This window comes from Bacillus sp. FSL E2-8887 (assembly GCF_038007205.1).
In the GTDB taxonomy this organism is placed as follows: Bacteria; Bacillota; Bacilli; order Bacillales; family Bacillaceae_G; genus Bacillus_A; species Bacillus_A mycoides.
The window spans coordinates 57672-288357 of record NZ_JBBOWS010000002.1; the positions used below are offsets into that span (position 1 = coordinate 57672).

Here is a 230686-nt window from a genome sequence, read left to right on the forward strand (position 1 = left end):
CCCTCTTACCAACTCGATAAATATTTTTCCATCTTTAATAAAAAGAATTCTACGAGCATAGCTTGCTGTAAATGCATCATGAGTAACCATAAGTATTGTAGCTTTTAAATCCTTATTTAGACTTTCAAATCTTTCGAGTAATAATCTAGCTGATTTAGAATCTAACGATCCTGTTGGTTCATCTGCAAGTACTAAAGATGGATCTGTTACGATAGCTCTTGCCGAACCAACCCTTTGTTTTTGTCCGCCTGACATTTGATAAGGGTATTTGCTTAATACTTGTTCAATGTCTAAATATTTTGCAACTGCTTGTATTTTTTCATCAATTTTTGAACTTTTCTCACCTTTTATTGTTAACGCTAGGGCAATATTTTCATAAGCAGTAAGGGTATCTAATAAATTAAAGTCCTGAAATATAAACCCTAATTCATTTTGTCTAAACTTATCTAGTGACTTTGATTTTAACCGAGTAATGTCACTATTATTTATCATTATTTTTCCCGTAGTAACATTATCAATAGTTGATATACAGTTAAGTAATGTAGTTTTGCCACTTCCTGAAGGCCCCATTATCCCAACAAATTCTCCCTCATCTACCTTAAAACTAATATTATCTATAGCCTTTGTTACATTATCTTTATTACCATAATATTTTTCAATTTTTTCAACACTTAATATATTTCGCATTAATATTTCTCCTTTTTCATTATAAAAGTTCTTTAACTCCCATTCATTTATGTAATTCATTTTATATAATTTCATTTATAGTATCGATGGAATTACATTTCATTAACATTACATTTTTGTTATATTGAGTGATACCTCTACATATAAGTTATCAGAAATCGCGATGGTATAAGTAAGGATTATTCGATGCTTTACCAAAGAGGCAGATAAATGTAGGGGTATCGGTTCTGGTGCAAAAACGATAAGACTTATGTAATTAGTGGAAATAAACAAACTGGTTACGGCGTAACAACAGCTCTATTTAAAAGACATGGATTCATATTCATTTCAGAAGAAGATTTTGAAAACAGAAAAGGATTTGACCTTTAAGGCCAAACCCTTTTTATTTTTATTATTTCGCAGGAAGCTCGTCCTTCTTCACTTCTTCCCAACCTGATACATCTTTTTCATCTTTTTTATCAGAGTAGTAGACGCGTAGGAATGCTTCTTTACGAAGGTTTTTTGGTTCTGGTGCAAAAAGATGATAAATAAAAAAGAATCAAGGATTCCTAACGGAATCATCTGTTAAGCAGTTAATCCAAACAGCTGGTTGATAAAAATATTCTGATTTTGGACAGACTGGTCCTGCAAATCAATTTGTTCTTTTTTGACCATATGCATGGCTTCAACGCCACTCAATATAGAGGCTGATGTTTTGTATGATTTAAATCCCAACATAGAGCGTATACGCTTTTTAATAAAACGATGATCTTGTTCTACTATGTTATTTAAATATTTTATCCTTCGGATTTTGGTGCCTATTGGTATCCTTTTTCTTTCTTCAACTGTTCGATAGCAATTGGATAAGCAGGGTTCTTATCAACCGTGATGATACGAGGTTTTGAGACATGAAAAGACCGCAAGGCTTTCTTAAAGAATCGCTTTGCAGCCTTATGATTTCTAGATTTACTCAAATAAAAGTCAATCGTGTTTCCTTCAGAATCAACAGCACGATATAAATACATCCATTGTCCTTTTACTTTTATATATGTTTCGTCCACTCTCCATGAGTTATTCGTTTGTTTGAGATGACGTTGAATTCGTTTATCAAACTCCGGTCCATATTGATGTACCCATCGCATAATAGTTGTATGAGCCAGGAATAACCCTCGTTCCTCCATCATTTCCACCAAATCACGAAAGCTTAAGTTGTACCGTAGGTACCAACGTACAGTTAACAAGATGATGTCTGGTTGATAATGTTTCCACTTAAATAAATTCTCCTTTTCCATACTGATCACACACCTTTTATAGAGTAGTACTATCAGTATTTCCAAGTTTGATAGACCATTTTCATCTACTTCAAAGTTTTTGCACCAGAACCAAATAATATCAGGCTGATAATGTTTCCATTTGAATATATTTTTCTTTTCCATACCAATCACGCACCTTCTTTAGATTAGTAGTATCAGTATCTCCAAGATTTGTAGATTTATTGCAATTGTCCTGAAGTTTTTGCACCAGAACCAATCAACAGTCCCTTAATCCACCTTTCAATTCAGATCTTCTTTTCACTATCACCCCCCCTTTTAGATAAACAGATCCAACGGGGCAAAACATCGCAACTTTTTTATAAACGTCGCGACTTTATGAGTAGCTCTTTTGGGAGATTAATTTTACGATGATTTCATAGACAGTTCTATTTTTATATTCGCTCTATATAAATTAATCGCTCCTAAGGCTACAGCTAGTCCAACAAGATAAAGTGCTAGCTGATAACTATTTAATATACTTACTACTAAACCGAATAAAGAAGGTGCTATGACAATAAATATTTGATTTAATGTCATTGCTGAACTCACTGTTAAGCCTATATAACGAGAATCCGATTGCTCTGTAACACAGGCAATAAAAATCGAATACCAACCAATTGCTACAATCCCCAGTAAAAAACAGAATAGTAGCATCCATATTTTTATTTCTACATGGATGATTAGTGGCAACATCACTGTAAGAATTACTGTAACAACCATCACAATAAGTAATAATCTTTCTCTATTATGCTCAAAGAATTGGTCACTCATCCACGCAAGGGCAACTCGTCCAATCATCCCCCCTATTAAAACGAGGCTTAAATATTTCCCTGCCCCTGTTAATGAATAGCTACCTTCTTGATGTAAGTAACTCATAAAATGTGTAATGATAATCATCTGTAATGACATCATCACAACACCTACAATGTACATCGGATATAACTCTTTATTATTTTTGATAGCATTCATTTTCTCCTTAAACGACAACGATATCGATTCTGTAGCACGAGTTCTTTCTGGATCATGATAAAGTAATAAGAAAAGTAGACCTCCAATAATTGCTACAATCCCTTGTACAACATGCGCGGCTGACAAACTGAAATGGTAATATGTATAAGATAAACTAACAGAGGCAAGAGCTCCTCCTATCGGTATACCTGTCTGCCTTATTCCTAGAGCTAGCCCCCTATGTTTGTTGGGAAACCATTTTACTATAGCAGTACTACCACCAGTTTGAGCACTACCGTACCATATCCCAACCAATATTAATAAAAGCAGCAATACAATATAATTGTTAACAAAAACTAGCGTTAACACTGAGATTCCTAATAAAATGGCTCCCCATCCAATAATTTGTTTCTCCCCTTTTTTATCCATTAAATAACCAAATACTAGCATTGAAAACATTGGACCAATATTAACAGCTGAAACAATAAACCCTGTTTGCAGTGGTGTTAAGTTCCATTCAATTTGATAGAATGTAGCGATAGGTCCCATACCATATGTCACAAAGGTTGCTGCAGTTTGTGATAGTGTAGCAACCAATACGATTAACCATTTATAATACGTGTTCATTAATGCCCCCCCCAATACTTTGCTAATACACATTTGTATCCGTTCAGTATCAATTGGCTATGGATCTTTTTTATAGAGACAGTATTCACATAATCTTTTATTAGCTTGGGCCATTATCCCGACTCCTTACTTATTAAGCTAACTAGAGTTTACTCTGCCTACTGAAGCGCGTAAAATAGAGAAAAATGATAGGATCTATTAAAATTTTTTATAGGGTGTGTGACAGACAATATGAATATGGAAGAAATTGCACTAAAAATTGAAATATTAAATCGCCAAAATTTAAGTAAATCCGCAGAAATCACAAACTATACTCAATCCGCCCTTACTGCTAAAGTAAAAAAAATGGAGTCCGAAATTGGAAAACCTGTTTTTAAACGTTCACCCCAAGGTTTGAAAATTACTAGCGTAGGTACTCAGTATAGAAACTATCTTCAGCTTATTACTCAAGAGTACGAAGAATTTTTACAATCCATTGGTGCCTATCAGGTTAACTTTAAAGTGAACTTTGGTACATCACATACAACCTTAAAAATCTACGGTGCGCCCATCGCTAATACGCTTAATACGAAGGACATTCAATTGGATGTAGACTTCGCAGTAGATTCAAGTAATGCCTTAAATGAAAAAGTACACAATTCCGAATTGGATTGTGCACTCATTAGTAATCCTATTAAAAAATATCCCGATTTAGCATATGATCTTATTGCCACTGAAACATTTGAGATTATTTCAAGTAATAATCATATAATCAATTTCAATCAAAAAAAGCCTATTACATTACTCGTATTGAGTAAAGGTTGTATGTATACAAGAGCTGTGGTTGATTGGCTTATAAAAAATCAAATACAATATAAATTAAAGGAAATAAAGTCAATTAGTAGTATTCAAGATTTTCTACAAATCAGTAATACCATTGCTGTATTGAATACTAAACTTATTGATTTATATAGCTATACAAACATCCACTATTACAATTTAAACTTTAATAATGTCATTGATACCGTTTTTATTTATAAGAAAAATGAAAGTAAGCAGAACAATATTTTACAATTAAAAAATGTAATCCAGACGATTTGTTAACAATAAATAATAGAAGTTTTTATTGCTGTGAAAAAATAATGAAAATATCCCATACAAGAATTAAAAAATCCATTTTGATCAAAGTGTGGTTCAAACTAGAATTGTTACTTCTTGAGGATTTAATGTCCTCATTTTTAATGGAAATATCAATTTAGTGATGGATTTTAACACAGATTTAAAGCCGTTTCAATCATGTTTCACTCTAATTTTCATCAGTCTCAAATACCTCGTTTTTGAGACTGATAAAATCACTTAAAGTAACAAAACCAACGTTTTTTCATGTCAATATATCTTAGCTTATATTTTCTATTAGATGTGGGCGGGAAACCATGCCCATCAACTTAAGAACGGGAACAAAATGAACTTCCGTTCATATGAACGGAAAAACTCTTAAAATACTTTGTATCCTTAAAAATGAACATGCTAAATAAACCTCAATGGGCCTAATTTCAAAAATTATACAGCTTTCCTTTGCCCGCCCACCTCATTATACTTATAGGCAACCCCCATAATATCAAAGACTGTTTTCTTCTCATATCTGTGAGATTTCCGTCCATTCTTCTGTAGGTGGTGGAACAGACGGACAAAAACCCGTCGATTCAGTTGTCAATGCTTTTTCTTATCTTAATACACTATTTAGATTTTTAATATTTTAATAATGGATATACTCTAGCATTATCACCAAAGTAAGATTCCATAAAAAAGAAAAAACTATTTATTTGGTTATTGTAGCTTTGTGTAGATTGGAAATACAGTCGCAATGTTAAAAAATGCAAGGATTTACCCTTTTAGATACTTTTATCTGAAAGGGTGTTTTTCTAACTAAAAGAAAAAAACCACTGATATGCAGTGAAATCAAGGGTTTAGAATTATTTTTAACCAAATTTTATTCTAAAACAGCACCAAATCCTTAAGTTGATGGATGTGGGGTGGTACCCCATAGCCATCAAGCTAACAAGGACAAGTTACCCCAAAACGATAAAAACGATTAACATGTAAAAAAATTTCGTTCTGGGGATATTATGATATCTTAACTTGATGGGCATGGGGTAGCACCAACAATATCTTTTATTGCTTTATGAACTGCAGCAATATCTCCCAATGTAGATAAATACACTAGTGTATCAAAATATGTTTCAGTCAAATTAATAATTTCTTTTCCGTTTCGAGTTAAATGTTCAACTTGTTTATCGCTAATACGTTCCCATTCTTTAATGGTTTTATTTGCATCCTCCTGCAGTAGTTCCAACGCCTTATGATGTTCCTGTTCAATTTTTACTAAAGTTCTTGTGAGCTTGTAGTGACTTTGTTTCAATTTCTTCTTCCGCTCTTTGCAAAACAGTTAATATATCAACTATGTCCGAATCATCCATTCGCGTTACCATTTCATTTCTAAGACAATCTTTTAATTCCTCAATTTCCTTCATTACTCATTCCCCTTTCAAATAACGATTTTGTCTAAATCCATATACTTGTACATACTAGATGTGCTTACTGGGCGCACTGACGCTATTGATGATGAAAGGCTACATAATACTCTAATTGGTGTTCAAAAAAATTATGGGGTGTTATCTGAAAGCCAAAGAGAGAACTTCTGCAAGCAGCTTGATCATTATGTAAGGTTCTTAGGTGAGAATAATGAAATATTGTGATTTAATTTCATAATAAAAGAAATCTTTTTCAAAGGTTATAGGTAAAATTTTACATAATTTTACCGAATTAACCAATGAGGGCTACGGCTCTCTTTTTTTATTTTCATTCGACACAATATGACAATATACAAATTAATAGTTTGCTATTATTATCTAGAAATCTTACATTTATCCACAAATTATTATTGTATTTTTAATTTTTTAAATGTAAAATATTTCAATGTAAATACATACCATTTAGGGAGATGGAGAAAATTATGAAAAAATTATTAGCTTCAGCAACAGCATTCACACTATTAACAGTTGGGTACAGCTCTGCTGCATTTGCAGCCAAGAGTCCTAATGACACAAAAAACTGCGAACACTTTAAAAGTCAACAAGAGGCTCAAGCATTCTGGGATCAAAATGGATATGGTGTCGGAAATGATCCACATCGCTTAGACAATGATAAAGATGGCATTCCATGTGAAGATTATAAGTATCCAACGAGCACAAATACTACAACAGAAAATAAAGAGACTACTAAGCCTCAAGAACAAACTAAGCAGGAAAATACTCAACAAGAACCTGTTAAACAAGAGAATTCAAAACAAAGCAACGAAGCAACAAATAATAAACAAGAACAAACTAAGCCACAAACAACTGCAAAAGAAACAAAGAAAAATACTAATACAGTTGTGAAAAAAGAAAATAAAAAACAAGGTAAAAAATTACCTAATACAGCATCAAACGGTGTTACAATGATGTTAACAAGCTTAGGTTTAGCATTAGCCGGATCTGTATTAATGTTCCGTCGCAAAAAGACAAACGCATAAAATAGTTCCTTAAAACGGCAGGAGAAATCCTGTCGTTTTCAAATGGAGTGATAAAAATGAATAAAAAGCAATGGATAGGCTTATGTTTAATTGTTATTGGACTTACTATCTTTTCCTATTATTTTCTAGAATGGTATGGTGCTAGACAATCAGCAGAGTCGCTAACGACTAACGAAGCGAAACACTATGAGACCTCCACACCTTCTAAAGAAAATGAAGCAACAAACATCAATCAAACAGAGACGAAGACTGAGACTTCATTACAACCTGAAGAACCTGTACAAATTCCAGCTTCAACGGTAAACCATCAATTAGGAGATAAAGTGGCATATTTAATTATCCCTAAAATACAAAAGAAATACTCTGTATATTGGGGAGCTGACGATAAAGTACTGAAAAAAGGTGTAGGTATGTTTGTTAGTGATTTAACTACTACACCATCTGGAAATGGACATACAGTTTTAAGTGGGCATAGAGATACTGTTTTTACCGAGCTTGATCAACTAAAGGAAAATGACCAACTTATCGTGGAATATGAAAATAAAACATATACATATAGAATTAACAAGCATTGGATAACGGATTCAGAAGATCGAACAGTTATTGTAGACAAAAGTGAGCCAACATTAACATTAACAACTTGCTATCCTTTTGACTATATAGGAGACGCTCCAGACCGATACATAATTGAATCATCTCTACTCTCCACTCGTTGAAGATGGGAGCTTCGGCTCTCTTTTTTTATTTCCATTCGACAAAATATTACAAAATATAAATAACTTGTTTGCTACCATGGGATATGAAAGCTTACATTTTAGCATATATAGCCAATACATACTGGGGGTAACACAATGAAACGCAAATTACTTACAGCATTAACGTGTAGCACATTACTTATAGGATTGGCTGCATGCGGTTCAAATGAAAAGACTGCAACTGAATCAAAACCTACTCAAGAAGCTAAGAAGCCTGAACCGGTTACTACAACTTCACTTATTAGCGAGTTCAAGAAAGCTGGTATAGAAGCTGAAAATGCTACGGATCTACCTCAAAAAGAGTTTGGAAACATACGTAAAGATGGGAAACGTATCCTTACACCGAAATTAGGTGAAGATAAAGGCGGCCGTGTGTTTGAATTTAGTAAGAAAGAAGATTTAGAGAAAGCTAAGAAATACTACGATGAATTAAGTAACTCTGCTCCAATGCTTTTCTCGCATACATACGCTAAAGGAAACTTCCTTGTACAAATGAACGGTGATATGAAAGATGAAGAGTTTAATAAGTATAAAGAGGTTATGGATAAAGTAGTGAAGTAAATAAAACAAAATATAGATTTTCATTAAAAGGACAACGTATATCTCTTAATTTTCTCAATATATACACATAACAAGTATGTTAAAATTATTATATAGTCCCGTCTTATTAAACAAGGAGGGTGAATGTCTTGAATAAAAATCATTTAGGATTAGCATTACTTTTAACCTTCTTAATTGTAATGCCTTGGAATTGGCTTTTTTATGATGCACATGTTTTTATATCCATAATGGATCGCATTTCTAAATTTACCATTTATTTTTTACTAATATTATTAATATTGCAACTTATGAGTTATATAAAACATAAAATAAAATATGAAAAAGAACTTCTCGAATACATCAAAAAAGAAAAAAACAACAAAAAAGAACAAGAGTAAATATTTACTCTTGTTCTTTTTTGTTATAGACTTTTATCTTCCCAATAAGTATCTTGACCAACTCGTAAATATACATATACTGTTCTTGCACTACCGATACCATTACTATCATACCTAGTGTATTTGATTTTATAACCTCCATAAGCTGAATAACTCCCCGGTATCTCTGTCCCTCTAAAAACACCTTGTTCTAACATGTCAAAATCTCCATCTGGTGTTTTTATCATAAATCCAAATACCCTTTGAAGAATATCTGGTGTCGATTTACCTTGATGAATACAGAAATCTGCGTAATAATACATGTCATAATTTCCGCCAATTGAATTTTCAACCTTCGCATTTTTTACACATTTAAATCCTGAACCAGAACTCCAATTCCCTCCAGTTACAGCATCATTAGGACCTTTTATAACTTTCCCCTTAGAATCTAAAATTGTCGCATTACTTAAATCCATTCCAGAAACTATCGTAGAACCATCTGGGAAAGTAGTAATTGTCGTATTTTCACCAATTTTCTTCTCTATTCCTAAATCTTTTTTATCCGGATTAATATTATCTAGCATTTCATCATTATTAATTTTTTTTATTAATCGATCTCTAACCTCAATATCATTAGCATATCTTTCGTTAATATCTTTAATCTGAAACTCTTTTTGAAGCTCATATTTCTTCAAATTCTCCTTTTTCTGGTCCAACTCACTCGCTAAAGATGTAGGTGCAAATAGTCCAACAGATAAAGATAGCACAGCCATACATGCCATAATCCTTTTTCTTAAACTCATAATTCTGTCTCCCCTTCCTATCTCCCAAAATTAGTAAATCTTAATTTAAACATACGGTATTATCAGAAAAATGTATATATTTAGAATTTTATAAATATTTAACGGAATATTCTGTTAAATATCCCTTCTTAATACACAAATTGATGGATTTTTAAACGAAAGAGTGAAACAATTTTAACAACATAGAATATACGCTAAAAAATGTGGTTCAAGTCGGAGGGAGGCACCTTAGGGTGTCTTTTCTTATGAATAAGAGATACGTGGGAAAAATAAGTCATAGGAAAGAAATACAGTCTGAAACTTCTAAACTATCTTTTTATTTCCTTTCGACATAATATGACAATATAAAGATATTTTATTTGTTATTATTAACGTGGCAATCTTACATTTTACATAATTGGAGGAACAAACGTGGGGAAAATATTTAAGTTTGGATGCCTAGGCATTATAGCTTTATTTGTAATCGGAATAATTGCTATGGTTGCTGGTGGCGGAGATTCAACTGAAAAAACTTCAACAGACACTAAAGCGGTATCAAAAGAAGGTGTATCTTCTGATGTAAAAATCGCTGTAGGATCTATGGAAACAGTAGATTCTGTGGGTAATGAATACTCAAAAGAACAAGCACAAGGTGTCTTTAAGATTTTAGAAGTTACACTTACTAATAATCAAAAAGACGCTATCACTGTTGATACTAACAGCTTTAAATTGGTAGATAACAAAGGTCGTGAATTCACATCTTCAGTACAAGGTCAAACATCTTTTGACTTAGCTAACGGTGGAAAAACTGACTTCTTCTTAAAACAATTAAATCCTGGTCTAACACAGACAGGTAAAATTGTATTTGATATACCAAAAGATGCTGAAGGACTTTTCTTAAAAGCTAGTGGCGGTATGACAGGTAAAGAAATTAAATTAAAAGTAGAATAGTTGAAGGCACTCGAAAGAGTGCTTTTATTTTTTTCTCAATGACCAATATTAATTAACGTGGTAAAATAATATATGGATTGGTGTCCAATACATATTATTAAAATTAAAGTGGTTCAAGTCGGAGGAAGGCACCTTAGGGTGTCTTTTTTGTCTTTATGGATTTTTTCAGAAAATATTTGAAATATAATACAATCAATTATATTATTATGTGTGTATGACTTTTGTTTTTGAATAATTCCGAAAATTAATAGGGGGAAACAATAATGAAATTAGGAAAATTAGCATTAATTGGGGCGTTAACATTTAGCGGGTTTACTGCAATAGAAATGAGTAAGCCTACCTCACAAGTTGCTGCAGCTTACTCAGATCCATTTAATGATGATTGGGGATTTAAAACCATTGTGGATCTGGAAAGTTCCGTGGAAAGTACATATCAACCTGATTGGAAGATTGGGAATTTAATAACTGGTGATACATTTTACTTAACACAGCACTTTGGTAGAGAACATTTTGGTGCGCAAATGAAAATTTTTAAAGTCCACACAAATGGTTCCCTAGAACGATTCCAAACAATAGAACCAGAATTTCTTCCTGGAACAGAAATTTGGCAAACTCCTATCACAGATAGCTATACAAGTGGTACTTATGTAGCTGCAATTAAATATCGTGGTGAATTCACGTATTCAAATCAATTTACAATCAATTAAGGATGTAATTAATTAGAAACAGGCACTCAAAAGAGGGCTTTTATTATTTCTCAATAACTGAAATTATTTAACGTGGTAAAATAATAATTGGATTGGCATCCAATACCATATTACAATACAATGGTTCAAATCGCAAAAAGGCACCTTAGGGTGTCTTTTTTTTGTGTTATTGTTTCAATTATAAAGTGCTTAAATTCAAAAAAAGACATCAAATAAAACTTAATATAATAATCCTAATAAATCGATAATCTCAATAACTTTCTTATCTTCTATTCTACAATAAAGCCTTGTACCCTTGCGCTCGCTAATTACAATATTACCTATAGTTAGTTTGCGTAAGTGTTGTAAAATCATAGGTTCCGAAATATGCGTCGCAGCACTCAACTGAGAAACTGTTAAAGTCCCTCTTACAACCAATTCACGTACAATTAATAAACGACTTAAACTACCTAATAACTCTAAGATTTCAGCACCACTTACATAATAATTAGAATCCATGTTGAAATCGCCAGACATACTATTCATCTCCCTAATATCAATACGAATATTGAGTATTTTAACATGAAAATGAGAATTAACCTCCTAATATTTTCTATAAAAATGTAAAAATTTCAATTTTTGTGGTTTAAGTGAGAGGAAGGCACCTTAAAGTGGCATTTTTTAGTGGACAAAACAATATAAATTGTATTATAAAAATAAAAGGATAAAAAGAAAGGTAAGTGAATATAATAATTAATTTTGAACCATTTAACCCAACTATAAATGACATAGCGATCAAACTTGCTATAATAATATTTATACCATTATTCTTAGCGTTGATTGTCAAAGTGGTACTTATGCAATTTATGAAAGAATCGATTGCTGGCAGATTAGCTAGTCTATCTTTATTATTTTTTATGTACTATGTATTTAAATTTATTACAGAGTAAAAAGGCACTTAAAGACGTCCTTTCTTTATTTTCAAAAGGACCTGCTCAATTTATGCGTAAAACCATAAAGTAAATTGAATCCATTAAAATACATGAGTGACCTTGAATTTCCCCTCCTACTCAAAGGAGAGATTAAAATGGGATTTGGTGGTAGTTGCGGTAGTTGTGGCGGCGGCGGTTTCGCTGGAGGCTTTGCTTTATTAGTTGTATTATTTATTTTATTAATCATCGTTGGAGCTTCTTGCTTCTGCTAAAAAACTATTGGAAAAGACACTCTTATATGGGTGCTTTTCTTTATGCGTTAAAAAGCCCACCTATTTCCGTAGGTGGGCTTTATCTTTATTACACAATACCGAAGTATACTCTCTTTTTCTCGTAAACTTAATGCAATTATTCATATTCGATAAAATTACACCAAATAAATATTACATGTAGTAAAATATAACTTGTGGACACGTTCTATAAAGCAGATTTTCCGATTAGAAGGCGTAACACATCTCAACCATATAGATGTGGCGTTGCTTTAATCTAGCCAAACAAACGATCTCGATTCTCTTGTATTTGTACACTAACAATCTGGTAAAAATAAATGATTCTGTTTTATAGGACGTGTTTACTTAATGTCCAATACATATTATTAAAATTAAGATGGGTCAAGTCGGAGGAAGGTACCTTAGGGTGTCTTTTCTTTTGTACATTAAAAAACTCACCATCCTAAAGAAATGGCGAGATCCTTATATATTATTTAATATCTTGTTTTCTCTAATACTTTTCTTCTTGATTAAACATCTATTGCGTCATAAGCAAATATGTACTCTAGATTAACCAATAGCTGCCTTATACGTTATATAGGCTAAAATAACTGAAAGGTTCACTCTGATAAAATCCAAATGAATACAAATATTCCTGTAACTGCCGCACCTCCAAAAAATCCTAACAACATTTTCCCATAAGTACCAGTAACAACTTCTTTTAAATCTGCTTTTGCCTTTTTCTTGTCTTCTCCTGTTGAAAAGAGATAACTAATAAAATGGACGAATAATGAAACTAGTGCCGCGATTATTTCTATCATTACTTATGTACCCCCTACTATATATATGTACTATTAATTTCCTTTTACGTTTTAAGCTAAGATATCTGAAATCATACCGATAATAAATATATCCCCCCGATTAAAAGTGCCGCAGCAACGATTAATATTATTACTCCATCCGGACTATTAACAATTTCTTTTATATGATTTTTTGCTATTTGCTTAGTTTCTCCACTTGAAAAGAGATAAACAATGGAATGGAAAATTAGTAAGAAAAATGCCGTAATTACCTCTAACATGGCTTATGTACCTCCCTAATATATGTGCGCTATTAATTAACCATTAATTGCCTTATACATTATATCAACTAGGGTACATGGAAGTATAACAAATTATTTATATAACTTATTTTATTAATAGATATATTAAAAAAAGACACCGAATAATTCCTTAGCGTACGAAATTCGCGAAATGTTGGTGCTACCCCATCGCTATCAAGCTAAGAAAATACAACTACCCCCAGAACAAGATTTTGTGCTAATTTGTAATAAAAAATTACTTCTCTAAGGCTAGTGATTTATAAGAATTTAGCTCATTATTTCGTTTTATGTAACTACGAATTTCTTACCTTGATGGCAATAGGAGATTTTAGTGAGAAAAAATATAAAAAGATTTCATCTGGTATGATGAAATCTTTTTATATTTTTCTTCTAATTTATTTATTAAAATTAGAATTTTTATTACTATAGAAACCTAATATAATAACAAATGGAGCTAATAGAATACTTAACCAGTGATTTAATTTATACGGTAAATTCATATCAAAAATAATGGTAGCAATCATAACAATTAGAGTTAATATAGCTAAAAGATAAGTAATTATTTTCATTAGTAATCATCCTTGTATATTAAAGTGATTATATAAAATCATTAGTATTTACATTAATATGTTTTTTTATTGAAATTGATTAGTCCCCCTGCGAATAATACAATAAAACTAATCAATACAATTAATATACTTTTTGTAGAAATAAATAATAGCCCTGTTTCACTACCTGAAGGTAACATAGCTAAAAGGGGTTGACTCCATGGATAAATTGGACCAAATCGTTCAGACTGACTAATTATCATACCAGGTATCGTTAGACCAACACATACTACCATTGGAGCAGCAAAGCTTGACCATATTGCGGAAAGCCACATTTGAAGTGCTATTAAAGGTAATGTTGTAAATATTCCACCTATTAAAGATTTGAATATATATGTTGTAGGAAAAGGGCCTGTTATCCCGCAAATAGAACCTACTATAATTATTTCTAAAAGGAATAAAAGTTGAGTAATAATTATAAAAAATAGCACAAAAATAGCTTTAGTACAGTAAAGTTGATAACGTTTTATAGGCTGAACTAGTAATTGCTTCCACCCACCATGTAAATGATCGTGACGGCAGATAAAAGCAGTAAAAATGCCAGTTAATAATGGGAGAAAGATCATAGCGTGTATTATTGAAGCAAATGAATAAATAATTTCCCAATTATTTAAAGATGCTAATGTATCACTCACTTTTAGGTAAGTTAACATCCCTGTTAAAAGGGGACTTATAAATAATAGTAGCCAGATTTTTGTCTTTTTAATCTTATGGAATTCAGCCAAAAATAATCTTAAATTTAGCATTATTTATCCACATCCCTTCTTACAAAATCAAATGTTGCTATCAAAATTAGTAAAACCCCAACTGTAGCCCCTAACAGTGTAGTTGTATTTGATTTACTTGCAAGTAAGGGTAATTTCCATATAATCCAATCTGGCAAGGATTCTGAGAATAGTGCTAATACTGTACCTAAAACCCCCACTATTAATGTGATTCCTTGATTTTTATAAACAATGGATAACCATAATTGTAATGCTAAAACTGGTAAGGCAGAAAAGTAAGGGAAAAAACTAATTTTTATTACTTTTGACCATGGAATAGAATATCCAAAATCTAATCCTATACCTAAAAAAATACTCCCTATAAAGAGAATGGAGCAAGATATAAATAATAAAATAAAACTTAATATAAATTTAGCTATAAATATTTTTCTTTTTTCTATTGGTAGTATTAAAAGGTGTTTCCAAGAAGTAGAGCTGTGTTCTAAATGGGCTATTATAGAAGTAATAATTGTAATCCCTAGTAGTATTGCTGGAAGGGAAAGAGACTGAACATTTGAAAGTAGCCCTCCCCACAAATCATTTTTATATTTTTCTATCAAGTAATCGTATCTTAAACTGAAATTTATTGCTTGAAGTACAATAACACCTATTGGGGCTATCATTATTAAAAACCAAACCCACTTACGCTTTAATTTAAGAAATTCAGATGCTAAGAGGGATTTGTACATCGTTTTGTTCCTCCTTTACGATGTTTAGGAAAATATCTTCAAGTGAATTTTTTTCTTCTTCAATACGGAATACAGATATATCATTTGCTACTAAAGCTTTCACAATCTTAGCTATAGCTGTATTATCAGTATTAGATATAACAATTTTATCCTCCTCCATCACTGACGGTATACCACTAGCAAGAATGATTTTCCATGCTTCCTTAGGTTTGTTAACTAAAATCTTAATTGAATTATGTGAATGTTGTCGTAAAACTTCAATTTTATCCTGGAAAATGAGCCGTCCCTTTGAAATAATCCCAACATATGTAGCCATCTGGTCTATTTCACTTAATAAATGACTTGATACTAGTATAGTAATGCCCCTTTCCTTAGCAAGGCTCTTTATTAATTCACGCATTTCATGTATCCCTTGGGGATCAAGTCCATTTGTCGGTTCATCTAAAATTAATAATCTAGGATCACCAAGTAATGCAATGGCAAGGCCAAGACGTTGTTTCATGCCTAAAGAGTATTCTTTAACTTTTTGGTGTGCTGCATTCTGCAGTCCGACAGTTTTTAAAACAGCATGTAGTTTTTCTTTTGGTATATTTCTTAAAAGTCTATAAACTTCTAAATTTTCAATTGCGTTGAGATGTGCATAATAAGAAGGATTTTCCACTAGTGCTCCAACATCAGATAAAATAGATAAACGATTTTCATTTAAATCTTTACCGAAAATTGTAATATTGCCTTCAGTCGCTTTAATTAAGCCTAATAACATTCTAATGCTAGTTGTCTTTCCAGCACCATTGGGTCCTAAAAATCCATAAATTTCACCTTCAGGAATTTTTAGATTTACACCACTAACCACACTACTTTTTTTATATTTTTTAGTTAGATTATTTGTTTCAACAATATATTTCATATAAACACCACCTTATATTTATTATATTTCACGAAGGTTAAATTAAATTAAATTTCTAAAGAGTTGAAAAAATGAGACATATTGTTTACCTAAATCATTAATTGCTCGAAAAATATTAATATTGAATTGAGAAAAAGACATTTTCAAATCCCTCCTTCTTCTTTCTTCTTTCTTCTTTCTTCTTTCTTCTTTCTCACTATAATAAAAAAAGAAAAAGGAAAACATCGAACTTTCTTACAAACATTCGTGCATTCTTACAGTTTTGTCATTTTTCTCGTCATTTTGTAAATGTGTTCATCGCCTTGCCTTTCGCTATTTTCTTTGGAAAACATGGTGAATTACGAGAAAGAGCGCTACAAGATCAACTTCAAAGAAGTAGTGCACTAAATCTCTTAATTAATACAATTAGTGTGTGGAATACTGTTTATTTAAGTGAAACAATAAAAGCTTTGAAGAAAAAAGAACAATTTGATGAAGAATTATTAAAATATATTTCCCCATTAGAATGGGAACACATTAACTTTCTGGAAGAATACTGATTTAGCAAAAGAGAAATTGCACCATTAGACTCTCTACGACCACTACAGACAACTTAACAGTAAGAAGCCGATTATCTCTTAGCGTACAGGAAATCGGCTTTTTCTTTATGAAATTTTGCTTAGTGTACGAAATTTTCGTTTTGTTGGTGCTACTGCACCGCTATTAAGCTAAGGTTTTACACTACCCATAAAGCAAAAAAGGCGTTATCCTTTCTGTAGAATCATAAGAAAGGATGGCGTTTGTTTATGAATCTTTCGATTCTTGATGAACTTCAACCGATTGCTGAAGAATTACAACGACATATGTCTTCTCATGTTCTAGAACACTTAGCCAAAGAAAAAGGATTCGTTCAGCGAAAGAGTAAATATCAAGCACAGGAGTTAGTTGCTTTATGTGTATGGCTTAGTCAACAGGTCGCAAGTACATCACTCACGCAATTATGTAGCTGTCTTGAAGTATCTACAGGTGTTCTTATAAGTCCTGAAGGACTTAACCAACGATTTAATGCTTCCGCAGTACAATTTCTTGAACAAGTTCTAGCTAACCTTCTAACCCAAAGAATTCATTCAACACAAGAAATAATTCATCAATATACCACGATCTTTAAGCACATTCGAATTCTAGATTCTACAACATTTCAGCTTCCAGATAAGTTTTCTTCACATTATCAAGGTTCAGGTGGAAGTAGCCATACGGCAGGAGTCAAAATTCAATTGGAGTATGACTTATTGAGTGGAAAGTTCCTGTACGTTTATGTAGGAGAAGGAAGAGAGAATGATAAAACCTTTGGTTCAACAAGCCTAAAAACCATTCAACCAAAAGACTTGTATATAAGAGATTTAGGCTATTTTGACTTACATGACTTACAGAAGATTCATGATAAAGGCGCTTACTATGTTTCACGTTTGAAATTAAATTCTCGAATCTATTGTAAGAATGATGAGCCAGAGTATTTTCAAAATGGGACCGTGAAGAAAGGAACACTCTATATTCAATTAGATATGGAAGAACTCATGAATCAATTGCTCCCTGGTCAAACATTGGAAATTTCAGAAGCATACATTGGACAGTATCAAAAATTACCAGCTCGTGTTATTATTCATCGATTAACAAAGGAACAAACAGAGAAAAGGTTGAAGGAACAAGCAAAAAAAGAAAAAAAGAAAGGTATTACCTACAAAGAACGAAGTAAACGGTTGAGTGGAATCAACGTGTATATTACGAATCTTTCTGTAGAAAATGTTCCAACGGAGCATATCCATGATTTGTATTCATTACGCTGGCAAATTGAAATTTTGTTCAAAACATGGAAATCTTTCTTTCAAATTCACAAGTGCAAAGAAATCAAGAAAGAACGCTTAGAATGTCATTTATATGGTCAACTCATTAGCATTTTACTCTGTTCATCGACGATGTTCAAAATGCGTCAGTTACTCTTAGATAAGAAAAAGAAAGAGTTAAGTGAGTACAAATCCATTTATATGATAAAGAATTATTATCTATTGTTTTACCATGGATTAAAAAAGGACATCCAAGAATTATTAAAAGTTTTTCTGCGTTTATTTTATCTTTTAGAGAAAAACGGACGGAAATCTCACCGTTACGAAAAGAAAACAGTCTTTGATATCCTAGGCGTTATGTATGATTGTACGTTGTCACAGAGTTTCAAAGTTGCATAATATTTTTCAAAACACCTATTTGGTAGGCTTATTTGTTATGCACATTTTTAGTGTAATCGTAGAAATCCCCAAAAAAACACTCACATATACCCTTTTGGTACCCTTAGCTTGATAGCGATGGGGTGGTACCCCAAAAAGTATTAATCAATTAATTGAGCATTCTCGCTTAGAAGAAGGAAATATCTCTTAGATATGTTTAAGCAAACAGATAAAGAAAGTATGTAAGTTACTATTGAACATTGGAAAGATGAAGAAGCAATTGCAATTCATAATGATAGCGATCACTTCCAATCATTTGCGGCTACTATTAATGATTTTGCGGTAACACCAATGGATTTTAAAAAGTATCAAGCTTAAGTTAATAATAAAAAAGCCCTTAGACATATCTAAGGGCTTTTTTAATTAATTTTAGGATGTTATTTCTACAACATAAACATTAAATTTAACTATCTGTAATTACTAACTAATAATTCAGGGAATAAATAATGTAATACATGCATAGTTAAACGTCTAGATTTTCCTTTATACGGATATATATGCATGTACATTGATGGATTAAAGTTTGCCTCAATAATTCCATAAGCATTTTTATTTGCTGCAGGAACTTCTGTATTTTCAATAATCAAATCTATACCACTAATTTTAGCTCCAAGTGCAGATACCGCATCTACAGCTATTTTCTTATAATCATCGGGAATTTGATCTGTCACATCAATAGAGTCTCCACCTGTACTGATATTAGAATTTTCTCGCAGGAATACAATTTCGCCACTTGTTGGAATTGAATCTTTTCGATACCCTTGAGCTTTAAGCATTAAGACCTCTAATTCACCTAATTGTATAATTTCTAAAGGTGTCCTATGGTCCATTCCTCTTAATGAATCCAAGTTTTTTTGAAGGACCAATTCTTCAATCGTATGTGTACCGTCCCCTACAACATTAGCAGGAATTCGTAATAAAACAGCATGAACTTTGTCATCTAGCACAAAAAATCGATATTCTGTTCCATAAATAAATTCTTCTATTAATACGGATGAGTCTTCTTTAAATGCTAATGTGAGTGCTTTTTGATAGTCTTCGTAAATTGCTCCGGCTTCTTTAAAGATAGATATTCCTAATCCATAATTTGTTGTTTTTGGTTTTACAACAAAAGGCTTTCTTGCAAATAAATCATAGGAACATAAGGCTTTTTCTATATCATTAAATTCCTCACCTATTGGTACACGAAATCCATGCTGTTGAATAATTTTCTTTGTTACTGTTTTATTTTCCATAATTAAAGGTGAAATATAACTATCTTTACTAGTCATATTCCCATTTTTCACATATTCAACATGATTTCCTAGCTTTAGTATTAAAAATTGATCTTGTCGATCTAAAACGTCTAGTTGTATTCCTTGTTGAATAGCATCAAACATTAAAATTTGTGTAGATAACTCCATGTCAGTAAATCCTGATAATTGATACGGTTTATCCCATAATTTTTTATAATTTTCTTTAGCAATACGGGTAGCTACTTGACTTTGACTACTTTTTATAATCTCTTTATAAAATTTTCCAGCTAAAGTCTTACTTGGATTTGTTAGCATTTCTCTCAAGTTAACAAATAAGGTATTCGAAACCGTTATGTCTAACAGCCCTGTTAAATGTTCCATCTCATCAACAATACGCTCAGCATCTGTTTTAAATTGCGTATGTTCTAAAGGATGTTCAAGAGCCACTAAATTATTTTGAAAATCACCGATTTTTACCCATTCATCATTATTATCGTCTTGGTCAATCCAGAGTAAATAGATGAGGAAAAGGTGTAGAAATTCTGCTTGTTCATGACTAATTCCATATGTTTCAAAAGGGTTTAAATCTAGGTTTCTTAATTCAATATAACGAATCCCTTGCTTATTTAAATCTGAGACTTGAGGGCCGCCCCTTAAACGGACAGATGCATAAAATTCTTTTTCTTCTAATAAAACCCCTTTACTCACCAGCGAAGAAAGATCAGATATATAGTTCTGTAAACTACTATAGGATACTTGAACATCGTTTTCATTGCTATAACCATATTTACTATTTCTAATGCTTCTTACGGCGCCATTTAAAGGATTTATTTCAAAGAAATTCTCTTCACTACTAGGAGAAGCACCGAAGAAATAAGTTATTAGCCATCGATAGTGTAAATAATTCCTTGTGACTTTCAGATAAATTTCTGTTTTAAATTGATGATAATCTTTTATTTCCGATTGTAATTCAAATAATACCTGAATTAAATCATCGCTAAATTCAAAATTGAAATGAATACCACTAATCATTTGTTTTCGTCGGCCATAAGAATTAGATAAATATCGGCGATATAAAACATTTTCATGATTATTAAGTTTCGCAATAATAATATCTTCTTCTTTTTCGGGCAACTGTGGTGGCATACTTAATGGCCAAAGCATTTCGTTATCACCCATAGAACGATAGGCAACATCATGGATAGCTGCTAAGTAATTAAATAAATCTTCTAGTGTCTCAGTAACTGGTGTGATTAATTCCATTTGTGTTTCCGAGAAATCTCGCTGAATATAAGGATGTTCATCTCTTACTGAAATACTATTGGGATGTTCCGTTTTAGCTAAACTTCCTGATAGGTCAACTCGTTGACTTTCTTTTTCAACTCCAAAACGTGCTTTTAATAAATATGGTTTAATACGGTCATTGTTTAACATTTTTTTCATTTCCATATAAACTGTCCCCCCATCAACTCAAATATTTGATATAGAAATAGCCAAAATTATAGCCATTATTTTTTTGAATTCAGCATTTGGATATTAATGGCCAAAGCATTTTATTCTTATCCACGGAAAGAGAAGGGATTTCGCGGATAGCCGCTAAGTAATTAATCATATCTTCTAATGTTTTAGAATTAAGCTGAATAAATTTCATCTGTACTTCTGCAAAATCTTGCTGAATATATGATCTGGTATCTCTTATCGAAACGGATTTAGACGTTTCAGTTGAACTTTCAACTAAGTCAACTTGTCGATTTTCCTTTTCAACCCCATAACGAGATTTTAATAAGGATGGTTTAACACGGTAATTAAATAACATTTTTAAAATCCACATGAACTCTTCCCTCAAATTTAATTATTTTTACAAACGATACAATATTACAAAATATAACAATCAAAAGTACCCACATCTCTACATGCGGATACTTTTGTTACTATATTTTGCTGTAAACTTAAATACTTCATATGACATTGGAAGCGGGTATTGTTTTAACCATAATTTGTTGTAAATAAGAATCATCTTAAATACTTCATATGGAAAGAGAAATGCTCATTTAAGAAAGTGGCAATAAAGAAGTAGCTATGATCATAGCCCTCCATTTTTTTATAAGTTACCATTTGACTATTTTTTGGAGCATTCTCTAAGAAAATATGCTCTTCCAATTGTTTTGGATAAAACTCGTCTTGACTACCTTGCATAATAAGAATAGGTGGAATAGTATCTTCTTTAATTAATTCTGAAGCATCCCATTGTTTCCAAGAATCTTTGTCTTCACCTAAATAAGAGGTGAAAGCATTTATTCCCCATGGAACTTGACTAGGGGTTAAGATCGGAGAAAAAGCAGAAACCGCTTTGAATCTCTTAGCATTTTTCAAACCAATCGCTAAAGCCCCGTGTCCTCCCATTGAATGTCCCATTATGCTTTCTTCACCTGAAAAATTAGGTACTATAGTCGAAGCAATGGATGTTAATTCATCTACTATATATGAATACATTTTATAATTCTGTGCCCAAGGCTCCTGGGTAGCATTTATATAAAAACCTGCCCCTTGTCCAAGATCCCATGCTGCAACATCTGAAACGTATTCTCCACGTGGTGAAGTATCTGGCATGATCACTGCAACTTGATGCTTTTCAGCCAAACGTTGAAATCCACTTTTTTGACTAAAATTATCATCTGTACAAGTTAAACCAGATAACCACCATATAAGTGGGATTTTTTTCTTTTCTTTATTTGATGGTAAGTAGATACTAAATTTCATATCACATTGCAAGACTTTTGAATAATGGCTATACTTACGTTGCTCTCCTTCGAAAGAACGATGTTGTTCAATACATTTAAGACTCATTATCTCACTCTCCATAAGTTAAAATCGTACGAATGGATTCACCTTTGTGTAGTAAGTCAAATGCCTCATTGATGTTTTTAAATTCTAAATGATGAGTAATAAATGAATCTAAATCAATTTCACCCTTCATATAATCTTCGACCATTTCTGGAAGCTCAGATCTTCCTTTAACTCCACCAAAGGCTGATCCACGCCATACTCGACCCGTTACTAATTGGAATGGACGAGTATGAATCTCTTTACCAGCACCGGCTACACCGATAATAATACTTTCGCCCCAACCTTTATGACATGCTTCAAGAGCGGACTTCATTACTTCAACATTACCAATACATTCGAAACTATAATCCACGCCTCCATCTGTCATTTCGACTAAAACTTCTTGAATTGGGCGATCATAATCTGCAGGATTCACAAAATCAGTTGCTCCCATTTTTTGTGCTAATTCCTGTTTTTTGGGATTTAAATCAACGGCAATAATTTGACTTGCTTTCGCTTGTGCTAATCCTTGAATAACAGCCAATCCAATCGCTCCTAAACCAAATACAGCTGTCACAGCTCCTTCTTCAACTTTCGCGGTATTGTGTACAGCACCGATACCTGTAGTCACACCACACCCTAATAAGGCAACTTTATCTAACGGAGCGTTTTCGTCGATTTTCGCTAAGTTAATTTCATTAACAATTGTATATTCACTGAATGTACTAGTTCCCATGTAATGATAAAGTGGCTCTCCATTATAAGAGAAGCGAGTTGTTCCATCAGGCATCAAACCTTTACCTTGTGTTTCTCGTACAGCACTACATAGGTTTGTTTTACCAGAACGACAGAATTTACATTCTCCACATTCAGGTGTATATAGTGGAATAACATGATCACCAGGTTTTACTGAAGTAACTTCATCACCTACCGAAACGACAACACCGGCACCTTCATGACCAAGTACAGCAGGAAATACTCCTTCCGGGTCGTCACCTGATAATGTAAAAGCATCTGTATGACAGACAGAAGTATATAGTATTTTAACTAATACCTCTTTTGCTTTTGGCTCTTCTACATCGATTTCTACGATTTGAAGTGGTTCTCCTGGCTTAAATGCAACAGCAGCTCTACTTTTCAACTGAATCCCTACTTTCTTTTTTTATTGTTTACACCACTAAGATTACACTTTATAATTTCCATTACAATACTGACAAATTTGTCACTATAAACATTTTTTTGCGAGAGGAAGGTCAAAAATTATGGTTATTCATTATAAGGACAAGGAATTTTTCACTGGAAAAGATTTAGCTTTATCTGTGATAGGAGGGCGTTGGAAAATAGCAATTATATGGTGTTTGTTACAGCGTTCACCTTTAAGATTAAGTGAAATACAAAAAAAGCTTCCTGATGTGAATCAACGTATGTTAATCAGACAATTAAGAGAGTTAGAAGAAGATAAAATAATTACTAGATGTGTATATCCTATAGTACCTCCAAAGGTTGAGTATGAACTTAGTGAAATAGGTCGTCGACTAGAAAACGTAGTAACTACTATCTGTGATTGGGGAGATGAGTTTAATGAATTTGTAGAAATGGACGCTAATAAAGTACCGGTTGAATAAAACTTAATGCAATTTTAAGTAGTTCTATAAAAGTTACGGGGACAATGTATAAAAGTATGTGCATGAATAGTTCAAAAAAGCCACGAAACGCTGGTATGAAGGCGTTTCGTGGCTTTTAAATATTACCAAGCTTATTCATAAAATTTATCGCGCATTATCGTATGTCAATAAATTCATTCTCTAAGCTATATTAGGTTGTACTGTCAGCAAATCAAAAAAATACGTTAAGTATATTTCAATATAAAAATGCTGGCGATACCTTCTATTAAAAAAGACGATTCTTAATACCAAAGAATCGTCTTTTCGTTTTCAATTTTGCTTATCGTACGAAATTCGCGTTTTGTTGGTGCTACCCCATCGCTATCAAGCTAAGAGTATATTAGGAAATTTTCAGGGAAGTTTTTTTAATTTTTATAGGGGATTATTGTAGATTATTTAAAAATTCGCATACGAAATAAACACTAATCAACATTATACGTGACTATTTCAAAAACATGTTAGATCTTAATTCTATAAGATTTCTTTCTACACTTTTATTATTCAACAATAAAAAAACAAAGTGCATATTCATGAAAATTCTCAAATCTTATCTATTATGGTGAAACCTTTTCAAATATATTCTCCCTTATTAATCCGTATTTTCTTGTTTCACCTGTTGATAATTTTCCCATGTATCTACATCCCAAAACATTTTCTCACTTTTAGACAACAATGAAATTCCACTTATCGCAGGTTTCGTAAAAATTGCACGCGCCCCTTCATCCCCTTTCAATTCTTGAAAAAACGGAAACACTTTCTTTGTAAATAAAACAGGCGGTTGTCTGATCCCTCTATAACATGCTGCTACAAAGTGAATGCTTTCATTTTGCTCACAGCAATTTATCATCTTATTGATAAATTCCGTTTTCACAAATGGTTGATCAGCCAGAAGGACAACTACCCCGTCTACATTCATTCGTTTCGCCTTCTCAACACCGCATTGAAGAGAGTATGACTGTCCTCTATTAGCATTTGGGCAAGAAAGAATGTGCACATTTCCACGGCACATTCCCCCTGACATCCAAGCAGATTCATTCGTAACAACAATAATATGTGAGAGCCTTGAAGAAACTGCTGCTTGTAACGCTAAGTTTCCAAGTGGTTTCCCTTGTAATGGAAGGTACAGCTTATGTATCCCCGGTCCCATTCTCCGACTGTTTCCAGCAGCTAAATATATTCCAGCAATCTTTATTTTACTTCCCCCTTAACACTTGAATGATTTCAGCTATTATACTAATCGCAATTTCCGTTGGACCTTTCGCTCCAATTGTAAGTCCCACCGGAGAATGAAGATGTTTTGGTATTGTTTTTCCTTCTAATAGACGAGCAGTGCGATGGCGTGGACCTAAAATACCCATATAGCGGACACATTGTTCACATAAAAGCTCAATCAATTGTTGATCGCGCTGAAAATGGTGAGTCATAATCACAACAAAATCTTCTTCTCGTAATAGAAGTCGCGGTACAATCTCTTTTGGAAACCCAATCATACAAATATCTGCACTCGGAAAACGTGAAATATTACATAACGATTCACGCCAATCACAAACTGTTACGAAAAAGTTTACTTCTTTTGCAAATCGAACGAGTGGCTTTACGTCCTCTCCTGCTCCAAAAATAAAAAGACGTGGCTTTGGCGTAAAATGTTGATAATACCATTGATCATGTAAACCCTGTAAAGAAAGATGTAAAAATGGAAAATCCCCATTCCCAAACGTATCACCATGCTCACATATAAATAAAGTTTGTAACAAAGAAAGGTTTTTTATCATCCGGACAGAGCTACCGTTCTTGAGATAAGTATATAGTGTTTGTAAAAAATCTTTGTACTCATCATCTATATGTTCAACTAATATATGAACGATACCGTTGCATCCCATTCCCCAAGATAAATCATCTTCTACTTTCGTATTAAACTGATGAACAGCCCAAGTTTTATTCTCTATTACTTCTGCTGCATAAAAAGAAACCTCTTCTTCTAAACAGCCTGCACTTAACATTCCAATTTTTGTCCCATCTTCACAAAAAAGCATGATTGTTCCTTCTTTACAATATGCGGAGCCTTCCACATGAATAATCGTTGCTAAGGCACATCGTTGTTCACAAGATAGTAATACTTCTAGTACAGTATGAACAGAAGTCATAATTGATTCTCTCGTTGCTTTTGTAAAACAGATTTCACAGCTTCTTCAATCTCTTGGTAACTCGTGCACCGGCAAATATTAGAACTTAACCATTCTTCAATAACTGAATCATCCACATCCATTTTTTGTGTAACGAGCGCATGACAATTTATGATAAATCCTGCCGTACAATACCCACACTGAAAAGCCCATTTATCTTCAAAAGCTTGTTGAATAGGCGTTTCTCGTAAACCTTCAATAGTTATAATCCGCTTTCCAATCGCTTCAACAGCTAACATAATACAAGACTTAATTGGTATCCCATCAACAAGAACTGTACAAGCACCACAATCACCGTTTTCACATCCCGGCTTGGCTCCTGTTAGATTGAGTTGATGTCGCAATGTATATAATAGTGTATCCGCCATTCTGACAATCACTTCTCTGTCTTCCCCATTCACTTGAAGAATAAACTGACCCTTTCCCATTATTCTCTCACCTCTTCAAGCTTTATCAGTACATCGTATAGCACATGTTTCAAAACAAAAATACGATAAGCACGTGAGCCTCGTATATCATCCAATATAAGCGCAGGAATATGTAAAAGAGCGCGTTCAATTCTCTCCTCTACCGGAATATCCCAATCGTTTAATACTGTTTCCATCGTGAATGATCGAAATGGAAATGCGCATAATCCGCTATATGCTATTTGAATGCTATCATCAATTTTCAGCGCGGCAACTGTTACAAGTGGGTAATCAATTTTCTCTAATTGTCTTTTTTTCACACTATAATAAGGTAATCCTACATATTTTTGATCTGTTATAATTTGTATAAGAAACTCACCTTTTTGCAATTGTAATTTCTCAATAAATGCTTGCTGGGCTGGGATATGCTTTACGCCTTCTCTTCCTGCAATAACAAATGTACTATCAGCTAATAGAAAAGGGAGCACCGCTTCCCTATATATAATTTTCCCTGTAATGTTTCCGCCAAGTGTAATTTTATTTCTTGCTGTATGATCTGCTGCTCTTCCAGCAGTCTCTCCAAGAAGAGGAAATACTTTTGCATCTTGAACTTCCGTTAATGTTAATGCAGCTCCAAGGATAAGTTTATGGTCATTCCATGCGCAAACATTACATTCAGGAATATCTTTTAAATCAATCACCGCTTTCGTAATGATTTGCTGTAAGCGACCCATCGTAATAATTTCAGTGCCACCCCCATAATAAAGGGGACTTTTCCCCTCTTCATCCAGTTGATGAAATAACCGAATTGCTTCTTTAATAGAACGCGGACGATAATATTCAAAGTCAAATGGTATCATACAAACCATTCTCCTTCGCTTGTTTTACTTTCCAAATCAATTCAGGAGTGAGTGGTAATTGACGAAGTGAAATAGTAGCTGCAATTGATAAAGCATTTGCTAAAGCAGCTGGCATACCGATAATTCCATGCTCACCAAGTCCTCTTGAACCAAATGCTGATTGGTCATGCGGTACTTCCACAAATTCAACGATGTATTTGGGCTGTTGACCATAATGCATCACCTTATAAGAACGAAACTGACAATTAAGAACCCTTCCATACGAGTCGTAATGAAACGTTTCTCTCGTCGCAAAACTTAATCCCATACTCATAGCTCCTATAATTTGTGTTTCTGCTCCTTTTCTATTTAAAACCTTTCCTGCATCTGCAACTGTTACTGCTTTAATTAATTTATACGTATATGCCTGTGGATCAAATTCAACTTCGATTGCTTGTGCTCCCACTCCCCATTCCGGTCCTGGTTGCCCTTTTCCTGTTTCATAGTCAATCTTTGTAATCCCTTCAAAGACATAAGTACCTCTTCCGATTATCTGTGGCCCAGCTACATTCCCATTCGAATCAACATATCCAAAAACAATCTTTGAAAATGGCACGTAAATATCTGGATTTGTTTTCACATATACAGTTTTGTTCGCGATTGTTAGCTCATGCGCTGGTGTTCCAAGTAAATTAGCAGCCGTATCTAGTAACTGCTTCCTTACATCTTCAGTCGCTTTTACAACTGCATTTCCAACAAGATGCGTCGTTCGACTAGCAGCTGTTTTCCAATGTTTCGGCGTGATTTGTGTATTGACTTCCATCCTGACAGATACATCTTTAACACTCATATTCATTTTTTCCGCAACCATTTGTGTCAAAATTGTTTTCGTTCCTTGCCCAATTTCAATAGCACCACAATTAATATTTATACTCCCATCACTATTAAAGGTTAAAGTCGCACCTGCTCCGGCATTATTTGGTGTGGTCGAATTTTTCCAAAAGCAACTAATTCCTTTTGCTCGTATCTTTCCATTTGGTAAAATAATTCGATTGCCCTCTTCCCAACTAACAAGTGACTTTAACTTTTGTAGGCATGCCTTAATATCCCCTGTATTGCTTTTAGTGACTGCTACTTGAGTTGGTGTTGTATCTCCTAATTCAATTGCATTTTTTACACGAAACTCAAACGGACACATGTCTACTTTATTTGCCAATATATCTATCATTCTTTCAATTACAAATGTATATTCAGCATGACCAAACCCTCGAAACGATGTCGCATATGGATGATTCGTGTACATACAGAGTGAATCACACGATACATGCTTAATTGAGTACGGACCTGTACAATCTAATCCAGCTGCCTTACTAATTGTCACCGCTCGATCAGCATAAGCACCGCCATCAAATAAATACAATATCTCTGCTGCTTGCAATTTTCCATTCTTTGTACATCCAAGCTTTACTTTTGCTTGTAAGCCAATATGAACAGGGGATGTTATAAAATCTTCTTCTCTACTATTTCGAATGATAACGCGCCTTCCACCGACCGCTTTTGAAGCAAGATAAGCTAAATACTCAAGCTGTACTGCTGTCTTTCCACCATACGCTCCTCCAACTAAAAGAACATGCACAATTATTTTTTCCTCATCAATTTGAAACGCTTTACTAAGCAATCTTTTAATCTCAAAAGGAGCTTGCGAAGTAGAATGAACAATAATCTCTCCATCTGGCTTTATTTCTACCTTCGCACATCGCGTTTCCATTGCCGCATGATCAGATTGCCTGAAGGAGAATGTTTCCTCTGCAACAACATCACTATTTACAAATCCTTCTCGAATATCACCCTTACGAATTTTCGTTCTATTTGCAATGTTTGTATGTGCTTCTGGATATACTTCTTCTGCCAATTCATATTGTTCTACATTTTCATGTACGAGTACATCTCTTTTTAAATAGGCTTGCAGCGGGGCATGGACCACAGGGAGTTTCTTATATGTAACACGTATTTGCGTTACTGCTTGTTTAGCAATCTCTTCACTATCCGCTACAACAAGTGCAATAGGTTCACCAAAATACCGTACTTTTTCGTAGGCTAACGGGGGTCGATCCACAATACTGGAACCCACAAGAATAGGGTAGTCTGCTCCTGTTACCACAGCATGAACACCAGGTATTTTCTTAGCTTTCCTTATATCAATATTTTCAATAAAAGCATGAGCGTATACACTCGTTAACAGCTTTGCATATAACGTGCCCACCTCTATCTCATCATTCACATACTTCGCTCTTCCCGTTACCTTATCAGCACTTTCTTTTCGCTTGACGCTTTTTCCAATGATGTGATACCGTTTCATTCCATGCCCCCTTCCTTATACTCTTTTACCAACCTATTCGCAGTACAATCCATTTAGTACGAAACTCTATATAGGGGGCCACATCGCTATCAAGCTAACAGAACAAGTTGCCCCAAAAACGATAAAAATGAACTTTGTAGCTATAAAAAACACAAAATTTTCGTTTAAGAGGAACTTCAAGATCTTAACTTGATAGGCATGTGGCGAGCCCCCTATCATTTTACTATTCCTTAATATAAGATTTTTTTGTTTTTACAAATAATACTCAAACATTTTTGCAACCTTTTCTTTTATTTTTTCTTTTATAGATAATTGATTGACGTCAGAAGATGTTACTCTATTTGAATTTTGTAAGTCTGCATTAATGACTGGCTTTATTTTCGGGTTCTGGTGCAAAAACTTTGAAGTATATGAAAAATGTCTATCAAACTTGGACATACTGATACTAGTACTCTAAAAAAGGATGTGATTGGTATGGAAAAGCAAAATCTATTCAAGTGGAAACATTATCAGCCTGAACTGATCTTATTAACAATAAGATGGTACCTGCGGTACAATTTGAGCTTTCGCAACCTGGTGGAAATGATGGAAGAACGAGGATTATCAATCGCTCACACAACAATTATGCGCTGGGTTCATCAATATGGACCTCAATTAGAAGAGAAAGTACGCTATCATCTTAAATCAACAAATGACTCATGGAGGGTCGATGAAACCTATATCAAAGTAAAGGGTCAATGGATGTATTTATATCGTGCTGTAGATTCCGAAGGGAACACCATTGATTTTTATCTAAGTAAATCAAGAGATAAACAAGCAGCCAAGCGCTTTTTCAAGAAAGCCTTGGCTTTTTCGTACGTGTCTAAACCTCGTGTGATAACAGTAGATAAGAACCCTGCCTACCCTGTAGCGATTCAAGAGTTAAAAGAAGAGAAACATATGCTTGAAGGCATACAACTAAGGCAAGTTAGATATCTCAATAATATAGTAGAACAAGATCATCGTTTTATTAAGAAACGCGTGCGTTCTATGTTGGGATTCAAGTCATTTAAAACGGCAACTTCCATATTGAGAGGTGTTGAAGCCATGCATATGATGAAAAAAGGACAAACCTCTCAAGGGGGGAAGTCTGTCCAAAATCAGGTGAACCTCATTCATCAACTATTCGGTATTCCAGCATAAAAGTGGATTCCGTTAGGAATTTCTTCACTTCTTTATATCTTCAAAAAATGTTTGCACCAGAACCCAAAAGGGTCAACTTTTAGACATATAAACAAGACATTTATTTTCGTTAGTTATGTTCGTTTGTTTTGTTGGACCTTAAATCGAATTGCAACTACATTCTTCGTATTTAATAAGTATTAATTTAGAAAACCCATAAACAAAAAAAGAGTGCTGCGAAGAAGCACACTCATTCAAAGGACTTTACTAATCTCGACGATTATCACGCTCACAGTCATGATGATGGTTACGTCTGCGACGGCATTCATCACAATCGCAGTCACGGTCGCGTCTACAACGACGGTCATCACAATCTCTATGTCTGCGTCTGCAGAACATTAAATCATCCCAAAATCTATTACAATCTCTGCAATGTCTGAAATTACAATTACATCCCATAAATATGATTACCTCCTCTTAACAATAGAATTCCTCATATTCTATGATTAAAAGTTAAAAACAGCTTGTTTATTAGTCTACTTTCTGCATTTTAAAGTAATAATATTATTATCTAATCTTCAAATTGCAAGTCTATTTCACCCCTTATCATCCCTTAACAACAAACAAGACGCCACCAGGATAACGGCAGCGCCTACGATAATTGCTATTGGTTTAATCACTACTTCACCAACAATCCTAATTTACGTAGGATTTCTGAGAACGAATAACCATACGCAAAACCTACAATACGAATTCCTGGAGTGCATCTATGTTCTAAATCTTCATTGTATGTTTTCTTATAATACGCTAGTTTAGAATCAATGTTATGTTTGTCGTTAATAATTACTTCATCGCTAGGAAACCCATCCATTTCAATTTGAACAGCTACATACTCTGCTCCTTCATTTACAGCTTCATTAAAACACTTTTCTAATTCCTCTAATGTTACACCCATCATTAACCTCCTATTTAAATGTCCATTTTGCTTAATAAAAAAGAGCATCCACGTCAGTAGATGCTAAAATATGAGAAGGGGATTTCCCCAATGAGCATTGAATAGGATATAAGCGGTTAGCTTGTCCTACACTATACTATATGATTTCTATATTAAAATGGTTCATCAAAAAGACACCTTATACAGGTGCCCTTTCATGAACATAGAGGTAACACTAAAACGCAGCAATAAATTTGATATCGTGGTGTCAATATCATTCTATGCTCGATATTCCCTAATATGGTTAATGTGTAATTTCTATATAACAAAGAAAAAAGCACCCGTTTTGGATGCTTTTTTTGTATTTAATCCTTCTTCTCTTTTACCACTAAAGAGAATACATTGTCCAAATTAACCATACGATCTCCAAATCTGAAGAATCTAGCTTCTCTTGCTTGTATAGAATTTTCTATAGCAGCAACTGTTACTGTCTTTTTATGCTCAATTTCAAATTCGTGTTGTTTACCATCGACTGCTTCTATGCTTATTATAAATTTTTTCATTTACTTATTCCCCACCTCTCCCAATCTATCTATTCGACAGAAAAGAAGAATATCCTACAAAACAAAAAGCCATCACCGAAGTGACAGCTCCTGAAGGGGAAGAGAGAGAACAAATGGCAATAAGTATCTCTTCAAGCCTCTGGTATTCTAGATACTCTCAGGTTTCTCCAAATCACCGCATCAACTAATATGGCTACACGCCCTGTGTCGGTGACTGGGAGAAGACTAAGACTCTTCTCGTTTATACTCCGTAGAGTCGGCTACTTAATGTCATTTTCACAAATTTTGTTTACACAACGTTTAAAGGATTAATATCAAGACGTATATGTTTCTTCCTACACCTTGTTTGAACCAACACATAAGACTGAGGGGAAGGTTCAGCTGTATTGGCTCAAACAAAGAGCGGAAGCTCTCTGCATAGCGAAAATTCGTGAGTAATCGCTATAAGCGTAATGTTCATTGTTCCGTCCAAATTGATGAAGAAACCCTTTATTCTTGTTTTTCTTTTTAAAAACGCGATGTTCATCCAATCAAGAACAACCACCCCATTTCCATTTTTAAGAAACGACGTTAACAAAGAATAGAAAGGCATTATGTTCACCATCAGCCCAGAGGACGCATTCTGAGCTGAGCACTAAACATAATAGAAACAGTATGACGAATGCGAGTTATCCCACACCCGCCACACTGGAATATGTCATTGTTATACATTCATTGTTCTTTTCGTCTTAATGCGGGTTCTTACCGCCTAGCCCGCCCTTATTGCGGTATACGTTACCGTGACATTCTCGCATGAGAACGTTTCACTTATAGGTGTACTAATCCTCTTCGATATGCGGTTGTCAAAGGGCTTGTACATATAATTTATAATTTTTAGCATTTTATTTAGTCCCCCAAAAAGTTCGCTTTTTGTTCGCTATTTTTAGATGATTCCTAGCGCTGTAGCAATCAATTTAACGGCACTCTGCTTCTTCTCATAGAAGTAAGTTTTCTTGAGTAATAGATTGTGATAAACATCAGAATCTTTTACTCTCTCATTTGTCAGGAACTTCCGCTCTACAATATTACGCTCATCTTTATCTAATAAGTTATTAAGCGCCTTCTCTACCTGCTGCACCTTCCATTTACTCGTATTCCTTGAATCGCGTAACTCTGGAAACAAGCTGATTCCTTCTTGTTCCACTTCATTATTGAATCGCATCTTTAATGCCCGGTATTCCTTTAAGATGCTGACTACTTCCTTTTGTACTTTCTTGTCATCGATTGCTGGTAATAAAGTTAATTGTTCCATGAAGGAATCCCCCTATTTCGAATTTTGGTTTTTACATTCACATCAGGTACGTGAAATTTTACTATTTAACTACTGAATAAGGGAACATCACGCATTAACATAGCCCCCACCCCCCCTCTTTGATACATTTCATTCGCTAGATTGATAAGCATTTCAAATGCCATTCCACGGTTTCCTTGTCCCATTGTTATTCCTCTCTTTCTGTTCAAAGGATTATTTTGTTTAAACTTTGCTTAATTCTCACCAACAATTATATAAAAATTTTGAAATCGTTATATAATGAATTTAATTTAAAATTAGGAGTGGTTAAAATGCCAGATACAATACGACTCGTTCTTTTCATCCTTATAGCAATTAGTGCTGTTTTCTCTTTAATAAAAGAGTTTAAAAAACCTGAGAAAAAAGCACTTTGGATTTCAATAGAATTTTTAGTTCTTTTCTGGACGATATGGGTAATAGCAAATATCATAATCTAATTTATAAATTATAAGTCCCTTTGAATAAAACTCAATATTCCGTCAATAATGTAGATGACATTAGATTTTTCTCCTTGTTCCCCCTTGGAGATGAGCAGTTAGTTTTTGCTAACTGCTCTTTTATTTATGACAAAGATAAGATTCTTTAGAATGATTCTTCTTTATTTCTCAATATAAGGAGCCTTGGATTTTCATTAACACTCCTGTAGTATATAAACAAAGAGTAAGGTAAGAGTTACTCTTTGCCATTTTAGGAAAGGTTCTGTTGGAGACAACAGGACCTTTTTTCGTAAAAGGATTATTTTGTTATGTTTTCTAACAAACTTCATTTCAAAATTTTCAGATCCAGATGAACCTCTAGACGCAGACACCATATAAAAATTTAAATACTTCTTAATAAAGCAGGTGAAAACTATGCCATCTGTTGTTGGAAATCTGGTTGTACAAAATAGTAATGGTTCTTTCAACTTAGGCGATTTTTACAACGTTTCTCCAAAGGAAAATACGAAGGCTTATAATGGTTCAGGATCATCCAATGTTGCTTTTTTTGCCAATACCTTTAGCGGTGTTAGTGCAACAAACACATACGATTCTGATGTTGCAGACCAAAACCAAGTTGGGACAGTCTAGAATTGTTCATTTTCCTCTTCCTCCCCTGAATAAAACTCAATATTCCGTCAATAATATAGATAGGCGATAGCCAGAACTCATTTAATGAAGTCCCTAACCTTTCTCCTTTCCCCCTTGGAGAACCAGCCGAGCAGTTAGCTTTTGCTAGCTGCTTTTTTACAAATACTAATTAATTTATCCAAGCACATTTTGAAAAATCCCGTATGATTTGGTTTATCCTTTCTTTTAAGTGAATGAACTCGTAACGAGAGCACTTTATTAAGTGCTCTTTTCGTGTTTCAAATACATACAAAATGAATTTTTTGTTTAAAACCATCCTTATTTTTAGCTATAGTCTTACTAACACTTTTGTGTTAAAATCCTCTAGAATATTGATCTTTATATTATTTTTTGGAGGATTTATGAATAATCAAAACAACAATGGAACAAACAACATCAGTAGACTATTGGCAATTTTTCTAATAGTATCACCACTATTAATACCTATTGTGCTCCCTACAGCTATAATTGTAGGAATAAAACAATGGATGCCTGATGACGTTGAATATCCAAGTATAATATCACTATTGACATTATGTATTGGATTTTTCATAGTAGGAATCATCTTCTCTTTAGTATTACGAGTATTCAAATTATCTGAGGAAAAGCTAAAAGAATTAGGTTTCTTAGGGTTTACAATTTCAATTGTTAGTACCTTCCTGACGATGTATGTCGGATATTTTTGGCTAGCTAATCTTAATTTTACAACTGTGAAATTAACACCTCATGCTGTATTGATTTTTGCTATTTTATCTACGGTTCTTCTAGAGGCTATCTTTAAATTAATCGATAAATTTGATACCTCCGATGAAAGAGAATCAATAAATTAAAATTCAGCACCCCTTATCCAAGAGCACATACTCAAATGTGCTCTCTTTTATTTGCCTATTAGTTGCGATAGGTAAGACTTTTAAGTTATCTTCATCTTTTCCCCCGCTTAACACTGTACGTGCGACTTTCATCGCATACAGCGTCCCATCTTATTCTTCTATACTAAAGTAACTAGATTACAAGCTTTACGGAGTTTGTTTATTTTCTTCAATTGTTTATCATTCAATTGAAGTATTCTCATATATGTTCTAATCGTCTCTTCATTTGTAGCGTGAATCAGTCTGTGGACAAATTCATGTACAATAATTAGGTTATTAAACTCGTCAGTTCCTCCCATACCTTTCGGTATTTTGTGATGACAGTGTGCTTCATCAGCTAACAAAAAGATTTCTGTAACAGCACATTTTCCATTTTGCATAGAATATCTCGACATTTTGTTATCTGTATACTCCACGCTCTGCCCTTTATTGGATGATAGCAACATCTTCTGCATTTCATTGGCAATGTTACCTTTTAGGCTTTTGATGAATTTTTGTCTTCCTTTTATAGTGTAGTTGCATATGTCTTGACTGAAACTTTGAGGGAATCGTGTTTGTATGTCCGCTAGTGGATATACATGGTTACCTGCTATTTCAAAGGTTCTATAATTATTCCTGTGGGTTCTTTTGTATAATGCGTTTGCATTGGTAGGAATCTTATATTTCCCTATTGATTTTAGACGATTGAACAAGGTTTTCGAGAGACGAAAGGCTATTTCAGCAAAGTCTATAGATACATGTGTTGCAATTTTGTAATAGTTTTTTATGCTAAGCACGTAAGAGTTATAGTTCTGTACTGTTTTCCCTGATGGATTCTTTTGAATTGCTTTAATCCTTGTTTTTGCTTTTTCAAGGATATCCTTTTTCTTTTAATCGTTTCCAACAATCGAAAGCTTCATGAGGCGTATAGCCTTTTTCTTCAACTAATCTCGCTAGCCCAGTGATTATTAACTTTTGACCGAAACTACCCAAATTCAATTCATCTTTATTCATTTTCCATTCCCCTTTGTTCATAATTTCGTAACATCTATATATAAAGTTTGTATGAATTATGTGTTACACTTTGTACATTCCAAGAAGTTCTTATAGAATCGACAACTCGATGATCTTAGTACTGCCCTGCATCCTCTGCAGGGCTTCCCTCATTTATCTAGAGTTATATAATGGTACTTCACGATGACTTTCACGCTTTTATGTAACCCAGAAGATGAGAGAGAAAAAGAAAGCTTGGGAACAGTTAGAGATGTATGTTACTTATATGCAAAATAAAAAGAATGGCTAATCAAAGAAGACTACTTAACGTGACAGTCTTCTTTTTTATGTATTTGATTTTCCTTATAAGATTCATCTAGATATATTTTAAAAATATCTTCTGCTTTAATCGGAACCCCATGTTTCAAACCCCATTTCACCGCTTCCCTAACTCATTGCTCTTTCGTCATCATAAATTCCCCCTGCATCCTCTTTGTAGTTTGTGATTTTTTCCGAATATATCAATTTTTACTTAAATTAAGAAAAAAGAATTTCCCCAGAAAGCACGAAAACGAGCGTACATTTTTGTCATCCGTGCTGTATTATTTAAATATTTTCTTATTCCTACACTATTATTCAGTAGTTTACATTCAAATCCTCATAAATATTGACTTCAACCAAATTACCCTAATATCCTCAAAATTTTAAACAAAAGTATACATTCAAAACAATATAAATAAAGAAATCGAAAGACTCAAATCAAAAAAGATATTTCTACTTTAGGTATGATTACTTTATTTCCAAAAACTAAGGGTTTTGAAATCTTTTTATAAAAAATAAAAAAGGTAAAGGGACCAATATGTCCCTTCACCTTTTCCTATACATGCATTGCTAATTTAAATTCAAGCCATTTGCCTTGAGTCAAGTTTATGTTTGTAAATCTTTGCACCAGAGTCGTTTCCGTACCCCCTATTGATTCACTTCTTTTGCTACAAGAGCAGCATAAGCTTCTGCACCTATTTTCGTTAAATGTACGCCATCTGGTTCAAAGTACGCCTTATTTCCAGCACTTGCTGAATACCAATCAACTAACACCACATTTTTGTAAGATGATGCTGCTTCTTTTAGCTTCTCATTCACCAACGATTCCCACGGACGTGGTACCCTCGTATTGATTAATATAATTTTACGTTCATTCCCGATTACTTCTATCAATGATGCTAATTGCTCCTTGGTAAAGGCTCCATTTGTACCTAATCCAATAATGACATTACTTCCTAAATTCCCCTCATTCTTTAGCTGTTCCACAGCAAGGATTGCTTGTGACATTTGCCGTCCTATTTTCGCATCAATCCTAATATTAGGAAAAATATTTTTTAAATACGGAGTAATATCAATCATGATTGAGTCCCCTACAGCTGTAACTGTTAGAGGATCTTTAGGCTGTGCGGGATTCTCTTCTTTTTGTTCTTCTTTATTCTGAGGTGGTTCATCGGCTGGTTTTTCCCAAACTGCAACTGGATGTTTAGCCTGTTCTTCTTGCACTGCTTCCACCTTATCTTTTTGAGTATTCTCCTTTTCTTTACTAGCTGTTGTTAATCCAAAAGTAGCTATCGAAGAAATGAATACTGCACATATTAAAACTAACTTATAACTTAAAGTTAAGTTTCTTATTTTCAAGTTCTTAATCCGAATATTCTTCAATGCGCCTTTTCGGATTGGATTTTCAATAAACTTCCACGAAATTTGTGCAACAATTATAATAAGAAGAAATTGAAGAATGGCTCTTGTAAACGAAAACTCCCCAGTATTTACCTTCGGAGTCGTCAATGTAATAATCGGATAATGCCAAAGATATATCCCATATGATCGTACCCCCATCCAACGCAGTGGTCTAAATCTCAAAAATTGTGCGATTCTGCTAGCTGGATGAGCGAGGTTAGCGACTAACAAGGCAGTAGCAATTGATAAAAGAACCATTCCCCCACGGTATAGAAACGGCTCATATTGATTCGTCTTCCAAAACATAGTGAGAATGATGATAAGAGCAACTCCCCCAATGATATCAAGAATAAGACGTGCTTGCGGAATAATTTTACTCGCAAGCCTACTGCTTGGCCAAATTAAGGCAAGTGCCGCTCCAATTAGTAAAGAAAAAGCCCGTGTATCAGTACCGTAATAAATTCTACTCGGGTCAGTGCCTGGCTCATATAGGATTGCCATTGCTAAAGCGGAAGCAATCGCTCCTAGACAAATAAATAAGATCATGCGTGATTGTTTTTTTATGTAATAAAACCCCAAACTAATGACAAATGGCCAGACCACATAAAATTGTTCCTCAACAGCTAACGACCAAAAGTGATTTAGCGGGGAAAGCTGACTAAAGCTATCAAAATAAGATAATTTATGATAAATATACCACCAATTACTAAAATATAATAAAGCAGCTAGTGAGTCTCCTCGCATTTTTACAAGTAAAGAACTATGAAAAATTGTAATCCATGCTAAGGTGACGATGAGCATGATAAGCATTCCAGGAAGTAATCTCCTTGCCCTACTGAGCCAGAATTTCTTCAAATCAATTCTCTTATTATTCTTCCATTCTATAGCCAGAATATCTGTAATTAAATAACCGGAAAGTACAAAAAATACAGTGACACCTAAAAATCCACCGGGCATCCAATTAAAATTGATATGATACAAAATAACACCTAGTATGGCTAGGCCTCTTAGACTGTCCAATCCAACCATATAGCGACTATTTTTCTTTAATGGTTCGGGCATTCGCAGTCACCCCCTATATTCATCTAAAAATTCTGCAAATACTTTTACTATAAAAACCTATTAATTTCATTCCCTCTAAAAAGTATGAACTATTTCCAAAATATAAAGATTACAAAAAGATTACAAAACTCATTAACAAATAAACTTACTTTTTATGATTAGATACACAGCAACTAGAATTTTATCACGTTATCTAGTTTCATAAAATAATTTTATACATAAACCTTTAGGTTCTGGTGCAAATATAATCAAATTTGAAAAAAGGGCAATAGATTTTGTTAGGAATCCACTTCCCCTGTCTAGAACCACCCTGGTAAGGTATCACCTTATCTATCATGGGAGAATCTTGATACACATCTTTGTTTATATCTGAAGTAATGTGTTTTCTATCACTTGGTATGTTGGTGCCTGGTTCCCTTTCCGGAAACAAAGATATATTACTAATCTCTAATTCTTTTGAACCGCTTGGCACATCTTTTAAAACAGTAGCGTTATAATAATCAAATTCTCTTCCTGTTTCCCAGCTTCCATCACCATAGAAACTAATTCTCCCCCAATCCTTGTGACTTCGCTTTAAAGGTTGCGGAAATATAATCATTATTTGGAACGTTTAATCACTTAAAAACAGCAATAGAACTTTCTCTTACCGTATAGGGATATAAGACTCGATTCCCTCCTAATCTTGTATCAAATACTTTGTATCCACTAGTACCTGTACCATTTTTCTTCTACATAGGCTTTAGCTGTATTTAAGGATTCTGAAGTACTGTTTACCATCTTATAAGTTAAAGCTTTCACTTCTTCTTCCGTTTCAAATCGGTAAGGGAAAGCACATTCTCCCTCTCCAATTTTTTCGTAAATAATCTCTTTTGTGCCATTTATATAAATATCGGTTACGTCCTTATCCTCTTGCAAAGGCTCTATAATCCCAGATCCCAAAATATCGTCACATACCATGTTTAATAACTGATCCGAAGGTACATCTGTGATAACAACTTGATAACTTAACAAGAAGTTTTTAATGATGGTTTCTACAGGGGCTCTCTTCTCTTTATTCATAAAGGATTCACTTAAAATATCACGATGATTTTTCACTAAAAATACATATGTTTTTTTCTATTTCAAAGTACATTTTCCACAAAATAAAAAGCCTTAAAAACGTTGTCATATCAAGGTTTCCAAGTTGTTACCCACCCCTAAAACATGAAATAAAAGTTCCTTCAAAAGATTTGAAGGAACTTTTGTTTAAATAAATATAGCTATGATTATCAATAGTTATGTCGCTGTAATAGAATTTACTAACCGAATAACGAAAAAATGATTAATCCAGCAGGACTACTTAAATTTCCTGCATTAAACTCTCCAACACGTACTGGAGCTATCGGATTCAAAATATCATAAATTTCTACCGTATTATCGTTAAAATTTGCTACATAAAGAGTGGTTCCTGTAATAGCTAATTCAACAGGTGCATTTAAATTACCACCATTAAACTCCCCTACACGCACTGGAACTGTCGGATTCAATATATTATAAATTTCTACCGTGTTATCTCCATTATTTGTTACATAAAGAGTGGTTCCTGTAATAGCTAATCCAGCAGGATTAGCTAAATTCCCACCATTAAACTCTCCAATACGTACTGGAAATATTGGATTGAAAATATCATAAATTTCTACCGTATTTTCATTGAAATTTGCTACATAAAGAAATTTAAGACTCACAGTTGGACCTGGTCCAGTTGGGCCTGTTATACCTGTTGCTCCCGTTGGACCGGTTGGTACAGAAATTGGTGAAATCGGTGGCAATGTAGGCCCTACCAAGTTAGGATCAAATGAACTTGCAGATAGATTTACATTAGAGTTTAATCCGTACCATTTATTTTTCCTCTCCATATATCCCCCCTAAAAACACACATTCCCCACGTAATGCCAGTATTAGACAAAGTATTATTTTCTCTACAAAGATATGATATATAGAAGATGTACTATTCCCTTCATAGATTTTTCACTCTAATGAATGTATATCTAATAATTAACCTGCCAAGTTAATTATTAGGAAGACTCACTACATATTGAGTTATGAGATGACCTTCAATGAATTCCATGAAAATTTCAGCTAGTCGAGATCCATCAATTAGCTCTACAATTAATTCTTTCGCATACCGTTTGGCGTTTTTCGAAAAACCACCGGTTGAAACGGCATATCCACGTTTTGCAATATTACTGTGTACAAGTGCGATGGCTTTGTAAGACATATCACTTCACTTAGCCAAGGTATAAATCACCATTTAAACGATTTTCAAAATCTACACCATAATCTCCCAATGCTATTGTTACAACAGTTGTACCGCCGTGATATCGTTCAATCACATCTGCAACTAATGCTTCGAATTCTAATAGTGTTTGGCGAATAAAAACAGACGGAAATTTTTCATTTTCTTATGGATTCTGGTGCAAAAACGTACAATGAATTACAACAATTACTAACGATTGCATAAAATCCATCTGCAATCATACCAACTTTTTATCTGTCAAGAAACTTTGCAAAAGAACCTTCGTGCTTACTTTTTAAAATAAGCAGCACCAAAGTTTTCATTAAATCTCTTACACCAAACAGAAACCGAACCATATGTACTTACATCTATCCCTTCAGGAATTTCATAGTTTTGGTTGCCTTTGTTTCCCTTTAATTTTCCTAATTCAATATACTGATGATTTTTAACATCTTCATTATTTTTCAAACGATCTGTAGGAACTAATACTACTCGCACATCTGGCCCGTTAGATGTTGAAAAATTAGAAAGTCGTAAAATGCGTTTTCCATCCGCTAATTGATGGATTGTTGCTGTTCCAGTTGTTTCATGGACACCGTTTTGAAACTGACCTGCACTTATAACTTGAACTTGATCCTGAACTTGTTTTGTTTTCATTGATTGCATTTCCGTCTGTGGCAATGTTTCATTCACTTTCTTATCAATAAATAATTTCTCCGGTCGGAACAAAGACCATAAAATTAACACGAGAATTATGGAACCACCTATAAGCCATACATATTTTCTTTTCATAAAGTAAAAAAACCTCCTGTAACATACTGTTTAGTAGTATGTTAACAAGAAGGTCTTTCATTTTTATAACGTAAATGTTACAAAAGTCTTTCAGCGGTCTTATTTTTTTCTGATGTGATGGGAAGAGTAAACCAAAATTCACTTCCCTGCTTACCATCTGCGCGATCCCTCACACCAATTTCCCCTTTGTGCATTTCAATCAATGATTTTGCAATGGCTAGTCCAAGACCGGACCCTCCAGATTGTGAACTTCTTGATTGATCTGTCCTAAAAAATCGTTCAAATACGCGTAGTTGGTCATTTGGAGAAATTCCTTCTCCTTCATCACGCAGAATGAACTGGACTTGTTGATTTTGCTTATTTTCCTCTACAATCAACTCAATTGTTCCAGAGACAGGGGAATATCGAATAGCATTATCTAATAAATTACCTATAACCCTTGCTATTTTACACGGCATAATTAATAGTCGGGGTAATCTATCAGGAACCTGCAATTGTAAATCAATCTGTTTGTCTTCTAATAAGACAGAATGTGACTCTAATACATCTAATAGAACTTTATCTATATGTGTGAAACTTGGATAAAAATCTACTTGTTCAAACTCTAACTTTGAAAGTTCAAATAGGTCATTGATTAATCCACTTAATCTTTCTATTTCTTTTAAGATCGTCGCTAAGTATTGCTTTCTCATTTCAGGATCTTCAATCAGGTTATCTTGTAACGCTTCTATCATCAATTGTATGCTAGCCATAGGCGTTCGTAAGTCGTGTGAAATATTCGTAATTAGCTCCTTGCGGGCTTTTTCCCCTTCTTCTAACTGAGTAAACCCTTCTTCTAATTTTTTTGCCATCTGTTGAAACGATGTTGCTAATTCTTTAAACTCCCGTGGTTCTTTTCCAATTATATACATTGTTTCGAATTGTCTATCACTAAATTGCTTCGTTAATGTCATTAAATTTTTGATAGACCTCATGATAGGGCGTGTCATTAACCAGTAAATAAACGTTGAAATAATCAGTCCTACAACCGCAATTACTGTTAATAACCGTGTTTGTTCCGGTTCAAGTAACATTTTCGTCTCACTATACCATATAGCAATTACCAGGATACTGGTACTTAATAAATTCATGAGTAACAATTGAATACGTAATCTCATGATTCATTTCTTCCATTTGGCTCAAAGCGATATCCTATACCCCAAACTGTATGAATCCAATGATTCTTTATCGTATGCTTCTCGAGCTTTTCACGCAAACGACTCACTAGCACAGTAACTGTGTTTGATGCCCCTTCATGTCCAAAATCCCAAATTAATTCAAGAAGCTGCGAGCGAGAAAATACTTGTTTTGGATGTTTTGCCATGACATAAAGTACCTCAAACTCTTTCACCGTCAACTCCACTTCATTTTCACAAACAAGTACACATCTTGTCTTTGGATATATTTTTAAATCTGGAAATTCTATCACTTCCGATAGGGATTCTTTTGCTTGTATCGCTACCTGGCTGCCTCTTCTTAGTATAATTTGAACCCTTAATACTAATTCACGAGGGGAAAATGGCTTTGTTAAATAATCATCTGCTCCCATTGTTAAGCCTAAAATTCGATCCCTTTCCTCCCCTTTAGCAGTTAACATAATAATAGGGACATTTGATTGTTGACGAATTTCCCCGCATAGTTCCCATCCATCTTTTTTCGGCATCATCAAATCTAAAATAATTAAATCTGGTTGATGAGTAAGAAATACATCCCAACCTTCTGTACCATTTACAGCGGTATATACTTCATATTCTTCTCTTTCTAAATACCGTTTGCAGACTTCTCGAATATTTTCTTCATCTTCTACGATTAAAATTTTTTTCATATATTAACCTCTCTTCTTTTCACCAAAAATACAAAAATTTCTCTTATATGCTTTCATCTAATAAATATGTCCCCCCCTACTTAAGTAGGGGCATCACGCTTGGCTAAAAGCCGACGAAAATTCGTTACAACAAACAAAAAAATAAACTTATAAGGCTAAAGTTGATACCATCTTAAGATGGTGGTTTTTAACCACTCGTTTTGAAAAAAATTTGGATATGAAGATATAACAACTGATTGTATCACTAAATCAGAATCTCAAACTTCTATCTCTTAATGACCAAAAACCCTAAAAACTATATAATCCAGATGATAATTTTAACATTGAGTTATTTACATGACTAGATAAATAATCTTAATCGTGGTATTTATCTAGTCATACAAACAGAAAATTAAAATCGGATTTTTTACGAAGATTATATATTTATCCTGTCAGAATCTACTTTATGATGTAACTGTTTCCCAAAATCTCTATAATCATAAGATTGTATCTTGAAAAGGTCTATATAAGACGATACTCTGCATCATAAACCGCATATTCATTATATAAAAATACAACATAATATATAAAAGGTTACAATCTGATAAAAAGTCATTCCGATATATAGTTCTACAATAATAAAAAATCCTAGAAAAAAACAAATCAGTGTGCCCCGATTCTATATCGAAACACACTGATAGCTTCGTCTTCTTAGAAATGTCCACTTTACAGAAACAAAACCAATATTTAACTAAATTAGTGTCCAGTAAATATTGACAATTTCAAAATCAACCTACATTCGTATGTCTAACTTTTTAGGTGCAGTTTATTACCGGTGTTTTTTATAACTTTGCAACAAAACCGTTCCCTTTTACTTAGCTTTGTCGAAACTCCATCTATTTAAAGACGAACCAGTATGCACATCATTACCATATGTCACATAACCAGATCCACCCTTATCTAACCCTATATTGTTACCATCAGATTGTAGGTTCCATTCTCTCTGGTAATCAAGGCTGCCTGGGCTATGTATATGATTAAATTTAAAAGTACTTGCATTTTGTTTTTGGTCAAAATGGATATAACCATTTTGAAGTTTTAAATATTCATAGCCTGAATAAGCACTATTTTGAACTTTAATATGTATATCTTCACCTTTTTTGATTGGTTGTCCAGGTTTAGGCTGCCCTTTTCTTTCAATAATTACATTAACTGGTTGAGTGTAATTCCCAGCATACGCAAGATATTGCCATTTATCATTTCCTTTATAACTAAGCACAGGATTTCCACTAGCCTTCATAGTATAAGGAGTTCCTTCTACAATAAGTTCGTCGCTGAATCGATGGGTCAAATAATTTTCATATTCTTTATTATACGTAACAACTGTAGAGATTTTTTGTGTCGGAAGTTTCTTTTGTGCATCATTGATTTCAAATGTAACTTTTTGTGATGGATTGAAATCATTCAAACTTACAGCTTCTTTAGACTCATATACGTTTCCTTTTCTCAATAATGTTACTTGTTGTGTTTGTTTGGATTTTTTATTTTCAAAAGAAACAGAGACTTCATTACTCGCTCCGAATAAGCCAGGTACGACTGCTGCATAAAACTTTTTCGTAAATGGATCATAAGCACTATATGACAATTCCGGTTGCTGAATTTTTGTGAAAACACCGACTTTTGCGCCTTTCGAAACATAAGATTTTTTAGCATTTTCTAGATTCTCTTTCGCAACGATAACTTGATCTCCTCTGCTATTATCTATAAATTCATTTATCTTTGTAGAATCTACTTTAACATGCTTCAGAACCTCGTTAAACGTTAAATTTGTATCACTACCAACACCTTCTGGTGCATACATTCTAAACTTCGGTTTGTTCCCGATATCAGTCTCTAGTATTGTAGTCGAAGCATTTACACGAGATTCAAATTTTCCTGAATCTCCTAAATTCATAAATTCTCCATCTTTCTCAATATACAATTCCATTGTACTCGTAGGTAGTACTTCAACAGAAAGAATTGCACCTTGTTCAACAGCTTTCAATTCATCTAACGACAAGTAAATATTTACATCTGCTTGATTATCTACACTGTCTATCAATACTTCTGTTGTATTTCTTCCACCTTTTTCTGTACTTAACTGATTTGCTTTATAACGATCTTGTGTTGCCTTTACTGTACTGATAATCTTGTCCCCTAAACGAATGTTAAAATGAGGAGAAACATTTTGAGCAGACGCCGTCCCTGTATTTTTATATTCTAACTGTAAGCTCACTTTTGCTGCTTTTGCTGAATCAACAGTTTTTGCGGTAGACCAATCTATATTAGAAGAATATCTTTCGGTATCTGTTGATGTTTTCGAGTATCCATAGCTTACATTTAATGAGGCCTTCCCAGAAGGAACAGGACCGGCTGCGGAACCTTCCACACCACCTTCGACACCTGCTCCTACACCAAACGAATGTTGTGTCGATACACTTTTTTCCCAACCTTTATCAATGGACCCACCGTTTGAATCCGTAATAGCCGCAAGAGGAGTAACCCCAATACGTTTTATACCAACTTGCAAATTCGGTATATTTGCAACCATTGGATTAAACTCAGTATCAGAGTTACTGCCATAATACTGAACTTCATATGCATCTGTAAAAGGATCTCCATCCGAATTCGCGCTCATAGGATTTGTAATAAATTTTAATTTATCTTTGTCTCGCTCTGGATCCCATGCCTGTGCTTCATTTTTCCCGGTTTGTCGATTGAACTCAATTTTATAGCCTCTTATTTCTAAGTCGTTAGAAATACCATCTTGATCCCAATCGTTATTTTGTATTTCAATTTTTTCAGTAGACATCTTTCCCTTTTTTCCATCAGTTCCATAGATAAGATCTTTTCCTTCTTTTGCATTTGCATCCTCTTTGAACATTTCAATTGTGCTTCCTGCATTCGGCTGTTTTATGTCTGCTAAAGCAGGATATGCTAAGGTCAGTGCCATCGATACACTACCTAATACACTAAGTGCGGGCTTCAATTTCTTCATTTTTATTTTTCCTCCTTGATTTTTAGGTAAGTTAGAACACCTACTATTAAGAACAACTTCATCATATCTAATATATCTTTCATTTCTCTCTCATAAGTGTTACAAAAGTCTTTCATAAGTATAAAAAAAATCTTTCATACATCTATTACTGGTTCTGGTGCAAATATTTTTTGAAGATATAAAGAAGTAAAGAGATTCCTAACTGAATCCGCTTTTATGCTGGAATACCGAATAGTTGATGAATGAGGTTCACTTGATTTTGGACAGACTTCTCTTGAGAGGTTTGTCTTTTTTCATCATATGCATGGCTTCAATCCCAGCAAGAATCCATTTGGCAGTCCGAAAGGACTTTAAACTTAACATAGTACGTATGCGTTTCTTGATAAAGCGGTGATCCTGTTCCACAATGTTATTTAAATACCGAATTTGCCTCAACTTCACACCTATCGGCATGCTTTTTTCTTCATGTAATGCTTTGATAGCAACAGGATATGCTAGGTTCTTATCGACTGTAATCACTCGAGGTGTTACGGAATGACAGGAAGCCAAGGCTTTCTTCAAGAAGCGCTTGGCTGATTTAGCATTTCTATTCTTGCTCAGATAAAAATCGATGGTATTTCCTTCAGAATCCACAGCACGATACAAGTACATCCATTTCCCTTTGACTTTTACATATGTCTCATCGCCTCTCCAAGAATCCTTGGTTTTCTTTAAATAGCGTCGAACTCGTTTGTCTAACTCAGGGCTATATTGATGTACCCATCGCATGATGGTAGTGTGAGCAATGGACAAACCTCGCTCCTCCATCATTTCCACTAAATCACGAAAACTTAGATTGCACCGTAGGTACCATCTTACTGTTAGCAAAATAATATCAGGCTGATAGTGCTTCCATTTGAACGAATTTTGCCTATTCACACTGAACACCATCCCTTTTCTAGATTGATAGTATCAGTATGGCCAAGTTTAAGAGATTTTTTGCACCAGAATTCAACTAAGTGATACTCAAGTTTATGAATCTCACTCTCTATTTTTTTGGTTACGAATATCACCGATAAACAACGTTTGCTAAATAATGTATTACTATGACCTAGTTTTACACGTATCTAGGCTGAATCCCATTATAATTCACGTGAAATTTCCAGGAATGTCGGGTTCCCTTATTCACATTCCATAATGTTACAATATTGGTCAAGCACGTTATAATTAAATCGTTCACTTTTCGCCATTTATTAAACTAACGGGCAGGATATGTTAATCAATTCGCGAATACTTCAAATAATCATTAGCAAAGATTCTGCATGAACCATAAAAAATGGTATCCTTAAAAAAGTGAAGGGGCGGCATAGCCTTATGAAACTAGGACATATAATGATTTTCGTCAATGACATGACAAAGGCGAGATGGTTTTATTCTGAATTGCTGGGTTTAAAAACATTGTTAGAGCAAGAAAATAAGCTTGTATTTGCCCTTGACGGCTGTCAGCTTATAGCTTTTAAGTGTGAAAAGACCAAAGAAATTGGAGATTATTCAAACGAGGCTAGAACAGTTTTGGTGTTTGAGGTCGTATCTGTTGAGCAAACTTATAAGGAACTGAAGGAAAAGGGTATTCAATTTTTGCATGATAAACCTACTCAAGGGCGATATGCTGCTTTCGTAGATCCGTTTGGTAACGTGCATGAAATCGCTGAATCGTTCGGATGAGTCCCACGGCAACAATTCTTTCTTTTTCGGGCCATTTATAAAAACCTTTAAGACGATATGATAAAACCGTGATTTAAAAGTATATAGAGTTGAAATATGTAAAGAGAAGCCCTTTAAATATGTTCCTTAACCTTATTTTTATCACCGTTTATATGTGTTCTGTAAACAAATGTTGTTAAAATCACCTCAAAAAGTAAACGGAATTCCAGTTCTGTTAACCTAAAATGACGGGTGGTCCCAAAAAGCAGTAATCTTTGCCGTGCCCCTTATAGAATAAAAGTGTCCTAGCAGTTCAAGATATTGATCCCTATTGTTTGTATTAAATTAGTTTGTTTTGCCTATAAGGGGTACCGCCACATCGCCATCAACTTAAGCATTTAGGCTATTTTTAAAGTTAAAAGCACGTTACTATTCTTTTATATTAACGGGAAAGAGTGACGTACTTTTTATGCATAATTTCAGTGTACACAATGACATTATTTTTTGCTCCAGAACCGGATAAACTACTGGTGTGCTATATTAATCTCCACTTTCCTCGTTATTACAAGCTAATAATGGTTCGTACATCATTATAGCGTGATTCTCCGTTACATATTGATCTTCTACAAACTGTTTCTGTTGGCTATATACTCTACGTTGAATAACATTATGTCGTATATAACCACCCCAGTATGCAGATTGGATTGAGTGTTCTTTTTCATAAACTTCATATTGATAAAGCTGCGGATAGGCTGTTCTCCATTCACCAACTAAATGTTTCTCTGTGATATAAAGGTGAAGTTGATACGATTGGTCCGTTTCATTTTTAATTTGTAAGTCCAAATAGTTATAGGAACAAGTCGCTCCGCTTCCAAACGGCTGGGTCCGCTTGGAATCAGGAAAGACATCAAAGCTATGACGATATCGCTCTGTTACTGTCAGTGGTGTATGTAAGGTCATCCAATATATTAAATTTGAAAGCTGACAAAGCCCTCCTCCAATGCCTGCTTGAAAAGATCCATAGTGTAGTATCATACCTTCTACATACCCTTTTCTCCTAGTAGGCTTACCTATTAAACGCCAGTAAGAGAATGTTTCTCCCGGTCTAATGACGATACCATCTAGCTGTTTAATGGCAATCTTTAAATTAACAACTTTATTCTGTTGATACCACATATCTACATCCTTGAGCTTACGAAGTAGTATCGTTCGGTGCTGAATCGCTGTACAGGGTAACTTTTCTTGTTGTAAAGTTTTTGCGTATGTTTTTCCGTCTGCTAACCACTGGATGTACCTCTTTGTAGAGTAATACCATGTTCCTAGCATAATACGATACTTAGAACGCTGTTTAGGACGTAAGTTCACTATATTCATTTTATTTCCTCTCCTCTCTCTATCGTATTTATAAGTGGTTGGAAGCATATCTCCTTCTGTGTATTAGTAGGAAAACGAGCACCCTTTCGCTATGAATAAGAGTGCTCGTTTTTTCTTTTATGGATAATTCTCGAATCGTTATAGTCTCTCCTAGTAAGCGAAAATTAAATCCACTTCTTTGAAATGCCCATTTTATTCAATAAAAAGCAGCCTTACCCACTTAATATCAAACGATTAACTACACCTCCAACGGTTAGATGCGCCCTAAAAATTAGAGGAGGGTGTAGTTTTTTTATAAAACAGCTTTTAAAAATTTAATCCAAAGAGTTTACCGCAACTTGGAATTGTCCTGTAGATCCATCATCATTTGAAACGTAAATTTTATATGTTCCCACCGGTAATGGAGATAAAGCATTCCGCACATTTGTAACATTAATTTTTTGTTCACCCGGTTTTATATAACCACCAACGATGGGTTCCTTATTTGGACCTTTTACGCTATATCCCATTTTATTTTGACCATTATTTTTTATAAAAAAGCTTAAATCTGTACTCCCCTTATATACAAAAGAAGTTACAGCCTCTCCAGTATAATCCAGTGTTTGAGTTAATAATAGGTCTGTAGGAACATGTTCAATTACATTGATTGCATCATTTGATTTTTGTACCTCTTCAGCATAAGCATTATTACCTAACACGCCAAATGTTAATGCTGAAATTACTCCACAACTAACTATTAATTTATTTAAATTCATTTTAAGTTCCCCCTTGCTGTTTGTATTACATTACCATCATACATTCTTTTTAAGAGGATTTTAATGTAATGATTCATATCTTTAAAACGGTATATATTAACATCCATTCTTTAATCATTATGAAGAAGTATTATTCGCTTAGCACTTTCTCATTCTCCACGATCATTTTACTTTACTTTTCTTCTTTATCATTTTAGCCAAGAAGACTCCCTCCTCAAAGAACGTGAAGTGATGAATACGAAAAAATGATCACCTAAATCTACAAAATTGGCTCCTTCCCCATTTATTAAGTCCCCTTCAAAGCTCTTTTCCTCAAGTAAACTTTTTAAAGTATATTATTATCAAATAAATGTATCACAACAAAAAAAACCGAAAAATCACATAGTTATTTCATAAGTAAACAATTATTTTGGCCTGAATATAAGTACTTATGCTGAATTTTTATGGTTCTGGTGCAAAAAGATGATAAATAAAAAAGAATCAAGGATTCCTAACGGAATCACCTGTTAAGCAGTTAATCCAAACACCTGGTTGATAAAAATATTCTGATTTTGGACAGACTGGTCCTGCAAATCAATTTGTTCTTTTTTGACCATATGCATGGCTTCAACACCACTCAATATAGAGCGTATACATTTTTTAATAAAACGATGATCTTATTCTACTATGTTATTTAAATATTTTATCCTTTGGATTTTGGTGCCTATTGGTATCCTTTTTTCTTTCTTCAACTGTTCGATAGCAATTGGATAAGCAGGGTTCTTATCAACCGTGATGATACGAAGCTTTGAGACATGAAAAGACCGCAAGGCTTTCTTGAAGAATCGCTTTGCAGCCTTATGATTTCTAGATTTACTCAAATAAAAGTCAATCGTGTTTCCTTCAGAATCAACAGCACGATATAAATACATCCATTGTCCTTTTACTTTTATATATGTTTCGTCCACTCTCCATGAATTCGTTTGTTTGAGATGACGTCGAATTCATGGTCCATATTGATGTACCCATCGCATAATAGTTGTATGAGCCAGGAATAACCCTCGTTCCTCCACCATTTCCACCAAATCACGAAAGCTTAAGTTGTACCGTAGGTACCAACGTATAGTTAACAAGATGATGTCTGGCTGATAATGTTTCCACTTAAATAAATTCTCCTTTTCCATACTGATTACACACCTTTTATAGAGTAGTACTATCAGTATTTCCAAGTTTGATAGACCATTTTCATCTACTTCAAAGTTTTTGCACCCGAACCGAAGTAAAAGAATTACCGAAAACAGGATCTTCTGTTGGGATTGATATGGGATTAAAGGATTTTGCTATTCTTGCAAATGGAACTACATACAAAAAACCTAAATTCTTTCGTACATTAGAAAAAAATTAGCGGAAGCACAACGCATCCTTTCCAGAAGAGCGAAAGGTTCTTCGAACTGGAATAAATAACGTGTGAAAGTGGCACGAGTCCATGAACATATTACTAATGCAAGAAAAGATTACTTGGATAAAATCTCTACCGAAATCATCAAAAACCACGAAGTAATTGATATTGAGAATCTACAAGTAAGCAATATGCTGAAAAACGGGAAACTTGCCAAAGCAATCAGTGAAGTATCTTGGTCACAATTTCGAAATAAGTTGGAATACAAAGCAAAATGGTACAGGAAGCAAGTTGTAGTTGTCTCAAAAACATTTGCTTCTAGTCAGCTATGTTCAAATTGTGGTTACCAAAATAAAGACGTTAAAAATCCAAATCTTCGTGAATGGGATTGTCCTTCTTGTGGCACACATCACGATAGAGAAATTTACGCAGGACTGAATCTTAGAAACGAAGCGATTCGTCTCTTAACAGTAGGGACTATGGAGATAGCCTACCGCTAGGTTTCCGTACTTAGGAATCTCCCACTTCAAACAGTCCGTTAGGACGTTAAGTGGTGAGTAGTTCAATTTACTGCTTTTTTGGAGTATTGATAGGATTGCTGTCATAAATCACAAAATAAAAACACAGAAGTTTGTCACCTCTGTGTTTCTTCGAATTTTCTCTGATTGATTGCTCGATAAAGAGAACCTTGTGATACCACAAGAACCTTACTCACCAGTAATCATAAACAACTGGGACATTAACTTTTCCGGTGTGATTCAGCAGGCGAATACGGTACTTCATGGGCAATTTGCTCCAGTTGAACCGATTTGACCAGGTGATTCCGCTTAATACGGAATAAATAAAGAAAAACCGACTTAAATTACAGAGCCGGTTTCTTTTGTTATTTCACATATACATTGGCTACATTTATCTCTACATTAGATATTTATATTTTTCTTCCTGTCCCACAATTTTAATTGGGAAAGGTTGAAAAAAATGATTCAAATCAAAGTAACACCTGAAATGCTAGAAGAAGCTGCTAATCGTGCAAGTAATACCAGAATCACATTAGAATCTATACATAATAATTTATGTAATGAAATTGATCATTTGTGTTTTCAATGGATTGGTGCCTCTAATCAACAGTTCATTCAAATGTTCAATGATGCGAAACCAAAAGCTTTTACATCTATCAATTCACTTGTACAAGTATAAGTAAATTTGAAACGCATCGCCGTAAAATTCCGTAATGCGGATAATCAAGATTTTGAACTTTCACAAAAGCAAACTTTTAAATACATAATTACTTCAAACATCATATAGAACCAGGTTTATCTTATCTGGACAATAATAGCTTAGTCCCCCACAACGAGAGAGGGGAACATTTACATTTCCCTTATTTATTTTACCACTTGAACAGATGCTGGTTTCCAACCCTGATTCTCTACCCAATCAATATCAACCTTATATTTTTTATTACTTTGCTTATCCCGTACATTACCGTAGGCTTTATTATTACCATTATTCCCAATAAAATCGAAAATCAATTGGCTCTCTGGAACATCAACAGCATAAGAAATTGCTTTTTTCATCTCACTCCAATCTGCTGTTCCTTCTTTAAATTGCATTGCAGGTTTTGCTCCTTGCTCTGTACCAATTGGCTTCCAAGAAGGATTAGTTTGAGAACCCTTTTCTTGAGATGCCGTTTTTTCTCCCTCTTTATTTTCATTTTCGCTCGTTTTTACCGTTTTTTCTGCTTTTTGTTTCTCTTCTAACAGTGCTGCTTCTCTCTCTTCACGTTTCTTCTCTTCTAACAGTGCTGCTTCTCTCTCCTCACGTTCCTTCTCTTCTAACTGCGCTGCTTCTTTCACTTCACGTTTCTTCTCTTCTAACTGCGCTGCTTCTTTCTCTTTATGTTTCTTCTCTTCTATCTTTGTTGCTTTCTTTTCTTGAGCAATTGCTTTCTTTGATGTATCAGAAGGGGAAAACAACTGGTATGTCACTATACCAACTGTCACTAATACCATAGTAAATGCAATATTAAAAATCACTTTTTTACGACGATTTTGTTGTTTTTCTTGAAACCTGCTTCCTTGTCCCATTTTTTAAACCTCCGAGTTTATTTTCTCTTCTAATCTTTATGCATTATCCTTATAATTCTTAATATTTTCATTAAACAATGGAAATGAATTACAATTCCCATACAAGATTTCATATCATAATAAAATTTGTGTTGTTTCAAGCATCTGACATATGTTATTCAAAAATATTTTAATACATTAAAAATTGATAAGCATCTGTTCGTAAGAAACCTTCAATTTTATTCAAAGGTGATTCCAATTACGTCCACATTAGATCTCCTGTAGAAATCTTTTTAACAATTAAGCCCCTTCTTCCCTTATTTATAATTTTCAAATTAAACTGCCCTCTATGGTACAATAAAGATGTGTTGTTTTCTACTGGGGTATGTCGTAAAATCAAAAGGGATTTTATCTCTTTTACCTTTTTTTCAGAGTAACTTTCACCACTAGGAGACTCTATTATTCCTAATGTAATCTTTAATTCGCTTTCATCAAAAATCCAATCTTTATTAAGTTCCCTTATCTTTTGTATAAAGCTTCTTTTGGTTTTTCCTATATAGATCAATGTTTCATTCTTAGCATATACTCTAGAGATTGCAAATATTCCCTTCTTAAAAGCTTCTTCTCTATTATAAAAATCATTTAAACTATACAATCCATACCATTTAATATGTACTGTTTCTATTAACCTCACCTCATTTTTATGATAATATTATAATTTCTGAATGTTCAAATTATTATGGATACATAGCCTTGATTACTTGAATTATAAATAGTGCTTTTCAATAATACATTTTATTATTACTAATTTCAATAATGAATATGTACATATGTAGTATTGGATGGCCGCAAAAAAACATGGGAATTTAATTCAAGCCCTATATCAAAATGAAAATAAAAAACACCTGTGATATACACAAAGTGCTTTTCTCTTGTCAATTTATCTATTTTCTTTTTATAACTCAAACTCCTTCGAATCGTACTTTTCTAGAGTTTGCTGCAATTCATTTTTTTCATATGGAATATGTTTATCTGTCTGTATATCTTCAACATTTTCTCCACCCGCTAATAATCTCCTGTACTTAAAAGAGTGCCCTGTTAATAATGGTGTAATTATGTTGTATGGCCCTCCTTTTGTTTGATTACTTGTATCATAAAACAAGTATCTGAAGCTGATATGTGGTCTACTTTACTGATAAAAATAACAAATAAAAAAGGAAACCTGCATGTTCGTTATAGTGATTTTCATGTTATATATACTCATATAAATTCATTAATATGCAATATTACATATTAGGTTCCTGTATCTTCATGATATTGATGTATTTATGATACTTTTATCTTCATATTTAGAAAGGAATACTATTGTACGTTGAAAAGGCGGAGTCTCTTTGAAGACTTCGCCGTTGTTTATATAGGGCATGAATGGTCTCGATACCTTTTATCGTACGTGAAGCATGACGAAGATTTTGAAATCCTGCAGATTTAGCAAAACGTCTCTTGACATGCCTATGATCCTGGTCAATAAGATGGCTAAAATTTTTGATTCTACAATGGATTGTAGTTTGATAAACCGAGAGACCCTTTAGAATAGAAATCACTTTTGACACAAAACAATGATTTTATATGGTGTAGTTTGAGCTGGTATACTCATTGTTGTAAAACTATAAATAGCTATTAAATTTCGATTTACAAGATTACCTGTAAAGAATTGACCATTTGTTAATAAAATTTGAGTAGAAGGAGAAATATTTAATTTTAATTTTCCATCACTACTCTCCAACTGTTCATTAAAATAGTCTACTTTTACATTTTGATGCGGTGTATATTTTGCCATAACAATCGCTTGAAATTGTGGTGGGAAAATAAGAGGAGCAGGAGCGTTGGCATCGTAAAACCCAGTTACTTTATCTCCTACTACTACCGTTGCATAGTCGATAAAATACGTATTTGGTTTTACTACAAAATTTATTAGATTCCCATAACCATTATCTACGGACATTAATTTATTACATCCTATTTCTTCGTTTAATCCTGTGACAAAATCGTTAATCATAGTTATTGTACCATCAAATGATTGAAATTTTTTCATTCAAATACCTCTTTTGTTTATATAATTAAACCTCTATCGTTACTCTATAATTTTTAAAAACATGTAAATGAAATAATCCTTCTCGTATCAATTCCAAAAATAACCCAAAACCTACCGTTCCATCTAAAACCAGCAACAGACCTTGGTCCTACAAAAATTGGGAAATACCAAAATTGTTCACCATTACTAAGCCATATATAAGTATTTCGAAATAAACATAATGAAATTGCTCCTGGATCAACAGCAAATGGTGAAGCAGTTGATTGTTGAGGAATAAATGATGGGGGAGGAGATGTTGGAGCTTGTGAACTTTGCTGTCCTGGAAAACTTGGTACACCCGGAAAACCTGGCATTCCAGGTATACCTGGAATCTGAGGACCAGGGAATTGACGATCGAAGCATTGATCATAATTTATATAAGGAAAATATATTGAATCATTATACATTTAAAAACCACCTCTTTATTTTTAAAACCCTCTAAATTATTAATATGTAATGTTGTTCGTATAGGAAGCTTATTCGCTTCCTATACGAACAACATTTTAAACAGGAAAGTATACCTATACCCTTTTTTTTCGGTATGGGGTAATGGAAATTCCAGTGTCATCTTTGCTACTACACCCTGTTACCAATAAAACATGCACAATGTAGAAATGAACCATAAATTATCAACCATATATATTCTAACACCTTTTCATTATGGTTTAGATTGCTCCAATTGTTGTTTCATGTTCTTTTCTTTTTCAGTTATAAGATTTATTAACTCCATTTCTCTATCATTATAATAACTAGTTAGTGTTTCAAATCGAAGCTTAATAAGTTTTTCAAGACTGAGCTTTTTATGATTATCAATGATTTCTTTCTCACTTAAGTAAGAAATATTATTCTTTAAATTATAATGTTCTTTATTAATTACATCATTAATTTCCATATGAGCCTTTTTAATATTCATAAATAAATCTGCCCACTGCGTATTCAGACTGAAGTATTGATTGATCTTCCATTTTTCCCATTCTTTATATAGTTTTTCATACTCTTTATTAAGAGTTTGATATAATTCGTCGGCATTACTTACTGTCGCATAATTCCCTTTTCCTGCTTCTGCAGTATTCTTTAATTGCTGTTGTTCACTATTTTTCACATCAAATCCAATAATATTTACAACTGCATGAGTATTGGATTGATTGAGATTTTTGGCAGCATTAACTGGATCTCCCCCACAAGTCTCTTCTCCATCACTCACAATATATACTACATTTAAGTTTTCATCACCGGTATACTCTTTAAAATCATCATTTACAGACTCTATAGCTGATGCTAACGGCGTCCACCCCTTCGGACCAAACTTAGATAAAGCAGCATTAAATTGTCCCTTATTATAAGGCTGTAATGGGTACATTACCTCCGAAGATCCACAGGATAAACTTTTATCATTTTCATTATTACTTCCTTTATGTCCATAAACTCTCAACATTACATTTGCATTATTCGGAATCTTATCGAGATAGTTATAAATAGCTTTCTTAGCGGCTTCCATTTTAATTTGACCATTAACTTTACCAGCCATACCACCGCTCGCATCAAGTAAGATCTCCACATTCAGGGATTTATCTTTTGGTTTTATAGAATTTACGTTTCCATTATTTTGTTCTTTAATCGCCAATTCAGGGATAATTCCCTCCAGTTTACTTACGGCTTCTTTATAACTTTGCGCCTGTAAATTTAGTAATTGTACATATATTTGTTCTGCACTTAAATCCTTTGGTAAATTCATCAATTCCTTATTAAGTTCATTAATTTCTTCTGACGAGAGTGCTATTTCCTTTGCGTATTTACCTGATCCTTCTTGAATCATTAAAGGGGCATTTGTAGCAAATAATGATTCATATGTCTTCGTATCTTCTTTTTTAATTTCTTTTTTGCTAATTTCCTTTTCAACTACTTCACTTTTTAATTCACTAGATTTAGAAGGTATAGTATCAGATTTTGAACACGCGGTAATAAACACACAGAATACCAGTGTTATTCCAATTACATTAAATAATGCTTTCCCCACTTTAAAACCTCATTTCTTCCTTTTAAACAACTTGCTCATTATTTTACACTTTACTCATTGGCATATCTTTTTAATGCACTTTCAAATGCTGAAATCCCCTTACTATTTACAAAGCGAATAGGAGTATTATAACGAGCTGCGGCCAGAATAATTAATTCATGATATATATGACTCAATAATTCTGTTAGGTAATCCCCCTAAATATTTAAATGTTATCCGATTTTTTTGCTACCTGCTCTAAACTCACTTTTAAATGTAACCCAATTTTTCGTTATCTATTACTCTTTATTTTATATATACTTTTCTTTAGCTTTGGCTTCTTGTGTAACCGTACTTTAGTCCCATTAATATCTAAGTCAATCGTTTCTTCCTCTGAAGCCTCCATTTTCTCTTTATGTTCTTTTTCAATTCTATCTCTTTCTTCTTTTCTCTTAGTCGCTTTGGGACCAATTACAAACAGAATTAAGAATATACTCACCATTACAACAAAAGTAGTCACTAGTACCCTCCCCCTTTGCCAAAATCTCGTACATCAAAAACCTTTTTAATCTATTCCTCCTTCTCCTTATATGAATCAAAATTATAAATGGCGCAGTAGGGCCGGTACTAACAATGTCATTACAAATATAAAAATTGAACTATATCTCAAACTTGAACTCCATTTTCCATATTTGGGATGTTCAAATTTCTTATAAAGCATACCTAATGCTAGCTATATTAAAAACATTAATACAGCTGTCCCTAAAATTATAGAAGTAATTAAGCCTACCATATTACTCATAAAGGTTTGAAAATCAAAAGAACGTGTTGTCAACATTAACACTGGTAGAATCCTTATTAATAGAATGAGAATAAACGAACCTACTCCAAAATATATAGATCTTTTTTTCCACTTTATATGTTTAAACCATAAAGAAGCTCCAAAAACTAATAATGAAATTAAAATTACTACAGAAAGAATAAGGAAAATAACATCAAAAAATACAGGCACACTCGCATGGACTACACCATCTACTTTATTTCCCCCATCTTTTATTACATCACTGCCGCCATTAAACAAAGAACCAAACCAGTCTACAATCCAATCGGTCATCCAGGAAATATCAAATGGTAAATCTTCATTTTTTGTTTGTTTAGGAGCAACTGAGTTGAACATTTTCAAATTCTCCTCCCCCTTCATTAAAAATTACCCCCTTTACTTTAAGTATATAAATTTCCTTAACCAAAACTAAGAAAGTATTAAATCATACTTGATTAAATAGCAGAACCACACTTATGAATAGAAATTTCATTTGTTACATTTGTACACTCGCGTTTTGATAACGATCCGTTGCATTTAGCTTTGTCCCTATTTTGGAATAAGTAAAAAAATACCCATCCAATTGTTATACACATAATAATTGGATGGGTACTTCATTACACATTCTTTATTCTGTTTTTATTGACATAGACGAGTTTTATACATTTCATGGTGATACAAACTATAGTACCAAATTAAATAATTTTAAAATATTACTACGTAATTCACTCAATTTAAGAAAATAAAATTTCACAAACCTTTGATGATAACTTTTTGGTTTATCGGACAGAACATATGTATGGAAAAACGCAGCATAATATCGGTTTTTCTAACCTTGTAAATGACTTAACATATATCTTTGCGTATTTATGTCTTGGCATTTTAATGCCGTTACTAATTCTCGATTAACATCTGATACAGGTAATGGTTCTCCATATGTATCAAATAATCTTATACCCAACTTACTTAAAATCCGTATATTATTAAGATTCCTACTCTCTTGTGTATAACTAATAATAGTGCGTAAATTAACCCCAAAACTTATCATAAACCAACGCTCCCTCTTCAATGTAAATAGATATGGATATACTTCTATTTATTTTCGAGGAATCCCTTGATGCTTAATAAGCCCTACGTATTTCTCAATACCATAACAGTATAAGCTCTCTCTTTTTCTACTATAGTGCTACGCCACCTCTTATAAGAAGTATTCAATAGACAACAGTTAATAAATCAAAATCAAAAAAAGCATTAACAAAACTTGTACTGGCTTAACCATACTTTTTCAAATTTAAAAGCATGGACATTATTTTAATTCAGAATATTCTTTATATTAGTGAAAAAAATCGTAGTTAAATTTAATTTATCTAATTCCTGTTATTATCAGAATAAGCCTTTACAGAGAAATGGGGGATATTATGACTGTTCAAGAAAAAAGTAATAAGCAATTGATGGAATTATTACATGAATGGTATGAAGAAATTCGTTTATATCATGTAAAAGAAGCAAAACAGACATATCTACAAGTAAAAGAACGTTTAAAGGAAATAGAAACAGACCAATATGTATCATTCTATTATTCCCTACTGAATTTTAGATATAAAGTCTTGGCAGATGGAATGAGTATTACAAAAGATTCTTTTAATCAAATAGAAAAACTCCCTAATATCAAAGAGGAATTTTCATTTTTAGCTTACTATTATTATTTCTTTAAGGCAATCCACTCTACAATTTTAGCTAATTATACTGAAGCGAAAACACACTATGAAAAGGCAGAAGAACTTTTAATTGATATGCCTGATGAAGTAGAAAAAGCCGAGTTTGAGTATAGATTTTCAACTTACTATTATCAATCTTATCAACCATTTGAAGCGATTCAACATGTAGTAAAAGCCAAAGAAATATACCTGAATCATGTAGGCTATGAAATTAATATTGCTTTATGCGACAATGTATATGGACTGGCTTGTTTAGATCTAAGAGAATTTGAAAGAGCGGAAGAATGTCTCAATACGGTTATTGATGTTTTTAAGAAGTATGATGAAGAACAATTATTATTACGAGTACGATCCAATTTAGGCTGGTTATATAATATTCAAGATTTATATCCATTGGCGATTAGACAGAGTTCTGAAATTATAAATACCATACCGAACCATTTTAAAGCATTATTTGTCTTAGCAAGAGCATATTATAAATTAGAAGGCGTTGAAACAGCAAAAGCATATATCGAGCAAGGAATAAAGTATACAAATGAATCAGGAAATGAGGAATATAAGCATCGTTTCGCAGTTTTAAATGAACTAATCACAGAACTACCTAGCATTAAATTAGAAAAAGTAGTTACTGATGCAATTTCTTATTTTGAAAAAGAGGACATGTGGGATTGTGTAAAAGAATATGCAGAGATTTTAGCACTCCAATTTTACGAGGCAAATAATCATGTTAAAGCGAGCAAATATTTCTATATTAGCAATAATGCTGATAAGAAACATTTGAGAAAAGGAGCGTTAAAGTAATGAGAAAAATAAAAAAAGTGTTATTAAGTATGGTAGTAGTAAGTACATTAGCATGTAGCACGATTAGTTTAAATGTATCACAACACTCTTCGTTTAATGGCGGAGATACGCCAGCACCAACAAAACCGATTGTCTCTAGTGGGGTATCTATTGATTAACGTAATACATTTTTCTCACTTTAGAAATCAGAAAATTCAGCCTCTTAATCTTTAAAAAATGTTGAATAAAATGGATAAAATATTGAACCCCTAGTCCGAAACATATTTGTTTCGGACTATTCACGTTCTTCTTTCATCTTTTCTATATAATTGTGAGCAGAATGAAAAATATCAAAAAGTTGATTGAGAAAAAGCACTGCTAAAATCTTCAGCAATGCTTTTTTATTAAACGTACCATGATAATGAGCGTCTACTTTCTTTTATTCATGAGTACCATAGGTTCATATATATTTACTTTAATTTCAAGATACGTTCTATTTCCTCTACACTCAACTTACTTGCTTTTGCAATAGTTTCAAGCGGTACACCAATTTCATGCATCCCTCGAATCATTTGCATCTTACCTTGCTCAATACCTTTTTCCATACCCTCTTGTTCTGCATGTGCTAGCTTAGCTTGCTCATCTAGAAGCAATTTCTCCCGAGCTTCATATGCTGTTCGAAAAGAAGAATCGTGGCTCATATTTTCCCATTTATTTATTGCCTTTTGTAAAATTGGATCTTGATTCATCGCAATCTCCTCCAACGTTTGAGTTAAATGTTCATCTTCATGTGCTGGTAATAATAACATCCAACGAACAAATGTATTTTCCCAAGGGTTTACTTTTTCTTCACGCCATTGTTTTACCAATTTCGGTATCTCTACAAAATGGATTTCAATGTCGTCACTTAATAGCTGCTGCATTTTTGTATTCCATAATTGTCCGATGGTATGAAATGCATCATCCTGAGAAAATAAAATAAAATCTAGTAAGTTAATCGTAATTGTTTTTCGAAGTGAACGATATGGCATCCCTTCTTGCATTTGGGATGTATAAAGTTTGCTCCAATAATATAAAGATCGCTTCACCATATCATGTGTATTTCGAAGCTGAATTTCTATATTTACTTGTGTCCCATTATCTAGTGTTGCTAATAGGTCTAAAATCGATAACTTATCATCTTCATAAGATTTATGGAGATGTGGATCATCTAGTTGTAGCGATGTAATTGGTGCATCTAAAGATTCCTCTAGAATTGCATTTAAGAAACCTGTTAAAATTTCCTCATTTCCTTTTGTTCCAAATAACTGTTTAAAAGCAAAATCAATGCGTAAATTTACTAATTTAGTGGACATGGATTTTCTCTCCCTGTCTATATCATTTCTTATTCTTATTGTACATAAAAAAAGGTAGAACATGCAAACAGGCTCTTACGTTATCTCACATAAAAGCCTGCCTACATTGACAAAAAATTAGTGGTTCTGAGCAAAAACAATTGCAAGTGACATCGTTTTTGTCCAGAACCTTTATTTTCATCTATTCTTTTTCTGGCCAAATTTTCGCATTTGGTTCTAATAACCACTTGTGTTCTTCCTCCATGATACGATCATTCCATGGGTTATTCTCAAGATGTCGAATCATCCAACAAAAATACATTGCATATCCAGGCGCTGTTGCTTGTGGATGGTCTAGCTCACCCGGAATTGTAATAAAGCTATTATGTACAACGCGATGAGCATCCTCCCCAACCATTGCACATCCAAATCCCTGCGGCTTGTTAAAGCGATAATAATATACCTCCGGTTGATCATGGTGATGAGGTGGGTAACTGGACCATCGCCCTGGATAAGAAATAACTTCTCCTACTACCATATTAGAATATGCTGCATTGTTATAGTCAAAAATCGTACGAATAACACGCTGCGCTGTTCCCTCCCATACTCCATCTCCAGCTACAACACTTTGACACTCATTTGGAGTATACAACTTAGACGCAAATTCTTGATCATTATCTGTTTTTTGAACAAGCACTTCACTATCTGACAGAGCAGTAATTGTAACCTTCACATTTTTAGCCACATGTAAACACCAAGGGTTTTCTTCAAAAACAGACTGCCTTTGAATAACTTGTTCCATTCCATCCCACTCTAAACGTATTGCCCCTTCTAGTAAAAGTACTGCCGTTTCATTCTTATTATCAAATAGCAACTCTTCTTTTCCATTAGACATCTTATATATGCCTATATCCATTAACATATCACTGCATTGACCGTTCATTTCTGTTAATACATTATACCCTTCATTTAATTCACCTAATTTTCCTAACACGGCTTTCTCCCCCTTTTAATTAATGGCTACTCTATAATTCTCTATCTTTGTCAGCTAACTAAATTTCGAGTTTCTTCTCATATTAATGAAGAAAACCTTTCTGGTTATGCTTTGTTTTCACTTCCGAATATGAGCATATGATTTTTAACGTTTTCGTATGCGGCCTCAATTACATCTTGATGATACGTAAAGTAATCTGAATAAGGAGTATTTAGGATTCTGGTGCAAAAATAAAATATAGGAGAATAAAGCACATATATTCCTAACGGAATCGTATCTTATGCTGCAAGTCCAAACAATTGATGGATGAATTCTTTCTGATTTTGGACAGACTGGTCCCGTAAATCAAGCTGCTCTTTTTTAATCATATGCATGGCTTCTACTCCAGAAAGAATGGATGTAGCTGTGTCAAAACATTTGAACCCTAGCATAGAACGGATTCGCTTCTTTATAAAGCGATGATCTTGTTCTACTATGTTATTCAAGTACTTTTGTTGTCTAAGTTGCATACCATCAGGTATGCTTTTTTCTTTTTTCAACTGTTCAATTGCTATAGGATAAGCCGGGTTCTTATCGACTGTTATAACACGTGGCTTTGAAACATGAAAAGACCGCAAAGCTTTCTTGAAAAAGCGCTTTGCAGCCTTCTGGTCTCTTGTTTTGTTTAGGAAAAAATCAACTGTGTTTCCTTTCGAATCAACAGCACGATACAGATACATCCATTGACCTTTTACTTTGATATATGTTTCATCGACTCTCCAAGAGTCATTTGTTTGTTTGAGGTGACGGCGGATTCGTTTGTCCAATTCAGGACCATACTGATGAACCCAACGCATAATCGTTGTATGAGAAATGGATAAATCCCGTTCTTCTAGCATTTCCACCAAATCACGAAAACTGAGGTTGTACCGTAGGTACCATCTTACCGTTAACAAAATAATATCAGGCTGATAATGCTTCCATTTGAATAAATTTTCCTTTTCCATACCAATCACGCACCCTTTTTAAAGTAATAGTAACAGTATGTCCAAGATTTATAGATTCATTGCAATTGTCCTTAAGTTTTTGCACCAGAACCCTTTTTCCAAAATGAAGTGCTTGCGACATTCCTTTCATGTTTAGATCTTCAATAGCTACAACATCAAAATGAGTAGCCAACTCTTTAGACTCATGATGAAGGAAATTCTTACGTTGGTTCGCTACTTTCTCATGTAACTTAGCTACACGAATACGTTGTTTATTCCAACGCTCAGAACCTTTATTGCGTCTTGCTAATACTCGTTGTGCCTTTGCTAATCGGTCTAACATTTTACGATAGAACTTAGGATAATTGGCTTTCTCACCCTCAGAACTAACATATAATCCATCCATCGCAAAGTCTAATCCAACAACTGTTTCTACTTCTTTTTGTACAATCTCTTTTTCGTATTCAGTCAAGATGGACACATAGTATTTACCAGTAGGTGTCATAGAAATCGTACATGACTTGATCATATAATCTTGTGGTATCTCTCTATGCTGTTTGATACGTACCATTTTCAGTTTTGGCAATTTGATATGACTATTAAGCAACATAATATTTCCGTTTACTACATTCGTTGTATAAGACTTTCTGTCTTTTTTACTTTTGAATGTTGGGAAGTCATTTTGACCACTAAAGAAATTCTTATAGGCAGTTTGCAAGTGTAGTTGAGCATTTGCCAGAGCTAATGAGTCAACTTCTTTTAACCAATCAAATTCTGCTTTATATTTCGCGGGAGTTGGAGGCTTTTGTTTCCTTAGTTGTTCCTTATCATCTTTGTATTTTTCGTACGCTTCTTTCCGTTCTGCTAACATTCTATTATACACGAAACGTACACAACCGAAGGTTTTACGCATAAGATATGCTTGTTCTTCTGTTGGATACAAACGGAATTTATATGCTTTATTATGCTTTGTCATATCATTTCACCTCACTTTTCATCTTGATTTTCAATATATTTCTTTACTACATCTATTGGCGAACCACCAGTAGTTAGTAAGCAAAAACTTCTTGACCAAAACATCTCTTTCCAAAGTTTCGTTTTCACTTGTGGAAAGTCTCTCTTGATTAGTCGAGAACTTGCACTCTTATAAGCATTGATGAATTTTGTCATTTCTGTATTCGGATGTGCCTTGAACAAAATATGAACATGGTCTACATCATGATTCCACTCTACCAGTGTTATGTTGTAATTCTCGGATAACCTGATAAACATGTCTTTTGCATAATCTGACATATCATCATCAAACACATTTCTTCTGTATTTTACGACCAACACAAGATGATAATACAACAAGAACACTGAATGATTATTGCTATCTAATTTCATCGATATACCAACCTTTTTACTTTATAAGACTGATTATATCAGAGGCAAAATAAAAAGCAAAGCCTTTTGGCTACGCCAAACCGAAATTCATCTCCCACCTACCGCTGGGCTACGCCCTTCACGCGCTTGAGGAAGGAGAATTCTTTCGAGGAATTCGTTAAAATCTTAAGTTGATGGATGTGTGAACGTACCCCTACTAATATTCTTGCTTTTAAATCATTATTACTGTATTATATTTACGTAGTAATATAAGGATTATGGTATATAAAAAGGAATCAAATCTATAAGTAAGATTTAAATCCTTTTCCAAGGCAAAAAGATTTTGCTAAAATCTAATATAATTTATGCTTGTCTTTTTAATATGTATCTAGTAAAAACATATTTTTTATCAATAGAATTCTGTTTTCAATATAAATGGAAACTTTAAATAGAAGTTTATTAACTCTCAATGATAGGAGTTAGTGTTCTAGAATATAGAGAAACAAGGCACGATACAAAGTAATCTGACAAACCTAAGAAGTATTGTATATTGTTTGCCCATCTCCAGGTACTACAATAAAAGAGCCTTACCTCTCTAGGCAAGACTCTACTAGTTTAGTTGTATAATATTTACATGATAACTAAGAAACAGAAAACATATAACACCAAATAGCAGCACCCTATTACTCCTCCTACAGCTAATACCTGTTTAACCCAACTCTTAAATTTTTGATTACTATAAATCGCCTGCACTCTTTCCATATTTCCTCCTATTAAGGAGAACCCTTAAAGACTCTCACCTCGCTATAGTACCATTAAAAAATGAATAATAGAGATCTAATGTATAAATATGCAATATTGCATAAAAAAATTCATTGTTATAATTGTAAGCGCTTACTATAATAAGATTATAAAGATTTATCACATCTTAATACGAAAAAAGAGGAGAGCATAATATGGAAATCGCAATGGCAGTTTTAAAATTTATAGGTGGAGCAATCCCATTAATTCAAGAACTTCTAAAAGCATTTATGTAAGTTCACTATTTAGCAATTATTCACAAAAATTATGGTTCTGGTGCAAAAAATCTATAAAACTTGGACATACTGATATTACTACTCTAGAAAAGGTGTGTGATCAGTATGAAAAAGGAAAATTTATTCAAATGGAAGCATTATCAGCCTGATTTAATTTTGTTAACGGTAAGATGGTACCTACGGTATAACCTCAGTTTTCGTGATTTGGTGGAAATGATGAAGGAACGGGGCTTATCTATTTCTCATACCACGATTATGCGTTGGGTTCATCAGTATGGTCCTGAATTGGACAAACGAATTCGTCGTCACCTCAAGCAAACCAATGACTCTTGGAGAGTTGATGAAACATATATAAAAGTTAAAGGGCAATGGATGTACCTGTACCGTGCTGTTGATTCGAAAGGAAACACAATCGATTTTTGTCTAAGCAAAACAAGAGACCAAAAGGCTGCAAAGCGCTTTTTCAAGAAAGCTTTGCGGTCTTTTCATGTTTCAAAGCCACGTGTGATAACAGTCGATAAGAATCCGGCTTATCCTATAGCAATTGAACAGTTGAAAAAAGAAAAAAGCATACCTGATGGTATGCAACTTAGACAACAAAAGTACTTGAATAATATAGTAGAACAAGATCATCGCTTTATAAAGAAGCGTATCCGTTCTATGCTAGGGCTCAAATCTTTTGACACAGCTATATCCATTCTTTCTGGAGTAGAAGCCATGCATATGATTAAAAAAGAACAGATTAATTTACGGAACCAGTCTATCCAAAATCAGAAAGAATTCGTCCATCAATTGTTTGGACTTGTAGCATAAGATACGATTCCGTTAGGAATATATATGCTTTATTCTCTTTTACTTTATTTTTGCACCAGAACCCTTCCTGTTATTCTTTCCTATAATCTGAACTTATACCTTAAATCCTCCAATTAAATCTTGAAGTTCTTCGGCCATTTGTGCTAATTGAATTGCTGAAGAATTTATCTCTTCCATGGAAGCATGTTGTTCTTCGGATGAACCAGCTATAGTTTGCATACTTGTGGTGTTCTCTTTTACAGCTACTGCTATTTGATTAATAGATGTATCGACTTGCATTGCATCAGATGTCATCTTATTTGATAGCTCCACCATACCATGTACTTTGGAAACGATATCATTCGCTGCATTTGAAATTTCATAAAAACTTTGTTTTGTATCATTCGCGACCTTAATTCCCGACTGTACTTCTATTCCCACTTCATTCATAGCTTTTACAGTCTCGTGTACATCTAATTGTATTTCCTTAATTAAACTTCCAATTTCCATTGAAGATTGTCCTGATTGTTCCGCTAATTTCCCAACTTCATCCGCAACAATTGCAAATCCTCGTCCCTGTTCTCCTGCCCTAGCGGCCTCAATCGCCGCATTTAGTGCTAGTAGATTTGTTTGTTCAGCAATATTCTGAATCGCTTCTAATATAGTGCCTATTTGCTGCGATTTCTTATCTAATAATTTAATTACATTATCGGATTGGGAAACAGAATTATGTATAGACTGCATTTGTGTTACAGTTTGTTCTACTAATTGTTCCCCCTCATTTGCTTTTTGTTTTGTGTATAAAGATGAGGTCGATACTTCAGAAGCATTATCAGCTACACATTGAATATTTCGTGTTACCTCACCTATTAATTTAGCTCCAGACTCAACTTCATTATTTTGAACTTCTGCACTATGTGAGATTTCTTCCATTTCTTTTGTAATTTGTTCTGTTGCAACACTTGCTTGCTCTACACTAGCAGTTAGTTCCTCAGAAGAAGCTGCTACATGTCCTGCAGATGTGTTAATTTGTGAAATAATATTGCGTAAAGACTCTGCCATTGCATTGAAACTATCACCCAATTGACCAAGTTCATCCTTTGAACGAATATCAATTTTCTCCGTTAAATCTCCTCGACTAATTCTTTGAGCTGAAATAACTAATTGTCTTAGTGGATTAATAATAGATCTAAGAATGAAGAAAATTATAATTCCACCTAATAATAATGAAGCTCCTATTATAGCAAATGTTTTATAAAAAATAGGATTGGTAGCTTCTTCAATTTCTTTCGTAGGCATTACACCAGCTATTTTCCAACCTGTTTTTTTATTTGTCTTAAAGCTTATGCTTCGATCCTCACCATTGAGGCTATACGTAATCTCTCCATCTTCTTTCTTATAAAGTTCATCTGCTAAAGATTTCTCTAATTTTTCACCAGGTTTTAATGTTGGATGAACAACTATAGTTTTATCTTGCCCCACTATAGATACAAAACCTTGCTTTCCTATTTTTATCATTTTAGATGTTTTTACGATATCATCAATATTCAAGTCCATACCAATGACACCACTTTTATCTTCATTTTGTTTAGCAACTGCTATTACCATATTTCCAGTAGCCTTTGATTTATACGGAGATGAAACAATAATTTCACCATTTGCTTTTACTGCATCCTTATACCAACTACTTTCTAACGGATTAAATCCTTCTGGTATTTCTCCAACAGGCGCATGAATAAATTGATTGTTACTGGATGCGGAATAAATTGTTTCTATCTCTGGATGTAACTGTATATATTGTTCAAATTTACTCTGTACATTTTGTAATTGATCAGGATTATAATTGCCTTGTGTGAGTAATTTTGCAAAATAAGTTACATCTATATATTTATTTTCTAATTCATCATCAACAATCTTATCTAAAATACTTACATTATCTTTTGCTGTTTGTAGAATTGTTTCATTAAGATCTGTTTTCGCCTCATCATAAGATGTTATTCCTACGATAAGACTAGGTATAATTAATATTGCAATAAATGCCATAGACAACTTCGTTTTTAGCTTTATTTGTTCCAATTTTTTTTTTATATTAAACACGATTTACTTCTCCTTTTCATTCTTACAACTCATATTATTTATTTAAATGTTTACTCCTTTATCTTTTTCTACAATTATTTATGGTATCATTTGAAATGAAATTACTACTATATTCTTTTACATGCATCTTCATAGATAGCGATATAGCTTTCACAAGCGGAGTTTTATTTATCCCCCCTTACAAATATGTTATTTTTCTATTTTAAGCAAATATAAAACTAAGAATTATTCCAAATAAACCGTATTAAATATATACTTCACTCTATTAAAATGGTTTTTAGTTTTGATTGGATAAAAGGTTTAATTTAGGCCTATTTAAATTGTATGAAATCCTTAACATAAGAAATCCCCTAAAACTTAACTAAGTGAATATATCCCCTGGATAATTCTACTTAATGGCTTTTTAAACTACTCTAAATTCTTCACTTCATTAACAAATCTAGTTACTACAGCCGCTTTTTTATTGGATTACTGAACCATAAATTCTAAATAGAAGAATAAAATAAATTGGAGGACTATATTGTAACATGTATACATAAGTTTTAAATATTAAAATGAAAAAATATTTGGTAAGGGGTTTTGAAACTGAATTTGACTAGTAGATTTCTCTATTTGGATAGAAATAAATAAAGTCCCATAAACGGTCATTTTTGGCACCTGGGTGTTTACATGAATTCACTAAATATATCACCTTCCATTTGTTATGGTTTTCAAAATAACTATTTACATATAATTTACATTAGTGTACTATTTGTCTAGTACACTAATACAGAGGAGGAAAGAAATGAAAACTGAGTTTTCTCCTAATACCCCTATTTATGTTCAGGTAATGGAATACATCAAAAAAGAAATTGTAACAGGACGTTTGGCGCCAGGTGAAAAAATTCCTGCTGTACGTGAATTAGCGGGTGAATTACAAGTGAATCCAAATACAATTCAACGTACGTTTCAAGAGCTAGAACGGGAAGGTATTGCTGAGACACGTAGAGGAACAGGAAGATTTGTAACAATGAATGAAGAAAAAATTACAGAGCTACGCAAAGAAATGGCAAAAGAGTTGCTTGATAATTTTATAAATGGAATGAATAACTTAGGATTTATGGAAGAAGAGGTTCTCTCAATACTCCGTTCTTCTTTGGAAAAGAAAAAGGAGGGAAATGAATGAAAGAATTATTGAAAGTTGAAAATCTGTCGAAAAGATATGATTTAAAAACAGTGATTCAAGATGTAAGCCTAACAATCTCAGAAGGAAAAATTATCGGTCTTGTTGGTGAAAATGGTAGTGGGAAAACGACATTATTAAAAATGATTTCGGGTTTACGTTTTCCTTCTAAAGGAAGTATTACAATTAAAGATAAAAAGGTGGGATTAGAAACGAAAAAAATCGTTTCATTTATGCCTGATAGTCCTGTTTTTGAAAAATGGATGACCGTAAAAGATGCTTTGTTGTTCTATCGAGATATGTATGCTGATTTTAATCTACAACAAGCAATAGATTTAATAGCTAACTTTAAGATCCCGCTAGAGGAGAATATAAGCATCTTATCAAAAGGGAAAACAGGGATATTACAGCTAATATTAACTTTTTCAAGAAAAGCAACGGTATATGTATTAGACGAGCCATTAGGTGGAATTGATCTTGTTTCTAGAAAGCATATAGTAGATTTAATTCTTAGCTTTTATCGTGAAGATAGTACCATTCTTATTTCGACTCATTTAATAGAGGAAATTGAAAATATATTTGATGAGGTAATCTTTTTAAAAGACGGGAGCATTGTATTGCATGAAAATGTAGAAGAAATTCGTTTTCACCATGGAAAAGCAGTACATGAGTTATTTAAGGAGGTTTTTGAGAAATGAATCCACTTTTTCGCTATTTATTTAATTGTAATAGAAAAAAGATAGCCATCCTTTATTTTGGATTTATGACTATTTCATTACTTTTTTTATTTAATATGAAGGGACTATCAAAGCTAACAAATCAGCTTACAAAGGATATAACATTAGGTATATATGTATTAATTATAGGTATCACTGCATTTTTATTGCTTTTAATAGCTTTGCCTTCTTTCAATAAAATGCTAAAAAATACTATGATACGTTATACAGCCATCTCAGGAAAAAAAAATATATATGCAAATTTATTCTTTTTCACGTTAATGTTTATTCTTTTACTAGTAATAGGCTTAATTTTTCTATACTATTTCTCCCAAAGTACCTACGGAGGAAAAGTGGTCGGGGGATACCAACAAGAATTTCATAAGTTATATGCATATGGATTTCTTCATCACATACTTTCTGTTTTATTATGGGGAATCGATTTCATGAGTATATTAATCTCCTGCTATTTCACCATGGTAATTACAAAGCTGATTCCTATAAAGTCATCAATGAGTAAGATGGTTTTATCAGTTATTTTCCTTTCTTTATTCTTAATAATCCAAACATTCATACTGGACGTTTTAAGTAAATTAGAGAAATATGTAATCACCATAAAGAGTACGGGGTTCATAGATAACAATGGTTTTATTGACACATCACTGTATCCGAGTGAAGGGTTCACTATTTTAGATATTTGTTTCACTTGCTTATTCATAATTGTCCTAACAGCTATTACAGGTCGTATCATTGATAAAAAATTAGAAATATAAAGATCTGCTTCAAAGGTAGAGTGTATTTAGGAGGAAAAAATGAGAACAACTAATCCAATATTAAAAAAAGAAAAATTTCATAAAGAGAATACAAATGCTTCTACGATGACTATTGGCGGAACGATAGCAAAAACATTCATTTTGCTTATCTTACTTCTTGCAGCGTCTGTCTATTCATACGTACAGATGACACAAGGAACAATGAAAATACCTGTGTTAGTTGGAATTATAATAGTTACTCTAATTGTCGCATTTGTAGTTATATTCATTCCGCGCATATCCCCAATTTGCGCACCGATTTATGCAGTATTACAAGGGATTTTATTAGGAAGTATTTCAGCATATTATACAATGCGTTTTGGTAATTCTATCGCTTTAACTGCCGTATTACTAACGATTTCAATTTTATTTGCCATGTTAGTGTTATACGCAACTCGAATAGTAAAAGTAACTAAAAAGTTTCGCGCGGTTGTAATGGTTGCAACACTTGGAATTTTTATTATGTATTTTATTGTTTTCTTACTGGGCATCTTAGGGGTGACTGTTCCATATATACACCAAGGTGGGACAATTAGTATCATCATAAGTACAATTGTAATTGTTGTTGCTGCATTAGATTTATTACTAGATTTTGATTCAATTGAAAATGGTACTCATAGTGGAGCGCCAAAGTATATGGAATGGTACAGCGCAGTAGGGCTTATGATGACATTAGTATGGTTATACTTGGAGATCCTTCGTCTGGTTTCTTACATTATGAAAAACAAAGACTAGAAAACATCCTGCATGCTTCAAACATGCAGGATGTTTTTGAATGCCCATCAACCTAAAATTTTGAAGTACCCCCAAAACAAAAAATGTACATTTTCACCTGAGGATGCCAATTTTCTCATTTTGGGGTATTTACTTTTCTTAGCTTGATAGGTATGGGGTCACCATACCAAAAAAGAAAATTGTACGTTTAGACACAACTTGGACACATTTTAAGGTGTTTGCTGTACGTTAAGGAATTAGTTTGTATATTTGAGGAGATGTACAAGACAGGTGTGAATTTAGGGGAATCCAATATTTTCTATTCAAATATGATAGAATGGAAATATATCCAAAACGGAGGAACAACAAATGAACTCAAACACAAAACAGTTTATTTATGATATCCAGCAAAGAAAGAACAATTATATGGAAAATGTATTAAAGGCAATACAACACCCTAAAAAAGAGCAATCTAAACAGGTCATTCAAAATATAGTAGAGAAAATGGATATGATGATCAGTTTAGTTACTACTTACATGGCTATTGAATCAGAATCTATGAAAGAATTAAAAGAGCTTCAGGAAGAAATTATTCATGCTCAAGCATATATTCAAAAACGAAAATTTGAAGAAACACAGAGATAAAACCCTGTGTTTTTACTTGGTCGTCTATGACGCTAATCTGTTATAAATCTAATTAGATGTAATTTGATTATTGTTTTGGCATAATCCATACAATTTGTTGAATGCGTACAAGATACGGTACCGTATCTTCAATGAGCAAATGATCGGGTTTCACATCCTTTAACTTTCCTCTTACATTACCTCTTACAGTTTCAATAACCACATGTTTACCAATTACCGATTGTAATGTCTGATATACGTAGGGATTAGGTACACTTACCATATTTTGTTCACTAAAGTCATTTCCCTCCAAATAACTCATTCTATAAGACTCCTTTCTAACTTACATTCTTTCTCTTAATATATGATATAAATCTTATAAATATGCTAGAAGGATAAATCATTATGTGAACGAAAATAACATTTTAATAAGGTACGTTTTCTATTTCTAAATTGCTAAAAAATTATTTATATAAGGTCACTTTTTCTAGTTAATAGGTGATGATATCGGGATACTTTGCATGTACATCCAGGTTGTTCCTTTCAAGATATGTATCATTTTAAATACGCCCTTTATTAGAATACTGCTCATACTTTTTTTGAGATTCTTTAGTAATACGTGCGTTAAGTAAAATTGCTAACAACAAAAACACTCCATATGTTCCCCCTGTAGCTCCTATGATAATTACACTACTACAAACAAGTACAATTAATAGGAGAAACGAAACTAAATAAATACGTTCATAGTTCTTTGACATCTTCTCGTATTTTATGCGTTCTTTCCTTGCATCCATCTAAATTCCTCCTTTACACTATCCATTTCACTATCAAATAAATCTCGCTCTTAAAAAGGAAACAATATCTCGCTCTAAATAATTAGTTTGTTTTTTTATCAACTAATTTATATAACGTAAAAAGAAATCCTACCAATATTAAGCTTTCCACCATGATAATCCCGACCCCTCTCCTTCCTTTTAACCCCAACACATCAGATAAAAGTTATGTATATCCCATATTAGCTGCAGCAAACAAAAAGGATCCTCCCTTCTCTTAAAGGCTGATCCTTTTCTTCGTGCATTCAACTATTTTTAGCTATTCTTGATTAATTAGAATAACAGCTGGTCCATCTACACGAATTCCACCAACTTCGATTTTTTCATAAGGCTCAACTGTAATAGAAATGACCCCTTCCCGCTTCTTTAATTCATTACTTAATTCTTTTGTTAACATTTTTTTCATGTGTGCACTCCTTCTTACTGCTTAATTTATTATTGTTATGTAAATGAAATTAAAAATGGTTTCCTGGTCTGGAAACCATTTTTTGTAGTTGACCATATGGTGTTACCAGTTCGCTTATCAATTTTACGTAATTACTCGATATAATAAAATAGTAATCTTATATTTAAAACAAATAATAAATTATCACTATGCTTCTTTAATAAACATTTCGTCAATACTGCAGATAGGCGATATCCATAACCCATTTAATTGACCTCCAGCAGTATGAGTGTATCACCGGACCTGAGCAGTTAGCTTTTGCTAGTTGCTTTTTTTATTTTCTACATAAAATTTATAGTCATTCTATGTTCAAATTAATATTTCCCCATAACATTAACACCTCTGCACTATTCACTATAAACTTTCATATATTATATTATGCTTGTCCATAACGTGGGATTATCACTCACGTTATCTTTATTAAAGAAAGGAGTGATAATATGTTCTCATCTAGTCATAGATTTACTAACTTTAATTGTGAAGCACAAGCCCCCAGTACACTACCTGCCCTCGGTTTTGCTTTCAATGCTACTGCACCTCAATTTGCAACATTATTCACACCACTACTATTACCTAGTACAGGCCCAAATCCTAATATTACTGTCCCTGTAATAAATAATACAATTAGTATTGGAACTGGTATTAGAATTCAAGTTGCTGGTATTTATCAAATCAGTTATACATTAACGATAAGCCTTGATAACGTTCCCGTAGCACCGGAAGCAGCGCGCTTTTTCTTGACGCTAAATTCACCAACTAACATTATTGCAGGATCAGGAACCGCAGTTCGTTCTAATATTTTTGGTACTGGCGAAGTCGATGTATCCAGCGGTGTCATTCTAATTAACTTAAACCCTGGTGATTTAATTCAAATTGTACCAGTTGAAGTAATTGGTACAGTAGACATTCGTGCTGCAGCATTAACAGTTGTACAAATTCGCTAATAGAAGCACAATGCTAGCCAACCAACATTTAATTTTTCTCCTGCACATCAAAATATATTTTTGCAGTTTTATCACACATTTATATCAAACAAGCATATTTTATTGTATGGTGACCATCAAGTCATACAAATTTAAAGCTTTCATAAGAGCACACTTATATGTGTGCTTTATTTTTTATTAACTGACAATCAAGCTTTATAACTATAACATTCTAAAACAGTATACATATAATATCTAGATTCCTCTCTCAAATAAACTTGTTTCAGAGCGCTTAAAAAGCGCTCTTTAGTTTTATAGAGGCTGTTCACTTCTCTTGAAAAACTTGTCACCCTTTGATACGTCCCATCATTAAGCAAGAAGAAATGAAAAAAGTACCTATTGTTGAAAAAATCTATACAGTTGATGGTAACATAAAAAAGACCGCGCATAACAGGCGGTCTTTTTCAAAAAATCTCTAATTATCCATATATAGCTGGCAATAAAAAATACATTTTAATACCACTCTAATATGTATTTTTCTATTTGCAAACTATCTCTAATGTTGCCACCACTTCTCTGTACGAAAACCGATGTTCTACTTAAATATTACTTTCCTTGTACAGCAAAGTGTAATACATAGTAATTTTGATTTTGAGGTATTACAGAATCCCCAGAACTTATACCTATTTCTACTTTATGATTATCTTTTTCAAAACGTTTGATATAATCTTTATTATTTTTTACAAGACTATCAATTTCTTTTTTCAATTCTGGATCTTGATTTACTAATCTATCAATCTCGTTATCAAGTGTGAAATTTGGATTTATCATATGCATCCAGTTTTTCGCTAGCTCAACAGTTGATTTATCAACGACAAACATGAAATAGAAATTATCTTCATCCTTCCCTTCAAACCCAAATGAACCATATGAATCAACCATTCTTGGCAAAGGAGGGTCTCCCCAGTTCCAGACACTACTTTCTCAACATACCGCCCTCCATACCCCGAGGGATTCTTCGATGTCGTACTTTCAAAGTTCTTCACATCTTCCATGGTCTTCGCCTATATTCTCCAGGCTCGACTTCCCTTTGTCCTATTGCTAGGTTGCTTTTAACGAGGCGGCAAGGTTCACTTTATGTTACGGTCTGTTGATTCGCTCGCACTTCTAAGTAGAAGTTACTTTATCACAGGGCTTCAACCTTAGGATTTCTCTACCAGCTGCCTGTCAGCTACTAGGCGACTTGGCTCTTACCTGGCCGGACTTTCACCAGCAAGCAGTGCCCAGCTTAGCTGGAGCACGCAAAACAAAAAGAGATGTCCTAGTAGTATACCTAGGACATCCCATTCATTTTATAATTTCTAGATTCTATACATCACTAACAATTGAATATGCCTTCTGCCTAAAACATAGTATTATCATTAGCTGTCTCACTTGGAATCTCTTGAATTACATCCCAATGCTCGACAATCTTACCATCTTTTATACGAAATATATCCACTATTGCAACTCCCTTATCTTGAGAATTAGCACGAGAATGTACATGAAGAGCAACTGTATCTCCTTCTACTACTACACGTTTGATCTCTGCAGAGGAATTAGGATTTTTAACAAAATCCTCCTTAAAGAAATCCATGAAGGCTTTTCGTCCATCAGCAACAAAAGGATTATGTTGCTTATAATCTTCACTTACATATTTAGGGATAATATTGATATTATGTTTGTTAAAAACTTCATTATAGAAATCAACTACCATCTTTTTATTCTTTTCATTTTCTGTCACTTCTTTTGATACTGAGGCAACATTCTCACTCTTTATTGAGTTAGCTTTGTTATTACCGGTGGAAGCTTGAAATATCAAAGTCGACACAATTCCTAAAATAAACACAGAAATAATTATTACTATTAAATTTTTCTCTAATTTCATTTATGCCTACCTCTTCTAATTATATAAGTTATCTTCCATAACACGCTTGAGAAATAGAAACCTTCCCAAAAATGTAATGTGAGGGGTAATGTTAGAAACGATTAACTCTAACTTAATACCTCATTAACAGTTGCACTGTCCACAATTTGAATAAACTTCTTAACCTTATCGTTCTCATCAAATTCATAAAGATGACAAAAATCTGCTATGAACGATTTCCCTGTATCTTTATATGTTCCACTATATTTTCCATAAACGATAACAGTATTGTTATTAAATGCATAAATTTCATCTTTAGCGCTATAGTTATCCCATTCCGTGCCAAGACGTTCATGTACATTTTTCACTACTTCATCTGGACCTATATAAGTACCTGCATATGGAAACCCAGCAGCTTCTGTCCATGATACATTTTCACTTAAATACGTTTTGAAAGCATCCAATTTTCCTTCGCCAGTTAACACATACGTTTCATGTAATAGTTTCTGATATTTATTCATAGCATTAACCCCAAGGCATTTCTTTTGTTACAACTTTTGCACTTAATTCTAATACACCTTTATTTGTATAGTCTGGATATGCTGCATCAAGTTTCGCTACAAAATCTTTTGAAGTTTTACTTTCCTCAGAAGCTTGAATCGCAGTTCTTAGATAATCCATTGTCGCAGTAAGGGATTGATTATTTAAGGATTTTTCGATTGATCCATGGCTAGGTATAATTATGTCAGCATTTAATGCTTGTAATACTTTCAAGTTCTCAATCCATGCCTCCATAGCCGCTTTTGAGCTAGTATCCGCTAAGAATACATGTATTTCGTTAAATACATCAATACCACCAATTAATAATTTTAGCCCTTTATTAAATAAGCTAGTTCTGTAATGATCTAAGCCTACTAGTTCAAATGTTAACCCCTGAAAATCAATCGTTTTTTCTTTAAACACTTGAGGTAATACTACGTTGCTTGGTGCGTTTTCTCCTAGGGCGCCTTTCCAAACTTTTAATTTACCTAAGACAGAATGAACAATATGTTCAACAGTAGACTCTGTAGCATACGCTATGGCTTCTGGGTAAGCAGCTTTAATAATCTCTAATCCAAAGTAGTAGTCTGGATCTCCATGAATAATAAAAATTTTATCTAGAGATAAGTCGTTTTTTTTCAGATACTCAACAATTTCTTTCGAATCAGATTGAGTAAATTTTGAGTTTATTAAAAATGCATGTCCCGCTTTCTCAACTAAGGTTGCAGTGACCATAAAACTTTTTTCGTCTGAACTAAACACCGTCAATTTCACATCTTTTTGATTTGTATCGATTGTCTTAAACATAGAATGTTATTCTCCTTTTGTTAAAGTTATTAATTAGTTAACATATTTTCATCTTGTTCCGCCAGAAGCTCCCTCTTCAATTTACCTGAAAGTGTGATAACACCAGCAAATAGGCGAGAGATGAATGTCCGTTGGCGTAAGCTAACATGTTTGCTACTATAGTCTATAGAAAAATTAAAATTGGATTCTTTTTAAAAATAAGTTGAAACTATGACTGTTATAAAAAGGTTTAAGTCCATCCACTTCTAGCCTTTTTTAAAACGTTAAATGCTATATACTTTATCTTAAATTTTTTTAATATAAATTTTTAAAACGTGCTTCGATTTTATCTGGCGTCATTACCCCGCCACCAATAGGGATAATTTGATTATCCTTTTGTAAAAGCAAAGAAGGATAACTATTAATACCAAGCTGTCGAACTTTATTGAAGTCGTTTTGGGCATCTATTATTGTTTCTTGAGAGTTTAAACGTTCTAATACTTGTTTAGGATTCAAACCAAGCTCAATTGCAATCTTACGATATGTTTCAGGATCACTTAGACTTTGTCCCTCATAATAAAACGCTTTTTGCATAGCCGCAGTGAATTCTAACAAACGGTCTGGTGCTAATGAGCGTAAAGCTGAAAAGCCAATTGCAGCATCTTTCGAATTCATTTTAAAAGTACCTTCTTCCACCAATTTTTGATATGAAGGACCGAATTCTGCACCTGTAAGTTGATTAATTCTTTTATTTCCCTCTTCTATATATGAGAAATTTTTTATTGGTAAATCATCTAAAAATAATCCTCCACATAAAACTGTTAACGGCACTTCAGTGTGTTCTTTGTAAAATCCTTTAATACTTTCTGAAAATCCATAGCACCATCCACAATATGCGTCCCATACGTATATAAGATTATCTTGTTTCGTCTTCATTTAAATCTCCTACCTTTATTTTTATTAACCAGTCCAGCTATCACTTAAAATTCTCAGCTAACTTTTTGGTTTATATAAGTACATCTTTTTTATATCTTGTTTTTTTATGAGCTACCTTACTATATTTCCCCAAAACTAACCCTTTCAAAAAAATCAACTAAGATTTTTAACAAAAGATAAGGCTACACATTATTGCCCCAAAGCAGAAAATACTATAGTTTGGAATATGCATTACCTTTAATCTTTTAGTGACTTTCTAGACTGAGCGACAATGTGTGGGCCACCTTCCTTAAATAAATATACTAACCGTATTTTTACATAAAGCAGAATGTATTGTAACCACTTCAGTTACAACCTTTATGTAACTATAATAGTTACAACTAAAACAGAAGTCAATTCTTTTTTTAAAATTTAATAACATAAACATAATTATAAGCTCTATCGAAAATAAATAAGTAGACCTTATCTCATTACACTCCATTCAAATGTACAGAAATTCTATGAGCAATATTTTCTTATTTACACAGTAATCCTCACAAAAATAAAATTACTATATATAAATATAAAAAAGCCTCCTGCTTTATAACAGGAAACTTTTTTGCATATTATTAACCTACAGACCCAAAATTCCTACAATCTGACGAGCTTTAGCATTATCAATATAATAATGCACCTCTAATCCTCTTCTTTCTGTACGGAGTACGGTTTTTCTCAATTTTGATAAATGCTGTGAAACAGTGGATTGAGGGAGTCTTAATATTTCCGTTAACTGTGTAACATTGCATTTTTTATGATGCATTAATTCATTTACAATTTGTAATCGTACTGGATGCGCCATAACCTTTAATAAATCTACGTTCTCTTCCGAAATTTCTTTTACATTTCGATCATTTTTTAATGCTATCATTTCACATTCCCCTTTATTATTTATTTCTATTTTCCTATTATCCTTATACATAGTACTTATAGATGAATACCTTTTATCCTGTTGAGAAAATATATTTCTTATCTGCTTTATAGCTTAAACAAGAGATTAACCATGTTAAATTGTTTGATTCATTGAGGAATAGGGTTCAAATTTGGGTTAGCATCACATCGCTAACATACTAAGGTTTTATGCTACCCAAAAACAATGATTTTTACTCTGGGGATCTCAATTTTACTTTTTGGGGATTTCCTTATTCAATGTATATGGATACCTATAAAAATACAAAAGCAAAAAAAAGAGAGTCGTTATTTACTCTCTTAAACGCTCTACGACTTGTGGCTATTTTTTTCTTCTATTTATAAATTAAATGTTAGTTTTACAAAACATTCAAAATGTTAAACTTACAAAAGCCATTAATATCATGCGCAAATGCTGATATCAATGGCTTTTGGTATAGATATGTAGTAATCATTCTTTTAAATTATTAAAAGGCATAAGCTCAGTTTTACTTTTTACCAGTATTATGCTCTTAAATTTATCTTTCTTGTCCATCTGTTTGATTGGCTTGGAACTCCATTTTTAGCGCAATACTATCCCCTTGGAACACGTTTTGATCTGTTCCGTTGTCTTCAAATATAAACTTTATCCAAAACCAATCCATTTTCCCAGGTTTTAATCCTCCTGTTTCAGTCCACTTAGAATGAAATACTTTTTTGGAGGCAATCTATCATGCCCATCAACTTAAGAATTCAGAATTACCCCAAAACAAAAAAATGAGCTTTTTTGCTACAAATTAGCACAAAATTTCGTTCTGGGGGTATTTACTTTTCTTAGCTTGATAGCGATGTGGTAGGGCCCTATATTTGACTCTTTTTCTACACCTAGATATTCTAGAGTTCGTTCTAACATAAGTGCAGCCTGTTGACGTGTGAGTGTGCCATATGGCGTAAACTTAGTAGCTGAAACACCTCGGATAATTCCTGTATCGTATAGGGCTTGTACATCATAATACCGGCTGCGAACGTATTTACACCGAGAAGGTGAGTTGGGCAAAAGATGATTACCCAGAACTGGTATGCTGGCTGTTCTTGCAGAGTTTGAGCGTGATATTATTCATGGAAAGCCTCTTCGTCTAGATCATACGTAAATACAAACAAAACCAGCAAAACACCTCTTCTGTGTCGTACTGGTTTTGTTGAAGTCCATCTAGAATTGTAGCTAGTTCAACGTGATTGCAAATTCCGAGTTCGGCGCGCCAGCAAATACAACCGTTCCGTTCTTCGGCAGTTTTACTTTGTTATTGCCGCTCACAACGGTAAAATTGACACATACTCCCTTCTCATCATACACCGCGAACGAACTCTTCGATGGCAACGCCACGGTCATCGTTTTCCCCGCTGCCGCTTGTGGGATCGTAAACCATTTCGCATACCCATTTGCTTGCAGCGTAACTTTGGATGATTGGCCTGCATCAAGCGGTTTTACGCTGGATCCACTTACGTATAACAATCCGGCCATTTCCATATATTCATTGCCGCCTTCTGTATAGAAATGCGTTTCCGTCGTATCACGGCCATTCATCACGGGGATCTGGAGCTGATGCGTCGCGGTGTTCGGACCTGTAATTTTTCTGCCCTCCCAATAGCCCGCCAGGCCTTCCTTACGAGTAATTTGTGTGGTAATAAGTTTCGGTTGTACGAGATATTCAATAGAACTAAATTTCTCATTCACGAGATAGAACTTGACACCTTCCCGCTTCGCCCATGCGGCAGCGGTTTTCTTCGATAGCACATTGTCTTCTAGTTTCTCGGCCAAATAGTGAGTCATCGCACCTTGCCCTAAGTCTGGTGTCGATTTATATGTGCTCTCCCTCAAATAAGTTCTTCCATTCTTCTCGGTGACAAAGTTGAGCTTAGAAGTACCCTTCTCATTAATAAAGCTTCCATCCGCAGTATATACATATTTTTCTTCTCGATTAGATGGTAAGAACAGTTCTCCATTCTTCGTAATTTCAATTTTGAAATGAGTTTCGCTATTGCCATAAAAGCCCGCTTTCTTTGCCACGTCTTGAGGCATCTTGACCTTGACCGGCTTGCCAAAAGATTTGTTCGGCTTGATGTCCTTAATTGTACCCTTCTCTTTAAGCACGGCGAGCAGCAATTCAGTTGCCAGCAGTTGATTTGTAGAGCTTCGTCCACCGGATGACAACACAGCCGCTGCCATTTTCTGTTCCGGAAGCACGACCAGTATAGCATGTTGCAGTGCCGTGTCGCCGCCCTTAGCCAAGCCTTTTATCCCATATTCACTAAATGGGTATAGTTTCACACTATCCCAGCCAAGACCATAGTTAAAAATATTATCTCCATCCCCCGGCCACATTCCTTTTTTATATTCCTCTTGCTCCATCGCCTTGACTACCTTATCAGAGAGGATCCCTTTTCCCTGTCCCATAAATAATTGTGAGAATCGTACCATATCTTCTGCCGTGGAAGAGACCCCTCCCGTACCAATCACATTCACCGATTCAATTGGAAGCTGCCCTTGGTACGCCGGAAAATAAAGTCCAGCCCGCTTTTCGTCTCTCCATTTGTCCTGCGGCGTTTTTGTATGATTCATCTTTAAGGGTTCTGTAAACCGTTGATGTAGAAATTCGGTAAAGCTCATACCGCTGACTCTTTCCACCAAAATTTCGGCCAGCGTAAAGCCATCGTTGCAGTATACCGAAAACGCGCCAGGGTCTGCTTTCAGGCTCTGGTTGGACAATTGCTGCAACAAGAAATCATGGGAATAGGTATCATTATCGTTAAATAAAAATGCATTACTTAACGTGGAACCTTGCAAGCCGGAGGAGTGATTCAACAACATACGCGGGGTAATGCGTTTGTACCGCCCATCTTTCATCTTAAAATCAGGAACATAGTTGACCACAGGAGCATCCAAATCGACTTTTCCTTCGTCGACCAATTTCATTACAGCCGCTGTTGCATACATTTTACTGACTGAACCAATCCCGTATAGAGTATCTTTGGTTAGCGGCTGTTCCCCTTCCATATCGTTCTTTCCAGCCTGCCCCGACAAAGTAAGCTTGCCATTATCAATTAGCGCATACTGCACGCTAGTCGTCCCATGGGACTTCGTGAGTAGCGCAGCCTTTTCTGCTGCAATCTTCTTCAGTTCTTGGCTAGCTACTTCTGCGTTAGATACAACTGTAGTCTTACCGTCAGAAAATGCTTTCGCCCCTGTTGGTAGAATCATAGTTAGCGCTAATGTAGCGGCTAATACACCAGTTAGTTTATTTTTCATGAGGGAATTGCCTCCTTAGATAAGTGATCAATTTCATCATTTATTTGTTTAACTATGAAAATATGATAAAATTTATCCGTTCTTCCTTTTGGCCTACTTGCTAAATTCAGCAAGTAAAATATTTTTAAAAGGATCATGATTATCAGCATTAAGGCTGTTCAAATTGACAGCTAATGTATGCTTGCCTCCAAGTGTGCCTCCAGCAAAAGTAACAAACCCTGGAATGCTACCTCCGTGTCCCCATATTGAGACACCGTTTGGAAGCTTAGTTTCATAGATTCCAAGACCATATCTGCCAAATGCAGCTTCTCCTGTTGGAACTGTAGTAAGCATTTGTTTTAGTTGCTGTTCTTTTAGTAATTTACCCCCAAGTAAGTAAGAGAAGAATTTGTTTAAATCATCAGCAGTAGAAATCATATCTCCAGCCGAGCTCCCCATACTTGGGTTATAATAAGTAACATCTTTTGGCTCACTTGCTCCGTCTAGTTGGATATATCCACGGGCATGCTTGGTTCCTGGAATCACGCTTGAATTGCCAGGTAAGAATGTATTCGATAATTCAAGCGGTTCAATAATCCGATTTTCAATCTCTTCCGCATAGCTGTTCCCGGTTACTGTTTCAATAAGGATCCCTAGTAATACGTATCCTGTATTTGAATAAGACCAGCTCTTTCCTGGAGCAAAATCTGGGGGCATCGAAATCCCCATCTTTACTAATTCTTCAGCCCTATACGATTTTTTAGTATCCATAAGATTAAAGCCTTTTGACCTTGTGTATTCAGCGATACCACTTGTGTGGTTCAATAATTGCCGGATAGTAATCTGTTTATCATCATACCCGTTTCCTTGAATGACACCAGGCAACCATTTTTCAATAGAGTCGTCTAGATTCAAGCTGTTCTCTTCGGCTAATTGAAGTACAACTGTTGCCGTGAACGCCTTCGTCACGCTACCAATGCGAAAGCGAAAATCTGTTTCCATTGGTTTCTTGCTGCTCCGATTCGCTACCCCAGCGGCATAACTCCATGTTTTTCCACCCTCAGAAGTTTTAGCAAGTACCCCCGGGAATCCAAGTTGCAATGTATCCCGCACTGCTTGCTTGACAGAATTACGATCTCGTTGAGTACTTGTTTGTAACGAACTAGATACACGTTGAGTAGGTTCTGCTTTTACAATTAAGGTTGGCGTTGTGTATAACAGGGAACTTCCAGCTATTAAAAGGGCAAGACTTGCACATGTAATTTGACTATGTGTTTTCATAGGGCATTCCTCTCCTCTATTCATATTGTATAGGTGGTTTCTTGCTATTTCGTATTAACCACACAGCTACCATCTCCACCAATGAAAAAAGGTCAACATTGAATTCGTAATCATCTTCATAATTATTATTTTTACAAACGCCATTCTGTCCTGGGTAAATCCCTCTTTTTCCACATATATGTTAACCACAGAAATTACTTCTTTTCTTTGAAATACTCTTGTTACTGGTCTGTTTTTCATATATAAGTCATATCTGTTCCGCCTTTCACGCCTCTTTATATTTTTATCATACACAATGAAAATTTCTTTTTTCTTACCCATTTCTTACAAATTACTTACGTTCAAAATCGCTTTTATACTAGGGTAGAAGGAGCATCTGTGCCGGAAGGTTCAGTAAATATATTAATCAAAAAGAAACACAGAGGTTTTTTACTTCTGTGTTTCTTTTTTTCATCCTTTTAAATATTAAGAGCCGATTTACCCTTAACAGGATGAATTCTGGCTCTTTTCTAATGTAATTTTTCTTCTTGCAATACAACACAAATGACATTGTGCTGCATGAAACACTCCTAACGTTGTTAAAATCACTTGTTTTTAAGTCAAAATTTATTTAACTTAGGGCAGATACTCCATATCCATCAGCTTAAGAAAAATAAACGCCCTCAAAACGAAAAAATAAACTACCTTCTCAAAGTAACTGCCTGTAGAAAAAGAAAATGTTCATTTAGGAGATATATTAAAACCTTAGCTTGATAGTAATGTGGTGCTACCCCACATCCGTCAACTTAAGGAGAATAAACGCCACCAAAACAAAAAAGCCCCAAATTTTTCATGAAAATAAGTTGGGGCTTTTGAACCAGAAAAGTATATTTTTAACTATGAAAACTACGATAAATTTTTCCTTTTTTCCTACTTGCTAAATTCAGCAAGTAAAATATTTTTAAAAGGATTAGGACTGTCAGTTCTACCCAAACTATTCCAATTGACGACCAACGTATGCTTGCCTCCAAGTTTACCTCCAACAAGAGTTGTAAACCCTAGAATGCCACCGGTGTGTCCCCATATCGAGACACCGCTTGGAAGCTTAGTTTCATAGATTCCAAGACCATATCCATCGATTCCTTCTTTTCCTGTAGGAACTGTAGTAAGCATTTGTTTTAGTTGCTGTTCCTTCAGTAATTTGCCACCGAGCAAGTAAGAGAAGAATTTGTTTAAGTCGTCAGCAGTAGAAATCATATCTCCAGCAGAGCTACCTGCACTTGGGTTATAATAAGTAACGTCTTTTAGCTCACTTGCTCCGTCTGGTTGGACATATCCACGGGCATGGTTAGTGCCTGGAATAACACTTGAATTGCCTGGTAGGAATGTATTCGACAATTCAAGTGGCTCAATAATCCGATTTTCAATCTCTTCCGCATAGCTGTTTCTGGTTACTTTTTCAATAAGAATGCCCAGTAATACGTATCCTGTGTTTGAATAAGACCAGCCATCTCCTGGGGCAAAGTCTGGAGGCAGAGAAACCCCCATCTTCACTAACTCTTCAGCCGTATACGATTTTTTTGTATCCGTAAAATCAGCGTCTTTTGACCTTGAGTATTCAGCGATACCACTTGTATGGTTCAATATCTGCCGGATAGTAATCTGGTTACCATCATATCCATTTCCTTGAATGACACCAGGCAACCAGTCTTCGATGTAGTCGTCTAGATTCAGGCGATTCTCTCCAGCTAATTGAAGTACAACTGTTGCGGTGAACGTCTTCGTCACACTCCCAATGCGAAAACGAAAATCTGTTTTCATTGGTTTCTTGGTGCTCAGATCCGCTATTCCAGCGGCATACCCCCACGTTTTTCCACCCTCAGAAGTTTTAGCAAGTATCCCCGGGTATCCAAGTTGCAATGTATCCCGCATTGCTTGCTTGACGGAAGTACGATCTCGTTGAGTATTTGTTTGTAACGAACTAGATACATTTTGAGTGGGCTCTGCTTTTACAATTGAGGTTGGTGTTGTATATAACAGGGAACTTCCAGCTATTAAAAGGGCCAGACTTGCACATGTAATTTGACTACGTATTTTCATAAGGCATTCCTCTCCTCTATTCATATTGTATAAGTGTTTGCTTACTGTTCCTTACTTCCTGACAAGACTTAGGGAAAGGCCCTCACGCATATAGATTAAAGCCCCAGTATAAAGGTATCTATCAATACCAACAATTTGAGCCAGTTAAATCTCCATCCCTTCTATAACAAAATTATTCAAAGGTATGAAAGCATATTATGTACCCTTAGTTATTGTTAGGATTAACACAACATGAGACATAGCCCCAACCCATATTTTACTTTATTTATCCATGATATGTATTGAGAAAGAATGTAAATTCGAATCCTTTCCGTACCCCAACTATTGATCGTTTTTTTCACCTATTATAATTAGTTATTTAGAATTTCATAATAAAAAACTGTAAAAAAATAACGAGTCCCTTAACGTACAGGAAGTGGTTGAAAAATATGTCTAAACGCACAATTATCTTTTTTTGATATGGTGACCCCATCGCCATCAAGCTAAGGTTTTGAAGTACCCACTAAATGAAATTTTTATTTCTCTACAGTTAGTTATTTTGAGAAGTCAGCTCATTTTTTTGTTTTTGGGGTGTTTACTTTTCTTAAGTTGATGGATGTGGGGCAGCGTCAGGAAAATGCGGATTTACAATGCAAAGCAAAACATCATAAAGAAAAGGCCGATTTCCGGTACACTAAGAGAATAATTGGCTTTTTACTGTTAACTTGTTTTTAGTGATCGTAGGGAGTCTAATGATGCAATTTCTTTTATACTAAATCGGTATTTTCCTAGAATATTAATGTATTCCCATTTTAATGGAGAAATATGTTTCAATAATTCTTCATTAAGATGGGAATTAAATAACTCAACTTTCGCACCTATAAAATAAGCGGGGAGATTTAGCTATATTGAATTTAGAGTCTATCAATTGTGTACTGAACAACTTGAGTAAAATGAAAAACACCTCGATCCTTGGTATAGTGAGATTACCTAGAAATCACTACCACAGAAGAGGTGCCTTAACTACAATAGATCAAAATAACCACTATCACCAACTACCAAAAGAACTTAATTCTATTTTTTCCGAGCTTGAAATGAATATCCAGCTAAGGATGCAGTCTATCGCTTCTAATAAACTGTGCCAATGTTCAATTCGCGCCGTTTCCTGCTGCTGTTTAAAATGCAAATACCCCAGAACGAAATTTTGTGCTAACTTGTAACAAAAAGCTCATTTTTTCGTTTTGGGGTAATTCTGAATTTTTAAGTTGATGGGTATGTTGCCGTGCCCCTATTAGACTAGATTATGAAATAAATTTTTAGTATATTAGAGTAAGTAGTAAAGATCAATCTATTGAGAGACGACTCGCGACCGCATCAGAGATAAGTATTTCTGAAGATTCCCCCATGCATCATATTCGTAATTCGCAATAAACTCAACAGAAAACTATTCACTTACGCAAAAGTACATCAATATCCTCCTTGAATTTCAAAATACAAATTATTAATAAAACAAGTAAAGTAGCTATATTAAGAATATTGAAGATATACAAAACATACTAAGATTAGTAGTGCAGACCAAGGCATTGGTTCGCACTACTATTTTTTATATAGTAGAAGTGAAGAGGAGGTCGTGGGTGTTTTGGGATCCTGAATCCGTATACAAAACTGACCTTCTTCACTTACCTTATTTGAATCAGTTTTTAGTATGTTGGTCTTCGAGATCGTGTATAAGAAATGAGAATCGATAAGTGTAAGTTGAAGACTTCAATTCCACCTGAGGAGGCGCTATATGAAACACGTTATTGCATTTGATGTCAGTATGGGTAAAAGTTATATGGTAATTTATAATGCACAAAAACAATGCGTATTCGAAAGTGAAATCAAGCATTCTAAGCCTGATTTTAAAAAGCTACAAGAAAAGATACATAAGCTTACAGATGAAACCGGCGAATCACCTGAAATTGTGTTCGAAGCAACAGGGATCTATTCCAGACAGCTAGAACGATTTATGCAAAATAACCAGTATACATATTGTTTATTAAACCCATTAGAAGCCAAAATACAATGTGATTCCTTGCGGATTCATAAGACAGACCGAAGCGACGCACACCGATTAGCTCTCACTCATTTTACAGTTACCCGAAGGGTATCTACCGGAACTGATAATTTATTCTATCAGTTAAAATCTCTTTCTAGATTATATAGTGAACTGGATGATGAATTATCAATAATTCGCGGCCGTATGCATAAAGTAATCCAATTAACATTTCCAGAATTGGAAAGAATATTTACTAGTAAATCTGATTTGTTTTTAAATTTTGTTCAACTATTTCCCCACCCAGATTGTGTTTTAGGTCTTTCTAAAACCATTATAAAAAATCGTATTCGTGCCAACACCAATAAAAAAATATCAAATATTACGGCGGAGAAAAAAGCGATTCAGATACTTGAAATAGCGAAAATTTGCTATCCTGCTGCTTCTCAGAACGATGTTCTGTGTGACCAGCTCAAATTATACGCAAGGCGCTATCAAGAGCTTCTTCACCAAAAAGAAAGCTGTATTAGCAAGATGGTGTATGTAGCTGAGCACCGCGCAGAATACGATATCATTCGCAGTCTCCCTGGGATTGGACCGAATACTGCCGTACGCTTGATGGCTGAAATAGGAGATATTAGGTTCTGGTGCAAAGATTGTATTTATTTGAAAGAGGTATATAGATTCCTAATGGAATCTATTCTTATGCAGCCATTCCGAATAGTTGATGAATAAACTTTACTTCATTTTGGACAGACTTGTCCCGTAAAATAAGTTGGCCTTTTTTAATGATATGCATCGCTTCTATTCCTGAAAGAATAGATTTAGCTGTACGAAAAGATTTCAATCCTAACATTGAACGAACTCTCCTTTTAATAAAACGATGATCCTGCTCTACAATGTTATTAAGGTATTTTACCTGCCTTATTTGGATGCCTACAGGCATCTTTTTCTCTGTCTTCAACTCTTCAATCGCTATAGGATAGGCCGGGTTTTTGTCCACTGTAATCACACGGGGCTTTGAAACATGAAAAAACTGCAAAGCTTTCTTGAAAAAACGCTTTGCAGCCCTATGATCTCTTGTTTTACTTAAATGAAAATCAATTGTATTTCCTTTTGAATCAACAGCACGATATAGCATCCATTGACCTTTGACTTTCACATACGTCTCATCGACTCGCCAAGAATCATTGGTTGACTTAAGATGACGTCGTACTCGCTTATCTAATTCGGGACCATATTGATGAACCCATCGCATGATAGTTGTATGAGCAAGGGATATCCCGCGTTCTTCCATCATTTCGACTAAATCACGAAAACTGAGGTTATACCGTAGGTACCATCTCACAGTTAATAAAATAATATCCGGTTGATAATGTTTCCACTTGAATAAATTTTGCTTTTCCATACCAATCACATCCTTTTTAGAATACTAGTATCAGTATGTCCAAGTTTAGGAGGTTACTTACAAGCGTTTTGGAGTGTTTGCACCAGAACCCTCCAGGGTGTAGTTGGTTTAAAATCTGTTTTATATCAACTTGTATGTATTCCGATTGTTTTTTTATTGCACCATTTTTAAAGTATTCCGGGTTTGGATTTTTCACATATACATTTGTATTTAATTTTAAACGAGAAATATAGTATGTACCTCGTTGATCCATTTGATCTAAGTCTTCCAATGAAAAATAACCCAAATCACGAATACATAAATCTCCTGGTCGTAAGGTATCTAAGCATTCCGTACCAAATGTTTTGTCATTATTTTTCCCTGGCCCAACTTGAAAGTTAAGAAATTCTCCACTGTGCAGATCATATTCTAATTGAATTTTGATTCCAGCTGTTTGGGCATACCCTCCAGAGCCTGGATATACATTCTCTAAAGCATTTGGCACTTGAAATACGGTGGCATCTAAGATACGGATTCGTTGAAAATAAGAGAAGAGGTGGTTAGAAATTTGTGTTTGTTCACATACCTTTTGTTCTAACAGTAAAGAAAAAATATGTTTTAAAAACAAAACTGCTTTAGCATTTAAACGTTTATTTAAGCCCTCAGGGCTAAGTAAAGTGCCTGTCGCTGCATGAAGCCTACTACATAATCGAACCAAGGAATCACTTGCCAACCGTTGACTAATCCAAATGCAAATAGCAGCTAAGTCTGATCCAGAAAACTTACGTTTTCGCTTTATAAATCCTATTTCTCTTGCAAGTTCTTCTAAGAATACAGGTGTAACATATCGTTGTAATTCTTCTGCAAATGGTAGTAATTCATCTTGAATCGAGAGATTCATAAGAAAACATCATCCTTTCTAATTTAGCTTGTTTAGAAAGGATAACGTTTTTTGATATTTGAGGGTATTAAAATCTCCTGAGTTGATGGTTATGTATGGTGACCCCATAGCCAAAGAAGTAAGAAGATATTTAGAAGTGCATCAAATTTTGAGGAAGTGCTTGTGAACCGTATCATAAATAAATGAGGTTTTGTATGTTCGATTTTTAAATAATACCCAAGAAGGAGTGGGTTGCAGTTATAGAAATACTCTATCTTTTGTATTTCTATAATAGATAATTTTTTAAAAAAACAGAATTATCTTGACAGTTATTGAATGGATTGATAAGGTTATAAAAAAATATTTCTTATCCAGAGAGGTGGAGGGACTGGCCTTATGAAACCTCAGCAACAGGTCTGCTTAAGTAGACACTGTGCTAATTCCAGCGGGTGATAATCCTGATAGATGAGAGCTTCCATTTTTATTTGTCAGTAGCGCCCTCTTTTTTAGAGTGCGTTTTTGTTTTTTCTGGATAGTAACTAAAGGAGAGTAGAAATGGAGAACAAAAATGGGCAAGAATTTCAAAGGAAAATGCAAGCACGTCATTTAGTCATGCTATCACTTGGTGGGGTGATTGGAACTGGCTTATTCTTAAGCCCGGGTTACACTATTCAACAAGCTGGCCCGTTTGGAACAATTCTATCCTATCTGATTGGTGCGCTAGTGGTTTATCTAGTTATGCTATGTTTAGGAGAGCTTTCCGTACATATGCCTGAAACGGGCGCATTTCATAGTTATGCAGTTAAATACATTGGACCGGGTACAGGGTATACAGTAGCCTGGTTGTATTGGTTAACTTGGACTGTTGCTTTAGGTTCTGAATTTACAGCCGCAGGATTACTTATGAAGCGATGGTTTCCATCAATTAATGTTTGGGTATGGAGTGCTCTTTTTGCCATTTTGATCTTTGTATTAAATGTCCTGACTGTTAAATTTTTCGCCGAATCCGAATTTTGGTTTTCATCGATAAAGGTTATAGCTATTGTGATTTTTATTGTTTTAGGAGTAGCGGCAATGCTAGGGTTTCTTCCGATGACTCATTCAAAAGCAGCACCATTCTTTTCTAATTTTACAAGTGGAGGTTTATTTCCTCATGGTGCTACGGCCATTATAATGACCATGCTTGCGGTTAATTTTGCTTTTTCGGGAACAGAATTAATAGGCATTGCAGCTGGAGAAACAGCGAACCCGGAAAAAATGATACCGAAGGCCATTCGAACTACTCTGTGGAGATTGATAATCTTTTTTGTAGGAACGATTGTTGTTTTATCTGCGTTATTGCCTATTTCCGATGCAGGGGTATTAGAGAGCCCTTTTGTTGCAGTTCTAGAACGAATTGGGGTGCCATATTCAGCTGACATAATGAATTTCGTTATCTTAACAGCCATTTTATCTGCGGCAAACTCAGGCCTTTATGCCTCTTCTAGAATGCTTTGGTCGCTTGCTAATAAGAATACGATATCCCCGATTTTTGGAAAAATGACGAAGCAAGGTATTCCAATCAACGCCGTCATTTTCAGCATGGTGGGTGGAGCCTTGGCTTTGCTCTCAAGTATTGTGGCACCAGATACTGTCTATATCGTACTTGTTTCCATTTCCGGTCTAGCAGTAGTTGTAGTTTGGATGAGTATTAGTGCTTCCCAGTTCCTATTTCGCAGACAATTTTTGAAAGAAGGAAATTCTGAAAAGGACTTGATTTATCGCACACCACTATATCCATTAGTACCAATTGCTTCTTTTATCCTTTGTCTGGCATCGTGTATTGGAATTGCATTCGATCCAACACAGAGAATTGCCTTATATTGCTGCATACCGTTTATTTTGTTTTGCTATGGAAGTTATTATCTAACAAAAAATCTAAAAAAGAGGGGCGTAGATTATGTCGAACAAAATCAACCCAATTGATGCTATTTTATCCCAACATTCCATTATGCTTCTTGACGGAGCATTAGCTACAGAATTGGAGGCGCATGGATGTAATTTGGACGATCCCCTTTGGTCGGCACGTGTGTTACTAGAAAATCCGGAACTAATTTATCAGGTTCATTCGGACTATTTTCGTGCTGGAGCGGACTGTGCCATGACAGCAAGCTATCAAGCTACTATTAGTGGTTTTTCCGCACGTGGAATACAAGAACAGGAAGCTTTGGAATTAATTAAGAAAACGGTGTTACTTGCAAGAAGGGCAAGAGATGATTTTTGGAAGGAAAATACGCAAACGAATAGGCCTAAACCATTGGTTGTTGCATCAGTTGGGCCGTACGGGGCTTACCTTGCAGATGGTTCAGAGTATGTAGGCAACTATGGTGTGACAGATAAAACATTAGCAGACTTTCACCGTTCGAGAATGTCAGCGTTAATCGAAGCAGGTGCAGATCTATTGGCATTTGAAACGATCCCTTCCCTGCAAGAAGCAAGAGTATTAGATACATTATTGCGTGAGTTTCCAGAAACATATGCTTGGCTTTCCTTTTCGCTAAAAAATGAGAAAGAGATTAGTGAAGGTATGAAACTCGTGGAGTGTGCACGAGCTTTTGAGAAAAGTGAACAAATTGTAGCGATAGGCATCAATTGTGCGCCAGTAACCGTTGTGACTGGTGCAATCCAAGAGTTGAGGGCAAACACCAAAAAACCGATTATTGTTTATCCAAACTCTGGTGAAACTTATAATCCAGAAACAAAAACATGGCATGGTCATGAACAATGTAACGCGTTGGATATTCAATCTGAAGAATGGTACCAAGCAGGTGCACGTTTAATAGGTGGATGCTGCAGAACGACACCTTATCACATTGAGGAGATATCGAACAAGTGGCGTTCTTCCGAGTTTTTCTATTCGAACGAAGCAAAACAGTAATGTAATGGATGATAATCTATCTTTGTGTGTATTTTCATGATTTTGCTTGTTCAGGAATCTACAGTTACGTCTAGTGGCACAAAATGTCTTTTCAGAGACACAAATGTGGATGGTAGCCTCGGGAATCCAGTGGACTTTTGGGTACCTTAGGTATGGAAAGGAATCAGAGAAAATAAAAACCGCTAGTTTAATAGATATGGTAGACAACATGCTGAATCTTTTAATGAAGATGTAGTTGATCCAATTGAAGTTGAAGGGGACCATTTATTCGTAATTAAAGTTAACGAAGAGGTTAATTTAGTTATTCAAAAAATAGTTCAATAACTATATGAAAATTTGTTGTGGTAAAAATCCTTGTTGTAGTAGTAAATGTGGTCATATTGTTGTAAAAAAGGATAGATGTAAACAGGTATACTCTCCTGTTCATCTATCCTTTCCTTTTTACCTTATAAAATGTGTGACATTATATTCAATCGCATAAATATAGGATTTCATTACTATTTCCTTGACTTTTAATAAAACGATAGGGTTTATTTGGTATGCGTATTATTAAGAAGTATGCTTCTATTTTAGGAATGCTTTACCCCACAAAATGAAAGTACACTTTGTTTCCATTCTTAAGTTGATGGGTATGGGTTCTTCATCCCATGCACAAAATAATTTAAATCATCTTGTCATAGACAATAACGAAGTAACAAATTTGAAATTAGGACTAAGTGAAGCAATTGCTGTGAATGGGAATTTAGATTCTTTTGAAGTTACCAATAACAAAGTGCATGATAACAACATTGGAATTGTTCTTATTGGACATGAAAGCATATCTCCAGTAGCAGCTTTAGATCAAGCGCGGAACGGAATTATTCGTAACAATATCATTCATTACAATTCATCTTTCAATAATACTAGTTATAATGAGTATTCAGCTGATGGTATTTACGTGGATGGTGGGAAGGAAATTATCATAGAGCAAAATCAGAACTATGATAATGACCTTGGTATCGAAGTAGCATTTGTGAATGTTTTGTGGATGAATTACTCTTCTTTCAAATAAAAGTGTTTGACCCACAAAATAAATAACCCTCAACACGTTGTGCGTCGAGGGTTTGAGGCTCTTAATATAGAAACATATATTAATTGCGTTCCCATTTGTGAACTTGTGTGCGGAATATATACAGTCCGCTTACGCCTCTTAAACGTTCAATCATACTTGGTACTTCTTCAAAATCTATACTTGGATACTTTTTCTTACTCGATATAAAATACCCTCCTTACTGGCTTTATTTTGTTCTAGATACTGCTAATTCTTTTCCTAATTGTTCTGCATCAGACTACAAGAATAAACGCATATTTTTTGTCAGTTTCAATGGAATAATCCGTCCACTTTTAATTAATACATTTAGTCTAGAACAATTCACATTCATTACTTTCATTGCTTCTGAAGTTGTTAAAATAAAACTCATTATATATAGAATCACATCTAATTAACCTTAATCCATATATAGTCATCCTCATACTTAACATTTAATTTTAATCGAATCCCCTTCATATAAACCTCTAATTGTTTTATAAGATCCTCATCATCAGGGGTATCATATCTATCTACATCTAAATATAACTTAAATATATTTCCCTTCGTTAACTCAAACTCCCATTTTAGAAAGTTATGTAGCATATTTTCTTTATTCATATAATTGTTTGCTTCCATATAATCTAGTAATTCATATAAATTATAGTATACTAAGCTACTTGGTCTAAGCCCTTCACATCTTGGGCAAAATTCTCTATATCTGTCTTGTAATTGCATAATCATTTCTGTTCCACATTGATTACAGTTATACATATAACAACCTCCTTTACTAGATAACTCAATTTCTCTCCCTTATTTCCCGTCCTTGAAATTATAAATCATACTATTTTGTTTAACAAATATTTCCCTTATGCAACTTAAAGTATAATTTATTATCCAGATGAATTTCTATCTTAGTTTTTGGTTTTAATCCAAATATCAATACCTTTTTTGAGGTTTAGGTTAATGTGGTATATAATTATCAAAAATTCTAAGGAGTTATATATATGGTTAATATAAAAATAATAGCTGAGGTTTTGAGGATAGGGTTACAAATTGGTTTATTTTCAAAAACTGAAGTAATTGAGTGGGCTGATCATACAATTGAAACATTTGATAGTCCTTCTATTGAAATTATAGAAGTTTCTTTATCCAGTAATGATAAGTTAGTTGATATTGTATCTAAATTAAAAAACATAAAAGGAACGTATGATAAAAAATTACCCGTAAAAATTATACTGGGACTGTTATGGGAGAAATTTATGATAAATGAAGAAAATGTATTGAAAATAAAACTATTTATATCTAATTTGGTACATAATAATTGCTGTGAGGGATTCGATTATGTAGATGAACAGCTGTATAATTTTAATGAAGAAATTAATTTAGCCGCAGATAATATATATGGGAATCTAGAAGCTATTAGTCAAGAAATAAAAAGCTTTTTATCTATTTACAAAGATTTTAGTATGTAGTTTCGTTTACCTTATGGTGGGCTGGATGATGAATAAAAACAACAGGTCTCAAAGACTCTTAAAACTTCTTGAAGCAAATAGAAAAAAGCATAAACCTACTCCTTCACCATTTTCAAAAATGTATCCAACGGCATAACTACCAACCACGGTTTTCTATCCGCTTTTATCGCTAGTGCATCTGGCTGTTCACGCTCATCCTCCAACCAGTTATATAACGTCTTGAATCCTTCTTTCCTCGCTTTTACATCCCATTCAAGACCTAAAAACCCTTCACATCATTTGAATACCCGTCCATTGCACCAGAAAGCGGTACACGAGCACCACCTATCAAACTAGCAAATTCCCTCTCCCGTCTCATTCCTTTACTTCTTTGACTTTTCCCCATTTATTAATCTCCATTTCTTTAAAAGGTTTATTTTATTAAAATCTTCATAAGCCATAACTTCAAATTCTTAGATCCAAATGAACCTCTAGACGAATACACCATATGCTAATTTAAATACTTTCTAGGAAAGCAGGTGAATACTATGCCAACAGTTGTAGCAAACCTTGTCGTACAAAATAGTGCTGGTTCTTTCAACTTAGGCGATTTTTATAACGTTTCTCCAAAAGAGAATACAAAATCTTATAATGGTTCAGGGGCATCAAATGTTGGTTTTGTTGTCAATACTTTTAGCGGTGTTAGTGCAACAAACACATTTGATGCTGATGTTGCAGACCAAAATCAAGTTGGGACAGCTTAAATTTATTCACTTCCTTCTCCCCCCTGAATAAAACTCAATATCCCGTCCATACTATAGATAACCCATCTTTAATGTACTGTAACCATTTAAATCTTCTTCAAGACTGAGCAGTTAGCTTTTGCTAGCTGCTCTTATTCTGTAAGTACATCTCATCTATAATTACATCTTTTTCAATTAGTTCTTCATCCTCCACAAGACCATTACGTACTTTATCAATTGCTTTATCTAAATCAGGTGCCTCCACAAATGCTTCATAAGATTTAGTTTCAGTAAATTCAACGCGATATCTTTTCAAATCCATTCCTCCTGAATAAAATTTAATAATTCGCAAATACTATACACAGGCGATAAGCCAGAACTCATTTAACTGTCCCTGTAGTTCTTCTCTTCTCTGTATTAAGCAGTTAGCTTTTGCTAGCTGCTCTTTTTACCGTCTTCGTATGCAATAACGCCTATACCATAACTACATATGAGCGTTAGCGTGAGTACAGGGAATCCTGTTTTATATACAAAAGCCTGTCCGAGTAATGCTAGGATCACAATAAATGTACCTAACGACCTCATATCCAGTCCCCTTTTCTCTATAATTTAAGCTCATTTTCACTTCCACATAATATTATTAATTCTGCTTATACTATAACTGTAACTTAAAGTTACACATCATTACTTGTAGGGCCTAATTTCTTTTGTACAACAAGTAGTTAGTTAATTGAGCTAGCTGCTTTGTTGTGCCCAATGTAGTTTTTATTAGATATTTGCACCTCCATGAATAATCCCCATATATTATCATGTGTGCCACACTACTCTCTGAGGGACCTAACCTACTAAGAGCACTACTTATAGGTGCTCTTTTTAATTTTGTCTGAATAAATCTTCAAATTTTGCCCATACTTTAAATACACCAATTTGCAACAATTGATTTCTCCTTTAAAACGGGCAGGTAGCTTTCGCTAGCTGCTCTTTTGTTTGAGATTAAAATAGCTTTTTGTTCAAAATGACTCCCCATTCATTTGGACACATTTACCAGTATTTTTACCAAAAAATTCATGATATGGTTATTTAGTCGAGTACGTCATTACTTGACGATTACCCTTAGAAGCCCCGCAGACAATCGGGGTTTCTTTTATTTAAATAACGATTTTGTTCACTTTTATAGCTTACTATTCCTCATAGTTGTGTTTTTCTTCTAGGACTTTTATAAAGTTAAAGTGTCCATCGAGATAACAATCATTGATATAACACCCAAAATATATTTCATTAACTTCGCTTAAAGTAAAATTTTCATTTTTTCATTCGACCAAGTTCATAACATATTCTTTTCCCCCGATAAAATAATGATTAGGTGTCCCATGCGCATTTTATCCACTGGAAATAATACCTTTCACGTACTTACGTATTAGAAACTTCATTTCTGCTTCTTCTGCAATAGCAATTTTGTTCACTTTTTTGATACATTTATGAAACATTCACATGTTATCTTCAATATGTTCTATTCTTTTTGAAAAACCATGTGAGAATACCAAAACAAAAAGCCCTAGAGCCCTAACTCTAGGGCTTCTTGTTTTCAAATAAGGATTTTGTTAAATATTCAATTGAACCTTTTAACACTCTCCTTATTACTAGGCCACAAGATATTCAGAAACCTTATAAAATTGTAATACTAATGTAAGGTTTCTCAATATGAACCAATGTATTTATGTAGTAAACTATTTATCGGCAATACATATAAAAGGAGAAACATTTATGACTTTTGAAGACAATCGTAAATTAGGCATTCAACAAGGGTGTATAGTAATAACAGATCAATCGCAATATCTTGTTGTTAAAAAGAATGAAAATTATTCTTTATTAAGCATCGCAACTGCGGAATGCATAAACTTTGAAGTTTCACTTGAACATCTTGAAGAAATGGTCCAAGTAGATTTAAAAGAAAAAATTCAAGATATCATTCCACCAGAGAATATTAAGATCGTAGCTCAAAACAGAATATAAAATGTATTTTCTAAGAGCACTTTCGGTAGTGCTCTTGTTTCATGAACAGTTTCAAATAACGCTTTTGTTTAATTTAATACGTGTTCTTTTCGATGCAGTATTCTATTACAATTAATTTTTATGTTATAATTATCTACAGCATATATATTAATAGGCACAACAAATCTCATACATATAGGAGGACCTTAATGATCCTAACTCAAGAAAAGAACATAAAATTAATTATGCATTTTCTTACCCTATTATCTTTTTTTATTCTTATTTTCTTTAGCGTCACAATTTTTTATATACCATTGATTTTTTATTTCATATGCAAATCACAAGACATTCGAAAAAATATCCTTGAAGCTGTTTTTTACCAACTATTCATTTGGATAATTACAATGATTTGGAATCTATTCATAATAAGAATCTTAATGTTATCTTTGTCTAATTTAGACTTAACTTCAAATAACGCTTTGATTATTTTCGGGATAGCTCCTTTATATCTAATACTGTTTCTTTTGTTAATTTTCGGACCTATAAAAGGAATTTTATATGTGCTACAGGAAAAAGACTTTCATTATCCTATTATTTCTAAATGGATTAACAAATAAAAATACGTGTAGAAGAATTCAGAGTTTTACTGAATTCTTTTTTTATGGACCTTTCAAACTCTTTTACATATTCCTCTGTTCCTTCTTTTTAATAAAATTCAAATTTGATTAATATCCGTTATCCTGTCTCTCGAAGTTTTCCGCATTCTTCTCCTTATACGAATCAATAACGTCCTGATAAGTAAATCCATACAAATAGCAAATTCGAAAGAAAATGCCAAACGCTCTTCTCAAATGTCCCATCGTTGTAGTTAAATCTCTGTACTGACACCATGCCCTTTTTGCAGTCAACACATCTTGCATGTACCATTCAAACAGCATATTTACATTGCTCGTATCTTTTCTCATAATTGATTGCATACTGAACGATGGAATAAGTTCATGTCTCCATGTGCATTTATCTAATTCAATTACAATGTTCATGAGAAAGTGGAGACCATCAATTAACTCTTCTAATAGTCCATTCTTTGGAACTCCAAATCCTGTACTCCACATCTTAAACGCTCGAGTTTCGTTCCACGCTTCACTGATCTCCACCAGTAATGCACGAAACAACATATCCATTTTGTCATTCCCTTTATATCCAATTCGTTTATCCAGTTCTTTTTGCATTTCAAATAGTTCCGTAATATCAAAGTTTTGTTTCTTTTCTTCTGATGTAATTGTGTGTAACTGAATCATTATAAGTTCACTCCAAGTTTGTATTTTAGTAAGAATATAGTCACACTGATTAAAAGCCAGCTGACTAAAATGATTGCCATTTCCTTTTTAAAACTCACTCTTCTCCCTCCAACAATTCCACTAACTCCTCAAATGAGCATTCGAACAAATCTCGAAGCCCGTCCTTGGATTTATAAATACCTCTATCAATCAGTTGATTTATGATGTGTTGATGCAAAATTACCCCACCATGTCCTCGACACAAAATTGTAGTTCCATAATTTTTGCAGGAAAGTAATTCACTGGAGCATCTTTCTCATTAATTGCTACACAGCCTAAAACACCCTCAAATTTATTATCTTCAGTCTGAACATAAACGAATGTAAAGAATGGAAATGCACACGGTATAGCTGTCTATGGTACTTCTTCTCATGCACAAAATAATTTAAATCATATTGTCTTAGATAATAACGAAGTAGCAAATTTGAAATTAGGACTAAGTGAAGCAATTGCTGTGAATGGTAATGTAGATTCTTTTGAAGTTACCAATAACAAAGTACATGATAACAACAACATTGGAATTGTTCGTAACAATATTGTCCATCACAATTCATCCATCAATAATCCTAGTTATAATGAATATTCAGCTGATGGTATTTACGTGGATGGTGGGAAAGACATTATCATTGAGCAAAATCAAAGCTATGAAAACGACCTCGGTATTGAAGTAGCTAGCGAACATGCAGAAAAGGAGCAAGTCAAATTACTGTTAGAGGAAATACAATATCCAACAATATAATGAGCGGCATTGCAATTGGTGGATATGACAGCCAGCAAGGATATGCTGAAAATAACACAATTACGAACAATACTATTTATAAAAATGACACAATAGATCAAGAGAGTGGCCAAATCGAATTAAATTAAGATATCCGGAACAATGTAATTACTAATAACCACATTTATGCAAGTAATATCCGTATTTTTATTAGCAATAATTTTAATAAAAACACTGGGAACAAACTTGATTACAATCATTACTATGGTGAATTCGATCAAAATAATGGCTTATGGCAATGGAAAAGAAAAACGTATAAAGAATTTTCATCTTATCAAGCAAGTATGAATCAAGAAGGAAATGAGCAACATAGTGAATTTAGCAAATTCCCCCTTCATTCAAACTAATTTCAAAATAAAACAAATCTACTAAAACTTCTCTATTTCCGCCCAGTATCTCCCCCCTATAAGACAGAAATTAAATATAAGCCAAAATCAAATGAGTAATTATGTAACTGGTAAGTCTTATCCTCCAGTAGACAAGCATTTGAGTTAGCCAAATCATTCGATTGTAGGGTCAATGATTTAAACGAGGTACAAGATAAAGACCCTGCTTATTAATTACTAGCAGGGTTTAGCACGTATTGAGGTAACGGTTGTCCCTCAATAGATTCCATATACATTTCAGCCAATCTCGATCCATCAATTAGCTGTACATTCAGTTCTTCAGCATAGTGCTTTGCATTGTTTGAAAAACCACCAGTTGATACTACATAGCCGCCTTTTGCCCCTTTTTTCGTGATATTACTATGCACCAGGGCAATTGCTTTATAGGACATGTCGCTACACATACACTTCACCTGACCAAGATATAATTCACCGTTTACCGTATGTTCAAAGTCTACACCATAATCACCTGTAGCTACCGTTACTAATGCAGAACCACCATAATACTTTTCAATTACATCAGCAACAAATACTTCAAATTCCAATGGTGTTTGACGTATAAATACTGATGAGCACTTTTCATTTTCTAATGGCTTCATAAATCGATAATAAAGCCCCATTGCTAAAGTACGTTTAAACTCTTCATCTTTATTAAAACGCGCGATGAGCTGGTATAAATGATGGTCTTTTCTTCTTTTGTAGACATACCATGAAATGTAAAGTACTCCTGTTATGATTAGAAAAACATATAACATAGACACACCTCCATAGAGATAGTGTTTCTTACAAAAGTTACTTTTATCAATAAACTTTATGTAAAATCCCCTTTCAATATCTGATATACTAAATGTTGAATTTACAGTACATAGGGGGATAAAAATGGCAAAGTCAGCAAATGAGAAAGAAGAGAAAAAACGCCGAGGATGCGGATGCTTTGGGTGTTTAGGTATTATTATTTTATTAATTATTTTAATAGGTTCTTGTGCTAAAGGTTCAGATGATGATAAAACTGAAAAAGCCACTACTGTTACTAAGCAAGAGGAATCCAAAAAAGCAGAGGAAGTAAAAGAAGAAGAGAAAAAACAACAAGAAGAGAAAAAGAAAGAAGAAACTGAACAAAAGAAACAAGAAGCTGAACAAAAAAGACAACAAGACCTTCAGAAGCAACAAGAAGAACAGCAAAAACGACAAGAGTTAAAGAAACAACAAGAGCAACAAAATCAAAATAAACAAAAAGAAGCAACTCCTCAGCAAAAAACAAATCAATCATCAGAACAGAATGGTACTTGTAATATTAAAGGTAATAAAAATAGTAAAGGCGAGAAGATTTATCACATGCCTGGTCAACAGTTTTATGATAAAACGAATGCTGAGGAAATGTTCTGTTCAGCAGCTGAAGCACAAGCTGCAGGATATAGAGCATCAAAAAGATAGCGCTAAAAAAGCCGTCTCTATTTGAGATGGTTTTTTCTATTCACTTCTTCCCTCCTCACTATCTACACAAACCCCATGTTACTGTCCAATCCTGACTCCCACTCTTTGCATAGCATGCACTAAAAAGGAGGTTCATGCTTAATATGTCAAACTATTATTACGATTGTTCACATAAGTGCTACTGGAAGAAGCGTAAAAAATGCGACTGTGAATGTCATTGTGAGCCTCGCTACCAAACGTATACATCAGGCCTTTATTCCGTAATGCGAACACGGACTTCATTCAAATTTCTGCACTTAATCAAACAGACGAACCGCAAACCGTAACTATAGCGGTACAGCATTACCAAGACACTTGCGATGGTGACGTATACCCTTCTTATGGATATCTTTGCTGAGAACTAGTTAACGACGGAGGTTCGGACGATGAAGTACGCAATGGTGACGACTCCGGGCGATCTTTTTACACCAGCCGACCCTGGATTCCCCGTCAAAATAAACACATGGGGCATTAACTTTGCGGGGGTGATTCAGCAAGGAAATACAGTGCTTCATCTGGAATTTGCAAGGTATCCAGCTGATCCACATATTCCAGGTGTCCCCCTTTAACCTATAAAAAATAAGAGCTGCCCAATTAAGGACAGCTCTTATTTTACTTCACATACACAAAAGCTTCATTTGCTGTTACATAATATGTTTTTCCTTTACTATTGTGAACTTTATATTGTATTGAACTATCTACACTTACTTTCGCATCAATAGTAAACCCTAAACCTGCATCTACAAAAACAGCCACGTCTTTATCCTGCCAAGATGGAGTATTGTAGAAACGTAGATTGTTAACTTTAGAAACAACGCGCTTTCCAACAATCGAAGAATCCACTGTGCTTTCTTATCGAGTAGCAACAGATACTTCCGAAAGATATGAACTAAATCGTAGTAGGGGTTATATTCACAGCTGTAATTTTACAAGTTGAAATAGCAAACCTAACGGTTGTAGTTGTATTTATAGGTAATGTCCCTAGTACTATACCAAGTCCTGTTTGTTCCACGCTAAAATCTGCTGCAATAGAACCATTACTTGCTAAAAGACTTACTGTAGATCCGATAAACGCATCCAGTAATTGTCTAATTGGTCGTTCACGACATTCACACTCGCATCCTACATCGACGGGTGGAAGTAATGTTATAGGTGGTCCTGGTGGTAAAAAGCCTACCCCTGTTACATCAGAAATATTAACCACGAAGGTTGTGGTGCCATCTGTAACTGTAACTAAAAAATCATTCACGGAAGTGATAGTAAATAGAAAGAAAAGTGGGGGCGTGTTGGGTGTGTCTGCAATAGTGCCAAGAATCACAGTTTCTCCAATAAGTTGTTGTAAGACGCTTTGCATAGGTAAAACACAACAATCACAAAGACAACCTTCAGTTGCACCTGTCGGACCAGTCATCCCTGTTGGGCCTGTCTCTCCTGTTGGGCCTGTTCCTCCCGTTGGGCCTGTCTCTCCTGTTGGACCCGTTCCTCCCGTTGGGCCTGTCTCTCCTGTTGGACCCGTTCCTCCCGTTGGGCCTGTCTCTCCTGTTGGACCCGTTCCTCCCGTTGGGCCTGTCTCTCCTGTTGGACCCGTGGGACCGGTTGGTAAAGTAAATGGTGGGATTGGGGGAAGTGTAGGGCCAATTAAATTTGGATTTAATGCATTAACTTGAAGTATCCCATTTATTTTTTGTATTTCATTTTTATCAAACACATAACTACCTCCTATGAGTGTACTACACTGTAGTAATACAGTTATCTTACATATACATAAACTTCATTTATCGTAATATAATATGTTTTCCCTATACTATTGTGCACCTTAAATTGTAGTGAACCGTCCACATTTAACTTCCCATCAATTGTCTCACACAGCTCAACATGAACGAATCTTGCATTTGCTGCCGGACCTGCGCCCCATGCTCGATATTTTATAGATGCTATTTGAACCTTTTTATCCCAATCAACTGCATAGTGAACAAATGCTGACCGAAAAAAAGAGCATGCTCCAGGGATAAGCAAGAACAAAAAAAGATGTCCTAGTAACACCCCTAAGACATCTCCTTCATTTTATTTATCTTATACATAAATAATCTAAATTTCCAGATTCTATACATGTCTAACAATTAAACAATCATTAGATAAATCTTCTACCTAAAACATCGTATTATCATTAGCCGCCTCACTTGGGATCTCCTGTATTACATCCCAGTGTTCAACAATCTTACCATTCTTTATACGAAATATATCCACTATAGCAACTCCCTTATCTTGAGAATTAGCTCGAGAATGTACATGAAGAGCAACTGTATTTCCTTCAGCTACTACACGTTTAATCTCTGCAGAGGAATTAGGATTTTTAACAAAATCCTCCTTAAAGAAATCCATGAAGGATTTTCGTCCATCAGCAACAAAAGGATTATGTTGCTGATAATCTTCACTTACATATTTAGGAATAATATCGATATTATGTTTATTAAAAACCTCATTATAGAAATCTACTACCATTTTTTTATTCTTTTCTTTTTCTGTCACATCATTTTTTGATACTGATGCAACATTCTCGCTCTTTATTGCGTTACCTTTGTTTTTACCTGTGGAAGCTTGAAATATCAACGTCGACACAATTCCTAAAATAAACACAGAAATAATTATTATTATTAAATTTTTCTCTAATTTCATATATCCTTACCTCTTCTAATCATATAAATTATATTCCATATCATACTTGAAGAAGGAGAAACCTTCGTCAAAATGTGATATAAGGGGTAATGTTAGTAAAATCTGTTTATCCTTACACTACTCCTTATACAAGGTATGTTAGAAACGATTTACTCTAACTCAATACCTCATTAACAGTTGCACTGTCCACAATTTGAATAAACTTCTTAACCTTATCGTTCTCATCAAACTCATAAAGATGACAGAAATCTGCTATAAATGATTTCCCTGTTGCTTTATATGTGCCACTATATTTCCCATAAACGATAACAGTATTATTATTAAATGCATAAACGTCATCTTTTGCACTATAGTTATCCCATTCAGTGCCAAGACGTTCATGTACATTTTTCACTACTTCATCTGGACCTATATAAGTCCCCGCATATGGGAACCCAGCAGCTTCTGTCCAAGATACATTTTCACTTAAATACGTTTTGAAAGCATCTAATTTTCCATCGCCAGTTAACACATACGTTTCATGTAATAGTTTTTGATATTTATTCATAGCATTAACCCCAAGGCATTTCTTTTGTTACAACTTTTGCACTTAATTCTAATACACCTTTATTTGCATATCCTGGATATGCTGCTTCAAGTTTCGCTACAAAATCTTTTGAAGTTTTACTTTCCTCAGAAGCTTGAACCGCAGTTCTTAGATAATCCATTGTCGCAGTAAGTGCTTGATTATTTAAGGATTTTTCGATTGATCCATGGCTAGGTACAATTATGTCAGCATTTAATGCCTGTAATACTTTCAAGTTTTCAATCCATGCCTCCATGGCTGCTTTTGAGCTAGTATCCGCTAAGAATACATGTATTTCGTTAAATACATCAATACCACCAATTAATAGTTTTAGCTCTTTATTAAATAAGTTAGTTCTGTAATGATCTAAGCCTACGAGTTCAAATGTTAACCCCTGAAAATCAATAGATTTTTCTTTAAACACTTGAGGTAATACCACGTTGCTTGGTGCATTTTCTCCAAGTACGTCTTTCCAAACTTTTAATTTCCCTAAGACAGAATGAACAATGTGTTCAACTGTAGACTCTGTAGCATACGCTATGGCTTCTGGGTAAGCAGCTTTAATAATCTCTAATCCAAAGTAGTAGTCTGGATCTCCATGAATAATAAAAATTTTATCTAGAGATAAGTTGTTTTTTTTCAGATAATTAACAATTTCTTTCGAATCAGATTGAGTAAATTTTGAATTTATTAAAAATGCATGTCCCTCTTTCTCAACTAAGGTTGCAGTGACCATAAAACTTTTTTCGTCCGAACTAAACACTGTCAATTTCACATCTTTTTGATTTGTATCGATTGTTTTAAACATAGAATGTTATTCTCCTTTTGTTAAAGTTATTAAATAGATAACACATTTTTATCTTGTTCCGACAGAAGCTCACTCTTTAAAAACAAATTGAAACTATAACTGTTATAAGAAAGATTTAATTCCATCCACTTCTAGCCTTCTTTAAACATCAAATGTTATATACCTTAACCTAAAATTCCTTAATATAAATTTTTAAAACGTGCTTCAATTTTATCTGGCGTCATTACTCCACCACCAATAGGGATAATTCGATTATCCTTTTGTAAAAGCAAAGAAGGATAACTATTAACACCAAGCTGTCGAACCTTATTGAAATCATTTTGTACATCTACAATTGTTTCTTGAGCGTTTAAACGTTCAAGTACTTGTTCAGGGTTCAAACCATGCTCAATTGCAATCTTACGATATGTTTCAGGGTCACTCAGACTTTGTCCCTCATAATAAAACGCTTTTTGCATAGCCGAAGTGAATTCTAACAAACGGTTTGGCGCTAATGAGCGTAAAGCTGAAAAGCCAATTGCAGCATCTGTCGAATTCATTTTAAAAGTCCCTTCTTCCACCAATTTTTGATATGAAGGACCAAATTCTGCACCTGTAAGTTGATTAATTCTTTTATTTCCCTCTTCTATATATGAGAAATTTTTCATTGGTAAATTATCTAAAAATAACCCTCCACATAAAACCGTTAACGGCACTTCAGTGTGTTTTTGGTAAAATCCTTTAATACTTTCTGAAAAGCCATAGCACCATCCACAATATGCGTCCCATACGTATATAAGGTTATCTTGTTTTGTCTCCATTTAAATCTCCTACCTTTATTTTTATTAGCCAGTCCAGCTATCACTTAAAATTCTTAGTTAACTTTTTGGTTTGTAAAAGTACATCTTTTTTTATATCTTGTTCTTTTTTGAGGTACCTTACTACTTTTTTCACAAACTAATCCTTCCAAAGAAAGGTTAACTAAGATTTTTAACAAAAGATATCGCTGCACATTATTGCCCCAAAGCAGAAAATACTACAGTTCAAAATATGCATTGCTTTTAATACCTTAGTAACTTTTCTACACCGTGCGGCAGCGTGTGGACCACCATCCTTAATTAAATATATAAATCATATTTTTATTTTAAGCAGATACCAGATGTAACTAACTTAATTACAACTATATGTAACTATTCTAGTTACAACCATGGTGGAAGTCAATTCTTTTTTACCAAAATCATTAATTTTCTACCTTTATGCTTTTAGAATTCTAGTATTAAAAACTTTCTTCTTATTCTTAAATTTGTCCTCCCCATCTTTCTAAGAATACTTCAAAGCTTGAATAGAATACCTTATGTATGCAGAATTACATATCAATCTCCATTGAAAACTATTCTCATTGTAACTATAATGGTTTCAGGGAATGGTATTTTCATTTCCTTTTCAAATCTCGCAATATATTAAAGGAGGAACTAGCATTATGAAAAAAGTTATTTTATCAGGGGCATTAGGAATTGCAGTACTATCAGGTATGAACTTACCAGGGGCAGAGGCACCAAAAGCGAGTGCAGCAACTACAAATTTAGAAATTCAAGAAGTTACAAAATATTACTCTATGAGTTCTTATGAAGTGTCTCAAAAGGAAACATTTAATCTCAATAAAGGAGAAGAACTTACAGTCTTTGTACAAAATTCTGGGTTCCCAATTTCTTATACGGTCTTTGATGCAGATAATCAAATAATCGGCACCTACAATGCTAATTCACCATATGGTCGCGTATTCAAAGCACAAAAAGATGGTAATATTTCTGTACAATTTCAAGCAGGTGCAAATTCTTCGTACATGAAGAAGATGAATTTCACAGCTAAATTTGCAGTTTCTAAGCTTAACTAACAATCAAAATTTCATTATCCTCTTTCAAAAAATTAAAAAGGTATATCCTTTCAACGGGATATACCTTTAACTTTAGTGAATTTTATATTGACCTGATAATTGTTCTTGCGCCATACGCATTAAACGTTTGGTAATTTCTCCACCTACTGAACCATTCGCTCGTGCTGTTGAATCCGGTCCAAGGGTAACACCAAACTCCTGAGCAATTTCATACTTCATTTGTTCAATTGCACTTGCTGCAGCTGCTACTAAAATTTCATTTGAATTATTATTTTCACGAATTTGCATTCCTTACACTCCTCCACTGATTTTAGTAATATTATGTTTCATTTACGAAAAAATATGTAATAATCTCCAAAACAAAAAAAGACACCTGAAGATGCCTTTTTTCAATATGTTCATGTAACGCTTAATTTGTTTTTAACGAATTCCCCGAAAGAATTCTCCTTCCTCAAGCGTGTGAAGGGCGTAGCCCAACGGTAGGTGGGAGATGAATTTCGGTTTGGCATAGCCAAAAACTTTTGATAAACTAGCTATATGAAGTTCTTTGATAACTTGATATATGAGGTTGCAGGAAGAAAATAGAGTGCGAAAACCAAGCCATTCGGTTCCTGCGTAAAATATCAACCGTACCAAAAGAGCGTCCAACCTTTGGACATCTAGGGATGGAACACCCCGAAGTAACGCTCAGGGAGACGAAAGGTTGCTTTCATCGTGGAACTGAGAAACTCCCACTTCAAGCTTTGCTAAGTGGCGAGTAGTTCACTTGTTAAAGCAAGTAAAGGGTCCACTGAAGTACTTTCCTCCTCATGATATACAAGTTACTACAATGCTCTCCAATGTAATCATAGTTCAAAGATCTGTGCTTTTATAAGTCTAGAATTCCCATAACTTCTTTCGTAAATAGCTTAAAGTCTTTTAGATGTTTTTCAATAATTTGACGAACAATATCTAAGTTTACACTTTGATAATCATGAACAGCAATATTTCGAAACCCAACCATTGCTTTTAACTTACTTGCCAGTTCTGTACTAAGTAGATCTGCATCAACCAACAAATCAAATGCCTCTCTACTAGATTGGGGTAGTCCCAACTTCTTCCCTGCAACAATATGCATTGCTAAATCAATACTTGCTTCGCATGCTCTTTGAATATTTAATATTATAGAATCTTGCTTTGTATAATCCTCTAAATTATCAGGGTTATTTCCATATACCTCTTGAATTCTTTTTATACAACGCTCTATTGTAGAAATTTTATTCAAAATAACTTCATTCTTCATATATAGAACCTCTTTTCTTTATATCCTCAAATACGATTTTGCGTTCCTCATTCAATTTTGAATACATTTTTAAAGTTTTCATTTCAAAAATTGTTTTTCGCTCTTCATCCGAACAAAATATTGTCTTTCCTGTATGTATAATTTGAGCTTGGAAAACTGTAGAAGCTTCTGATAAATCAACTAAATCAACATCTCTATGAACAATATCCGCTAACTCCTGTGCTAATAAAAAACGTTCATAATTCCCTAATTTTATGTCACTTAAATAAGCTATATCAATGTCACTATCATCTCGTTCTCTGTTTTCTGCTGTGGATCCAAATACAATTATCCAATAGGGATTCACGGTCTCTTGTAATTTTTCTATAATAGCTGTAATCATGCTTTGAAAAATCATTTTATTCATCCCCCCTTATTATACTTGAATTTTATTATATCATAACCATTACCCAATCTTTTAAGCTGCACTACTACATAATTAAATTAAACCTTCTTGACGCTTAAAGCACTTTAAAATTATAGATTTTTTTGCTAGGAGAATCCCCTTGCAGGACTTAGTCCGCTTTTAGTGATAGGATTAAGACCTAATACTGTAAACAGAAAATTTAAAGTTCTTGTAGGTATAAATCTTATATCATTATTTAAAATGCTATAACTGCACAGATTTATAAACCTTTATATTTTCCTCATTTAAATACACCAGAAAGGTGTTAGAATCATATCCTCAATTATATATAGAAATATAGTATGTCATAATGTTATTTCATTTTTGAAGTTTTCTTTACAAAATTCTTAATTTCTTTTAATGTTTTTCCACTAATATTATCTTTGATGGTTGAATCTATTTCATTTTCAATATAAAAAGTTTTCTCTTTAACCTTTACCTCAAATTTATATTTATTTTTATCCCAATCTATTAAATTGCTTTTTAGTTGCGCAATATCCCTTAAATCAAACTGAATCATAAAAGGTTCTAAAGCTGGATAAAAATGTCCAAGTTTACTATTCTCTTTTAAAAAAACTATATATGTGTCACCAGATTTAGGTTTTATATACAATGGATCTTTGTTTTTTACTTTTTTTGTAAACACTTTCGTAGCACCTTTCAGAATTATTCCATTGTCATCAATAACTTCATTACTTTCCTCTAATACGAGACTTTCTGAGTATCTATGATTTATTAAAATTTTATTCTCTACAGAGTCCCCTTTTAAAATTTCTTTAACATGAAAACTAAACAGATGGCCTTCGACATCTTCATCTTGAATCTCATATGATGAATTGTTTGCCATATTCCATTTAGAGTGTAAACCGTCATATTTACCTAGTACAATTACATCTGCTTCTTCTACCATTTCACTTAAATGATTTGTAGTTTTGAATGTCTTACTTAATACTATAGTTTCAGAATTCGATGAAACATTAGACACTTCTGCTATGTCTGTATTTGACCAAATTGTTTTACCAATAATAATTAAAAAAGTAAATATTAATAAACATAGACTCCATTTTATTACTTTATGTTTATACATTATAATAACGTCTCCTTAAAAGATATTTTATACCATTTTCTCAATATAAATATTCCGAATTTTTAAAAAATATTAATTCAAAACAAGATAATGATGCTATAATTCTCTTGTTAAAAATAATCTTTGGAGGGATAATATGAATTTTAGAAAAGGGATTACTGCATTTTTATTAGGTAGTGTGTTTGTCTTTTCCAGCGTTGGAGTTTCAGAAGCTTATGTAAAAGAAGGATGGAAGCTACCTTCAAAATCAGCTACATATAAGTGGGGAGACAGATTAGACGATGGCTCCAGTATCATTAAATCCGGTTGGCAAGCTGCAGATTCAGCCTGGTACACTGCTTCTCGTATTAACTTTACAGTTTCTTCTTCTTCTGTGAACAAATTAAACTCTTGGTTTGAAAGTTCCTCTACTTATTATGGAAGAATGAACACAACTTATAATACATCCACTAAAAAAGTAACGAAATTCGCTGGTGATATTAATGCAGGGAATACAAATATTACAAAATCTAATGTTGCTAAAAGTACAGGAGTACATGAGTTTGGTCATGCAATAGGAATAGGTCACAACAGTGGCACTTCAATTATGAACAGCAATCGTAATCGTACTACTATGCATGTCCCTCAAACTGACGATAAGAATGGTGTAAATGCAATCTATTAACAGAAAAAGGAGATGATTTCTTAATGTTAAGTAAAAAAGCAAAAACTATAGTAATTGCAATTCCTTTGGCTGCAGTGATTGGTTTTGGAGGATATTCAGCATATAATAGTCACTTCTCCAATGTTGCTGGCGAAGATAAGAATGCTGAAACTGTCATTCTCAGTAAAGATTTCCCTGCTACAAGTGATTTAAATCAAATGATTAATGAAGCCGATCTAGTTGTAATCGGTGAATATGAAGGTCTTGACTCTAAGTGGAATATGGCACGTAATCCAAGTAATCCATCGGAAGAGGACAAAGAAAACTATGTTGAAGGACATCTATATAATTTCAACATTTCCGAAACAATTAAAGGTGTGAATGAAAATAAACAAATAAAAATCAATCATCGTTTCGCTGAAACCGTAAAACTTGAAGATTCTAATGCAGTTGTTGCACCAGATGGCACAGTTACAAAACAAGCTACTAAGGTAACTACTAAAGAGGTTCAAAATAAGGATCCTTTATATATCGAACCTAAAGTTAATAAAAAATATATGATGTTTTTAAAGAAAGATCAATTATTTGGAAACTACTACGGAGCAATTGAACCATTTGCAATTACTTTTGATGAAAATAACAAAGCTGACCTTCAAACAAACATAGAAACTATTAATGAAAGTAAGATGTCTTCCAAGGCAGAAATTGCAGGTAAAACAATTGTATTGAAAAATGAAATACATGAAACTATTACTGACAATATTAGCGGTAAGACCCTTAATGAATTAAAAGATCAAGTAAAACAAAATGTTAAGTAATAACCATAACTTATAATAATTTATCCTAATTCATACGATAGTAAGAATTAATTTATTAAAGTTGTCAAAAATTAAATACAAATTATCTTGAACTACCCCTACTTTCACATCGTTTAGAATTTTGGGATGAATGTCATGAAATAATAAAAAAGAAAGGGCTTATCTTTAAGTAATCCTTAACATAAGCCCCTCATTCTATCTAATTATTTAAACACCATTCGTTTCCATCACTCTATACAGCAATTTCTATAACAATGGATTACCTATTTCAAATAGTGAAAACTAAAAATTAGTTGAAAAATTAAACGTTTATGCAGTTGGTTGGACTGCACTATTACCACCAATTGCCGTTATGCATATAATTGAAAAAATAGTTCATTTCTAAATTTATAATGAGTCTACACTGAATATTATATAAATGTAGATATAAGACACTTCACTACACTAAAAATATCCAGAAGTACTTTCCTCCTCATATGGTTATAAAGTACAACAGATAGGCTCTTATGCTATTACACATAAGATCCTATCTGACTAGTATTATAAACAACTAGTTATATAAGATTCTTTCATACTAAATAAAAGGTATCTCTACAATTATTCTGGGAAAATGAAGCTAGAGTTCCCTTCACTATTAGCTGAATCCTCTTTTGGGAATGTAATAGTAGATCCTTCATTTCCCTTATTTCCATTATTTATTTCTTGTTCCTCAGGAAATACAATGGAAGAATCATTACTTAAGTTTGGTGAAAAACCAAGTTTAGATAAAATGGCTTTTAAGTCAGGTAAAACACCAATTTTATCAGAAGTTGGATCATTAGATTTCGTTCCGGTGCTAGAATCACTTAAAATATCCCTAAGCTGGCTTGATGTATATACTTTTCCCTGATTATTTTTCGCAATTCCTTGAATTGATACAGCAGCACCCGCAATAATAGGTGATGCACTAGACGTTCCGCTAAAGCTAGATGTATATAGATTTGTCATAAATTCACGTGGTTTGGCATCTGTTGTGTCTACTGCATTACCCCATCCATAAACATCTACTCTACTACCGTAATTAGAGAAATATGAACGTTTATGAGGGACCCTTGCAGAAGCTGCCCCAACCATAATTGCCCCTGAATCTTTAAAATCAGGACTATTACGATTTAAAACTTGTTTACCATTACGGTCTCTAAATTGATCCAAATCATTTCCGCCGTTTGCACCTGCTTCAATAATAATAATTCCCTTATTTGCTCCTATACGAATTGCATCAAATATATCCGGTTTTACTTCTACAGGAAGATAGTTCTTATCTCCATATCCATCGTAAGTTGCTTGAGCTTCTAATAAAAGGATATCCCCAGCTTGTATATTGTTAACTGCACTTAATATAGCATCTGCTGTATTATATCTACCGTTATCTCTAATCTGAGATACAACTTTCACCTTAGCTTTTGGTGCAATCCCAATTCCGCCTATGTTATTATCTTCTGCAGAAACAATCCCTAAGACCGAGGTACCATGATCATGATGTTCACTCTTATTCTGGCCGGATATCAATTCGATATTCTGATTCACTAAATCTTCATGACTAAATAACCAGCCATACTCCATATCTACAAAAGTTGTTCCTTTTCCATCTCCACCTTTTATACCCCAGGCATAAGGTGCATTGATTCCTAATGGTGCTGGTTCAAGGTAACCTTGCCTTGTAAGTCTAGGCTCATCATATGGATTAACAGATAAATTTGGTAAACGCTCTTCTGGTGGAGCTTGTTCTTCCTGTAAATATGCCGTTTCAACAAGAGATGATTTCTCAAATTTTACAAGCAATGCTTGTACATCAATATTACCTTGGGTTTCTACAATATAATAGTTTAGCAAATTAGAAGAAATATGATCAGAGTCTTTTATTTCTTCACCTAAATTTTTAATTTCTGTAGGGTTTAAAGAACTAAAAAGTCGATTTATAGTTATATTTGGGTATTCGGCTAAAATTTTAATTAATTCAGGGTCTTGTTTTTCTTCTTTAATAAATTTTTCTATCCCATCCTGATATGGTAAATTTGCTTCATTTTTAAATTTCAAAATTAATTGTTTAGTAACTTGCTTATGTACAGTAGAATTCAATTGCTTATTTGAATAATTATAAGTAGCTGCGTAGGCAACTTCTGATTTTTCACTTGGAAGTATACCACCTACCCCATTAAATGCTGTTAATGCAATTGAAGAAACTAGAATTCCCTTAAAAATTTTCAAATCGTGCACCTCTTTTAATTTATATATGATTATAAAAAACTATAGATTACCTAACTTCTTTTTTATACAAGCGTCTTATATTTAGGGTTATATTTTCAACTCCATTCATTTTTTTATATTCACTTATATATCATTAATACAACTAGTTAATACCATCAAATCTATTACTTTAATTGCATTATTGTAACCAGTATAGTTACAACTATAATAAATAGTCAACCTTATTTTTTATGCAATTTCGCATTTTAACGAATTCTTCGAAAGAATTCTCCTTCCTCAAGCGCGTGAAGGGCGTAGCCCAGCGGTAGGTGGGAGATGAATTTCGGTTTGACGTAGCCAAAAGGCTTTGCTTTTTATTTTGCCTCTGATATAATCAGTCTTATAAAGTAAAAAGGTTGGTATATCAATGAAATTAGACAGCAATAATCATTCAGTGTTCTTGTTGTATTATCATCTTGTGTTGGTCGTGAAATACAGAAGAAATGTGTTTGATGACGATATGTCAGATTATGCAAAAGACATGTTTATCAGGTTATCCGAGAATTACAACATAACACTGGTAGAGTGGAATCATGATGTAGACCATGTTCATATTTTGTTCAAGGCACATCCGAATACAGAAATGACAAAATTCATCAATGCTTATAAGAGTGCAAGTTCTCGACTAATCAAGAGAGACTTTCCACAAGTGAAAACGAAACTTTGGAAAGAGATGTTTTGGTCAAGAAGTTTTTGCTTACTAACTACTGGTGGTTCGCCAATAGATGTAGTAAAGAAATATATTGAAAATCAAGATGAAAAGTGAGGTGAAATGATATGACAAAGCATAATAAAGCATATAAATTCCGTTTGTATCCAACAGAAGAACAAGCATATCTTATGCGTAAAACCTTCGGTTGTGTACGTTTCGTGTATAATAGAATGTTAGCAGAACGGAAAGAAGCGTACGAAAAATACAAAGATGATAAGGAACAACTAAGGAAACAAAAGCCTCCAACTCCCGCGAAATATAAAGCAGAATTTGATTGGTTAAAAGAAGTTGACTCATTAGCTCTGGCAAATGCTCAACTACACTTGCAAACTGCCTATAAGAATTTCTTTAGTGGTCAAAATGACTTCCCAACATTCAAAAGTAAAAAAGACAGAAAGTCTTATACAACGAATGTAGTAAACGGAAATATTATGTTGCTTAATAGTCATATCAAATTGCCAAAACTGAAAATGGTACGTATCAAACAGCATAGAGAGATACCACAAGATTATATGATCAAGTCATGTACGATTTCTATGACACCTACTGGTAAATACTATGTGTCCATCTTGACTGAATACGAAAAAGAGATTGTACAAAAAGAAGTAGAAACAGTTGTTGGATTAGACTTTGCGATGGATGGATTATATGTTAGTTCTGAGGGTGAGAAAGCCAATTATCCTAAGTTCTATCGTAAAATGTTAGACCGATTAGCAAAGGCACAACGAGTATTAGCAAGACGCAATAAAGGTTCTGAGCGTTGGAATAAACAACGTATTCGTGTAGCTAAGTTACATGAGAAAGTAGCTAACCAACGTAAGAATTTCCTTCATCATGAGTCTAAAGAGTTGGCTACTAATTTTGATGTTGTAGCTATTGAAGACCTAAACATGAAAGGAATGTCGCAAGCACTTCATTTTGGAAAAAGTGTCGCTGACAATAGTTGGGGAATGTTCACTTCTTTTTTAGCTTATAAACTATACGAACAAGGAAAACAACTTATGAAAATAGACAAATGGTTTCCTTCCACAAAAACATGTAGCAGTTGTGGGAATGTAAAAAATATGTCATTGTCTGAACGAGTATATTCTTGTATATGCGGTGTAAATCTCGATAGAGATTATAACGCAGCTATCAATATCAAAAATGAAGCAATACGTCTATTAGCGTTAGCATAAATAGCAATAAAATAACCTTTGGAACAAGGGAGTTAGCTCGGCTGTCTTAGGACGAATTCGTTAGCTATCAAAAGTAACGACTAACCGAGAAGCCCCCACTTCAAACAGTCCGTTAGGACGTTAAGTGGCGGGTAGTTCACAGAGTGTATACTTCTATCAACTTACTCCTAATTATTTTAATTTGAGTCTTATTCTCCTCATATTAAACCGATCTCTTATTTAAGTATAAAACCTTTACATTTTAAGAGAAGTTGGGCTTCTATCATTTTAAGTAATTGCATATATGTAATTAAAGGCATATAAGGGGGATTGAAAAATGGTAATTTCAAGACAAGATTCCTGGACTAACGATAACGATTCACTTCTCGCAACAATAGTACTTCAAAATATTCGTGACGGTGGAACACAATTAGTTGCATTTAAAGAGGTAGCTAAGCAATTAGCTAGGACACCTGCTGCTTGCGGATTTCGTTGGAACTCATGCGTACGAAAACAATACGAAGAAGAAATACAACAGGCTAAACAAAATCAAAAAACTGGAAATAACAAGTCCCCCATCCAACAAACAAAAGAAACAAGCTCTTTATCTATTACATTAGATGACATTATTATCTTTCTACAAAATTATAAAGCAGTGAGTGAAGTGAACGATTTACAACAGCAAATTGAATATTTAACGGCAGAGAATAAATCCCTTCTCCAACGGTTAACTACATACGAAGAAGAGTATCGTATGTTACTTAACCATATCGATAAGGCAAGAAATCTGATTGTAGTCGACTAAGAAGAATCAAATTAATTTTTATCATATTAAAACCGTAGCCTGTCAAAATTACTATGTATGAATTAATTTCAATACATTATAAATGATAATAAGAAAAGCGCACGTTTATTGTTAATAAACGTGCGCTTTTCTTAATTCATAAAATAGAAATTTTTTTCAACTCGATAACACTTTTAAAATTAAGATGTTTGTTTTATAGGTATCTGTTTGCTTCTATTCTCAACAAGTTTATCTAATAATAAGTAAACAAATCCAGACATAACACATCCCACACCTAAGATTGTAAATAATATATGCCCTAGAAGATGCTCCAGTAATAAACCGCCTAAAAGAGGCCCTAATATATTACCTGTAATCCACTGCAGATTAGCGGCTCCCATATAAGTACCCCTCAAATGTTCTGGAGCTAAATTAGCAACGAAAGTCATTTGGACAGGTGACATAATCATTTCTCCTAAAGTATAAACTGTATAAGCTATTAATAATGAAACTAAAATAACTAAATCGTTTGTGTTTATTACTTGAAACCACTTTGGTAACCATCCTATTGCCAAAAGACCAATACCAAAAAGAATTGCGCCATATAGCATTGATTTCCCAATCGATTTGTGAGTTAACCATTTTGAAATGGGAAATTGAAAAAAAACAACTAATAGGCCATTTAACGTCATTAAATATGGGAATGGATTACTATTTCCAAAAATCATTGTCTTCTCATTACTAAAATGAAGCGGTAACATACCTTCCGATTGCGAGAATCCCATAAATATAATGATTCCTGTAACTATATAGAAAAGTAATATCCTATCCCTTATAACAACTCTTAATGTGGATCTTATTGAATTTCCAGGTGTTTCTTTATGTATCATGACATTTTTAGGTTTTGTTTCCTTTAAAAACAGTACCATTAATATTGTATAAAACAGCATGGTTCCAGAAGTAATCAAAAAGATAACATCTTTTGATACAACTACAACTGCTGCGCCAATTATAGGACCTATCGCTGCTCCTATATTATGAGCCATTCTAAGTAATCCATATGCCTCAGTTCTTTTTTCTGGTTCTGTTACATCCGTAACCATTGCAGATGCGGCTGGTTCAAAAAAAGAGTTACATAACCCTAAACCGATAGATAAGATTGCATATGCTATAAAACCATCTATGAACAAAAAAAACAGCATTAATAACCCATTACTAGCCATAGAGAGTACCATAGTTGGTTTCCGGCCATAAGTATCTGCTATATGTCCTCCAATTAACGAGCCTATACTTGCTGCAATTGGAGATAAAGCTATGATCACACCTACCTCAAGCAAAGAATCTACTTTATCCTTTAAATATAATGCGAAAAATGGCATTAACATCATCATTGCAATACCATTTAAAGCTTCTCCAATAAAGCGAATCCATACATTAAGGTCCATCCCCTTGAACTCTTTCCATGTACTTCTCATATATACCTCACCTATGCTCACTGTATATTTTTTATTACGTAAAGAGCTTTATAACACTTTTACCAAAATCTAAATTTAGCAAAATAAGCTACCAATTCATAAAAATACTTATCTTTTGATAAAATAATATAAACTCGTACCAATAATCTCCAGTGCATCTTGCATACGTTGAGCCGAGATGTTCTCTAAAACGGTATCTTGAGGTGTATGGAAAACCCTTTCAACATGATAAATAAGAGGATCCCAACTCTCTACATCCATCCATATAAATAAAGCAGAGGGAATTCCAGCTTGGTTAAATGGTACATGATCACTAGAATCAAACTTTCCAGTTAACACAACCGATTTCCTCAATTCTTTACTAGTAGCTACAGCAGTATTTGTTACTTCATTTTGAGAGCCATCTAACGTCATTGCATATAAATCCTTAGCCTGATGATAACTTGTTGCAATCATATCTGCATTAAACACTCCTCGAATACGTGTTTTGTCTTTAGCAGATAACTGATTAACATAATGATAAGCTCCTAAAGATTCATTTTCTTCCGCTCCAAAAGCAATAAATTGAATTTCTTTATTAGTCTCTATATCCTTAAAATTGTAAGCCAACTCTAATAAAAGCCCTACTCCAGAAGCATTATCGTTTGCTCCAGGTGCCCCGATAACACTATCATAATGAGCACTCATTATTGCTACTTCCTCATCACCTGTCGTATGTTTAGGCTTTTTTTTCGCAATAACATTTAATGAGCGCAAATTTACTTCTTGCTTTGCCTTTAAACTGACTACATTTTGATTATGTAATAACTTTTCTTTCATTCTAATCCCCTGATTATAGGCAAGTCCAAATACAGGTATCGATTGTTCCTTTTTTAAAATTGGATTAAAAGCTTCTCCATAGTTCCCTCTATCCCCAATCGTACTATATAACAACACACCTTTTGCTCCCTTTATCGCTACATGCTCAACCTGTTCATTATATTTTTCAATAGTATCGGCTTGTTCTAATAATACTATTTTCCCATGGATTGACTCAGATAAACTATTAATATTGGTCTCTTTTCCTATAAAAACTACCGAGCCAACCACCGGATTTTTAGATATAAATGCATTAGATGCTGCCCCAACCTGCCAATCTTTTTCCCCATACATACTAAAAGAAATACTTCCAATATATTGATCAGGTACAGGAAGTGCTTGATATTCAACCTCATACCCTAATTTCTGCAATGTATCTCCAATGTATTTAGCTGCTCTATGTTCTTGCATAGTCCCACTTGGCCGTGGACCAATTTTTTCAGAAAGAAAACGTATATGTTCAATGGCACGACTAGCACGAACTTGTTCTGTCACAGGAGAATACAGATTATTATTAACCATAGCATTTACTTTTACTGGTTCTCCATATGGATTACTAAAAAAGAAAAGCAATAGAATTCCAAAACTTACAATGATTTTTTTTGTAATAGCTAATTTTTTCATTTGTCCTCCCTTTTATTAGAAAACATTAATAGTAAAACCTTCCCTTCTAACATACTTATTTAGAAGAAAAGGTTCACTAAAATCATCTCTAACTTAAATTACTTGATATGATATTAAACCAGTAACTCTTTTTATATCTTTAAAAAATTCGAGTTTGCTTGTATGCCAGTAATATTCTTTTGGAACCAATTAAGAGTCTCCCATGATTTCACTCTATTTGTATAATCAGTCTCCTGTACTTCGAATACAATTCCTATATTTCTACTTGAAACTTGATTCTTTACTTTTAATAAAGTTTCATGTAATAAATGTTCATTAATAGAACCATTAGTCGGACTTTCTCCCTCAAAGCAGCGTACCTCACTATAAGGAATCGTCAAATGTTTAAAAGAACTAAAATGTAAATGTTTGATATGATTCATTAAATTTATATACTTATGAAAGTCTTTATACTCAATTTCCTCTTGTCTTAATAATTTAGAAATACCTAGACGTGTAAGATAAGTGATAGACCAATGGCATATATCCCACGTTATTCCAACATTAGATAAATCTAAATTTACCAAGTCATTAAAATCTTCTGGGTATACAAATATAGGATCAAAGTCATCACCTAAGTTTCCAATGATGGGTAAGTTTTCAACACCTATCCATATATTGGTTCCTTTTATTTCCTCATCTATCATTTTAAAGAACTCTATAATTCTTTTTCTATTATCAATAAGATTATAAGTTTGAAATTCTGCTATGTTCATAAATTGATTAGCATGAACTGTTATACCTGCTGCGTTATATTTTATAGCAAGATTAATAAACTCATATAACTGTTTTTTTATAAATTCACTATTTAAATAGTCTGCATTATCAGTTGGAAAATGCAAGGTTAATAAAGATGGATTAAGTGTTTGAACAAAAGAAAGTACATCTGAAAACTTTGTTGTATATGACTTATCATGTAAAGATTCTCCATCAAAAATATTTGCTTCTAATCCATAACCTTGTTCAACCCATTTTAAATCAATTTGTTTGCTATCTAATCCAAAGAATGGTACCTGCGGTATTAACATATTCTCTTCACCTACCATGTTCCTCTTACTAACATAAATGCTTCAGCCGCTTTATATCCTGACTTTGCTCCCCATACAAAAGCATTGTGCTTCATTGCTTCTATTGAACGTGGGTGAGGAAATTCCCTTAACTCCGATTCATAATGTTTCATCGCATTTAATTTTGTCTCCAAATGTTCTTCAATATTTACGAAATAATTGGGAAGAAACTTATCTTTCTCATTATAATTCCACTCAGTAGAAGATAAGGTTTCATATGCAAACACCCATTTAATATTACTATTTGGTAGAGGTCGTGTAGCTGTCATCACTGCTCTATAAACAACAGTATGATCGATATTTATATCTCCACCGTATTGAGTATAAATAATCGTAGGGTTTATTTTATTAATGTGCTCTTCAATTTCTTTTACAACATCTAGTAATGGCAATGTATCAAGACGATTATCAGGAAAATCTAACCTCGCAAAACTTGTTACACCAAGTGTAGTACATGCCCCCTCCGTTTCTTTATAAGACAGGCTCTTAACCTCTAAATCTAGTTCTCTGTATTCTTTAGATCTCGAAGATTTCCCCTCTGCAAGGATTACAACATGTACATCATCACCTTGTTCCACGTGTTTTGCTATTGTTCCACCAACACCAATAATTTCATCATCCGGGTGCGCAGCAAATACAAGTACATTCATATGATTTTAAACTCCTTTAATTAATTTTTCTGTTTCCTCTGGACCACAATTTAATAAAACATCTAGCATAGATAAATGCGGTATAAACTCTCCAAATAACTGTGGGTAAGAATACTCTCTTATCCTTTGGTATATGATTTCTATATTTTCATGCTCAAAATCACTTTCTATTAAATAATCTTGACCTAAACTTCCAGAATAATAAGTATTGGCATTAAACTTTTGACAAAGCTCTAATACAAAATCACTTTTTTTCCCTGTAATCCCCTCTAGCTCTGATGCATAATATAATTCCGTATCAATATTTAATTCTTGAATAATAAAATGAATAAAGTTCATATTCATACTATTGAGATTATCCCATTTTTCTGAATAAAAATTTTCTAGATAATCCTTGTATACATTGAAATAGGGCGCATTAGAGTAATTAATTCTTATTGTCTTCCAATGCTTTCGCTCCCAATCTTGTGTATTGTCTATCTTTAACTTATTCAATGGGATTTCTTTATAATTTTTCATTTGCATCGGAACCGTTAACCAGGATACTCCTTGGGAAGTTTTAATACGATTTCTATTTAAAAAACCTTTCTTTTCAAATTGTGCTATATCATGAAATACAAACACATCCGATTTATGAATTTTTTCAAAAAAACCATACCAAGGTAAATAACTTGGTTGGTGGCCACTAATAATCATAGTTTAAATCCTCTCTTTTAAACAAAAACATTTTTTCAAAACTGCTCCCCAGTATATCTTTGGTCTAGCAATCCCTTTATTATGTGAATATCCTAAATCCGCATACTTTAATTTATTATGAATTGCTAATTCAAACGCAACATTTAGTAGTAAGTATGAAGATTGTGTATTTTTCCCTTTGATATTATTAATATTAATCCAGTAATATAAAACTTGTTTATCCATTATAAATATACTGGAACTAATTAGTTCTTCTTCTAAGAATGCTCCTAAGAAAAGGATCCTTTCTTTTAAATTAATAAATAAATAATAAAAAAACTCTCTACTAAATGAATAACTCGCTCCTATACTGTTATTATGTTCCTGATATAAATTGTAAAATTCATCTAATTCTTCTAAGGCTATAGGCCGAATTTCAACATTCTGTTTACGGGCATATCTAACACTTGTCCTAGCTTTTCCTGAACACGATGTCCATAAATCCTCAAAATTATTTGGTAGATCTAACATATAAGTTTCTTTATACTCCCACTTTTCATCACTATAACTTTGAAAAGGATTTATTGTTATAGGTAATAAAAGTTTTTGAATTTTATTTTCAAACTTCCTATTTATTATCGATTCATAAAATGCAAAATCTATTTTATCTTGGCCAATGATTACAGGGCCTCCATAACCAATTAAACTTCCCAGCACCCTACCATCCTGTACATATATAGGAGATAAAACTACTGTATCCCTTGTTTTAATTAATACTGGAAAAAATTGAACACCAGGTAATAATTCCATTAATTTTCCCCATTCATAACAATGGAATACAGAACCATTATATTCTTCCATACAAGCATCCCAATATTGGGCATCAGTACATATTTCGATTTCCATATAATCACCTTTTACTTCTTTTTCTCTAAATATATTAGAATTTGACTACATATATACTTAAGGTCTTTTTTCCTTAACGGATATTTAAAAGGTATTGATAATACTCTTGACCATAAAAATTCTATATTTTCTGACTCAGTGGCGTACTTGGAAAATATAGGGATTTCACTTAGAGGTAGATAATTCCAACAAGTTTGTATTCCTTTTCCAGCCAAATATACGGAACATTCATATCTATCAGATGGTTCTTTGAAAATAATAGTGAAATAGTTCAAATATACATTCTGAGCTGAAAATATAATCTTTACCCCGTACTTTTCTTCAATTGATTGCAGCATCGTATAACACAAACTAGCATTATATATATTAATTTCTAAAATCTTTTTCATTCTATTTAAGTGTCTATCAATTAGCAATGAACGTAATGTGGACATTGTTTTTGGATATATAACTTCCGTTTCCTCTGGCAAAGAATCCAATTTGCTATCATTATAGGAAGGAAGAATTCCTAACTTTTCCCAATAATCAGTAAATAAACTCAGTAGCCTATTCTTCTTGATTCTTAAAGCTAATTGCGTTTTGAGGTGGTTTTTATAATCTAAAAACACTTCTGCCTTCTTTTCTTCATCCATGTCACACAAGTCATTTACCGTACGATTAAGAAGTAACGCTCCTCCCCCTATACTCGGGATGGGTTTAGTTCCCCCAAAACTTAAAATTCCAATGTCACCTAAACTACCAATTGATTTTTCATTTTGATAAGAGAACATTGCTTGTGCTGCATCATCAATTATATAAATATCATTGTCTCTGGCCCAATTAATAACTTCTAAATCTTCATGACATCCATACACATGTGTAAGAATAATTGCTCTTGTATTTTCATTTGAATATTTTTTTATTTTATTAAGAGAAAGTGAGTAATCAGTAGTCAAATCAATTAATACAGGTTTTGCTCCTACTGTTAATACAGCCTCTATTACATTAGGACAATTAAAATTTGATAAAATTACTTCATCCTCTTTTTTTATGTTTAGATACTTTAACCCTGCTACTAATGCCGACGAACCACTATTAGTTAATATAATTTCGGAATTAGGGTAGAGAGTTTGTAAACTCTCTTTTAGATTAGAATGATTGGATCTATATATACTTTTCAAAAAATATATATGATCAAATACACTCCAAAAAGAAGGATATATTGGATACTTAATTTTTTTAGGATTTTTAGGATATAGATACTGTGTTTCCATATTTCTCCTCTATTATTTTCTCTAATCCTCTATTTAATGAAATAACCGGCTGATAGTTTAATAATAATTGAGCCTTCTCTATTGAAGGTATTCTTCTGAATATTTCAATATTAGAATCTCTTACTCCCTCATCCCCTAAATTAAGAAATTCAATTTCACTTTTGTTTCCCATTAACTCATTGATTTTCCCCGCTAATTCCTCCATAGATATAGGCTTGTTATTTCCTATATTAAAATCTGCAAAATTCTCTCTTTCATATTCAAATGCTAATATCGTTCCGTTAACAATATCGCTAATATAACTAAAGCATCTAATTTGCTGCCCGTCCCCATAAATAGTCATATTTTCGCCGTTATGAGCTTGTTTTAAAAACTTAGAAATCACAAAGTTTTCATTTTGTTGTGAACCGTATACATTAAAATAACGTACCACTCTGACTTTAAAACTATTATTAGCATATTCTTTCAAAAAATCTTCTGACATTAATTTAGCTTTTCCATAAGCTGATTTGGGAATTTTGACATCATTTTCTTTAAACGGAACACTCACACCATCCCCATACACCTCAGAACTAGAAGAAAATAATAACTTACCTATTCCATTTTCTATACAAACTTCTACAATATTTTTCGTGCCTTCAAAATTCACCCTTACTACATCTTCTTCATTTGAACGACAATTATCAACACCTACTAATGCAGCTAAATGTATGACCCCATCCACATTAATAAGCTTTTCTCTTAATGTCGCAATATCTAAGATATCAATTTCTTCAAAAGGAACATCAATACTTGGTTTAAATTTATCAAATATAATTACTTCATAACCTCTTGCTATTAACTCCTTTGTAACATGTTTACCAATAAATCCACCGCCACCAATAACTCCTATCTTCATAAATATTTACCTCCCTACCTTTAATTGGTATAAACTTTTTAAAGACGTAACGATATGTTCAACCTCATTTTCTGTAAGTGCACTATACAATGGTAATGAAATAATTTGATCAAATACTTCTTCTGTTTTGGGTAAATGTACATTAAATCTCTCTTGATAATATGGATGCATATGAACGGGAATAAAGTGAACACTCAGCCCAATATTTCTCTTTTTCATTTCTTGAATCATCTGATCTCTACTGATAGGAGAATTAGGATTAATCTTTATAACAAATAAATGCCATGCATGTTTTATACTTGGATTGTTTACATAGTTAGGTAATGTTATATACTCTTGGATTTCTTTTAATTCCTTTTGGTATATTTCCGCTATTCTCCTCCGTTTTTCAATCATTTCATCAGCTCTTTTTAACTGACTAATCCCTAAGCTAGCTTGCAGATCCATCATGTTATACTTAAATCCAGGTAATAGAACATCATAACGCCAACTTCCTTTTTCGCCATAACGATTCCATGCATTCTTGGTGATACCATGCCAGCCATATAATCTAGCTTTTTCAGCAATCTCCTCATTTTTAGTAACTAACGCTCCACCTTCACCTGTTGTTATATTTTTGGTAGCATAAAAACTAAAACAAATAATATCTCCATGTGTACCAATCAAGGTATTATCATATTTAGTCCCTAATGCATGCGCCGCGTCCTCTATCAAAAATAACCCGTGTTCTTTACATAGCTTTTGAAGTTCTTGTAATTTGGCTGGGTATCCAGCAAAATGAACAGCAATAATTGCTTTAGTTTTTTTAGTAATTTTTCTTTTAACATCATGAAGATCAAGACATAAATCCTCTTCATCTATGTCTACAAATACTGGTTTTGCACCTACATGCATAATAACGTTTACACTAGAACAAAAAGTAAAACTTGGAACTATTACTTCATCTTCTACTCCAATTCCCAAAGACAATAATGCTAAATGCAATGCGGCAGTCCCTGAATTGCAACTTACTACATGTCCAGTATTTAGATATTCTTTTAAACTCTCTTCAAACTCTATCACTTTTGGCCCCTTTGAAAGCCATCCAGACTTAAGAGCACGAATAACTCCCTCAACATCTTCATCATTTATTTCTGGTCGATAAAAAGGAATAAATTCTACCATATAATCACCTACAAACATATAATATTTTTTTTATATATTGACTGATCTTTTAATATGTTTCTTGTATCTAAAATTAAGCAATTTACTCCATTGAGTAAATTAAAATTAATGCAATCATGATCCGTATGAACAATAATTAAATGGTATTTATTTAATGCATTCGTAGTTAAATTAATAGATTTTTTTACTTTATGATTGTCCACAATTAGCTCCTCAATAAATGGATCATGATAATCGACGTTATACCCTTCTAACATTAAACCATTCATAATATCCAAAGCTGACGATTCTCTGGCATCGTTAACATTTTTTTTATATGCTACGCCAATCATAAGAACATTCTTTCCATCTTCATCTTGTAGTAACTGTAATGCCCTTTTAATAATATAATTTGGCATATTTTCGTTAATCTCTTGTGCTACATCAATCATTCTTGTTGCCAAATCTTTATTATTTGCAATCCACTTAAAATATATAGGATCAATTGGAATACAATGTCCTCCTACACCAGGACCTGGATAGAATTTTTGAAATCCAAACGGCTTAGTCCCAGAGGCATCAATTACTTCCCAAATATTAATGTTTAATTCATTACATATTTGTGTCATTTCATTAATAAAAGCAATATTTATAAAACGGTAAGTGTTTTCTAATAACTTCGCTGTCTCTGCCACTTCTGGACTACTAACCTTATGAATCCCCTTAATTAGGTTACTATAAAAGGCTGCAGCACAATCTGTACAATTAGGCGTAACTCCACCTACAATTTTAATAATATCTTGGATTGAAAATGACTTATTCGCAGGGTCAATCCTCTCTGGAGAGTATGCTACAAAAATATCTGTACCAATTTCAAAATTAGTTTCATGTTCTAATTTATATAAAATCTCTTCTCTTGTTGTACCTGGATAAGTAGTACTTTCTAGGATAATTAATGTACCCTTTCTAATGTATTTGACTAATTCATTAACTGCTGAATGAATATATGTTAAATCTGGTTGTTTACTATCTTTTTCTAAAGGAGTAGGAACACATATAACAACAACATCACATTCATTTATATAATTCATTTCTGTACTAATAAAAAATCTATTTGTATGTAAAGCGTCTTGAATTTCAGTATCCTGAATATCACTGATATAACTTGTTCCACACTCTAATTTTTCTATTTTAGTGAGGTTTTTATCGAATCCTCTTACCGCATAACCTACTTCTAAACATTTAAGAGCCGATGGTAGTCCAACATATCCTAGACCAATATACCCAATACACGCACTTTTATTTACAATTTTTTCAACTAATGTTTTTTTAATTTCATTATTTAATACAGTGACCATTACTTATCACTTCCCTAGAAATTTGATATTAAAATTCTTACCAGTAAAAGATAATTGCGCGTTATGAAAGCCCATAGATGTACGTAAATGATTGAATAATGAAACAAACTAAATTATTAACACTATCATTCCTCCTCATTAGTTGCACATTTAGATTTATAAAAATGATCTAGAATTTCGATGTATTTTATATATCTATAATATTCACATGTTATTTTATGGGATTCAATCGTTTTTTTCCTTATTTTCACTTTCTCAATGTAGAATAAATTTTATTTTTATAAAAATATTAATCTAAAAAAACCTATATTCTTATATCGTTAAAACAACATAACACTTGTTATAGCTGCATTTATTAAGAACCTCCCTCAAAAAAGAAAGAATTTCCTCTCTTTTAATTCGAAAAATATAACTCATCAATTTGTTAATAAGAGTATTAACTTATTATTAACTGTAATAAATTTTACTGTTTTTACTTTTTATTGAAATTAATAGAAAAACATCTATCTGAATAATAAAAACATTTTGAAATATTTTAAATTCACACTATAAAAGATATACCTTTTCTAAATATAAAGTTGCATTAAAAGAATTTACAATTCGATTCCAGCCGTCTCACATACTTCATTTTTTAATGAAGGGTTAAGGTTTACATTATTCAAAATAAAAAATCGTAACATCTCATCAATCAACTGAGAGTTACGATTTTTGATATATGATTACTTTTTAATTTTTTTATAAATATTGCGTTAACCTAATCATATCTATACATTGAATACCGTTTTCATATATTTCCTCTTCATAATTGCGTAAGAAAAAATCCCTATCCACATTTGTTATTCTAAACCCACATTTTTGATAAAGGCCTAATTGCATTAAGCTAGAATTTCCCGTCCCTATTTCTATGGTTTTATATTTCTCTTTTTTAGCATAGTCTATAGCAAACCCAAGCAAATATTTCCCATACCCTTTTCCCTGTTCTTTTTCAGAAACTGCTATATTTATAATTTCAATTGTTTCAGGACGAGTAGGAATTAAAATCATAATACCTACAGTAATAGCATCCTTTTTCAAAACAAAACAGTCCCCTTGTTTAAGGTATCCATTAACTACTTCTGCTGAAGGATCAGCTAGTAATAATAACTCCAGTTCGTCTTTACTAATGCTTGTACTTTTTTCAATACTAATTTCATCCCAATTATTTAACTTCATTTTCAATAATCCCCCTTTTAACTACTATATTAAATGAATTCATTCTCACAAGACAATATCAACAGTCATTATAAAGATATTGCTAGAAAAAATAAGCTAACAGCTACAGGGAAAAAGCTGTATAAAGTACGCTGTTCAACTATAGAGCGAAGCTTTGCAGACGCTAAAGAACTACATGGCTATCGATACGCTCGGTTTCGAGGGCTGAAGTCTGTCCAAATGCAGGCTTACCTCACCGCCGCTTGTCAAAACATGAAAAAAATAGCCCTCCACTTAACCAAAAAGGAGTTGGTGGAGGGCTATTGTTCTAAATTTTATTATTTTATGTTGTTTTCTTTCACTAAAACCAAAAAAGATGCCAGAGTGTTGGGAACCCTAAAGGGTTTCCCAACACTCTGTAAAATACACATACATAATGTATGTGTATTTTCATTTTCTCTATTTCTAAGAGTAGTTTTTAGTCTACATTACATTTTTTCTAGTATTTCTTGTCTCTCACACCATTTCGTTAACTTTTCTAATGCTTTTTTAGACAATCGTTTTGTTTTATGATTACAAAATCTAGATAACGTCGATGGAGAAATACTAACTTCATCAGCTATTTCTCGAATACTTACATGTTTTTCATTATGCACTTTCAATATTTGATCACGGATTTTCTTCTCTCTTTGTTCGACTGGTTCTACAGTCTCTTTAACTTCTTCAACAACTGTCACTACAGGTAATTGTTCTTGTGGTTCCTCTATAACTTTCTTTCCTATTCCCCTATCCATTGACTGTAACATTTCCTCAGGCGGTAAAATAGTTATTCCTAAGTTAGAGTAATAATTTTTAAACCAGTTACGTTTCCCAATTTGTTGTTCATCCAGAGGATCACTATACTGCCAATGAGAGATTACTTTTTCATTTTCTAAATCCATTAGAACATTTTCTAACTGTTCTCTAATACGATTCGGCTTCCAATCTTTTGGAATATCCATTACTGATAGTAAACCCTTGTCCCCTCCTATAGAATATGGCTTTTTCAATGATGAATACATTTGTCTAATTCTCCATTGCCATGTTAAATATCGAATTAACCTTTTATGATATTTATGTCTATAACTATTGTATTCAAGTGCTTTTTTTGACAATAATGCTGTTGTATTATTTGATCCGTATAAATAATTCGTTAAAAAACTACCTGGCTTAATACGACAAGATTCAATCCCCATATATTCGTTTGTAACACTATGTCTCCACAATACAACCGAATCTAAAACAAATAACCTTTTAATAACCTCACGCTTTAATTCTACTCGTTCTCCATCGTCATCACGATCGTTTAGTACTACGACCTCATTATCATCATTTAAATAGATAAAAATACTTGCTAAAGCCGCAATTCTCTTTGCTATTTTAATTTTATCTTCCGCTCGATAATATTCTTTATTTTTGACGACTGTCTTTGGAATATTGCACATCTCTAAAACTTGCTCATATGAAAAATCAATGAATTCATCTGGAGATTTTGCCTCATTTATCCACTGTATTGTAATTGCATCTAAACAGTCTGCCGTTAAATCATCCATATTACTCATTACATCATCAACAAGGGTATTCCATCGAGCTGATTCTTCAGTGTTTGTAAGTCTTAAATCCTCGTCTTTGTGTGAAGAAAGTTGAGCTACACCATTAGAAGACTTCGTTTCAATGGGATACTGTAAGACTTTACTTTTTTCATCTTCTTCAAATTGATTCTTTGCAATTCCATCTCTTAATTTATAGTAAACAGCAGAATTATTTACCTCGTAATAATCCTCATGGTTCACTGTATTTAGCTTATCTGCATTTTGATCATTTTCTAATATTATGGAATTTGAAGGTGCTACATCTTGAAATTCTTTTTCTATAAATCCTTCAATTTCTTTATATATTTCTTCCTTATAAGAATCAATTTTTGCATAAATTTGTACTAATGTAACTCCGGACTCTTGCTTTTTCTCTAACCAAGATACTAATGCAGTAAATGATGGAGAAGCATAGGGTGAGGTTAGTACTTTATTATTATTGTTTTTAACATCTTTAAAGTATGCATTCCATTTATTCCATAATGGCTCATTCGTTTTATAAATTGGCTCAGAGATTAGCAATGCATCTCGGAACATTTGTAATAAGTTATCCACTTTATATTCCTCCCTAAACCATGGATCACAACAAAGTAGTTTTCATCATAAAAATCTTTACTACTATTATATTTAATTTATTGTAACAGATAATTAAAAGGTTTTGCTGTTTCTTCTCCTTAATTCTACAACCTGCAACATGTTTGCTCTTTCTTTTCCCTATTCCTCTTTACTTGCATTCCTTTTGCGCTTTTCTTTCCTTACCTCTACAACTTGCAACATGTTTGCTCTTTCTTTTCCCTATTCCTCTTTACTTGCATTCCTTTTGCACTTTTCTTTCCTTAATTCTACAACTTGCAACACGTTTGCTCTTTCTTTTCCCCTATTCCTCTTTACTTGCATTCCTTTTGCGCTTTTCTTTCCTTACCTCTACAACTTGCAACACGTTTGCTCTTTCTTTTCCCTATTCCTCTTTACTTGCATTCCTTTTGCGCTTTTCTTTCCTTACCTCTACAACTTGCAACACGTTTGCTCTTTCTTTTCCCTATTCCTATTTACTTACATTCCTTTTGCGCTTTTCTTTCCTTACCTCTACAACTTGCAACACGTTTGCTCTTTCTTTTCCCTATTCCTCTTTACTTGCATTCCTTTTGCGCTTTTCTTTCCTTACCTCTACAACTTGCAACACGTTTGCTCTTTCTTTTCCCTATTCCTCTTTACTTACATTCCTTTTGCGCTTTTCTTTCCTTACCTCTACAACTTGCAACACGTTTGCTCTTTCTTTTCCCTATTCCTCTTTACTTACATTCCTTTTGCGCTTTTCTTTCCTTACCTCTACAACTTGCAACACGTTTGCGGTATCCTTACCCTACTTCGTCCAACTTGCAACAGTAGAATCTTTTCTCAACCTAATACATTACACACAAAATCGTTCTAGTTTAAAATTTTTAAGTGTGTTTTTTATATTTACAACAAGTTATACAAATAAAACGCAACATATTTGCGGTATCCTTACCCTAACTTTTTTGGCATTTTCACTCGAATCTCTTATATATCAAGGGATTAGATGTTTTTTACTTATTCATTTACATATAACTCAACTTGCAACACGTTTGCGGTATCCTTACCCTTATTTTTTCATAAGATGCAACACTGTTTGCGGTATCCTTACCCTATCGCAATTCATAAAACTCTAATAAAACCTATCATATCAACGATAATCGGTATAATTTACGGTTAATAGGCGTACTTCTTAACTTGCAACATGTTTGCGGTATCCTTACCCTTATTTTTTGGAATTTCCACTTAAATCCCTTATATATCAAGGGGTTAGGTGTTTCTTTACTTATTCATTTACATATAATTCAACTTGCAACACGTTTGCGGTATCCTTAACACAAAAAAAATTAGTAGAATTCTCCAATCCCTTGATACACTTGCCTTTAGAGGCTGTTGCAAGTTGCTATTTTTCTTCTTAAAGGAGCACCTTTCACCATTTTTCGATTTGCTATAATCATAATTGGTATATTTTATAGTCTTTTAGCATATATTTCTGAATTTGTAGAACGGAGGTGAAAGATGGGGAAATCATTTATTATTCAAAATCAGCGTAGCTTAAATGGTGAAACAACAAATGCAGTTTTAGTAACACTAAAGTCTTGGCAAAAGTTTGTAGAAGCATTTGAAAAGAAGTACTACATATAAAGATACATATTTAGAAGATATTCTGCAGCACATGACATACGAAGAACGTATTGCGGATGTAGAAGGCTTTGTCGAACAAGCTAAACCATCTTTTTCACGTCGTGCAATGTCTGCATTTGCAGAGAAAACAGGAAGAAAACATAAATTATATGGTATTACGAATGCAGATCTTGAAGTGTTCTTATATCTACATAAGAAATGTTATACAAATGGTGTCATTCCAAATGTAACGATACATATGATGTGGGAAGATTACAAGCAATATAAAGAAGAATTTGCTTATATCCAGCACTCACAATTCTATATCGCTCTAAAGAAATTAAGCATACATAACATAATCGCTATCGAAAATGGCGTAGATGGCCGCTATACAATCAAACTTACTCATTTTATGAATGAAGAAACAGAAAAGGCAAATCCATACGTATATATTAGTCCTGTTGTATTTAAAAAGGCTTTCTTTAAGCTATCTGTAGCAGCTAAGAAACTATTCTTAGACATTGCTATGCAACAACATACAGAAACAACGTTAAAGCGTTCTTTGGACAAGCAGGATGAAAGTCAAAATATCCGCACCAGATCCGTGCGGTTATCGAAGAATTAACAACTGCATTACCGTGTACGGGAATCCCCTATTCAAAATTTGCAAAATGCAAAAAGGTGTAAAGCATACAAAGCGATATACAACCTTATATCTATCTATCCATTCGGACTTCTTATGTACGAAAGAATCCGGAGAAGAGCAACACAGGGATCCATTTACACCAAAAGCTACCTATGCTCGTAAAGCGAAATTTATTGAATCAGTCCTACAAGAAATGAATATCGGTGAACTTTCTTCAGACATGAATAAATTCATTCATGTTTTAAAGCATACTTGTCATCGTCAAATTCGTGGTGTGATTCGTGGACTTCGTGACATGGTTGATCGAAAAGAAGGATATCCAACGAAAATTGTATATACATTGAAAAAACTATTGCATCAAACATCTCAATATCAAATTCTTGATACAGCAGCGAAAGAAGGTATCTACCCTCTTATTGCACAACATATACCAAAAGAGAGAAATAGTGACCGTGAACAAGCTGTCTTTAATTTTGGTCTACATTATTCAATGTACTCACTTCGTAACATTAAGAAGATGTTTAAAAATGTGCATGCACTACTGAAACAGAAGTTTGCGGTACCAGTGACGGAAGAGTCTTATCACCGTAATTACCTAAAATACCAGGAAGAAACGTTATTCAGAAAATATGCATATGATCAGGGTGTTAATCTCCATGCATATATCGCTTTAGAAATTGAAATGCGTGAAAAGTTAAAAGTTCGTGGCCATAAAGAACGCACAATTCCAAGTGATGTACGTGAATGGTTTATCGAAGCAATTGATAAACTACCACAAGAAAAACTTCGTGTAATTGAGCTGCCAAAGCAATTTAATTTACTAGAGTTTATGCGTACCTTTGAACACTTAATACGTGCTGGTGCAACAATAACAGCTCCAGATCAGGTGCTAAGCGCAATGGAAATAAAATAATAGTAACAAGCTCTCTATTTTTGAAAAAATCGAAAGTAGAGGGCTATTCGTGTTTGTTTTATTAGTAACCCTTTTCTAATACTCTATTTATAAATACCAAATCAGAAGGACTTCATGTAAAATGGAGTCTTTTTTTATGCGCTTCTATACAAATTCTCTTCTATCTATACATAACTCTCCACATAACACTAGGGAGTATTCTTCTTCTGAAGTAAAACCTATCCTACTATACCTACAAAAAATCGGAAGGAAAATTATAAAAACAGTGGATATGAGGACAAATATGATCAAATGTGAACAATATTTTCCCAATAGCCTTGAAAATACTAGTGCCGTTCAATCCATCTAATAAAAATCATCAATAATAGTGTGGATTATGTGTAAATACTGAATAATGTTAACAAATAGCAGCTTTATCTGGACAAATTGTGGATATTTCTTCGATGAATACTACTCCATTTACCAAAATAATGAAAATAAGCCCTGTTTACATGATTGAATAAATATAATGTAATCTGTATCAATTTCTTTCCGATTTCATGTAGAAACATGTAATTTTCTTTATGCTTTTTTGTAGAATTGAAAGTCTATTAATCCTTGAATCTACGAAAACATTTTCTACAATTTATGATTTTTTATGCTCTTATATCAAATTTTCCCTTGTGGGAGTAAGTCTATTCCCTATTTTTGATAACCTATAAAAGTTTTATCTTTATTTCTTTTTAATATATAAGATATATATTTATAATAGATTTTAATATTACTAGTATGCCTGTTAATAAGATGTCAGACCTAATTGAAAATATTTGTAAATTCAGTTATAATAATGGTAATTAAACATATCATTACCCCACATACTAAAGGACAAACCTATATATCCCTAACAGGACTAGGTTTGTCCTTTTTTCATTATATTAAACAATTAATAATTGGAGGATTCAACATGGTTGCCTTAAAAGAGGTTCTGGTGCAAAAACTTCAGGACAATTGCAATAAATCTACAAATCTTGGACATACTGATACAACTAATCTAAAGAAGGTGCGTGATTGGTATGGAAAAGGAATATGTATTCAAATGGAAACATTATCAGCCTGATATTATTTTGTTAACGGTAAGAGGGTACCTACGGTACAACCTCAGTTTTCGTGATTTAGTGGAAATGATGGAGGAACGGGGCTTATCCATTTCTCATACAACGATTATGCGTTGGGTTCATCAGTACGGTCCTGAATTGGACAAACGAATCCGACGTCACCTTAAACAAACAAATGACTCCTGGAGAGTCGATGAAACATATATCAAAGTAAAAGGTCAATGGATGTACCTGTATCGTGCTATTGATTCAAAAGGAAATACAATCGATTTTTACCTAAGCAAAACAAGAGACCAGAAGGCTGCAAAGCACTTTTTCAATAAGGCCTTGCAGTCTTTTCATGTTTCAAAACCTCCTGTTATAACAGTCGATAAAAATCCAGTTTATCCTATTGCAATTGAACAGTTGAAAAAGAAAAAGCATACCTGGTGGTATGCGACTTAGACAACAAAAGTACTTGAATAACATAGTAGAACAAGATCATCGTTTTATAAAGAAGCGAATTCGTTCTATGCTAGGGTTCAAATGTTTTGACACAGCTACATCCATTCTTTCTGGAGTAGAAGTCATGCATATGATTAAAAAAGAACAGGTTGATTTACGGGACCAGTCTGTCCAAAATCAAAAAGAATTCATCCATCAATTGTTTGGACTTGCGGCATAAGATACGATTCCGTTAGGAATCTATGCGCTTTATTATCTTTTATTCTATTTTTGCACCAAAACCGACGGTATCATTATACAGCTTATTTAGAAGAGTCATGTACATTTCGAAGAAGTTCTTCAATAAGTATTGTTTTTTCATTCACCTTTGTGGCATATGTGAAATCACCATAACAATATGGATACCTAAAATTATTTTTATTTCCACCACAAGTGTACATCGCTGGGTTTTGATTAACTTTCATCTTAGAAAACTTTTTGGCCGAATCTTCCGAGTGTTGTTTAACTTCTTGACTAGCAATAAAATCAATATACCCTGGCCCCATATTATAGCTTTGAATAATTGTATCCATGCTAACATCTTTTTCCGTTCCATATTTGTACATTTTAGCAAAGTGTTTTACCCCTTGTTTAATGCTCAAGCTTGTCTCTTGAATTTCATTTGGCTTTAATCCAAGTGATTCAGATGACTGCATAGGGTCGTTTCCCTCACCTCTACTCTCTTGGTACATAATTCCTAATAAAACTGCTGTTTTCCCTCCTAAATTATATTTTTCTAATTCTTTTTTCAAGGTAGGCTCATATTGCAATACACGTTTTTCGGTAGCGAGCGCTTTATTTTGTTCAATATTAGTTTTATGATTAAAATATAGTATTCCAAGCATTGTTCCTAAACCTAAAATACTAATAAAGAATAATATAATAATTTGTTTTTTACTCGTATTCTTCATATATTCCTCCTCGTATAAGAAATTCCATTTTTCAATGGTGGTTGGTTATTTACAAAAGATGTAATAATCATCTATTTCCCTGCCCCTTTTTAGACTCAAATTCATTTCCTTTAGGTTTAAAGTTTAATATAGAAATTTAAAAATAAAGTAAAGATAAGATAAAGTGCATTTTTTAGAGTACTTTAAAAAGATATTGGTACAAACGGATATGTGGGACAACTTGTTGATATGAATGGATATAGTGATAATGGAGAGGTTATTGTACAAATTATTAATTATGGAGATATCATTCCAGAAGAAGATTTACCACCTTCTAACAATCAGCATCACACATGGCTTAATAGATTATCAAAAAGAAAAAAGCTCTGCACTATGCAGGCTTTCTTTATGATTTCACTGTTAAATTATTCATAAAACTTTCTATAGAATTCGCCTGGAATATACGGAAATAAGGAGATTGAACGTCGTAATGTTTGTCAGTAATGATAAGGATTGAAGGAAAGAATTTAGAAGCTTTCGGTTGCCAATATTCATTATGCCATTCTTGGTTATGGAAGTATAACTCATATCTATTTATCTTATCTTGCATTAGCTTTTTACTGTACACTGACTTTTGAACTTCAATAAAGAATGGCGATCTACGCCATATTGTAAAAGCATCCGGCTCCATATATTCTTTCCTATACTTTGGTTCAACTTCGAATAGTTTAGGATTTTCATAATGAACGAGTTGTTTGTATACGTCCACAATACCAAGGAAATGAGGAATTTTTTGACTCGTTTTTCTGATAGAACTGGGTTGTGGAAAATAAATGTATGGGTGCTGCAATACGTTAGCATCAACATAGCCGTCTCTTCTTAATCGTTTCATAACCGTATTACAACAAGTTACCGCATTCTTTAAGCCTTGAAAATGCAAGTCAATAATATCGTCACGGGACATGCATCTAAATCGATTCAAATCATTCAGGATTCCTTTATCTCTACTCTTCATCATCTAACACCCCAAATAGCGGCATTTCTTCCTGCAAAGAATTATGGAGTATCCTCTCTCCTTTAGACATGCGATACGGTTCAACAATTTGTTTCGCCTTACTTAATTCCAAATAAGGAGCTTGCACTTTCTTTAATCCATTTCGTTTTAAAATCATTTGGCCAGATTGCTCTAAATGCTCTGAACCAGGAGTACCCATGATATTACTATTAATTGCACTATCACATTTAAAGCCGATTCTAACGGTCATATTTAGCTTTAACTTACCATCCAACACTTTCGCATCTGGCCGCTGTATACTAAGCATAAGAAACACCCCAAGTGATCGGCCGACTGCTGAAATCTTTTCAATTGTAGTCATACACTCTTTTTCATCTTTTAGCATGGCCACTTCATCAATAGCAAGTAGAATATATGGTTTTTGATGATCTGGATTTAACTTGTTGTACGCATCAATATGATCAACCTCATATTCTTCCATAAGTTTTCTTCGTTCTCTAATTTCCTTCCACATCTTTTGAAGCATTATTTTCATTTCAATTTCTTCCATACAAACTTCTTTTACATGCTTCACTCTTCGCAAGAAATGAAATTCAGAGTTTTTTAAATCTCCAAGATACAAATGCAACGTATCAGGAGACATATATTGAATGAGTGTGGATAGTACAACACGTACCATACTACTTTTCCCGCTTCCCGTTTCCCCTGCTACTAATAAGTGTGGTGTATTGGAATCAACCATATCGTACGTAATCGTTTTTCCAAATTGATCCCGGCCAACCACAACAGGAAGACGGTACCCTTTTAATAAGGGCTGCCATTCTTTATAACAGTAATTGTATGGTTTTAGTCCAGCATCTGAACGGAATACATGTAGTACAAACTTTTTCACATCCCCTTCAATCGTAATATTCCGTCCTAATATTTGCTGAAAACAAAACCACTTCTTTTCAATCTTCTGTGGATCTAATCCGTTTGGTATGGTAAAAACATACCTCACGCTTTCTGCTGAAGAAGAAACATTATGCACCTTTGGATAAATAGGCACTTTTCCCCCACGCGTTTGATGTTCCGTATATAAACCTGCTTTTCCGAACACCTCCATAAGCTGATTCCTTAACCTTTGCGTACGAACCCACTCCTTTATAATCCACATTACTCCCTTCCCTCCTTAAAACATGATTACGATACGAACAAATACATATCCAATCAAACAAACTCCACCAATTCGCGTTCCGTGATAAATACCTTCACTTACAAATTTAGCTGCTGATATATAGTCATGTCGCACCAAGTATTTTTCTAACATGACTGCTCCGATTAAAATCGTTCCCATAACTCCTAATGCAATGTAAGTATGTAATACCTGATCCGACATATGAAGGAATGCGAAAGGACTTAATGAATTGTATTTACGAATTTTCTTTTCTTTATCTTTGTATGACCGATCCATAAACTTGCGAAAAGGAATTGTTTCTTTCCTAGCACGCATTTAAATGCCCCCTTTATAAACAGAATTTAGAATGTAGATATTACATAGCTTCATCTACTTAATACCGTGGTAGTTTTACCTTGGTAGAAATCTTGATAAATACTGTGGTAATCATTCGCAACTTACTTTGGTAACCTCGTATTCTTCTACCTTAATAAATACCGTGGTAGCTGCTTTGATACATCATATTGTGGACAGCTTGTACATTATGTAAAAAACTTTTGCCGTCTATGCGAATAGTTTTTTACATTTATGTCCACAATGTTGAAAATAGGTTCAGGAGGGATTTAAGTGTTTTGGAAATTCGGAGGGAAAAACCGAACGAAATTAGGTGATTTTTTAGATCGGAATGGCTTCACCCAAAATGATTTAGAAAAGACCGCGAAATTAAGTCGTCCTACAGTTTCAAAGGCGTGCAATGATAAAGAATACATACCTAGTCCAACTGTAATGAAAAAGATTTTAAAAGTTATTAGGCAAATAAAACCAAACGTTAAATCTACCGACTTTTGGGATATGTAAAAACTGGCTAACTAGAGTCAGTTTTATTTTTTTATAAAAACTCCTTCATAAGAGAACGTATATTCGTGTATAATAAGAACAGATGTTCTTGTTGTTAAGGAGGCGTAAAGGTGTATGACTACTCAATTTTGCCGAATCGAATTGTTTTATGTGTAGATCTTCGAAGCTTTTATGCTTCAGTTAGTTGCATCAAGATGGGATTAGACCCACTACATACCAAATTAGCTGTAGTAGGAGATGTGAACAGAAATGGCTCTATTGTTTTGGCTGCAACACCACCATTAAAGGCATTAGGTGTTAAGAAAATGGCAAGGTTGTACGAAATACCACGGCGTAAAGACATTCTTGTGGTAAACCCAATCATGGGAACTTATATAAAATGCTCAAATTACATAACGAAATTAGCTCTACAATACGTTCCTATTGAAGATTTTCACCAATACAGCATAGACGAATTTTTTATGGACATTACAGATAGCATCCATTTATTCGCCCCAGATCCATACGAATTCGCTATGAAATTCAAACGTGAAATATATGATCATACACGAGTTGAATGTACCATCGGAATTGCTCCTAACCCACTCATGAGTAAGGTTACTTTAGACATTGATGCTAAGAAGAACAAAGACGGGATTGCATTTTGGAAGTACGAGGATGTACCTGCAAAACTATGGAGCATACGACCACTTAATAAATTTTGGGGCATATCATATAAAACTGAAGAAAAGTTAAATCGAAAGGGAATACATTCTATTGGAGATTTAGCCAATTATCCCCTTAAATACTTAAAGCAGAGCTTCGGCAAGATTGGTGAAGAATTACACTTACATAGCCACGGAATTGACTTTAGTCGTATTTCAGAAAAATATGTTCCTGCCACAACTTCTATTGGTAAAAGCCAAATTCTAATGCGTGACTACACAATAGAAGAATTTCCGATCATCCTGCTGGAACATATTGAAGAAGTTTGTTATCGACTTAGAAGACAAAACAAACTTGCTCAAACTGTTCATTTTTCTGTCGGTTATAGCAAGAGTTATACAGGTGGTATTAGAAAAACACATACTTTAAACCGCCCAACAAATCTAACGATGGATATTTATCATATCTGTACATACTTCTTACATCAACAATATACTGGCGAACCCATTCGCAGCATAAACATATCCTTAACAAACCTACTTCAAGAAGGGGAAGAACAAATTTCTCTTTTTGATAATGTCCCGAAACGAGAACAAGAAGTGAAGTTAACAAAAGTAATGGATGAAATACGCACAAGGTTTGGGAAGAACAGTATTTTACGAGGGATTTCCTACACGCATAGCGCTACAGCTAGACACAGAAATACACTAATTGGAGGACACAAATCATGATTAACGCTAATATGCCAAAAGGAAGAAGAATGGTGAAATTCACTCCGTTTGCAGCAATGCCTGAACAGTTTGCTGGTATTCGTGAAATCATCAAGGAGAAAAACAAAGTAACTCGGCCGATCTTAACAGCTGAAGAAAAAGAGCTGATTGAGAACATATTGTTATGTTCCTTATTATCTGAAAAAGAAATACTAATTACATATTATGAAGATGGTTATATACTCTCTAGCTATATGACTGTTGTTGGTATTGACCAGCAAAATAGTGCTGTTATATGTACCGATGCTTTTTATAACAAGATGAAACTGCAATTTTCTAATATAATAGATGTGAAATAATTCATTTAAAAAAGCCAATTCTCTAAAGGAAATGGCTTTTTGGTTTTCTTCTATAATACCAATATTATTATCATTATTCTCATGAATTTTTAAGCTTTAACAATGTTCTTAGACCCTAAGATTTCTAAACATTTCTCTAAAATTTTCTCATTATCAATGATAACAATATGCAATTTTTTTCTCGCTCTTGTCATTATTTGATACAGCATTTTTATATTATCATAATAATAATTGACTTTACTTGTTAGTAGATTTTTATTATAAACAAAATTGGAATCAATCACTACGACTACATTATCAAATTCCTGCCCAACAACCTGATGTGCGCTTTCGTTATCTCCATTTTGAAACGCTTCATATGGATAATATTTATTACCGTAAGCAGGCGTATAATTTACAGCCTTCCATCCCCTATTTATCATTTCTTGAGTGTAGTCCATTACTCTAGTACGATCCTCAAAATACTGCATGCTAATATTAGAATAAACTTGATGTGCATTACTTTTCGATGTATCAAATAAGTTATTAGTAAAAGAAATTATCTCCTTATTAGTTCTAATTCTTTTTGTCAATGGATAATGTCTTGGAGAAACCTCATCTTCTAAAAATCCAGGAATATTGTTTTCAACTTCCCAACTAGCAAGACATTGATCAGGATCATATGAAAAAATACACTTTACATTAGTATCTTTAGTCCTTTGTAAAATGTCCTCTAATTGGTCTTTGCGTATACGTTGAGTTTCATCTATAACAATAAGATCATATTCATTGAAACTGTAACTCCCATAGCCTTTAATACCTGTTACTTCCCAATCGTCAAACATTAGTCTTCTATGACCGGCATTTAAAGTTCCACAATGAATAATAAGTACTCTTTTGGATTTATTTCTATATTCTTTTGCAATATCATAAGCTAGAAGGGTTTTACCTGTTCCAGCAGCCCCTTCAATTGCAATATAAGACGGTCCTGCCTCTGTACTTAAGTTTATAATCTCAGTTTTATAGTTATCTTGATGTTCAGTCAAAAAATACTGATTTTCTATAAAAGCTTCTGTAGAATTAAATGGAGACACTAAATAATTACAAGGATCAAATTCCTTCTGTATGTCTTCAATTTCAATTAGCTTTTGTTTATTTATTTGTTTAAATAAAAATTCAATATCACTTTCTTCAAATTCTTCCTTTTCATTTAAGTAATAAAGCTTTTCTTCCGAAGCAACGTAAGTGAACTGTAAAACTTTCTTTCCTAAAAAACCGAGATAATATTTATTACTTAAAAGTTGTTTTTTCATTCTATCCCCAGTACTTTTTCTTTTCAATTCTATATTTATAATAGTTTCTTCTCCAAATCTTAAAAGATCAAACTCTTTATTAATTTGGTTAATTTTATATCCTACATAAAATCCATCTACTATTTTTAAAATATCGACAAATGATAGAAGCTCTTCGACTAAAGAACTTAAATCTTCGATTTCATCTTGTTTAACTTTAATATCAAAATGTTCTTTATATAATTCAAATACGGAAGGTGCTAGTTTTTCACTTGCATCAACTAAAGACACTAAATTTATAGGTTTCACATCAATCTTTCCCCTCAAATTAAAATAAATATCTAAACACTAGTTTGTTCTATTAATAAAATACCATATTTAAATGAATCTGGTAAAAATAACAAGATGAAAATATCTAGCTTGTTCAGAAAAGGACAATTTTTAAAACATGTTTAATGTTCATTTAGTGAAAACGAGTTTTACAAAAGTATGAAAATAGCAAACTAATAAAAACAAGTTGTAATATTGCCTTCAACTCAAAAAGAACAGGCAGCTTCTTTGCCCCCAGTTGTAGGAACGCTGGTACTCATCCAACTAAAAAAGAGCAAACTGTATAAAAAATACGGTTTGCTCTTTTTTACGTTAGATCATTTCTTGTATTATCATTATCAATAATGAAGACGTTGGATAAATAATAAAGTAAATACAAGTGTCCTTGTGACCTAGTTATACATATATCTTGGCTGAACCCTAATTACTCATTTTCTCTAAAATCACTAACAAAAGTATACATTCAAAAACTTGTAAATAAACAAGTTAAGGATACATACTACTAGTTCACATAAATCTCGTTATCGACAATCAAAAACATTCGAATTCTATTATGTTGCCTTCAGGATTTAGCTCATGACTTCTAACTTTCTTAAATAGAGGTAATACCAGTACACCCACATATAAGGGATGATATAGGAAAAAAATGTCCAAATAATATTCCAGCCGTTACCATATACGATTTCTCCACTTAAAACTAATGTCATTTCAAGAAGAGTAGTAAATAGGGATATGAAAAAGACCATCAAGTAAGGTCTTTTGGTTTTCTTTATAAAAAATATCAAGTAACTTGCCAAAATCGGATAAAGTCCTATATTAAAGGGTAAAGCAGACAAAGTTTTTTGATCAAGGAAAGGAGCAATTCTCCAAAAACCACAATAAAAGCCGAATTCATTTACAACAAAAGCAACGACACAACAAAATGATCCAATCAGAGGTATAATTCTTCTCTCTTTTTTGTAAAGGTGAAAAATCCCAACAGTCCAAGGTAACACAAATGCAATTAGAATATTAAATAGCATTTTTACTCTACCTTCCTTTCCTTATAACCATCTTCACCTTACTCCTTATAATTTAAACTAAAAAAATTTTCCAAACCAACGCAACATGATAATTACAATCAACTGAGTTATGATTAAATTATAAGGCTGCTTAACTCTTATTTTGTTCTCAAAAATATAGCCCATATACACATCTAGTTTACATAAAACCACTTATCGGTAGTCCATGTATTTAAAAATCTCAAAAAGTCCCTTCACATCTTCTGAAGAGACTTTTTATTCATAAAACTATAAGAAAAGTTACTTAAAAGATTATTTCCAAATGGAATATTTAAAAATGAATCGCCTCAAAAAGAACATGTAGTAATTTCTACATGTTCTTTTTTTTCTTATTAACCGACCAAGGTTATATTGTAAATGTTCATAGCATTGTATGCTGAAATTTCAATTGTAAGTTCTAATGTAAACTTTTTATCATTAGTTTACATTCAAAATATGAAAAATAAAGAGATTAGAACATCTAAAAAAACTAGATCTATGCTAGCTTTTTTACATAGTTTTCTTTAGAAGAAATCACTATATCTAAAAACCTATAAAAATCCCCTCAAAAGATTTAAAGGGACTTTTATAACATTTTCCTTAACTTGATAGTTATAGCCTACAACCTATGCAATTCTATTTTTCGCTTTTATCTAAGTCGCGTAATAACAAGATGTGCTGAAACAGACTCTGTTCCTCCAGCCAGAGGAGTAATGGTTAGTGCTGTGGATTCGCTAGCAGGATTTCGTACAGTAAGTATTGAATTGATGACTGATGTTTGCACAAGAGCCATTCCTACTATCTGAGAAGTACCCGTTGCTCGACCAACTACCGTATAAGCTAATTCAACAGCTCCTGCTCCCGAATTAAGAGTTAAAACTAGTTGACCCGCTTCGGTCACACTCACCTGAAACAAGACCTGATAACTACCGATTGCAGACAAATTAAATGTATCAGCACCAGTACGTGCAATCCCCGCCCCACTAAAAGGTCCGTCTCTTGGAAAATCTACGTCTCCACCGACTGCAACTGTTGCAGCATTATCAGGGGGCATCAACGCATAAAAATCCGCAAAATCTAATACTCCTCCTGTCGGACCTGTTGCTCCCGTTGGACCTATGTCTCCTGTCGGACCTGTTGCTCCTGTTAGACCTGTTACTCCTGTCGGACCTGTTGCTCCCGTTGGACCTATGTCTCCTGTCGGGCCTGTTGCTCCCGTTGGACCTATGTCTCCTGTCGGACCTGTTGCTCCTGTTAGACCTGTTACTCCTGTCGGGCCTAACTGAGCCAAGGGCAAAATAATCTTTTGTATTAATTGTATTTGTGCCTGTCTTGTAGTGTTATCAATAACAAATAAATTAATAAGGGATAATAAATTATTTACTAATGTTTGTAATTCAGTTGTTAAAACAATAAAATTTAGTTGAGATATATTTAAAATAGTAATTAAGTTCTTAGTAATAGATATAAGATCTGCTTGTTGTTGTTGATTTAAAAATCCCGCTTGTGCAAATGCTAATAATTGATTTAGAATAACAACTAATTTCCCTATATTTTGCGGTGTGGGTACTGTAAGTACTGCTGGTATTGATACAATGAGCTCATTAAGAATATTGGTCCAATTAGTCAATGCTGTTAATGTCAAAGGAATTATATCTTGTCTTTGAATTGGAGGACAATTACAAAAGTTAGGTTGGCAACCCCTCCTGCAATTTACCATATTTATCACGTCCTTAAATTTATACATACATATACAATATATTTAATGAATCAATAATTTCTTTTGAACCTATCAAACATCTATAAATTACAAAAAAGGCTCACTCCTTATCTATTTTTATATAGGAGTGAACCTTTTTTATTATTAAGTATTTAATGTAACACTTTCTATATCTTCACAACTTATGAAGATATAACTAGAAGATGCCGGTGTTATTATACCTTCCTCCTCTAATATAACTATACAAAGTGTTGAAATGAATTGTTGTAATATAGCAGGTCCAATAATTTGACCGGATCTAGTTGTAATTGTAACCACAGTTCCCAATGACCACTAAGTAAATCATATTCCAATTGGATTTTCACGCCTGCCTTATTACTACTCCCACCCCTAAAGGGGATGGGCTTTCCCGTTCGGAAAATCTGTAAAGAAAGGTATTACTTTTGAATTGTACAAATAGGGAGAGTAACTTCAACTGTTGTTCCTTTATTTACTTCACTCTCAATAAATACCTTTCCTTGATGTGTTTCGATAATTTTATAACAGACCATTAATCCTAAGCCAATCCCCTCTTCCTTAATACTGTAAAAAGGTTCTCCTAGATATGGTATACGTTCTTTTGGAATCCCACACCCTTGATCTATAAAGCGAATGCTTATCTGATCATTATCAAGTTTATCAATTTGAATCAAAATTCCTCCTCCCGTTGGCATGGATTCAATTGCATTTTTTAAAATATTAACAAATACTTGTTTTAATTGATTTCCCTCACATGGAATCAATGGAATACCAGGTGTAAAATCGATTCTAATTTGTATATTATTCATCATTGCTTGAGGTTGCAGTAGCATTAAAACTTGATCCATTAGCACACTAATATCATTAGGTTGTATCTTTACCACCTGTGGTTTAGCTACCATCATAAATTCATTTGTAATACTTTCTATACGCTCAATCTCTGATGATACTATATTTATATACCCCTGATTATTCTCATTTTCTGTTGATTTTAGTAATTGCATAAACCCTTTCATTGCGGTTAATGGATTATTAATTTCATGAGCCATTGCAGTCGCTAATTGTCCTACAACAGCAAGTTTTTCAGATTTCCGTAGTAACTCTTCTGTTTTTAACCGTTCAGTGATATCACGAGAGATACTTAAGAAAACTTTTTTGCCATTCAAGTTAAAAATACGGACACTAAATTCGGTTGTTATTGTTTTTCCGGTTGGAAAAATATGTTCATCTTGCAAAGTGAAAGAAGTCTGTCCCTCTCTAATTTTTTCTAACAACTGTATGATAATTGGAGAATCTTGTGGTACATTATTGGGAAATGGCATCGAGAGAAGCTCTTCTCTACTATATCCAAATCTGTTACATCCAACAGGATTTACCTCAATAAATCGACTTGGAAATTGATCCTCATTCAACTCTACAACATATACTGCATCAGTTGCTTGTTCAATTAGTGCACGATATTTCATTTCACTATCTCTTAATTGTTGATGTAATCGTTGCCGTTCTCTTTCTGCTTGTTTTCTTTCGGAAATGTCCCTACATATTGCAGATAAAGCTATCACATTTCCCCTTACATCTAGAATAGGTGAAACTGTCAGACTGACATCAAGAAGGCTTCCATCGTTACGTTGTCTAACTGTTTCTAATCTCGTAACTACAGATTCTCCAGTTAGAATTTTCTGTATATTTCCGAGTGATTCATCCATTAAGAAATCAGGCACACAAGGTAATCTTTTACCTATGATTTCGTGTGATGACCAACCAAATATCTTTTCATAAGCTTTATTAGCTTGTAAAATATGTCCCTCCCGATCAGATATGGTAATCGCATCTACATTATGTTTTATAAATGATTCCAGTAATTCTTTAGTTGCCCTTAATTCTGATTCTACCTTTTTCCTTTCGGTTATATCGACTGTAGAACCAACAACTTCAATAACTTGTCCATTTCGTTTAATCGGTCTAAGCGCAATAAGAATAATAGTTTTATCATTCGGCCAGGGTAATTCAAATATAATTTCTTTCCCTTCCCACGCCTGAAGATAATACTTCATTAATTGTGGAACTAAATGGGGAGGAATAATAGAAGCATCAATAGTACGTAAGCTTTTTCCTACCACCCGTTCAGAATAAATTCCGTTTTGATAATAAAACTGTCCATCACACAAAGTGTGTATAAAATGTTTATCCGTTTTTTTGAATTTAAAGATACCCCCTTGAAGCTCATGTACGGTATCTTTGAGTTCTTGCTTCGATTTTTTTAATTTTTGATTCGTTTTAGATAAGTCCTGTGTTAAGTAATATAATCTTTGGTAAGCTTCCATAAGAAAAACACCGATTAAAAGTCCTAAAGCTATAAATACTAATCCTGGAGTGTAAAGCACTGTAGTAATAAAGAATACACCTACTAACCACTTCATACCCACAAAAACAGAAAAGTATAGAGGTGCACTTTTAAATGGATGAAGGCTTTTGAAATAAGTTTTAAAAATAGTAAATAGAATACCCATACCGAAATAAGCCATCACAGGTGGTTCCCAATACCCACCAATGTAAAAGATGCGCATTATAATAATACTAATTAATGTAATCCAACCAGCAATGCGACCAAAGTAAATAAAAGAAAGGATAAGAGGAACAGCCCGGAGATCGTAGGAAAATCCCATGTACGGAAACGAAAAGAACATCAAAGTAACTGCGATGATCCCTCCATAGAATTTTTCAAAATATCGCCTGGAATGAATCGTAAACACTTGAATAAATATTGCTGCGCTAACAAGTAAAGAAAAAATAGAAAGATTGATGAAATAGTCTTTAATAATCATGTAATGTCCCTCCTTGCATTAAGTATATTCGACAAAAAAGCAGAAAATCCTACAAATAGTATAAACGGTTCAGGTACAAAAACTTCAAAATACATGTAAGTAATCTTTAAATCTTGGACATACTGATACTATTACTCTAAAAAGCTGTACAATCGGTATAAATATTGAAGAATTAGTACTTCATACAAAGAAATTCCCCCTAAAGGATATTAACATGAGATTAACATATTGCAAAATCGAATTGAAATACAGACAAGAAATGAGATTAACATATCAACAAACATTAACATGTTGACATTAGGAAGAATTAAAATGTTAACCTCATGTCAACTCCCCTTACTATTACTAACAATACATCGATAAATCATAGGTTTACTAGAATGAGAATTGAAATACAAAAATCCAAAGCATTTAAAAACCCTCAATATATAAAGAATGATTCCTTATCAATATATAAAGAAACATTCTTTATATATTGATAAAAGAATTTCGAGCGGAAGATTAATAGAACATATAGACTGTAAAGTAAAATTACATCCAGTGTATCTGATTGTATTTAATAAAGTAATATCAGAATTACTTTGTAACATGCAACTTAGAGATTCCCGATTTACCATTAGATGCATAATTGAAGATTTAGTACTTCATATAAAGAAATTCTTCTCATGGAGTATCGATATGACATTAACATTTCGCGAAGTAGGATCTAAATACATACCGAGAATGGGATTGACACATCAACAGACATTAACATGTTAATCCTCAGAGAATAAAAAATATCAATATTATGTTAACTATCATTGGTTTTAATAAAGACAAGACATTAACAACAGATCTATAAAACTACAACTTTATTAGGATGAGAATTAAAATGCGAAAATCCACACTAGTTAAGAACCACGCTTTATAAATCGCTAGAAATTCCGCGCTGAAAATTATTAAAAAATGCAGACTATCAAGCAAATTACTGTCCATTATAGTGAATTCATATCAATAGAATACTATCTTAATTTGAGAAAAATCACTTTGTAATATAAGCTTTAGAAGTTTTAAATCCACTCTTGGGTATGTAATTGAAGGAACAATGTTTTAATTAAAGAAATTATCTCTACGAGTATTGACATAAGATTGACATTCTACAGAAACAGGTCCGCATACGTACTAGAAATGTGATTGACATATCAAGAAACATTAACATGTTAATACTTAGAACAACACAATTGTTAATCTTATATCAACCATACTTAATTCTATCAATGACAAGACATTAACAAAACGTTGATTGATGTAGATCCTTATTAGTAGCGCTATTAATATACCAGGTTCACAACGATTGAATATTATTTACAATTAATAAAGGCCGCATAGATCCTATTAGTAACAGCTTTTTCTTTGTGATTTACACTTACAAAATAATCATTGAAGCTAATCAACAAAGCGAATAGTACTTTATAGTGTTTCAAACGACTAACAACCAATAAATTAACTATCCTATACAGTCATATAATTAGAATTTAACGTTCATATAGAGACCTATAATAGTTATTATCGAAAATTGCTTTACTAGTCTTGGGATCAGTTAAAAAGAGACACTGCCTCTATTAGTCAAACAGATATCCGTTCTATACTCTCAAGTGTTATGAATAAAACAGGCTCATACTACAATTATTAATAATATGGACTCTTTTTATCATATTTATACCTATTATTTTTGAAAGTTCAATGCTATATCCTCATAATTTATTTACAAATCGGTTATATTTACTTATCATTAATATTAAGTGAGTAAAAATGTCAATCTCATAGCAACAATTTATAAGGATATAGGGGGCAAAGTTACCTAATTAATCCTATATAATATTGATGCATTTTAAGTCCCAGTTAACAAAACATTAACATTTAGCAGGAATAAACCGCACTTTGTTAATGTGCTGTTAACACTTTGAATGTAACATGTTAATGTTATCTTTCATGTTAATACTAGATAAGGAAGGGATTCCTATTAATATCGTCGAAAAACACTTAACATATCAATCTCATATTTCATGTTAATGTCATTTATCAGCACAATTACATACTGTTAAGGAGGTAAGATTATGATTAAGCAGGAAAATCAATCAGAACAAACCATGGTAGATGATGAGAACTCATTACACGAAGACGCTTTTGAAAAAGCCTGGCGAATAACAGAGTTTTCTAAGTTAGTAGGTAGACACCATAATACTGTTTATAATTGGTTCAATACGTTAGAAGAGAAGGGATTGCACGGGACACTTAGAACCAATAATACAAATGAAAAGCTATATAATTCATTGGATTTAAATATAGCTCTTTTCATAAAACAGAAAAGGGATGAAAAGTGGTCTTTAGATGCCATAATCGAACTTTTGCCGCATCAATTCGAACTAAGGCCAGTATCTCCTGAAAACCACTCTAATGAAGTATTATCTCAAATTGATTTTCAAGACGCAGCTGAGACAATTGAAAAATTGGTGGAACAAAAAGTTCAAGCACATTTACAAAACATCGAAATACAATTCCAAGAGAAATTTGAAAATGTATTAAAAGCATTGCCTCAACCTGAAGATCCAATTGCTATGAAAGAACGTCAAAGACAAGAGAGACTTGATAACATAATAATTGAACATAGAGCTCGTAAAGAGTTAAGAAGACAAGCTGAAAAACTCTGGAATGAAAAGCCTGAGGAAGAGCGTGTGAAAAAAGTTGGTTGGTTTAAAAAAGAGGAAGATCTAGCAAAAAAACACCTTTTTATAGAGAATTATTTAAACGAAAATATGATAGAGTATATGCAATCTATTATGACATCAGAATAAAAAAGAGGCCCGGGATATTCCCAGACCTCTTTTTTTTATTTTGATGTACCAAACATTTTGTCTGGATCCATAAATGCAGCTAATTCTTCATCATTCTCAGCATCTGCTGATGGTTCCTCATTACTAGTTCCCATATCGATGTAATCACCAAAATTAATACTGAAATCATCGTCTTGATCTTGCATTTCAATTGTACTAATTTGAGATTTTTTAAACTGAATTTGATTTTGCTTCTCTTTAAATTCATTGAATTCTTCAACTAAACCTTTAGACAAACGGGACGGTAATGCATCAGTTTTATAGAACGTATACACACTGCCCATAAAATCATTTTTACTAATTAAATACCCATTAAATACCGTACCGTTGATTGGTAATGTATTCGTAACTTCTACTTTTGCATCATCCATAAATGAATCATCAATATTCTTTTGTTCGTCTAGAATTGCAAGCATTCCAAAATGATGCACCTTAGAAGCCTCCAACTCACCATCATCGTTCTTTTTCATTAATTCTATAGGAGGGTGGAAAGAGCTTCCTTTCAACGATTCTGAGAACATATCTACTATTTCTTTACTATTTTCAATTTGATTCATATTGCGAGAAATTTTATTAATAACTAGACAGCCAGTTTTCTCTAATAAAATACGTTTAAAGTCCTGAGAATCTAAAATAACAGATGTTCCTGCGCCATTAGAAGCTGTATTTAATTCATGGATGATTTCACCAATGCGCTGATTAGCATAGTCTCGTGAATTAGCAATACCTTTTTTCTCATTTTCGTTTAATCCCTTAAATTCATCATAGAAATGTTGGTTATCCGCGAAAACAACGAATGCAACACCTTTTGCTGGTTCATTTGCTAACTTCCAAATCTCTTGAGAGAATTTATTTACTTGTCTTAGTACATCAGGCCCATCGGCTCTTACAGGGAGTGTCACAACAATACCCATTTTAATAAAATCTTTACGCTCAATTGCATTATTGAATGCAATTCTTGCATACTTTTGTTGATTTGCTATTAATTCCTCTCTAGAAATTTTCATTGCCATACTTTTAAGTTCTTCAGCGATTATAGGTTTATTATGAAAAGCCGAGAATTCTTCAATTGCTTTAATGATTGTAGAAGTACCTGTTCCACCGCCTAATCCAGCAAAAAATAGTACCAATTCATCTGTTGGTCTTACACGCTCTGTGATGAATTCTTTTAACTTTTCTTTCGCTTCATCATTTGATTCTAGTACTTTTACAGCACGTTCTGGATTCTTCCCTAGTCCGCCTAATTTTAGTGATACTTGGTTACTTTTAGGCACATTTTTTAATTCGGCTAAATCACCATCGTTACTATTTAAAGCAAGACAGTTGTACACAGATGTTCCATCCGTATGCTTATATTCAGCAAATTTATCTACCATTCTAGTTCCAGCTTGACCAAAACCAACCATTGTCATTTTTACTGCTACTTCGTTTTTCAGAAAGTTCTTCGCCATTATTTTATCTCTCCTTTTTCTTATTTATTGGTGTGTTTACGTCTTCCTAGTTCAATTAACACCTGCTGTCCTCTAATTGTTGAGATTAAAAATTTATAAGGATGCATAATCTTTTCAGTTATTAATGACATTGAAGATAATGTACTAACACTTACTTCAGCTGATCTTCTTGATATATTGGTTCGTTCAACCTCTAATGAATACGATTTTCCCTTTAATTTCTTAACTCTCCTATCAATTACAACATTACCTACTATTTCATTTATTGAGATACCCCTCATATATTTCGTCTCTTGGTATTGTTTATTTACCTCAGATCCTATGTAATGAAATACATTATAAAGTATTTCGTCTTCTTCAAGAATATCTGCAAACATGTTCACAACTTCGTCAGGAAATTTAATTACTTTATACTTTTCGCTCAATACCTCGTTCAAGTTGCCTCCCCCTTAAAACGTTGGTTAATTATTCCTACGAATATATTACATTATTATAAAGCGTATATCAAGTCATTATATATAGCACTTATATATAAAGCGTATAAGTCTTAAGTTGGGCCGAAATGTTGATATATAAACATAAATATATACGACGTATATGTACGATGTAAGCTATACATGTCAATTATAGGTTTCATGTAATTAACAATACCGTCTATAAAACTATGAATTTATTATTTAATTTGACATTCTTTTGAATAATCCTTTATAAAAAATATCAAATCACAAACATATCAAGTTAAAAAACTTCACAAATCATCTATACACTTTATATATAAGTTGCATTTATAAGTCCTATTTATAAGCTGTATATATAAACCATTAAAAACAAAGGTTTTGTGGCTCCTATATCAATTTCATATCAACATATTTAATACATTTTATTTCTGCACAGCTTATATACAAGGTCTATATATAAGCTGTGCATGTAAAGGGTGTATATAATATAAAAAAGTATTGCTCTTTTCATATCAAATGGTTTGATATGAACTTACTAGTTTAATAAAGAGATCTTCCTATTCATTTTTATTTATCAACATTTTTCTACCATTTATATCTATTGATAAAGAAGATCTGTCAATGTCATGTTATAAGTTCTCTTCTCTGTTATTAACTCACATACTTGCAGATTCAGTATCTCTAGTGTTAGGTTCTACACATTCACTTGTTAATCTCATATGTACACCATCTTTATAATTAACATGTAGAGTCATAATATTAATAAATTCAACTAAATTTATTATATTTTTATTTAAGTATAGATTTACTAATTGAATTATACATATTACTGTAATACAGCTATCAACTTAACAAAGCAATAGATACATCAAATGACGATTAGTTCTGTTCAAGAAATTGGACCTGTTGTTTATTCTGGCAAGAAAGAGGAAGGGGGGATTGCTGACAAAATGGAAAGTAGCTCAGGATACATCAGAAAGTGAAGAAATGTTGTCGCTTTTAAATAAAGTCACGGTGTTTATAAAAAAGACGCGACGTTTATAAACAAGTTGCGATGTTTTGCCCCTTTGGATCTGTTTATCTAAAGGGGTGTTTTTATAGTGAAAAGAATGTCTGAATTGAAAGGAGGATTAAAGAACTGTTGAGTAGTAATAAAGTTACTCCACTAAAGGGCCAGATTGTTGAATAACACCCCGTTCCTGCTAGAAACTAAATGGTATACTAATCATAAAATACTTTAAAAAGGGAGGATATACAATGGTTGCAAAGACTGAAGAGGATTTTAATGGATTAAAAGTAATTGGTGAAATTTGTGGTGCGATTCGAGATGAATTAGTCCATAGTACGAAACCTGGAATTACCACAAAAGAACTCGATGAAATTGCGAGAGAGATGTTTGAAAAAGCAGGAGCTCAATCTGCCCCAAAAAGTGAATACGATTTTCCTGGATATACGTGCATTAGCATAAATGAAGAAGTAGCGCACGGGATTCCAGGGAGACGGACCATTCAAGAAGGGGACATTGTAAATATTGATGTTTCAGGTTCAAAAAACGGATATTTCGCAGATACCGGAATTTCCTTTGTAGTAGGGGAAGGAGAGACAATTTTACAGAAAATATGTGACGTTGCTAAAGAAGCATTCGATGCTGGACTTAAGAAGGCAAAGCCAGGTTCAAAAAAAAGCGCGCTCGGAAAAGCTGCACACAATGTAGCAAAACAGCATGGCTTAACAGTCATAAAAAATCTTACTGGACACGGTGTTGGGCGTTCGATTCATGAAGAACCAAAACACATTTTCAATTACTTCTCTCACTGTGATGACGAAATTTTAAAGGATGGTATGGTAATTGCCTTTGAGCCTATGATCTCTACATTTGAAGAGGAAGTTTTCCAATCCGAAGATGGATGGACCTGCCTAACCGATGAAAGCTTTGTGGCTCAATACGAACATACGATTATCCTTACCAAGGAAGGACCGATTATTACTACATTGTAAGAGCACTAATACCACAATAGGGCGCGATTATGGAGCAATACAGGCAGAAAATGATCAAACTTTTTTATAAAACCGAAACAAAAATCTGCTGGAGAAGAATCCATTTTGATCAATCTTTTTTCAAAATGGATTCTTTTTATTTATCTTAAAACTTGGGATTGCGAGGTATTTTTGATTAAACTTTATTTCAAACCAACAAATGTTAAATGGACTAATTTTGTACATTGGAACCGGTAAACCTAGCAATCGTTATTAAGATTCATAAAAAAAGAGGAAACCATTTCCAAAGTGGTTTTCTCCTTTTTTGCTTACATAGACTCGATTATCAGTTGTCTTTCATACCATTTGGTTAACTTATCATTAACACTGTTTGAGATGCGTTTCATTTTCTTATTACAGAATCTCGATAGTGTAGCAGGGGATAAGCCTAACTCATCTGCTATTTCGCGCATCGTTCTATTTTGATGCATATGTTGGTGCATAATTTTCTCTCTAATTAGCTCCTCAGTACTTACTACACTATGAGCTACCGTATTTGTAATCAAATTATTTTCTTGCTTATGCGGAGTATCAGTTACTTTTTTCTTCACTAAACTCCCAATATTATCCATTAATTCTTTTGGTGGTAAAATGATGATTCCTAATTTTGAGTAATAATTTTTAAACCAGTTCCGTTCTCCAATTCTTGATTCATCAATTTCCTCAGCGTACTCCCAATGTGAAATAACTTTTTCTTTTTCTAAATCTATTAATACATTTTCTAATTGCTCACGAATACGGTGCGGGCGCCCCTTAGCTATATTAATCCCCATAACAGACAGTAATCCTTTTTCTCCACCAATTGAATATGGTCTTTTTAAATTACTGTACTGTTGTCGAATTCTCCACTGCCAAGATAAATAGCGAATTAGTCGCTTATGGAATTTGTGTCGATAACTATTATACTCCAATGCTTTTTTAGATAATAACGCTGTTGTGCTACTAGATCCGTATAAATACATTGACAAAAAGCTACCCGGCTTTATTCTACAAGATTCAATACCTACGTAATCATTGGTATTTTTATCTCTCCAAAGAACTACAGAATCTAAAACGAAAAGTCTTTTAATTATTTCACGCTTCATTTCAAATTGCTCACCAGTTTCTGCGCGATCATTTAAAACTACGACCTCATTATCATCATTTAAATAAATAAAGATACTTGCCAAGGCAGCTATACGCTGTGCAATTTTTATTTTATCTTCTGCGCGATAATACTCAATACCGTTTGCTGATGCTTTTGGTATATTACACATATCTAGTACATTTTCATAGCTGAAATCAATAAAATCATCTTGAGATTTCGCTTGATTCAACCACTGTATTGTAATTGTATCTAAACAGTCTGCGGTAAGATCATCCATATTACTAATAACACCATCGACTAGTATTGACCATCTTTCTGCTTCATTAGTATTTACTAGCCTTAAATCTTCATCCTTGTGTGACGATAGCTGAGCAACTCCGCTTGTATTTTTAGTTTCTAATGGTAAAACAGATACTGCTCCTACTTCATCTTCTTCAAAGTGATTCTTGGCTATACCATCTCGTAGTTGATAATATACCGCATCATTACTTACCGGATAGTAATCCTCTTGTAGATCAATTGAATGCTCTTTTAACTTTTCATCGGTTGTATTAGATATTATAGACGTTTCAACTTCTTCAGACGTACCTCCAAATTCTTGCTCTATTATTTTATCGAGTACATTTCGAATCTCAATTTTATATTTATCTAGATTTGCGTATATATGCAATAATGAAATCCCTTGTTCTTGTTTCTGGCCTAACCAAGAGACAAGAGCTGAAAATGAAGGGGATATATTAGCTGAAGTTACTACTTTGTCATGATTTCCCTGTACTTCCTCATAATATCTATTCCACTTTTCCCATAGCTGTGTGTTCTTTTCATACATTGGTGCAGCAAGTAAAAGGGCATCGCTAAACAACACTAATACTTTCTCCATATTCAAAAACCTCCTTACTAAGTTCCCACCAATTAGAATTATAAATTATAGAACTTGAGACGTTATAGCTATATGGTGGCAACATAGCATATAAGTTGAAACGTTATCAGAATAATCTATATCGAGAAATGATTTATCGAACAGTATTTGTCCTATCAAGTAAACATTCTTGTACTTGTATTATATAAGACTGTACTTATTTGTAAAATTACTACTTTACACTACAATCTCCATGCGGGAAACCCATTCGGTATTAAATAGTGTAAATCATACTTTTAAAGTGAAACGTAATTGTCCCTTTTCTTACAAATGAAATAAAACATTATAGCGTTATGATAACAATTACTTTCTTACCAAGAAACATCGATGATTTGCTGGTTTCATCTAAAAAATTATTCGCATCATTCTATACAATGATACAAATACCCTTACTTTTATGAAACGTCATAGCTACATTATGGCAATTACTCCTTAGAACTTGAAACGTTTTAGCTTTATAGTGGCAAGTTTATTCGAAACAAAAAATACCGATAAACTGTTGATTTCCACTTCACAAGCATTAACGTTATTTCATACTTCGACACAGATACCTCTACTTTTATGAAACATTTTAGCTGCATTGTGGCAGTTACTATTGAAAACTTGAAACGCTTTAGCTTTATGATGGCAAGTATATTCTGAACAAGAAATACCAATGAATTTTTTAATTTTATTTAACAAGAATTAACGCTATTCCATATATCAGCACGAATACCTCTACTTTTATGAAACACCATAGCTACATTGTGGCAATTACTACTTAGAACTTGAAACGTTTTAGCTTTATGGTGGCAAGTTTATTCTGAACAAAAAATACTGATGAATTGTTGGGTTTCATTTAACAAGAATTAACGTTATTTCATACTTCAATACAAATACCTCTACTTTTATGAAACATCATAGCTACATTGTGGCAGTTACTATTGAAAACATGAAACGTTATAGCTATATGGTGGCAACAACTCTTTAAATATGAAACATAAACACACTAAAATCGTTTCATATAAAAAAATTTTTTTTTATTTAAATTAGTGATAAACATTGATATACAGCCATCCTTTAAAAAAACTAAAAAATCCTAATGAAATGCTATAGCTATATGATGGCAACAACTTTTTTTTAAAAAAACCTATGAATCCATATGTAACAAGGGTTTAGGTACATTTCAAGCGCAATGAAATATTGATTTCAAACATGAAACGGCATAGCTTTATGATGGCAACAATCTAAAAAAAACATGAAACGTATATAGCTATATGATGGCAATAGTCCCTTGACGTAAATTAACATGAAAACGCTATACGACAACATTTATGAATGAATTCTACACATTATTTAGTCATTTCAAAACATGAAACGTTATAGCTATATGGTGGCAACAACTTTTAACCCAAAGCACTAAAAAACCTATTATATCAAGGTTTAGGTGCTGTTTCATTCATTTCAGATACGTTTCATATTCAAAATACCTTATAGCTATATGGTGGCCAAAAGATTTTTTTTGTGAAACGTTGAATCCCTTGTGCCTCTAAGGCTGAGGCTGCGTTTCACATTTTTGATTTTCCTCTTAAAGAGACACATTTCACCAAGATTCGATTTGATATAATCAAAATTGAATTTTTATATCCTATTTAGGTAAAAACTGAAACTCATAATAAGAGGAGGTGAAAAAGATGGCTAAACCTTTCGTTATAAAGAACAAACGTAGTTTAAATGGTGAAACAACAACTCCAGTATTAGTAACAATTAAAGCATGGCAAAAATTAGTGGAAGCTTTAGAAGGCAAATACTATAGCTTTAAAGATACATATCTAGAAGATATCGTAAATTCAATGTCTTACGAGGAACGAATTGCAGATGAAGAGGGGTTTGTTGAAAAAGCCAAACCATCTTTTTCACTTCAAATGAAAAATCTCTTCACTAAAGCAAATGGTAGAAAGCATAAGCTATATGGTATTACTAATGCAGATCTAGAAGTATTTCTATTTCTACATAAAAAATGTAATACCTATGGTGAACTTTCTCATGTTTCCATTCACATGCTTTGGGAGGACTACAAAAACTATAAAGAAGCATTTTCACATATTCATCATTCACAATTCTATGTTGCGTTGAAAAAGCTTAGCTTACACAACATCATTGAAATTGAGAATGAGTACAGTGGTAAATATAAAATTACATTAACTGATTTTATGAACAAGGAAACGAATAAAGCGAATCCTTACACGTTTATCAGCCCAATTGTATTTACAAAAGAGTTCTTCGATTTATCCATTGCTGCTAAAAAGCTATTTATTGATATCGCAATGCAGCAAAAACGAGAAACTACTTTGAAACGTTCACTATACAAATTTGATGAACAGGGACAACAGACTCATTTGGGCGGTATGTATCGCTTCTTACATAAGAAATACCCACATCAGATACGTTCTGTAATGGCTGAATTAACAACTAAATCAACTGCTACTGGATCTTCTTTGTTTAAAATTTGCAAATTAGAAAAAGGGAAAAAGAATAAAAAGCAGTATACAACACTGTATTTATCTGTACACCCTGATTTCCTGTGTAATAAGGAAGTAGGGGAAGAATATCGCGATCCATTTACACCAAGACTTACATATAAACGTAAAGCTAAGTTCATTGAAGAATCGTTAGTTGAAATGAATATTGCAGAATTTACAAAAGATATAAACCAATTTGTAAATGTCTTAAAACATTCTTGTCATCGTCAAATTCGCCAAGTGATTCGTGGATTACGCGAAATGATTGATAGACAAGAGGGTTTCCCTAAAAATCTTGTTTATACACTAAGCAAATTATTAAAGCAGTCTTCTCAATATCGCGTATTAGATACAGCTGCTAAAACAGGTATTTATTCTCTGATTACACATAATGTGCCGAGAGAGAAACAAGAAGATGCGGTATTTAAATTTGGTACTCACTTCGCTATATATTCATTACAAAATGTTAAGAAGTTATTCTGTAAAGCGCATGACCTTCTTCATGCTACATATGCGGTTCCTGTGACTGAAGAAGCATACCATCGTAATTATATGCAGTATCAAGAAGAAACACTATTTAGGAAGTATGCTTTTGAGCAAGGAGTAAATGTTAACGCATATATTGCATTAGAAATTAAAATTCGTGAATTATTAAAATCTCATGGCCATAAAGAAAATCATATTCCAAGTGATATTCGCGAACTGTTCATTGAAAAAATAGATAGATTGCCTAAGGAAAAAATCCGCGTAATTGAAGTTCCTAAAGACTTTAATTTAATCGATTTTCTTCATTCCTTAGAAGCTTATTACCGTAAAAATAGTGAAACACCATGCACGGTAGATCAGCTGCTTCCTGCAATGTAAAATTACATGCTCTCCTTTTTTGAAAAATCAAAGAAGGAGGGCTATTCGTGCTGAAATTAGAAATTATATTCGTACTATCCAAACATAAGAGAGAGAGATTCTTAAATTCGAGTTAGAATACCTCTCTTTTTTTATACACTTCTATACAAAATTCCTAAAATATAATCAGTAATTCACAATTTCGCTTTACTTTTTTCTGAACATTCGTTCTCTTACTGACATTTAATCTACTAAAAATCGTAAATATATATATTAATTCAGTGGATATCTTAATAATATTGTCCAAATGTGTACAATAAAATAGCTCAAAGATTTATATATAAACGTTTTATATATAAATCTACTTAAAATCAGAATGTTTTTTGTTAATAATGTTGATTTACTGAATTATGTCTATAACTTACTTCTAAATGTTAATAAAATGTGGGTTATTTTATAGCGTATGTGGAAATCATGTTATTAATTTAAGCTAGACTACCATTAATCTTATATACACTTTTACGCATCAAAATGATGCTGATTATATGTAGGTTAAGTAATTCAACTTTATGATATTTTGTATATTTAGAGCGACGTAAAACGCAATAAATACATTTCCAATAAGTGTTTTTTTCGATTTTTTATGGTTCTATAACTTTGCAGACACTGTTATTACTGAGTTTGTAGGCCATTTTTCATAAGTATAATAGTTTTATCTTTATATTCTTTTTATATAAAAGATATATATTATATTAGGTTTTAACGTACTATCCGAAAAATGCGCATCTCTTGATTATCTAAAAGGTAATAGTCTTTCACTAAGTAAAAATAAATTTTAATACTTGAAGTTACTGATAGTATTATTTTATAAAAGATATGTAATCAGTATGAAAAGGAAAATTAGTTCAAATAGAAGCATTATCAGTATGAACTAAAGGGAAGAGATGTATTAATTGCTCAGACAACAATTATACGCTGAGTTTATCCATATAGGCCTTAATTAGAAGAGACAATACAATATCATCTTAAAGGAACAAACAACTCATGAGGAGTCGATAAAACCTATATTAGAGTAAAAAGAAAACTTATTTTGTCGAACAAGTCTGTCTAAGATCAAAAACACTTTATTCATAAAGTGTTTGGTTTAGTTTCATAAGCTAAAAATGTAGAAAAAATTTCTACTCTATGTTTTTATAATTTAATTTTGTATCAGAACCATAATTAAATTATAAAAATTATGGAAACCATCCAATTGAAGTTTACAAGATTCCCTTTGTATATTGAAAATATGCCAAGCTTTCTAAAGAAATGACAAAAAATATAGAATACTATATTTAATAAATCTTGTTTTAGAAATTAAAATAAATAAAAACATTAGAATTAATTTTTGATCTTTCATACTTACTGCAGCAAGCTATTGAAGATTTAAGCTTAGTAAATTTCAAAGTTAATCCATTGGTAAATAAATGAATATTTAGTATCTATTAAATGTAATTTCTATAGTAGAGTTACCTGGAAACTGATAACAGTTCACAGAAAACGAGTACGGCTATTGAAGATTTTTGTGTTGAAAAATACTAAGATTTTAGAAAACTATAAGAGGACATGACAAATAACCTTGCTGTATATGATTATTTTGAGCAAGGCTATTTGTCATTGGATTTTTTTAAAAATTTAGCTGTTCTCTTCTAAAAAGTTAAAGAAAATAAACTTACGATTATTATTTGCACCCAAAAACGAGTTTGTTTTTTTGGTATGACGTTTTCTACGTTCTTGATTCTGTTTAGATTTTTGATTAAACATCTTTATGAAATGCGCAGGATTGCTGATTTCAGCTGTATTAAACTGAAACCATTGCACACATTCTTCAATATCCCATCTTGTGTAGCGATCGATATCAGGTGGCAGTCTTAAAGCAATTATGTACGCATCATTTTCGGAAAGGTATGTTAATTCTTGACTCAAAATGTAATAATATGCTTTTTTCTGATCATCACTTAAGTAATCGTTTAAGTCTTGCAATCTGTTTTTATCTTCTTTTGATTGAATATCCGTGGAAATGGCTCATCACTTTAGCTCTAATTGTGATGGGTCTTTTTTCTTTTCTTTTACTTGGAGTTATGAGTATTTTTATTGCGGCAATGGGTGGAGAGAGTGGAACGGACGCAGGCGATATTACGTATACAGGTGAAGGGCAAGTCATGAATGTTTCACCCGAAGTTTTAAAATGGGAACCTACGATTCGGAAGCATGCGAAAGCCTTTGGCGTAGAACCGTTTGTCGCTTTAATGCTTGCACAAATGATGCAGGAAAGCGGAGGACGTGGCAGCGATCCGATGCAATCATCAGAGGGTGCTTTTAATACGAAATATTGTAAATCACCAAACTGTATTACAGATCCAGATTACAGTATTTGGGCTGGTGTACAGGAGTTTAAACATGCGATAGAAAGAGCCGGAGTAACGAGTCCAGGGGACATGGATCATATCAAAACAGCCCTCCAAGCGTACAACTTCGGAACAGGTTTTTTTGATTTTGTTAATTCAAATGGTGGTAAATATACAAAGGAATTAGCCATAAAATTCTCACAGGAGCAATACAAAAAAGTAGCCCACACGGGTATGTATCATTGCCTTAGACCAGAAGCCGTACCGTATCAAGCGTGTTATGGCGATATATTGTATGTTGATGCGGTTTTAAAATATTATCAGCCGGGTTCTGTTGCTTCTGGTGGAGGAGGAAATCCAGGCAGTGGAGGAAGTAGCGGTTCAAAAGTTGCCGATGTAGGTCGCCAATGGATAGGGCGTTCTACCTATGTATTTGGTGGAGGACGTAACACAAATGACATCGCAAGAGGGATTTTTGATTGTAGTAGTTTTGTACGTTGGGCATTCGAACAAGTAGGGATGTATACCAGTCCGATAGGAGCTGTAAGTACGGAAACATTAAATAAAATCGGTACAAAAGTATCAGCAAATGATATGAAACCGGGCGATGTTATTTTCTTTGATACCTACAAACATGACGGACACGTTGGCATTGTAATTGATAAAAATACTTTCATTGGATGCCAAACAAATAAAGGGGTTTCCATTGAAGATTTAAATAATCCGTATTGGCAAAAAGTCTTTTCTGGTCATGTAAGGCGATTCTAGAAAAATAGGAGTGTGAAAAAATGTTGTCGTTAAATAGATCGAAAGTATATCTGTTCTTAATGGTTATGGCTGTCAATCTAGTATTAGGTCTTGTAAGTGTAAATATTGATTTAATCGTTGCGGTTCCGTTCTTAGCACTTACGGTATTTATTGCAGTTAATGATGAAATTTTAGAGGAAGCTACAAAAGGGAAAGTAACCACATTATTTAAAAAGAAGACAGAACTAATGCTACTAATCTTGTTATGTCTTCTTTGTTTTTGTTCAGGGATTTTAATTTATAGAATCATGTAAAGGAGGAATTGATATGAAGGATAAACGGAAATTTTTATTTATTGTGTTTGTCATTTTAGTTGTAGGTGTGACAGCTTTTAATATCTATTTGAGCAAAAAATCAATGAGTGATGGCAAGGAAAAACAGTTAAAACTTTCAAATGAATTACTAACAAAACAAAATGAAGACTTAAAAAAACGACTTGATAAGGTGCTTCCTTCCGCACAAGAACAACAGAGAAGGACGTACTTATCGACAGCCGAAACGTTCATTCAATTATCATTTCACCGAGAAAAAGAAGGGTACAGTGAGCGAAAAGAAAAGGCAAAATCCATTATGAGCGAAGAACTTTTACAACAATTCTATCCCACTGACAAATACGAATTAGGAGATACGTATAAAACAAAACCAATAGAAATGAAGTTTTATTTACAAGAAAATGAACCCGATAAAGAAGAAGTAAATGTGTTAGCTGAATTTATAAATGTCACGACAGATTCAACGCAAAATCGAGAAGAAAAAGTAAACAATGTGTTGCGGATTATTATAAAAAAAGAAAAGGAAACATGGCGAGTTACAAGTGTAGAAGAGTTAAATATGAAAGTTTTATAACGAAAAAGGTGGGGTGAGAGTGTGATAGGTGCAATTGGTAAGAAAAGTGAAAGAATCAATCTAAGAAAAAATAAGTCGTGGGTCTACCTAACAATTATCAGCTTTCTATTTTTGGGTTTTTTCGCTTTTTTGACGTCTAAAATTTACATGCCAAATGATGAAAAACTATTCCATACGGAAACAAATAAAGTAGTCAAGTTATCGGGAATGGGAAAATTGATTGTAGAACAAAGGGAATACAATCCACACAAGAACTTTATACAAATTCGCTTTCGGATAGAAGGATATGAGGAAACAGGATTTACATTTAAAGCACAAGAAAAAACAAAGTCTGGTGTTCAATTACCTGTCAAAGTGTTGTATGAAGAGAACGGAAATTATGTGGTAGAAGTAAAAGAGTTATCTCCGAATTGGGGAGCGTTAGCTTTCGATATTTACAATAAAAATGGTGAAAAAGAACAAATGGATATTCGTAAATTTACGCAAGATGTTAACGAATATGAAGAAGAAAATGCAGCAACAAAAAGTCCGAATAAACTCGTTCAAACGATTTTTACCGATCAGAGAAAAATAAAAGCAACTGATGAATTATTAGCTGAAGATAAAAAAACATATGAGCTAGATTTTATAGAAAGAGACAAAAAAGATATCGAAACAAAAATCAAAAATTATGGGAAAGCAATCAAACTGGAAGAAGAAAATGCGAAGACAGTCTATGAAAAAGTAAAAGAATTAAAAGATGAAATGAAGTACCAAACTGAAGCGGAAAAAACGGAAATACAATCAAAAATAGCATCCTTAGAATCTAAAATAAAATCATCAGAAAAGAACGTTGAATTGTTTAAAGGGGAACAAAAAATTGCACGAGATAAGATAAAAAAATTAGACGAAAAGGCACAAGGAATTAATAAAAAGTGAAAAAAGATGTAGGGACATGATGGAGACATTAAGGCGAAATAAGGGGACATGAAAGGGACATTTAGAAAAAGTAACGGGACGTGGTGGAGACATTAATGATAAAGATAGGGACGTAATGGGGACATTCAACTTCTTTTCTTGTTCCCATCGTTTTGCTAGGCTCCGCCTAGCTTCACACCTTAGGTGGGAACAAAAACCCCTTATGCTCTTCTCACTATTTTTTGATCTCTACCCAGAATTACAGAAAGGAGCGGAAATTGTGAATCTAAAAATAAGAGATATAGATCCAGTTGCCTTAAAGAAAATAGATGAAATCGCAAAAAGGAAAGGAGTATCAAGACAAAAATTTTTGAAAGCTCAAATTGAAATGTTGGCATTTTTTCAGCAACAAAATAAAAGGGAAATGGAATTAGAAAATCTCATTGAAAAGAATATCCATATGATGAGTGATTGTTATAGCGCAATGGAAAAAATGAATGAGTTTATTCAAATGATGATGCAGGATGTTGAAAATGAATAATGCCGTTCCTATTCAGTCTTCCGTCACACCAGGTGTTGTTTTAAAAACGAAATTTGTGTTGCCAAGTTCGGATGCATTTCAGAACTATATTGATTATGTAGATCGGGAGGAAGCGAAAAGTGAAGTGAAGCTGAATCCGAAAATGTTCGAAACGTATCAAGACTATATGGGGAATTTAGAAAAGACATCGGCACTATTTACGGAACACGCAAATCGTTTAACAGAAAGTGAAAAAAAGTCCTTAAAGGAAATGTTTAAAACCGCTCATGAGAATGGAAGTATCATGTGGCAAGATGTCATTTCTTTTCATAATCCCTGGCTAGAGAAACAAGGAATTTATGATGAGAAAACAAAAACATTGGATGAAAAAAAGTTAATGGATGTAACACGGCTTGCAATGAAGGAAATGCAAAAAAAAGAGGGGTTGGAAAAAAGCTCTATCTGGTCGGCAGCCATTCACTTTAATACGGATAATATTCATATTCATGTAGCAACTGTTGAACCATTTCCAACGAGAGAACGTGGTAAAAGAAAACCAAAAACGTTAGATGCGATGAAGGGGAAAGTCGTAAATAATTTGTTAGATCGTAAGCAAGAGCAAAAACAAATTAATGATCTGATTCGAAACAATATGGTGGGAAGTAAAAAAGAGGATTCCGTTTTTGATTGGCGCAACCAACATTTGAAACCACTGTTTTTACGAATTTATAAACAGTTACCAAGTGATAAAAGACAGTGGCAATATAGCTACAATACAATTCAACCATTGAAGCCGGAAATTGATGAATTAAGCAGTCGATATATTCAACATCATCATAAAAAAGATTACGATCAATTTCTCAAAAAGTTAGATAAAGAAGTGCAAGTTTTTAAAGAAGCATATGGGGAAGGAAAGTATGATAAGAAGCAATATGAAAATTATAAAACGAATAAAATCAATGACCTATATAAAAGAATGGGGAACGCCTTTTTACAAGAAATGAAGGCATATGATAAAGAACAAAAGAGAATCCATCACATGAAAAAGTCAAAGCCGTTTCAAAAATTTCAACAGAATGTATCTATTCAGTATTCTATGAGGAAAGTGGAACGTGCTTTTAAAAGTGAATATGAAAGCTGGAAGAACCAAAAGTATTATGAGCGTTTGCAAAAAGAAAGTGCATACCAAAATGAGAGGGGTTATTAAATGAGTACAATTAGAAGACAGGTAACGATGGATCAAGAGACAGAGGATTATTTAAAGGATTACATGGAGGAACACGGAATTCGATATACAGGGGAAGCAATGGGAAGAATTTGCAAGGAACATGAAGCAGCCAAAAATACAGAATGGTCATTAAATTATATAACGGAAGTGGTATCGAATAACTTACACGATGTGTTAAAAAGTGAGCTAACAAAAATTCGTCTTGGTGCCAATAGTGCGGATAGAAATACGCAAATTTTAATTGAGTTATTAAATGGTTATTTCTTTTTAGAGGGCGTAGATAGCCTTATTACAACTGATAAACAAGAGATGGGAAGTGTGAAGATAGCAAAAGAAGTCGTAGCGGAACGAATTAGTCATGCGAGACAAAAACGCATAGATCATGAGGCATCAAAGAACAATGTAACGTAAGCTACATTGTTTCTTTTTATAAAAAAACAGGAGGTTATTTAGATGTTATTATTTCGTGAAGATATCGCATTAGGAGTCATTAAAGAAATTGGAGAAGATGAAATTGTGTTACTTGTAAAAGAGGAAGAACTAACAATTAAAATTACAAGAGAACAAGTGAGAGAACTGGCAATCCATGTCATGAATCAAGAAAATATGTTAGTTCCGGTTAATGTAAAAACTCATGAGCTTTTCTTTGATACAGCTGAGAGATGGAATGAAGAAGAAATGGAGGAATTGCAAAGAGCGAGTGAAAGAGTAGGAGAAGATCATGAGTAACAGTTATAAGAAAAAGTATCAAACGAAATCACCGGAAGAAAAGAAAGAAGCGGTGCAAGCTTTAACAAAAAAGATGGAAAAAAGCGTAGAAGGTTATTTTCGTACACCAGGAGATTTAAAAGAGTATTTAACGTTTATGGCAAAGTTTTATCGCTATTCACCATCTAATATTTCATTAATACAGAGTCAATTCGAGGGAGCCAGGGCAGTGGGTTCCTTTTCTTTTTGGAAAGAAAAAGGATTTCCGGTTAAGAAGGGTGAGAAAGGAATTAAAATCCTTGTTCCAAACCGAACTGTAGCAAAATTTAAAGACAAAGAAGGCACTTGGAAAACAGTAACTAAAGCAAGTGAGGAAGAGAGAAAACAAATCGAATCTAAAAGTGTAGAAGTGATACCTGGTCGCTTATATTTTGCTGTCGGTCATGTGTTTGATGTGTCCCAAACAAACGCAAAAGCGGAAGATCTCCCTCGTATTTTTCCGAATCGTTGGCTAGAAGGAAGTGTAACAGATTACAAGAGTTTGTACAGAGGAATGGAAGCCATTGCGGAAAAGAACGGTGTGAAAATTATTGCACCAAAAGCAGAGTTGGGTGTTTCAAAGGGTGTAAGTTACACCTTAACAAAAGAGGTCGCTTTGAATCCACGAAACAGTGAATTACAAAATGTAAAAACTCTTCTTCATGAACTGGCACACGCTAAACTTCATACAGCAGAAACACATATGAATTACACAGCACCAGAAAAAGAGTTTCAAGCAGAAATGACAGCTTATGCCGTTTCTTCTTATTTTGGGATTGATACAAGCGAATATTCCTTAGGGTATTTAGCAAGCTGGACACAAGGGAAAGAAATGAAAGATAAAACGAAATTATTGAAAGAAGTACATGAAACTTCGATTGAATTTATTGAAACAATTGAAAATACGTTAGAAAAGGAAAAAGAAAAAACATATGAAAAGGGAGTAGATAATATGTCAAAACAAGTGTCCGAACATGAAAAAGACAATTTTGAAATTTTAACAGGGATTCAACAAAATGCACAGCGCAATATTAATGAAAAGTTAGGATTAAATTTCGAAAGACAATGGGAAAACTACGAAATTCAATTGTCAGAAGATGGACGGATAATTGAAGGGATTTATCCTAATATGCGATTAACTGTAGGGGAAATGCATGCAATTGTTAATCAATATGGGACTGAAACAGAGAAACAAAGTATAAATAAAATTACAAAGACTTTGGAGTTTTTTCACGAAATGGATGAGTATGAATATCCGGAGTTGGTAAATAAAGAAGTATTAAAAACCCCAATTGCGAAAGTTACTTCTAACTCAAGAGGGGATATGAACGTAGAGTGCCTTTCTGGGCGTATAGAAGATAAACGTGGGTTATTTAAATTTGATAGTGCAATAAATCAAACAGTGAATCAAATCAATCATTCTATTGCAGAATCACATAAGGATATTATGACAACTAGAAATGAAGAACAGGATGAAAAAAATATTTTGTTGGTCGAATATATGAGTTTAAGTAACACGACACAAGAGCTTGTTTCCGTTGCAGAGTTAAGGGAACAAGCAGATAGGAATCGTGCGTTTGAACCTGTAGAAGGTGCAGAAAAATTGAGTGATAAAGAATTTATTGATGCATTTAACGTGGCAAATCAAGAAAAGTATGCAGCACTAAATCAAAATGAAATTAATCGTCCTACTATGTTAGTTCAATGGAGCGACAACGAAAATTTTAAGAGTAATCAACTAATCCCATTTGGAGAAGCCAATGAAAAAATGGCTGAAGTCATTTCAAGTATTGAAAAAGCAAGAGAAGAAGCTAGAGAAAGAGGTCAAACCATCCCTTACGATCAAGCTCGTTATCATATTGCCATTCCAAAAGAAGTAGATAGGGATTTTGGGAGAATGGAGCTTGTGAGTATGGATCGCATGAATATGGGTGATGGGGACTACAAAACGCCATATGAACAAGTATTAAACGAGAAAAGGTATCTATCGGATGAAGTGAAACAAGCGTTACGAGATGAAGTAGTGAATTATAGAAATAATAAAGAAATACCGATGGAGAAAACACACGAAAATACATTAGAAAGCTTGAAAGATGCACCTACTCATTTAGTTACAATTGAAGTGTTGGCGAAGGATATGCAAGATGAAGAAGTTGCAAGAATCCACATGATGGATGGCGTTACGAAAGATATTAATTATTTATCGGTATGGAACGGAGATAAAACAAATCCAGAAGATTTATATGTTTCCTTAATGGAGAAAAATGGAGAACGAGAAAATGTCTATTTGGATAATATTTTGAAGTCAAATTTATATGAAAAAGTTCAAGACTCTATTTTTGATGGAAAAGGGAATCAATCATTTGTAATTCATGAAAAGGATGCGAATATGAGCCTGGATGAAATCGTAAAAGATGAACGATATGGAATTTTAGTTGATAAGGCAGAGGAACAAAAAGATTCTTCATTTAGTGAAAAAGAAGTGGAATTGTATAAAGAAATGAAGAAAGAGGGCTATGCACCTATTGCCTCTTTAGATCAACAAATTCAGCCTTTAAAAGAAAAGGAGCCAACTACGTTAGATAAGGATTTAAGCCGAAAATTCGAGGCATACAGACGTTCACAATATGAAGAAACACCAGATAATATTGATAGTATTGTCACTCGTGTAAAAGCTGAAGAACGGTATTATACAACGAAATATGTTTCGATTGATAATGAGCTGGTAAGCCAGGAACACGTAGTAAAATTAGAAAACCAGGTGGATGAGAAGCTTGGGAAAGAAGGAATAATGGTGAATCAGTCTACAACTTCAAAGGAAATAGATGTAGGTAAAAGATTTCAGCCATTGAACGGAAAACAAACGAATCATAAAGAAAAAGACAAAGAGCCAGAGCCTGGTAATGTAGAGCAGTCGAAGGCTACAAAGAAATCGAGTAGAAAAAAAGAAACAATGGAAATGGAACGATGAAAAATTGTATAGCAGGAACACCAGATTAAATCATTTTTTGTTACTCAATTGAGAAAACGGAAAGTGATTTTTTTATATCTAGAAATGAAAGAGGGTAAAAGGAAAAGCCCTCTTTCTTGTTTATAGAACGAAAGGAGTGAATGTCATGAATGTATGGCTGTTTGCAGGCTGTATGTTCCTTGTAGCGGTCTTTTTGAACATGTTTCTATTATTTGGTCACAGAATGATAAAAAAGCGGAGAAACAAGAAATGGAAGCGTAAAACTGAAATTATAGATTAATAGGAGGTACTACTTATGGGAAAAACATTATTTATTGCAGAAAAGCCGAAAGTAGCTGTTGAATTATTAAAATCACCTAGATTTAGAAACTCACAAAAACATCCAGGAAGCAAACCATATTGTGGCTACTATGAAAATAAAAATTACATTATTAGTTGGTGCCGAGGGCATTTATTAGAATTAAAATATCCAGAGGAAATGGATGAGAGATACAAAGAGTTCAAATTTGATCACTTGCCAATTATTTTAGAGCCGGAATATAAAGCGAAATCGGATAGTCTTGAACAAATTGAAATACTGGTTAAGTTGTTAAATCGTCCCGATGTAGATCATGTGGCAAACGCTTGTGATGCGGATAAGGAAGGTGAGCTTATCTATCGTGAAATAGTTGAATATGCAGGTGTGAACAAGCGAGAATCACGCCTATTTATCTCTTCTTATGAAGCCGCAGAACTAGAGGGAGCCTTGAACCGATTAGAACCAGGAGCAGATTATGATGGGCTTGCTCAATCCGCTAAAGCCAGGCAATACCTGGATTATATTCTAGGGATTAATGTTACAAGGGGCTGTACATCAAAACTAGCTAGAAACCAATTCTTATTAGCTTCTGGTCGTGTTCAAATGTGTATCTTGAATGAAATCCGTCAAAGGGAAATTGCAATTCAGAACTATAAAGAACAAACCTACTACAATTTGAAGCTACTAACTGAAAATGGTTTATCACCGGTGATGAAAACAGAAGATCAACTGATAGATTCATCTCCACTACAAAAACTTGGAGATAGCTTGAAGGGAACTGATGTAATCGTAACGGAATTTAAAGAAAGTACGAGAAAAAAGAAACCAAAATTATTGTATAACTTAACTGACATCTACAAAGATGCTCACGCCAAGCTGAAGATAAATGCAGAAACAGCAAAAAAACATATTCAGAGTTTGTATGAAGAAGGTTTTATTACTTACCCTCGTTCTTCATCCAGGCATTTACCGACTGAGCAAGTGGAACGAGTGAAGGAAGTAATGGCAGCATTAGAAAAAAGCTCCTATGCAAATCTCGTACAACAAGTAATTCCATCTTCTATTACGAAAAAACATTCTACTTTTAATGATGAATTAGTTAGTAGTCACTTTGCCATCATCCCAACAACAAAATTATATGTCGGGACCAACCGAAATCCATTAGAAAAACAGTTATATGACTTAATTGTAAAACGATTTATCGGGAATTTTATGAAACCAGCAATCTACCTGGTGAGAGAAGTACATTTTATAGATCAAGAGGGCAACACATACAATACAAAAGAAAAGATCCTACAAGAGAAAGGGTTTCTAAGTGTGTTTCAAGAGGATATAGAAGAAGGATCAGTTGAAGCATTTCAGATACCTATTTTACGAGAAGGGGATTCTTTCAGAATCGTTCAGTATGACTTGATTGAGTCACGGACAAAGAAACCAGCTTTTCATACCGAAAGCTCCATTTTAACCTTTATGGAGACAGCAGGACGTAAATTAGATGATGAACATTTGAAAGAACTTATGAAGGGGAAACGGATTGGGACAGTCGCAACGGAAGAAACGTTTATTCCGAAACTGTTAGAGCGAAGCTATATTGATGTTACCAACAGTCAGATTCGAACCACTAATATTGGTCGTGCGTTTATAGATGCTTTTCCGGTAGATGAAATCAAAAATCCAGCTTATACGGCTGAAATGGAAGGGATGATCTACATGATCGAAAAGAAAGAAATGAAATATGAGGAATTCGTAGAGCAAACAAATACGTTTGTAAAAGACACGGTGGAACAATTAGGCGCAATGGATGATAAGGTGTCGGATAGCATTATTAATACTTGGAATCAACAAATTGAAGTGTGTAAATGCCCTTGTAGAAAAGGAAAAATCCTTCATAAAGGCAATTTTTACGGGTGCAGTACTTATCCAGAATGTGAAATCTCCTTACCGAAAAAAATTAAAGAAAAAGCGATTCCGGAAGCGCAGGCGAAAAAGCTGTTCGAAGATAAGAAAACAGATCTTTTAAAAGGATTTAAGTCCAATGAGAAAGAGTTTGCCGCTTATTTAGTGTTACATGAAGGAAAAGTAAAATTTCAGTTCCCAACACAAGAGGAGCTGTCATTTGGTAAATGTCCAAAATGTAAAAAAGGGGATATGCTTCATCGTAAAACATTTTATGGATGTACGGAGCATAAAAATGGATGTGATTTTATGTTACCAGCCAAGATGAAAGGGAAAGCAATCCCTGGTAATCAGATGAAAAAGTTAATTCAATATAAAACAACGGATTTTATCAACGGCTTTCAAGGAGAAAAGGGAGAATTTACAGCAGCTATCTATATGGAAGCGGACAGAAGTTTGAAATTCCGTTTTCCAACGACTGAAGATCGTACCATTGGTAAATGTCCATTATGTAAGAGTAGAGTTCTTGTAGGGAAGAGTAACTACTTATGTGAGAAATACAAAAAAGGCTGTGACTTCATTATTTTTGGTACATTCTCTGGTAAAAATCTAAGTAGTAACCACGTGAAAAAGTTATTAGAAAAGAATGTAACGGATCAGATTAAAGGGTTTATCTCGAACAAAAACGGGAAAAAATTTGACGCTCGTTTATCATACAGCGTACAGGAGAAGCGATTAAAATTCTTATTTGGCAAATAAAAATTGAATGTATGTAAAAGAGGACTAGGAAACGGAATAGTCCTCTTTTTTATTTCATTTTATAGAGTAAAGGGGGGATTCCGTAATGGCACGTGTCAGTACGGAGGATGCGATGAAAGCAAGAAAAGTTGACTTGATTTCATATCTGGAAGCAAAAGGAGAAACGTTTAAGAAAGAGGGAAACTATTACCGTCATACGGAACATGACAGTCTCATCGTTAAAGGGAATCAATACGCCTGGAATAGTCGAGGGGAAAAAGGATATGGAGCGATTAGCTTTGCGATGATGTACTATGAAATGACATTTCCGCAAGCTGTATTAGACATCAATAACGGGGATTACAAAGAGCTTGATCGTTCAAAAGCTGAAGAGGAACGCAAAAAAGAGCAGCAGCCTTTTAGTTATCCAAAACACTTAGAGGTGCCGAAACAAACAGAAATCAAGCAATACTTAATTGATGAGCGGAAAATAGATCCTCGCCTGGTGAACTGGCTGATTAAAAAGGATCTTATCGTCCAGGATAAGAAAAATAATGTCGTGTTCAAATGGAGAGAAGAAGGTGGCAAAGGGCAAATAATTGGAATGAACCGTCAAGGCACTGTAAAAATGGAGAATAAAAGAGGCAGCTTTAAACAAATCGTCCCGAATTATGAAAAAATCAATGCAGGTTTTACGGTTGATGTGGGTAAGCCGGATAAGATCTATTTTTATGAAGATCCAATCGACATGTTATCTCATTGGAGCATTAAACAAAATAATATCCAAAACGCTCGCCTGGTTTCTATGCATGGATTAAAGTCAAAAACAGTGATTCAATCTTTAATGGATGCGAAAAAAGAAGGGCACGATATTAAAGAGGTCATAATGGCAGTTGATAATGATAAGGCTGGGAAAGAATTCATTCAGACAATGAAATGCTTTGTAGATCTTAAAGAGGATATTCCAACGAATGAAAAAGATTGGAACGATGTCCGGAAGAAACAAGTGAGTGAGCAACAGGCAAAAGAAACAGCCCAACCAAAGAAAGTAAAACCAATTAAAGAGGTGGAGAGAAGTGTCTAATCTACCAGAAATGCCAAACATATTACAAATTTTGATGTATGGTTTTATCCTTTATGTTCTTTTCCGTATTTGTAAATTTATGTACCGAAAGTTTCGGGAGCGAAGAATACTGAAGCGAATAGCTAAGTCCGGTATTCGCTATATAGACAAAATGGATGGACGTCAATTCGAAGTGTATCTGAAGGCTCTCTTTCGAGAACTTGGGTACTCACCGATGGTTACAAAGCAGTCAAATGATTTCGGAGCGGATCTGGTATTGAAGGGGAAAAATCGTATTGTAATCCAGGCGAAACGCTACGGGATGAAAAATAGAGTCGGCATCAGTGCCGTACAAGAGATATATGCAGCACAAGCCTATTACAAAGCACATGAGGGCTGGGTTGTAACAAACAGTGTATATACAAGACAAGCAAAGGAATTAGCGGAAGCTTGTAATGTAAAACTAATAGATCGTGTAGAACTTCAGAAATTGATTAATAAAATTAATCCCGAATATTCGGCTGAAGTTGTATATCAAGGGGTAACACCTGCAGAACGGAAATGTCCAACATGTAAACATGATTTAGTCATTCGAAATTCGAATAAAACAGGAAATAAGTTTTTTGGCTGTTCTCAATATCCCACATGTACACATACAGAACCAATTAATACATGAGCTGTGATGAAAATCCGGCTCTTTTTCATTTGTTTAAAGAATACATGAGAAAAATCAGTTTAACACAAAAATGACTCTTCAGATTTGATTGTATGAGATTTTTAATTAGTTGTTAATATAATAAGTCGTATTTGTCATAAAAACGTATGTAAAGGGAGAAACGGACTTTAAATGCGTTTTTAGGTTTTTTAGGAAAAATAAAAAGGGTAGCCATTATTTACGACTTAACCCTTTGTCTACAATCTGACGAATTGCTTCGTTTCGATTCTTCAGCTTATTTTCATGCCAATAATTTTCTATTTGTTCTACTTGTTCTTTTGTAAAAGTAACTAAAATTTGAGTGTACTTATCTTTATTAACAGCCATATTAAAACCTCCTCTATAAAAAATATTATAAGTTATATAACTTATATTAACAACTAGAAAAATGAGTAATAGAATGGTTATATAAGTTATATAACTTTATTGAGGAGGTTATTACATGGAACGGAAAGTTAAAAAGATGATGGCTGATCTTCAATTTATTATGAATCATGGTCAAATCAGTGTAGATTTTATGGATCAAGGATATAAAAGAATGCTTTTTAGTGCATTAGAAGCTACGGGAAAACAGTTTAATGTGCATACCAATGAACATAATGAAACAACCTTGTTCTTAGAGTTAGTTTAGTAAATTTACGCAATGAGGAGCTGTTAATAGTGGAGCAGTTAACTATTTTTGACGTAATGGATGAAACTAAAAATAAGCTTTATGAGGTATTAGAGAACAATGGATTAACTTATAAAATTCATAAATACTATTTATATTCGAATTATGAGGGAGCTGTTCAATATTACTATATAAGAACAACTGATAATACAATTATTGATTTGTGTATCTCTGATTTTCCAGAAATCTTCGCTGTCCATGAAGGGTTTAGCGATAAACAAATTTGAAAGATTTACAACTGGAACTTATAAGCTATATAAATAACAAATTAAATTATTGGAGGAATGAAAAATGAAAATTGGTGTATCTGAGTGGAAAGCATTGAAAAAAGAGACAAAGTTAAATCTATTGCGCTATGCGATGTTAGAAAGTAAGTATAAGTATGCAAAATAAAAGCTCTTCATTTGCAAAAGCAAACAAAGAGCAAAGTCATGAGTGACCGTCGAGGAAAGAAATTGGCACATTTCTTTCCTCTTTATTTTAACATATAAAAACATGTAGAGAAAAGGGGCGTGTAGAATGGAAGAAGGTCATATTTCCTTTCAGCAAAGGGTTAAAGAAGTACTTATTATGATCGTTAGTTTTTGGATCATTATGTTTCTCATGTATGGTGAAAGCCTGTTACAATAGTAAAGAATAACTTGGGTACAAATTGATAATGAAATGGGGAAATATGCTAGATGAAAGCAACCGGAGTAACTAGAAAAATAGATGAATTAGGGCGTGTAGTAATTCCAAAGGAACTTAGAAATACGCTTGGTATAAAAGAAAAATCACCATTAGAGATTTTTGTAGAAGGGGAAGACATCATTTTACAGAAGTATCAGCCTGGTCATGTTTGTGCATTAACAGGAGAAGTGTCAAATCGTAATATAGCATTAGCAAATGGCAAGATAACATTAAGTCTAGAAGGTGCAGAACTATTACTAAAAGAAGTAGAACAATATCTTGTAAAATAAGTGCTCCTTTCAAGGGGCTTTTTTGTAAGGGGAATAAATAATTTCACGTACCGTAATGTTTAATAAAAAACAAACTACATAAACAATAGTCTACATTTAATTTTGTGCCTAATTAATCCGCTTAATGAATTCCGTCTCGTCTGTTTTGGATACTATTTTATGTGAAATGGAGATATTATTTTTATTTCGTATAGATTTCTTGCGAAATATGTACCTAGAGCATATTTCGATTTAAATGTGATACGATAGTGATATATTCGTTTTGCTAGTAAAAGGGGATGAGTGTCGATGAAAAACCACATAAAAGTAAATGGAAAAATCCTTCAAACAAATAAAAAATGGTCACATCTCAAGCAAAGACAAAGACAACATATTTCTAATTGGTTACGTAGAGAATATACACAGTTTGTAAAAACACATTATAGAAAACCTAAAAAGTATGAACATGATGAGATTCTTCATGAAGTGATGAATCAAATACAGGAACGTGAAATTTGGATTCCTAATGGTGAAGTAAAAAGATATTATCTAAGCAAAATAGGAAAATGGTTTAGAAAAATAGAAAGTGAATGGGAATCACAAATATCCAACAGTGAAAAGCAGCAGGTATTAGAAGAAAAGTAAATACAAACAAACCAGGGGGCGCATTTTATGTTTAATTTACAAGAAGATATGTATGAACAATTAAAAGAGAAAAAAGAGGCAGTTACAGTATTTTTAAAGAATGGCGTTCCAGTACGTGGGAAGATCCTTGCAATGGATAAATTCACCGTTCTTATGATAGTTCATGGTAAGCAACAACTAGTCTACAAGCAAGCTATTTCCACAATTCTTAAGTAATTCTTATTCCTTTTTTCGAGGGAAGAGGAACAAACAAACAAAAAAGAAGATTGAGATCAATCTTCTTTAGAAAAGGGAACAGATGACAGATTACTACTCCAACTCGTAATCAATTATAAATAAGCGCACATAAATATTCAATACGTTCTGAATTTTCTCAATGTATTTGTCTTATTTTTAAATTATAATAGGCGTACCGCCCGCATTTTAACAAAAATATACGCTAAGCACAGCATTTAATCTCAAAAAGGGGTCTCGCCAACATAACGCTAATTTCGTACGCTAAGGAATTTTTAAGTTGAAAAACTTGGTTTTACCATACGTTAACAAAGTACCATAAACGACATTTAATGTTTGTTATGGTACTTTGTTTTTGATAATGAGTTTTGGAACTGGTTTTTGACTGTATTTCTTTCAGTTATATTAGAATTAAATAGAGTTCCTTAAACGATCGTTTTCGGTTCTTATTATACAATCCTTGTAACATCAGTGGTTGTAGCCTTAGCGTACAGAATTTGCGATTGGTGCTATCCCATAATGAAAAAAGCCTTAATATTTAAGGCTTTAAGAAATCACTTCGCTATCAACTCAAAGGCCTACTTTTATAGAAATATATTAGGCTTTTATATACTACTTATTAACCGATTCATCAGTTTTATTATAAACATATTTGGCTTCTCCAAAAAGACCATCTGTGTCCCATTCTCCACCATAATACGCATGCTTCCTAGGTGAACCATTGTTCGTATACTTGGATATAATTTCAGTTTATAGTCATAAACTGAAACCATAAAAAGATAAATATATCCCCCCGATTAAAAGTGCCGCAGCAACGATTAATATTATTACTCCATCCGGACTATTAAGAATTTCTTTTATATGTTTTTTTGCTATTTGCTTAGTTTCTCCACTTGAAAAGAGATAAACAATGGAATGGAGAATTAGTAAGAAAAATGCCGTAATTAACTCTATCATGGCTTATGTACCTCCTAATATATGTACCTTTAATTAAACAATAATTGCCTTATACATTATATCAGCTAGGGTACATGAAAGTATAACGAATTATTTGTATAATTTATTTTATTAATCGATATGTTAAAAAAAGACACTGAATAATTCCTTAGCGTACGAAATTCGCGAAATGTTGGTGCTACCCCATGCCCATCAAGCTAATATTTTAGAGTACCCCCAAAACGAAAAAAATGAACTTAATTCTCATAAATAAATAATAGAGAGAAAAATCCGTTTTAGTTTATTTCAAAACCTTAGGTCGATGGATGTGTGGTGCTATTCTCTATAATAAGAAGTATAATTTCATTAGAATTTTACCATTCTTTTTATTCCTCACTTAATATTTTCACCAGAACTGAAAAAGCTGTCCCAATAGGGATGTTATTCAACAAACCTTTAGGACAGCTTCATTTTGAAATCTTAATCTTTTTTTGGAAGAACAATTCCTTTATATAATTGAACTGTAATGAAGTAGTAAATCACGTAAATAACTACAAAAATAACGATTGGAAGCCATACACGGTAGTACGGATTAATTAAGAAATACGAAAACATATTCATACCAACTAATACGTGGACAATACCAACCATTGCTGGAAATAAGAATACTAAGAATAACTCTTTATAGATTGACATCGTTAATAATTCACGGCGAACACCGATTTTACGAAGCATTTGATAACGTGTAATATCGTTGGATGCCCCAGATAGAACTTTAAACATTAAACAACTTGCCATCATCGCTAGGAAAGCAATGCCTAAGAAGAACCCCATAAATACAGTTCCACTTGAGATACCGTAAATTACAGAATACCCAGAGTACTTACTGAATAAATTCAACTCATCTTTTACATTGTTATATTTAGCTAGTTGTAACTCGTCAAGTTTTTTCCATTCTTTTGTATGTGTTACAAAATCATCAGATTCCCCAATTAATACCATACCTTCTTCACCTTGTAGGCTATCATACATTTTTTGATTTACAATTTTAATGGTATGATCAGGGTGAACATACTCAGGTTCAATTGTACGGAATCCCTCATTCCACATTTGTGGCATCTCTTTTACATCAGGCCCTTGTTCTACATTTGTTCCTGAAATCGCTCCTATTGGAAGCTCTTCAGAAATACGTTTGAATTTACCTGCACTTTCTTGTCCTTCGCCGTCTCGTACAAGCGGGCGATTTTTATCTAAGTCTTCTTTTAAATAGTAAACAAATTTATCATCTGTTTTGTAACGATATTCATTTTTCTCTTTAAATATAATACCATCTAAAATTTTCTTCTCTTCTTTGTTTGGATTATGAATCACTACATCATAATGATTAAAACTGTTTACTGAAAGCATAACGTTATTTTTAAACGCCATACCGCCAGCGATCGCTCCAGCCCCCAGAGCTACTAACATTGTGACTGTTGCTAGTACTTTAGTTAGGCTATTAATACGGAAGTTTAACTGTGCAAAAGTAAAGGCATTCAGTCCTTTTTCACTACGTTTTTTATTACCCTTTAATTTTTTAATAATGAGCGGTAGGAATGTTCCAAATAACATGTAAGTTCCTGATGTTACTGTGATTAAAGCGATAATAATTCCATTTTGCTTTAACTTATCCATGTAAATCATAGAAGCATAGCCAATTGCTAACAAAATAATTGCTAGGACTGCAATAACAACTGTTTTCGCTCCTCCTACAGATGTACGTTCTGTCTTAGAACCTGCATGAACAAGTTGCAGGACGGAAATACGTGATAGTTTAAAACTATTCATAATCGCGGAAAAAACAAATAATACAAAAAAGAAAAGACAAGTAACATTTACTGATGGAATATAAAGTGCTTGATAACCACTGGCAGTAAAATCAAGCTGTTTCATCAGTAACTGACCAACACCTTGTGAAAGGCCTATACCCATCGTAATCCCGATTACAAGAGATGCGATCCCTAATACAACTGTTTCAATAAACATAAGCATTGTCACCTTATGTTTTTTTGCGCCTAACATCATATACATACCGAACTCTTTTTGACGGAGCGATAATAAGAAAGAATTCGCATATAAAATATAGAAGAAGGTAATAATCGCAAGTAAGACTGAACCTGCATAAAAGACGAAAACAATAGGGCCAAGTGTAGAACTTTCTTTAAGAAAAGATTCATTCAGTGCTAGCGTTTGGAACATATAAAAAATAGAAATCGACATGATAAGGCCAACAAGTAAGACAATATAATCTTTAAGCTTACTTGTTAGACCTGACATAGATAGTTTGAATAACATGGTTTCACCTCCGTTTTTATGCTGTTTGTGTACCTAAGTCTGCCAGTACATTTAAAATTTCTTTATAGAATATTTCACGATCAGTTGTACGATGAAGTTCCTTATATAGCTCTCCGTCTTGAATGAATAAAATACGTTGACAGTAACTCGCACTAAATGGATCATGTGTAACCATCATAATAGAAACATCTTGTTCTTCATTTAAGCTTGTCATTGCATCTAATAGACTTGTTGCATTTTTAGAATCAAGCGCTCCTGTTGGCTCGTCTCCTAAAATAATCGCTGGCTCATGTACAAGCGCACGCGCTGCTGCTGAACGCTGTTTTTGTCCACCAGATACTTCAGATGGATATTTTTGAAGGATTGCTGAAATCCCTAACATCTCCGCTACCTTTTCTACTTTTGGTCCAATTTTACGTGATGGAACACCTTGAAGTGAAAGTGGTAGAGCAATGTTTTCATAAATTGATAGGTTTTCTAACAAGTTAAAGTCTTGGAAGATGAATCCTAATTTTTGAGAACGGAAATCAGAAAGTTCTCCTTGCTTCATTTTTGTAATATCCGTACCTGCAATTTCAACTGTACCGCCCGTTGCGTTATCTAATGTTGAAATTACATTTAATAACGTTGTTTTTCCTGAACCCGATGGTCCCATAATTCCAACAAATTCACCCTCTCGAATTGAAAATGAAACACCTTTTAATGCATGCGATTGGTTCTCCCCCTTTTTACCGTATACTTTTTGAACATTTTTAACATCTACAACTGGTTTGTTCATAATCTTATCCTCCTACGCTTTGTTTGTTCCTTCGTCATTTTGCTCTACTTCGACATAATCCGCTATCAATTAACATTACATTCACCTTACATTTTTGTAATATACTAAAAATCATCCGAAATAATTTGAATTCCATCCCTTTCTGTAGTCAACATTGAGGGTTAAGAATTTTTTATTATTTGGGTCGAACTAGTTTTTGCATGAATAGTAGTGTATCCACACTATCTAATGGACATCATTGTATGTATCATTTCTTCATTATTTGCAGAAAAAGGTACAGCACGCTGTGTCTTTTTCATCGATATTATTTTTGATTTCCACTTAATTTTTTTCAATATATTTTCTGGAATATCTTCTTTCTTAATAACCGTCACATCATGCATTCTTGTATCGCTGCCTTTTTTCACTGCTTTGATATATGTCCCAATTGGAAAATTTTGACCAGAACTAAAGCCTAAGTCAATTTTGTTTAAATCTTTATCATATCCAATTAAATCATAACCATAATGTTCTACATTTTCAGGTGCATTAGAATCTCGTTGTGCATCTTCTTTGACTACACCATACACGTCTGTTTTACTTGCAAAAGGACTATAACGATCCCATTGTCCACAACCAGCTAATCCAATACTAAATAAAACAGTTAAAATTAATAAACAAAAACTTTTTTACTCCTTCTTTGTCTGTTTTTCAGTGCTATGTTAATATAACATCTATACAAAGAATCTACTCTTACAACAAGTGCAGTCTAACCTTACATTTTTGTAAGATTGTCGAAAGGTTTATCGATAGTGACAAAATGGATTTCCCTGTATTTTATTAGTGAAATAACAAATATTATGTCATGAGGTGATACATATGAATGGAAATAGATTATTAGCTGCTTTTTCATACTGGAGTGTTCTATTTGCACCTATTTTGTTCCCAATTATTGTTTGGATTATTGGAGAACCTGAAACAAAAAAGCACGCTAAACGTGCTTTGTGGACACATATTATTCCTAGTATTGCTACTTTTATAGCACTTATTGTGTTAGGAATTATGGGAACCGGTTCCCAAGAGCCAGATGTAACACTGGGTATTGGGGCAATTATCGCAGTATGTATTTGTAGTATTATTAGTTTATACTTCTTTATTTGGAATATTGTAAAAGGTATTAAAGTGATTAAATCATAAAAAAAGAACGGTAAAACAATCAGGGATAACGAGTCAAGGAATCGGTTCCAAAACAACTTTTTATTACTTGCTCACTGTAATGATTCAGAAATATATTGCTAGTATTGTGATGAATGGTAAACGTCATAGCGTTGTGACAGTAGCGATATTAGGGTTTTCTATAATCTTAACAACTATTTTCTTTATATTAGTTTAAATTCTTACAAAAAATCATCCTTCAACAAGGATGATTTTTCTTATTTGTCAAATACGACCAATAATAATTTCTTTATTCTCACTACTTAAAACTTACATTTCCGGAGTTATCTTTCTATTTTTCAATAGGATAGTATTTCACAAGAATTAGGTTAACCATGTTTTATAAACAAGACACTATATCTAATAGAGGTAGCACCACATCGCTATCAAGCTAACAAAACAAGATTCCCCTAAAATAAAAAAATACGCTATTCTTTCTGTAGAATCATAGGAAAGGATGGCGTGTTTGATATGAACTTATCGATTTTTGATGAATTAGAATTGTTTTCTAGTGAGTTGCAACGATATATGTCACCTGATGCTTTAGAGCAATTAGCTAGAAATGTAGGATTTGTGAAACGAAAAAGTAAATACCGTGCACAAGATTTAGTGGCTCTATGTATTTGGTTAAGCGAAAACATAGCAAACACTTCATTGACACAATTATGTAGTCGATTAGAAGCTAACACAGGCATTTCTATGAGTCCAGAAGGACTCAATCAACGCTTTAATTCTCAAGCTGTCCAGTTTTTACAACAACTCTTAGCACATTTACTTCATCAACAATTTTGTTCTTCGAGCAAGATTCCAACCTTGTATACAAACTACTTTCGACGTATTCGTGTATTGGATTCTACGCATTTTCAGATTCCGGATAAATTCACTTCTACATATCAAGGTTCAGGTGGTAGTGGTCAAAATGCTGGCGTGAAAATTCAACTAGAATATGATTTGCTAAGTGGTCAGTTTCTACATGTTCATGTAGGATCAGGAAAGCACAACGATAAAACTTATGGTTCTACTTGTTTAACATCCCTTCAACCGAACGATGTATGTATACGTGATTTAGGATACTTCGACTTAAAAGACTTACATACGATAGAAGAGTGTAATGCTTATTTTATTTCAAGATTAAAGCTCAATACACGTATATATCAGAGGAATAAAGAGCCTGAATATTTTCAAAATGGAACAATAAAAAAGCACTCTGAGTACGTCCAATTAGATATGGAGCAATTCATTGACCAATTACAGTCAGGCGAAACATATGAAATTCCTGAGATTTATATTGGAATGTATCAAAAACTTCCTGCAAGACTAATTCTGTACAAATTAACTGAAACGCAAATGAAACGTAGACAAAAGGATTTAGCATCTAAAGAACATAAGAAGCAAATTACCTATACAGAACGCAGTAAGCGGCTTAGTGCAATTAACTTTTATATTACGAATATCCCTTCGGAATATCTACTAAAGGAACAAGTATATGATTTTTACTCCTTACGATGGCAAATTGAATTGATCTTTAAAACATGGAAATCATTTTTTCGTATTCATCACTGTAATTCTGTAAAATTAGAACGTTTAGAGTGTCATTTATACGGACGATTAATAAGCATCCTTCTTTGTTCCTCCACCATGTTTCAAATGCGCCAATTACTTCTCATCAAGAAGAAACGAGAATTAAGCGAATATAAAGCGATTTATATCATAAAAGATTATTTTTCACTCATCTATCAATCTTTACAAAAAGACGCCCACGAATTAACAAAGATATTGTTTCGTCTGTTCAATCTCTTACAGAAAAACGGACGAAAATCCCATAGGTATGAGAAGAAAACAATCTTTGATATCTTAGGCGTCGTATACAACTTTTCTATGTCTCACAATCATGTAGCGTAATCTAAAAAATTGAAACCCGATAGGGTTTATTTGGTATGCAAATCTTTAAAGAAATTACACTGGATTTTTAGAAAAAAGAAAAAATCTCACGTGAAATTAAACTTATATAATCTTAGCTTGATGGGTATGTGGCGGGACCCCAGAATGGAGTCGAAAGTCTAAATACCCTTAGGTAGCTCTCATAGGTGTAAGATCTATGGGGGCTTTTATAACAAGGAAATATAAAATTTCACGTACCGTAATGTTTAATAAAAAACCAAAAACATAAAATATAGTCTACATTTAATTTTGTGCCTCATTAATTCGCTTAATGGACTCGGTCTCGTGTGTTTTGGATACTATTTCAAATAAAATGGACATTTTATTTATACTTTATCTTCAAATCTATTTCATTAAAAGGGCTCAAAATTTGAATTACCTGGAACAAATAAATATAGACCTGTACCAATATTGTTTATTTCGTCTACAATTATAAATATAAGATTAAAAACTTCCTCCAGCATTTGCCGTTTTATGACAAAATATATTGTTAACTTTTTTAAAAATGAGGTTAAATTCGTTGACAACTTTTTTGAAAAACACTGTATTGACATGAGTTTTAGAATGTTGTTTCATAGTCATTGTATTTAAAAAAATCGGCGGTCTTGTCGAAAAGTAAAAGTTAAAAAAAGAAAGAATTTATACATATATCTTGTGTCTTATTTTGAAACGTAATACAATATTTAGAGAAATGAAGGGAATAAATCCCATCGTAAATGCAACAAATTCTATTAATCTGATTTAATATGACAGCCATTCAAATCGATGGCTAGCATCAGATATGATGGAACGACAAAAAAGCTTACCATCTCCTACAACGGTAAGCTTCATAAGGTGGTGAAAAATTTGATGGATACACAAACAATTATTGCTTTATGTGCAATCTTCACTGTTGTACTAGGAATAGTTAAGTTAAACAAGTAATCCTGGTCATTCACACATCTAGTAAAAAGTAACCTTATTTTTGGCATATCAAGTCTCCTACAACTTGGTATGCTTTTTTCTTTGTTAAGTAATGTATATTAAATGTGCATTCAATATACATTGATAATTTCTAAGTTCATTATACGTTCAATGCTTCCCTTTTTTCAAGATATCAACTCAAAGTTTACAAAAGAATTTGTAAAGCGACGTAAAGCATTGTAAACAAAAATCCCTTAGTATTAGGGGTAGCAACAACATTTCGCGTATTCTGTACGTTAAGGCGAAATCTCTTGATATGGTGACCCCTACATTTATTTTTTATACCTACTTATGCCGATAAGTGGCTATTGTCTCGTCTGTTTTGGATACTATCTTATGTGAAATGGAGATAGTATTTTTATTTTGGATAGATTTCTTGCGAAATATGTACCTAGAGCCGTATTTTAATTTAAATGTGATACGATAGTTGTATATATGCATTTAGATGGTAAAAGGGGATGAGTGTTGATGAAAAACCATATAAAAGTAAATGGAAAACTCCTTCAGACAAATAAAAAGTGGTCACATCTCCGGCAAAAACAAAAAGATCATATTTCTAATTGGTTGCGTAGGGAATACATACAGTTTGTAAGAACCCATCATCGAAAACCTAAAAAATACGAGCATGATGAGATTCTTCATGAAGTGATGAATCAAATACAGGAACGTGAAATTTGGATTCCATATAGTGAAGTGAAAAAATACTATGTAAGCAAAATAGGAAAATGGTTTAGAAAAATAGAAGGTGAATGGGAAATACAAATAGACAACAATGAGATGCAGCAAGTATTAAAAGAAAAGTAAATACAAAAAGGGGGCGCATTTCATGTATAACTTACAAGAAGATATGTATGAACAATTGAAAGAGAAAAAAGGGGAAGTTACTGTATTTTTACAGAATGGCGTTCCAATACGTGGGCAGATTCTTGCAACAGATAAATTTACCGTTCTTATGATGGTTCATGGTAAGCAACAACTGGTTTACAAACAAGCAATTTCCACTATTATCAAGTAATTCTTTTTCCTTCGAGGGGAGAGGCAAATACAAAAAAAAGAAGATTGAGATCAATCTTCTTTAAAGTGAAGGAATAGATGACAGATTACTACTTCAACTTCAAATCAATTATAATTAAGTATGTAATAATGTTCAAGTCATTCGAAATTTTCTCAATTTATTTGTATTATTTTTAAATTATAATATAAGTAATTCTTTTTATTATTATATATTTGTTCTTTCCTGTTGCAGAATCCTTAAGCTATTAAGGATTCCTTTTTTGTATCTAAAATCCACAAATAAAAAGATAAGATCGGGAAACACGATCTTATCTTTTAAACATGGGGGTAAACAAAATTGATAACCATCATATTTTTATTATATACTATTTTTTGATAATTTAGAATATTAATCCCGAAATTAACAAGTACATCTATATTGAGAAATTTATTACAAAACTAGCTGTAAATGATTCAAAAAGCGAATGTAAACTTTTACCCAAAAGTTTACATTGAAAACACCTTAAACATTGACTTTTATCTAATTTCATTGATATTATAAAAATAGACAAAAAAGTATACATTCAAATCATTGAAAATAAAGGGATTGAAAAGCAGATGGATAAAAAGCAACATTTAATTGATGTACAACCAATTCGGAGCATAGAACAGCTTAATGATATGAAATGGTCACTCAAACGTCATTGTTCAGATCGTGATTACATTTTATTTCTAATTGGTATTAATACGGGGTTACGTGTAAGTGATTTACTTAAAATGGAAACGAGTGAAATTTTAAAACTGAAGCGAAAAAAACGAAAAGAATTTAAAGTGAAAGAAGGAAAGACAAAAAAGGAGCGTATCATAAATATTACATCCATTTTTGAGGAAGTATTGCCATACGCTGAAGATCTAAAAAGTACCTGGTTATTTCCTTCTCGAAAAGGTGATAAACCTATTAGTAAAATTCAAGCCTATCGACAGTTACAAAAAGCCGGGGATTTTGCCGGTGTAGAATCTTTAGGCACTCATACAATGCGTAAAACGTTTGGGTATTGGTTTTACAAGCAGACAAAGGATATTGCTATGTTACAAGAAATATTGAATCATAGTACACCACAAATTACACTACGATACATCGGTATTAATAAAGAAGAAAAAGATAATGTACTAGATACATTCCGGATTTAACTAAGATGTGGGTGTGGACTAAACGAGGATTGTATTATGATATACAATCCTCTTTTGAGGTTAGTTATAATATGCACCTGTACAACTTGGAAGACAATTACAACTATCATATTCGCTCCCATAATGACTTCTCCATTGAATTTCATTAAAAATAATTTTACTCATTTCAATCGTTGGTTCCATTATAACGAGGGTTTTTTGATAAAAATACACAAAAACCCCGAATCATGGGGCTTTTTTTAAGTGTCCATGATTCATGGGTAGAGTTCAAAGGATTAAGGATCTTTTATAATACGATGCCAACAAGCAATATAGAAGATTGGTGACGAGAATATAGACAGAAGAGGCACGTCACCTACCAAATATCTAGTATGGTACATCATGAATCCTTATTTTACAAATCATTTCCTCCCTTTTTTCGGGAGGCTGAGGGGGGAACTTGTAGGTTTTGTTGCAAAATTTAAGCTCAATTTTAAAAACCTTGCAACAGAACCATTCTTAGCGTGGGGGTTTTTCAAAAATGCTGGCGATACCCCCTGTACCCTACAGTTACTTTAAGAATTTTGCGCTTGAAACCCTAATCTTATGTATAGAACACTATTATACATAACACATTACTTTACAAAGAAAATATTGAATCATCCTCATTTTAGGATTAATGTTTATTTATACCAATTAAAGAAGCGAGGAATAATTATTAAATTATCTACTATGGAAAATAATGAAAAAAAAACAATGAATACAGGATTATTGAAAATAAAACAAAATAAAACCAAGTTTATAAGTAATGCTTCCTTAATTAAAGGATTGGACTATCCCTTAGTTTGTACTGCTGCACATTGTGTCTTTGACTGGTATAAACAATTATATGCAAATGAAGTAACCTTTATAACGAATGATAATAAAGAATATGAAATTGGAGAAATCTACATTAGTACTGAGTGGGTTAATAATGGGATAGTAGATTATGATACTGCTTTTTTGACATTAAGGGAACCGCCTGTAGAAATGGACAATTTAATCAAACCTATATTTAATAACTTATCAAAAAAACAGAATGCATTAGTACCTTACATAAGGAAAAAATTCCTCAGAAAGAAAAAAGTCGAGGTAATAAGAAATATTACTTTTGAAGACCATATATATAATTCAACATTGTTAGGTTTAAAAGGAAAGTTGGGCGTGGGTAGTTCAGGAAGTCCTTGGATAATGAAAATGGATGATGAATATTTCCAATTTTCTAATACAAGTTTGTCATTTAATAGTGTTAAAGATATAATTTGGGGACCCTATTGGGGGGAACATATAGAAAATTTATTTCTACAAGCAAATAAAAAGGTTAGTAACTTGGAAAATATAAATATTTATAAACTATAAGTATTTATAAACTATATAAGCCCTCTTTAAAAATTGATGTATCCGCATGTTGAATAAGGTTACCAATTGAGGTGATACAGTAAAATTGGTACACAGTATAGAAAGGGGGTGATATCTATGTCTAGATTTGATGTTTTATCATTGCAAAGTTTAAAAAAACATAAAAATAATGATAAGCCCGTTGGTTCAAATATTAGTGTTAATTGTAAAACCCAAAGTGGTTTAAGCCTTTTTTTCTGTGTTAGTCCTAAATAATAATTTAAATACATAAGCACAAATCAATTTAGTTAATTTGTGCTTATGTATTATATAGGGGGGTTCTAATGGATAATAGGTATATAAAGTATATAAATAAAAATCCTTACTATAGTGTTGCTGATGAAATTAGTCAAGGGTTATTAAACGTAGACTATCCATTTGATAATTATGTATTAATTGATGGTGAGCATTGGACAAACCTAATGCCCAAAAGTGCAAGACTCCCTAAACAAGGATGGAAAATTCATGTTAGTACGGATATCAGAGAATCGCAAAAAACTTTAGATATTGTTTCCAAGTTAATGATAGAAAGAAACATATCGTTTAAATATGTCAGAAGTAATAAGGAGCTAGTACTGAAGGATTCTAAATACGGAGATAGAGGTTCGTCAGGGAAGTTTATAACTATATATCCTGAAAATACTGATCAATTTATTGATTTATTGAGGTTATTAGAAATCAACTTAGCCCATTTAAAACCTGGCCCTTATATATTAAATGACAAAAGATGGTATAACTCTAATATATATTTTAGATATGGTGCTTTCATGTCTAGGTATGTATATATAGATGGCGAGAAAGTTGATGCTATAGAAAATTTAGAAGGTGAACTTATTGAAGATAAAAGAGTTCCTTACTATTACTTACCTAATTTTGTAGAAGAGCCAATAGAAATTAGAAAAATGGATGAAAAGTTGAATCAAGTTGACACCTCATCTCCTCTAGATAATTTTGATATAAATGAAGCATTGCATTTTAGTAATGGTGGTGGCGTTTATATCTGTAAAAATAAAAGTAATAATATGAAAGTCATTCTAAAAGAAGGAAGGCCTCATGCTGCAGTAGACGCTCAAGGGCAGGATGCTTTTTCTAGAATTGTTAATGAAAGCGAGATATTAGATAAATTAGAAAAGGCACAATACCCAGTTAAAAAAATAAGTTCTTTCCGTGCCTGGGAACATTATTTTATTGAAGAAGAGTATATTGAAGGTGATTCTTTATCTGAATGGCTAGTGAATAACTACCCTTTTAGTTCTAATATAAAAAATGAATCTTATACAAAGTCCTGTATAAATATCCTCAATCAACTAATTGAGTCTATACACGAACTTCATAGAAATGATATAGGTATGGGGGACTTACAACCTGCTAATATCATAATCACACCAGAAGAGCAAGTTAGATTAATTGATTTTGAAACAGCAAGTTCAACAAGCGATTCTCTTTCTGGATTAATGACCCCCGGTTTCATAGGGAATCAAGAAATGAATAAAGAACAAAGTGATTGGTTTGCATTATTAAGGATAGCAAAACAGCTATTTGTACCAATTGGTTGTGTCCAAGATATATCCTGGAATATGGACACTATTCATAGTAATTGGATTCGAGTTGTATTTGGAGAAAGAGCAAATACAACAATTGAACGTATTGAGTCATTATGTGAATTTTACGGATCACGTCCTATGGAAGAGTTACTGACTACAAATGGACATATGAAACAAAAATTTGACCTATCAGTCATGAAATTAAAACTACGTAATTCCATTTTAAAGGACGTTAAAAATGAAGAGAGGCTATTACCTGGAGACATTCGGCAATATGAAATGGAGACAGGCATGCTAAATGTGTTAACCGGTGGTTTTGGTATTGCAATGGCATTACATAGAACTGGAGGGATAAATCAGAAAGTAAAAGATTGGGTTGGAAATCAAGATATCAATAAACTTATTCAATTAGAAAATGGTTTATTCACCGGTAAGATGGGAATAGCATCGGCTTTATGGGAACTAGGTTATCAGGAGAAAGCAAAGGCTCTATTCGACTCGTTTATTGATTTTAAACACATTGAAGATATTTCTTTTGCAACAGGTTTAAGTGGAATTGGATTCGCATACTTAGGATTTAGTTACGAAGTTAATGATCCTAAATATTTAAACATTTGTCTCTATATCGGAGAATTATTAATAAACAAGTTGAATGCTGATGCACCAATTATTACTTATGATTACGATGTTGTTAATAAAGGAGTTATGACCAGTTGGGCTGGGGTTTCCCTGTATTTTACTGCACTGTATAAGAAAACAAACGATAATAAATGGTTAGTATTATCAGAACAGGCATTGGAAAAGGAACTGAAACTAGGGATATTCGATGATACTGGCTTGTATCAAATTGATGATGATTTTAGGATATTACCTTATCTTGCCGGTGGAGGAAGTGGTTTAGCTTTACCGATTGTTGAATTAGAGATAAATGCAAAATTGAAGAAATGGAATAAAGAAATTGATGGTATTAGTAAAATATCAAAAAGTAAATGCTTTTATAATGCTGGATTATTTCAGGGAACTACTGGTATTTTAGCTGTTGCAAATTTATTAGAGTTATATACCCAAAAAAGTAGTTTGGTTAACTCGGCATTATTCACGCTTAATTTACACTTATTAGAGGATGCTGATTGTATATTTGTTCCTGGTGATTCATGTTTTAGAATTTCTGGTGATATCATGTCTGGCTCTTCTGGTTTATTGTTAACGATAAATGATATTTTAGAAAGTAAGAATCATTCATGGATACCCATACTCAATTTAGAAAAAGTATTTAGTTCTTCAACTTTTAAAGAAGAATGTTTACAAAATATAGTTGAACCCCTTTCTTCTGTCGTAAGGTGACCCTTCAACCATAAGGATACTGGGATTTGTAAATAATATAGTCCAAAGAAAAACATCAGATTTACTTTAGGAATTATTTACACGGATGAGGAAATTACTTTATATAGAAGGGGGTGATAAAAATGAAAGATGTTCTTGCATTACAAAAAATGAATAAAACAAAACAAAAGGGTAAGGGCCAAAATCCAGCAAAATCAAGCATAAGTCTGGGTTGTTCCCCATCAAGTAATACTAGCTGGTTCTTCTGCTAGGCATTAAAACATCAAATTTAGAAAGAACGGAGGAGTATTAAATGAATAAAGTACTATCTTTACAAAAAGAATCTATTTCTAAAGATGTTCAACTGAAGGCGAAATCTTCTAAAAGTGTTCAATGTAAAACAAGTAGCAATGCAAGCTGGTTCTTCTGCTAAGCTTTAAAACATCAAATTTAGAAAGAACGGAGGGGTATTAGATGAATAAAGTACTATCTTTACAAAAAGAATCTATTTCTAAAGATGTTCAACTGAAGGCGAAATCTTCTAAAAGTGTTCAATGTAAAACAAGTAGCAATGCAAGCTGGTTCTTCTGCTAAACATTGAAACATCAAATACTTGTTTCTGCATAAAGACAATAGAGTTTGATCAATCAAACTTTATTGTCTTAATTTAATGAGGTGAATATAAATGAATGCATATAAAGTGCTCCTTCTAGCAATTAACGATAGAAGAAAAAAGTTACTTCTAAGTACGATAATAATTGTATCAATTTTATTTACAGTAGCATCCCTAGTATTTCCACTTTTAGTGAAAGATATTGTCGATGAATTTTCAGTTAATAAGATCAGTCTATGGATGATTGGGGGGTTGGTATTATTTCTAATAACAAAGTCTATAATTGAATCAGTAAATCAGTATATAATAGCTAAATTTGGTAACATGATAATCCGTGATTTACAAAAAAATATATATACTAAGATGCTCCATTTCAAAGTTGACTTTTTTGATGAGTACCATAGTGGTGAATTATCCAGTAGAATTGTTAATGATACGGAAATTATAAAGGATCTAATAACGTACCACATCCCTAAATTAGTTACAGGTGTTATTATGATACTTGGTGGATTAGCATTAACAATTATCTTAGATTGGAAATTAACGATTGTTATACTAATAATTTCCCCATTTATATTTGGTATCATCTTTCCTCTTATGAGAAAGACGGAACAAACGGGGGATAGACAACAAAAGGAAATTTCTGTTTTTATTGCAAAAACTCAAGAGACTTTTAAAAATATAAAAATGGTGAAAGCTTCTACAGCAGAAAAGCATGAAAAGTCAATAATGTATAAGTGTATTGACAGGCTGTATAATGCAAACTTATATGAAAGTAAAATTTTCGCCATGGTAGCACCTTTAGTGAGCCTTTTACTTATTCTAGGTTTATTAATAGTGGTGGGGTATGGAGCTTATAGAATATCAGTAGGAACTTTATCTATCAGTACATTAATTGCGTTCGTAATTTATGCATTTCAAATGATGACCCCAATGAGCTCAATTAGTGGGTTTATTGGAGAGTACCACAAAGCAAACGGTGCTATCAAGAGTTTAAATACTATAATGAATAATAATGAAATTGAACAAACTAGCAATACTAAATATGCATTTCAAAACGAGATATCCTTTAAACAAGTTAACTTTGGATATAAAGATAACTTGATTCTAAAAAATATTACTTTCAATATAAAACGCGGAGAAGCTTTAACTATTATTGGGCCGTCTGGATCCGGAAAAACAACTTTAATTAACTTATTGGAGAAGTTTTACTTTCCAACAAATGGTGAAATAACGATAGATAATATAAATATCAATCAATTGAATACTTATGAGTTGCGAAAAAACATAGGTATAGTAAGTCAAGGTTCCTCATTAATTAGTGGTACTATTTTGGAAAATTTGCTGTATGGTCTTGATGAAAAGCATATTGATGAATCTAATATAAGAGAAGCTTTAAGATATGCAAATTTAGAAGAATTTGTTGAAAAGCAAAAAGATAAACTTGATACGAACATAGGCGAGAGTGGTGATAAATTATCAGGGGGGGAAAAACAAAGGTTGAATATAGCTAGGTTATTCTTAAAAAACCCGGATATAATTTTGTTAGATGAACCTACATCTAATCTAGATGTAGAATCCAGAAATTTAGTCTTAGAGTCCATAAAGACACTTACAAAGGAGAAGACAGTAATTAAAGTAACTCATAATTTAGAAGAAGTAAAACCGGATGATAATATATTATTCCTTGAAGATGGAGAGATTGTATGCAAAGGCTCACATGAAAGAGTTAGTGAAATAAATAAAAGATATAAAGAGTTTATATCTACAGTAATGTAATAAGTGGTTCTAGTATGGAAAACCAATATGTATTTAAATAGAAACAGCATCAGACTGATAGTGTTTTTACTTGAATAAGTTTTGATTTTCCATACCCCTCACGTTCTTTTTTTCAGTACGAGTATTAGTATGTCTAATGTTCAAAGATTTGTTATATGTTCCTTATAATTCTCTTTTAAGTAAAAAAACAAAAATGATTTGTTTTTTTACTTAAAAGGGAATTGTTGACTTTTTTCCCAATTAACTTTATACTATTATTAGAATATTTAAATAAGACTTAATTAAAAATGCTGGTGATAAAGTATGAATGCTCAGTTTAAAAAAGGGGTACTTGAGTTAATAGTCTTATTGATAATAAATAAACGGGATGAATATGGATATGCATTAGTAAAAAAAATATCGAGTAAAATTGTCATATCTGAAGGCACTGTTTATCCAATATTAAGAAGACTAGTCAAAGAAAAACATCTAACTACCTATCATCAAGAATCAACAGAAGGACCATTTAGAAAATACTACACAATCACAAAGGAGGGGATTGATAAACTTGAAGATTTGAAATTTGAATGGAATGAGTTTTTCCTAATAATTAATTGCTTTATCGAGGAGAATGATAAACTTGAACCAGAAGGATTTTTTGAAATTACTCAAAAATAGTTTGAAGTTTATGCCTGAAAAAGAAAAAAAAGATATAATAGATGAATATATTATCCACTTTACTGAGGGAAAACATGCAAATAAAAGTGAAGAGGAGATCTCTAAAGAATTAGGAAATCCTGTAGAGATTGCTAAAGAATTAAATGCTATTTATTCTATTAAGAAGGTTGACGAGCATAAAAACATTAAAAATATGCTTATAGCACTGTTGTCAATTATGGGATTAAGTTTAATAAATTGTATTATTATTATAATAAGTTTATTTGCACTGATAATATTGACACCATTTATATTAGCTTATATCATCAGTGTCCCTATCATGATCCTGTCTCCATTGATTTTAATTATAATGGGATTTGTTAATGGATTTAGTATAATTGGAGTTGGAGAAGTTTTCGATTCTATAAAAGGGCTTATCTTAGGTTCTTTTTTAGCATTCCTAGGGTATTATATAGGGAAGTCTTTTTTTAGACTATTCATTAAATACTTGAGATGGAATACGTTAATTGCCAGGGGGAATAAACTATGATGAGAAAGATTTTTTATAGCGCTTTCATTCTTTTTATATTAAGCGCATGTTCACAAGGGGAAAAGGAAAATGTTGATACTACAAAAGATGAAATTCCTCCTATGCAGAACGTAGAGATTCCTAGTAATATTTTTACCTCTGAAAAACAAAATAGAATAATAGACGAAGAAGAAATAAAATCAAGTATAAAAACATACTTGGATAGCTATGAAGAGTTATCTAATGCTAGTGAACCATTTCAAGAGATTATAGACGAAGAAAAAAAATTACAAGGAAATGAATTAGAGGAATTAGACAAAATTTCCAAGCTTCTAAAAGAAAATGATAAAAATTTTTCTAACTATATTTTAAATAATACATTGCCTGAAAGCTATCAAGAAGAATCTAAAAGAATTAGCCAGTACATCACAGGTGTAAATGAGACCCTTTATAAACTAGATGAAAGACTTGATCATTTTATAGATGACGTAAGTAACGGAGATCTTCCAAAGGAACCAATAATTGATCAAGTCGATGTAGTGAATGGAAGGGAACAGAAAAAAATAGAAAATTTCCTTAATAAGAACAATATTGATACTAAAGCATTTGGAGGGTAATGTTCTTTAGTTCAAGAACTTATAGGGGTCACGCGACCCAAAAAAGAAAATTGTACGGTAAGGAATATTTTTACATAAAAAATATATTCAAAGTGAAAAAATTAAAGAAGCTAAAAAACCTTTAATATTAACAGACTATCCTATATCCGATATAAGTAATTCCCTTAATTTTAGTACTCAAAGTTACTTTACTAAAATCTTCAATTGTTATACAAGTTTTACCCCTCTACAATATCGAAAGCAAAACGAAGGAAGGCTTTCTGTGTTTTAAATGGTAGAGATTGAAAGAGGGGAGATGAAAAAACAACACCTACAGTATTGGTAGGTGTTGTTTTTTGTTCATTACCTTATATTTTATAAGTTTTTTTCTAGCCAAGTATCAATTTTTTGTTATTTTTTCGTAGTTCTTACTAGGCGCAATTAAGTCGTAAGAAATTAAAAGTGAATTCATGGAATTGGTTTCTACTATCGAATTTTATGTTGCAAGGAATACCTTAACGTTCGATCGATTTTTGGTAAAAGAATAATTTCACCTACATATTAATTGAATTAATATAACTTAATCATAATAAAATGAAGTGTTCACATAGTGGATGCTCTTTTCTTTTCTATATATAATTTATATAATAAATGAGAAATTAACTAAGCATACCATTGAATACTGTAACTCATCGTGCCTCATACATTGATTCATAACTAAAATATTTTAAACAAATGTTTGTTTAATTCTCCTACACCATATTTCTTCATCACATAAATAAAAAATAAGAATACCCCATTTACATATATTCAAGAATTATAGTTAGTTATAACGTAAAATTCATTTTCTTATAGTTAATTAATCTTAAATATAAATATATATCTTTCTGTAAGAATGCACCATTCTTCTCTATTTACCTATACCTATATTTTTTATAATTTATTATGGGATAGATATTGATTTAAAGTGTTTTGTACGAAATGAACAATTGGTGTTTTTAGTAATTGACAGCCAATTGCAATATCTTATTTCCTTAATTCACATAATTTTCAAATATAAAAAGTATATATGTTAAGATTTGGTATATAATAAAATTAACCCGTGGTTATAGTGTTTGCTCCGATTCAAATTATGAGATAGTTTGTTTTAACTTTTTTACATTATCTAAAAAAGAACTTGTAGGAATTCCTACAAGTTCTTTTTGTTCTTCGGATTGACGAATAGTAAGTGTCATTGGGGATACCGCTAACATTTCAAGAGTCGTCATATATTCTTATGAAAAAATGCTGTAGAAAGCTTAAGAATTCTTAAGAACTTTTGCCCCTTTTTCTTAAGGTTTGGACTCTAGAGTATGATTATGAGTTCAAACCTGTGGGATGATTAGGTATGAAAACAATTCGCTTTCTTATTTCTGTATATAATGCACTAAAAATCAATTGGTGCAGCCATTCCAAGTTCAAGGTTTCTTGGAGACAAAATAATTGAAGGAATTGATTTGAAGAAAGTAAATTACATTGTCAAATATGGACTGAGTACAGGTGTATTCACAGAAAAATTAATTAAAAACAGAAATCTCAAGACAATTATTTTATTAGTGGAAAATAATAAGGAATTTTATTTTTTTACTAAAAGCAAAATTTAAAGAAAAAGGGAACTTATTAATTATATATGGTTCAGCAGTAAATATTGAACAATATATTAGGGGAACGATATTACTTATATCTATTATGTTATTTCTTTTCTTCCGTTTGCAAGTTTACAATAAAGAGAAGATAAAAATGTCTCACCTGCTTATGTCTTTAGCTGTTTAATACGAGAAAAAATATGGAGGAATCATATGGAGTCAAAAATTCTTATTGTCGATGATGATAAAGAGATTAGAAATCTTATCTCTGTTTATTTGGAAAATGAAGGTCTGAAAACTCAAAAGGCAGAAGATGCTATGGAAGCTTTAAAACTGTTAGCAGAAAAGGAGTTTGATTTGATTATTTTAGATATTATGATGCCAAATATGGATGGTATTGAAGCGTGTATGAAGATTAGGGAAGACCGCAATATACCTATCATCATGCTATCTGCAAAATCTGAGGATATAGACAAAATTCAGGGTCTAGCCTCTGGTGCAGACGATTATTTATCAAAACCGTTTAACCCATTGGAATTAATCGCTAGGGTAAAATCGCAATTAAGAAGGTTTAAAAAATACAATACGTCAATAGATCATAATAAAAGCATCCTAGAAATTGGTGATTTAACCGTGAATACAGATACACGTCAAGTATGGGTAAGGGGAAAGGAAACAAGGCTAACTCCAAAAGAGTTTGATATCCTCGAACTACTTGCCCGTAACAAAGGGATTGTCCTGAGTGTAGCAAAAATATATGAAGCAGTTTGGAAAGATGCTTTTTATAAATCGGATAATACCGTCATGGTGCATATTACAAAAATAAGAGACAAAATTGAAGAGGATTCTAAACATCCTATTTATATTAAAACTGTTTGGGGAATTGGATATAAAATATGAAGAATGTTAGTTTTAGAAATAAGATCATTATAAAACTTCTTGGTGCTGTTGCAGTTAGTTTTTTTATTTCATTTGGTTTAACAATCCCCATTTTGGTATACGTCATAGATCCATTTTTTGTAAAACACGAAGAATTTGGTATGTTTGAATTCAATTTGGCATTGTTGTTCTTATTCGCGTTCGCAATCTTTAACTTTATAATAATTTTTTTGATATTGGTTCGAAAGAAAATAGTATATTTGAAGCTCATTTCGGATAATGTAAATGATATTGCAAATGGAAAACTGGGTTTGACAATTGGGATTAAGGGGAAGGACGAATTGACCCAACTTGCTCAAAATATCAACTATATGTCCAAGGAATTGGAAAATACATTTGAACAAGAAAGACGATTAGAACGTACAAAAAATGAACTTATAACCAATGTATCTCATGACTTACGCACACCGTTAACATCTATTATTGGCTATATAGATTTATTAAAAAGAGGGCAATACAACAGTAAAACACAATTACAGGAATACCTTGAAACCACTTATTCAAAATCACAGAGACTGAAATATTTAATTGATGAACTGTTTGAATATACTCGTTTATCAGGCATAGATGCTAAGTTAAACTTTAATGAAGTTGATTTATCAGGTTTGTTGGAGCAAATAGTTGGAGAATACATTCCTATATTTGAAAAGGAAAGTTTAATCGTTCAAAAATCAATAACGGAAGAAACAATACCTATTTTCATTGATGTAGAAAAAATGGTACGTGTATATGAAAATCTGTTTATGAATGCGATAAAGTACAGCATGAAACCTTCCGAATTATCCGTATGTCTTGAATTAATAGGTAACAAAGCAATTTTGAAAGTATCAAATAAAGTCGAGAAGCCGCCTGTTAGCGACCCTAATAAATTGTTTGAAAGATTTTTCAGGGGTGATAAGGCAAGAAAAAATGATCAAGGAAATGGACTGGGACTTGCTATCTCAAAAAGAATTGTTGAACTTCATCATGGTAATATACATGCAGAATATAAAGAAGGTTGGATATCCTTTATTGTTGAACATCCAATCAAATAGATTGGCTTATGGAATTACAGGTTCCATAAGCTTTTTTTTATAAAACTTAAGAATTCTTAAGGATTTTACAGGGTGTTTCCTAATTTTCATAGTTTATCATGTATGTATTCAAAGTAATGAGGTGAGTGGAGAAATTAAAAATAAAATTTTTTTTACAGCTTTCAATTGGATACATCGTGACAGCCTTATGGAAAAGGTAGATGCAACATGACTATTTTGTTAGTAGCAAATATGAATAGCAACTTATTTTAAAGAAATGAAAAAACAAACGTAGGAGGATATATATGACGAAACCAGTTGTAGACGTGAAAAACGTCCAAAAAGTGTACGGTAAAAAAGGTGAGAACCAATCACACGCGTTAAAAGGTGTTTCATTCTCAATTCAAGAGGGTGAGTTTGTCGGAATTATGGGACCATCTGGTTCTGGTAAAACGACATTATTAAATGTAATTTCAACGTTAGATAAAGCAACGGGCGGCGTTGTTGAAATTGCAGGAACAGATATTACGAAAATGAAACAAGGTGAACTTTCTGATTTCCGTTCACAAAAGTTAGGATTTATTTTCCAAGACTTTAACTTATTGGAGAACTTATCTATTTACGAAAACATCGCTCTTCCACTTTCCCTTCAAGGTGTTTCATCACGAAATATTGGACAGAAAGTAGAAAAAGTAGCTGATATGTTAGGCATTTCAGCAATACTTCAAAAGTATCCATCTGAAGTATCTGGTGGACAGAAGCAACGTTCAGCAGCAGCGCGCGCGTTAGTTCATGAACCAGCAATTATTTTAGGGGACGAGCCAACAGGAGCTCTTGATTCTAAAAATGCAACGAGTTTACTTGATGCCATGACAAGCTTAAATAAAGTGCAAGGTGTATCTATTATGATGGTTACGCATGATCCTTACAGCGCAAGTTACTGTCAGCGTATTTTATTCATTCAAGATGGTGAGTTATATAAAGAAATTCATCGTGGTGGTACCCGTGAAGAATTCTATAAAGAAATTTTAGACGTGCTTGCAAACTTAGGCACACAAAAAGCGTAAGGAAGGAAGTTGAATCATGTTATTTAAGCTTTCTATGTCAGGCCTAAAAAGTAAGTTGCAAGATTACATTGTTTTACTTGTTGGTCTTATTGTCTCTATTTCAACTTTTTATATGTTTCAAACGTTATCACTAAATAAAGCGTTCCTTGAATCCAATCCACATGCTGATACGGTTGCAATTGCATTCCAAATCGGTTCCTTTTTATTAGCGATTGTAACGTTTTTCTATATTTTATATGCAAATTCTTTCTTATTATCTCTTCGCCAAAAAGAATTTGGTATGTACATGATGTTAGGGGCAAAAAAGCATAAAGTCACCTTACTTATGTTTATCGAAACAATCGTAATAGGTGCCGCATCTCTTGCAATCGGAATCGCAGTTGGTGTAGGGCTTGCAGAAGGTATTTGTCAGTTATTAATGAAGCAGTTGGAATTCTCTGGTGAAGATTATAAAGCATTTTATATTCCATCTATGACTGTTACTTGCCTCTTTTTCTTTGCGCTATTTATAGTATCAGCAATCATGAATAGTATGAAATTATCTCGTATTTCTGTATTACAACTTGTACATGCAGATGCAAAAACAGAGCGTATCGCTGTAAAAGGAAAAATGACAGGTGTAGTTGCATTCCTTGGTCTGATTTTGCTAGGTATTGGGTATGCATCACTGATCCATATATCACATTTACAGGAAAAAGAGCTATTAACCGTACCTAAATTCATGGGTATTGGATTAATCACAGCAACAGTCGGTACTTACATGTTATTTGGATCACTTCTCCCAGTTATGCTTAACAAGATAAAGAGTAATAAAAAACGTCTTGAAAAAGGGCTGAATGCTTTTACTTTTGCACAATTGAATTTCCGAATTAATAGCCTAACACGGGTGCTTGCAACGGTAGCAATCTTAGTGGCTCTTGGCGCTGGTGGAATTGCGTGTGGTATGGCATTTAAAAATAACGTTCTAAAGACGATTGATAAAGAAAAAATTTACGATTCAGTCGTTCATAATCCAACAGCGGAAGAAAAGAAAATTTTGAGTAGCATCTTATTTCAAGAGAAGTTTGAATATCGCTACAAAGTAGATGATCAATATGTGTATTATATAAAAGAAGATGTAGAGAAAAATCGTCCTTTAGCACAAGATAGTGAAAATAGGAAGAAGATGAAAGTTTCAGAGGAATTTCCTAAGGATGCATTTACATTGCCAAAACAACTGTATAAACTGTATAACGATGATTCGAAAACAAAACAATGGAAAGAAGCTTTCTTCACAATCCAGCCAACTTATATGTATCCTGACCATGAAATAAAAATTATAGACCCAAACATATACGATAGTATGAAGGGTAAAGAAAATACTGTGTTTATTGGGAAAACAGATGATTTTGGAGCAAACTTAAAAGAATGGAAAAAACTTGATGAATTACAGGTAGCGAAATATAAAAATGTGAAAGCGGAAGAATTAGGTAGTACGTATCAAATGTATAATCAGAGTCATGGTATGGCCAGTGGATTCATGTTTATGGGCTTCTTCGTTGGAATTGCGTTCTTAGCAATGATGGCAAGTTGCCTAATGTTTAAAATTCTATCTGGCGCATCGAAAGACAGCACACGTTATCAAATGCTTCGTAAAATCGGTGTCCGCCGGGGGGTATTAGCACAATCGATCTATAAAGAGTTATTCTTCATATTTTTAGTACCGGCAATTGTGGGTATTGCTCATATATTAGTTGGTATGAACATGTTCGGTCCGCTTTTGATTGATCCGTATTTCCGAATTTGGTTGCCACTTGTCATTTTCGTAGTAATTTACTTAATTTACTACTTGATTACAGTTCAATTGTATAAAAGAATTGTACTTCCGAAAGAAAAATAGTTTTACAAAACATACAAAATGTTAAACTCAAAAAAACCAGTGATATCCTACACATGTACTAGTATCACTGGTTTTTTATATGGAAATTTGATGGTCAATTTGACAAATTATAAAAAATTACAAGCTCAGTTTTACATTTTCCCAACGATATTTTTGTAAAATTATCTTTCTTTTCCCTCTGTTTGATTGGCTTGGAACTCCATTTTTAACGCAATACTATCTCCTTGGAACACGTTCTGATCTGTGCCGTTGTCTTCAAATACAAACTTTATCCAAAACCAATCCATTTTCCCAGGTTTTAATCCCCCTGTTTCAGTCCACTTAGAATGAAATACTTTTTTGGAGGCAATCTCTGGGCTTTGTGATTTTAGTTCTGCAAGAGTTGTCTCGTATACAGGGCTTTTCGCAGGATCCCAATCCAAAAGAAATTGTACTTTAATATGTTTACCGAAATCTTCTGTAGTGTTATTTTGTTTTAAATCGTTTACAGTATAGTCTATTTTCATCATGATATCTTTAATATCTAATGTACCACTATTTTTCAAATTGAATTTCTTTAAAATTTTGTCCCCAGGTTTTAAATTTTCTAAGTTAAGTGAAGTAGTTGGTTGCATAGCTAAATCCAATGTACCTACAGCAAATGAATTATTTGTCACCACTTGATCGCTAAAATATGCATATGTTCCCCCACCAATTAAAGATAAACCAAGAGTGGCTGAAACCACTCCAACAGCTAATTTCTTTTTCAATGACATTTTTTGTTCCTCCCATATCATTTTTATAATCTTTCTCCCTAATCAACCGAAAAGGTCCCCTTAATACAGATATACCATGAATTGTGAAAAAATTATATTTAAAGCATAAAATTCCTTATTGAGAAAATTATGTTATTACCTATCTTCTGTAAATGAATCGTCCCCAAAATAGAAAAGTTGGATTTATAATTATCAAAACCTCTGCCAAAACAAATTAATATTAACTGCCCTTTATGATTAGAATTATTTATTTCTTCAGGAGTGTTCTAATACTTCAAAAGGTACACCTTTTGGGACTATCAAAATTACATAATATATTAGTTCCAAAACCTCACAAATTCATTTTTGAAATGCTTCTTAAAAACTGACACCTTTTGAAACAGGTTTGCTCGTTTCAAAAAAAATCAACCTGTTAATAAAGGTAAACCTTTGAGGATGTAACTCGCATCCTTATAAAATCAAGGATTATCACGTTTATAAATATGTTCTAAAACATTTTTAAACGTATATTAAATACCGATGACATTTACAAACTCCTTAGCGTACAATTTACTCGGCTGTTCCCTATAAGAGGACGAGTAAATAGAAGAAAAAAAAGCGACCAATTTCAATTAGTTTCTTTTTTGTCTTTATTGTTCCACCAATCCTTATTCTTCAATTCGATTGCGCCAGTGTAAAATAATCCTATTTTATCATCAGTATGTTTTGTTTCAACTTTCAAACTATAAATGCTAGGAGCTACAATCTGTCTACATATCAAAATCTTTATATTTGTTAACTGATAATTTTGAATGATATCAAATTTTTTTGTTGTTAGATTAATAGAGATGCGGTGTTATTCCTATTAAATGATTTTTACTGCAAAACCGGACTTGAAATATATTTTTCCGAAAAAACAGAAAAATAATGATAAATAGAAGGAACAATTAATTATAGATATAGTTTTTCAGTGAGTGAAATATAATTTTGTGTTATCAAATATTTGCATAGGAGGCAATTATATGAATTAAAATCCCCGCGTAAGTTTTATTAAAAAATAAAATAATAGTTACTATTCTATTTGTTATAGAAAGGACGAAGAGAATGTCAATAGTTCAGCGTTATACAACGACTACAAATGGTGCGATGACGTTTACAGGTAATACACTAGGATTTGGTTCGAATAATCCTAGCTATAATGACATTGGAGCATTCATTACGTTGGATCTTACCCAACAAGTTCCAAGTTATCCAATAGGTAGTACGTTAAATTGGAAATTGAATGCTTCTCAAGCAGTTCTGAAATTTCCTGTAGCTAGTGAAGTGCTGTATGCAGAGTTGATTTGGGGAGGTACCTCAAAATTTAACGCAGTGGATGTTACAGGAGATATTAACGTTCCCATTTCCTTAACTAACCCACAAGGTTCAATACAAACAATATCTCCTGATGCTACAACGGCCCAAGTAGTAGTACATGAAAATCACACATTTTATATTCGTACAGCTGATGTTACTAAACTAATAAAGGCGAGTGGAGCAGGTTCTTATACTGTAAGTGGGGTACCTGCCACAATCCAACGGCCAAGTAAAAGTAATGCAGCAGGATGGACGCTTGCTGTTATATATAAAAATCCTTCTTTACCTTCACGAAATATCAACTTATATGTTGGTGTGGCATCAGTTGAAAGAGGGAATGTAGTGGATCAAAAAGTTATGGGTTTTGGGACACCTGAATCCAAACCGTTTCAGGCAAGAGCTTTATTGACTGCTATCGAAGGCGACAGTTTCATTTCTAAGGATCAATTTTTATTTGGTCCATCCCCAAGCCAATTACAAGCCATTTCTGGACCGAATAACTTAGTGGATAACTTTTTCGCTTCACAGATTAATGATGATGGTGGAAATTTAGATACTAGTGGGACAGCGGGAAATAGTAATGTAACCCCAGGGCAAAAACAGTCTACACAGCGCTATGGCTGGGATATTACGAATGTGGATATTTCAAACGCCATGGAAATCTCACAAACTGAAGCGATTGCTCGGTTCAAAACAGATATGGACGGATTCATCCTTTCTGGATTAGGGATTCAAATTGATGTGAATAGTCCGGAACTCAAGATAGACAAACAAGTGGATAAAGATATAGCAATAGTCGGAGACGAGTTAACTTACACAATTTTAGTAGAAAATAGTGGACTAGTAGAAGCACAGAATTCCATTTTTAAAGATATTCTTCCAGATGAGTTAGAATTTGTGCAGAACAGCTTAACTATCGATGGGCAAGCCAAACCCGGAGAAAATCCAGCTAAAGGAGTCCATATCGGATCTGTAAGCATAGAAGGGCCAGTCGAGATCATATTTAAAGTGAAAGTGATTGCAGTCCCTACAGATGGAAAGGTGACTAATACGGGTAAGCTGGATTACGAGTTCCAAAGTGCAGCGGGTTTACCTCTCACATCAGGATCTAGTAGCTCAAATGAAGTAAATACTATCATTAAGCATGTACAAGTCGATCTCGTGAAAAGTGAAGATCGTTCGGTTTACGATAAAAAGGGAGATATTATCACCTACACGCTCGATATTACCAATAATGGAGATACTTCAGTAAATGCACTTTCTATTAAAGATGTCATACCTACAGGAACGGTACTCGTTCCAGGGAGTTTAAAAGTAAATGGTGCACCGGTGCTTGATGATTTAACAACAGGAATTCCTCTTGGTACATTAATTCCTGGCCAAACAGCTGTGATTACATTTCAAGTAGCTTTACAAAGTCCGTTGCCAGTGAAAGTAGATAACCAAGCAGAGGCAATTTATCAATTTCAGCTGAAACCAGGTAGCAATGTGCGTGAGGAAATAGTAACAAGTAACCTAATTACGGCATGGTTGGAGACCGATTGTCAAAAAGCACAAAATCAGATTTTTGAATCAGTAGCACAACAAGAGCTTGGTTTGATGAAAATCCTTCAAGCAGAAAGTGTAAAGGTACAAGAAGCGGTAAAGGCATTTGAAGAAGAGAGAATCTCTGCCCAAGAACTTGCTAGGATTAATCAGAGTGTCGAAAAAGTAGTCCAAAAAGCTACACAGTTGGAGAAATTATTAAAAGATAAATTAGAAATTGCTAAGCAGATTTGTTGTTAGTAGATTAGTGAGAAAGAAGCACAAGAATTTTTAGCTTTATTTAGATTGAAAAGGGGGAAGAATATGCCATTTATTCATCGTTTCACCCAAACAACCAATGGTGCGATTACATTTACAGGAAATACATTAGGTTATGCAGATGGAAGTACAGATATCGGGGCTTTTTTGACAACAGATAGCTCTAAACAAGTGTCAGGATATCCAGCTGGAAGTACATTGAACTGGCAAGAAAATTCCTCTTTGGCTATGCTGAAAATCCCTGCAGACAGTGAAATATTGTATGCCGAGTTGATCTGGGGTGGATCGACTAAAGATCAATATACTGATGTTCGTTCAGCTATCAATACTTCGATTTCTTTTACCACCCCAGCTGCTACTGTATCCATCGCACCAGATGCCTTCACTGCACGAGAAGAGTCCGTCTTTGGCGGTCAAGTTTTCTATGTTCGCTCTGCGAATGTAACTGAATTTGTACAAAAAGGTGGAGCTGGAACTTATATAGTAGGTGGTATTGCCGGAACGGTAAGAGATTGTACTTTTTTTCTAGCTTCTACCAATACAGTGGGATGGACGTTGGCTGTCGCTTATAAACATCCATTACTTAAAATTCGAAATATGAATATTTATGTTGGGTCTCAAGTGATTTCTATGTCTAATCCTCCAGTGGATGAGTTGATTTATAATTTTAAAACCCCAGAAGGTGGGGATATCCAGGGACGTGTCATGCTTACCGCACTGGAAGGAAACTCTAATCTTCCTGGCGATCGCTTTGAATTTGGTCCCGATCGTTCGTCGCTTTCGGTGATATCTGGGCCGAATAATCCTGGAAATAATTTTTTTGCGTCGCAGATTAACGATGATCTAGGAAATTTAGATACTAGTGGAACTGCTGGAACGCTCAATAAGCCTCTTGGATCAGACGGATTTGGCGTACGATCTGGTTGGGATATCACGAATGTAGATATTTCTCACACGTTGCATCATAGTCAAACCGAGGCGATCGCCCGTATTGCGACGGCGCAAGATACCTATTTGGTGAGTGGATATGGAGTACAGATTGACGCCAATAGCCCAATCGTAAAAATGAATAAGTCGGGGGATAAAAAACAAGCTGTAGTAGGTGAAATAGTAACTTACACTTTGGAAGTAAAAAATGATGGCTATGTAGATGCGACTAATGTGATTTTTCAGGACTACTTAGATCCAGAACTTGAATATTTACCAGATAGTTTACGAATCAGAGGTTTGGCATGGCCAGGACAAGATATTGCTAAGGGTGTGAACATTGGTACTTTGGCTGTAGGAGAAACAGTCCTCATCACGTATCAAGCGAAAATCATGAAAGAGCCTGATGATAAAGTGGTGCATAATCAAGCATCGATGATCTTTGATTTTCAGAGTAGACCAGATTTACCTATTTCGACAGCGACGAGTATTAGTAACAAACCTGGGATTGAAGTGATTGAGCCACCTACCTGTGAAGAAGGGAAAAATCAGATTATCCAAACGATTGCTGAGGCGGAACAAAGCATTGCTAGGATTATGCGGGCAGAAGCAGAAAAAATTGAAGTAGCTGCTCGTGCGTTTGGAGATAAGAAAATAGAAGTCCAAGATCTCATCGCTGTCAATGAAAGCGTGGCGGATATGTTAGACAGCCTAATCGTACTAGAATCAGTGCTTAAAGATAAACTCGCTGTTACCCAAGAAATTTGTGATTTTTGCTCATAACATCCATATATAATTTGATTCGATGATGGAAAGGGTGATGAAATATGTCTCAAAGTCGGGGGTATGTGAATATGAAAACTGAGGCGAATAGATTAATGGAGGATAGTCTGAAGATGGAAATAAATAAAAAAGTAAACAAAAATGAGGCAAAAGTAAAAGATATTTTGACTTATACCGTTCTTGTAACAAATATGGATCTGGTTGACGCACAAAACACTATCTTGAAAGATATCCTTCCAAAAGAGTTGAAGTTTGTTCCAGGTAGTGTCTTTGTGGATGGTGTGCCTCAACCTAGTGTGAATGTAAATAATGGGATTAAGCTAGGAATGGTAGGAACAGGAGAACTGATTGAAGTGACATTTCAAGCGAAAGTAATCAATATTCCACCAGATGAGCTAGTGAAAAATAAAGCCACCTTAAATTATGAATTTGAAAGTGCTTCTGGATCGCCTATCAAAAAAGGAGAAGCAGCCAGTAATATAACAGAGACAAAAGTGATTGTGCGTCCTCCTACTAACTGTGAGAACAATCAAAGTACCATTGAATTTTCAATTAAACAGGAAGAGAAGGCCATTCAGGAGTTACTGGATGCAGAGGCAGAAAAAATAAAGACGGCAAATCAAGCCTTTAATAGTGGCAGGATTACAAAAAATGAACAGAATTTGATTATTCAGAGTGAAAATAGTGTTTCTCAAACATTATCTACATTGAAACAAGAACTACAGAACAAGAGAAATACGATTCAGGATTTATGTAGTGGTTGTAAGTAGAGAAGAAGAGGATGTCTTACTTTTCCTCATATGCTCTTGAAAAATAGGGAATCTGATTCATTACTAATAAGGTATGAATTACAGAAAAGAAAGGGAGAGGCACATGTCTAATTTTCCGAAAGTGAGTATAGAAAAGGAAGTAGACAAAATTGATGCGGTGGTAGGAGATATTCTAACATATACGTTTACCATTTCCAATGATAGTCTAATTGATGTTACTAATTGTCATTTTAAGGATTTTCTATCAGAAGAGGTGCAGTTTGTCCCGAATAGTGTGGAAATTGACGGTGAATCAAAACCTGGTGAAGATCCAACGAAAACGATTGTACTTGATAGACTATCCATTGAAGGGCCTATCATCATTACTTTTAAAGTTGAAGTGATTAAACCTCATTCTAGTGGAGTGATTAGGAATAAAGCTTACATGGGCTCTCAGTATTCAGGTGGTTATGTAGATGCGGTCAGTAACGAAGTACAAACCAATGTGCCAGCAGGACGAACAACCTGTGAATGGTCCCGTGACTTAATCATTCATTCCATCGCACAAGAGGAAAAAGGCCTAGCCACGATTCTTTACATGGAAGGCGAAAAGATTCAAGCAGCGATTAATTCATTCCGAGGTGGCCGGATTAAAGTGACGGATTTGCTAGCAATTAACAAGAGTGCAAAGGAAGCAGTTCAGCAAATTGCTAATCTGGAAAAAGAGTTGAAGAAAAAGTTAGACCAAGTTAAAGACCTATGTTGTGGTTGTAAGTAGGGATAGAAATAGATAAATAGAGAAAGGGTGAGAATCATGGCGTTTATTCAGCGATATTCAACCACGACTAACGGAGCGATTACTTTTACTGGCAACACACTGGGTCTAAGTAATACCAATATAAGTTATACAGATATTGGGGCATTTATCACATTAGATTTGTCTAGGCAGGTCCCAGGATATCCTGCAGGTACCACACTGGATTGGAAAGAAAATGCTTCTGCTGCACAGCTTCGGTTACCAACGGGGAGCATAGTATTATATGCAGAGCTAATTTGGGGTGGATCAACAAAAACGAGTACCGAGGATGTGACGAGTGAAATAGATCGGGACATTACGTTAATCTCGCCAAAAGGGAGCACCCTCATTACGCCAGATCCGACTACGAGTCAGCAAGTAGCTCAGGCGAACCAAATATTTTATGTTCGCTCTGCCAATGTTACTAGTCTTATAGATGCAGGTGGGGTTGGTAATTATACTGTCAGTGGTGTACCAGCGACAGTACAAAGATATAAAGGGAACAACGTGGGGGGATGGACTTTATCTGTGGTTTATAAAGATCCTACACTGCCTCTTCGAAATATGAATATTTATGTCGGAACTGCATCGATTGAGAAAACGGGATCAGTGAGCCAGAAAATTTCTGGCTTCTCTACGCCCGACCTTGGTGATGTCAAAGCAAGATTGTTACTTAACGCAATGGAAGGAGATTCAAAGATTCCAGGAGATCAGTTACTTTTTGGAAAAGATGCCTCTTCTTTAAAGCCTATCTCAGGTCCCAATAATCCGATTGACAACTTCTTTGCTTCACAAATTAATGATGATGCAGGAAATCTAGATACGAGTGGTACCTATGGGAATGTAAATGTTACACCAGGAAGTGCTGGACCAGCAGTTCGTTATAATTGGGATATTACCAATGTGGACGCTTCTGCAGCTATGGAGAACTCACAAACGGAGGCATTAGTTCAACTGACTTCGAAATCAGATGGTTATATCGTGACAGGTCTGGGTGTTCAAATTGATGTGAATAGTCCAGAAATCAAAATTAATAAAGAAGTAGATAAAGAAGCAGCTATCGTGGGTGAAATCCTTACTTACACTCTATTAATTGAAAACAGTGGAATGACTGAAGCACAAAAAACTATTTTAAAAGACACACTTCCACCAGAGTTAAAGTTTGTTGAAGGCAGCTTACAGGTCGATGGCGTGCCTATACCTGGTGGAGATCCGACAAAAGGAGTTGACATTGGTTCCATATCTATCGAAGGCCCAACGGAAGTTACCTTTCAAGCATTAGTATTAAAAGTGCCACCAGACAATAGAGCGGTGAATAAAGCTACTGTCGTGTATGATTTCCAAAGTGCCCCTGGCTTACCGGTCTCGTCAGGTACTGCAGATAGTAATGAAGTCATTACGGTCATTCGAAAAGTAGAGGTAGAGGTAGTGAAACGGCAAGACATGTCGGTTTATGTCAAGGCAGGTAACGTTATAACCTATACCATTGAAGTTGCTAATACAGGTGATACACCACTGACCGATGTCGTAATTGAGGATCAAGTTCCAAATGGAACGAAATTGGTTCCGGGCAGTTTACAGATAGATGGGCGTCCTCTCTCAGGCAATATAGAAAGTGGCGTGAATATTGGTACGGTAGAGCCTGGGACGACGACAAGAGTCACCTTCCAAGTGTTGATTGATAACCCAGTGCCTAAGAAAGTGACAAACAAAGCAAAAGTTGATTATAAATATAAGCTTATTCCTGATGGACAAATTTATCGTAAAGAAGAAATGACGAATGAAGTGACAGCTATTCACGAAAGCAATTGTAAAGAAGCACAGAAGAAAATCGTGACAGGTATTGGAGAAGCAGAGTTAGCGGCTGCAGGAGTAATCGTAGCAGAAAAATTAAAAATACAAGATGCAATTCGGGCCTTCAACGAAGGGAAGCAGAGTGCAGAAGAATTACTCAATGTGAATGAACAGTTGACCCACAAACTAACAAAAATAATTTTAGACGAAAAATTGCAACAAGATACATTGCAAAAAGCAAAAATACTTTGTTGCGATGGTATGGACGGGATTGACTACAGTGGTGTCTATATCATCAAAAATAAAGGAAGTCAAAAAGTATTAGATATATCTAGCGCCTCAAAGGATAATGGTGTAAACGTCCAACAATGGGATTATAACGGCGGAGATCATCAAAAATGGGAACTAGAGAAGATGGCAGATGGGTATTATAAAATCAAAGCAGTTCATAGTGGAAAATTGCTTACTGTGTCCGGAGCTTCAAACAGTGATGGTGCGAATGTAGAACAATGGGAAGACATTGGTGGAGATAATCAAAAATGGAAAATCGAAAAAAATTCGGATGGAACGCTTAAATTGATAGCTAAGCATAGCGGCCAATTACTTGATCTGAAGAGTAGTATACAAAACAATGGTGCTAATATTCAACAATGGCCAGACAATGGTACAGATGCTCAATGTTGGGAATTGACAAAATTAAAATAATATTTTTTATAAAATAAAGTATGAGTTTCGATATAGTAGCACAAAGTAGAAGTATTTGCTTTTAATAAAAACGGTAGAATAAACTTTAAAAAGAAAAGACATGAGTCATTGAGAAGTATAGACTCATGTCTTTTTTGTTTTATGGTGTAAAAAATTATTTAATAGAAGAAATCGAAAATACATTTGATGAGGTAATCTTTTTAAAGAAGCTACCATAATGTTATTACCAGGAAAAATCCAATCCCAATACTATTGTCGTTTATATATTTTCTTTTTGTACACGAATCAGACGCCCCTTTAGAGTTACATTGTTCCAATGATTACAATTGCCTTAATGATTTTACGTAGTAGAACACTGTTTAGTTCTTCCTGAAATAATAAAACCAATCAAACTGCCAAGTAAGGCTATTAAAATCCATCCCATTCCTTCATTATATAGAGGAACGTATTGCATGAAAGTAAGCAACGAGTCACTAGCAAGTTCTGCTGTTTCTAATCCTTGTACTATACTAATGAGTAATGCTCCTAAAACTGATCCAACATAGACAGCCTGCTTATCTTTTATAAACCGATCAAAAAAAGCGAGGATAATTAGCACAATTGCTACAGGATAGATAACAATTAGGATAGGTAGGGAAAGTTTAATTAGCATAGACAAACCAAGGTTTGATACCCCAAAGCTAAATAAGCAAATAATTAAAATGATTTTGTTATAAGAAATCTTTGGAAATAGTGTTGTGAAAAATCTCCCACATGCTGAAACGAGTCCTACAGATGTAGTTAAACATGCAAATAACATTGTAATTCCTAATAAGGAAAGACCATATTGACCAAATAAATGTTGTACTACATTTGTTAATAACACACTTCCGTTTTCAAATGTGCCAAATGTTTGAGAAGTAGCTCCAATATAAGCAAGTGATATATATATGATAGATAATCCAAGTGCGGCTATAAGACCTGCTACTATAGTAGATTTAGCAATGGATTTTTTATTTGTAACACCTTTTTCTTTTATAGCGTTAATTACGATAATTCCAAATACGAGAGCAGCAAGGGCATCCATTGTTAAAAACCCTTCAATAAATCCTTTGAAAAAAGGAGATTCCTGATATGAATCAGAGGGTGTTGAAATAGATCCAACTGGTGAAGAAATTGCTTTAACAATAATAATACTAATCATAATTAGTAACAGCGGGGTTAAATATTTTCCAATTCTATCTACCAATTTAGAGGGATTTAAAGATAGTAAAAATGTTATACCGAAATATATAAAAGTATATAGGAGTAATATATACCATTGATTTTGCATGGTGGTACTTAAAAAGGGGGCAACTGCCATTTCATATGAAACAGTGCCTGTACGAGGAATGGCGAAAAAAGGGCCGATTGCTAAATAAATGATAAGAGGGATAATAACACCACAGGCGGGGTGAATCCTACTAGCAAGGGTACTAACATTTCCACCAAAAAGGGAAATAGCAGCGATGGCTAATAATGGAAGTCCAATACTACTCACAACAAATCCTGAAATTGATATCCAAATATTCGTTCCAGATGAATATCCTAATAATGGAGGAAATATCATATTACCAGCACCGAAAAATATTGCAAACAGCATAAGTCCAATAGGGATTGTTTCTTTAAAAGTTAACGATTGTTTCATAGAGCACTCTCCTTTTTTGACGAAAAATGTCGAAATTTAAGTTTTTTTCATTATAACATATGGAATTAGAAAATACAGAAAAATAAAAATAAAAAAAATCCTTATTTTACTTGAAATGCTATTTGAATTGAACTACCCCCTCTTCTAAACGAAGTGAAAGTGGGGGTAGTTCAATAAAGAAGATAAATTATCGTTAATGTCGCTTTTAAATAAAGTCACGGTGTTTATAAAAAAGACGCGATGTTTTGAATAAAGTCACGATGTTTCAAAGAAAGTTACGATAAAAAAAGAAATTAATCTTTTTAAACAAAAGATTAATTTCTTTTTTTTATGATTTAAATGTATTTTAACTTTATTATAAAAGAGCCTAAATCATAGCCTGTTTTTATTATAGCTATAGCTGAAATTATGGCTAATGGATATTTAATAAATGGTTTTTTTGGGGATTCCTGTATATTTTTCATATTGTAAACCTCCATTGCGTTGATAATCTTAGTTTATATATTATCATAAATTTTTATATAATGATTAATAGTTATTATGTTTAGCTCTATTAAATATAATGGGAAGAAAGGCACTTAAATTTACAGAGAACAAAATGATCAAACTTTTTTATAAAAATTGTATACTAATTCACAAGGGAAGCATCCATTTTGAACAAACTTATTTCAAAATGGATGCTTCTTATTTACCATATAATATGTGTTTGCGTAATATTTCTGATTAAACTTTATTCCAAACCAACAGTTAATTCAATATTAAATAAAGTGGCTTTATTTAATATTGAAATTAGAAAAAATAACGTTTTTTATATTCTAATAACTTACAAACTTAAACTGAAATAGAAAAAGGAATGAAGTAATCTGATGGTAGTAATCACCTTAGTGATTTCAATGTATACATGACGAATCAGCTTGTATTTATTTCCTTGATAGGATTTTACATAATATTAATTTTTTGTGAATTATTAATCTGTAAATAATTTGATTTAAAGTATTATTCACACGAAATGAATACCTTTATGTAATTTATTCGATTTATATGATAATTAAGAATACCAAATCAAAACATAAAAGCGCATTATTGATTGATATTTTATAAAGTTGTAATAATATGTGTCATAAAATAACATCTAAATATAAACATAATAAAGGAAGGGCTACGTAAAAAGTAATAAATACGAGTTCATGAACTGTTTTAACACGTAAGCACATGCTAAAGAAACGAAAACTATTAAATTTATCAAGGAAATGAGAGGGAGATAATATGGGGAATAATTCAAAAAATAAAACTAGAAAAATGCTTGCAGCTACTGCTACAGTAACTATGCTTGCGACTGGAATGATTTCTTCATCGGATGTCTTTGCAGAGGAAAGGCAGCAGCAAAAAAAACTATCAACATCACTGCAAGAAGAAAAGTCAGTTAAATTAGAAAATAGAACATATACAGTCCCAGGAAAAGGGGATGTTGAGGTACTAAAACAACAGGAAAGAAAAAGTATGGCATTTAGTCCATATGAACCAACTGGTTTATATGCAAAACCAAATGAACAAATAACGATTAATGTAGAAGGAAATCAAGATATTCAAGCATACATTGGAACGTATTCGTATGATGCTTCTTGGAGAGAAGATTCTAAAATAAAATCATTTACATTAAAACCGGGGATAAACACAATCCAATCTCCAAATGGAGGGATGATTTATTTTTATAATAAACAACAAGGTGGTACCATTCGAACAACAGTCACAACAGGTGGAACGACTACGCCTTTCTTTGAACTAGGAAAGCATACGAAACAAGATTTAATAAACATGCTGGACCAATATCCTAATGCACATGCAGTAGAGTTAAAAGGAGAACGTGTATTAATTACGGCCAGCCCGGCACGTGTTAAGAAATATTTGTTGGGTTCTAATACAGATCCTGTACAACTCTTAAAAAAGATGGATGAAGCTACTCGAATTCAAGACAAAGTAGCTGGATTATCCGAAGAACAAGTAGATAAACATTATGTTCATTACGTAGAGGAAAATCATTCTCCTGATTATTATATGTATGCGTATCCTTATCGAACCGCTTATGTAGGAGATGCAATCCAATACGTGTTAGATATTAATAAATTTGTAAAAGATGGCTGGGGTCCATGGCATGAGGCAGGGCATTTGAGACAACAATGGCCCTGGAATTTTTATAATATGACAGAAGTACAAAATAATATATACAGCCTTTCTGTAGAAAAAGCATTTAATCAACCATCCAATTTTGAGAAAAGTGGAATTTATCCAAAAGCGTTTCAATATCTAGAACAAACGAATAAAAATTATGACGAAATTAGTGATGTTTTTGTTAAGCTTGTTATGCTTTGGCAACTACAGTTAGCATATGGAGAGGATTTCTATCCTAATTTGCATCAATTGTATAGAGACATGCCTTCAAATGAACTTCCACAAACTGATGAAAATAAAAAACAATTATTTATGATTTCAGCATCAAAAGTGGCTAAACAAAATTTGATTCCTTTCTTTGAGAAGTGGGGATTACGTCCAAATAACGATACCATTCAAAAAGTGACTGCATTAGGATATCCAATTTTAACAGCAGAAATTTGGAAGGGTACGGATTCTAATCCAATTAAACCAGATATGCCTAATGGAAATAATATTTTAGAAGGAAAACAGTTTGCATGGTCACTAAAAGGAATTAGCGATTTCGAGTTTGCTAAAATCAATTTCAATAAGTCGACAGAAGAAATGCAAATCGACTTAAAAGCAGGCATACCGCATCATTATTTTAATGAAACATACGCGAGTATTAAAGTACAAAGTGCATCAGGGAAAGTAGTATACAATAAAGATATTTATGGAAACGAACAGCAAAATGCTGAATCGCAAAAGGTACCAGTCAAAGTAGGAGATTTTATCGAGTTAACACATTTAGAAGGTGTGCATAGAGCTACTTTTATGAATGTCGATAATAGTAAACAAGAGAGCTTTGGAAAAAAAGTCATATACGAAGTTACAAAGGATGGCCTGAAAAAAGTAAATCAAATTGTTAATCCGAAACCAGATACAGAGGCTCCGACACAGCCACAAGAATTATATGCAAGCAACCTAACTTCTAACAGTGTAGAGCTAGAATGGAACCCTTCTACAGATAATGTAGGTGTAAAAGAATATCAGGTACTACGCGATGGACAATTGATTCAAACGGTACAAGGAACGACGTTTACTGATCAAAACTTAACAGCTAACAAGGAATATAAATATGCAGTGAAGGCTGTAGATGCAGCTGGAAATACATCAATTCAAAGTAACATTCTTCCGGTAAAAACAAAAGATCAAAATGTATCTTATGAAAAATGGGATCCGAAGAAGGCATATACAAAGGGTGACAAAGTAGAACATCAAGGGAAAGTGTATGAAGCTGTTCAAAATCATCAAGGAAATGGTGACCAGAATTGGATATTTGCATTATCGTTATGGAAACCAATTACAATCAAGTAATATGTAAGAATCAGATGTGAAGATAGAACAACATAAATTGGGGCAGTATTTTAAAGAATTACTGGATGTTGCTTGAATTTTGATAGATTTCTCTACTAAGTTATTATTCAATAATAAAAATTAGAAAAGGAAGTAGATTAGTGATTATTCAGAAAACTAGGAGAAGTTTTAATAAAGTTATTATAATTACCGCAGCATGTAGCATGCTTTCTATGTTTGGAACGTCTATTTCGCACACTAAAGCCGAGACACATTCAGCTGCTCCAGCAGTTTATGTGAGTCCTCAAAATATACCTGCCTCAGATATTATTAGTATAGACTGGTCACCAGTTCAGACTGCACCTTATACGTATTGGGCTGTACACAACTGGAATGCAGGTGGTGAAGCTGGAGGATATGCTGGTTTTCAACAACAAAGTGGGTTTGATGAAAATGGAAAACGCACTTTACATTTTGCTTTATGGGATCCAATTGCCTCTAAAGAAGCAATAAAGGCCGAATACTTATCTCCGAATTCACAAGCTGGACTCTTTGGAGGAGAAGGAACAGGACTGAAGGTTCAAACAACTTATGGTTGGAAAGACTACAATTGGTACAGAATGACAATGCGTTCATGGCAAGAAGATGGTCATACTAAATTTGGACAATGGATGAAAGATGTAACAAAGAATAAATGGCATCTAATTGCTATTATGGACTTTCCGGTTGCTAATGTTGCATTTAATCATGGATTAGGAATGTTTCAAGAAGACTGGGCTGATAGTGGACAAAATGTTCGAGAAGCGCGCCTAAAAAATGGTTATAGCCGAAAGTTAGTAGATAAACAATGGAGTTCTTGGAATAATCAAAATATTTCCGGAACGCATGATAATACTTATCAATATGATGGAGGAGCTACTTCAGAATATGTATGGGTCAAAGCAGGAGGTAATACGCAGTCTACCATTGGATCAGGAAAAATATTCACGCTAAATCAACCTACTCAACCTGAAATAGGAAAACTAGATTTTGATATCCAATCTATATATTATGAAAATGAAAAATTAAATGTATCTTGGAAACTAAAAGAAAATAGTACACCGCAATTTAAGGGGAAAATTGAAATTTATAACAATGAAAATATGACGGGCCAGCCTATTAACGTAATTGATGATATTAAATCTTATCAAAATGGAATCAGTCAATCTATATCATTATCAACAAATGCTTATGCAAAAATTGTATTAACGGATTTATTTGATCAAACTGTTGAGAAAAAGGTACAAATCAAAAATGAATCTCCAAACATTTTTAAAGGTAACGAATTTGCATGGTCGCTGAAAGGGATTGGAGACTTTGAATTTGCGAAAGTAAATTTAAATAAATCAACAGAAGAAATGCAAATTGATTTAAAAGCAGGTTTACCACATGACTACTTTGATAGTACATATGCAAGTATTAAAGTGCAAAACACATCAGGTAAAGTGATCTATAACAAAGAGATTTATGGAAACAAACAGCAAAATGCTGAATCGCAAAAAGTTCCAGTCAAAGTAGGAGATTATATAGAGTTAACACATCTAGAAGGTGTACATAGAGCTACTCTTACAAATGTAGATAATAGTAAACAAGAGAGCTTTGGAAAAAAAGCCATATACGAAGTTACAAAGGAAGGTCTGAAGAAAGTAGAAAAAATGCCAGAAGCAACAATTTTAGATGGAAATCAATTTGCATGGTCATTAAAAGGATATAGTGATAGAGAAATTGCAAAAATAGATTATGATAAAACGGCAGAAGAGATGAAGGTAAAACTAGAAGCTGGTGTACCACATTCCTACTTTGCTAGTACGTATGCGAGTATTAAGGTCCAGAATTCTTCTGGCAATGTTATGTACAATAAGGAAATCGTGGGAAATAAACAACAAAATGCTGAAAGCCAAACTGTGCCCGTCAAGGTAGGGGATTACATTGAATTTACCCATATAGAAGGAGAAGCAACAAAGGAAAAAACGCGAGCAACTTTAACTAACCTTGAAAATAACAAAAATGAAACCATTGGAAAGATAGCAAGGTATCAAGTTACAAAAGAAGGCCTGAAGAAAGTAGAGAAAATGCCAGAAACAACGGTTTTAGATGGAAATCAATTCGCCTGGTCATTAAAGGGATATAATGATCGAGAAATCGCGAAAATAGAATATAACAAAGCAACAGAGAAAATGCAGATTAAATTAGAAGCGGGTATACCCCATTCCTATTTTACTAGTACGTATGCAAGCGTTAAAGTTCAAAACTCATTGGGCAATATCTTGTACAATAAAGAAATTGTAGGAAATAGACAACAAGCTGCTGAGAACCAAACTGTTCCAGTCAAAGTAGGAGATTATATTGAGTTTACTCATATAGAGGGAGAAGCACAAAAGGAAAAGACACGCGCCACACTTACTAATCTTGAGAATAGTAAACAGGAATATATAGGAAAGAAAAGAATATATCAGGTTACCTCTATGGGATTATTAATAAAGTCATAGATTTCACTACAAAACTTTAATTATTGATTTATATATTATATTATATAAAAATCTTAACTATTATACGCATTAAAAAATGCTCAAGAGAAAATAGATTGGCGGGTATAGTATGAACATATTCAAAGGGTTTCTAATTTCATCAATTGCAATGACAACATTTGTAGGAACAGATTTAATACTACAAAATGATAGAATTCATAATAAAGTTTACGCTGAATATTATAATGTTACATACAAAGAAACAGATTCTAATAAAAGAGATTCACAGGAAGAACAATTAATTGTAAAGTTTAAAAATGAAATTGACTTACCTTATGAAGATGGTATTGAGAAACGAATAAAAAATGGGAATTATGATAACAATTTAAAAAAGTTATTTTCCGAAAATACGGAACTTACTTTGAATCGCCTGTTCTCATCTGTAGATCCGATAGAGATTGAAAAGTTATCATTACACTCTAAATCATTTGCTAATCAATCAGCTAACAATTTATTAAATTATTATATTGTACAAGCTCCTAATAACATAGAAATAGAATTATTACTGAAAAAATTTGAAACGTCCCCTCTTGTGGAGGAGGCTTATATACAAAAAAAACAAATTTTGACACCCCCTGAAATACAGTTGCCAAATTTATCTGTTAATCCGTACGATGATCCTAGATTTAAAAATCAAGGATATCTTGAAGCGGCACCAAAGGGAATTAATGCCTCGCATGCTTGGAGCATTAAAGGTGGTGACGGGAAGGGTACAACCTTTGTGGATATGGAATATGGATGGTTATTGAACCATGAGGATTTAGTCAATAAAAATATAAAGCTTATGTCTGGACAAAATATAAGCCAGCATAGAGCTCATGGTACTTCTGTATTAGGAATTGTTTCATCCGAAGATAATCAAATTGGAAATATTGGAATTGCACCAAAAGCAAATGTAAAAGTAATATCCCAAATCAGGGATAATGGAATTTATAATACAGCGGATGCTATTTTAAGTGCTGTACATAATTTACAAGCAGGGGATATTCTTTTATTAGAGGCACAAGCTTCGTATGATGGGTATGGGGATAAATATTTGCCTGTAGAAGTACATCCAGATATTTTTGATGCGATTCGTGTTGGTACAGATAAAGGGATTATTATTATAGAAGCGGGCGCAAATGGTTCAAACGACTTAGATAATTTTAAAGATCGTAATGGAAAAAAGATCTTAACTCGAAATAGTCCAGACTTTAAGGATTCAGGTGCTATTATGGTTGGGGCGGGATCATCAACTGTTCCACATAAACGTTTATGGTTTTCAAATTATGGAAGCCGATTAGATGTATATGGATGGGGAGAAAATGTTGATACAACATCTGCAAATCCAAGTCAAAATACTACAAATTTATATACATCAACATTTAGTGGAACATCAAGTGCTTCACCAATTATTGCTGGGGCGGCAACTTCGATTCAAGGTATTGCTAAAGAACATCGAGGTTCTTCGTATACACCAGCCGAATTAAGAAATATCTTAAGTAATCCAAATACAGGAACAAAATCCCAAGATCCGTGGAATGATAGAATAGGTGTCTTACCTGATCTAAAATCTATATTAGATAACTTAGGTTTTAGCTCAGATATACCGAACTCTTCTAATATTTTAGAAGGAAAGCAGTTTGCATGGTCGCTAAAAGGAATTAGTGATTTCGAGTTTGCTAAAATCAATTTCAATAAGTCGACAGAAGAAATGCAAGTTGAATTAAAAGCAGGCATACCACATCATTATTTTAATGAAACATATGCGAGTATTAAAGTACAAAATGCATCAGGGAAAGTAGTATACAATAAAGACATTTATGGAAACAAACAACAAAATGCTGAATCGCAAAAAGTTTCAGTCAAAGTAGGAGATTATATTGAGTTAACACATCTAGAAGGTGTGCATAGAGCTACTCTCACAAATGTAGATAAGAGTAAACAAGAGAGCTTTGGAAAAAAAGCCATATACGAAGTTACAAAAGAAGGTCTGAAGAAAGTAGAAAAAATGCCAGAAGCAACAATTTTGGATGGAAATCAATTTGCATGGTCGCTAAAAGGAATCAGTGATTTCGAGTTTGCTAAAATCAATTTCAATAAGTCGACAGAAGAAATGCAAGTTGAATTAAAAGCAGGCATACCGCATCATTATTTTAATGAAACATACGCGAGTATTAAAGTACAAAATGCATCAGGGAAAGTAGTATACAATAAAGACATTTATGGAAACAAACAGCAAAATGCTGAATCACAAAAGGTAGCAGTCAAAGTAGGAGATTATATCGAGTTAACACATTTAGAAGGTGTACATAGAGCTACTTTCACAAATGTCGATAATAGTAAACAAGAGAGCTTTGGAAAAAAAGCAATGTACGAAGTTACAAAAGAAGGTCTGGAGAAAGTAGAGAAAATGCCGGAAACAACAGTTTTAGATGGAAATCAATTTAGCTGGTCTTTAAAAGGATATAATGATCGAGAAATCGCAAAAGTAGAGTATAACAAAGCAACAGAGAAAATGCAGATTAAATTAGAAGCGGGTATACCCCATTCCTATTTTACTAGTACGTATGCAAGCATTAAAGTTCAAAACTCATCGGGCAATATTTTGTACAATAAAGGAATTGTAGGAAATACACAACAAGCCGCTGAAATTCAAACTGTTCCAGTAAAAATAGGAGACTATATTGAATTTACCCATATAGAGGGAGAAGCACAAAAGGAAAAGATAAGAGCTTTACTAATTAATCTTGAGAATAGTAAACAGGAATTTATGGGTAAGAAAAGAACATATCAAGTTACTTCTACGGGATTATTAATAAAATAGATTAAAAAAGAGTTAACTATTGATAATGATGTATGATGAATTCTATAGGCACATTAGATATTTTATATATTTACACCTATTCAAAAAAACAAGTTATAGCTAATGTTCTAAGGATTGACACATCTATTTTTGTTTAATCACGTTATACTTTTCACAAATGAAATGCTACAATATCAAAATCTAGTTTTATGACATCCTTCTGTTGCCACAGTCTATAAAAGGTCAATTCCATTGGGGTTGACTTTTTATAGTTTTAGTAGAAAGTTATAAACGTCCATAATTTTTGGTTCTGGTGCAAAAATAGTGGGATATGAAAGAAGAGTAAAAGATTCCTAGCGGATTTGAACGTTATGCTGTTAAACCAAAGAGGGTTCTGGTGCAAAAATAAAGTAAAAGAGAATAAAGCATATATATTCCTAACGGGATCGTATTTTATGCTACAAGTCCAAACAATTGATGGACGAATTCTTTCTGATTTTGGATAGACTGGTTCCGTAAATTAATCTGTTCTTTTTTAATCATATGCATGGCTTCTACTCCAGAAAGAATGGATATAGCTGTGTCAAAAGATTTGAGCCCTAGCATAGAACGGATACGCTTCTTTATAAAGCGATGATCTTGTTCTACTATATTATTCAAGTACTTTTGTTGTCTAAGTTGCATACCATCAGGTATGCTTTTTTCTTTTTTCAACTGTTCAATTGCTATAGGATAAGCCGGATTCTTATCGACTGTTATCACACGTGGCTTTGAAACATGAAAAGACCGCAAAGCTTTCTTGAAAAAGCGCTTTGCAGCCTTTTGGTCTCTTGTTTTGCTTAGACAAAAATCGATTGTGTTTCCTTTCGAATCAACAGCACGGTACAGGTACATCCATTGCCCTTTAACTTTTATATATGTTTCATCAACTCTCCAAGAGTCATTGGTTTGCTTGAGGTGACGACGAATTCGTTTGTCCAATTCAGGACCATACTGATGAACCCAACGCATAATCGTGGTATGAGAAATAGATAAGCCCCGTTCCTTCATCATTTCCACCAAATCACGAAAACTGAGGTTATACCGTAGGTACCATCTTACCGTTAACAAAATTAAATCAGGCTGATAATGCTTCCATTTGAATAAATTTTCCTTTTTCATACTGATCACACACCTTTTCTAGAGTAGTAATATCAGTATGTCCAAGTTTTATAGATTTTTTGCACCAGAACCGGGAGAAGCACAAAAGGAAAAGACACGTGCCACACTACTTAATCTTGAGAATAGTAAACAAGAATATATGGGTAAGAAAAGAACATATCAAATTACTTCTACGGGATTATTAATAAAATAGATTAAGAGGAAATCACGAAAATGTTATTCTTTCTAAATAAGCTAGAATAGAAAGGATGATGTTTTCTTATGAATCTCTTGATTCAAGATGAATTACAACCATTTGCGGAAGAATTACAACAATATAACAGAAGAAGTCATATTGGAGTCGTCTATTTGGAAAATAAATTAAAATTTCATAGCAAAAAAAGCTCACTCCTTATTTATTTTTATATAAGAAGTGGGCTTTTTTTACTATGAATAATGATAGATTATGATAATTAGAGTTATAAGAAACATGATTTTTAGTATATTTTTATCAGTTGGCGTATATATGTTCCATTGATTAATTGGGTAACACCCGCGGCGGTAGTTTCTGCTCGATCAGCTAAATCTTTGACTGATAATTCACCTTCCTAAGCTAATACTTTAAGGGTTCGGGCATGGACCATTGAAACAGCTCCTAATGTACGAGTAGCCCGCCCTCTTAAACGTCCATCGGCTGCAGTCAGGCTATATATAGCTTGACCAAGTACATCTATTGTAGTTAATTTATTTGCAGAATTTGTAATTAAATCATCACTCCCTCATTAGTTAAGTACTTAATTATATAAAAATAACATTAATATATAGAGAAGAATAGAGTCAAATTAAGTCGGAATTTACTGTTCTTTTTCCAAGCGATAGTATATCTCATTATCTGGAGTTATCTTATGAAAAGATAGAATATGTGAACTACTCGCCACTTAGCAAAGCTTGAAGTGGGAGCTTCTCAGTTCCACGACGAAAGCAACCTTTCGTCTCCCTGAGCGTTACTTCGGGGTGTTCCATCCCTAAATGTCCAACGCTTGGACGCTCTTTTGGTACGGTTGATATTATACGCAGGAGCCGAATGGCTTGGTTTTCGCACTCTATTTTCTTCCTGCAACCTCATATATCAAGTTATCAAAGAACTTCATATAGCTAGTTTATCAAAAGCTTGTGGCTATATCTCCCACCTACCGTTGGGCTACGCCCTTCACACGCTTGAGGAAGGAGAATTCTTTCGGGGAGTTCGTTAAAATCTCTGGGGATATATTGTAAAGAAGGCGGATGTTCAATGAGTATATGCTTATAAAAAAAATATTGTATGTTAAAATTTTATATGTTACATTAATGTTACAAAAGTATTACTTATTATTACTTTTATTTCGATTTATTTTCTTATTGTTTATAATTTGTTACAAAATATAAACTAGAAACGTTTTTTCTTTGTACATAAGAGTGTGTGTAGTAAAAAGTCTGAGTTAGACCTTCATGCATTTTATTAAAAATCCTTTCTGTCTTAAAAGAAGAAGAATACCAACTATTTAGGGGCTTTTAGGTAATGAGATTATATAAAATGTACTTCCTTTCCTACACAATTTAGTACTTATGTAAGGTTCAGTCTAATTGCTACACAGCCTCTTATGCATATGAGCGTATCGAAATAAATGAAGGGATTGGTATTTAAAACAGCATTAATCAAAAAT

201 protein-coding genes, 35 pseudogenes and 1 riboswitch (1 of these 237 running past the window's edge) are annotated in these 230686 nt (G+C 33.4%); of the genes and pseudogenes, 107 read left to right on the forward strand and 129 right to left on the reverse strand.

Translation table 11 applies throughout. The features are described from left to right. From NSQ08_RS27520 to NSQ08_RS27535, 4 genes and pseudogenes are all read right to left on the reverse strand, one after another. On the reverse strand, positions 1-687 hold the 5' portion of the coding sequence (locus NSQ08_RS27520; protein WP_016119316.1) for an ABC transporter ATP-binding protein. Its footprint begins 81 nt before the window's first position; only the first 687 of its 768 coding nucleotides appear in the window; its start codon is at positions 685-687; its stop codon lies off the left edge, out of view. Positions 688-1078: 391 nt separating this feature from the next. Further along, a pseudogene (locus NSQ08_RS27525) lies at positions 1079-1189 on the reverse strand (nitroreductase); the annotation flags it as partial. 62 nt (positions 1190-1251) lie between these two features. Beyond that, a pseudogene (locus tag NSQ08_RS27530) lies at positions 1252-1958 on the reverse strand (IS6 family transposase). Positions 1959-2342: 384 nt separating this feature from the next. Further along, complete coding sequence (locus NSQ08_RS27535) at positions 2343-3587, reverse strand: MFS transporter (protein ID WP_340780407.1); 1245 nt, start codon at positions 3585-3587, stop codon at positions 2343-2345. A gap of 198 nt (positions 3588-3785) precedes the next feature. On the opposite strand from NSQ08_RS27535, the gene NSQ08_RS27540 reads away from it, so the two are divergent. Next, positions 3786-4637, forward strand: coding sequence for a LysR family transcriptional regulator (locus NSQ08_RS27540; protein ID WP_016119319.1), 852 nt, complete (start codon positions 3786-3788; stop codon positions 4635-4637). A gap of 1030 nt (positions 4638-5667) precedes the next feature. Here NSQ08_RS27540 and NSQ08_RS27545 read toward each other — a convergent pair. Both NSQ08_RS27545 and NSQ08_RS27550 read right to left on the reverse strand, forming a co-directional pair. Then, positions 5668-5886, reverse strand: a complete 219-nt coding sequence (locus NSQ08_RS27545; RefSeq protein ID WP_340780410.1) for a hypothetical protein — start codon at positions 5884-5886, stop codon at positions 5668-5670. 19 nt (positions 5887-5905) lie between these two features. After that, positions 5906-6064, reverse strand: a complete 159-nt coding sequence (locus NSQ08_RS27550; protein ID WP_340780412.1) for a hypothetical protein — start codon at positions 6062-6064, stop codon at positions 5906-5908. A 482-nt stretch (positions 6065-6546) separates the two neighbouring features. On the opposite strand from NSQ08_RS27550, the gene NSQ08_RS27555 reads away from it, so the two are divergent. The 4 genes from NSQ08_RS27555 to NSQ08_RS27570 all read left to right on the forward strand — a co-directional run bounded on the left by NSQ08_RS27555 (position 6547) and on the right by NSQ08_RS27570 (position 8797). Continuing rightward, a complete protein-coding gene (locus tag NSQ08_RS27555) occupies positions 6547-7104 on the forward strand; it encodes an excalibur calcium-binding domain-containing protein (RefSeq protein WP_340780414.1) in 558 nt (185 codons plus the stop codon). A gap of 56 nt (positions 7105-7160) precedes the next feature. Next, entirely contained in the window at positions 7161-7820 is a 660-nt protein-coding gene (locus NSQ08_RS27560; RefSeq protein ID WP_193653424.1) for a class D sortase, read from the forward strand. Positions 7821-7955: 135 nt separating this feature from the next. After that, positions 7956-8420, forward strand: a complete 465-nt coding sequence (locus NSQ08_RS27565; RefSeq protein WP_340780417.1) for a stress protein — start codon at positions 7956-7958, stop codon at positions 8418-8420. A 128-nt stretch (positions 8421-8548) separates the two neighbouring features. After that, complete coding sequence (locus NSQ08_RS27570) at positions 8549-8797, forward strand: hypothetical protein (RefSeq protein WP_340780419.1); 249 nt, start codon at positions 8549-8551, stop codon at positions 8795-8797. Between the two features lie 23 nt (positions 8798-8820). Here NSQ08_RS27570 and NSQ08_RS27575 read toward each other — a convergent pair whose 3' ends face one another. Next, positions 8821-9579 carry a hypothetical protein gene (locus tag NSQ08_RS27575; RefSeq protein ID WP_340780421.1) on the reverse strand — a complete coding sequence of 253 codons (759 nt, stop codon included), beginning with the start codon at positions 9577-9579 and terminating at the stop codon, positions 8821-8823. Positions 9580-9990: 411 nt separating this feature from the next. Here NSQ08_RS27575 and NSQ08_RS27580 point away from each other — a divergent pair, with 411 nt between their 5' ends. Together NSQ08_RS27580 and NSQ08_RS27585 are read left to right on the forward strand one after the other, a co-directional pair. Beyond that, a complete protein-coding gene (locus NSQ08_RS27580) occupies positions 9991-10509 on the forward strand; it encodes a DUF4352 domain-containing protein (RefSeq protein WP_078178403.1) in 519 nt (172 codons plus the stop codon). Between the two features lie 263 nt (positions 10510-10772). After that, positions 10773-11216, forward strand: a complete 444-nt coding sequence (locus NSQ08_RS27585; protein WP_340780425.1) for a DUF5065 family protein — start codon at positions 10773-10775, stop codon at positions 11214-11216. Positions 11217-11435: 219 nt separating this feature from the next. On the opposite strand, the gene NSQ08_RS27590 is transcribed toward NSQ08_RS27585, so the two are convergent. Next, complete coding sequence (locus NSQ08_RS27590) at positions 11436-11732, reverse strand: ArsR/SmtB family transcription factor (RefSeq protein ID WP_215599740.1); 297 nt, start codon at positions 11730-11732, stop codon at positions 11436-11438. 203 nt (positions 11733-11935) lie between these two features. On the opposite strand from NSQ08_RS27590, the gene NSQ08_RS27595 reads away from it, so the two are divergent. Both NSQ08_RS27595 and NSQ08_RS27600 read left to right on the forward strand, forming a co-directional pair. Next, positions 11936-12145, forward strand: coding sequence for a hypothetical protein (locus tag NSQ08_RS27595; RefSeq protein WP_236571839.1), 210 nt, complete (start codon positions 11936-11938; stop codon positions 12143-12145). 137 nt (positions 12146-12282) lie between these two features. Next, positions 12283-12399, forward strand: a complete 117-nt coding sequence (locus NSQ08_RS27600; RefSeq protein ID WP_002069235.1) for a YjcZ family sporulation protein — start codon at positions 12283-12285, stop codon at positions 12397-12399. Positions 12400-13016: 617 nt separating this feature from the next. On the opposite strand, the gene NSQ08_RS27605 is transcribed toward NSQ08_RS27600, so the two are convergent. The 6 genes and pseudogenes from NSQ08_RS27605 to NSQ08_RS27630 all read right to left on the reverse strand — a co-directional run. Further along, a complete protein-coding gene (locus NSQ08_RS27605) occupies positions 13017-13217 on the reverse strand; it encodes a hypothetical protein (RefSeq protein ID WP_305456480.1) in 201 nt (66 codons plus the stop codon). Positions 13218-13288: 71 nt separating this feature from the next. Further along, the gene (locus NSQ08_RS27610) at positions 13289-13477 is read right to left on the reverse strand and encodes a hypothetical protein (protein ID WP_078178893.1); all 189 of its coding nucleotides are present in this window, start codon (positions 13475-13477) and stop codon (positions 13289-13291) included. Between the two features lie 643 nt (positions 13478-14120). After that, positions 14121-14852, reverse strand: coding sequence for an ABC transporter permease (locus tag NSQ08_RS27615; protein ID WP_059037866.1), 732 nt, complete (start codon positions 14850-14852; stop codon positions 14121-14123). Beyond that, positions 14852-15559 (reverse strand): ABC transporter permease, encoded by a 708-nt coding sequence (locus tag NSQ08_RS27620; RefSeq protein WP_063225639.1) that lies wholly within the window; start codon positions 15557-15559, stop codon positions 14852-14854. The genes NSQ08_RS27615 and NSQ08_RS27620 overlap by 1 nt, the downstream gene beginning before the upstream one ends. Beyond that, positions 15534-16466, reverse strand: a complete 933-nt coding sequence (locus tag NSQ08_RS27625) for an ABC transporter ATP-binding protein (protein ID WP_113710345.1) — start codon at positions 16464-16466, stop codon at positions 15534-15536. Before NSQ08_RS27625 ends, NSQ08_RS27620 begins: the two co-directional genes overlap by 26 nt. Positions 16467-16544: 78 nt before the next feature. Further along, a pseudogene (locus NSQ08_RS27630) lies at positions 16545-16607 on the reverse strand (undecaprenyl-diphosphatase); the annotation flags it as partial. Between the two features lie 158 nt (positions 16608-16765). Here NSQ08_RS27630 and NSQ08_RS27635 point away from each other — a divergent pair. The 3 genes and pseudogenes from NSQ08_RS27635 to NSQ08_RS29975 all read left to right on the forward strand — a co-directional run. Then, a pseudogene (locus tag NSQ08_RS27635) lies at positions 16766-17005 on the forward strand (Tn3 family transposase); the annotation flags it as partial. A gap of 246 nt (positions 17006-17251) precedes the next feature. Next, on the forward strand, positions 17252-18685 hold the full coding sequence (locus NSQ08_RS27640) for an IS4 family transposase (RefSeq protein ID WP_340780440.1): 1434 nt from the start codon (positions 17252-17254) through the stop codon (positions 18683-18685). Between the two features lie 231 nt (positions 18686-18916). Further along, a complete protein-coding gene (locus NSQ08_RS29975; RefSeq protein WP_367633635.1) occupies positions 18917-19042 on the forward strand; it encodes a putative quinol monooxygenase in 126 nt (41 codons plus the stop codon). A gap of 89 nt (positions 19043-19131) precedes the next feature. Here NSQ08_RS29975 and gshAB read toward each other — a convergent pair whose 3' ends face one another. The 4 genes from gshAB to NSQ08_RS27660 form a co-directional block, all read right to left on the reverse strand. Further along, a complete protein-coding gene (gene gshAB, locus NSQ08_RS27645; RefSeq protein WP_340780441.1) occupies positions 19132-21408 on the reverse strand; it encodes a bifunctional glutamate--cysteine ligase GshA/glutathione synthetase GshB in 2277 nt (758 codons plus the stop codon). 73 nt (positions 21409-21481) lie between these two features. Beyond that, positions 21482-21790, reverse strand: a complete 309-nt coding sequence (locus tag NSQ08_RS27650; protein ID WP_016119325.1) for a hypothetical protein — start codon at positions 21788-21790, stop codon at positions 21482-21484. A 182-nt stretch (positions 21791-21972) separates the two neighbouring features. Continuing rightward, positions 21973-22806, reverse strand: a complete 834-nt coding sequence (fghA, locus tag NSQ08_RS27655; protein ID WP_016119326.1) for an S-formylglutathione hydrolase — start codon at positions 22804-22806, stop codon at positions 21973-21975. Positions 22807-22810: 4 nt separating this feature from the next. After that, entirely contained in the window at positions 22811-23926 is a 1116-nt protein-coding gene (locus tag NSQ08_RS27660) for an S-(hydroxymethyl)glutathione dehydrogenase/class III alcohol dehydrogenase (RefSeq protein ID WP_340780442.1), read from the reverse strand. 121 nt (positions 23927-24047) lie between these two features. Here NSQ08_RS27660 and NSQ08_RS27665 point away from each other — a divergent pair, with 121 nt between their 5' ends. Beyond that, on the forward strand, positions 24048-24410 hold the full coding sequence (locus NSQ08_RS27665; RefSeq protein WP_016119328.1) for a winged helix-turn-helix transcriptional regulator: 363 nt from the start codon (positions 24048-24050) through the stop codon (positions 24408-24410). A gap of 628 nt (positions 24411-25038) precedes the next feature. Here NSQ08_RS27665 and NSQ08_RS27670 read toward each other — a convergent pair. From NSQ08_RS27670 to NSQ08_RS27695, 6 genes and pseudogenes are all read right to left on the reverse strand, one after another. Continuing rightward, positions 25039-25641 (reverse strand): nucleotidyltransferase family protein, encoded by a 603-nt coding sequence (locus NSQ08_RS27670; protein ID WP_137076646.1) that lies wholly within the window; start codon positions 25639-25641, stop codon positions 25039-25041. A 1-nt stretch (position 25642) separates the two neighbouring features. Then, entirely contained in the window at positions 25643-26593 is a 951-nt protein-coding gene (locus NSQ08_RS27675) for an XdhC family protein (protein WP_016119330.1), read from the reverse strand. Further along, positions 26590-27060 carry a (2Fe-2S)-binding protein gene (locus NSQ08_RS27680; protein ID WP_016119331.1) on the reverse strand — a complete coding sequence of 157 codons (471 nt, stop codon included), beginning with the start codon at positions 27058-27060 and terminating at the stop codon, positions 26590-26592. Before NSQ08_RS27680 ends, NSQ08_RS27675 begins: the two co-directional genes overlap by 4 nt. Then, on the reverse strand, positions 27060-27899 hold the full coding sequence (locus NSQ08_RS27685) for an FAD binding domain-containing protein (RefSeq protein ID WP_016119332.1): 840 nt from the start codon (positions 27897-27899) through the stop codon (positions 27060-27062). The genes NSQ08_RS27680 and NSQ08_RS27685 overlap by 1 nt, the downstream gene beginning before the upstream one ends. After that, the gene (locus NSQ08_RS27690; protein ID WP_340780444.1) at positions 27886-30237 is read right to left on the reverse strand and encodes a xanthine dehydrogenase family protein molybdopterin-binding subunit; all 2352 of its coding nucleotides are present in this window, start codon (positions 30235-30237) and stop codon (positions 27886-27888) included. Before NSQ08_RS27690 ends, NSQ08_RS27685 begins: the two co-directional genes overlap by 14 nt. Positions 30238-30489: 252 nt before the next feature. Next, positions 30490-30618: pseudogene (locus tag NSQ08_RS27695) on the reverse strand (cardiolipin synthase); the annotation flags it as partial. A 93-nt stretch (positions 30619-30711) separates the two neighbouring features. Here NSQ08_RS27695 and NSQ08_RS27700 point away from each other — a divergent pair. Continuing rightward, the gene (locus tag NSQ08_RS27700; RefSeq protein ID WP_340780445.1) at positions 30712-31419 is read left to right on the forward strand and encodes an IS6 family transposase; all 708 of its coding nucleotides are present in this window, start codon (positions 30712-30714) and stop codon (positions 31417-31419) included. Positions 31420-31665: 246 nt separating this feature from the next. Here the strand turns inward: NSQ08_RS27700 and NSQ08_RS27705 are convergent, their stop codons facing one another. From NSQ08_RS27705 to NSQ08_RS27725, 5 genes and pseudogenes are all read right to left on the reverse strand, one after another. Beyond that, a complete protein-coding gene (locus NSQ08_RS27705) occupies positions 31666-31857 on the reverse strand; it encodes a hypothetical protein (RefSeq protein WP_078177533.1) in 192 nt (63 codons plus the stop codon). Positions 31858-32077: 220 nt separating this feature from the next. Then, positions 32078-32353 carry a hypothetical protein gene (locus NSQ08_RS27710; RefSeq protein WP_340780446.1) on the reverse strand — a complete coding sequence of 92 codons (276 nt, stop codon included), beginning with the start codon at positions 32351-32353 and terminating at the stop codon, positions 32078-32080. Positions 32354-32697: 344 nt separating this feature from the next. Continuing rightward, positions 32698-32895, reverse strand: coding sequence for a hypothetical protein (locus NSQ08_RS27715; protein ID WP_016119215.1), 198 nt, complete (start codon positions 32893-32895; stop codon positions 32698-32700). Between the two features lie 922 nt (positions 32896-33817). Beyond that, complete coding sequence (locus NSQ08_RS27720) at positions 33818-34186, reverse strand: ArpU family phage packaging/lysis transcriptional regulator (RefSeq protein WP_215589309.1); 369 nt, start codon at positions 34184-34186, stop codon at positions 33818-33820. A 77-nt stretch (positions 34187-34263) separates the two neighbouring features. Then, positions 34264-34371 (reverse strand): annotated as a pseudogene (locus NSQ08_RS27725) (Holliday junction resolvase RecU); the annotation flags it as partial. 126 nt (positions 34372-34497) lie between these two features. Between NSQ08_RS27725 and NSQ08_RS27730 the strand changes: the two are divergent. From NSQ08_RS27730 to NSQ08_RS27740, 3 genes are all read left to right on the forward strand, one after another. Further along, the gene (locus NSQ08_RS27730) at positions 34498-34662 is read left to right on the forward strand and encodes a hypothetical protein (protein ID WP_016119211.1); all 165 of its coding nucleotides are present in this window, start codon (positions 34498-34500) and stop codon (positions 34660-34662) included. A 414-nt stretch (positions 34663-35076) separates the two neighbouring features. Next, positions 35077-35292, forward strand: a complete 216-nt coding sequence (locus NSQ08_RS27735) for a spore germination protein (protein WP_088045543.1) — start codon at positions 35077-35079, stop codon at positions 35290-35292. A gap of 401 nt (positions 35293-35693) precedes the next feature. After that, the gene (locus NSQ08_RS27740; protein WP_002187357.1) at positions 35694-36161 is read left to right on the forward strand and encodes a hypothetical protein; all 468 of its coding nucleotides are present in this window, start codon (positions 35694-35696) and stop codon (positions 36159-36161) included. A gap of 158 nt (positions 36162-36319) precedes the next feature. On the opposite strand, the pseudogene NSQ08_RS27745 reads toward NSQ08_RS27740, so the two are convergent. After that, positions 36320-37069, reverse strand: a pseudogene (locus NSQ08_RS27745) (HNH endonuclease signature motif containing protein); the annotation flags it as partial. After that, positions 37050-37193: a hypothetical protein gene (locus tag NSQ08_RS27750; RefSeq protein ID WP_340780561.1), complete on the reverse strand. Its 144-nt coding sequence runs from the start codon at positions 37191-37193 to the stop codon at positions 37050-37052. The pseudogene NSQ08_RS27745 and the gene NSQ08_RS27750, both read right to left, overlap by 20 nt. Before the next feature lie 220 nt (positions 37194-37413). Between NSQ08_RS27750 and NSQ08_RS27755 the strand changes: the two are divergent. Then, positions 37414-37482: pseudogene (locus NSQ08_RS27755) on the forward strand (helix-turn-helix domain-containing protein); the annotation flags it as partial. A 659-nt stretch (positions 37483-38141) separates the two neighbouring features. On the opposite strand, the gene NSQ08_RS27760 reads toward NSQ08_RS27755, so the two are convergent. The 10 genes and pseudogenes from NSQ08_RS27760 to NSQ08_RS27805 form a co-directional block, all read right to left on the reverse strand. After that, on the reverse strand, positions 38142-39956 hold the full coding sequence (locus NSQ08_RS27760; protein ID WP_340780448.1) for an acyltransferase family protein: 1815 nt from the start codon (positions 39954-39956) through the stop codon (positions 38142-38144). Positions 39957-40188: 232 nt separating this feature from the next. Then, a pseudogene (locus tag NSQ08_RS27765) lies at positions 40189-40678 on the reverse strand (DNA-binding protein); the annotation flags it as partial. Between the two features lie 4 nt (positions 40679-40682). After that, positions 40683-41057: pseudogene (locus NSQ08_RS27770) on the reverse strand (hypothetical protein); the annotation flags it as partial. Positions 41058-41254: 197 nt separating this feature from the next. Continuing rightward, positions 41255-41851: an exosporium leader peptide-containing protein gene (locus tag NSQ08_RS27775; protein WP_340780449.1), complete on the reverse strand. Its 597-nt coding sequence runs from the start codon at positions 41849-41851 to the stop codon at positions 41255-41257. A gap of 152 nt (positions 41852-42003) precedes the next feature. Next, positions 42004-42397: pseudogene (locus NSQ08_RS27780) on the reverse strand (restriction endonuclease); the annotation flags it as partial. A 122-nt stretch (positions 42398-42519) separates the two neighbouring features. After that, a complete protein-coding gene (locus NSQ08_RS27785; protein WP_002144163.1) occupies positions 42520-43023 on the reverse strand; it encodes a DM13 domain-containing protein in 504 nt (167 codons plus the stop codon). Between the two features lie 77 nt (positions 43024-43100). Beyond that, positions 43101-44180 (reverse strand): sensor histidine kinase, encoded by a 1080-nt coding sequence (locus NSQ08_RS27790; RefSeq protein ID WP_002144165.1) that lies wholly within the window; start codon positions 44178-44180, stop codon positions 43101-43103. Beyond that, entirely contained in the window at positions 44177-44887 is a 711-nt protein-coding gene (locus NSQ08_RS27795) for a response regulator transcription factor (RefSeq protein WP_078177345.1), read from the reverse strand. The genes NSQ08_RS27790 and NSQ08_RS27795 overlap by 4 nt, the downstream gene beginning before the upstream one ends. A gap of 850 nt (positions 44888-45737) precedes the next feature. Beyond that, positions 45738-47903 carry a binary toxin-like calcium binding domain-containing protein gene (locus NSQ08_RS27800; protein WP_328069571.1) on the reverse strand — a complete coding sequence of 722 codons (2166 nt, stop codon included), beginning with the start codon at positions 47901-47903 and terminating at the stop codon, positions 45738-45740. A gap of 214 nt (positions 47904-48117) precedes the next feature. Further along, positions 48118-48833, reverse strand: a pseudogene (locus tag NSQ08_RS27805) (IS6 family transposase). A gap of 423 nt (positions 48834-49256) precedes the next feature. Here NSQ08_RS27805 and NSQ08_RS27810 point away from each other — a divergent pair. After that, the gene (locus NSQ08_RS27810) at positions 49257-49607 is read left to right on the forward strand and encodes a VOC family protein (RefSeq protein ID WP_002144170.1); all 351 of its coding nucleotides are present in this window, start codon (positions 49257-49259) and stop codon (positions 49605-49607) included. A gap of 519 nt (positions 49608-50126) precedes the next feature. Here the strand turns inward: NSQ08_RS27810 and NSQ08_RS27815 are convergent. The 3 genes and pseudogenes from NSQ08_RS27815 to NSQ08_RS27825 form a co-directional block, all read right to left on the reverse strand. Continuing rightward, the gene (locus NSQ08_RS27815; RefSeq protein ID WP_012259825.1) at positions 50127-50960 is read right to left on the reverse strand and encodes a VanW family protein; all 834 of its coding nucleotides are present in this window, start codon (positions 50958-50960) and stop codon (positions 50127-50129) included. 314 nt (positions 50961-51274) lie between these two features. Then, positions 51275-51715: a hypothetical protein gene (locus NSQ08_RS27820; RefSeq protein WP_002144172.1), complete on the reverse strand. Its 441-nt coding sequence runs from the start codon at positions 51713-51715 to the stop codon at positions 51275-51277. Between the two features lie 506 nt (positions 51716-52221). Beyond that, positions 52222-52878: pseudogene (locus tag NSQ08_RS27825) on the reverse strand (IS6 family transposase). 74 nt (positions 52879-52952) lie between these two features. Between NSQ08_RS27825 and NSQ08_RS27830 the strand changes: the two are divergent. The 3 genes and pseudogenes from NSQ08_RS27830 to NSQ08_RS27840 form a co-directional block, all read left to right on the forward strand. Further along, positions 52953-53593, forward strand: a pseudogene (locus NSQ08_RS27830) (RNA-guided endonuclease TnpB family protein); the annotation flags it as partial. 190 nt (positions 53594-53783) lie between these two features. Next, complete coding sequence (locus NSQ08_RS27835) at positions 53784-53906, forward strand: hypothetical protein (protein ID WP_258169583.1); 123 nt, start codon at positions 53784-53786, stop codon at positions 53904-53906. Between the two features lie 165 nt (positions 53907-54071). Continuing rightward, positions 54072-54356: pseudogene (locus tag NSQ08_RS27840) on the forward strand (WXG100 family type VII secretion target); the annotation flags it as partial. 119 nt (positions 54357-54475) lie between these two features. Here NSQ08_RS27840 and NSQ08_RS27845 read toward each other — a convergent pair. The 9 genes and pseudogenes from NSQ08_RS27845 to NSQ08_RS27885 all read right to left on the reverse strand — a co-directional run bounded on the left by NSQ08_RS27845 (position 54476) and on the right by NSQ08_RS27885 (position 61151). Next, positions 54476-55177, reverse strand: a complete 702-nt coding sequence (locus NSQ08_RS27845) for a YrrS family protein (protein ID WP_002144178.1) — start codon at positions 55175-55177, stop codon at positions 54476-54478. Between the two features lie 238 nt (positions 55178-55415). After that, a complete protein-coding gene (locus NSQ08_RS27850; protein ID WP_002013690.1) occupies positions 55416-55850 on the reverse strand; it encodes a hypothetical protein in 435 nt (144 codons plus the stop codon). A 655-nt stretch (positions 55851-56505) separates the two neighbouring features. Then, positions 56506-56730 (reverse strand): annotated as a pseudogene (locus tag NSQ08_RS27855) (DDE-type integrase/transposase/recombinase); the annotation flags it as partial. A gap of 23 nt (positions 56731-56753) precedes the next feature. Beyond that, entirely contained in the window at positions 56754-57248 is a 495-nt protein-coding gene (locus NSQ08_RS27860) for a hypothetical protein (RefSeq protein ID WP_016101017.1), read from the reverse strand. A 53-nt stretch (positions 57249-57301) separates the two neighbouring features. After that, positions 57302-57694, reverse strand: coding sequence for a transporter (locus NSQ08_RS27865; protein ID WP_002187379.1), 393 nt, complete (start codon positions 57692-57694; stop codon positions 57302-57304). Positions 57695-57945: 251 nt separating this feature from the next. Continuing rightward, a complete protein-coding gene (locus NSQ08_RS27870) occupies positions 57946-59304 on the reverse strand; it encodes an amino acid dehydrogenase (protein ID WP_340780451.1) in 1359 nt (452 codons plus the stop codon). Positions 59305-59575: 271 nt separating this feature from the next. Further along, a complete protein-coding gene (locus NSQ08_RS27875) occupies positions 59576-59803 on the reverse strand; it encodes a hypothetical protein (RefSeq protein WP_340780452.1) in 228 nt (75 codons plus the stop codon). 81 nt (positions 59804-59884) lie between these two features. Next, a pseudogene (locus NSQ08_RS27880) lies at positions 59885-60484 on the reverse strand (hypothetical protein). Between the two features lie 448 nt (positions 60485-60932). Beyond that, positions 60933-61151, reverse strand: coding sequence for a hypothetical protein (locus NSQ08_RS27885; RefSeq protein ID WP_040963208.1), 219 nt, complete (start codon positions 61149-61151; stop codon positions 60933-60935). 370 nt (positions 61152-61521) lie between these two features. Here NSQ08_RS27885 and NSQ08_RS27890 point away from each other — a divergent pair, with 370 nt between their 5' ends. Next, a complete protein-coding gene (locus NSQ08_RS27890) occupies positions 61522-62622 on the forward strand; it encodes a response regulator aspartate phosphatase (protein WP_340780453.1) in 1101 nt (366 codons plus the stop codon). Beyond that, positions 62622-62780: a Phr family secreted Rap phosphatase inhibitor gene (locus NSQ08_RS27895; protein ID WP_340780454.1), complete on the forward strand. Its 159-nt coding sequence runs from the start codon at positions 62622-62624 to the stop codon at positions 62778-62780. Before NSQ08_RS27890 ends, NSQ08_RS27895 begins: the two co-directional genes overlap by 1 nt. A gap of 291 nt (positions 62781-63071) precedes the next feature. Here the strand turns inward: NSQ08_RS27895 and NSQ08_RS27900 are convergent, their stop codons facing one another. The 6 genes and pseudogenes from NSQ08_RS27900 to tnpA (NSQ08_RS27925) form a co-directional block, all read right to left on the reverse strand. After that, positions 63072-63956 (reverse strand): Rpn family recombination-promoting nuclease/putative transposase, encoded by an 885-nt coding sequence (locus tag NSQ08_RS27900; RefSeq protein ID WP_002065464.1) that lies wholly within the window; start codon positions 63954-63956, stop codon positions 63072-63074. Between the two features lie 181 nt (positions 63957-64137). Beyond that, positions 64138-64929 carry a 5-deoxy-glucuronate isomerase gene (locus NSQ08_RS27905; protein WP_201055183.1) on the reverse strand — a complete coding sequence of 264 codons (792 nt, stop codon included), beginning with the start codon at positions 64927-64929 and terminating at the stop codon, positions 64138-64140. A 104-nt stretch (positions 64930-65033) separates the two neighbouring features. Next, a pseudogene (locus NSQ08_RS27910) lies at positions 65034-65147 on the reverse strand (class II aldolase); the annotation flags it as partial. Between the two features lie 60 nt (positions 65148-65207). Continuing rightward, positions 65208-65915: an IS6 family transposase gene (locus tag NSQ08_RS27915; protein ID WP_340780455.1), complete on the reverse strand. Its 708-nt coding sequence runs from the start codon at positions 65913-65915 to the stop codon at positions 65208-65210. Between the two features lie 88 nt (positions 65916-66003). Then, positions 66004-66870 (reverse strand): annotated as a pseudogene (locus tag NSQ08_RS27920) (RNA-guided endonuclease TnpB family protein); the annotation flags it as partial. 11 nt (positions 66871-66881) lie between these two features. Then, a complete protein-coding gene (gene tnpA / locus NSQ08_RS27925) occupies positions 66882-67280 on the reverse strand; it encodes an IS200/IS605 family transposase (protein WP_113937393.1) in 399 nt (132 codons plus the stop codon). Positions 67281-68109: 829 nt separating this feature from the next. Between tnpA (NSQ08_RS27925) and NSQ08_RS27930 the strand changes: the two are divergent. Next, positions 68110-68296 (forward strand): annotated as a pseudogene (locus NSQ08_RS27930) (hypothetical protein). Between the two features lie 105 nt (positions 68297-68401). Further along, positions 68402-69109: an IS6 family transposase gene (locus NSQ08_RS27935; RefSeq protein ID WP_002191442.1), complete on the forward strand. Its 708-nt coding sequence runs from the start codon at positions 68402-68404 to the stop codon at positions 69107-69109. Between the two features lie 93 nt (positions 69110-69202). On the opposite strand, the gene NSQ08_RS27940 is transcribed toward NSQ08_RS27935, so the two are convergent. Then, entirely contained in the window at positions 69203-71185 is a 1983-nt protein-coding gene (locus tag NSQ08_RS27940; protein WP_340780456.1) for a methyl-accepting chemotaxis protein, read from the reverse strand. Positions 71186-71969: 784 nt separating this feature from the next. Here NSQ08_RS27940 and NSQ08_RS27945 point away from each other — a divergent pair. The 5 genes from NSQ08_RS27945 (at position 71970) to NSQ08_RS27965 (ending at position 75234) form a co-directional block, all read left to right on the forward strand. Continuing rightward, positions 71970-72350 carry a GntR family transcriptional regulator gene (locus tag NSQ08_RS27945; RefSeq protein ID WP_002144210.1) on the forward strand — a complete coding sequence of 127 codons (381 nt, stop codon included), beginning with the start codon at positions 71970-71972 and terminating at the stop codon, positions 72348-72350. Next, complete coding sequence (locus tag NSQ08_RS27950) at positions 72347-73045, forward strand: ABC transporter ATP-binding protein (protein ID WP_002144211.1); 699 nt, start codon at positions 72347-72349, stop codon at positions 73043-73045. Before NSQ08_RS27945 ends, NSQ08_RS27950 begins: the two co-directional genes overlap by 4 nt. After that, positions 73042-73836 carry a hypothetical protein gene (locus NSQ08_RS27955; protein WP_002144213.1) on the forward strand — a complete coding sequence of 265 codons (795 nt, stop codon included), beginning with the start codon at positions 73042-73044 and terminating at the stop codon, positions 73834-73836. Before NSQ08_RS27950 ends, NSQ08_RS27955 begins: the two co-directional genes overlap by 4 nt. 39 nt (positions 73837-73875) lie before the next feature. Beyond that, positions 73876-74610, forward strand: coding sequence for a Bax inhibitor-1/YccA family protein (locus NSQ08_RS27960; RefSeq protein ID WP_002144214.1), 735 nt, complete (start codon positions 73876-73878; stop codon positions 74608-74610). 348 nt (positions 74611-74958) lie between these two features. Beyond that, positions 74959-75234, forward strand: a complete 276-nt coding sequence (locus tag NSQ08_RS27965) for a hypothetical protein (RefSeq protein WP_340780457.1) — start codon at positions 74959-74961, stop codon at positions 75232-75234. 67 nt (positions 75235-75301) lie between these two features. Here the strand turns inward: NSQ08_RS27965 and NSQ08_RS27970 are convergent, their stop codons facing one another. The 3 genes from NSQ08_RS27970 to NSQ08_RS27980 all read right to left on the reverse strand — a co-directional run bounded on the left by NSQ08_RS27970 (position 75302) and on the right by NSQ08_RS27980 (position 76452). Next, positions 75302-75535, reverse strand: a complete 234-nt coding sequence (locus NSQ08_RS27970) for a YuzF family protein (RefSeq protein WP_340780458.1) — start codon at positions 75533-75535, stop codon at positions 75302-75304. A gap of 238 nt (positions 75536-75773) precedes the next feature. After that, complete coding sequence (locus tag NSQ08_RS27975) at positions 75774-76007, reverse strand: hypothetical protein (protein ID WP_085309725.1); 234 nt, start codon at positions 76005-76007, stop codon at positions 75774-75776. Between the two features lie 298 nt (positions 76008-76305). After that, positions 76306-76452 (reverse strand): BC1881 family protein, encoded by a 147-nt coding sequence (locus tag NSQ08_RS27980; RefSeq protein WP_000738549.1) that lies wholly within the window; start codon positions 76450-76452, stop codon positions 76306-76308. A gap of 479 nt (positions 76453-76931) precedes the next feature. Between NSQ08_RS27980 and exsF the strand changes: the two genes are divergently transcribed. Further along, positions 76932-77435, forward strand: a complete 504-nt coding sequence (exsF, locus tag NSQ08_RS27985) for an exosporium protein ExsF (protein ID WP_340780460.1) — start codon at positions 76932-76934, stop codon at positions 77433-77435. Positions 77436-78020: 585 nt separating this feature from the next. Here the strand turns inward: exsF and NSQ08_RS27990 are convergent. From NSQ08_RS27990 to NSQ08_RS28035, 11 genes and pseudogenes are all read right to left on the reverse strand, one after another. Further along, positions 78021-78365 (reverse strand): hypothetical protein, encoded by a 345-nt coding sequence (locus NSQ08_RS27990; protein WP_340780461.1) that lies wholly within the window; start codon positions 78363-78365, stop codon positions 78021-78023. Between the two features lie 451 nt (positions 78366-78816). Beyond that, on the reverse strand, positions 78817-79341 hold the full coding sequence (locus tag NSQ08_RS27995; RefSeq protein WP_340780462.1) for a nuclear transport factor 2 family protein: 525 nt from the start codon (positions 79339-79341) through the stop codon (positions 78817-78819). A 107-nt stretch (positions 79342-79448) separates the two neighbouring features. Then, positions 79449-79841 carry a nuclear transport factor 2 family protein gene (locus NSQ08_RS28000; protein ID WP_002084498.1) on the reverse strand — a complete coding sequence of 131 codons (393 nt, stop codon included), beginning with the start codon at positions 79839-79841 and terminating at the stop codon, positions 79449-79451. A gap of 4 nt (positions 79842-79845) precedes the next feature. Then, a complete protein-coding gene (locus NSQ08_RS28005) occupies positions 79846-80667 on the reverse strand; it encodes a cytoplasmic protein (protein ID WP_340780463.1) in 822 nt (273 codons plus the stop codon). A 294-nt stretch (positions 80668-80961) separates the two neighbouring features. Beyond that, positions 80962-81582, reverse strand: a complete 621-nt coding sequence (locus NSQ08_RS28010) for a DsbA family protein (protein WP_002069048.1) — start codon at positions 81580-81582, stop codon at positions 80962-80964. A 613-nt stretch (positions 81583-82195) separates the two neighbouring features. After that, entirely contained in the window at positions 82196-82489 is a 294-nt protein-coding gene (locus NSQ08_RS28015) for an ArsR/SmtB family transcription factor (protein WP_002144281.1), read from the reverse strand. A 556-nt stretch (positions 82490-83045) separates the two neighbouring features. Then, positions 83046-83234: pseudogene (locus NSQ08_RS28020) on the reverse strand (TasA family protein); the annotation flags it as partial. A 62-nt stretch (positions 83235-83296) separates the two neighbouring features. Then, positions 83297-83563, reverse strand: a complete 267-nt coding sequence (locus NSQ08_RS29980; RefSeq protein WP_445686693.1) for an S-layer homology domain-containing protein — start codon at positions 83561-83563, stop codon at positions 83297-83299. A gap of 165 nt (positions 83564-83728) precedes the next feature. Further along, entirely contained in the window at positions 83729-85813 is a 2085-nt protein-coding gene (locus tag NSQ08_RS28025; RefSeq protein ID WP_340780464.1) for a serine hydrolase domain-containing protein, read from the reverse strand. 93 nt (positions 85814-85906) lie between these two features. Next, a complete protein-coding gene (locus tag NSQ08_RS28030) occupies positions 85907-87073 on the reverse strand; it encodes a serine hydrolase domain-containing protein (RefSeq protein WP_340780465.1) in 1167 nt (388 codons plus the stop codon). 909 nt (positions 87074-87982) lie between these two features. After that, entirely contained in the window at positions 87983-89152 is a 1170-nt protein-coding gene (locus NSQ08_RS28035) for a serine hydrolase domain-containing protein (RefSeq protein ID WP_002090500.1), read from the reverse strand. A gap of 1302 nt (positions 89153-90454) precedes the next feature. Between NSQ08_RS28035 and NSQ08_RS28040 the strand changes: the two are divergent. Together NSQ08_RS28040 and NSQ08_RS28045 are read left to right on the forward strand one after the other, a co-directional pair. Next, positions 90455-90529 (forward strand): annotated as a pseudogene (locus NSQ08_RS28040) (recombinase family protein); the annotation flags it as partial. 391 nt (positions 90530-90920) lie between these two features. Continuing rightward, positions 90921-91805, forward strand: a pseudogene (locus tag NSQ08_RS28045) (IS110 family transposase); the annotation flags it as partial. Positions 91806-91869: 64 nt separating this feature from the next. Here NSQ08_RS28045 and NSQ08_RS28050 read toward each other — a convergent pair. Then, positions 91870-92574 carry an IS6 family transposase gene (locus tag NSQ08_RS28050; RefSeq protein WP_340780466.1) on the reverse strand — a complete coding sequence of 235 codons (705 nt, stop codon included), beginning with the start codon at positions 92572-92574 and terminating at the stop codon, positions 91870-91872. A 91-nt stretch (positions 92575-92665) separates the two neighbouring features. Next, positions 92666-93454, reverse strand: a pseudogene (locus NSQ08_RS28055) (IS4 family transposase); the annotation flags it as partial. A gap of 343 nt (positions 93455-93797) precedes the next feature. Continuing rightward, a riboswitch (SAM riboswitch) is annotated at positions 93798-93905 on the forward strand. An 83-nt stretch (positions 93906-93988) separates the two neighbouring features. Here NSQ08_RS28055 and mmuP point away from each other — a divergent pair. The 3 genes and pseudogenes from mmuP to NSQ08_RS28070 all read left to right on the forward strand — a co-directional run. After that, positions 93989-95398, forward strand: coding sequence for an S-methylmethionine permease (gene mmuP / locus NSQ08_RS28060; protein ID WP_002144252.1), 1410 nt, complete (start codon positions 93989-93991; stop codon positions 95396-95398). Next, complete coding sequence (gene mmuM / locus NSQ08_RS28065; protein ID WP_088045937.1) at positions 95373-96350, forward strand: homocysteine S-methyltransferase; 978 nt, start codon at positions 95373-95375, stop codon at positions 96348-96350. Before mmuP ends, mmuM begins: the two co-directional genes overlap by 26 nt. A gap of 634 nt (positions 96351-96984) precedes the next feature. Then, positions 96985-97359 (forward strand): annotated as a pseudogene (locus tag NSQ08_RS28070) (DUF5123 domain-containing protein); the annotation flags it as partial. Positions 97360-97827: 468 nt separating this feature from the next. Here NSQ08_RS28070 and NSQ08_RS28075 read toward each other — a convergent pair. Continuing rightward, on the reverse strand, positions 97828-98190 hold the full coding sequence (locus NSQ08_RS28075; protein ID WP_088045939.1) for a hypothetical protein: 363 nt from the start codon (positions 98188-98190) through the stop codon (positions 97828-97830). 233 nt (positions 98191-98423) lie between these two features. On the opposite strand from NSQ08_RS28075, the gene NSQ08_RS28080 reads away from it, so the two are divergent. Continuing rightward, positions 98424-98891 carry a hypothetical protein gene (locus NSQ08_RS28080; protein WP_159146858.1) on the forward strand — a complete coding sequence of 156 codons (468 nt, stop codon included), beginning with the start codon at positions 98424-98426 and terminating at the stop codon, positions 98889-98891. Between the two features lie 259 nt (positions 98892-99150). On the opposite strand, the gene NSQ08_RS29985 is transcribed toward NSQ08_RS28080, so the two are convergent. Further along, a complete protein-coding gene (locus NSQ08_RS29985; protein ID WP_002144260.1) occupies positions 99151-99276 on the reverse strand; it encodes a hypothetical protein in 126 nt (41 codons plus the stop codon). Between the two features lie 142 nt (positions 99277-99418). Between NSQ08_RS29985 and NSQ08_RS28090 the strand changes: the two genes are divergently transcribed. Next, the gene (locus NSQ08_RS28090; protein ID WP_002144261.1) at positions 99419-99634 is read left to right on the forward strand and encodes a spore germination protein; all 216 of its coding nucleotides are present in this window, start codon (positions 99419-99421) and stop codon (positions 99632-99634) included. Between the two features lie 121 nt (positions 99635-99755). Here NSQ08_RS28090 and NSQ08_RS28095 read toward each other — a convergent pair whose 3' ends face one another. Beyond that, complete coding sequence (locus NSQ08_RS28095; protein ID WP_002144262.1) at positions 99756-99929, reverse strand: hypothetical protein; 174 nt, start codon at positions 99927-99929, stop codon at positions 99756-99758. Between the two features lie 119 nt (positions 99930-100048). Then, complete coding sequence (locus tag NSQ08_RS28100; RefSeq protein WP_155727904.1) at positions 100049-100198, reverse strand: hypothetical protein; 150 nt, start codon at positions 100196-100198, stop codon at positions 100049-100051. 1179 nt (positions 100199-101377) lie between these two features. On the opposite strand from NSQ08_RS28100, the gene NSQ08_RS28105 reads away from it, so the two are divergent. Both NSQ08_RS28105 and NSQ08_RS28110 read left to right on the forward strand, forming a co-directional pair. Further along, a complete protein-coding gene (locus tag NSQ08_RS28105; protein WP_000141886.1) occupies positions 101378-101626 on the forward strand; it encodes a hypothetical protein in 249 nt (82 codons plus the stop codon). A gap of 188 nt (positions 101627-101814) precedes the next feature. Further along, the gene (locus tag NSQ08_RS28110) at positions 101815-102222 is read left to right on the forward strand and encodes a DUF4870 domain-containing protein (RefSeq protein ID WP_063226633.1); all 408 of its coding nucleotides are present in this window, start codon (positions 101815-101817) and stop codon (positions 102220-102222) included. A gap of 108 nt (positions 102223-102330) precedes the next feature. On the opposite strand, the gene NSQ08_RS28115 is transcribed toward NSQ08_RS28110, so the two are convergent. After that, a complete protein-coding gene (locus NSQ08_RS28115) occupies positions 102331-102903 on the reverse strand; it encodes a dUTP diphosphatase (RefSeq protein ID WP_044810252.1) in 573 nt (190 codons plus the stop codon). Positions 102904-102997: 94 nt separating this feature from the next. Then, complete coding sequence (gene fbpA, locus NSQ08_RS28120) at positions 102998-103147, reverse strand: Fur-regulated basic protein FbpA (RefSeq protein ID WP_321145844.1); 150 nt, start codon at positions 103145-103147, stop codon at positions 102998-103000. A gap of 111 nt (positions 103148-103258) precedes the next feature. Here fbpA and NSQ08_RS28125 point away from each other — a divergent pair. After that, a pseudogene (locus NSQ08_RS28125) lies at positions 103259-104078 on the forward strand (right-handed parallel beta-helix repeat-containing protein); the annotation flags it as partial. Positions 104079-104276: 198 nt separating this feature from the next. Here the strand turns inward: NSQ08_RS28125 and NSQ08_RS28130 are convergent. Continuing rightward, entirely contained in the window at positions 104277-104861 is a 585-nt protein-coding gene (locus NSQ08_RS28130) for a restriction endonuclease (RefSeq protein WP_002144269.1), read from the reverse strand. A gap of 124 nt (positions 104862-104985) precedes the next feature. Between NSQ08_RS28130 and NSQ08_RS28135 the strand changes: the two genes are divergently transcribed. Further along, positions 104986-105540, forward strand: a complete 555-nt coding sequence (locus NSQ08_RS28135; RefSeq protein WP_002144271.1) for a sunset domain-containing protein — start codon at positions 104986-104988, stop codon at positions 105538-105540. Positions 105541-105965: 425 nt separating this feature from the next. After that, the gene (locus NSQ08_RS28140; RefSeq protein ID WP_340780468.1) at positions 105966-106148 is read left to right on the forward strand and encodes a hypothetical protein; all 183 of its coding nucleotides are present in this window, start codon (positions 105966-105968) and stop codon (positions 106146-106148) included. A 43-nt stretch (positions 106149-106191) separates the two neighbouring features. Here NSQ08_RS28140 and NSQ08_RS28145 read toward each other — a convergent pair. The 6 genes and pseudogenes from NSQ08_RS28145 to NSQ08_RS28175 form a co-directional block, all read right to left on the reverse strand. Further along, positions 106192-106431, reverse strand: a pseudogene (locus tag NSQ08_RS28145) (N-acetylmuramoyl-L-alanine amidase); the annotation flags it as partial. Positions 106432-106468: 37 nt separating this feature from the next. Beyond that, positions 106469-107601: pseudogene (locus tag NSQ08_RS28150) on the reverse strand (exosporium leader peptide-containing protein). 126 nt (positions 107602-107727) lie between these two features. Next, positions 107728-108255: a nuclear transport factor 2 family protein gene (locus NSQ08_RS28160; protein WP_340780469.1), complete on the reverse strand. Its 528-nt coding sequence runs from the start codon at positions 108253-108255 to the stop codon at positions 107728-107730. 154 nt (positions 108256-108409) lie between these two features. After that, complete coding sequence (locus NSQ08_RS28165; RefSeq protein ID WP_340780470.1) at positions 108410-108802, reverse strand: nuclear transport factor 2 family protein; 393 nt, start codon at positions 108800-108802, stop codon at positions 108410-108412. Positions 108803-108806: 4 nt separating this feature from the next. Continuing rightward, positions 108807-109628 carry a cytoplasmic protein gene (locus NSQ08_RS28170; protein WP_340780471.1) on the reverse strand — a complete coding sequence of 274 codons (822 nt, stop codon included), beginning with the start codon at positions 109626-109628 and terminating at the stop codon, positions 108807-108809. A gap of 179 nt (positions 109629-109807) precedes the next feature. Continuing rightward, the gene (locus tag NSQ08_RS28175) at positions 109808-110428 is read right to left on the reverse strand and encodes a DsbA family protein (protein ID WP_340780472.1); all 621 of its coding nucleotides are present in this window, start codon (positions 110426-110428) and stop codon (positions 109808-109810) included. Positions 110429-111087: 659 nt separating this feature from the next. Here NSQ08_RS28175 and NSQ08_RS28180 point away from each other — a divergent pair. Next, positions 111088-111501, forward strand: a complete 414-nt coding sequence (locus NSQ08_RS28180) for a hypothetical protein (RefSeq protein ID WP_340780474.1) — start codon at positions 111088-111090, stop codon at positions 111499-111501. 72 nt (positions 111502-111573) lie between these two features. On the opposite strand, the gene NSQ08_RS28185 is transcribed toward NSQ08_RS28180, so the two are convergent. From NSQ08_RS28185 to NSQ08_RS28200, 4 genes are all read right to left on the reverse strand, one after another. After that, the gene (locus tag NSQ08_RS28185) at positions 111574-111789 is read right to left on the reverse strand and encodes an alpha/beta-type small acid-soluble spore protein (protein WP_340780475.1); all 216 of its coding nucleotides are present in this window, start codon (positions 111787-111789) and stop codon (positions 111574-111576) included. 580 nt (positions 111790-112369) lie between these two features. Further along, positions 112370-112783, reverse strand: coding sequence for a type VII toxin-antitoxin system HepT family RNase toxin (gene hepT, locus NSQ08_RS28190; protein ID WP_000787552.1), 414 nt, complete (start codon positions 112781-112783; stop codon positions 112370-112372). Next, on the reverse strand, positions 112773-113180 hold the full coding sequence (gene mntA, locus NSQ08_RS28195) for a type VII toxin-antitoxin system MntA family adenylyltransferase antitoxin (RefSeq protein ID WP_000577218.1): 408 nt from the start codon (positions 113178-113180) through the stop codon (positions 112773-112775). Before mntA ends, hepT begins: the two co-directional genes overlap by 11 nt. A 361-nt stretch (positions 113181-113541) precedes the next feature. Next, positions 113542-114315, reverse strand: coding sequence for a hypothetical protein (locus NSQ08_RS28200; protein WP_340780476.1), 774 nt, complete (start codon positions 114313-114315; stop codon positions 113542-113544). A 136-nt stretch (positions 114316-114451) separates the two neighbouring features. Between NSQ08_RS28200 and NSQ08_RS28205 the strand changes: the two genes are divergently transcribed. From NSQ08_RS28205 to NSQ08_RS28215, 3 genes and pseudogenes are all read left to right on the forward strand, one after another. After that, entirely contained in the window at positions 114452-114979 is a 528-nt protein-coding gene (locus NSQ08_RS28205) for a matrixin family metalloprotease (protein WP_001011319.1), read from the forward strand. A 23-nt stretch (positions 114980-115002) separates the two neighbouring features. Next, entirely contained in the window at positions 115003-115776 is a 774-nt protein-coding gene (locus NSQ08_RS28210; RefSeq protein WP_085313274.1) for a cardiolipin synthase, read from the forward strand. A gap of 259 nt (positions 115777-116035) precedes the next feature. Then, a pseudogene (locus NSQ08_RS28215) lies at positions 116036-116161 on the forward strand (DUF3221 domain-containing protein); the annotation flags it as partial. Positions 116162-116373: 212 nt separating this feature from the next. On the opposite strand, the gene NSQ08_RS28220 reads toward NSQ08_RS28215, so the two are convergent. After that, the gene (locus tag NSQ08_RS28220; RefSeq protein ID WP_340780477.1) at positions 116374-118023 is read right to left on the reverse strand and encodes a S8 family peptidase; all 1650 of its coding nucleotides are present in this window, start codon (positions 118021-118023) and stop codon (positions 116374-116376) included. A gap of 406 nt (positions 118024-118429) precedes the next feature. Between NSQ08_RS28220 and tnpA (NSQ08_RS28225) the strand changes: the two genes are divergently transcribed. The 3 genes from tnpA (NSQ08_RS28225) to NSQ08_RS28235 all read left to right on the forward strand — a co-directional run bounded on the left by tnpA (NSQ08_RS28225) (position 118430) and on the right by NSQ08_RS28235 (position 120736). Next, complete coding sequence (tnpA, locus tag NSQ08_RS28225) at positions 118430-118828, forward strand: IS200/IS605 family transposase (RefSeq protein WP_113937393.1); 399 nt, start codon at positions 118430-118432, stop codon at positions 118826-118828. A gap of 11 nt (positions 118829-118839) precedes the next feature. After that, on the forward strand, positions 118840-119952 hold the full coding sequence (locus NSQ08_RS28230; RefSeq protein WP_340780478.1) for an RNA-guided endonuclease TnpB family protein: 1113 nt from the start codon (positions 118840-118842) through the stop codon (positions 119950-119952). Between the two features lie 316 nt (positions 119953-120268). Beyond that, the gene (locus tag NSQ08_RS28235) at positions 120269-120736 is read left to right on the forward strand and encodes an RsfA family transcriptional regulator (RefSeq protein WP_340780479.1); all 468 of its coding nucleotides are present in this window, start codon (positions 120269-120271) and stop codon (positions 120734-120736) included. Between the two features lie 179 nt (positions 120737-120915). Here NSQ08_RS28235 and NSQ08_RS28240 read toward each other — a convergent pair whose 3' ends face one another. The 11 genes from NSQ08_RS28240 to NSQ08_RS28290 all read right to left on the reverse strand — a co-directional run bounded on the left by NSQ08_RS28240 (position 120916) and on the right by NSQ08_RS28290 (position 132873). After that, positions 120916-122190, reverse strand: coding sequence for an MDR family MFS transporter (locus tag NSQ08_RS28240; RefSeq protein WP_340780480.1), 1275 nt, complete (start codon positions 122188-122190; stop codon positions 120916-120918). A 108-nt stretch (positions 122191-122298) separates the two neighbouring features. Next, entirely contained in the window at positions 122299-123672 is a 1374-nt protein-coding gene (locus tag NSQ08_RS28245; RefSeq protein WP_012259914.1) for a M28 family metallopeptidase, read from the reverse strand. A gap of 131 nt (positions 123673-123803) precedes the next feature. Beyond that, entirely contained in the window at positions 123804-124739 is a 936-nt protein-coding gene (locus tag NSQ08_RS28250; protein ID WP_012259913.1) for an endonuclease, read from the reverse strand. An 11-nt stretch (positions 124740-124750) separates the two neighbouring features. Further along, the gene (locus tag NSQ08_RS28255; protein WP_012259912.1) at positions 124751-125428 is read right to left on the reverse strand and encodes a PIG-L deacetylase family protein; all 678 of its coding nucleotides are present in this window, start codon (positions 125426-125428) and stop codon (positions 124751-124753) included. Positions 125429-125434: 6 nt separating this feature from the next. Next, positions 125435-126124: a WbqC family protein gene (locus NSQ08_RS28260; protein ID WP_012259911.1), complete on the reverse strand. Its 690-nt coding sequence runs from the start codon at positions 126122-126124 to the stop codon at positions 125435-125437. Between the two features lie 3 nt (positions 126125-126127). Beyond that, positions 126128-127009 (reverse strand): peptidoglycan bridge formation glycyltransferase FemA/FemB family protein, encoded by an 882-nt coding sequence (locus tag NSQ08_RS28265; RefSeq protein WP_012259910.1) that lies wholly within the window; start codon positions 127007-127009, stop codon positions 126128-126130. Positions 127010-127020: 11 nt separating this feature from the next. After that, positions 127021-128262, reverse strand: coding sequence for an aminotransferase class V-fold PLP-dependent enzyme (locus tag NSQ08_RS28270; RefSeq protein WP_340780482.1), 1242 nt, complete (start codon positions 128260-128262; stop codon positions 127021-127023). Continuing rightward, positions 128237-129160: an NAD-dependent epimerase/dehydratase family protein gene (locus NSQ08_RS28275; protein ID WP_340780483.1), complete on the reverse strand. Its 924-nt coding sequence runs from the start codon at positions 129158-129160 to the stop codon at positions 128237-128239. Before NSQ08_RS28275 ends, NSQ08_RS28270 begins: the two co-directional genes overlap by 26 nt. A 6-nt stretch (positions 129161-129166) precedes the next feature. Continuing rightward, complete coding sequence (locus NSQ08_RS28280) at positions 129167-130324, reverse strand: DegT/DnrJ/EryC1/StrS family aminotransferase (RefSeq protein WP_012259907.1); 1158 nt, start codon at positions 130322-130324, stop codon at positions 129167-129169. A gap of 8 nt (positions 130325-130332) precedes the next feature. Then, on the reverse strand, positions 130333-131661 hold the full coding sequence (locus NSQ08_RS28285) for a nucleotide sugar dehydrogenase (RefSeq protein WP_219375664.1): 1329 nt from the start codon (positions 131659-131661) through the stop codon (positions 130333-130335). A gap of 735 nt (positions 131662-132396) precedes the next feature. Next, positions 132397-132873 carry a GNAT family N-acetyltransferase gene (locus NSQ08_RS28290; protein ID WP_219375663.1) on the reverse strand — a complete coding sequence of 159 codons (477 nt, stop codon included), beginning with the start codon at positions 132871-132873 and terminating at the stop codon, positions 132397-132399. A gap of 72 nt (positions 132874-132945) precedes the next feature. On the opposite strand from NSQ08_RS28290, the pseudogene NSQ08_RS28295 reads away from it, so the two are divergent. Next, positions 132946-133143: pseudogene (locus NSQ08_RS28295) on the forward strand (transposase); the annotation flags it as partial. 197 nt (positions 133144-133340) lie between these two features. Here the strand turns inward: NSQ08_RS28295 and NSQ08_RS28300 are convergent. Further along, a complete protein-coding gene (locus NSQ08_RS28300) occupies positions 133341-135038 on the reverse strand; it encodes a helix-turn-helix domain-containing protein (protein WP_002204157.1) in 1698 nt (565 codons plus the stop codon). A gap of 1518 nt (positions 135039-136556) precedes the next feature. On the opposite strand from NSQ08_RS28300, the pseudogene NSQ08_RS28305 reads away from it, so the two are divergent. Together NSQ08_RS28305 and NSQ08_RS28310 are read left to right on the forward strand one after the other, a co-directional pair. Beyond that, positions 136557-138220, forward strand: a pseudogene (locus tag NSQ08_RS28305) (hypothetical protein). 1052 nt (positions 138221-139272) lie between these two features. Further along, positions 139273-139978 (forward strand): annotated as a pseudogene (locus tag NSQ08_RS28310) (IS6 family transposase). Between the two features lie 82 nt (positions 139979-140060). Here the strand turns inward: NSQ08_RS28310 and NSQ08_RS28315 are convergent. From NSQ08_RS28315 to NSQ08_RS28330, 4 genes are all read right to left on the reverse strand, one after another. After that, a complete protein-coding gene (locus NSQ08_RS28315; RefSeq protein ID WP_340780484.1) occupies positions 140061-140708 on the reverse strand; it encodes a lysozyme family protein in 648 nt (215 codons plus the stop codon). 385 nt (positions 140709-141093) lie between these two features. Continuing rightward, entirely contained in the window at positions 141094-141669 is a 576-nt protein-coding gene (locus NSQ08_RS28320; RefSeq protein WP_040963222.1) for a replication-relaxation family protein, read from the reverse strand. Positions 141670-141691: 22 nt separating this feature from the next. Continuing rightward, positions 141692-142858 carry an FtsK/SpoIIIE domain-containing protein gene (locus tag NSQ08_RS28325; protein WP_340780485.1) on the reverse strand — a complete coding sequence of 389 codons (1167 nt, stop codon included), beginning with the start codon at positions 142856-142858 and terminating at the stop codon, positions 141692-141694. Between the two features lie 15 nt (positions 142859-142873). Beyond that, a complete protein-coding gene (locus tag NSQ08_RS28330) occupies positions 142874-143194 on the reverse strand; it encodes a hypothetical protein (protein WP_002203240.1) in 321 nt (106 codons plus the stop codon). A gap of 291 nt (positions 143195-143485) precedes the next feature. On the opposite strand from NSQ08_RS28330, the gene NSQ08_RS28335 reads away from it, so the two are divergent. The 3 genes from NSQ08_RS28335 (at position 143486) to NSQ08_RS28345 (ending at position 145430) form a co-directional block, all read left to right on the forward strand. Next, positions 143486-143716: a helix-turn-helix domain-containing protein gene (locus NSQ08_RS28335; RefSeq protein ID WP_002150963.1), complete on the forward strand. Its 231-nt coding sequence runs from the start codon at positions 143486-143488 to the stop codon at positions 143714-143716. Positions 143717-143826: 110 nt separating this feature from the next. Further along, positions 143827-145092 carry a Y-family DNA polymerase gene (locus NSQ08_RS28340; protein ID WP_215588120.1) on the forward strand — a complete coding sequence of 422 codons (1266 nt, stop codon included), beginning with the start codon at positions 143827-143829 and terminating at the stop codon, positions 145090-145092. Continuing rightward, positions 145089-145430 (forward strand): YolD-like family protein, encoded by a 342-nt coding sequence (locus tag NSQ08_RS28345; RefSeq protein WP_340780486.1) that lies wholly within the window; start codon positions 145089-145091, stop codon positions 145428-145430. Before NSQ08_RS28340 ends, NSQ08_RS28345 begins: the two co-directional genes overlap by 4 nt. 89 nt (positions 145431-145519) lie before the next feature. Here NSQ08_RS28345 and NSQ08_RS28350 read toward each other — a convergent pair whose 3' ends face one another. The 5 genes from NSQ08_RS28350 to NSQ08_RS28370 form a co-directional block, all read right to left on the reverse strand. Next, a complete protein-coding gene (locus NSQ08_RS28350) occupies positions 145520-147010 on the reverse strand; it encodes a DNA/RNA helicase domain-containing protein (protein WP_215589212.1) in 1491 nt (496 codons plus the stop codon). A 590-nt stretch (positions 147011-147600) separates the two neighbouring features. Further along, positions 147601-148053, reverse strand: coding sequence for a CBO0543 family protein (locus tag NSQ08_RS28355; protein ID WP_215589213.1), 453 nt, complete (start codon positions 148051-148053; stop codon positions 147601-147603). A 667-nt stretch (positions 148054-148720) separates the two neighbouring features. Continuing rightward, a complete protein-coding gene (locus NSQ08_RS28360; protein ID WP_215589214.1) occupies positions 148721-149716 on the reverse strand; it encodes a collagen-like protein in 996 nt (331 codons plus the stop codon). A 219-nt stretch (positions 149717-149935) separates the two neighbouring features. Beyond that, on the reverse strand, positions 149936-150118 hold the full coding sequence (locus NSQ08_RS28365; RefSeq protein ID WP_321146153.1) for a CGEA protein: 183 nt from the start codon (positions 150116-150118) through the stop codon (positions 149936-149938). A 110-nt stretch (positions 150119-150228) separates the two neighbouring features. Then, positions 150229-152634: a PAS domain S-box protein gene (locus NSQ08_RS28370; RefSeq protein WP_215589215.1), complete on the reverse strand. Its 2406-nt coding sequence runs from the start codon at positions 152632-152634 to the stop codon at positions 150229-150231. Between the two features lie 2096 nt (positions 152635-154730). Here NSQ08_RS28370 and NSQ08_RS28375 point away from each other — a divergent pair. Next, a complete protein-coding gene (locus NSQ08_RS28375) occupies positions 154731-155468 on the forward strand; it encodes a terminase gpP N-terminus-related DNA-binding protein (RefSeq protein ID WP_012259894.1) in 738 nt (245 codons plus the stop codon). A gap of 35 nt (positions 155469-155503) precedes the next feature. Here NSQ08_RS28375 and NSQ08_RS28380 read toward each other — a convergent pair whose 3' ends face one another. Both NSQ08_RS28380 and NSQ08_RS28385 read right to left on the reverse strand, forming a co-directional pair. Continuing rightward, positions 155504-156958: a cell division protein FtsZ gene (locus tag NSQ08_RS28380; protein WP_002144330.1), complete on the reverse strand. Its 1455-nt coding sequence runs from the start codon at positions 156956-156958 to the stop codon at positions 155504-155506. A gap of 20 nt (positions 156959-156978) precedes the next feature. After that, positions 156979-157395 (reverse strand): hypothetical protein, encoded by a 417-nt coding sequence (locus NSQ08_RS28385; RefSeq protein ID WP_215588125.1) that lies wholly within the window; start codon positions 157393-157395, stop codon positions 156979-156981. Between the two features lie 1278 nt (positions 157396-158673). Between NSQ08_RS28385 and map the strand changes: the two genes are divergently transcribed. After that, positions 158674-159414 (forward strand): type I methionyl aminopeptidase, encoded by a 741-nt coding sequence (gene map / locus NSQ08_RS28390; protein WP_016093807.1) that lies wholly within the window; start codon positions 158674-158676, stop codon positions 159412-159414. A gap of 308 nt (positions 159415-159722) precedes the next feature. Here map and NSQ08_RS28395 read toward each other — a convergent pair whose 3' ends face one another. After that, positions 159723-161420, reverse strand: coding sequence for an XRE family transcriptional regulator (locus NSQ08_RS28395; protein ID WP_340780489.1), 1698 nt, complete (start codon positions 161418-161420; stop codon positions 159723-159725). Between the two features lie 1712 nt (positions 161421-163132). Between NSQ08_RS28395 and NSQ08_RS28400 the strand changes: the two genes are divergently transcribed. Further along, positions 163133-164824: a hypothetical protein gene (locus tag NSQ08_RS28400; protein ID WP_340780490.1), complete on the forward strand. Its 1692-nt coding sequence runs from the start codon at positions 163133-163135 to the stop codon at positions 164822-164824. Between the two features lie 1653 nt (positions 164825-166477). On the opposite strand, the pseudogene NSQ08_RS28405 reads toward NSQ08_RS28400, so the two are convergent. Further along, positions 166478-166861 (reverse strand): annotated as a pseudogene (locus tag NSQ08_RS28405) (hypothetical protein); the annotation flags it as partial. A 29-nt stretch (positions 166862-166890) separates the two neighbouring features. On the opposite strand from NSQ08_RS28405, the gene NSQ08_RS28410 reads away from it, so the two are divergent. The 13 genes from NSQ08_RS28410 to NSQ08_RS28470 all read left to right on the forward strand — a co-directional run bounded on the left by NSQ08_RS28410 (position 166891) and on the right by NSQ08_RS28470 (position 179877). Beyond that, on the forward strand, positions 166891-167958 hold the full coding sequence (locus NSQ08_RS28410; protein ID WP_340780553.1) for a bifunctional lytic transglycosylase/C40 family peptidase: 1068 nt from the start codon (positions 166891-166893) through the stop codon (positions 167956-167958). 20 nt (positions 167959-167978) lie between these two features. Further along, positions 167979-168251, forward strand: a complete 273-nt coding sequence (locus NSQ08_RS28415) for a hypothetical protein (RefSeq protein ID WP_340780491.1) — start codon at positions 167979-167981, stop codon at positions 168249-168251. 13 nt (positions 168252-168264) lie between these two features. Further along, a complete protein-coding gene (locus NSQ08_RS28420) occupies positions 168265-168843 on the forward strand; it encodes a MerR family transcriptional regulator (RefSeq protein ID WP_340780492.1) in 579 nt (192 codons plus the stop codon). 21 nt (positions 168844-168864) lie between these two features. Beyond that, entirely contained in the window at positions 168865-169761 is an 897-nt protein-coding gene (locus NSQ08_RS28425; RefSeq protein WP_340780493.1) for a hypothetical protein, read from the forward strand. Between the two features lie 259 nt (positions 169762-170020). Then, entirely contained in the window at positions 170021-170281 is a 261-nt protein-coding gene (locus NSQ08_RS28430; RefSeq protein WP_002094785.1) for a hypothetical protein, read from the forward strand. Further along, on the forward strand, positions 170274-171467 hold the full coding sequence (gene mobP2 / locus NSQ08_RS28435) for a MobP2 family relaxase (RefSeq protein WP_340780494.1): 1194 nt from the start codon (positions 170274-170276) through the stop codon (positions 171465-171467). The genes NSQ08_RS28430 and mobP2 overlap by 8 nt, the downstream gene beginning before the upstream one ends. Continuing rightward, a complete protein-coding gene (locus NSQ08_RS28440; RefSeq protein WP_078178727.1) occupies positions 171468-171899 on the forward strand; it encodes a hypothetical protein in 432 nt (143 codons plus the stop codon). A gap of 42 nt (positions 171900-171941) precedes the next feature. Next, positions 171942-172217 (forward strand): hypothetical protein, encoded by a 276-nt coding sequence (locus tag NSQ08_RS28445; RefSeq protein WP_016093911.1) that lies wholly within the window; start codon positions 171942-171944, stop codon positions 172215-172217. After that, the gene (locus NSQ08_RS28450) at positions 172210-175206 is read left to right on the forward strand and encodes an LPD25 domain-containing protein (RefSeq protein WP_340780495.1); all 2997 of its coding nucleotides are present in this window, start codon (positions 172210-172212) and stop codon (positions 175204-175206) included. Before NSQ08_RS28445 ends, NSQ08_RS28450 begins: the two co-directional genes overlap by 8 nt. A 145-nt stretch (positions 175207-175351) precedes the next feature. Beyond that, the gene (locus NSQ08_RS28455) at positions 175352-175486 is read left to right on the forward strand and encodes a hypothetical protein (protein WP_256487075.1); all 135 of its coding nucleotides are present in this window, start codon (positions 175352-175354) and stop codon (positions 175484-175486) included. Positions 175487-175501: 15 nt separating this feature from the next. After that, entirely contained in the window at positions 175502-178159 is a 2658-nt protein-coding gene (locus tag NSQ08_RS28460) for a type IA DNA topoisomerase (protein ID WP_340780496.1), read from the forward strand. An 85-nt stretch (positions 178160-178244) separates the two neighbouring features. Next, positions 178245-179222 carry a DUF3991 and TOPRIM domain-containing protein gene (locus NSQ08_RS28465; RefSeq protein ID WP_340780497.1) on the forward strand — a complete coding sequence of 326 codons (978 nt, stop codon included), beginning with the start codon at positions 178245-178247 and terminating at the stop codon, positions 179220-179222. Continuing rightward, a complete protein-coding gene (locus NSQ08_RS28470; RefSeq protein WP_340780498.1) occupies positions 179215-179877 on the forward strand; it encodes a restriction endonuclease in 663 nt (220 codons plus the stop codon). The genes NSQ08_RS28465 and NSQ08_RS28470 overlap by 8 nt, the downstream gene beginning before the upstream one ends. Before the next feature lie 213 nt (positions 179878-180090). Here the strand turns inward: NSQ08_RS28470 and NSQ08_RS28475 are convergent, their stop codons facing one another. Continuing rightward, positions 180091-180243 carry a hypothetical protein gene (locus NSQ08_RS28475; RefSeq protein ID WP_000290205.1) on the reverse strand — a complete coding sequence of 51 codons (153 nt, stop codon included), beginning with the start codon at positions 180241-180243 and terminating at the stop codon, positions 180091-180093. 115 nt (positions 180244-180358) lie between these two features. Between NSQ08_RS28475 and NSQ08_RS28480 the strand changes: the two genes are divergently transcribed. The 5 genes from NSQ08_RS28480 (at position 180359) to hfq (NSQ08_RS28500) (ending at position 182385) form a co-directional block, all read left to right on the forward strand. Continuing rightward, complete coding sequence (locus NSQ08_RS28480; RefSeq protein ID WP_002204218.1) at positions 180359-180547, forward strand: hypothetical protein; 189 nt, start codon at positions 180359-180361, stop codon at positions 180545-180547. Between the two features lie 26 nt (positions 180548-180573). Further along, a complete protein-coding gene (locus NSQ08_RS28485) occupies positions 180574-180813 on the forward strand; it encodes a hypothetical protein (RefSeq protein WP_340780554.1) in 240 nt (79 codons plus the stop codon). Positions 180814-181266: 453 nt separating this feature from the next. Further along, positions 181267-181545, forward strand: coding sequence for an AbrB/MazE/SpoVT family DNA-binding domain-containing protein (locus NSQ08_RS28490; protein WP_002193623.1), 279 nt, complete (start codon positions 181267-181269; stop codon positions 181543-181545). Positions 181546-181833: 288 nt separating this feature from the next. Beyond that, positions 181834-182169 carry a hypothetical protein gene (locus NSQ08_RS28495; RefSeq protein WP_002130394.1) on the forward strand — a complete coding sequence of 112 codons (336 nt, stop codon included), beginning with the start codon at positions 181834-181836 and terminating at the stop codon, positions 182167-182169. 27 nt (positions 182170-182196) lie between these two features. Continuing rightward, the gene (gene hfq / locus NSQ08_RS28500; RefSeq protein ID WP_340780499.1) at positions 182197-182385 is read left to right on the forward strand and encodes an RNA chaperone Hfq; all 189 of its coding nucleotides are present in this window, start codon (positions 182197-182199) and stop codon (positions 182383-182385) included. Between the two features lie 774 nt (positions 182386-183159). On the opposite strand, the gene NSQ08_RS28505 is transcribed toward hfq (NSQ08_RS28500), so the two are convergent. The 4 genes from NSQ08_RS28505 to NSQ08_RS28520 form a co-directional block, all read right to left on the reverse strand. After that, the gene (locus NSQ08_RS28505; RefSeq protein WP_002016954.1) at positions 183160-183360 is read right to left on the reverse strand and encodes a hypothetical protein; all 201 of its coding nucleotides are present in this window, start codon (positions 183358-183360) and stop codon (positions 183160-183162) included. 459 nt (positions 183361-183819) lie between these two features. Next, positions 183820-185673, reverse strand: a complete 1854-nt coding sequence (locus NSQ08_RS28510) for an ABC transporter permease (RefSeq protein WP_340780500.1) — start codon at positions 185671-185673, stop codon at positions 183820-183822. A 16-nt stretch (positions 185674-185689) separates the two neighbouring features. Continuing rightward, complete coding sequence (locus tag NSQ08_RS28515; RefSeq protein ID WP_340780501.1) at positions 185690-186451, reverse strand: ABC transporter ATP-binding protein; 762 nt, start codon at positions 186449-186451, stop codon at positions 185690-185692. 221 nt (positions 186452-186672) lie between these two features. Continuing rightward, positions 186673-187020: a hypothetical protein gene (locus NSQ08_RS28520; protein WP_445662203.1), complete on the reverse strand. Its 348-nt coding sequence runs from the start codon at positions 187018-187020 to the stop codon at positions 186673-186675. Positions 187021-187309: 289 nt separating this feature from the next. Between NSQ08_RS28520 and NSQ08_RS28525 the strand changes: the two genes are divergently transcribed. The 20 genes from NSQ08_RS28525 to NSQ08_RS28620 all read left to right on the forward strand — a co-directional run bounded on the left by NSQ08_RS28525 (position 187310) and on the right by NSQ08_RS28620 (position 207692). After that, a complete protein-coding gene (locus NSQ08_RS28525) occupies positions 187310-187627 on the forward strand; it encodes a DUF4870 domain-containing protein (RefSeq protein ID WP_340780502.1) in 318 nt (105 codons plus the stop codon). Between the two features lie 489 nt (positions 187628-188116). Next, positions 188117-189547 (forward strand): IS4 family transposase, encoded by a 1431-nt coding sequence (locus NSQ08_RS28530; RefSeq protein ID WP_340780503.1) that lies wholly within the window; start codon positions 188117-188119, stop codon positions 189545-189547. A 1470-nt stretch (positions 189548-191017) separates the two neighbouring features. Further along, positions 191018-191353: a transposase gene (locus NSQ08_RS28535; RefSeq protein ID WP_340780504.1), complete on the forward strand. Its 336-nt coding sequence runs from the start codon at positions 191018-191020 to the stop codon at positions 191351-191353. Between the two features lie 22 nt (positions 191354-191375). Further along, positions 191376-191564 (forward strand): RNA chaperone Hfq, encoded by a 189-nt coding sequence (gene hfq, locus NSQ08_RS28540; protein WP_070144224.1) that lies wholly within the window; start codon positions 191376-191378, stop codon positions 191562-191564. Between the two features lie 596 nt (positions 191565-192160). Continuing rightward, positions 192161-192733, forward strand: coding sequence for a tyrosine-type recombinase/integrase (locus NSQ08_RS28545; protein ID WP_002205059.1), 573 nt, complete (start codon positions 192161-192163; stop codon positions 192731-192733). A gap of 735 nt (positions 192734-193468) precedes the next feature. Further along, positions 193469-194110, forward strand: coding sequence for a trypsin-like serine peptidase (locus NSQ08_RS28550; protein ID WP_340780505.1), 642 nt, complete (start codon positions 193469-193471; stop codon positions 194108-194110). A gap of 117 nt (positions 194111-194227) precedes the next feature. After that, a complete protein-coding gene (locus NSQ08_RS28555) occupies positions 194228-194365 on the forward strand; it encodes a class III lanthipeptide (protein ID WP_193654372.1) in 138 nt (45 codons plus the stop codon). A gap of 68 nt (positions 194366-194433) precedes the next feature. Next, positions 194434-197037 carry a class III lanthionine synthetase LanKC gene (lanKC, locus tag NSQ08_RS28560; protein ID WP_340780506.1) on the forward strand — a complete coding sequence of 868 codons (2604 nt, stop codon included), beginning with the start codon at positions 194434-194436 and terminating at the stop codon, positions 197035-197037. A 122-nt stretch (positions 197038-197159) separates the two neighbouring features. Then, a complete protein-coding gene (locus NSQ08_RS28565; protein WP_189340009.1) occupies positions 197160-197288 on the forward strand; it encodes a class III lanthipeptide in 129 nt (42 codons plus the stop codon). 41 nt (positions 197289-197329) lie between these two features. Next, complete coding sequence (locus NSQ08_RS28570) at positions 197330-197449, forward strand: class III lanthipeptide (protein ID WP_189340010.1); 120 nt, start codon at positions 197330-197332, stop codon at positions 197447-197449. 41 nt (positions 197450-197490) lie between these two features. Further along, positions 197491-197610, forward strand: coding sequence for a class III lanthipeptide (locus NSQ08_RS28575; protein ID WP_189340010.1), 120 nt, complete (start codon positions 197491-197493; stop codon positions 197608-197610). Between the two features lie 91 nt (positions 197611-197701). Then, positions 197702-199408, forward strand: coding sequence for an ABC transporter ATP-binding protein (locus NSQ08_RS28580; protein ID WP_193654036.1), 1707 nt, complete (start codon positions 197702-197704; stop codon positions 199406-199408). A gap of 303 nt (positions 199409-199711) precedes the next feature. Continuing rightward, on the forward strand, positions 199712-200065 hold the full coding sequence (locus NSQ08_RS28585) for a PadR family transcriptional regulator (protein ID WP_193654035.1): 354 nt from the start codon (positions 199712-199714) through the stop codon (positions 200063-200065). Next, complete coding sequence (locus NSQ08_RS28590; protein WP_340780507.1) at positions 200019-200594, forward strand: HAAS signaling domain-containing protein; 576 nt, start codon at positions 200019-200021, stop codon at positions 200592-200594. The genes NSQ08_RS28585 and NSQ08_RS28590 overlap by 47 nt, the downstream gene beginning before the upstream one ends. Continuing rightward, positions 200591-201190 (forward strand): NDxxF motif lipoprotein, encoded by a 600-nt coding sequence (locus NSQ08_RS28595; RefSeq protein ID WP_340780508.1) that lies wholly within the window; start codon positions 200591-200593, stop codon positions 201188-201190. Before NSQ08_RS28590 ends, NSQ08_RS28595 begins: the two co-directional genes overlap by 4 nt. Positions 201191-201275: 85 nt before the next feature. After that, the gene (locus tag NSQ08_RS28600) at positions 201276-201461 is read left to right on the forward strand and encodes a helix-turn-helix domain-containing protein (protein ID WP_340780556.1); all 186 of its coding nucleotides are present in this window, start codon (positions 201276-201278) and stop codon (positions 201459-201461) included. 1546 nt (positions 201462-203007) lie between these two features. Beyond that, positions 203008-203694, forward strand: a complete 687-nt coding sequence (locus NSQ08_RS28605) for a response regulator transcription factor (protein WP_199627370.1) — start codon at positions 203008-203010, stop codon at positions 203692-203694. After that, positions 203691-204767 carry a HAMP domain-containing sensor histidine kinase gene (locus tag NSQ08_RS28610; RefSeq protein ID WP_340780509.1) on the forward strand — a complete coding sequence of 359 codons (1077 nt, stop codon included), beginning with the start codon at positions 203691-203693 and terminating at the stop codon, positions 204765-204767. Before NSQ08_RS28605 ends, NSQ08_RS28610 begins: the two co-directional genes overlap by 4 nt. Before the next feature lie 284 nt (positions 204768-205051). Next, complete coding sequence (locus NSQ08_RS28615) at positions 205052-205813, forward strand: ABC transporter ATP-binding protein (RefSeq protein WP_098103163.1); 762 nt, start codon at positions 205052-205054, stop codon at positions 205811-205813. Positions 205814-205829: 16 nt separating this feature from the next. Beyond that, on the forward strand, positions 205830-207692 hold the full coding sequence (locus NSQ08_RS28620) for an ABC transporter permease (protein ID WP_340780510.1): 1863 nt from the start codon (positions 205830-205832) through the stop codon (positions 207690-207692). A 161-nt stretch (positions 207693-207853) separates the two neighbouring features. Here NSQ08_RS28620 and NSQ08_RS28625 read toward each other — a convergent pair whose 3' ends face one another. Next, positions 207854-208447: a TasA family protein gene (locus tag NSQ08_RS28625; protein WP_340780511.1), complete on the reverse strand. Its 594-nt coding sequence runs from the start codon at positions 208445-208447 to the stop codon at positions 207854-207856. 1083 nt (positions 208448-209530) lie between these two features. Between NSQ08_RS28625 and NSQ08_RS28630 the strand changes: the two genes are divergently transcribed. The 5 genes from NSQ08_RS28630 (at position 209531) to NSQ08_RS28650 (ending at position 217339) form a co-directional block, all read left to right on the forward strand. Then, positions 209531-211567: a DUF11 domain-containing protein gene (locus NSQ08_RS28630; protein ID WP_078204031.1), complete on the forward strand. Its 2037-nt coding sequence runs from the start codon at positions 209531-209533 to the stop codon at positions 211565-211567. Positions 211568-211630: 63 nt separating this feature from the next. Beyond that, positions 211631-213295 carry a DUF11 domain-containing protein gene (locus tag NSQ08_RS28635; protein ID WP_340780513.1) on the forward strand — a complete coding sequence of 555 codons (1665 nt, stop codon included), beginning with the start codon at positions 211631-211633 and terminating at the stop codon, positions 213293-213295. A gap of 44 nt (positions 213296-213339) precedes the next feature. Then, the gene (locus tag NSQ08_RS28640) at positions 213340-214065 is read left to right on the forward strand and encodes a DUF11 domain-containing protein (RefSeq protein ID WP_063225633.1); all 726 of its coding nucleotides are present in this window, start codon (positions 213340-213342) and stop codon (positions 214063-214065) included. Between the two features lie 103 nt (positions 214066-214168). Continuing rightward, positions 214169-214822, forward strand: coding sequence for a DUF11 domain-containing protein (locus NSQ08_RS28645; protein WP_002204241.1), 654 nt, complete (start codon positions 214169-214171; stop codon positions 214820-214822). A gap of 36 nt (positions 214823-214858) precedes the next feature. Continuing rightward, complete coding sequence (locus tag NSQ08_RS28650; protein WP_340780514.1) at positions 214859-217339, forward strand: RICIN domain-containing protein; 2481 nt, start codon at positions 214859-214861, stop codon at positions 217337-217339. A gap of 340 nt (positions 217340-217679) precedes the next feature. Here the strand turns inward: NSQ08_RS28650 and brnQ are convergent, their stop codons facing one another. Then, positions 217680-219005: a branched-chain amino acid transport system II carrier protein gene (gene brnQ, locus NSQ08_RS28655; RefSeq protein WP_241139272.1), complete on the reverse strand. Its 1326-nt coding sequence runs from the start codon at positions 219003-219005 to the stop codon at positions 217680-217682. A gap of 335 nt (positions 219006-219340) precedes the next feature. Beyond that, positions 219341-219469: a hypothetical protein gene (locus tag NSQ08_RS28660; protein WP_277402353.1), complete on the reverse strand. Its 129-nt coding sequence runs from the start codon at positions 219467-219469 to the stop codon at positions 219341-219343. Between the two features lie 802 nt (positions 219470-220271). On the opposite strand from NSQ08_RS28660, the gene NSQ08_RS28665 reads away from it, so the two are divergent. The 3 genes from NSQ08_RS28665 to NSQ08_RS28675 all read left to right on the forward strand — a co-directional run bounded on the left by NSQ08_RS28665 (position 220272) and on the right by NSQ08_RS28675 (position 227864). Beyond that, the gene (locus tag NSQ08_RS28665) at positions 220272-222512 is read left to right on the forward strand and encodes a M60 family metallopeptidase (protein ID WP_340780515.1); all 2241 of its coding nucleotides are present in this window, start codon (positions 220272-220274) and stop codon (positions 222510-222512) included. A gap of 140 nt (positions 222513-222652) precedes the next feature. Next, complete coding sequence (locus NSQ08_RS28670) at positions 222653-225019, forward strand: putative mucin/carbohydrate-binding domain-containing protein (protein WP_340780516.1); 2367 nt, start codon at positions 222653-222655, stop codon at positions 225017-225019. A gap of 109 nt (positions 225020-225128) precedes the next feature. After that, a complete protein-coding gene (locus tag NSQ08_RS28675; RefSeq protein ID WP_340780517.1) occupies positions 225129-227864 on the forward strand; it encodes a putative mucin/carbohydrate-binding domain-containing protein in 2736 nt (911 codons plus the stop codon). Positions 227865-228296: 432 nt separating this feature from the next. Here NSQ08_RS28675 and NSQ08_RS28680 read toward each other — a convergent pair whose 3' ends face one another. Beyond that, a complete protein-coding gene (locus NSQ08_RS28680) occupies positions 228297-229004 on the reverse strand; it encodes an IS6 family transposase (protein WP_002191442.1) in 708 nt (235 codons plus the stop codon). A gap of 73 nt (positions 229005-229077) precedes the next feature. On the opposite strand from NSQ08_RS28680, the pseudogene NSQ08_RS29990 reads away from it, so the two are divergent. Next, positions 229078-229197, forward strand: a pseudogene (locus NSQ08_RS29990) (putative mucin/carbohydrate-binding domain-containing protein); the annotation flags it as partial. 316 nt (positions 229198-229513) lie between these two features. Here NSQ08_RS29990 and NSQ08_RS28685 read toward each other — a convergent pair. After that, positions 229514-229747, reverse strand: a pseudogene (locus NSQ08_RS28685) (MarR family winged helix-turn-helix transcriptional regulator); the annotation flags it as partial. Positions 229748-230686 lie beyond the last annotated feature (939 nt).

Excerpts from the sequence above, each read along its gene's own strand:
- NSQ08_RS27535 (WP_340780407.1), bottom strand. The coding sequence starts at position 3,587 with ATGTGTATTAGCAAAGTATTGGGGGGGGCATTAATGAACACGTATTAT.
- NSQ08_RS27540 (WP_016119319.1), top strand. The coding sequence starts at position 3,786 with ATGAATATGGAAGAAATTGCACTAAAAATTGAAATATTAAATCGCCAA.
- NSQ08_RS27550 (WP_340780412.1), bottom strand. The coding sequence starts at position 6,064 with ATGAAGGAAATTGAGGAATTAAAAGATTGTCTTAGAAATGAAATGGTA.
- NSQ08_RS27555 (WP_340780414.1), top strand. The coding sequence starts at position 6,547 with ATGAAAAAATTATTAGCTTCAGCAACAGCATTCACACTATTAACAGTT.
- NSQ08_RS27560 (WP_193653424.1), top strand. The coding sequence starts at position 7,161 with ATGAATAAAAAGCAATGGATAGGCTTATGTTTAATTGTTATTGGACTT.
- NSQ08_RS27565 (WP_340780417.1), top strand. The coding sequence starts at position 7,956 with ATGAAACGCAAATTACTTACAGCATTAACGTGTAGCACATTACTTATA.
- NSQ08_RS27575 (WP_340780421.1), bottom strand. The coding sequence starts at position 9,579 with ATGAGTTTAAGAAAAAGGATTATGGCATGTATGGCTGTGCTATCTTTA.
- NSQ08_RS27585 (WP_340780425.1), top strand. The coding sequence starts at position 10,773 with ATGAAATTAGGAAAATTAGCATTAATTGGGGCGTTAACATTTAGCGGG.
- NSQ08_RS27590 (WP_215599740.1), bottom strand. The coding sequence starts at position 11,732 with ATGTCTGGCGATTTCAACATGGATTCTAATTATTATGTAAGTGGTGCT.
- NSQ08_RS27600 (WP_002069235.1), top strand. The coding sequence starts at position 12,283 with ATGGGATTTGGTGGTAGTTGCGGTAGTTGTGGCGGCGGCGGTTTCGCT.
- NSQ08_RS27605 (WP_305456480.1), bottom strand. The coding sequence starts at position 13,217 with ATGATAGAAATAATCGCGGCACTAGTTTCATTATTCGTCCATTTTATT.
- NSQ08_RS27610 (WP_078178893.1), bottom strand. The coding sequence starts at position 13,477 with ATGTTAGAGGTAATTACGGCATTTTTCTTACTAATTTTCCATTCCATT.
- NSQ08_RS27615 (WP_059037866.1), bottom strand. The coding sequence starts at position 14,852 with ATGCTAAATTTAAGATTATTTTTGGCTGAATTCCATAAGATTAAAAAG.
- NSQ08_RS27620 (WP_063225639.1), bottom strand. The coding sequence starts at position 15,559 with ATGTACAAATCCCTCTTAGCATCTGAATTTCTTAAATTAAAGCGTAAG.
- NSQ08_RS27625 (WP_113710345.1), bottom strand. The coding sequence starts at position 16,466 with ATGAAATATATTGTTGAAACAAATAATCTAACTAAAAAATATAAAAAA.
- NSQ08_RS27640 (WP_340780440.1), top strand. The coding sequence starts at position 17,252 with ATGAATCTTTCGATTCTTGATGAACTTCAACCGATTGCTGAAGAATTA.
- gshAB (WP_340780441.1), bottom strand. The coding sequence starts at position 21,408 with ATGGAAATGAAAAAAATGTTAAACAATGACCGTATTAAACCATATTTA.
- NSQ08_RS27650 (WP_016119325.1), bottom strand. The coding sequence starts at position 21,790 with ATGTGGATTTTAAAAATGTTATTTAATTACCGTGTTAAACCATCCTTA.
- fghA (WP_016119326.1), bottom strand. The coding sequence starts at position 22,806 with ATGAGTCTTAAATGTATTGAACAACATCGTTCTTTCGAAGGAGAGCAA.
- NSQ08_RS27665 (WP_016119328.1), top strand. The coding sequence starts at position 24,048 with ATGGTTATTCATTATAAGGACAAGGAATTTTTCACTGGAAAAGATTTA.
- NSQ08_RS27675 (WP_016119330.1), bottom strand. The coding sequence starts at position 26,593 with ATGACTTCTGTTCATACTGTACTAGAAGTATTACTATCTTGTGAACAA.
- NSQ08_RS27680 (WP_016119331.1), bottom strand. The coding sequence starts at position 27,060 with ATGGGAAAGGGTCAGTTTATTCTTCAAGTGAATGGGGAAGACAGAGAA.
- NSQ08_RS27685 (WP_016119332.1), bottom strand. The coding sequence starts at position 27,899 with ATGATACCATTTGACTTTGAATATTATCGTCCGCGTTCTATTAAAGAA.
- NSQ08_RS27690 (WP_340780444.1), bottom strand. The coding sequence starts at position 30,237 with ATGAAACGGTATCACATCATTGGAAAAAGCGTCAAGCGAAAAGAAAGT.
- NSQ08_RS27700 (WP_340780445.1), top strand. The coding sequence starts at position 30,712 with ATGGAAAAGCAAAATCTATTCAAGTGGAAACATTATCAGCCTGAACTG.
- NSQ08_RS27705 (WP_078177533.1), bottom strand. The coding sequence starts at position 31,857 with ATGGGATGTAATTGTAATTTCAGACATTGCAGAGATTGTAATAGATTT.
- NSQ08_RS27710 (WP_340780446.1), bottom strand. The coding sequence starts at position 32,353 with ATGGGTGTAACATTAGAGGAATTAGAAAAGTGTTTTAATGAAGCTGTA.
- NSQ08_RS27715 (WP_016119215.1), bottom strand. The coding sequence starts at position 32,895 with ATGAAAAAATTTATAATAAGCATAGAAGCAGTCGATGGTAAACAACAC.
- NSQ08_RS27720 (WP_215589309.1), bottom strand. The coding sequence starts at position 34,186 with ATGGAACAATTAACTTTATTACCAGCAATCGATGACAAGAAAGTACAA.
- NSQ08_RS27730 (WP_016119211.1), top strand. The coding sequence starts at position 34,498 with ATGCCAGATACAATACGACTCGTTCTTTTCATCCTTATAGCAATTAGT.
- NSQ08_RS27735 (WP_088045543.1), top strand. The coding sequence starts at position 35,077 with ATGCCATCTGTTGTTGGAAATCTGGTTGTACAAAATAGTAATGGTTCT.
- NSQ08_RS27740 (WP_002187357.1), top strand. The coding sequence starts at position 35,694 with ATGAATAATCAAAACAACAATGGAACAAACAACATCAGTAGACTATTG.
- NSQ08_RS27750 (WP_340780561.1), bottom strand. The coding sequence starts at position 37,193 with ATGAATAAAGATGAATTGAATTTGGGTAGTTTCGGTCAAAAGTTAATA.
- NSQ08_RS27760 (WP_340780448.1), bottom strand. The coding sequence starts at position 39,956 with ATGCCCGAACCATTAAAGAAAAATAGTCGCTATATGGTTGGATTGGAC.
- NSQ08_RS27775 (WP_340780449.1), bottom strand. The coding sequence starts at position 41,851 with ATGGAGAGGAAAAATAAATGGTACGGATTAAACTCTAATGTAAATCTA.
- NSQ08_RS27785 (WP_002144163.1), bottom strand. The coding sequence starts at position 43,023 with ATGAAAAGAAAATATGTATGGCTTATAGGTGGTTCCATAATTCTCGTG.
- NSQ08_RS27790 (WP_002144165.1), bottom strand. The coding sequence starts at position 44,180 with ATGAGATTACGTATTCAATTGTTACTCATGAATTTATTAAGTACCAGT.
- NSQ08_RS27795 (WP_078177345.1), bottom strand. The coding sequence starts at position 44,887 with ATGAAAAAAATTTTAATCGTAGAAGATGAAGAAAATATTCGAGAAGTC.
- NSQ08_RS27800 (WP_328069571.1), bottom strand. The coding sequence starts at position 47,903 with ATGAAGAAATTGAAGCCCGCACTTAGTGTATTAGGTAGTGTATCGATG.
- NSQ08_RS27810 (WP_002144170.1), top strand. The coding sequence starts at position 49,257 with ATGAAACTAGGACATATAATGATTTTCGTCAATGACATGACAAAGGCG.
- NSQ08_RS27815 (WP_012259825.1), bottom strand. The coding sequence starts at position 50,960 with ATGAATATAGTGAACTTACGTCCTAAACAGCGTTCTAAGTATCGTATT.
- NSQ08_RS27820 (WP_002144172.1), bottom strand. The coding sequence starts at position 51,715 with ATGAATTTAAATAAATTAATAGTTAGTTGTGGAGTAATTTCAGCATTA.
- NSQ08_RS27845 (WP_002144178.1), bottom strand. The coding sequence starts at position 55,177 with ATGGGACAAGGAAGCAGGTTTCAAGAAAAACAACAAAATCGTCGTAAA.
- NSQ08_RS27860 (WP_016101017.1), bottom strand. The coding sequence starts at position 57,248 with ATGAAAAAATTTCAATCATTTGATGGTACAATAACTATGATTAACGAT.
- NSQ08_RS27865 (WP_002187379.1), bottom strand. The coding sequence starts at position 57,694 with ATGTATAATGATTCAATATATTTTCCTTATATAAATTATGATCAATGC.
- NSQ08_RS27885 (WP_040963208.1), bottom strand. The coding sequence starts at position 61,151 with ATGATAAGTTTTGGGGTTAATTTACGCACTATTATTAGTTATACACAA.
- NSQ08_RS27890 (WP_340780453.1), top strand. The coding sequence starts at position 61,522 with ATGACTGTTCAAGAAAAAAGTAATAAGCAATTGATGGAATTATTACAT.
- NSQ08_RS27895 (WP_340780454.1), top strand. The coding sequence starts at position 62,622 with ATGAGAAAAATAAAAAAAGTGTTATTAAGTATGGTAGTAGTAAGTACA.
- NSQ08_RS27900 (WP_002065464.1), bottom strand. The coding sequence starts at position 63,956 with ATGTCCACTAAATTAGTAAATTTACGCATTGATTTTGCTTTTAAACAG.
- NSQ08_RS27915 (WP_340780455.1), bottom strand. The coding sequence starts at position 65,915 with ATGGAAAAGGAAAATTTATTCAAATGGAAGCATTATCAGCCTGATATT.
- tnpA (WP_113937393.1), bottom strand. The coding sequence starts at position 67,280 with ATGAAATTAGATAGCAATAATCATTCAGTGTTCTTGTTGTATTATCAT.
- NSQ08_RS27935 (WP_002191442.1), top strand. The coding sequence starts at position 68,402 with ATGAAAAAGGAAAATTTATTCAAATGGAAGCATTATCAGCCTGATTTA.
- NSQ08_RS27945 (WP_002144210.1), top strand. The coding sequence starts at position 71,970 with ATGAAAACTGAGTTTTCTCCTAATACCCCTATTTATGTTCAGGTAATG.
- NSQ08_RS27950 (WP_002144211.1), top strand. The coding sequence starts at position 72,347 with ATGAAAGAATTATTGAAAGTTGAAAATCTGTCGAAAAGATATGATTTA.
- NSQ08_RS27955 (WP_002144213.1), top strand. The coding sequence starts at position 73,042 with ATGAATCCACTTTTTCGCTATTTATTTAATTGTAATAGAAAAAAGATA.
- NSQ08_RS27960 (WP_002144214.1), top strand. The coding sequence starts at position 73,876 with ATGAGAACAACTAATCCAATATTAAAAAAAGAAAAATTTCATAAAGAG.
- NSQ08_RS27965 (WP_340780457.1), top strand. The coding sequence starts at position 74,959 with ATGAACTCAAACACAAAACAGTTTATTTATGATATCCAGCAAAGAAAG.
- NSQ08_RS27970 (WP_340780458.1), bottom strand. The coding sequence starts at position 75,535 with ATGAGTTATTTGGAGGGAAATGACTTTAGTGAACAAAATATGGTAAGT.
- NSQ08_RS27975 (WP_085309725.1), bottom strand. The coding sequence starts at position 76,007 with ATGGATGCAAGGAAAGAACGCATAAAATACGAGAAGATGTCAAAGAAC.
- NSQ08_RS27980 (WP_000738549.1), bottom strand. The coding sequence starts at position 76,452 with ATGAAAAAAATGTTAACAAAAGAATTAAGTAATGAATTAAAGAAGCGG.
- exsF (WP_340780460.1), top strand. The coding sequence starts at position 76,932 with ATGTTCTCATCTAGTCATAGATTTACTAACTTTAATTGTGAAGCACAA.
- NSQ08_RS27995 (WP_340780462.1), bottom strand. The coding sequence starts at position 79,341 with ATGAAATTAGAGAAAAATTTAATAGTAATAATTATTTCTGTGTTTATT.
- NSQ08_RS28000 (WP_002084498.1), bottom strand. The coding sequence starts at position 79,841 with ATGAATAAATATCAGAAACTATTACATGAAACGTATGTGTTAACTGGC.
- NSQ08_RS28005 (WP_340780463.1), bottom strand. The coding sequence starts at position 80,667 with ATGTTTAAGACAATCGATACAAATCAAAAAGATGTGAAATTGACGGTG.
- NSQ08_RS28010 (WP_002069048.1), bottom strand. The coding sequence starts at position 81,582 with ATGAAGACGAAACAAGATAATCTTATATACGTATGGGACGCATATTGT.
- NSQ08_RS28015 (WP_002144281.1), bottom strand. The coding sequence starts at position 82,489 with ATGATAGCATTAAAAAATGATCGAAATGTAAAAGAAATTTCGGAAGAG.
- NSQ08_RS28025 (WP_340780464.1), bottom strand. The coding sequence starts at position 85,813 with ATGAAAAATAAACTAACTGGTGTATTAGCCGCTACATTAGCGCTAACT.
- NSQ08_RS28030 (WP_340780465.1), bottom strand. The coding sequence starts at position 87,073 with ATGAAAACACATAGTCAAATTACATGTGCAAGTCTTGCCCTTTTAATA.
- NSQ08_RS28035 (WP_002090500.1), bottom strand. The coding sequence starts at position 89,152 with ATGAAAATACGTAGTCAAATTACATGTGCAAGTCTGGCCCTTTTAATA.
- NSQ08_RS28050 (WP_340780466.1), bottom strand. The coding sequence starts at position 92,574 with ATGGAAAAGCAAAATTTATTCAAGTGGAAACATTATCAACCGGATATT.
- mmuP (WP_002144252.1), top strand. The coding sequence starts at position 93,989 with ATGGAGAACAAAAATGGGCAAGAATTTCAAAGGAAAATGCAAGCACGT.
- mmuM (WP_088045937.1), top strand. The coding sequence starts at position 95,373 with ATGTCGAACAAAATCAACCCAATTGATGCTATTTTATCCCAACATTCC.
- NSQ08_RS28075 (WP_088045939.1), bottom strand. The coding sequence starts at position 98,190 with ATGTATAACTGTAATCAATGTGGAACAGAAATGATTATGCAATTACAA.
- NSQ08_RS28080 (WP_159146858.1), top strand. The coding sequence starts at position 98,424 with ATGGTTAATATAAAAATAATAGCTGAGGTTTTGAGGATAGGGTTACAA.
- NSQ08_RS29985 (WP_002144260.1), bottom strand. The coding sequence starts at position 99,276 with ATGGGGAAAAGTCAAAGAAGTAAAGGAATGAGACGGGAGAGGGAATTT.
- NSQ08_RS28090 (WP_002144261.1), top strand. The coding sequence starts at position 99,419 with ATGCCAACAGTTGTAGCAAACCTTGTCGTACAAAATAGTGCTGGTTCT.
- NSQ08_RS28100 (WP_155727904.1), bottom strand. The coding sequence starts at position 100,198 with ATGAGGTCGTTAGGTACATTTATTGTGATCCTAGCATTACTCGGACAG.
- NSQ08_RS28105 (WP_000141886.1), top strand. The coding sequence starts at position 101,378 with ATGACTTTTGAAGACAATCGTAAATTAGGCATTCAACAAGGGTGTATA.
- NSQ08_RS28110 (WP_063226633.1), top strand. The coding sequence starts at position 101,815 with ATGATCCTAACTCAAGAAAAGAACATAAAATTAATTATGCATTTTCTT.
- NSQ08_RS28115 (WP_044810252.1), bottom strand. The coding sequence starts at position 102,903 with ATGATTCAGTTACACACAATTACATCAGAAGAAAAGAAACAAAACTTT.
- NSQ08_RS28130 (WP_002144269.1), bottom strand. The coding sequence starts at position 104,861 with ATGTTATATGTTTTTCTAATCATAACAGGAGTACTTTACATTTCATGG.
- NSQ08_RS28135 (WP_002144271.1), top strand. The coding sequence starts at position 104,986 with ATGGCAAAGTCAGCAAATGAGAAAGAAGAGAAAAAACGCCGAGGATGC.
- NSQ08_RS28140 (WP_340780468.1), top strand. The coding sequence starts at position 105,966 with ATGAAGTACGCAATGGTGACGACTCCGGGCGATCTTTTTACACCAGCC.
- NSQ08_RS28160 (WP_340780469.1), bottom strand. The coding sequence starts at position 108,255 with ATGAAATTAGAGAAAAATTTAATAATAATAATTATTTCTGTGTTTATT.
- NSQ08_RS28165 (WP_340780470.1), bottom strand. The coding sequence starts at position 108,802 with ATGAATAAATATCAAAAACTATTACATGAAACGTATGTGTTAACTGGC.
- NSQ08_RS28170 (WP_340780471.1), bottom strand. The coding sequence starts at position 109,628 with ATGTTTAAAACAATCGATACAAATCAAAAAGATGTGAAATTGACAGTG.
- NSQ08_RS28175 (WP_340780472.1), bottom strand. The coding sequence starts at position 110,428 with ATGGAGACAAAACAAGATAACCTTATATACGTATGGGACGCATATTGT.
- NSQ08_RS28180 (WP_340780474.1), top strand. The coding sequence starts at position 111,088 with ATGAAAAAAGTTATTTTATCAGGGGCATTAGGAATTGCAGTACTATCA.
- NSQ08_RS28185 (WP_340780475.1), bottom strand. The coding sequence starts at position 111,789 with ATGCAAATTCGTGAAAATAATAATTCAAATGAAATTTTAGTAGCAGCT.
- hepT (WP_000787552.1), bottom strand. The coding sequence starts at position 112,783 with ATGAAGAATGAAGTTATTTTGAATAAAATTTCTACAATAGAGCGTTGT.
- mntA (WP_000577218.1), bottom strand. The coding sequence starts at position 113,180 with ATGATTTTTCAAAGCATGATTACAGCTATTATAGAAAAATTACAAGAG.
- NSQ08_RS28200 (WP_340780476.1), bottom strand. The coding sequence starts at position 114,315 with ATGTATAAACATAAAGTAATAAAATGGAGTCTATGTTTATTAATATTT.
- NSQ08_RS28205 (WP_001011319.1), top strand. The coding sequence starts at position 114,452 with ATGAATTTTAGAAAAGGGATTACTGCATTTTTATTAGGTAGTGTGTTT.
- NSQ08_RS28210 (WP_085313274.1), top strand. The coding sequence starts at position 115,003 with ATGTTAAGTAAAAAAGCAAAAACTATAGTAATTGCAATTCCTTTGGCT.
- tnpA (WP_113937393.1), top strand. The coding sequence starts at position 118,430 with ATGAAATTAGACAGCAATAATCATTCAGTGTTCTTGTTGTATTATCAT.
- NSQ08_RS28230 (WP_340780478.1), top strand. The coding sequence starts at position 118,840 with ATGACAAAGCATAATAAAGCATATAAATTCCGTTTGTATCCAACAGAA.
- NSQ08_RS28235 (WP_340780479.1), top strand. The coding sequence starts at position 120,269 with ATGGTAATTTCAAGACAAGATTCCTGGACTAACGATAACGATTCACTT.
- NSQ08_RS28240 (WP_340780480.1), bottom strand. The coding sequence starts at position 122,190 with ATGAGAAGTACATGGAAAGAGTTCAAGGGGATGGACCTTAATGTATGG.
- NSQ08_RS28245 (WP_012259914.1), bottom strand. The coding sequence starts at position 123,672 with ATGAAAAAATTAGCTATTACAAAAAAAATCATTGTAAGTTTTGGAATT.
- NSQ08_RS28250 (WP_012259913.1), bottom strand. The coding sequence starts at position 124,739 with ATGTTAATACCGCAGGTACCATTCTTTGGATTAGATAGCAAACAAATT.
- NSQ08_RS28255 (WP_012259912.1), bottom strand. The coding sequence starts at position 125,428 with ATGAATGTACTTGTATTTGCTGCGCACCCGGATGATGAAATTATTGGT.
- NSQ08_RS28260 (WP_012259911.1), bottom strand. The coding sequence starts at position 126,124 with ATGATTATTAGTGGCCACCAACCAAGTTATTTACCTTGGTATGGTTTT.
- NSQ08_RS28265 (WP_012259910.1), bottom strand. The coding sequence starts at position 127,009 with ATGGAAATCGAAATATGTACTGATGCCCAATATTGGGATGCTTGTATG.
- NSQ08_RS28270 (WP_340780482.1), bottom strand. The coding sequence starts at position 128,262 with ATGGAAACACAGTATCTATATCCTAAAAATCCTAAAAAAATTAAGTAT.
- NSQ08_RS28275 (WP_340780483.1), bottom strand. The coding sequence starts at position 129,160 with ATGAAGATAGGAGTTATTGGTGGCGGTGGATTTATTGGTAAACATGTT.
- NSQ08_RS28280 (WP_012259907.1), bottom strand. The coding sequence starts at position 130,324 with ATGGTAGAATTTATTCCTTTTTATCGACCAGAAATAAATGATGAAGAT.
- NSQ08_RS28285 (WP_219375664.1), bottom strand. The coding sequence starts at position 131,661 with ATGGTCACTGTATTAAATAATGAAATTAAAAAAACATTAGTTGAAAAA.
- NSQ08_RS28290 (WP_219375663.1), bottom strand. The coding sequence starts at position 132,873 with ATGAAGTTAAATAATTGGGATGAAATTAGTATTGAAAAAAGTACAAGC.
- NSQ08_RS28315 (WP_340780484.1), bottom strand. The coding sequence starts at position 140,708 with ATGAAGAATACGAGTAAAAAACAAATTATTATATTATTCTTTATTAGT.
- NSQ08_RS28325 (WP_340780485.1), bottom strand. The coding sequence starts at position 142,858 with ATGTGGATTATAAAGGAGTGGGTTCGTACGCAAAGGTTAAGGAATCAG.
- NSQ08_RS28330 (WP_002203240.1), bottom strand. The coding sequence starts at position 143,194 with ATGCGTGCTAGGAAAGAAACAATTCCTTTTCGCAAGTTTATGGATCGG.
- NSQ08_RS28345 (WP_340780486.1), top strand. The coding sequence starts at position 145,089 with ATGATTAACGCTAATATGCCAAAAGGAAGAAGAATGGTGAAATTCACT.
- NSQ08_RS28355 (WP_215589213.1), bottom strand. The coding sequence starts at position 148,053 with ATGCTATTTAATATTCTAATTGCATTTGTGTTACCTTGGACTGTTGGG.
- NSQ08_RS28370 (WP_215589215.1), bottom strand. The coding sequence starts at position 152,634 with ATGATTATTAAAGACTATTTCATCAATCTTTCTATTTTTTCTTTACTT.
- NSQ08_RS28375 (WP_012259894.1), top strand. The coding sequence starts at position 154,731 with ATGATTAAGCAGGAAAATCAATCAGAACAAACCATGGTAGATGATGAG.
- NSQ08_RS28380 (WP_002144330.1), bottom strand. The coding sequence starts at position 156,958 with ATGGCGAAGAACTTTCTGAAAAACGAAGTAGCAGTAAAAATGACAATG.
- map (WP_016093807.1), top strand. The coding sequence starts at position 158,674 with ATGGTTGCAAAGACTGAAGAGGATTTTAATGGATTAAAAGTAATTGGT.
- NSQ08_RS28395 (WP_340780489.1), bottom strand. The coding sequence starts at position 161,420 with ATGGAGAAAGTATTAGTGTTGTTTAGCGATGCCCTTTTACTTGCTGCA.
- NSQ08_RS28400 (WP_340780490.1), top strand. The coding sequence starts at position 163,133 with ATGGCTAAACCTTTCGTTATAAAGAACAAACGTAGTTTAAATGGTGAA.
- NSQ08_RS28410 (WP_340780553.1), top strand. The coding sequence starts at position 166,891 with ATGGGTCTTTTTTCTTTTCTTTTACTTGGAGTTATGAGTATTTTTATT.
- NSQ08_RS28415 (WP_340780491.1), top strand. The coding sequence starts at position 167,979 with ATGTTGTCGTTAAATAGATCGAAAGTATATCTGTTCTTAATGGTTATG.
- NSQ08_RS28420 (WP_340780492.1), top strand. The coding sequence starts at position 168,265 with ATGAAGGATAAACGGAAATTTTTATTTATTGTGTTTGTCATTTTAGTT.
- mobP2 (WP_340780494.1), top strand. The coding sequence starts at position 170,274 with ATGAATAATGCCGTTCCTATTCAGTCTTCCGTCACACCAGGTGTTGTT.
- NSQ08_RS28440 (WP_078178727.1), top strand. The coding sequence starts at position 171,468 with ATGAGTACAATTAGAAGACAGGTAACGATGGATCAAGAGACAGAGGAT.
- NSQ08_RS28445 (WP_016093911.1), top strand. The coding sequence starts at position 171,942 with ATGTTATTATTTCGTGAAGATATCGCATTAGGAGTCATTAAAGAAATT.
- NSQ08_RS28450 (WP_340780495.1), top strand. The coding sequence starts at position 172,210 with ATGAGTAACAGTTATAAGAAAAAGTATCAAACGAAATCACCGGAAGAA.
- NSQ08_RS28455 (WP_256487075.1), top strand. The coding sequence starts at position 175,352 with ATGAATGTATGGCTGTTTGCAGGCTGTATGTTCCTTGTAGCGGTCTTT.
- NSQ08_RS28460 (WP_340780496.1), top strand. The coding sequence starts at position 175,502 with ATGGGAAAAACATTATTTATTGCAGAAAAGCCGAAAGTAGCTGTTGAA.
- NSQ08_RS28465 (WP_340780497.1), top strand. The coding sequence starts at position 178,245 with ATGGCACGTGTCAGTACGGAGGATGCGATGAAAGCAAGAAAAGTTGAC.
- NSQ08_RS28475 (WP_000290205.1), bottom strand. The coding sequence starts at position 180,243 with ATGGCTGTTAATAAAGATAAGTACACTCAAATTTTAGTTACTTTTACA.
- NSQ08_RS28480 (WP_002204218.1), top strand. The coding sequence starts at position 180,359 with ATGGAACGGAAAGTTAAAAAGATGATGGCTGATCTTCAATTTATTATG.
- NSQ08_RS28490 (WP_002193623.1), top strand. The coding sequence starts at position 181,267 with ATGAAAGCAACCGGAGTAACTAGAAAAATAGATGAATTAGGGCGTGTA.
- NSQ08_RS28495 (WP_002130394.1), top strand. The coding sequence starts at position 181,834 with ATGAAAAACCACATAAAAGTAAATGGAAAAATCCTTCAAACAAATAAA.
- hfq (WP_340780499.1), top strand. The coding sequence starts at position 182,197 with ATGTTTAATTTACAAGAAGATATGTATGAACAATTAAAAGAGAAAAAA.
- NSQ08_RS28505 (WP_002016954.1), bottom strand. The coding sequence starts at position 183,360 with ATGATAGAGTTAATTACGGCATTTTTCTTACTAATTCTCCATTCCATT.
- NSQ08_RS28510 (WP_340780500.1), bottom strand. The coding sequence starts at position 185,673 with ATGTTATTCAAACTATCTATGTCAGGTCTAACAAGTAAGCTTAAAGAT.
- NSQ08_RS28515 (WP_340780501.1), bottom strand. The coding sequence starts at position 186,451 with ATGAACAAACCAGTTGTAGATGTTAAAAATGTTCAAAAAGTATACGGT.
- NSQ08_RS28525 (WP_340780502.1), top strand. The coding sequence starts at position 187,310 with ATGAATGGAAATAGATTATTAGCTGCTTTTTCATACTGGAGTGTTCTA.
- NSQ08_RS28530 (WP_340780503.1), top strand. The coding sequence starts at position 188,117 with ATGAACTTATCGATTTTTGATGAATTAGAATTGTTTTCTAGTGAGTTG.
- NSQ08_RS28535 (WP_340780504.1), top strand. The coding sequence starts at position 191,018 with ATGAAAAACCATATAAAAGTAAATGGAAAACTCCTTCAGACAAATAAA.
- hfq (WP_070144224.1), top strand. The coding sequence starts at position 191,376 with ATGTATAACTTACAAGAAGATATGTATGAACAATTGAAAGAGAAAAAA.
- NSQ08_RS28545 (WP_002205059.1), top strand. The coding sequence starts at position 192,161 with ATGGATAAAAAGCAACATTTAATTGATGTACAACCAATTCGGAGCATA.
- NSQ08_RS28550 (WP_340780505.1), top strand. The coding sequence starts at position 193,469 with ATGAATACAGGATTATTGAAAATAAAACAAAATAAAACCAAGTTTATA.
- NSQ08_RS28555 (WP_193654372.1), top strand. The coding sequence starts at position 194,228 with ATGTCTAGATTTGATGTTTTATCATTGCAAAGTTTAAAAAAACATAAA.
- lanKC (WP_340780506.1), top strand. The coding sequence starts at position 194,434 with ATGGATAATAGGTATATAAAGTATATAAATAAAAATCCTTACTATAGT.
- NSQ08_RS28565 (WP_189340009.1), top strand. The coding sequence starts at position 197,160 with ATGAAAGATGTTCTTGCATTACAAAAAATGAATAAAACAAAACAAAAG.
- NSQ08_RS28570 (WP_189340010.1), top strand. The coding sequence starts at position 197,330 with ATGAATAAAGTACTATCTTTACAAAAAGAATCTATTTCTAAAGATGTT.
- NSQ08_RS28575 (WP_189340010.1), top strand. The coding sequence starts at position 197,491 with ATGAATAAAGTACTATCTTTACAAAAAGAATCTATTTCTAAAGATGTT.
- NSQ08_RS28580 (WP_193654036.1), top strand. The coding sequence starts at position 197,702 with ATGAATGCATATAAAGTGCTCCTTCTAGCAATTAACGATAGAAGAAAA.
- NSQ08_RS28585 (WP_193654035.1), top strand. The coding sequence starts at position 199,712 with ATGAATGCTCAGTTTAAAAAAGGGGTACTTGAGTTAATAGTCTTATTG.
- NSQ08_RS28590 (WP_340780507.1), top strand. The coding sequence starts at position 200,019 with ATGATAAACTTGAACCAGAAGGATTTTTTGAAATTACTCAAAAATAGT.
- NSQ08_RS28595 (WP_340780508.1), top strand. The coding sequence starts at position 200,591 with ATGATGAGAAAGATTTTTTATAGCGCTTTCATTCTTTTTATATTAAGC.
- NSQ08_RS28605 (WP_199627370.1), top strand. The coding sequence starts at position 203,008 with ATGGAGTCAAAAATTCTTATTGTCGATGATGATAAAGAGATTAGAAAT.
- NSQ08_RS28610 (WP_340780509.1), top strand. The coding sequence starts at position 203,691 with ATGAAGAATGTTAGTTTTAGAAATAAGATCATTATAAAACTTCTTGGT.
- NSQ08_RS28615 (WP_098103163.1), top strand. The coding sequence starts at position 205,052 with ATGACGAAACCAGTTGTAGACGTGAAAAACGTCCAAAAAGTGTACGGT.
- NSQ08_RS28620 (WP_340780510.1), top strand. The coding sequence starts at position 205,830 with ATGTTATTTAAGCTTTCTATGTCAGGCCTAAAAAGTAAGTTGCAAGAT.
- NSQ08_RS28625 (WP_340780511.1), bottom strand. The coding sequence starts at position 208,447 with ATGTCATTGAAAAAGAAATTAGCTGTTGGAGTGGTTTCAGCCACTCTT.
- NSQ08_RS28630 (WP_078204031.1), top strand. The coding sequence starts at position 209,531 with ATGTCAATAGTTCAGCGTTATACAACGACTACAAATGGTGCGATGACG.
- NSQ08_RS28635 (WP_340780513.1), top strand. The coding sequence starts at position 211,631 with ATGCCATTTATTCATCGTTTCACCCAAACAACCAATGGTGCGATTACA.
- NSQ08_RS28640 (WP_063225633.1), top strand. The coding sequence starts at position 213,340 with ATGTCTCAAAGTCGGGGGTATGTGAATATGAAAACTGAGGCGAATAGA.
- NSQ08_RS28645 (WP_002204241.1), top strand. The coding sequence starts at position 214,169 with ATGTCTAATTTTCCGAAAGTGAGTATAGAAAAGGAAGTAGACAAAATT.
- NSQ08_RS28650 (WP_340780514.1), top strand. The coding sequence starts at position 214,859 with ATGGCGTTTATTCAGCGATATTCAACCACGACTAACGGAGCGATTACT.
- brnQ (WP_241139272.1), bottom strand. The coding sequence starts at position 219,005 with ATGAAACAATCGTTAACTTTTAAAGAAACAATCCCTATTGGACTTATG.
- NSQ08_RS28660 (WP_277402353.1), bottom strand. The coding sequence starts at position 219,469 with ATGAAAAATATACAGGAATCCCCAAAAAAACCATTTATTAAATATCCA.
- NSQ08_RS28665 (WP_340780515.1), top strand. The coding sequence starts at position 220,272 with ATGGGGAATAATTCAAAAAATAAAACTAGAAAAATGCTTGCAGCTACT.
- NSQ08_RS28675 (WP_340780517.1), top strand. The coding sequence starts at position 225,129 with ATGAACATATTCAAAGGGTTTCTAATTTCATCAATTGCAATGACAACA.
- NSQ08_RS28680 (WP_002191442.1), bottom strand. The coding sequence starts at position 229,004 with ATGAAAAAGGAAAATTTATTCAAATGGAAGCATTATCAGCCTGATTTA.